At 66.7% G+C, this 195,904-nt stretch carries 196 protein-coding genes, 3 tRNA genes and 2 pseudogenes (1 of these 201 cut by a window edge); 112 read left to right on the forward strand and 89 right to left on the reverse strand.

From position 1 onward, the window contains the following. The 8 genes from AC1Q9M_RS19130 to AC1Q9M_RS19165 form a co-directional block, all read right to left on the reverse strand. Positions 1-210: the start of an FAD-dependent monooxygenase gene (locus AC1Q9M_RS19130; protein WP_492435153.1), read on the reverse strand. Its footprint begins 903 nt before the window's first position; 210 of the gene's 1,113 nt are visible here — the first part of the coding sequence; the start codon lies at positions 208-210; its stop codon lies off the left edge, out of view. Positions 211-229: 19 nt separating this feature from the next. Further along, a complete protein-coding gene (locus AC1Q9M_RS19135) occupies positions 230-1,246 on the reverse strand; it encodes a fumarylacetoacetate hydrolase family protein (protein WP_492435155.1) in 1,017 nt (338 codons plus the stop codon). A gap of 13 nt (positions 1,247-1,259) precedes the next feature. Then, complete coding sequence (locus AC1Q9M_RS19140) at positions 1,260-2,258, reverse strand: fumarylacetoacetate hydrolase family protein (protein WP_492435157.1); 999 nt, start codon at positions 2,256-2,258, stop codon at positions 1,260-1,262. Between the two features lie 253 nt (positions 2,259-2,511). Next, the gene (locus tag AC1Q9M_RS19145) at positions 2,512-3,246 is read right to left on the reverse strand and encodes an ABC transporter ATP-binding protein (RefSeq protein ID WP_492435406.1); all 735 of its coding nucleotides are present in this window, start codon (positions 3,244-3,246) and stop codon (positions 2,512-2,514) included. Positions 3,247-3,251: 5 nt separating this feature from the next. Further along, positions 3,252-4,013 (reverse strand): ABC transporter ATP-binding protein, encoded by a 762-nt coding sequence (locus AC1Q9M_RS19150; protein ID WP_492435159.1) that lies wholly within the window; start codon positions 4,011-4,013, stop codon positions 3,252-3,254. After that, positions 4,010-5,002 (reverse strand): branched-chain amino acid ABC transporter permease, encoded by a 993-nt coding sequence (locus AC1Q9M_RS19155; RefSeq protein WP_492435161.1) that lies wholly within the window; start codon positions 5,000-5,002, stop codon positions 4,010-4,012. Before AC1Q9M_RS19155 ends, AC1Q9M_RS19150 begins: the two co-directional genes overlap by 4 nt. Further along, complete coding sequence (locus AC1Q9M_RS19160; RefSeq protein ID WP_492435163.1) at positions 4,999-5,874, reverse strand: branched-chain amino acid ABC transporter permease; 876 nt, start codon at positions 5,872-5,874, stop codon at positions 4,999-5,001. Before AC1Q9M_RS19160 ends, AC1Q9M_RS19155 begins: the two co-directional genes overlap by 4 nt. A gap of 29 nt (positions 5,875-5,903) precedes the next feature. Then, positions 5,904-7,067, reverse strand: a complete 1,164-nt coding sequence (locus tag AC1Q9M_RS19165; RefSeq protein WP_492435165.1) for an ABC transporter substrate-binding protein — start codon at positions 7,065-7,067, stop codon at positions 5,904-5,906. A 416-nt stretch (positions 7,068-7,483) separates the two neighbouring features. Between AC1Q9M_RS19165 and AC1Q9M_RS19170 the strand changes: the two genes are divergently transcribed. The 3 genes from AC1Q9M_RS19170 to AC1Q9M_RS19180 are packed head-to-tail and all read left to right on the forward strand — an operon-like array spanning position 7,484 to position 9,849. Further along, on the forward strand, positions 7,484-8,371 hold the full coding sequence (locus tag AC1Q9M_RS19170; RefSeq protein ID WP_492435167.1) for a beta-keto acid cleavage family enzyme: 888 nt from the start codon (positions 7,484-7,486) through the stop codon (positions 8,369-8,371). A gap of 39 nt (positions 8,372-8,410) precedes the next feature. Further along, positions 8,411-9,358: an MBL fold metallo-hydrolase gene (locus AC1Q9M_RS19175; protein ID WP_492435169.1), complete on the forward strand. Its 948-nt coding sequence runs from the start codon at positions 8,411-8,413 to the stop codon at positions 9,356-9,358. A 26-nt stretch (positions 9,359-9,384) separates the two neighbouring features. Further along, positions 9,385-9,849, forward strand: coding sequence for a PaaI family thioesterase (locus AC1Q9M_RS19180; RefSeq protein ID WP_492435170.1), 465 nt, complete (start codon positions 9,385-9,387; stop codon positions 9,847-9,849). A gap of 46 nt (positions 9,850-9,895) precedes the next feature. Here AC1Q9M_RS19180 and AC1Q9M_RS19185 read toward each other — a convergent pair whose 3' ends face one another. After that, positions 9,896-10,789, reverse strand: coding sequence for a LysR family transcriptional regulator (locus AC1Q9M_RS19185; RefSeq protein ID WP_492435172.1), 894 nt, complete (start codon positions 10,787-10,789; stop codon positions 9,896-9,898). 86 nt (positions 10,790-10,875) lie between these two features. On the opposite strand from AC1Q9M_RS19185, the gene mdlC reads away from it, so the two are divergent. The 11 genes from mdlC to AC1Q9M_RS19240 all read left to right on the forward strand — a co-directional run bounded on the left by mdlC (position 10,876) and on the right by AC1Q9M_RS19240 (position 21,643). Continuing rightward, complete coding sequence (gene mdlC, locus AC1Q9M_RS19190; protein ID WP_492435174.1) at positions 10,876-12,513, forward strand: benzoylformate decarboxylase; 1,638 nt, start codon at positions 10,876-10,878, stop codon at positions 12,511-12,513. A 34-nt stretch (positions 12,514-12,547) separates the two neighbouring features. Next, on the forward strand, positions 12,548-13,999 hold the full coding sequence (locus AC1Q9M_RS19195) for an aldehyde dehydrogenase (RefSeq protein WP_492435176.1): 1,452 nt from the start codon (positions 12,548-12,550) through the stop codon (positions 13,997-13,999). Between the two features lie 18 nt (positions 14,000-14,017). After that, positions 14,018-14,983: a Bug family tripartite tricarboxylate transporter substrate binding protein gene (locus AC1Q9M_RS19200; RefSeq protein ID WP_492435408.1), complete on the forward strand. Its 966-nt coding sequence runs from the start codon at positions 14,018-14,020 to the stop codon at positions 14,981-14,983. 102 nt (positions 14,984-15,085) lie between these two features. Next, positions 15,086-15,511: a GlcG/HbpS family heme-binding protein gene (locus AC1Q9M_RS19205; RefSeq protein WP_492435410.1), complete on the forward strand. Its 426-nt coding sequence runs from the start codon at positions 15,086-15,088 to the stop codon at positions 15,509-15,511. A 19-nt stretch (positions 15,512-15,530) separates the two neighbouring features. Beyond that, positions 15,531-16,277, forward strand: coding sequence for an SDR family NAD(P)-dependent oxidoreductase (locus AC1Q9M_RS19210; protein ID WP_492435178.1), 747 nt, complete (start codon positions 15,531-15,533; stop codon positions 16,275-16,277). A gap of 101 nt (positions 16,278-16,378) precedes the next feature. Then, positions 16,379-17,596, forward strand: coding sequence for an ABC transporter substrate-binding protein (locus AC1Q9M_RS19215; RefSeq protein ID WP_492435180.1), 1,218 nt, complete (start codon positions 16,379-16,381; stop codon positions 17,594-17,596). Between the two features lie 30 nt (positions 17,597-17,626). Then, positions 17,627-18,505, forward strand: coding sequence for a branched-chain amino acid ABC transporter permease (locus AC1Q9M_RS19220; protein ID WP_492435182.1), 879 nt, complete (start codon positions 17,627-17,629; stop codon positions 18,503-18,505). Further along, positions 18,502-19,437 (forward strand): branched-chain amino acid ABC transporter permease, encoded by a 936-nt coding sequence (locus tag AC1Q9M_RS19225; RefSeq protein ID WP_492435184.1) that lies wholly within the window; start codon positions 18,502-18,504, stop codon positions 19,435-19,437. The genes AC1Q9M_RS19220 and AC1Q9M_RS19225 overlap by 4 nt, the downstream gene beginning before the upstream one ends. After that, the gene (locus AC1Q9M_RS19230; RefSeq protein WP_492435186.1) at positions 19,434-20,168 is read left to right on the forward strand and encodes an ABC transporter ATP-binding protein; all 735 of its coding nucleotides are present in this window, start codon (positions 19,434-19,436) and stop codon (positions 20,166-20,168) included. The genes AC1Q9M_RS19225 and AC1Q9M_RS19230 overlap by 4 nt, the downstream gene beginning before the upstream one ends. Continuing rightward, complete coding sequence (locus tag AC1Q9M_RS19235; protein WP_492435188.1) at positions 20,161-20,868, forward strand: ABC transporter ATP-binding protein; 708 nt, start codon at positions 20,161-20,163, stop codon at positions 20,866-20,868. The genes AC1Q9M_RS19230 and AC1Q9M_RS19235 overlap by 8 nt, the downstream gene beginning before the upstream one ends. A gap of 7 nt (positions 20,869-20,875) precedes the next feature. Beyond that, a complete protein-coding gene (locus AC1Q9M_RS19240; protein ID WP_492435190.1) occupies positions 20,876-21,643 on the forward strand; it encodes an SDR family NAD(P)-dependent oxidoreductase in 768 nt (255 codons plus the stop codon). An 88-nt stretch (positions 21,644-21,731) separates the two neighbouring features. Here the strand turns inward: AC1Q9M_RS19240 and AC1Q9M_RS19245 are convergent, their stop codons facing one another. Next, the gene (locus AC1Q9M_RS19245) at positions 21,732-22,199 is read right to left on the reverse strand and encodes a MarR family winged helix-turn-helix transcriptional regulator (protein WP_492435192.1); all 468 of its coding nucleotides are present in this window, start codon (positions 22,197-22,199) and stop codon (positions 21,732-21,734) included. A gap of 74 nt (positions 22,200-22,273) precedes the next feature. Between AC1Q9M_RS19245 and AC1Q9M_RS19250 the strand changes: the two genes are divergently transcribed. From AC1Q9M_RS19250 to AC1Q9M_RS19305, 12 genes are all read left to right on the forward strand, one after another. Then, entirely contained in the window at positions 22,274-23,959 is a 1,686-nt protein-coding gene (locus AC1Q9M_RS19250; protein WP_492435194.1) for an FAD-dependent oxidoreductase, read from the forward strand. A 21-nt stretch (positions 23,960-23,980) separates the two neighbouring features. Beyond that, a complete protein-coding gene (locus AC1Q9M_RS19255) occupies positions 23,981-24,946 on the forward strand; it encodes a Bug family tripartite tricarboxylate transporter substrate binding protein (RefSeq protein WP_492435196.1) in 966 nt (321 codons plus the stop codon). Positions 24,947-24,963: 17 nt separating this feature from the next. Further along, positions 24,964-25,833: an intradiol ring-cleavage dioxygenase gene (locus AC1Q9M_RS19260; protein ID WP_492435198.1), complete on the forward strand. Its 870-nt coding sequence runs from the start codon at positions 24,964-24,966 to the stop codon at positions 25,831-25,833. 10 nt (positions 25,834-25,843) lie between these two features. Next, on the forward strand, positions 25,844-26,161 hold the full coding sequence (locus AC1Q9M_RS19265; RefSeq protein WP_492435200.1) for a Dabb family protein: 318 nt from the start codon (positions 25,844-25,846) through the stop codon (positions 26,159-26,161). Continuing rightward, a complete protein-coding gene (locus AC1Q9M_RS19270) occupies positions 26,158-27,234 on the forward strand; it encodes a maleylacetate reductase (RefSeq protein ID WP_492435202.1) in 1,077 nt (358 codons plus the stop codon). The genes AC1Q9M_RS19265 and AC1Q9M_RS19270 overlap by 4 nt, the downstream gene beginning before the upstream one ends. Positions 27,235-27,278: 44 nt before the next feature. Beyond that, positions 27,279-27,995, forward strand: a complete 717-nt coding sequence (locus AC1Q9M_RS19275; protein ID WP_492435204.1) for a 3-oxoacid CoA-transferase subunit A — start codon at positions 27,279-27,281, stop codon at positions 27,993-27,995. Positions 27,996-28,005: 10 nt separating this feature from the next. Then, complete coding sequence (locus AC1Q9M_RS19280; RefSeq protein ID WP_492435206.1) at positions 28,006-28,647, forward strand: 3-oxoacid CoA-transferase subunit B; 642 nt, start codon at positions 28,006-28,008, stop codon at positions 28,645-28,647. 581 nt (positions 28,648-29,228) lie between these two features. After that, entirely contained in the window at positions 29,229-30,233 is a 1,005-nt protein-coding gene (locus tag AC1Q9M_RS19285; RefSeq protein ID WP_492435208.1) for an L-dopachrome tautomerase-related protein, read from the forward strand. A 7-nt stretch (positions 30,234-30,240) separates the two neighbouring features. Beyond that, positions 30,241-30,945 (forward strand): dienelactone hydrolase family protein, encoded by a 705-nt coding sequence (locus AC1Q9M_RS19290; RefSeq protein WP_492435210.1) that lies wholly within the window; start codon positions 30,241-30,243, stop codon positions 30,943-30,945. Between the two features lie 32 nt (positions 30,946-30,977). Next, positions 30,978-31,955, forward strand: a complete 978-nt coding sequence (locus AC1Q9M_RS19295; RefSeq protein WP_492435212.1) for a Bug family tripartite tricarboxylate transporter substrate binding protein — start codon at positions 30,978-30,980, stop codon at positions 31,953-31,955. Between the two features lie 5 nt (positions 31,956-31,960). Then, positions 31,961-33,094, forward strand: a complete 1,134-nt coding sequence (locus AC1Q9M_RS19300) for an alpha-hydroxy acid oxidase (RefSeq protein WP_492435214.1) — start codon at positions 31,961-31,963, stop codon at positions 33,092-33,094. 391 nt (positions 33,095-33,485) lie between these two features. Next, on the forward strand, positions 33,486-34,418 hold the full coding sequence (locus tag AC1Q9M_RS19305; protein ID WP_492435216.1) for a LysR family transcriptional regulator: 933 nt from the start codon (positions 33,486-33,488) through the stop codon (positions 34,416-34,418). A gap of 71 nt (positions 34,419-34,489) precedes the next feature. On the opposite strand, the gene AC1Q9M_RS19310 is transcribed toward AC1Q9M_RS19305, so the two are convergent. From AC1Q9M_RS19310 to AC1Q9M_RS19345, 8 genes are all read right to left on the reverse strand, one after another. Further along, positions 34,490-35,455, reverse strand: a complete 966-nt coding sequence (locus AC1Q9M_RS19310) for a Bug family tripartite tricarboxylate transporter substrate binding protein (protein ID WP_492435218.1) — start codon at positions 35,453-35,455, stop codon at positions 34,490-34,492. A gap of 100 nt (positions 35,456-35,555) precedes the next feature. After that, positions 35,556-36,197: a hypothetical protein gene (locus tag AC1Q9M_RS19315; RefSeq protein WP_492435220.1), complete on the reverse strand. Its 642-nt coding sequence runs from the start codon at positions 36,195-36,197 to the stop codon at positions 35,556-35,558. Between the two features lie 17 nt (positions 36,198-36,214). Continuing rightward, the gene (locus tag AC1Q9M_RS19320) at positions 36,215-36,997 is read right to left on the reverse strand and encodes an SDR family oxidoreductase (RefSeq protein ID WP_492435222.1); all 783 of its coding nucleotides are present in this window, start codon (positions 36,995-36,997) and stop codon (positions 36,215-36,217) included. A 901-nt stretch (positions 36,998-37,898) separates the two neighbouring features. Further along, positions 37,899-38,309, reverse strand: a complete 411-nt coding sequence (pcaC, locus tag AC1Q9M_RS19325) for a 4-carboxymuconolactone decarboxylase (protein WP_492435224.1) — start codon at positions 38,307-38,309, stop codon at positions 37,899-37,901. Between the two features lie 33 nt (positions 38,310-38,342). Continuing rightward, positions 38,343-39,131, reverse strand: a complete 789-nt coding sequence (locus AC1Q9M_RS19330; RefSeq protein ID WP_492435226.1) for an aspartate/glutamate racemase family protein — start codon at positions 39,129-39,131, stop codon at positions 38,343-38,345. Between the two features lie 15 nt (positions 39,132-39,146). After that, the gene (locus AC1Q9M_RS19335) at positions 39,147-39,890 is read right to left on the reverse strand and encodes an alpha/beta fold hydrolase (protein ID WP_492435228.1); all 744 of its coding nucleotides are present in this window, start codon (positions 39,888-39,890) and stop codon (positions 39,147-39,149) included. A gap of 19 nt (positions 39,891-39,909) precedes the next feature. Then, positions 39,910-41,118, reverse strand: coding sequence for an FAD-dependent oxidoreductase (locus tag AC1Q9M_RS19340; RefSeq protein ID WP_492435230.1), 1,209 nt, complete (start codon positions 41,116-41,118; stop codon positions 39,910-39,912). A 121-nt stretch (positions 41,119-41,239) separates the two neighbouring features. After that, the gene (locus AC1Q9M_RS19345; protein ID WP_492435232.1) at positions 41,240-42,169 is read right to left on the reverse strand and encodes a LysR family transcriptional regulator; all 930 of its coding nucleotides are present in this window, start codon (positions 42,167-42,169) and stop codon (positions 41,240-41,242) included. 169 nt (positions 42,170-42,338) lie between these two features. Between AC1Q9M_RS19345 and AC1Q9M_RS19350 the strand changes: the two genes are divergently transcribed. Continuing rightward, entirely contained in the window at positions 42,339-43,325 is a 987-nt protein-coding gene (locus tag AC1Q9M_RS19350) for a Bug family tripartite tricarboxylate transporter substrate binding protein (RefSeq protein WP_492435234.1), read from the forward strand. Positions 43,326-43,337: 12 nt separating this feature from the next. Here the strand turns inward: AC1Q9M_RS19350 and AC1Q9M_RS19355 are convergent, their stop codons facing one another. Genes AC1Q9M_RS19355 through AC1Q9M_RS19395 form a run of 9 tightly spaced genes read right to left on the reverse strand, consistent with a single transcriptional unit; the run spans position 43,338 to position 51,425 of the window. Next, positions 43,338-43,763 carry a PaaI family thioesterase gene (locus AC1Q9M_RS19355; RefSeq protein WP_492435236.1) on the reverse strand — a complete coding sequence of 142 codons (426 nt, stop codon included), beginning with the start codon at positions 43,761-43,763 and terminating at the stop codon, positions 43,338-43,340. A 17-nt stretch (positions 43,764-43,780) separates the two neighbouring features. Continuing rightward, a complete protein-coding gene (locus AC1Q9M_RS19360; RefSeq protein ID WP_492435238.1) occupies positions 43,781-45,136 on the reverse strand; it encodes an MmgE/PrpD family protein in 1,356 nt (451 codons plus the stop codon). Between the two features lie 12 nt (positions 45,137-45,148). After that, positions 45,149-46,159, reverse strand: coding sequence for a D-2-hydroxyacid dehydrogenase family protein (locus AC1Q9M_RS19365; RefSeq protein WP_492435240.1), 1,011 nt, complete (start codon positions 46,157-46,159; stop codon positions 45,149-45,151). Further along, positions 46,160-47,065 carry an HpcH/HpaI aldolase/citrate lyase family protein gene (locus AC1Q9M_RS19370; RefSeq protein ID WP_492435242.1) on the reverse strand — a complete coding sequence of 302 codons (906 nt, stop codon included), beginning with the start codon at positions 47,063-47,065 and terminating at the stop codon, positions 46,160-46,162. It abuts the gene before it with no gap. A 10-nt stretch (positions 47,066-47,075) separates the two neighbouring features. Further along, entirely contained in the window at positions 47,076-48,281 is a 1,206-nt protein-coding gene (locus AC1Q9M_RS19375; protein ID WP_492435245.1) for a CaiB/BaiF CoA transferase family protein, read from the reverse strand. Then, on the reverse strand, positions 48,278-48,766 hold the full coding sequence (locus tag AC1Q9M_RS19380) for a MaoC family dehydratase (protein WP_492435247.1): 489 nt from the start codon (positions 48,764-48,766) through the stop codon (positions 48,278-48,280). The genes AC1Q9M_RS19375 and AC1Q9M_RS19380 overlap by 4 nt, the downstream gene beginning before the upstream one ends. Then, positions 48,763-49,923 (reverse strand): acyl-CoA dehydrogenase family protein, encoded by a 1,161-nt coding sequence (locus AC1Q9M_RS19385; RefSeq protein WP_492435412.1) that lies wholly within the window; start codon positions 49,921-49,923, stop codon positions 48,763-48,765. Before AC1Q9M_RS19385 ends, AC1Q9M_RS19380 begins: the two co-directional genes overlap by 4 nt. A gap of 12 nt (positions 49,924-49,935) precedes the next feature. Then, positions 49,936-50,439 (reverse strand): MaoC family dehydratase, encoded by a 504-nt coding sequence (locus AC1Q9M_RS19390; RefSeq protein ID WP_492435249.1) that lies wholly within the window; start codon positions 50,437-50,439, stop codon positions 49,936-49,938. A gap of 8 nt (positions 50,440-50,447) precedes the next feature. Continuing rightward, a complete protein-coding gene (locus tag AC1Q9M_RS19395; RefSeq protein ID WP_492435251.1) occupies positions 50,448-51,425 on the reverse strand; it encodes a Bug family tripartite tricarboxylate transporter substrate binding protein in 978 nt (325 codons plus the stop codon). A 495-nt stretch (positions 51,426-51,920) separates the two neighbouring features. On the opposite strand from AC1Q9M_RS19395, the gene AC1Q9M_RS19400 reads away from it, so the two are divergent. Beyond that, a complete protein-coding gene (locus tag AC1Q9M_RS19400; RefSeq protein WP_492435414.1) occupies positions 51,921-52,196 on the forward strand; it encodes an integrase core domain-containing protein in 276 nt (91 codons plus the stop codon). A 20-nt stretch (positions 52,197-52,216) separates the two neighbouring features. Here AC1Q9M_RS19400 and AC1Q9M_RS19405 read toward each other — a convergent pair whose 3' ends face one another. From AC1Q9M_RS19405 to AC1Q9M_RS19420, 4 genes are all read right to left on the reverse strand, one after another. Continuing rightward, positions 52,217-52,771, reverse strand: coding sequence for a gamma carbonic anhydrase family protein (locus AC1Q9M_RS19405; protein WP_492435253.1), 555 nt, complete (start codon positions 52,769-52,771; stop codon positions 52,217-52,219). A 29-nt stretch (positions 52,772-52,800) separates the two neighbouring features. Continuing rightward, positions 52,801-53,643 carry a Bug family tripartite tricarboxylate transporter substrate binding protein gene (locus AC1Q9M_RS19410; RefSeq protein WP_492435255.1) on the reverse strand — a complete coding sequence of 281 codons (843 nt, stop codon included), beginning with the start codon at positions 53,641-53,643 and terminating at the stop codon, positions 52,801-52,803. A 191-nt stretch (positions 53,644-53,834) separates the two neighbouring features. Beyond that, positions 53,835-55,040: a CaiB/BaiF CoA transferase family protein gene (locus AC1Q9M_RS19415; RefSeq protein ID WP_492435257.1), complete on the reverse strand. Its 1,206-nt coding sequence runs from the start codon at positions 55,038-55,040 to the stop codon at positions 53,835-53,837. Positions 55,041-55,069: 29 nt separating this feature from the next. Continuing rightward, on the reverse strand, positions 55,070-56,017 hold the full coding sequence (locus tag AC1Q9M_RS19420; RefSeq protein WP_492435259.1) for a hydroxymethylglutaryl-CoA lyase: 948 nt from the start codon (positions 56,015-56,017) through the stop codon (positions 55,070-55,072). Between the two features lie 134 nt (positions 56,018-56,151). Between AC1Q9M_RS19420 and AC1Q9M_RS19425 the strand changes: the two genes are divergently transcribed. Beyond that, positions 56,152-57,036, forward strand: coding sequence for a LysR family transcriptional regulator (locus tag AC1Q9M_RS19425; protein ID WP_492435261.1), 885 nt, complete (start codon positions 56,152-56,154; stop codon positions 57,034-57,036). A 468-nt stretch (positions 57,037-57,504) separates the two neighbouring features. Here the strand turns inward: AC1Q9M_RS19425 and AC1Q9M_RS19430 are convergent, their stop codons facing one another. From AC1Q9M_RS19430 to AC1Q9M_RS19450, 5 genes are all read right to left on the reverse strand, one after another. Then, complete coding sequence (locus AC1Q9M_RS19430) at positions 57,505-58,224, reverse strand: GntR family transcriptional regulator (RefSeq protein WP_492435416.1); 720 nt, start codon at positions 58,222-58,224, stop codon at positions 57,505-57,507. Then, positions 58,212-58,763: a carboxymuconolactone decarboxylase family protein gene (locus AC1Q9M_RS19435; RefSeq protein WP_492435263.1), complete on the reverse strand. Its 552-nt coding sequence runs from the start codon at positions 58,761-58,763 to the stop codon at positions 58,212-58,214. Before AC1Q9M_RS19435 ends, AC1Q9M_RS19430 begins: the two co-directional genes overlap by 13 nt. A 21-nt stretch (positions 58,764-58,784) precedes the next feature. After that, positions 58,785-59,783: a Bug family tripartite tricarboxylate transporter substrate binding protein gene (locus AC1Q9M_RS19440; RefSeq protein ID WP_492435265.1), complete on the reverse strand. Its 999-nt coding sequence runs from the start codon at positions 59,781-59,783 to the stop codon at positions 58,785-58,787. A 29-nt stretch (positions 59,784-59,812) separates the two neighbouring features. Next, positions 59,813-60,736: a 3,5-dioxohexanoate:acetyl-CoA acetone transferase gene (kce, locus tag AC1Q9M_RS19445; protein WP_492435267.1), complete on the reverse strand. Its 924-nt coding sequence runs from the start codon at positions 60,734-60,736 to the stop codon at positions 59,813-59,815. Positions 60,737-61,690: 954 nt separating this feature from the next. Beyond that, the gene (locus tag AC1Q9M_RS19450) at positions 61,691-62,440 is read right to left on the reverse strand and encodes a GntR family transcriptional regulator (protein WP_492435269.1); all 750 of its coding nucleotides are present in this window, start codon (positions 62,438-62,440) and stop codon (positions 61,691-61,693) included. A 299-nt stretch (positions 62,441-62,739) separates the two neighbouring features. On the opposite strand from AC1Q9M_RS19450, the gene AC1Q9M_RS19455 reads away from it, so the two are divergent. The 3 genes from AC1Q9M_RS19455 to AC1Q9M_RS19465 all read left to right on the forward strand — a co-directional run bounded on the left by AC1Q9M_RS19455 (position 62,740) and on the right by AC1Q9M_RS19465 (position 65,440). After that, positions 62,740-63,474 carry a fumarylacetoacetate hydrolase family protein gene (locus AC1Q9M_RS19455; protein ID WP_492435418.1) on the forward strand — a complete coding sequence of 245 codons (735 nt, stop codon included), beginning with the start codon at positions 62,740-62,742 and terminating at the stop codon, positions 63,472-63,474. 69 nt (positions 63,475-63,543) lie between these two features. After that, positions 63,544-64,533, forward strand: a complete 990-nt coding sequence (locus tag AC1Q9M_RS19460; protein ID WP_492435271.1) for a Bug family tripartite tricarboxylate transporter substrate binding protein — start codon at positions 63,544-63,546, stop codon at positions 64,531-64,533. A 67-nt stretch (positions 64,534-64,600) separates the two neighbouring features. After that, the gene (locus tag AC1Q9M_RS19465) at positions 64,601-65,440 is read left to right on the forward strand and encodes an N-formylglutamate amidohydrolase (RefSeq protein ID WP_492435272.1); all 840 of its coding nucleotides are present in this window, start codon (positions 64,601-64,603) and stop codon (positions 65,438-65,440) included. Positions 65,441-65,471: 31 nt separating this feature from the next. Here the strand turns inward: AC1Q9M_RS19465 and AC1Q9M_RS19470 are convergent, their stop codons facing one another. Then, a complete protein-coding gene (locus tag AC1Q9M_RS19470) occupies positions 65,472-65,615 on the reverse strand; it encodes a hypothetical protein (protein WP_492435274.1) in 144 nt (47 codons plus the stop codon). A 118-nt stretch (positions 65,616-65,733) separates the two neighbouring features. Continuing rightward, positions 65,734-66,456 (reverse strand): GntR family transcriptional regulator, encoded by a 723-nt coding sequence (locus AC1Q9M_RS19475; protein WP_492435276.1) that lies wholly within the window; start codon positions 66,454-66,456, stop codon positions 65,734-65,736. A 474-nt stretch (positions 66,457-66,930) separates the two neighbouring features. Here AC1Q9M_RS19475 and AC1Q9M_RS19480 point away from each other — a divergent pair, with 474 nt between their 5' ends. The 5 genes from AC1Q9M_RS19480 (at position 66,931) to AC1Q9M_RS19500 (ending at position 72,994) form a co-directional block, all read left to right on the forward strand. Beyond that, positions 66,931-67,791 carry an N-formylglutamate amidohydrolase gene (locus AC1Q9M_RS19480; protein ID WP_492435278.1) on the forward strand — a complete coding sequence of 287 codons (861 nt, stop codon included), beginning with the start codon at positions 66,931-66,933 and terminating at the stop codon, positions 67,789-67,791. A 158-nt stretch (positions 67,792-67,949) separates the two neighbouring features. Next, positions 67,950-69,551 (forward strand): ABC transporter substrate-binding protein, encoded by a 1,602-nt coding sequence (locus tag AC1Q9M_RS19485; protein WP_492435280.1) that lies wholly within the window; start codon positions 67,950-67,952, stop codon positions 69,549-69,551. A 16-nt stretch (positions 69,552-69,567) separates the two neighbouring features. Next, complete coding sequence (locus AC1Q9M_RS19490) at positions 69,568-70,542, forward strand: ABC transporter permease (protein ID WP_492435282.1); 975 nt, start codon at positions 69,568-69,570, stop codon at positions 70,540-70,542. Further along, a complete protein-coding gene (locus AC1Q9M_RS19495; RefSeq protein ID WP_492435283.1) occupies positions 70,539-71,381 on the forward strand; it encodes an ABC transporter permease in 843 nt (280 codons plus the stop codon). Before AC1Q9M_RS19490 ends, AC1Q9M_RS19495 begins: the two co-directional genes overlap by 4 nt. Then, positions 71,378-72,994 carry an ABC transporter ATP-binding protein gene (locus AC1Q9M_RS19500; RefSeq protein ID WP_492435285.1) on the forward strand — a complete coding sequence of 539 codons (1,617 nt, stop codon included), beginning with the start codon at positions 71,378-71,380 and terminating at the stop codon, positions 72,992-72,994. The genes AC1Q9M_RS19495 and AC1Q9M_RS19500 overlap by 4 nt, the downstream gene beginning before the upstream one ends. Before the next feature lie 49 nt (positions 72,995-73,043). On the opposite strand, the gene AC1Q9M_RS19505 is transcribed toward AC1Q9M_RS19500, so the two are convergent. Continuing rightward, a complete protein-coding gene (locus AC1Q9M_RS19505; RefSeq protein WP_492435287.1) occupies positions 73,044-73,772 on the reverse strand; it encodes a GntR family transcriptional regulator in 729 nt (242 codons plus the stop codon). Positions 73,773-74,200: 428 nt separating this feature from the next. Between AC1Q9M_RS19505 and AC1Q9M_RS19510 the strand changes: the two are divergent. Then, a pseudogene (locus AC1Q9M_RS19510) lies at positions 74,201-74,284 on the forward strand (XRE family transcriptional regulator); the annotation flags it as partial. A gap of 2,791 nt (positions 74,285-77,075) precedes the next feature. On the opposite strand, the gene AC1Q9M_RS19515 reads toward AC1Q9M_RS19510, so the two are convergent. Beyond that, entirely contained in the window at positions 77,076-77,555 is a 480-nt protein-coding gene (locus tag AC1Q9M_RS19515) for a cupin domain-containing protein (RefSeq protein WP_444687993.1), read from the reverse strand. A gap of 192 nt (positions 77,556-77,747) precedes the next feature. On the opposite strand from AC1Q9M_RS19515, the gene AC1Q9M_RS19520 reads away from it, so the two are divergent. Then, positions 77,748-79,292, forward strand: coding sequence for a methyl-accepting chemotaxis protein (locus AC1Q9M_RS19520; protein WP_444687994.1), 1,545 nt, complete (start codon positions 77,748-77,750; stop codon positions 79,290-79,292). Here the strand turns inward: AC1Q9M_RS19520 and AC1Q9M_RS19525 are convergent. Next, positions 79,273-79,938 carry a phosphatase PAP2 family protein gene (locus AC1Q9M_RS19525; protein WP_382322861.1) on the reverse strand — a complete coding sequence of 222 codons (666 nt, stop codon included), beginning with the start codon at positions 79,936-79,938 and terminating at the stop codon, positions 79,273-79,275. The genes AC1Q9M_RS19520 and AC1Q9M_RS19525 overlap by 20 nt on opposite strands. 241 nt (positions 79,939-80,179) lie before the next feature. On the opposite strand from AC1Q9M_RS19525, the gene AC1Q9M_RS19530 reads away from it, so the two are divergent. The 17 genes from AC1Q9M_RS19530 (at position 80,180) to AC1Q9M_RS19610 (ending at position 94,690) form a co-directional block, all read left to right on the forward strand. Then, on the forward strand, positions 80,180-80,419 hold the full coding sequence (locus tag AC1Q9M_RS19530) for an acyl carrier protein (protein WP_382162947.1): 240 nt from the start codon (positions 80,180-80,182) through the stop codon (positions 80,417-80,419). Between the two features lie 2 nt (positions 80,420-80,421). After that, complete coding sequence (locus AC1Q9M_RS19535; protein WP_444687996.1) at positions 80,422-81,687, forward strand: beta-ketoacyl-[acyl-carrier-protein] synthase family protein; 1,266 nt, start codon at positions 80,422-80,424, stop codon at positions 81,685-81,687. 25 nt (positions 81,688-81,712) lie between these two features. Continuing rightward, a complete protein-coding gene (locus AC1Q9M_RS19540; RefSeq protein ID WP_291114403.1) occupies positions 81,713-81,997 on the forward strand; it encodes a phosphopantetheine-binding protein in 285 nt (94 codons plus the stop codon). 1 nt (position 81,998) lies between these two features. Then, positions 81,999-82,661, forward strand: coding sequence for a COG4648 family protein (locus tag AC1Q9M_RS19545; protein ID WP_444687997.1), 663 nt, complete (start codon positions 81,999-82,001; stop codon positions 82,659-82,661). Then, positions 82,658-84,013 (forward strand): AMP-binding protein, encoded by a 1,356-nt coding sequence (locus AC1Q9M_RS19550; protein WP_444687998.1) that lies wholly within the window; start codon positions 82,658-82,660, stop codon positions 84,011-84,013. The genes AC1Q9M_RS19545 and AC1Q9M_RS19550 overlap by 4 nt, the downstream gene beginning before the upstream one ends. Then, complete coding sequence (locus AC1Q9M_RS19555; RefSeq protein ID WP_382162937.1) at positions 84,000-84,308, forward strand: ApeI family dehydratase; 309 nt, start codon at positions 84,000-84,002, stop codon at positions 84,306-84,308. Before AC1Q9M_RS19550 ends, AC1Q9M_RS19555 begins: the two co-directional genes overlap by 14 nt. Then, positions 84,305-85,210: a lysophospholipid acyltransferase family protein gene (locus tag AC1Q9M_RS19560; RefSeq protein ID WP_382322867.1), complete on the forward strand. Its 906-nt coding sequence runs from the start codon at positions 84,305-84,307 to the stop codon at positions 85,208-85,210. Before AC1Q9M_RS19555 ends, AC1Q9M_RS19560 begins: the two co-directional genes overlap by 4 nt. After that, positions 85,207-85,770 (forward strand): LolA-related protein, encoded by a 564-nt coding sequence (locus tag AC1Q9M_RS19565; RefSeq protein WP_382322868.1) that lies wholly within the window; start codon positions 85,207-85,209, stop codon positions 85,768-85,770. The genes AC1Q9M_RS19560 and AC1Q9M_RS19565 overlap by 4 nt, the downstream gene beginning before the upstream one ends. Continuing rightward, positions 85,767-88,109, forward strand: a complete 2,343-nt coding sequence (locus AC1Q9M_RS19570; RefSeq protein ID WP_382322869.1) for an MMPL family transporter — start codon at positions 85,767-85,769, stop codon at positions 88,107-88,109. Before AC1Q9M_RS19565 ends, AC1Q9M_RS19570 begins: the two co-directional genes overlap by 4 nt. Next, positions 88,106-88,744: an alpha/beta fold hydrolase gene (locus AC1Q9M_RS19575; protein ID WP_492435293.1), complete on the forward strand. Its 639-nt coding sequence runs from the start codon at positions 88,106-88,108 to the stop codon at positions 88,742-88,744. The genes AC1Q9M_RS19570 and AC1Q9M_RS19575 overlap by 4 nt, the downstream gene beginning before the upstream one ends. 1 nt (position 88,745) lies before the next feature. Then, a complete protein-coding gene (locus AC1Q9M_RS19580; RefSeq protein WP_492435295.1) occupies positions 88,746-89,552 on the forward strand; it encodes a polysaccharide deacetylase family protein in 807 nt (268 codons plus the stop codon). Then, positions 89,549-90,271 carry a methyltransferase domain-containing protein gene (locus AC1Q9M_RS19585; RefSeq protein ID WP_382322872.1) on the forward strand — a complete coding sequence of 241 codons (723 nt, stop codon included), beginning with the start codon at positions 89,549-89,551 and terminating at the stop codon, positions 90,269-90,271. Before AC1Q9M_RS19580 ends, AC1Q9M_RS19585 begins: the two co-directional genes overlap by 4 nt. Before the next feature lie 62 nt (positions 90,272-90,333). After that, positions 90,334-91,530, forward strand: coding sequence for a beta-ketoacyl-[acyl-carrier-protein] synthase family protein (locus AC1Q9M_RS19590; protein ID WP_492435297.1), 1,197 nt, complete (start codon positions 90,334-90,336; stop codon positions 91,528-91,530). Continuing rightward, a complete protein-coding gene (locus AC1Q9M_RS19595) occupies positions 91,527-92,321 on the forward strand; it encodes a beta-ketoacyl synthase chain length factor (protein ID WP_492435299.1) in 795 nt (264 codons plus the stop codon). Before AC1Q9M_RS19590 ends, AC1Q9M_RS19595 begins: the two co-directional genes overlap by 4 nt. Next, positions 92,318-92,854, forward strand: coding sequence for a hotdog family protein (locus AC1Q9M_RS19600; RefSeq protein WP_492435301.1), 537 nt, complete (start codon positions 92,318-92,320; stop codon positions 92,852-92,854). The genes AC1Q9M_RS19595 and AC1Q9M_RS19600 overlap by 4 nt, the downstream gene beginning before the upstream one ends. After that, a complete protein-coding gene (gene fabG, locus AC1Q9M_RS19605) occupies positions 92,851-93,570 on the forward strand; it encodes a 3-oxoacyl-ACP reductase FabG (protein WP_382162919.1) in 720 nt (239 codons plus the stop codon). Before AC1Q9M_RS19600 ends, fabG begins: the two co-directional genes overlap by 4 nt. Positions 93,571-93,580: 10 nt before the next feature. Further along, complete coding sequence (locus AC1Q9M_RS19610; protein WP_492435304.1) at positions 93,581-94,690, forward strand: phospholipase A; 1,110 nt, start codon at positions 93,581-93,583, stop codon at positions 94,688-94,690. Positions 94,691-94,698: 8 nt separating this feature from the next. Here the strand turns inward: AC1Q9M_RS19610 and AC1Q9M_RS19615 are convergent, their stop codons facing one another. The 5 genes from AC1Q9M_RS19615 to AC1Q9M_RS19635 are packed head-to-tail and all read right to left on the reverse strand — an operon-like array spanning position 94,699 to position 99,818. Beyond that, positions 94,699-95,904 carry a cation:proton antiporter gene (locus AC1Q9M_RS19615; protein WP_492435306.1) on the reverse strand — a complete coding sequence of 402 codons (1,206 nt, stop codon included), beginning with the start codon at positions 95,902-95,904 and terminating at the stop codon, positions 94,699-94,701. A gap of 13 nt (positions 95,905-95,917) precedes the next feature. Further along, positions 95,918-96,676, reverse strand: a complete 759-nt coding sequence (locus tag AC1Q9M_RS19620) for a glycosyltransferase family 2 protein (protein ID WP_382322876.1) — start codon at positions 96,674-96,676, stop codon at positions 95,918-95,920. A 3-nt stretch (positions 96,677-96,679) separates the two neighbouring features. Beyond that, positions 96,680-97,477, reverse strand: coding sequence for a lysophospholipid acyltransferase family protein (locus AC1Q9M_RS19625; protein WP_382322877.1), 798 nt, complete (start codon positions 97,475-97,477; stop codon positions 96,680-96,682). Then, positions 97,474-98,484 carry a chorismate transformation FkbO/Hyg5 family protein gene (locus AC1Q9M_RS19630; RefSeq protein ID WP_492435309.1) on the reverse strand — a complete coding sequence of 337 codons (1,011 nt, stop codon included), beginning with the start codon at positions 98,482-98,484 and terminating at the stop codon, positions 97,474-97,476. Before AC1Q9M_RS19630 ends, AC1Q9M_RS19625 begins: the two co-directional genes overlap by 4 nt. After that, entirely contained in the window at positions 98,481-99,818 is a 1,338-nt protein-coding gene (locus tag AC1Q9M_RS19635; RefSeq protein WP_492435311.1) for an NAD(P)/FAD-dependent oxidoreductase, read from the reverse strand. Before AC1Q9M_RS19635 ends, AC1Q9M_RS19630 begins: the two co-directional genes overlap by 4 nt. Before the next feature lie 156 nt (positions 99,819-99,974). Here AC1Q9M_RS19635 and AC1Q9M_RS19640 point away from each other — a divergent pair, with 156 nt between their 5' ends. Beyond that, entirely contained in the window at positions 99,975-100,418 is a 444-nt protein-coding gene (locus tag AC1Q9M_RS19640; RefSeq protein WP_492435313.1) for a hypothetical protein, read from the forward strand. A gap of 191 nt (positions 100,419-100,609) precedes the next feature. Next, a complete protein-coding gene (locus AC1Q9M_RS19645; RefSeq protein ID WP_492435315.1) occupies positions 100,610-102,091 on the forward strand; it encodes a rhodanese-like domain-containing protein in 1,482 nt (493 codons plus the stop codon). Between the two features lie 10 nt (positions 102,092-102,101). Here AC1Q9M_RS19645 and AC1Q9M_RS19650 read toward each other — a convergent pair whose 3' ends face one another. From AC1Q9M_RS19650 to AC1Q9M_RS19670, 5 genes are all read right to left on the reverse strand, one after another. Then, positions 102,102-102,929, reverse strand: coding sequence for an ABC transporter permease (locus tag AC1Q9M_RS19650; protein WP_382322881.1), 828 nt, complete (start codon positions 102,927-102,929; stop codon positions 102,102-102,104). Between the two features lie 4 nt (positions 102,930-102,933). Next, positions 102,934-103,749 (reverse strand): ABC transporter ATP-binding protein, encoded by an 816-nt coding sequence (locus AC1Q9M_RS19655; RefSeq protein WP_492435317.1) that lies wholly within the window; start codon positions 103,747-103,749, stop codon positions 102,934-102,936. A 1-nt stretch (position 103,750) separates the two neighbouring features. Continuing rightward, complete coding sequence (locus AC1Q9M_RS19660; RefSeq protein WP_492435319.1) at positions 103,751-104,776, reverse strand: ABC transporter substrate-binding protein; 1,026 nt, start codon at positions 104,774-104,776, stop codon at positions 103,751-103,753. Between the two features lie 106 nt (positions 104,777-104,882). After that, the gene (locus tag AC1Q9M_RS19665; RefSeq protein ID WP_492435321.1) at positions 104,883-105,647 is read right to left on the reverse strand and encodes a class II glutamine amidotransferase; all 765 of its coding nucleotides are present in this window, start codon (positions 105,645-105,647) and stop codon (positions 104,883-104,885) included. Between the two features lie 5 nt (positions 105,648-105,652). Then, positions 105,653-107,158 (reverse strand): DHA2 family efflux MFS transporter permease subunit, encoded by a 1,506-nt coding sequence (locus AC1Q9M_RS19670; RefSeq protein WP_492435322.1) that lies wholly within the window; start codon positions 107,156-107,158, stop codon positions 105,653-105,655. A gap of 139 nt (positions 107,159-107,297) precedes the next feature. On the opposite strand from AC1Q9M_RS19670, the gene AC1Q9M_RS19675 reads away from it, so the two are divergent. Further along, positions 107,298-108,407 (forward strand): AI-2E family transporter, encoded by a 1,110-nt coding sequence (locus AC1Q9M_RS19675; protein ID WP_382162887.1) that lies wholly within the window; start codon positions 107,298-107,300, stop codon positions 108,405-108,407. On the opposite strand, the gene AC1Q9M_RS19680 is transcribed toward AC1Q9M_RS19675, so the two are convergent. From AC1Q9M_RS19680 to AC1Q9M_RS19700, 5 genes are all read right to left on the reverse strand, one after another. Then, positions 108,404-108,637: a cysteine-rich CWC family protein gene (locus AC1Q9M_RS19680; protein WP_492435324.1), complete on the reverse strand. Its 234-nt coding sequence runs from the start codon at positions 108,635-108,637 to the stop codon at positions 108,404-108,406. The genes AC1Q9M_RS19675 and AC1Q9M_RS19680 overlap by 4 nt on opposite strands. 32 nt (positions 108,638-108,669) lie before the next feature. Continuing rightward, a complete protein-coding gene (locus tag AC1Q9M_RS19685) occupies positions 108,670-109,914 on the reverse strand; it encodes a PepSY-associated TM helix domain-containing protein (RefSeq protein ID WP_492435326.1) in 1,245 nt (414 codons plus the stop codon). Continuing rightward, the gene (locus tag AC1Q9M_RS19690; protein ID WP_444688009.1) at positions 109,914-112,193 is read right to left on the reverse strand and encodes a TonB-dependent receptor; all 2,280 of its coding nucleotides are present in this window, start codon (positions 112,191-112,193) and stop codon (positions 109,914-109,916) included. Before AC1Q9M_RS19690 ends, AC1Q9M_RS19685 begins: the two co-directional genes overlap by 1 nt. A gap of 71 nt (positions 112,194-112,264) precedes the next feature. Next, the gene (locus tag AC1Q9M_RS19695; protein ID WP_444688010.1) at positions 112,265-113,296 is read right to left on the reverse strand and encodes a FecR family protein; all 1,032 of its coding nucleotides are present in this window, start codon (positions 113,294-113,296) and stop codon (positions 112,265-112,267) included. A 4-nt stretch (positions 113,297-113,300) separates the two neighbouring features. Then, positions 113,301-113,777, reverse strand: a complete 477-nt coding sequence (locus AC1Q9M_RS19700; RefSeq protein WP_492435328.1) for a sigma-70 family RNA polymerase sigma factor — start codon at positions 113,775-113,777, stop codon at positions 113,301-113,303. 102 nt (positions 113,778-113,879) lie between these two features. Here AC1Q9M_RS19700 and AC1Q9M_RS19705 point away from each other — a divergent pair, with 102 nt between their 5' ends. After that, positions 113,880-114,689, forward strand: coding sequence for a crotonase/enoyl-CoA hydratase family protein (locus AC1Q9M_RS19705; RefSeq protein ID WP_492435330.1), 810 nt, complete (start codon positions 113,880-113,882; stop codon positions 114,687-114,689). Here the strand turns inward: AC1Q9M_RS19705 and AC1Q9M_RS19710 are convergent. Together AC1Q9M_RS19710 and AC1Q9M_RS19715 are read right to left on the reverse strand one after the other, a co-directional pair. Beyond that, positions 114,676-115,743 carry an acyltransferase family protein gene (locus AC1Q9M_RS19710; RefSeq protein WP_444688013.1) on the reverse strand — a complete coding sequence of 356 codons (1,068 nt, stop codon included), beginning with the start codon at positions 115,741-115,743 and terminating at the stop codon, positions 114,676-114,678. The genes AC1Q9M_RS19705 and AC1Q9M_RS19710 overlap by 14 nt on opposite strands. A gap of 35 nt (positions 115,744-115,778) precedes the next feature. Continuing rightward, positions 115,779-117,365, reverse strand: coding sequence for a gamma-glutamyltransferase family protein (locus tag AC1Q9M_RS19715; protein WP_382327631.1), 1,587 nt, complete (start codon positions 117,363-117,365; stop codon positions 115,779-115,781). A 122-nt stretch (positions 117,366-117,487) separates the two neighbouring features. On the opposite strand from AC1Q9M_RS19715, the gene AC1Q9M_RS19720 reads away from it, so the two are divergent. Then, positions 117,488-118,237 (forward strand): SGNH/GDSL hydrolase family protein, encoded by a 750-nt coding sequence (locus AC1Q9M_RS19720; protein ID WP_382322890.1) that lies wholly within the window; start codon positions 117,488-117,490, stop codon positions 118,235-118,237. A 13-nt stretch (positions 118,238-118,250) separates the two neighbouring features. Here the strand turns inward: AC1Q9M_RS19720 and AC1Q9M_RS19725 are convergent, their stop codons facing one another. Then, the gene (locus AC1Q9M_RS19725) at positions 118,251-118,553 is read right to left on the reverse strand and encodes a hypothetical protein (protein WP_382322891.1); all 303 of its coding nucleotides are present in this window, start codon (positions 118,551-118,553) and stop codon (positions 118,251-118,253) included. Positions 118,554-118,700: 147 nt separating this feature from the next. Between AC1Q9M_RS19725 and AC1Q9M_RS19730 the strand changes: the two genes are divergently transcribed. From AC1Q9M_RS19730 to AC1Q9M_RS19765, 8 genes are read left to right on the forward strand one after another with little or no spacing between them, the layout of a single operon-like run. Continuing rightward, the gene (locus tag AC1Q9M_RS19730; RefSeq protein WP_291117322.1) at positions 118,701-119,879 is read left to right on the forward strand and encodes an ABC transporter substrate-binding protein; all 1,179 of its coding nucleotides are present in this window, start codon (positions 118,701-118,703) and stop codon (positions 119,877-119,879) included. Between the two features lie 25 nt (positions 119,880-119,904). Beyond that, positions 119,905-120,762 (forward strand): branched-chain amino acid ABC transporter permease, encoded by an 858-nt coding sequence (locus tag AC1Q9M_RS19735; protein ID WP_382162870.1) that lies wholly within the window; start codon positions 119,905-119,907, stop codon positions 120,760-120,762. Beyond that, the gene (locus AC1Q9M_RS19740; RefSeq protein WP_492435334.1) at positions 120,759-121,766 is read left to right on the forward strand and encodes a branched-chain amino acid ABC transporter permease; all 1,008 of its coding nucleotides are present in this window, start codon (positions 120,759-120,761) and stop codon (positions 121,764-121,766) included. The genes AC1Q9M_RS19735 and AC1Q9M_RS19740 overlap by 4 nt, the downstream gene beginning before the upstream one ends. Further along, positions 121,763-122,524, forward strand: a complete 762-nt coding sequence (locus AC1Q9M_RS19745; RefSeq protein ID WP_291117329.1) for an ABC transporter ATP-binding protein — start codon at positions 121,763-121,765, stop codon at positions 122,522-122,524. Before AC1Q9M_RS19740 ends, AC1Q9M_RS19745 begins: the two co-directional genes overlap by 4 nt. Then, entirely contained in the window at positions 122,517-123,218 is a 702-nt protein-coding gene (locus AC1Q9M_RS19750; protein WP_382322894.1) for an ABC transporter ATP-binding protein, read from the forward strand. The genes AC1Q9M_RS19745 and AC1Q9M_RS19750 overlap by 8 nt, the downstream gene beginning before the upstream one ends. 22 nt (positions 123,219-123,240) lie before the next feature. Then, positions 123,241-123,801, forward strand: a complete 561-nt coding sequence (locus tag AC1Q9M_RS19755; RefSeq protein ID WP_291117335.1) for a MarR family winged helix-turn-helix transcriptional regulator — start codon at positions 123,241-123,243, stop codon at positions 123,799-123,801. 3 nt (positions 123,802-123,804) lie between these two features. Further along, the gene (locus AC1Q9M_RS19760) at positions 123,805-124,761 is read left to right on the forward strand and encodes a PDR/VanB family oxidoreductase (RefSeq protein WP_382327627.1); all 957 of its coding nucleotides are present in this window, start codon (positions 123,805-123,807) and stop codon (positions 124,759-124,761) included. Between the two features lie 35 nt (positions 124,762-124,796). Further along, on the forward strand, positions 124,797-125,891 hold the full coding sequence (locus AC1Q9M_RS19765) for a Rieske 2Fe-2S domain-containing protein (RefSeq protein WP_382322895.1): 1,095 nt from the start codon (positions 124,797-124,799) through the stop codon (positions 125,889-125,891). Positions 125,892-125,933: 42 nt separating this feature from the next. On the opposite strand, the gene AC1Q9M_RS19770 is transcribed toward AC1Q9M_RS19765, so the two are convergent. Next, on the reverse strand, positions 125,934-128,147 hold the full coding sequence (locus tag AC1Q9M_RS19770; RefSeq protein WP_492435337.1) for a malate synthase G: 2,214 nt from the start codon (positions 128,145-128,147) through the stop codon (positions 125,934-125,936). 379 nt (positions 128,148-128,526) lie between these two features. Between AC1Q9M_RS19770 and AC1Q9M_RS19775 the strand changes: the two genes are divergently transcribed. Then, complete coding sequence (locus AC1Q9M_RS19775; RefSeq protein WP_382322897.1) at positions 128,527-129,612, forward strand: porin; 1,086 nt, start codon at positions 128,527-128,529, stop codon at positions 129,610-129,612. Positions 129,613-129,729: 117 nt separating this feature from the next. Here AC1Q9M_RS19775 and AC1Q9M_RS19780 read toward each other — a convergent pair whose 3' ends face one another. Beyond that, complete coding sequence (locus tag AC1Q9M_RS19780; protein ID WP_382322898.1) at positions 129,730-130,476, reverse strand: IclR family transcriptional regulator; 747 nt, start codon at positions 130,474-130,476, stop codon at positions 129,730-129,732. A gap of 110 nt (positions 130,477-130,586) precedes the next feature. On the opposite strand from AC1Q9M_RS19780, the gene AC1Q9M_RS19785 reads away from it, so the two are divergent. The 4 genes from AC1Q9M_RS19785 to AC1Q9M_RS19800 all read left to right on the forward strand — a co-directional run bounded on the left by AC1Q9M_RS19785 (position 130,587) and on the right by AC1Q9M_RS19800 (position 134,310). Further along, positions 130,587-131,510, forward strand: coding sequence for a hydroxymethylglutaryl-CoA lyase (locus tag AC1Q9M_RS19785; RefSeq protein WP_492435340.1), 924 nt, complete (start codon positions 130,587-130,589; stop codon positions 131,508-131,510). Between the two features lie 18 nt (positions 131,511-131,528). Next, on the forward strand, positions 131,529-132,740 hold the full coding sequence (locus AC1Q9M_RS19790) for a CaiB/BaiF CoA transferase family protein (RefSeq protein ID WP_492435342.1): 1,212 nt from the start codon (positions 131,529-131,531) through the stop codon (positions 132,738-132,740). Between the two features lie 63 nt (positions 132,741-132,803). Continuing rightward, entirely contained in the window at positions 132,804-133,730 is a 927-nt protein-coding gene (locus AC1Q9M_RS19795) for a LysR family transcriptional regulator (protein ID WP_291117359.1), read from the forward strand. Positions 133,731-133,743: 13 nt separating this feature from the next. After that, entirely contained in the window at positions 133,744-134,310 is a 567-nt protein-coding gene (locus tag AC1Q9M_RS19800; protein WP_382162834.1) for an NADPH-dependent FMN reductase, read from the forward strand. 15 nt (positions 134,311-134,325) lie between these two features. Here AC1Q9M_RS19800 and AC1Q9M_RS19805 read toward each other — a convergent pair whose 3' ends face one another. The 11 genes from AC1Q9M_RS19805 to AC1Q9M_RS19855 all read right to left on the reverse strand — a co-directional run bounded on the left by AC1Q9M_RS19805 (position 134,326) and on the right by AC1Q9M_RS19855 (position 144,847). Next, positions 134,326-134,781: an SRPBCC family protein gene (locus AC1Q9M_RS19805; RefSeq protein WP_382322901.1), complete on the reverse strand. Its 456-nt coding sequence runs from the start codon at positions 134,779-134,781 to the stop codon at positions 134,326-134,328. A 124-nt stretch (positions 134,782-134,905) separates the two neighbouring features. Then, on the reverse strand, positions 134,906-135,487 hold the full coding sequence (locus AC1Q9M_RS19810) for a hypothetical protein (RefSeq protein WP_492435344.1): 582 nt from the start codon (positions 135,485-135,487) through the stop codon (positions 134,906-134,908). A 148-nt stretch (positions 135,488-135,635) separates the two neighbouring features. After that, positions 135,636-136,292 (reverse strand): Vgb family protein, encoded by a 657-nt coding sequence (locus AC1Q9M_RS19815; protein ID WP_382322903.1) that lies wholly within the window; start codon positions 136,290-136,292, stop codon positions 135,636-135,638. A 48-nt stretch (positions 136,293-136,340) separates the two neighbouring features. Next, entirely contained in the window at positions 136,341-137,561 is a 1,221-nt protein-coding gene (locus AC1Q9M_RS19820; RefSeq protein ID WP_492435346.1) for a helix-turn-helix domain-containing protein, read from the reverse strand. 43 nt (positions 137,562-137,604) lie between these two features. Then, positions 137,605-138,420, reverse strand: a complete 816-nt coding sequence (locus AC1Q9M_RS19825; RefSeq protein WP_444688022.1) for an ABC transporter substrate-binding protein — start codon at positions 138,418-138,420, stop codon at positions 137,605-137,607. Position 138,421: 1 nt separating this feature from the next. After that, a complete protein-coding gene (locus AC1Q9M_RS19830; protein ID WP_382322906.1) occupies positions 138,422-139,396 on the reverse strand; it encodes a Bug family tripartite tricarboxylate transporter substrate binding protein in 975 nt (324 codons plus the stop codon). Positions 139,397-139,424: 28 nt separating this feature from the next. Further along, the gene (locus AC1Q9M_RS19835) at positions 139,425-140,414 is read right to left on the reverse strand and encodes a zinc-binding dehydrogenase (RefSeq protein WP_382162812.1); all 990 of its coding nucleotides are present in this window, start codon (positions 140,412-140,414) and stop codon (positions 139,425-139,427) included. 22 nt (positions 140,415-140,436) lie between these two features. Next, positions 140,437-141,246, reverse strand: coding sequence for an enoyl-CoA hydratase (locus tag AC1Q9M_RS19840; protein WP_382322907.1), 810 nt, complete (start codon positions 141,244-141,246; stop codon positions 140,437-140,439). Beyond that, the gene (locus AC1Q9M_RS19845) at positions 141,246-142,436 is read right to left on the reverse strand and encodes a CaiB/BaiF CoA transferase family protein (protein WP_382322908.1); all 1,191 of its coding nucleotides are present in this window, start codon (positions 142,434-142,436) and stop codon (positions 141,246-141,248) included. The genes AC1Q9M_RS19840 and AC1Q9M_RS19845 overlap by 1 nt, the downstream gene beginning before the upstream one ends. 13 nt (positions 142,437-142,449) lie before the next feature. Continuing rightward, entirely contained in the window at positions 142,450-143,823 is a 1,374-nt protein-coding gene (locus AC1Q9M_RS19850; protein WP_444688023.1) for an MmgE/PrpD family protein, read from the reverse strand. A 52-nt stretch (positions 143,824-143,875) separates the two neighbouring features. Further along, the gene (locus tag AC1Q9M_RS19855) at positions 143,876-144,847 is read right to left on the reverse strand and encodes a Bug family tripartite tricarboxylate transporter substrate binding protein (protein ID WP_382162800.1); all 972 of its coding nucleotides are present in this window, start codon (positions 144,845-144,847) and stop codon (positions 143,876-143,878) included. 108 nt (positions 144,848-144,955) lie between these two features. Here AC1Q9M_RS19855 and AC1Q9M_RS19860 point away from each other — a divergent pair, with 108 nt between their 5' ends. Continuing rightward, positions 144,956-145,888 carry a LysR family transcriptional regulator gene (locus tag AC1Q9M_RS19860; protein WP_382327619.1) on the forward strand — a complete coding sequence of 311 codons (933 nt, stop codon included), beginning with the start codon at positions 144,956-144,958 and terminating at the stop codon, positions 145,886-145,888. 44 nt (positions 145,889-145,932) lie between these two features. Here AC1Q9M_RS19860 and AC1Q9M_RS19865 read toward each other — a convergent pair whose 3' ends face one another. The 4 genes from AC1Q9M_RS19865 to AC1Q9M_RS19880 all read right to left on the reverse strand — a co-directional run bounded on the left by AC1Q9M_RS19865 (position 145,933) and on the right by AC1Q9M_RS19880 (position 149,722). Then, entirely contained in the window at positions 145,933-146,532 is a 600-nt protein-coding gene (locus tag AC1Q9M_RS19865; protein WP_382322912.1) for an ankyrin repeat domain-containing protein, read from the reverse strand. A 64-nt stretch (positions 146,533-146,596) separates the two neighbouring features. Continuing rightward, entirely contained in the window at positions 146,597-147,397 is an 801-nt protein-coding gene (locus tag AC1Q9M_RS19870; RefSeq protein WP_382325843.1) for a carbon-nitrogen hydrolase family protein, read from the reverse strand. Between the two features lie 2 nt (positions 147,398-147,399). Further along, positions 147,400-149,076, reverse strand: a complete 1,677-nt coding sequence (locus AC1Q9M_RS19875; protein WP_444688024.1) for a flavin monoamine oxidase family protein — start codon at positions 149,074-149,076, stop codon at positions 147,400-147,402. A gap of 16 nt (positions 149,077-149,092) precedes the next feature. Continuing rightward, positions 149,093-149,722, reverse strand: coding sequence for a LysE/ArgO family amino acid transporter (locus tag AC1Q9M_RS19880; RefSeq protein WP_382322914.1), 630 nt, complete (start codon positions 149,720-149,722; stop codon positions 149,093-149,095). Positions 149,723-149,834: 112 nt separating this feature from the next. Here AC1Q9M_RS19880 and argP point away from each other — a divergent pair, with 112 nt between their 5' ends. Then, positions 149,835-150,740, forward strand: a complete 906-nt coding sequence (argP, locus tag AC1Q9M_RS19885) for an HTH-type transcriptional regulator ArgP (RefSeq protein ID WP_382322915.1) — start codon at positions 149,835-149,837, stop codon at positions 150,738-150,740. A 21-nt stretch (positions 150,741-150,761) separates the two neighbouring features. Here argP and AC1Q9M_RS19890 read toward each other — a convergent pair whose 3' ends face one another. Both AC1Q9M_RS19890 and AC1Q9M_RS19895 read right to left on the reverse strand, forming a co-directional pair. Further along, a complete protein-coding gene (locus tag AC1Q9M_RS19890) occupies positions 150,762-153,068 on the reverse strand; it encodes a molybdopterin guanine dinucleotide-containing S/N-oxide reductase (RefSeq protein WP_382322916.1) in 2,307 nt (768 codons plus the stop codon). 34 nt (positions 153,069-153,102) lie between these two features. Then, positions 153,103-153,564 carry an Lrp/AsnC family transcriptional regulator gene (locus AC1Q9M_RS19895; protein ID WP_382162782.1) on the reverse strand — a complete coding sequence of 154 codons (462 nt, stop codon included), beginning with the start codon at positions 153,562-153,564 and terminating at the stop codon, positions 153,103-153,105. Between the two features lie 126 nt (positions 153,565-153,690). On the opposite strand from AC1Q9M_RS19895, the gene metC reads away from it, so the two are divergent. From metC to AC1Q9M_RS19980, 17 genes are all read left to right on the forward strand, one after another. Next, positions 153,691-154,878: a cystathionine beta-lyase gene (metC, locus tag AC1Q9M_RS19900; protein ID WP_444688026.1), complete on the forward strand. Its 1,188-nt coding sequence runs from the start codon at positions 153,691-153,693 to the stop codon at positions 154,876-154,878. A 125-nt stretch (positions 154,879-155,003) separates the two neighbouring features. After that, entirely contained in the window at positions 155,004-155,939 is a 936-nt protein-coding gene (locus tag AC1Q9M_RS19905) for a 4-hydroxy-tetrahydrodipicolinate synthase family protein (RefSeq protein WP_444688027.1), read from the forward strand. Between the two features lies 1 nt (position 155,940). After that, on the forward strand, positions 155,941-156,720 hold the full coding sequence (locus tag AC1Q9M_RS19910) for an SDR family oxidoreductase (RefSeq protein ID WP_382162774.1): 780 nt from the start codon (positions 155,941-155,943) through the stop codon (positions 156,718-156,720). Positions 156,721-156,806: 86 nt separating this feature from the next. Further along, entirely contained in the window at positions 156,807-157,820 is a 1,014-nt protein-coding gene (locus AC1Q9M_RS19915; protein ID WP_492435354.1) for a Bug family tripartite tricarboxylate transporter substrate binding protein, read from the forward strand. Between the two features lie 64 nt (positions 157,821-157,884). Beyond that, complete coding sequence (locus AC1Q9M_RS19920) at positions 157,885-159,153, forward strand: D-amino acid dehydrogenase (protein ID WP_492435356.1); 1,269 nt, start codon at positions 157,885-157,887, stop codon at positions 159,151-159,153. A 77-nt stretch (positions 159,154-159,230) separates the two neighbouring features. Next, positions 159,231-160,904: an arginine--tRNA ligase gene (argS, locus tag AC1Q9M_RS19925; protein WP_492435358.1), complete on the forward strand. Its 1,674-nt coding sequence runs from the start codon at positions 159,231-159,233 to the stop codon at positions 160,902-160,904. A gap of 14 nt (positions 160,905-160,918) precedes the next feature. Continuing rightward, positions 160,919-161,620, forward strand: a complete 702-nt coding sequence (locus AC1Q9M_RS19930; protein WP_444688030.1) for an SPOR domain-containing protein — start codon at positions 160,919-160,921, stop codon at positions 161,618-161,620. 73 nt (positions 161,621-161,693) lie between these two features. Next, positions 161,694-162,347, forward strand: a complete 654-nt coding sequence (locus AC1Q9M_RS19935) for a thiol:disulfide interchange protein DsbA/DsbL (RefSeq protein WP_444688031.1) — start codon at positions 161,694-161,696, stop codon at positions 162,345-162,347. A gap of 122 nt (positions 162,348-162,469) precedes the next feature. After that, entirely contained in the window at positions 162,470-163,105 is a 636-nt protein-coding gene (gene lptA, locus AC1Q9M_RS19940) for a lipopolysaccharide transport periplasmic protein LptA (RefSeq protein WP_382162756.1), read from the forward strand. Next, positions 163,102-163,899, forward strand: coding sequence for an LPS export ABC transporter ATP-binding protein (gene lptB, locus AC1Q9M_RS19945; protein WP_382162753.1), 798 nt, complete (start codon positions 163,102-163,104; stop codon positions 163,897-163,899). Before lptA ends, lptB begins: the two co-directional genes overlap by 4 nt. Positions 163,900-163,903: 4 nt before the next feature. After that, positions 163,904-165,532: an RNA polymerase factor sigma-54 gene (gene rpoN, locus AC1Q9M_RS19950; protein ID WP_492435361.1), complete on the forward strand. Its 1,629-nt coding sequence runs from the start codon at positions 163,904-163,906 to the stop codon at positions 165,530-165,532. Further along, a complete protein-coding gene (locus AC1Q9M_RS19955) occupies positions 165,529-166,887 on the forward strand; it encodes a THUMP domain-containing class I SAM-dependent RNA methyltransferase (protein ID WP_492435363.1) in 1,359 nt (452 codons plus the stop codon). The genes rpoN and AC1Q9M_RS19955 overlap by 4 nt, the downstream gene beginning before the upstream one ends. Before the next feature lie 66 nt (positions 166,888-166,953). Further along, positions 166,954-167,397 carry a putative toxin-antitoxin system toxin component, PIN family gene (locus AC1Q9M_RS19960; RefSeq protein ID WP_444688034.1) on the forward strand — a complete coding sequence of 148 codons (444 nt, stop codon included), beginning with the start codon at positions 166,954-166,956 and terminating at the stop codon, positions 167,395-167,397. Further along, a complete protein-coding gene (locus AC1Q9M_RS19965) occupies positions 167,387-168,511 on the forward strand; it encodes a toxin-antitoxin system YwqK family antitoxin (protein WP_492435365.1) in 1,125 nt (374 codons plus the stop codon). The genes AC1Q9M_RS19960 and AC1Q9M_RS19965 overlap by 11 nt, the downstream gene beginning before the upstream one ends. A gap of 20 nt (positions 168,512-168,531) precedes the next feature. Further along, positions 168,532-168,921, forward strand: a complete 390-nt coding sequence (locus AC1Q9M_RS19970; protein ID WP_382162739.1) for a DUF488 domain-containing protein — start codon at positions 168,532-168,534, stop codon at positions 168,919-168,921. Then, entirely contained in the window at positions 168,918-169,382 is a 465-nt protein-coding gene (locus tag AC1Q9M_RS19975) for an anthrone oxygenase family protein (protein ID WP_492435368.1), read from the forward strand. Before AC1Q9M_RS19970 ends, AC1Q9M_RS19975 begins: the two co-directional genes overlap by 4 nt. Positions 169,383-169,413: 31 nt before the next feature. Next, a complete protein-coding gene (locus tag AC1Q9M_RS19980; protein WP_382322927.1) occupies positions 169,414-169,770 on the forward strand; it encodes a GFA family protein in 357 nt (118 codons plus the stop codon). A 6-nt stretch (positions 169,771-169,776) separates the two neighbouring features. Here the strand turns inward: AC1Q9M_RS19980 and AC1Q9M_RS19985 are convergent, their stop codons facing one another. After that, entirely contained in the window at positions 169,777-171,396 is a 1,620-nt protein-coding gene (locus AC1Q9M_RS19985) for an FMN-binding glutamate synthase family protein (RefSeq protein ID WP_492435371.1), read from the reverse strand. A 67-nt stretch (positions 171,397-171,463) separates the two neighbouring features. Here AC1Q9M_RS19985 and AC1Q9M_RS19990 point away from each other — a divergent pair, with 67 nt between their 5' ends. The 4 genes from AC1Q9M_RS19990 (at position 171,464) to AC1Q9M_RS20005 (ending at position 175,738) form a co-directional block, all read left to right on the forward strand. Further along, positions 171,464-172,273 (forward strand): UPF0149 family protein, encoded by an 810-nt coding sequence (locus tag AC1Q9M_RS19990; protein ID WP_492435372.1) that lies wholly within the window; start codon positions 171,464-171,466, stop codon positions 172,271-172,273. A 56-nt stretch (positions 172,274-172,329) separates the two neighbouring features. Further along, positions 172,330-172,902: a TetR/AcrR family transcriptional regulator gene (locus tag AC1Q9M_RS19995; protein WP_382322930.1), complete on the forward strand. Its 573-nt coding sequence runs from the start codon at positions 172,330-172,332 to the stop codon at positions 172,900-172,902. Positions 172,903-173,000: 98 nt separating this feature from the next. Further along, complete coding sequence (locus AC1Q9M_RS20000; RefSeq protein ID WP_382322931.1) at positions 173,001-173,462, forward strand: (2Fe-2S)-binding protein; 462 nt, start codon at positions 173,001-173,003, stop codon at positions 173,460-173,462. An 11-nt stretch (positions 173,463-173,473) separates the two neighbouring features. Beyond that, complete coding sequence (locus tag AC1Q9M_RS20005) at positions 173,474-175,738, forward strand: xanthine dehydrogenase family protein molybdopterin-binding subunit (RefSeq protein ID WP_492435375.1); 2,265 nt, start codon at positions 173,474-173,476, stop codon at positions 175,736-175,738. A 10-nt stretch (positions 175,739-175,748) separates the two neighbouring features. Here the strand turns inward: AC1Q9M_RS20005 and AC1Q9M_RS20010 are convergent, their stop codons facing one another. After that, positions 175,749-176,420 carry a glutathione S-transferase family protein gene (locus AC1Q9M_RS20010; protein ID WP_382162718.1) on the reverse strand — a complete coding sequence of 224 codons (672 nt, stop codon included), beginning with the start codon at positions 176,418-176,420 and terminating at the stop codon, positions 175,749-175,751. Positions 176,421-176,472: 52 nt separating this feature from the next. Then, positions 176,473-177,363, reverse strand: coding sequence for a LysR family transcriptional regulator (locus AC1Q9M_RS20015; RefSeq protein WP_444688040.1), 891 nt, complete (start codon positions 177,361-177,363; stop codon positions 176,473-176,475). On the opposite strand from AC1Q9M_RS20015, the gene AC1Q9M_RS20020 reads away from it, so the two are divergent. Continuing rightward, the gene (locus tag AC1Q9M_RS20020) at positions 177,344-178,225 is read left to right on the forward strand and encodes an NAD-dependent epimerase/dehydratase family protein (RefSeq protein ID WP_492435378.1); all 882 of its coding nucleotides are present in this window, start codon (positions 177,344-177,346) and stop codon (positions 178,223-178,225) included. The two genes, AC1Q9M_RS20015 and AC1Q9M_RS20020, sit on opposite strands and share 20 nt — an antisense overlap. Continuing rightward, positions 178,225-179,379 (forward strand): Acg family FMN-binding oxidoreductase, encoded by a 1,155-nt coding sequence (locus tag AC1Q9M_RS20025; protein ID WP_492435380.1) that lies wholly within the window; start codon positions 178,225-178,227, stop codon positions 179,377-179,379. The genes AC1Q9M_RS20020 and AC1Q9M_RS20025 overlap by 1 nt, the downstream gene beginning before the upstream one ends. Here the strand turns inward: AC1Q9M_RS20025 and AC1Q9M_RS20030 are convergent. Genes AC1Q9M_RS20030 through apaG form a run of 6 tightly spaced genes read right to left on the reverse strand, consistent with a single transcriptional unit; the run spans position 179,369 to position 185,007 of the window. Further along, positions 179,369-180,520, reverse strand: coding sequence for a DNA alkylation repair protein (locus tag AC1Q9M_RS20030; protein ID WP_492435382.1), 1,152 nt, complete (start codon positions 180,518-180,520; stop codon positions 179,369-179,371). The genes AC1Q9M_RS20025 and AC1Q9M_RS20030 overlap by 11 nt on opposite strands. A gap of 5 nt (positions 180,521-180,525) precedes the next feature. Further along, on the reverse strand, positions 180,526-181,014 hold the full coding sequence (locus AC1Q9M_RS20035; RefSeq protein ID WP_444688044.1) for a CinA family protein: 489 nt from the start codon (positions 181,012-181,014) through the stop codon (positions 180,526-180,528). A 2-nt stretch (positions 181,015-181,016) separates the two neighbouring features. After that, positions 181,017-181,535, reverse strand: a complete 519-nt coding sequence (locus AC1Q9M_RS20040) for a phosphatidylglycerophosphatase A family protein (RefSeq protein ID WP_382162700.1) — start codon at positions 181,533-181,535, stop codon at positions 181,017-181,019. 22 nt (positions 181,536-181,557) lie between these two features. After that, positions 181,558-182,529 (reverse strand): thiamine-phosphate kinase, encoded by a 972-nt coding sequence (gene thiL / locus AC1Q9M_RS20045; protein WP_492435385.1) that lies wholly within the window; start codon positions 182,527-182,529, stop codon positions 181,558-181,560. Beyond that, positions 182,522-184,570 (reverse strand): site-specific recombinase, encoded by a 2,049-nt coding sequence (locus AC1Q9M_RS20050; protein ID WP_492435387.1) that lies wholly within the window; start codon positions 184,568-184,570, stop codon positions 182,522-182,524. Before AC1Q9M_RS20050 ends, thiL begins: the two co-directional genes overlap by 8 nt. Positions 184,571-184,611: 41 nt before the next feature. Next, entirely contained in the window at positions 184,612-185,007 is a 396-nt protein-coding gene (apaG, locus tag AC1Q9M_RS20055) for a Co2+/Mg2+ efflux protein ApaG (RefSeq protein WP_291117488.1), read from the reverse strand. A 103-nt stretch (positions 185,008-185,110) separates the two neighbouring features. Between apaG and rpe the strand changes: the two genes are divergently transcribed. Next, a complete protein-coding gene (gene rpe / locus AC1Q9M_RS20060; protein ID WP_382322939.1) occupies positions 185,111-185,800 on the forward strand; it encodes a ribulose-phosphate 3-epimerase in 690 nt (229 codons plus the stop codon). A gap of 122 nt (positions 185,801-185,922) precedes the next feature. Then, positions 185,923-186,558, forward strand: a complete 636-nt coding sequence (gph, locus tag AC1Q9M_RS20065) for a phosphoglycolate phosphatase (protein WP_382163772.1) — start codon at positions 185,923-185,925, stop codon at positions 186,556-186,558. A 6-nt stretch (positions 186,559-186,564) separates the two neighbouring features. Here gph and AC1Q9M_RS20070 read toward each other — a convergent pair whose 3' ends face one another. Beyond that, positions 186,565-187,689, reverse strand: a complete 1,125-nt coding sequence (locus tag AC1Q9M_RS20070) for an ABC transporter substrate-binding protein (RefSeq protein WP_492435390.1) — start codon at positions 187,687-187,689, stop codon at positions 186,565-186,567. Between the two features lie 91 nt (positions 187,690-187,780). After that, complete coding sequence (locus AC1Q9M_RS20075) at positions 187,781-188,374, reverse strand: chalcone isomerase family protein (protein ID WP_382162686.1); 594 nt, start codon at positions 188,372-188,374, stop codon at positions 187,781-187,783. A 417-nt stretch (positions 188,375-188,791) separates the two neighbouring features. Here AC1Q9M_RS20075 and trpE point away from each other — a divergent pair, with 417 nt between their 5' ends. From trpE to AC1Q9M_RS20130, 11 genes and pseudogenes are all read left to right on the forward strand, one after another. After that, positions 188,792-190,306, forward strand: coding sequence for an anthranilate synthase component I (gene trpE, locus AC1Q9M_RS20080; protein ID WP_382322941.1), 1,515 nt, complete (start codon positions 188,792-188,794; stop codon positions 190,304-190,306). After that, complete coding sequence (locus AC1Q9M_RS20085; RefSeq protein WP_382162681.1) at positions 190,303-190,893, forward strand: anthranilate synthase component II; 591 nt, start codon at positions 190,303-190,305, stop codon at positions 190,891-190,893. Before trpE ends, AC1Q9M_RS20085 begins: the two co-directional genes overlap by 4 nt. Beyond that, positions 190,890-192,047, forward strand: a complete 1,158-nt coding sequence (locus tag AC1Q9M_RS20090) for a GntG family PLP-dependent aldolase (RefSeq protein WP_492435393.1) — start codon at positions 190,890-190,892, stop codon at positions 192,045-192,047. Before AC1Q9M_RS20085 ends, AC1Q9M_RS20090 begins: the two co-directional genes overlap by 4 nt. Positions 192,048-192,060: 13 nt before the next feature. Further along, a complete protein-coding gene (locus tag AC1Q9M_RS20095; protein WP_492435395.1) occupies positions 192,061-192,699 on the forward strand; it encodes a LysE family translocator in 639 nt (212 codons plus the stop codon). Between the two features lie 20 nt (positions 192,700-192,719). Then, on the forward strand, positions 192,720-193,769 hold the full coding sequence (gene trpD / locus AC1Q9M_RS20100) for an anthranilate phosphoribosyltransferase (RefSeq protein ID WP_382162676.1): 1,050 nt from the start codon (positions 192,720-192,722) through the stop codon (positions 193,767-193,769). A gap of 14 nt (positions 193,770-193,783) precedes the next feature. Then, entirely contained in the window at positions 193,784-194,584 is an 801-nt protein-coding gene (trpC, locus tag AC1Q9M_RS20105; protein ID WP_382162674.1) for an indole-3-glycerol phosphate synthase TrpC, read from the forward strand. A gap of 7 nt (positions 194,585-194,591) precedes the next feature. Continuing rightward, positions 194,592-195,323 (forward strand): uracil-DNA glycosylase, encoded by a 732-nt coding sequence (locus AC1Q9M_RS20110; protein WP_382322946.1) that lies wholly within the window; start codon positions 194,592-194,594, stop codon positions 195,321-195,323. Positions 195,324-195,390: 67 nt separating this feature from the next. Further along, positions 195,391-195,476, forward strand: a tRNA-Tyr gene (locus AC1Q9M_RS20115). 75 nt (positions 195,477-195,551) lie between these two features. Continuing rightward, positions 195,552-195,625, forward strand: a tRNA-Gly gene (locus tag AC1Q9M_RS20120). A 75-nt stretch (positions 195,626-195,700) separates the two neighbouring features. Then, positions 195,701-195,775, forward strand: a tRNA-Thr gene (locus tag AC1Q9M_RS20125). A 55-nt stretch (positions 195,776-195,830) separates the two neighbouring features. After that, positions 195,831-195,904 (forward strand): annotated as a pseudogene (locus AC1Q9M_RS20130) (GTP-binding protein); the annotation flags it as partial.

Consider the following 195,904-nt stretch of genomic DNA (forward strand, 5'->3'; position numbering starts at 1 on the left):
AAATCCACTGTCCAGGCATTGTTCCGCCAAGCCGATGCCGCCCAGGGCTCGCAGGGTGTTGTGCATCAGATTGATCCCCGATCCGGTTGCCGGGGTAGACGATTTGATGTCAATGCAGTGAGCGTCGATGCCTGCCTTCTGCAATGTGTATGCCAAGGTAGAGCCGCCGACACCGCTGCCGACCACCAATACCTTCTTTTTCTGTGTCATGTCGTGTCTCCTCACTCGCCTATGGGCGGCGGACTTCATGGTTCCGGTCGTGTTGCACGCATGTGTTGCGCTGCCTGCCCAGGCCTTCGATTTCCGAGTCCATCACGTCGCCATGACGGAGGAAGCGGTTGTAGTGGGTGCCATTGCCCGCCGGGGAGCCGGTGGCGATGAGATCCCCGGGCCACAGCTGCACGTGCGTGCTGATGTATTCGATCTGTCGCGCCACATCGAACAGCATGTCGGCCGTGGATTCGTCCTGCATGGTCTGCCCGTTCAGCTTCAGCGTGATGCGCAGGTTCTGAGGGTCCGGCACAAAACACGCGGGCACCAGGGTAGGGCCGAAGGGCATGAAAGTCGGAGGCGACTTGGAGCGTAGCCAGTCGGTGCCCAACATCTTGTAGTCCGTGCGGGCGATAAGGTCACGTGCCGAGACGTCGTTCACCATTGAGTAACCGGCGACGTAGTCGAGAGCGTCTTCGCGCCGCACATGGCGTGCCGGGCGACCGATGATCACCCCGAGTTCCAGCTCCCAGTCGGGTTTTTGTGTGGTGGCGGGAAGAATGACAGGGTCAAGCGCGCCCGTGATGGCCGACGGCAGCTTGGGGAACACATACGGCTCTCCGGTGGTTGCTCGCTCGTCCATCATGTCCTCTGCCCACTTCCGCAGAGCGTCGCCTTCCAATCCCGCCGGACCGACGCCCATGTCCAGGGTGAGGTCCACGACATGCTTGCGGTAGTTGGCTCCCGTGCATAGCACCTGTCTAGGCAGGTCGACCGGTGCATGGACCTGCAGGCTGGACATGGGGACCGCCGCAGGGTGCTTCGGCGACAACTGCTTCACCAGTGTGCGCATCACCACCAGATTCGCGTTCCAGTCCTGAAGGAGATCGAGAACCGACGCCCCACTGGACCAGCGGGCACCGCACCGCACTGCATCGGCGTGGACGTCATCGAAAGAGATGACGTGTTCGCCGAAGCAAAGACCGGCGAAGCGCCACTCACCCTGTCGTGAGAAGGTGCCCAAAGAGAATGTCATCGCCTCTGTCCACTCACATGAACGGTTGGCGCGGCGTGGGCCACCACGTGTCCTGCTGTGGCAGCCCCATGCGGTTGCGCAGGACGCCGACGCCCGACACGTCAAGCTCTACGACGTCGCCCGGTGTGAGGCTGCGCCCCAGTTCCAGTGCCGAGCCGTTGCCCATGGTGCCGGAGCCGATGACATCGCCTGGCTGCACATGGTCGCCCAGAGACACGTAGGCGATCAACTCCTCTACGCTCCAGAGCAGTTCGGAGCTGTCGCCCTCGCCCCATGTTTCTCCGTTGACCCGCACCGACATGCGGATGTTGTCCAGGCGAGGGAATTCGTCGATCGTGGTGATCCATGGGCCGATGCCGTAAGCGAAGTCCTTGCTCTTGGTCGGACCCATGCCGATGGCGAACTCGTTGGCCTGCAGGTCGCGGGCGGAGAAGTCGTTGAAGATGGTGACACCAAAGAGATGCGACCGAGCGGTGCCGGGGGTGATGTTGTGAGCCGTGCGCCCCATGACCCAGCCGATTTCCAACTCGTAGTCCATCTTCTCGGCGCGCGAAGGCCAGGGTACCTCGGCTTCATGGCCGATGACGGTCCATGGAGAACCCTTGAAGTAGCCGGGCACCTGCAGCAGTGCAGGGGCGGGCGTGAGCTTCATGCGTTCGTGGAACTGTCGGATGTGCTTCACGAAGGTGAGGCCGTCACGCACGATCGACGGGTCGCATGCGGGGCCCCAGTGCAAGCCTTCAAACGACAGCGAAGCATCGTCACCGAAGCGTTGGGCGGCCTCGGTTGCTGTGTCGAGGAACTGATCACCCAGGGCGATGGCCGCCGACATGCTTTCGGGGAAAACGACCGAGGCGTAACGCAGGGCCGCCTCCCGGCTGGCGCCGCGCGACTGCTGCCGCAAGACTTCTGCAGCACGCAAATCGATCACGCGCGATTGCTCTGGCAGCACCATGCAGAGGCGCTGAACGGGACCATCGAGGCCTTGGATGACAAACCTTCCGAGCTTCACTGTGACTCCAATAATGGTGGTTGGTATTTCGATACTATGCGTCTCGTTTATACAAGACAGTACTGGTACTTACCCTAGAAAATAGAAAGCTTAAATGGCAGTTTCTCTATTGGAAAATCGGAAAAAAGCAGAGCTCTACATATTTCGATACGCTTTGTATCTTAATAAAGTATGATTTCATCATGCAGAGGCGACCGCGACACACGACACTTTCAAGATGTCCTGTCACCACGGTGGTTGCGAGACGGCTGTATCAGCCGATTTGCTCGCTGTCTGCTGGATCCTGCATGCCGAGATAGGCGGCCTGCACCTCTGGCCGAGCGATCAGCTCACGCCCTGCACCGGTCAAGGTGATCCGGCCTGTCTCGATCACGTATCCGCGATCCGCCACTGAAAGTGCGAAATGCGCGTTCTGCTCGACAAGCAGGATAGTGGTTCCCTGCGTGCGCAGTCGCTGGATGATCCCGAAGATTTCTTGCACGATGAGCGGAGCCAGACCCATGGACGGCTCGTCGAGAAGCAGCAGCCTGGGCCGTCCCATGAGTGCGCGTCCCATCGCGAGCATCTGCTGCTGTCCACCAGACAACGTGCCAGCCGCAAGATGTCGCTTCTGGTGCAAGACAGGCAACATCGAGTACACGGTGTCCATATCGACCGCCACCGATTCGTCCTGCTTTCGACAGAAGGCACCCAGGGCCAGGTTTTCTGCCACCGACATCGGGCCGAACACCTGCCGGCCCTCGGGTACCTGGCATATGCCTGCCTTCACGCGCCCTTTGGGCTGCATGCGCGAGATGTCACTGCCTTCGAAACGGATGTGCCCGGCCGACATCGGTTGCACACCTGAGATGCAACGAAGAAGCGTGCTCTTGCCCGCTCCGTTGGCACCAATCAGTGCGACAAGCTCCCCGGCGCGAACCTCCAGGTCGATGCTGTCAAGCGCCTGGATACGTCCGTAGTGACTCGAGAGTCCTTCGATGCGCAGCAGTGTGGTCATGCGGCGCCCAGATAGGCTTCAATGACAGCCGGGTCGTGGCGAACCTCGTTCGTGGTGCCGAACGCCAGACGGCGACCGTGGTTAAGAACAAGCAGCTTTTGCGACACGCCCATCACCAGCTTCATGTCGTGCTCGACCAGAACAATGGAAACACCCCGTGCCGAGACGCTCTTTATGAGATCCGCTATCTCGGTCTTCTCGGAGAGATTCAGTCCCGCAGCGGGCTCGTCCATGAGAACCAGCCGGGGTTCGCCAATGAGCGCGCGCGCGATCTCCAGGCGTTTGAGCGAACCGTAAGAGAGCTGCGCCGCCATCGCATCGGCAAACGCACCGAGGCCCACGAAGTTCAGCAATTGCCGGGCCTGTGCACGCCAGTGGGCTTCTCGCTCTCGCAACGACGCTGTCTGCAGAATGCCTGCGAGCAAGCTGTCGTTCATCTTCAGGTGCGCACCGATCAGGACGTTGTCGATCACGCTCATGTTCATGCACACCTGGAGGTTCTGGAACGTGCGGCTGAGGCCCAGGCGCGCAAGCTGCTCTGGAGGGCGACCCGTGACGCGGGCGCCGAACATGTCGATCGTGCCTGCGTCAGCCACATAGTTGCCGGTCAGAAGGTTGATCAGCGTTGTCTTCCCCGCACCGTTCGGCCCCACAATGGCCAGCACGGTCGACGGGCCGACGTCGAAGCTCAGATCCTCAATGGCATGCACGCCTCCGAAGGCCTTAGAGAGGTGGCGTACCTCGATCACCGCGCTCATTTCGACGAGCCCTCGGGCTGCGCTGATTCCGGTGCAGAGCTGACGACGCGCTTGTTCGGCATTTGCAGCCAGAAGCGCAGCGTCGGCACGATGCCGTTTCGCATGAATATCAGCGTGCCGGTGAGGATGAGACCCATCACCAGCGTCTCCCAGGCCCCGAACGCATGAAGCACTTGTGGCAGCAGCATGACCAGTGCGGCACCCACGATGGAGCCGTAAATCGACGCCATGCCGCCCAAGACGACCATCATCAGGAACTCGACCGAGCGGGGCAGACCGGTTGCTGCGGGGGTGATGAAGCCGGCATGATGGGCCATGAGGCTGCCCATCACGCTGGCCAGCACAGCCGAGAGCACGAATACCCGGGTCTTCGCACGGGCCACGTCGATGCCCGACAGGCGGGCGGCCACCTCGGAGCCTCGAATGGCTTGCAGCGCCCTGCCTGCCGGCGAGCGGGCGAGGTTCAGCGCGCCCCAGGTGACCAGCAGCAGACATGCCGAAGCAACCGCATACCAGGACAGGTCTCCCTCGAGGGTCCAGCCGAAGAGTGTGAAGGGGGAGACCGGCATGCCATCGGATCCACCGGTCCAGCGCTGTTCGTTGGTGCATACGATGGTGACGATGAACGCAAGTGACAGAGTGGCCATGGCGAGGTGATAGCCAGCCAGCCGCAGGATGGGGCGCGCGATCACAAAGGCCAGTGCGCCCACGGCCACCGCGCCGATCGCCAGTGCCGCCATTGAGGGCCAGCCGAAGTGCGTGGTCAGGATGGCCGAGGCATAGCCGCCGAGGCCGAAGAAGGCGGCGTGCCCTAGACTCACCTGACCGGCATAGCCGAAGAGCAGGTTCAGCCCGATCACCACCACGGCCGTGAAGCCGACGCGCGTTGCCAAGTCGAAGATGTAGCTACTGGGGTCGAGCAGCGGCAGTGCCAGCATCAACAAAGCCAGAACTGCCAATCCCGCGTGGGTGCGAAAAAGGGGGGTCATACGCGCTCTGTTACCTTGCTGCCGAAGAGCCCGCGGGGCATGAAGATCAGCACCAGCAGCAGGAGAACGAAGGCAACCGCATCTTTGTAGGAGGATGACACGTACCCGGCCGTGAGTGCTTCGATTACCCCCAGCAGCAGTCCGCCTGCCAGGGCGCCTGCCCCGCTGCCGATACCTCCGAGCGCTGCGGCCGCAAATCCCTTCAGGCCCAACACCGTGCCGGCCTCGGAGCTCGTGAACGTGATGGGTGCGGTGAGTACACCGCCGATCGCGCCCAGTGCGCCCGCGAGCGCGAACGACATCATCAGCACCCGCCTGATGTCAATGCCCATGAGCTGGGCTGCCAATGGGTTGTACGAGGTGGCCAGCATGGACTTGCCACCGAGCGTGCGCGTGAAATACCAAGCGAGCACCAGCACGACCACCGCTGTGCATCCTGCCACCCACAGGCTCTGCGGCGCCAACGCCGTTTTGCCCAGCAAGATGGGCGTATCGCCCGAGAACGCGGGCAGACTGTAGGTGCCTTTTCCAAATGCCAGTTGCACTGCGCCCTTGATGATGAGGCCCACCCCCATGGTGATGATCAGAAGCGTCACCAGCGGCGCCCCCTGCGCCGGCCGGATCGCAAGCCGCTCTGTCAACGCCCCCACCAGCAAGGTGAGTAGCACAGCGCCGACAATGGCCACTGGCAGGGCGATCCCCTGCTCAACGAGGACTGCCGCCGTGATCGCGCCGACCATGATGAACTCACCCTGGGCAAAGTTGACGATGTGACTGGCGTTGTAGATCAAGGCGTAGCCGAGCGCGGCCAGTGCGTACATAGCGCCCACGGTGAGGCCCGAGAACAGGAACTGCAGCAGATCGGTGGCCATGGTTGTCAAAATTTCCAGTCAGACCGGGATCACTTGGCCAGCGTGTAGCGGCCACCGCGGACTTCAAGCATGCGCAAGGAATCGACGCTCAGGCCGTTGTGGTCGGCGGGCGTCATCTTGTAGACACCCAGCAGGCCCACATAGCCGAAGGTGGACTCGAGCGCATCGCGGACCTTTGCCTTGTCGGTGCTTCCAGCGCGCTTGATCGCATCCACAGCCATGTTGAATGCATCGGCAGTGGGGCCGCCGAACGGCATGGCCGGGACCTTGTACTCCTCGCGGTAGACGCGGTGATAGTCGAGTGCCGGCTTCTTTTGCGGGTCGCTGTCGGGCAGCGCATCGGGTACCACGAAAGCCTGCGCTGGAATGCGCACACCCTCGGTTGCTGCGCCACCGGCCTTGATGAACTCGGGGCTCAACACGGCGGACGGCATGTACACCGGCTGCGTCATGCTCAGCTGTGTGTAGTTCTTCATGGTCATCGCGCCGGCGGGGCCGGGGCCACAGAAGAAGACCAGCGCCTGAACGTCTTTCAACCCACGAAGCTTGGTGAGTTGCGGCACCACGTCGCTGTCTTTGGCACCGAAGGTCTCTTCACCCACCACCTGCACGCCCAGGCTCTCCGCCACCGAAAGGATCTCCTTGCGTCCGGACTGCCCAAAGCCGCTGTTCTCGGACAGCATCGCGATGCGCGTGAAGCCTCGGTCCTTCACGTCTTGCAGCATCCGCTGGGCTTGCAGCCGGTCCGACGGGGTTACACGAAACACCCACTTGCGGACCGGATCGACCAGCGCCTGCGCTGCCCCCGTCGAGATGTAAGGCACGCCAGCGCGCTCGGCGTGCGGCGCCATGGCCATGGCGGCCGGCGAAATGGTGCCGCCCAGCACGATGTCTACCTTGTCGGACTCGATCAGCCGCTTCGCAAACGTGTTGGCGCTGTTGGGATCCGACTGGTCATCGTAGACCGTCAGTTCGATCTTTCGCCCCAGAAGGCCGCCAGCCTCATTGACCCGGCGCACGAGGACGTCAAGTGTCTTGCGCTGCGGGTCGCCTACAAAGCCCGCCGGCCCAGTGGCGGATACGACGGCCCCCATGCGGATGGGCTCGCTCTGCGCGTGTGCCCCAATGGGCGTGAAAGCACTGGCAACCAGCGCCAGCGCCATGGGGAGCGTTCGAATCAAACCTTGGACCATGCTGATCTCCTGTGCTGCGGCACCCGGTATGGGTGCCAGATCTGTATGAATTTAGCAATACGATCCGTGGCGTCTTGCTATTCAGCAATGTAGTCTTCCCGACACGTTCACTCATTGGGACAAACCCGGAGTGTGGCCGCCGGGAAGGCGGCTTGATCGACTTTTGGTTTGAACCGACTGCCGCCATCAAAGGATGTAAACCCTTACCGGGCATGCCGTGAGCGGAAGCAAGCGCACAGTGCTTGGTGTTGTCCCTGGGTTTCAGGCACCGGCATTCGATGGAGACCGTCATTGACGCATCGTGCTGCCGAGCTGTACGATATCAATCGATACGAGTCGTATCGATACGTTGCATAAGAACATCGTCCGACGCGCATTGCCACGCCCGCCTCTTTCCATTCTTCACGAGACACACCATGAACAAGCGTCCTCCCGTCATCATCTCCTGCGCCCTGACAGGAGCGGGTGACACCCGCGCCAAGAACCCGGCGGTGCCCGCCACTCCGCAGGAGATCGCAGAGCAGGCCATCGACGCGGCACGGGCCGGCGCGTCCATCGTGCACATCCATGTGCGTGACCCGGACACTGGAAAGTCATCGACCCGGCTGGCTCTCTATGAGGAAGTCGTGGAACGCATCAGGGCATCGAGCGTCGACGTGCTGATCAACCTCACCACCGGCCCCGGCACCATGCTCACGATTCCGACGGACGCGCCGTTCCGGGTGGTGCCCATTGCTGATGCCGAGTTGATGACACCCCAAGAGCGTGTGGCCCATGTGGTGAAGCTCAGGCCCGACATTTGCAGCCTCGACGTTGCCACCATGAGCTTTGGCGAGGCCACCTTCGTGAACCCCGTAAGCCACCTGCGCGAGATGGCTGCGCTGATCGCGCAGGCGGGTGTGGTTATGGAGTTGGAAGTGTTCGACCTCGGTCACGCGCGCCTGGCCAGCCACCTGATTGCCTCCGGCGCGATCCCGAAGAGTGCCTACTTCCAGCTGTGCCTGTCCATCCCCTGGGGCGCACCCGCCACACCCCCGGTGACTGACGAGATGCGGCGTCTGCTGCCCGTTGGCTCCAAGTGGAGTGCCTTCGGCATCGGAACAGACCAGTTTCCCATGGTGGCGACCGCGGCCATTCTTGGCGGCCATGTGCGGGTTGGACTGGAGGACAACCTGTACGTGTCACCGGGAAAACTCGCGAGTGACAACGCCGAACTGGTAGCCAAGGCGGCACGGATCATCTGTGATCTCGGCTACGAAGTCGCCACCACGGACCAAGCCCGCAGCATCTTGCTGGGTCCTTGACACGTGGGATTTCAGATTCATCTAACCCCGGAGACAAAAATGAACATTGGAAAAATTCGAACGAATATGGTCGCCTTTGCATTGATGGTGTTCGCGGCTGTGGCCACGGCGCAAACCCGCATCATCACGCTCGGCACCGTTGGCGGCCCCTTGTTGTCGCTTGAGCGCGCACAACCTGCGAATGCGGTGGTTGTCAACGATCGGATTTATCTTGTGGATGCTGGCAATGGTGTGGGTCGTCAGATCCTGGCGGCTGGTTTGGATCTCCGAAAGGTCGACAACATCTTTATCACCCATAACCACGACGACCACAACGCCGATTGGGGCACGCTCATGGGTCTTGCTTGGAGCACAGGCCGTCGTGCGGATGTTCACGTTTGGGGACCTGATGGCACCGAATCAATGCTCCGTGGATTCCTGCAGTACTTCGCCCCGAATGCGCGCATTCGCATGGCAGACTCCAAGGGTCTACGCAAGCCTGAGGAAATGTTCCGGGCACACGACATACCCGGTTCCGGCCTTGTCTATAAGGATGATCTGATCACCGTCACAGCCATGGAGAATTGTCACTTCCATCCCGACCCTGCAGGGGGCGCGCGTGGAGAAGACAAGTCGTTCGCATACCGCTTCCAAACGCCTCACAAGACCGTCGTTTTTAGTGGAGATACGGGGAAGTGTCCAGCCATGACCGAGTTTTCTCGAGGTGCAGACATCCTCTTTCACGAGGTCGTTGACCTGCCGTCAATCGAGAGAAAGCTTAAGCGGGAACTTCCCCCGCTGCTGGCGCAAGGACTTTACCAGCACATGGTTCAAGATCACACGACGGCTGAAGACGTGGGTCAGCTGGCCCAAGCGGCAGGAGTGAAAGAGTTGGTGCTGACTCACCTCATTCCAGGACGAGAGGAGCCGGATTCGATCTATGTAGAGAGCGCGCGGAAGTTCTTTTCTGGGCCTGTCAGAGTAGCCCGCGATCTGGCGTCTTATTAGGCCGAAGCGCGATGGGGAGACGTGACATGACGCAGGGACCGCGCGACGACAACCCAACCCGATCGAAGGTGGTCGAGGCCGTGACCAGCGGGCGCCGCAATGTGCCCTTTGACTTCAATCCTGCACTGGCCAGTCTGGAGACTCAACTGATTGAATCGCGAGGTGAAGAACTGATCCTGCGGTTCATCGTCCCCCACACCGCGACGCAGGGCAATGGAGTGGTCAGCGGTGGTGCACTCGCCAGCATGCTGGACATGGCGATGGCCATGGTTGTGCTCTCGCGATTGAAGCCTGGCTTCACGTGCGCGACGATCAGCTTGACCGTGAACATGCAGACAGCGGGGGAGGAGGGGCACTTTGTCGCGGTGGCGGGCGTGGACCGGATGGGGCGGCAAATTGCGTTTGCGCACGCGAAGCTATTCGACGCGCAGGGCACTCGTGTCATCGCCAATGCCACGTCGTCCCTGGCGTTGATTCCCGTGCGGCCGTAGCGCGTCGGACGTCTTGTCAAGGCCTGCTTCTAGGCCGTCGTGCGTTCTATGTGAAGAGCTCGACGAAGAGGCGCCTCAACCACTGATGTGCCGGATCGACCTCAAAACGGTGACTCCAGTGCAGCGATACGGTGAATGTGCTGCGTGGCAACGCATTCGACAGCACCGCGTAGCGCTCGGTGTTGATGAAGCCCAGCGCAATGGCACGCGGCATCACCACCGCAAGGTCAGTGCGCTCAATGATGGCGGGCAATGCCAGGAAATGTTCCGAGGTCAGTACCAGTCTGCTGTCCAGCCCGAGTTCTTGCAGGATGCGCAACGTCTCAGAGTGCGAACGTACAGCGACGAACTCCAACCGACGCAGATCTTGCGTTGATGTGCGGTTCTTCTTTTCAGCCAGCAGCGGATGCCCAGCCCGCACCAAGACGGCATAGCGGTCGCTCAGCAGTTCCAACCGCTGCGTTCCGTTAACCGATGGCAGGAATCCCAGCGCAAAGTGAATTGTCCCGGTCTCAAGTGCATCGGCAATCTCGGCGTGCGGCAACGGGGCTGCTTGCACACGCATACCAGGCGCATGCCGATGCAACGCGGCGATCAAATCAGGCAACAGCCGAGCCTCTCCGATGTCGCTCATATGCAGTCGCAGCGTCATCTTGGAGTCTGAGGGATTGAAGGCGTCGTCCTCCCTGAGAACGCCTTGGATCGCCGCAATTGCCGGCTGGACCACGCTGGCCAATCGCTCGGCGCGGAGTGTCGGTCGCATACTGCCGCCCGCTCGAACGAACAAGGCATCGCCGAGTGCCAGCCGAAGCCGCGTTAAACCCTGGCTGGCGGCGGGTTGCGAAAGACCGATCGCATCGGCCGCGCGACTGACACTGCCCAGACGGTAGACGGCTTCGAACAGCCGAAGCAGGTTCATGTCGAGTTGATCAATATTCATTTTTTGGATTCTGTGATGTCTCGTTCATTGCATTGACGCATTCCATTGTCACAGCGAGACTCGCTTTTTTCAAGTTGGAGACACCGATGGATCAACGCGTTGCGCTGGCTACACCTGCCACGTCCGGGCAGGATGAAGGAGCAGAGCTGGTGACGGTTAGAGAGGCCGTATACGGGCTGCTGCGAGCCTTCGGCATGACCTCCATGTTTGGAAACCCCGGCTCGACCGAACTTCCGCTGTTCCGGGACTTTCCCGATGACTTCAAGTACGTGCTGGGTCTGCAGGAGTGCGTCGTAACGGGGATGGCGGATGGCTATGCCCAGGCCACGGGCAATGCAGCCTTCATCAACCTGCACTCGGCAGCAGGCGTCGGGCATGCGATGGGGAACATCTTCACGGCTTTCAAGAATCGCACGCCACTGGTGATCACTGCGGGTCAACAAGCGCGCTCGATCCTGCCCTTCGACCCCTTTCTTGGGTCTGCGCAGGCTCCCGAACTCCCGAAGCCGTATGTGAAGTGGAGTGTCGAGCCTGCGCGCGCCGAAGATGTTCCGCTGGCGATTGCGCGAGCCTACTACATCGCCATGATGCCGCCGCGGGGGCCGGTGCTGGTTTCGATTCCTTCTGACGACTGGGAGGTCATGACGCAGCCAGTCGATGCCCGAGAAGTCAGCCGCCACGTGCGCCCCGAGCCTGGACTTCTGGCGAAGATTGGAGAGGCGCTGGATGCCGCTCACGCACCAGCCATTGTGGTCGGTGCATCCGTCGATCGCGACGGCGCTTGGGATGAGGCTGTCCGGCTGGCCGAACGGCACAACGCACGCGTCTATGTCGCACCTATGTCCGGGCGCTGCAGCTTCCCTGAAGACCATCCTCTGTGGGCTGGTTTTCTGCCGGCCATGCGTGATCGAATTGTTGAGCGTCTTGCCGGACACGACCTAGTGTTCGCCCTCGGCGCGCCCGCGTTCACCTATCACGTCGAGGGTGAAGGAGCGCACCTGCCAGACGGGGCCAAGCTTGTGCAGTTGACCGAGGACCCACAGGTTGCGGCCTGGGCACCCACGGGCACGTCGGTGGTCGGCAGTGTTCGGCTTGGCCTGCTGGATCTGCTGGAGCGGCCCATCCCCGCACGCAGGCCGGCGCCTGCTCCTTACGTGCGACCCCAGCGAGTGCCCGAGCCTGCCCCAGGGGAGCGCTTGCCGGTGGACTGGGTGCTGCAGACACTGACCGATGTCCGGCCGCGCGACAGCATCATTGTCGAAGAGGCCCCCAGTGCGCGGCCGATCATGCACGCGCATCTGCCGATCTTTGAATCCGAGACCTTCTACACCATGTGCAGCGGTGGTCTGGGCTGGGGTTTGCCCGCGGCCGCCGGCGTGGCGCTGGGCAAGCCAGAAGCGCGCGTCATCGCTCTTGTGGGTGACGGTTCTTCGATGTACGCGATACAGGCGCTTTGGAGCGCCGCACAGCTGGGTTTGCCGATGGCGACCGTGGTCCTGAAGAACCGGCGTTACGCCGCGATGCATGAGTTCGCGCGGTTCTTTGGCTACCAGCCCGGCGATCCTGTGCCAGGCACCGATCTCCCCGATCTCGACTTCGTGGGACTGGCGGCCGCGCAAGGTGTTCGCGGACTTCGTGTCGAGCATGCGGATGAACTTCGACCGGCACTTGAACAGGCTTTGCAGGCAGCCCAGCCGATGTTGATCGAAGTCGAAGTCGCCTGACGCACCCCATTTCAACTACCTAAGGAGACACTTTGTGAACGAGATTTCGATGCTGATCAATGGTGAGTCGCGGCAAGCGAGCAATGGCGCTAATTTTGAACGCCGAAACCCGCTTGATGGCACGGTGGCAACCACGGCGCCCGCTGCCACAACCGATGATGCGGTGGCCGCCGTCGAGGCCGCTGCCGCCGCCTTCCCTGCATGGTCGCGCACGGGACCCGGGGAACGCAGGACGCTGCTCCTGAAGGCTGCGCACGCCCTCGAGGCCAAGGCGAAGGAACTGACGGCGTCAATGGCTGCCGAAACCGGGGCTGCCGCGCCATGGGCAGGCTTCAACGTCCATCTGGCCGTCGGCGTGTTGCAGGAAGCCGCCGGCATGACCACCCAGATCAGCGGAGAGGTCATTCCATCGGACGTGCCTGGCAGCCTGGCGCTGGCGGTGCGCCGGCCCGCCGGTGTGGTGCTGGGCATTGCGCCGTGGAATGCTCCGGTGATTCTGGGTGTGCGCGCGATTGCCATGCCCTTGGCTTGCGGCAACACCGTGGTGTTCAAGGGATCGGAACTCAGTCCTGCCACGCATGGATTGATCGTCGAAGCATTCAAGGACGCCGGTTTCCCTCCCGGCGTCGTCAACTTCGTCACCAACGCACCCGCCGATGCCGCCGCAGTGGTCGAAGCCATCGTCGCTCATCCGGCATTGCGTCGTGTGAACTTCACGGGGTCCACCCGTGTCGGCAAACTGCTTGCCGCCACATGCGCCAAGTATCTGAAGCAAGCCGTGCTTGAGTTGGGTGGCAAGGCCCCGCTGGTCATTCTGGACGATGCCGACCTCGGCGATGCCGTCAACGGTGCAGCATTCGGCGCCTTTGCCAACAGCGGCCAGATCTGCATGAGCACCGAGCGCATCGTGGTGGACAACAAGATTGCGGATGCCTTTGTGGCGGGACTGGCCGCCAAGGCCACCAAACTGCCTCTCGGTGACCCTCGAAAGGGGCCGGTGGTGCTGGGTTCCGTCGTGGATGCCAGCACGGTCGAGCGCTGCAACGCGCTGATCGACGACGCACTCGCGAAAGGTGCCAAGTTGGTATGCGGCGGCAAGGCAGAGAACACATTGATGCCTGCGACCCTGCTTGACCATGTGACTTCCGACATGCGCATTTACCACGACGAGAGCTTTGGTCCGGTGAAGCCCATCGTGCGTGTGGATGGTGTCGACGAAGCGGTTCGGGTGGCCAACGACAACCCCTATGGCTTGTCGGCTGCCGTGTTCGGGCGCGACATCGCGCGCGCCTGGGACGTAGCCAACCGCATCGAATCTGGCATCTGCCACGTCAACGGTCCCACTGTGCACGATGAGGCGCAGATGCCATTCGGCGGTGTCAAAGACTCTGGCTATGGCCGCTTTGGTGGCCGTGCCGGGATTGACGCCTTCACCGAACTGCGCTGGATCACGGTGCAGACCACCCCCCGCCACTACCCGTTCTGATAGCAGGAGAAGCACATGATGAAGACGCTGCTCACCACGGTGGTGCTTTCGAGTGGTCTCACAACGGGCACGATCGCGCATGCTCAGAGTTGGCCGAACAAACCGATCAAGATCATCGTCAATTTCGCGCCTGGCGGCGCAGCCGACCAGTTGGCCCGACTCATTGCTCCGGCGCTGAATGAGGCGCTGGGTCAACCTGTTGTGGTGGAGAACAAAGGCGGGGCAGGGGGGAACCTGGGCGCCGATTTCGTCGCCAAATCGCCCGCCGATGGCTACACCTTTCTCATGGCGTCCGGTGGCACTGTATCGATCAACCCGCATCTGTATCAGAAGATGCCATTCGACCCAGCCAAAGACTTGGTGCCAGTGGCATCGGTTGCTCGAGTGCCCTTTTACCTGGTCGTCCGTGCCGACGACCCGGTGAAGGACTTCAAGGGACTGCTCGCCGACTTGAAGGCCAACCCTGGTCAACGATCCTTTGGCTCACCAGGCAACGGCAGTTCGCCGCACCTTGCGGCGGAGATGATGAAGAGCGAGACAGGCACGTTCGCGGTGCACGTCCCGTACCGTGGAGCTGCACCCGCACTGACGGACCTGTTGGGCGGGCAGATCAAATTTCTTTTCGACCCCGGCATCGCCCTGCAGCACGTGAAGACGGGCAAGCTGCGCATGCTGGCGGTGGGCAGTCCTCATCGAGCGCCTCAGGTGCCCGACGCGCCGACCCTCGACGAACTGGGACTGAAGGGCTTCGATGCCGATGCTGTGTTTGGGCTCTACGCTCCCGCGGGAACGCCTCCGGCCGTGATTGATCGTGTCAATGCAGAGGTCAACCGTGTGCTGAGCACATCGGCAACCAAGGAGCGCATCGTGGCGATCGGCAACGTAGCGTTGCCGCTGACGCCCGCCGAGTTCGGCCGCAAGGGGGCGGAAGACTTCAAGCGGTTCGGAAAGCTGATCCGCGATCGTGGCATCCAAGCCGACTGACCCCGCCGCATCTTGTCTGTCATGCCCGGTGTTCGTGAGCATGTACCGCTCGTGCTTCGACGCATTCACACTGGCTCCAGCGATTTAACTTGGGAGAACTTTTTGGCAGAAATCACACTGATTCAGGCCCAGCACATCATCACGTCAGCAATCGCCGTTGCAAAGCAGGCCGGATACAAGCCCATGGCCATCGCTGTGCTGGACACGGCCGGCCATGTGAAAGCTTTCGCGAGTGAAGACGGGGCCAGCATGCTGCGCTTCGACATTGCGCGTGCCAAAGCCTGGGGTGCGATAGGCATGGGCGTTTCGAGCCGCGTGCTGGGCGACCGCGCGAAAGACAACCCAAACTTCTTTGTGTCGCTGGCGGCGACCTCGGGGGGGCGATTTTTGCCTCAGACAGGCGCAGTGCTCATCAAGAACGCGGCTGGCGAAGCTATCGGGTCAGTGGGTGCGAGTGGTGGCACAGGTGATGAAGATGAGGCCATCTGCATCGCTGGTGTCTCTGCCGCGGGGTTGCAACATGGCTGAGCACGGGTGGGGCCATTCCATGCGATTCCAGGAACAGGTCGTGATCGTGACTGGCGCGGCGCAAGGCATAGGGCGAGAGATCGCTTGCGCGTTTGCGAGCGAAGGAGCCTATGTGGCCGCCTTGGATATCGACCAGAGCGGTCTCGAAAGCCTTGCGACCGCGACGGGCGGAGACAAGTTGATGACCGTCGTCGCGGACGTGACCCGGAGCGAGGATTTGACGCGGGCGGTGGACAGCACGCTGGCGCGGTGGAAGCGCGTGGATGTTCTGGTCAACAACGCCGGCGGCTTCCAGGCGTTGCGGAGCACCGAGGACATTCCCGAGGACGAGTGGGACTGGATCCTTCGCTTCAATCTCACCAGCGCGTTTCTTCTCTCGAAGGCCGTGCTGCCGACGATGCGACTGCAGCGATACGGGCGCATCGTCAATGTGTCGTCTTTCGTGCGCGGTGGGGTGGTCACCGTGACTTCGCACTATGCGGCGGCCAAGGCCGGGGTGCTTGGATTTACACGGCATCTGGCACGGGAGGCTGGGCCTGACGGGATCACGGTCAATGCCGTGGCGCCCGGGGTCGTTTCAACCGAACGCTACCGGTCGATCCGAAGTCCTGCGGAGATCGCTTGCACGGTCGAAACCATTCCGGCGCGCCGTCTGGGTGAGAGTGCGGATGTCGCCAACAGCGTACTTTTCCTAGCCTCCGCCGATGCGGCCTATGTCACTGGCGCCACCTTGGACGTCAATGGAGGTTTGCTGATGACGGGCTGACGGTCCTGCGGCCTACCCGTCTTTTCCGAGCGATGCGCATTCTGGAGTGCGCGAACCCTGCCGCAGGCTGACGGCACAACATGACCATAAGGAGACTTGAGATGAGCAACCGGAGAAGTTTTCTTCGTGCAGGGGCCGCATTGAGCGGCGCGGTCGCGCTGGGCGCGCCTTCACTGCTGCAGGCGCAGACAACGGCCATCAAAATTGGCTATTCCTCCTCCAAGACCGGCCCCAACGCGGGCGGCACGGCCACGCAGAACACGCCGGTCTACAACATGTGGGTCAAGGAGGTGAACGCCGCCGGCGGCATCAACCTCAAGGGCAGGAGGCTGCCGGTCGAGGTCGTCGAGTACGACGACCGTTCCAGTTCGGACGAGGCGGTGCGCGCTTACGAGCGCCTGGCCACGCAGGACAAAGTGGATTTCGTGTTCACGCCCTGGGGTACGGCCCTCAACCTCGCGGTTGCCCCCACGCTCAACAAATACAACTACCCGCATCTCGCGGTGTCGGCGATCACCGATCTCGCGCCGCAGCTCGTGAAGCGCTGGCGCAACATCTTCTTCCACCAAGGCGGCGGCACAATGTACGGCGAGCAACTGGTGGAAACTCTCGAAGCTCAGCGCAAGGCCGGTCTCATCGGGAACCGCCTTGCCATGGTCAGCATCTCTGACGCCTTCGGCGTCGACCTGTCGGGCGGTGCGCGCAAGGCGGCCGCCAAGTACGGGTTCCAGTTCGTTTACGACAAAGCCTATCCCGTCGGCACGCAGGACATGTCGCCGTTGATCAACGATGCCAAGGGCGCGAATCCGGACGCTTTCATCGCATTCTCCTATCCGCCGGACACGGTGGCGCTCACCGAACAGGCGCGGGTCTCGGGCTTCAATCCGAAGGTTTTCTACGTTGGTATCGGCACGGCCTTTCCTATGTACAAGCAGCGTTTCGGCGCCAATATAGAAGGCGTTATGGGTGTGGGCGGCGTCAACGTCGACGATCCGCGGTGGACATCTTTCCACAAGAAGCACGTGGAGCTGAGTGGTCAAGAACCCGACCGCTTCAGCAACATCACCATCTACAGTTCGCTGCAGGTTTTGCAGCAGGCTATCGAGCGCGCCGGCACGCTGGACCGTGCCGCCGTCATCGCCGAGATCAATAAGGGCAGCTTCGAAACCGCCAACGGGACGATCAGGTACACCGACCAGCAATCGCTGGACATCTGGATCGTCGGCCAATGGCAGAACGGCGAATTCCACGGTGTGGCGCCCGCCAGCAAGTCTGGTGTCAAGAAGGTGCAGCTCAAACCCGCCTGGAAGGCGGCGTGAGCAACAGCCCAAGAGACCTGGCGACGCAAAATGCAATTGCTGATTGAACTGCTGCTCTTCGGCCTCACGCTGGGCGGCCTCTACGCGATGATCGCGATGGGACTGACCTTGCAATACGGCGTGGCGCGCATCATGCACCTGGCCTACGGTGAGTGGCTCATTGCCGCAGCGTTCTGCGCCTATGGCCTGTTCACGTGGTTGCACGTGAGTCCATTGGTCACGCTGGCGCTGGCGCTACCGGTGGGATTCGCCGCCAACTGGCTGGTGTACCAGCTGTTGCTCACTCCACTGGTCCGACGAACGAGGGCCGGACCAGCGCTGGAGGTTGACAGTCTGCTGGCGACCTTTGGCCTGCTCTTTGTCGTGCAAGGGGTGATGCTGGTGATCTTCGGCGGCGCTTACCACAGCTATTCCTATGCCGCAGAAGCGGTGTCCGTGGGGGGCGCCGCCATCTCGCTCAACCGGCTCATCATGTTCGGTTTCACGGTGCTGGCAGCGCTTTCCCTCTATGCCTTCCTGACGTACGCGCGCGCCGGCGCCGCTGTGCGTGCGGTGGCGACGGCGCCCGGCAATGCCCCGTTGGTCGGCATCGACGTGCGTCAGGTGTCCGCGTTGACCTTTGCGGCCGGCGGCGCGCTGGTGGCTGCTGGTGGCGTGCTCGTGAGCATGTTCCTGACCTTCAGTGCGTCCATGGGCGTGCTGTTCACGATGAAGGCGCTGATCGTCGTCATCATGGGCGGGGTGGGCAACGTGGCGGGTGCGCTGGTGGCTGGCCTGCTGCTTGGCTTGTCCGAGACCCTCGTGGCACGCCTCATAGATCCCGGCCTGACCCTGGCCGTCAATTATTTGCTGTTCCTGGCGGTCCTGATGTGGCGTCCCGCGGGGCTGTTTGGACGTCCCGTACGATGAAGCTGCCTCAGAAGCGCTCCCTTTTCCTGACCTTGGCAGCGTTGTTGCTCGCCGCAATGCTGCCCGTGCTCAGTGGCAACGACTACTACCTGGGATTGGCCATCAACCTGGCTCAGTATTCGCTCATGGCCACTGCCTGGGCGCTGTTCTCCGGCCCCACGCGCTACGTGTCGCTGGCCAGTGTGGCCTTTTACGGCATCGGTGCCTATGCCGTCGCGGTGTTGGGCGACACGCTGCCGTTGCCACTGGTCTTCTGCGTGGCTGTGGGCGTGGGCGCGCTGCTCGCCTTGCTCATCGGCATGGCGACATTGCGCCTTTCTGGCATCTATTTCGTGATCTTCACTTTCGGCCTGGCCGAACTCGTGCGCCAGTTGGTCACTTGGTACGAGGTCAATGTCACCAAGACCCTGGGCCGCTATGTGTTCCTGGACGTCACGAGCCAGCAGATCTATTGGCAACTGCTGGCGCTGCTTGCGGCGGTTTTCGCCCTCAGCTGGTGGGTGCAGCGGTCGCGACTGGGCTTGGCTTTGCGTGTGATCGGTGAAGACGAGACCGTTGCACGGCATATTGGCATACACGTGACGCGCGCCAAGCTGCTGCTCTTTGTCGCCAGCTCGGCCTTCATCACCCTGGCCGGTGCGGTGATGGCGCCGCGCTGGACCTACATCGACCCCGCTATCTCCTTCAATTCGGTCCTGTCTTTCCAGGTCGTGATCATGGCACTGCTGGGTGGCACGGGCAGCCTGCTCGGCCCCCTGGCCGGCGCCATACCCCTGTCGCTGCTGTTTGAGTTTCTCTCGGCGAAGTTTCCCAACCATTTCTCCATTTTGCTGGGCGCGGTGTTCATGGTCATCGTCTATTTCGTTCCCCATGGTGTGTCCGGTGCGGTGAGTGGCTGGCTGGCCCGGCGCCGCAAGGAGCAGAAGGCATGAATTCAGTGCTTTTGCGCGTGCAAGGCCTTTCGCGCAGTTTTGGCGGCCTGCGTGCGGTGGATGGCCTGAGTTTCGAGATCGCATCCGGTGAAATCCTGGGTTTGCTCGGACCCAACGGTTCCGGCAAAACCACGGCGATGAACCTGATCTCGGGTGGATTGGTCGCCGATGCAGGCACGGTCGAATTCGATGGTGAGGCCGCGCAACATCTGCCTGCCTTCCGGCTCGCGCACCGCGGTCTCGCGCGCACCTTCCAGCTCGTGCGCGTGCCGGCGAACCTGACCTGCCTGGAAAACGTGATCAGCGGCCTGGCGTTCGGACCTCGTGGGGTCTGGGGGACCGTTGCAAGAGAGCGCGCGTCTGCGCTGCTGGCGCGTGTTGGCTTGGCCGACAAGGCGGGAGCCATGGCGGGCGAGTTGACTTACATCGACCAGAAGCGCCTCGAAATGGCGCGTGCTCTGGCCTTGCAACCCAGGTTGCTGCTGCTGGACGAATGGCTGGCAGGTCTGAACCCCACGGAGCTCGCGGACGGCATGGCTCTGGTGCGACAGATTCGCGACGATGGCTTGACCATCTTGATGGTCGAACACGTCATGGAGGCCATTCGGGCCCTCTGCAATCGCTGTGTGGTCATGAATGCGGGTCGCAAGATTGCTGAAGGCACGACGGCCGATGTGCTGGAGCACCCCGAAGTGCTGAGGGCCTACCTGGGAGGGGCGATCCATGCTTGAAGTCGCTGACCTTTCCGTCTCCTACGGCCGACACCGCGCACTCAGCGGGGCCGCGCTGCATGTGGCACAGGGGGAAATCGTGGTGTTGCTCGGTGCAAATGGCGCGGGCAAATCGACCTTGCTCAAAGCCGTGGCCGGACTCACAACCGCTCACCCGGGTGCGCGGGTGACGTTGAACGGTCAGTCACTCGTGGACATGGCATCACACCGTATCGTCAACGCCGGTCTGGCGCTGGTGCCGGAGGGACGCGGCGTGTTCAGCGAACTCAGTGTGGCTGAGAATCTGGCGCTGGGCGCCTTTCCGCCGCGCGCTCGGCCGAAGGAGGGGGAAACCCTCGAGACCGTACTGGCCCTGTTTCCGCGCCTCGCCGAACGGCTGAGTCAGCAGGTGCGCACCATGAGTGGTGGCGAGCAGCAAATGGTCGCCATCGGGCGTGCGCTGATGTCCGCGCCGGACATCCTGCTGCTCGACGAGCCCTCTCTAGGGCTTTCGCCGCTGATGGCACACGAGTTGTTCCAGTCGCTGGGCCACATCCGCGAAACCGGCGTCGGCATCCTGCTCGTTGAGCAGAACGCGCACCTGAGCCTACGGGCGGGTGACCGGGCCTACGTGATGGCCACCGGTGTGATGTCTGGAGGTGGTTCAGCTGCCGCGGCGCTGGACGACGACAGTGTGCGACGGGCGTATCTGGGTGGGTGAGCGTCAAATGTACAGCGAAATGCAGGACAAGGTGTGCGTCATCACGGGTGGCGCGGGCAGTGTGGGACGAGCGACCGCCCACGCGCTTGTGGAGGAGGGTGCGCGGATCTGGCTGGTGGACTGTCAGGACGCAGAGCTTCGCGCTGCCGTGCGCGAACTGGACGCCGGCGAGCGCGTGGCGTGGGCCGTCGCGGACGTGGGCGACAGCTCGCAAACCCGTGCCTATTTGCAAGGGGCGCACGCGCGCTGGGGCCGATCCATTGATTTCCTGTTCTGCAATGCGGGCATCAACGGTGCGATTGCGCCCATTGACGACTATCCCGAGGAGGTGTTCGACGCGGTCATACGCGTCAACGTACGCGGCGCTTTTCTCGCGCTGAAGCATGGCTTCCCCCTGCTTGCTGACGGTGCGAGCGTGCTCATCAATGCCAGCGTGGTCGCGGTCACGGCGGACCCTGGTATCGCGGCATATGCCACCTCCAAGCATGCGCTTGTGGGGCTGATGCGCGTCGCGGCAAAAGAAGGGGCGGCACGCGGCATTCGCGTCAACATCATCGCCCCGGGACCGATCGAAAATGATTTTCAGGCCAATATCGAACGACGGCTCACATCCGTGGTCGGGCGCGACGCGACGCAGATGCTCGACGGCTTGATTCCGCTGGGCCGACACGGCAGACCGGAGGAAATCGCCCAGATGGCGCTGTTCCTGGCCAGCGCACGCAGCAGTTTTTCCACCGGCGGCATCTTCATGGTCGACGGCGGTATGCACGTCTGAGCGGCGGGCCTTGCGAGTCAATCGGCTTCGACGCGGGGGCATTGTGCCAGCGTGATGCCGCGTCTTTCTCCGCGGCTGACCGGGTGCCTCAGTTGATGGAGGGCTCCATAGCGGCTGCGTAGCTCGCAAGATCTGTCAACAGGCTTTTCATGCCGCGCGCGCCGATCTCATTTGCCATTTCGGCTTCGGCTTCGGCCACGGCGCGCCCGAATGCAGTCAACCACGCCAGGCCCGCTGGCGTGAAGCGCACAACACGGACTCTCTTGTCCATTGAATCCGGCACGCGCTCGACCAAGCCCAGCGTTTCGCACTGGTCGATCAGCTCCGTCATCGCAGGGTTGGTGATGGAAGCCCGCCTTGCTAGTTCAGTGATGCGAGTGCCTTCCAGGTCCAGATGCCGTGTCAGGTTCACGTGGGAGAGGCGTGTCTGCGAATGTCCTGCTTCGCGCATGAGGGCCATGACCCTTTCCTCGAAGCGGCGCAAGGCATTGCTGAGCACGCGGCCCGGATTGTGTGTGCGCCATCGGTAGGCGAGCGGATCGTTCGGGTTTTCCATAGGAATTTTTGGTAGCCTTCCGCCAGATATTTTGGTAACCTAACTAATAATTTTATTAATGAGCAGGATAACCCATGAACATTGAAAACCATACCAGTGATGGCCAGAAACAGGCCCTCGAAACCGACGTGTTGATCGCCGGGGGTGGTCCGTGCGGCTTGATGCTGGCAATCGAACTCGGCCGCCGCGGCATTCGCTGTTTGATGGTCGACGCAAAGCCAAGCACAGCCTTCAATCCCCAAGCCAATGCGACTCAGGCACGCACCATGGAGCATTTCCGAAGGCTGGGATTCGCCGAGGAGGTGCGCGCTCTGGGCCTCCCTGCCGACCATCCGACGGATATTGCCTATTTCACTCGTTATTCGAGCCACGAACTGGCGCGCATCCGCTTGCCCACCGCGGCCGAGGCGGTGGTCAAGATCAAGGAGATGGCCGGCTCCTGGAGCGCAGCGGAGCTCCCGCACCGTGTGTCGCAAAAGTTCGTCGAAGAGGTGTTGCGAGGCCATGCGCAGTCTTGGCCGACGAATGACGTGCGCTACGGCTGGACGCTGGAGCGCTTCTACGACGACGGCGACGCCGTGAGCGCCATGGTCCGTCCCACCGAGGGAGGCCCTGCGCAGGAGGTGGTTGCCAAGTTTCTGGTGGGCGCTGATGGCGCGCGCAGCTTTGTCCGCAAGGAGCTGGGCATCGAGTGGGGGGGCGTCACCGGCATCCAACGCGAGTTCATGGGTGGAAAGATGTTCGCCATCTACTTGCGATCACCGGAGTTTCTCTCGGCTCTGAAATATCCCAAGGCATGGATGTACGTCGCGGTAAATCACCAACGACGTGCATTCATGGCCTCCGTAGATGGCCGCGCCGAATATGCATTCCACGCCGCGTTGCGCCCAGGTGAGGACGCCGATGCGTGGACGGAGGCCGATGCCCGTCGCGTTTTCAAGGAGGCCGTCGGTGCCGAAGTTCCGATGGAGATTCTTTCGATGGGAACATGGCTTGCAGGGCACGCCTTGGTCGCCCAACGCCTGCAGTGTGGGCGTGTTTTCATCGCTGGCGATGCTGCCCATCTTTTCACACCGACGGGTGGTCTGGGCTACAACACCGCCGTGGAAGATGCGGTGAACTTGGCATGGAAGTTGGCCAGTGTTGTCCGTGGTCAAGCGCCCCAGGCGCTGTTGGACAGCTACGAAGCGGAGCGCAAGCCGCTTGCGGAACGCAATACAGGCTTTGCGCGGCGTTTTGCTGACTCCGTGGGCCTGTTCAGCGCGAAACCTGTGCTTGACGAGGAATCGGTACACGGAGAGGAGGAGCGGCAGATGGCCTCCCTTCACCTCAATCAACATGCACGACTCGAATTCAACATTCCTGGCGTTACCTTCGGTGGTCGTTACGACGCATCGCCAATCATCGTCAGCGATGGTGCCGTGCCCCCGCCGGATGAGCCGAACGCCTACATCCCGACCGCGAGTCCGGGTGGACGACCACCGCATGCGTGGCTAGAGGATGGGACGTCGCTGTTCGACCATTTTCACAGCGAGTGGACGCTGCTTGCATTGGGTCCAGAGGCGCCTGCCACTGTCGCATTCGAAAGCGCTGCCCAGACGCTTTCCGTAGACCTGCGCGTCGTCAGGTTGCCCCAGGCGTCTTTGAGCGAGCTGTACGAAGCACCATTGGTGCTGATTCGCCCTGACCAAATTGTCGCTTGGCGTGGCAAGAACGGAGACGATGCGAAGCGTGTGCTGATGCACGTCACCGGTCGATAACCCCACGATCAAGGAGATATCATGAAGGTGCCAATCCGCCCACTCTTCTGGCTGCCGCTCATTGCCGCAGCTGTTACGGTGCTCACGCCTGCGCACGCACAGACATGGCCCACCAAATCGGTTCGCCTGGTATCTTCCTTCCCCCCAGGTACGCCGGGCGATGTGATTGCGAGGTTGATCCAGCCTGCATTGCAGGCCGCATGGAAGCAACCCGTCGTCGTGGAGAACAAGCCTGGAGCTGGTGGCAATGTGGCGGCAGCCGACGTGGCCCAAGCCAAGGACGACCACACCTTGCTGGTCGGCCCCGACACGGTGTTGACGATCAATCCGCATCTTTACAAGAAGCTGGGCTTCGACCCGCGGCAAGCACTGAGGCCAATAACCTACTTCGCGAGCTTCAACCAGATGCTGGTGTGCAATCCCGCATCTGGGGTCAACACGCTTTCGAAGTTCATCCAGTTACCGCCCTCTAACACATACGCCTCTGGCGGGCCGGGCACACCCAGCCACATGGCCATGGAAATGCTGCTAAGCGCCGCTGGGACAAAGCAGACGCATGTGCCCTATAAGGGCCCGGGGCCTGCCGCGCAGGACGTGTTGGCGGGCCACGTGGGCTGCGGCTTCATTGTCTCCTCCGTCGTTCTGCCGCATGTGCAGGCAGGCCGGCTGCAGGCGGTCGCTGTCTCCAGCAAGGAGCGCTCTGTGTTGCTGCCCACCGTGCCGACGGTGGCCGAAAGCGGGTACTCCGGTTTCGACGCGACCTTCTTTGAAACCCTGATGGCACCTGCGAGCATTCCCGCCGCAGTCGCGGAAAAGATTCAGCGCGAAGTCCGCACTGCGCTGACGACGACGGCCATGAAGGCGCGGTTGGCCGAGATGGACCTTCGGGTCGAGGCGAGCACGCCGCAGGAAGCTGAGCGGCGTGGCCGGGAGGATTTCGTCAGATGGGGCGTCATCGCGCGACAGACACAACTGCAGCTTGACTGACCACCAAGGAGAGAAATATGCGTAACCTTGATCAGAACACCATCACCGAAGCCGTGCTCGCACGCCATGCACCTACGATGGACCCGCGCTTCAAAAAAATAATGACCAGTTTGGTCAACCACCTACACGCGTTTGCGCGCGAAGTCGAACTCACCGAAGAGGAGTGGCTAAAAGGAATCGAGTTCCTCACGCGATGCGGCCACATCACCGATGACAAACGCCAGGAGTTCATTCTGCTGTCTGACGTGCTTGGGCTGTCGATGTTGACGGTGGCCATGAACAACGACAAGCCGCAAGGCTGTACCGAAGCGACTGTATTCGGCCCGTTCCACGTGGAGGGAGCGCCGCATCACGAACTTGGATCGGACATTGCAAACGGCGCCCGCGGTACACCCTGCCTGGTTCGGGGGACGGTTCGCGGCATTGACGGAGGGCCTGTGCCGAATGCCGAACTCGACGTCTGGCAGTCCGATGAAGACGGCCTGTATGACGTGCAGCACGCGGAACTTGGTCACGCGCAAGCGCGAGCCATCCTCAATGCCGACGAACAGGGCCACTATCACTTCCGATCCATTCTGGCGGTCCCTTACGCCATTCCACATGATGGTCCGGTGGGTGATCTGCTGAAGGCGGCTGGGCGCCATCCGTGGAGGCCGGCTCACCTGCATTTCATGATCAAGGCCGAAGGCTATGAAACGCTCATCACGCATGTGTTCCGCAGCGACGATCCTTACCTTGACTCTGACGCTGTGTTTGGCGTTCGCCAGTCGCTGATCGCCGACTGGAAGCGGCAGGCCGACGGGAGCTACCTCGTCGAATATGACTTCGTGCTGAATCCCAGCGACATGAATCCTCGCACGCTTCAGCATGACGCGTCTACGATTTGAAAGGCAGACAATGATCCGTCACATCGTGATGTGGAACGTGCGCGGCAGCACACCAGAAGAGAAGCGCGGCAATATCGATCTCGTGCGCAGCGCATTTCATGGCTTGAGGAGGCACGTCCCCGGACTGATTCATCTTGAGATCGGCGTTGATGCCAGTCAGGTTGACTACGCCTGCGATGTGGTGCTGTACAGCGAGTTCGAATCGCAAGCGGCCCTGGAAGCGTATGCAAGCAACCCGGAGCATCTGAGAGTGAGGGATGAGCTGGTGGGCATCCGAATCGAGCGGCATCAGGTGGACTATGAGGTTGAAGAAATGAGGCTCCAGTGAAGGACTTCGTCTACAACGGGCAACCCTCGAGGGTGGTGTTTGGTGCGGGTGCTTTAAAGCACCTGGAGCGGGAAATAGAGTTCCTGGGCGCACGCATGGCGCTGGTGTTGTCGACCCCCGAGCAGCAGGATCAGGCCCAAATGGTGGCGGACCGCCTGGGCAGTCGAGCGGTCGGCATCTTTCCACGGGCCGTGATGCACGTACCAATAGAAACGGCGCGCGAGGCGCGCGAAGAGGCTCGCCGCTTGGGTGCCGATTGCGCGATTGCCATTGGAGGTGGGTCTACCACAGGTCTAGGAAAAGCCATCGCCATGGATTCCGGCTTGCCCATTCTGGCCATTCCGACGACCTATGCGGGATCGGAGATGACGCCTATCTACGGCATCACCGAGGCGGGATTGAAGAAAACCGGGAAAGACCCGCGCGTGTTGCCGCGCACGGTCATATACGACCCCGAGCTGACGTTGAGTTTGCCCGTCGCAATGAGTGTGACCAGCGGTATGAACGCGATTGCGCATGCCGCCGAAGGTTTGTATGCACAAGACAGCAACCCCGTGATGGAGCTGATGGCAGAGGAGGGTATACGCGCTATCGCGCAGGCTTTGCCCATCATTCGCGCACGGAAGGACGACGTGGCTGCGCGCGGCGATGCGCTGTACGGTGCTTGGCTGTGCGGCGCGGTTCTGGGCAATGTCGGCATGGCACTTCACCACAAGCTGTGCCACACCTTAGGTGGCAGCTTCAACCTACCGCACGCCGAGGTACACACGGTCATATTGCCTCAAGCGATGGCGTTCAATGCCGTGGCGGCGCCTGACGCCATGGCGCGTATCGCTCGCGCACTTGGAATCACAGGCCGGGCCACCGCAGGCGCTGGGCTGTTTGATCTGGCCCTCAACAATGGAGCGCAAGTGGCGCTGAAGGACATTGGCATGAGAGCGGAGGACCTGGATCGAGCGGCCGACATTGCGGTCAGCAACCCGTATTGGAACCCTCAGCCATTTGGCCTGGCGCAGCGCGGCGACATCCGCCAGTTGTTGCAACGCGCCTATGAAGGCGTGCGGCCTGGGTAACAGAGGAAGTTCCAGGACAACGCTGCACTACTGCTGGACACGCCATGATCGACAAATTTTCCCCCTCTATCGCAGACGCGCTCACCGGCATCGAAGACGGCGCCACCGTGCTCATCGGTGGTTTCGGCACCGCCGGCATTCCCGGTGAACTCATCGACGGCCTGATCGACCAGGGCGCGCGCGAGCTCACCGTGGTCAACAACAACGCCGGCAACGGCGACACCGGCCTGGCCGCGCTGCTCAAGGCCGGGCGCGTGCGCAAGGTCATCTGCAGCTTCCCGCGCCAGGCCGACAGCCACGTGTTCGACGCGCTCTACCGCAGCGGCCAGCTCGAACTCGAGCTGGTGCCGCAAGGCAACCTGGCCGAGCGCCTGCGCGCCGCCGGCGCCGGCATCGGCGCCTTCTTCACGCCCACCGGCTTCGGCACCGAACTCGCGAAGAACGCCGACGGCAGCGCGAAGGAAACGCGCGTGATCAACGGCAAGTCCTATGTGCTGGAGTACCCGATCTTCGGCGACGTGGCGCTCATCAAGGCCGAGCGAGGCGACCGCTGGGGCAACCTCACCTACCGCAAGGCCGCGCGCAACTTCGGCCCGGTGATGGCCACCGCCGCGAAGCGCACCATCGCCAGCGTCTACGAGATCGCCGAACTCGGCAGCTTCGACCCCGAGGCCGTGGTGACACCCGGCATCCACGTGAGCGCCGTGGTGCGCATTCCCCGCGTGGCCACGCAGGCCGGCGGCTTCAAGACCGCCGCCTGAGGAAGACTCCATGAGCTACACCCGAAGAACCAAGGACGAACTCGCGCACCGCGTGGCGCAGGACATCCACGACGGCGCCTACGTGAACCTCGGCATCGGCCAGCCCACGCTGGTGGCCAACCACCTGCCCCCGGGCATCGAGGTGGTGCTGCACAGCGAGAACGGCATCCTGGGCATGGGCCCGGCGCCGGCCGCGGGCGAGGAAGACTACGACCTGATCAACGCCGGCAAGCAGCCGGTGACGCTGCTGCCCGGCGGCGTGTTCTTCCACCATGCCGACAGCTTCGCCATGATGCGCGGCGGCCACCTCGACATCTGCGTGCTCGGCGCCTTCCAGGTCTCGGCCACCGGCGACCTGGCCAACTGGAGCACCGGCGAAGCGGGTTCGATTCCCGCCGTGGGCGGTGCGATGGACCTGGCGATCGGCGCCAAGCAGACCTGGGTGATGATGGACCTGCTCACCAAGCAGGGCGCGAGCAAGGTGGTGGCGCAGTGCAGCTACCCGCTCACCGGCATCGGCTGCGTCAAGCGCATCTACAGCGACCTGGCCACCCTGGCCTGCACGCCGCAGGGCCTGAAGCTCATCGACAAGGTCGACGGGCTGGAGCACACCGAGCTGCAAAGACTCTTGGGTATTCCATTGGAGCTCTGAGTGGCCGTTTGAGTTGACGCAGGCGGATGCTGCGTTCGCAGGCGACGCGTAGGTTTTAAGGGACCTGGCGCGTGTCAGCACATGCGGAGGTGCGTCCGATGCCGACTGACGGGTGACCACCAGGACCTATCGCTCCGCCGACAGTGATGTTCGTGTCGGGCTGGAAGGCAATGCCGACGTAAGCACCGCAGGTGCGACCTTCCAGATTGGCTCAAACGGTGGCCGCGAAAGATATGGCGCTCACCAGGGTCGGCCCAATGAGGGTGTGATGTGGACTCGACACACCATCCTCCGACGAAGCGTGTTCTTGATTTCGCCAGTTGCGCGCGACATGCTCGTGCAGTGCGAAACTCCTGGGCCTGGCTTGCTCTGATCGACTCCGACTTGTCATGAAAAAACGCCCGTGAAGTATCTGCTTCATGCGGGCCGGCGGTTTGCGATCACAGGCTCTCTGCGTTGCAGTCCGAGTTGTTGGTCCGCGCTTTCGAACATGCGCCTTGCTTATACGGCGAAAGAGCGATCATCCTATTGATGCAGGTGTCCGCTTTCTCCAGAATCTCCCGCATACACAAGGGGAGACTATGAAGCTGATCGCTGGACCGCTTGAGAAAATAGCGGCTGTGGACGTACGCGTCACCAATGTATGTGTTTCGCAAGAGGGGCGCGTCATCTGTGGATTTCCTCGATGGCAAGATGACTTCAGTCACCCACCTGTGGCCGAGGTTGTTGTCGGGGCCGTGCCCAGCTCGCTGTTGCCCCAACACTGGGGGCAGTGGCATCCCGGCAAGGCAGGAGATGACCATCTTGTCAGCATCCATGCTCTGCATCTGGATCGCTTCGACCATCTGTGGATCCTTGATGACGGGTGCCCCAAGCTGGGCCAACCTGTTTCGGGTGGACCTAAGGTCGTGCAGTTCGATCTCGCCGATGATCGAATCGTCAGAACCTATTCACTGGAAGCACCGGCCACGCACGATCGCAGCATCTTGAGCCACATGCGCACCGATGCATCTCACATTTACGTGACAGATGCAGGCTCGGGTGCCATCTTGATCATTGACCGCGCGTCCGGCGCCGTGCGCCGTGTCCTTGATGGACACCCGCTGACGCAGGCGGATCCAAGCATCGTTCCGATGATCAATGGAAAGCCATACAAAAGCGCCCACGGCAAGGTGGCTACGCTGCATCTGTCGCATCTCGAAATCTCAGGTGACGGACGCTGGATGTATTTCTGTCCGCTTTTCGGGCCGCGCCTTCAGCGATTGCCGATGGAGAGCCTACGCGATTCAGCCAAGAGCGATGCCGATCTCGCGCGCGAGATCGAGTTCGTATGCGACATCCCACCAGTGGCTGGCATCCACGCTATTGGGGAAACAGATTTCCTACTGTGCGCGGCAACCGACGGGGCCATCCTTCATCTGCATAGCGATGGTCAGATGTCCACGCTACTGAAGCATGAGCACATTTGCTTTCCGAACGAAGGCAGTTTCAGCTCCGATGGCAAGTGCTTCTATTTTCCAAACTCGGGCGCCCATCTGATTGGCCGTCCTTTCGAAATCATGAGATTTCACCTGTCCCGCCACTGACCTGAACATGAACTCCACCAACACCATTGACTTGTCCCAGACTTTTCAGGGTCATAGCTTCCAACATACTGTGATGCGCGATGCTTCGCACCAGCCGGCGCGCTGTGTTACCGCGCTGGTGCCCAATTTCATGGGCATTGGTCCAGGCACCGAAGAGCTCGCACAGGAGTTTGTGCGCCCGGGGGCGGACGTGCTCATCCTCGATGTCTACGGCGGTCGGCGTCCCTCGAGTCACGAGGAAGCCGGCGTGCTCTCCGAGGAGGTGCGTGCAGATCCCCGAGTGGTGACGCAACAGCTTCGTCTCGCGATAGACGCCTATCTCGATCGCCAGTCCTTTTCATTCAATGGCGTGTCGCTCCTTGGATTTTGCTTTGGCGGTGCCGTGGCGCTGGAGCTCGCGCGCACGGGTTTGCCACTGCATGCCGTGGTGGCGTTGCATGCAGACCTGAGCACTCGCTGGAACGCTAACGAGATTCAGCACGCGAGTCGCATTCTGACTATCCAGGGAAGCGCTGATCCGCTGGTCCCGCTGTCCCAAATCAACGCTTTCCACGAGGAAATGTCGCGCTTCCGAGTGGAGTGGCGGCTGACGCTGCTGGGCGGTCTTTATCACGCATTCACCGACCCGAACGCGAATGTGCCAGGTGTTGCCCAGTTCGACCCAGCGGGTCGACGCCATAGTTTTGACCAGGCCCGATCGTTCATGGCCTGAGACTGCTCAATGACAAAACCCAGGAGACAGACATGGCCCCGTGTTCACGCACCGCCCTTCTCGCAAGATGGCTTTTCATCTGCGCACTCGCCAGCGTCCCCCTTTTGAGTGCCCATGCGGCATATCCCGAGCGTCCCATACGAATCATCGTCCCCATCGCCCCTGGCAGCGTCACCGACGTGATCATGCGCAAGGCCGCTCAGTCGCTATCGGAGCAGCTCGGCCAGTCGATCGTCATCGACAACAAGCCTGGAGGGTCCGGCATTATTGGTGCCGAGGCGTGTGCCAAGGCCGCGCCAGACGGCTATGTCGTGTGCGCGATCTACCATGCCACGACCTCGTTCAACCCAATCTTCTACGACCGCCTGCCCTACGATCCGGATGGCGACTTCACGCCCATCACGCGGCTTTTTTTCCTGATCGAAGGCATTGCTGCATCGTCGGCCACGGGCGTGAAGTCCTTTGGTGATCTTGGCCGTTTCGTGAAGAGCAATCCTGACAAAGTTTCCTTTGGTACGTTGGGCGATCAATCGGTTCAGCAGTTGATGATCGGCTGGATGAACAAGCGACTGAACAGTCAGATCGTTGGTGTGGCCTACAAGGGCGGCGGACCCATCGCCACCGCGATTGCAGCCAACGAAATTCAGATCGGGCAGATGGGCATCGGAAATTTCATCGCGATGAGGGATGCCGGCAAGCTCAATATCCTGACGGTGAACAGCGATCGCCGCTCACCCTTGTTGCCGGACGTGCCGACCATGACGGAGCTTTCACTCGATGGCTTTGATACAAAAAGCTGGTGGGGCCTTGCCGCGCCAAAAGGCACACCCCCGGAGGTCGTGAGTCGCCTTCAGGTGGCATTCAAGGCTGTATTTCAGAGCGCCTCGTTTAGGTCTTTCTTGCAATCGCAGTATGTTGAGGAAGCGCTGACAAGTCCGGACGAATTTCAGACCTTTATTCGCCAAGACCGTGCCAAGGCGCAGAGCTTGGTGAAGCTTTACAAAAACTGATCAGAGTGCGGAGCTATTTCAACATTGAAGGTCTGCGGCGCGCTTGTCATCGCAGGTTGCCACAGTGTCTTGCTGATTTTTACGAAGGTGGCGCCGAGGATGAGGTGACTTTGCGCGCCAATTCAACGCAATTCACGAGGACGAAGCTTTGGCCGCGGGTCTTGCTGGGTGCGGAAACGCTCAACTTATCTCGCACACTGTTCGGTGTTCCACACGCGTTGCCCTTTGGGATCGCCCCGATGGGCGGGCTGGGTTTCGGCTGGCATCGGGCCGACATCGCCTTGTGCAGCGCGGCAGCATCGGCGGACACCGTTTACACGCTTTCAACCATGGCGACGGCGAGCCTGGAAGAAATCGCGGCCACTGCCGCTCCACATCGCTGGTTCCAGGCACATCTCTTTCAGCCCCGATTCCGGACGCATCACCTCATCGAGCGCGCGCGGACATTGGGCTTTCACGCCTTGGTGGTCACTGTTGACTTGCCCGTCGGAGGAAAACGGGAGCGGGATCTGACGAATCGGTTTGTATTGCCCTTTCGGCCCGATGTCCATCACATCGTCGACTTCCTCTTGCATCCGAGGTGGCTGTCCACCATCGTTCGCCACGGCATTCCACGCATGCCGAACCTGAAAAAGGGCACCGGACCTAGCGGCATGAGCACCATCGGCCATGGATTCGACAGCGGTTTCGACTGGGCGGCATTGCACGACATCCGCAGACTCTGGCCAGGACCTTTGATTCTCAAGGGCATCCTTCACCCGGCTGATGCGGCCCTTGCCGTACACGCCGGTGTGGATGCTGTATGGGTCTCGAACCATGGAGGGCGCCAGTTGGATGGAGCCGTGGGCACGCTCGAAGCCTTGCGTGCGGTGAAGACTGAAATTGGTGATCGGCTTCCCGTCTTCTTTGATGGTGGGGTGACACGAGGGCAGCACGTGCTGAAAGCATATGCATTCGGGGCCGATTTCGTATTCGTGGGTCGCGCGGCGTTGTATGGAGTCTGCGCTGGCGGTAGCGACGGAGCACGCACGGCATTGCGTGTTCTTCAGGAGGAACTCACCCGTGCAATGCAGTTGTGCAACTTGCATGACCTTACCCAAGCGGCTTCGTTGGTGGAGCCCGGTATGCTGCCGGAGTAGGATATTCTTGGGGCCGCGTGCGCAGGCTACAGCGAATTTTGCGCAGTGCCTCGCTAAACCAATCAGGGCGTTCCCACTGTTGATGTGGCTGGATGGTGCCGGCCAAAGCGGCATGGTCGAAGGCCGCCGCCGCCCCACAGTGCAGCGGCACCCCGAGGTACCCGTTGTGCCACTGGTAGTCTCTTCCTTTTTGCGTCGCGGTGGGCAACCCGCGACGAAGTCGCCGCCCCCGCTGAGTGGGGCAACTTCAATGCCGATGCCTACCACCAAGCAGATGGAACACGCAGACCACAGGTGTTAGCACTGATGCGCGTGGGGCGCCCGCTCAGTTCAAATCAGCGCTCTTTGAATCCGTACGACGTGGTTCGACCGCGTCGGTTAAGGTCAAGCGATGGATCATGAGAAATTCGACCTCAACCTTCTGAGCCTATTTGAAGCAATCTATCGGCTCAGAAGTGTCAGTCAGGCGGCTGATGCGTTAGGTCTCTCGCAGCCAGCCGCGAGCAATGGGCTGGCAAGATTGCGGACGGCCTTGGGCGATGCGCTGTTCGTGCGCGCCGGCGGTCGTATGCACCCAACCCTTCGAGCTGATCGCATAGCATCCGTCATCCTGCCAGCGGTGTCGGCCATCCAGGATGTCGTGGCACGAGACAGCTTCGATCCGAAGCTTGTGAGAATGAGTCTTCGTATGCAGATGAGCGATATCGGCGAAGGGCGTATGCTTCCTGCGCTGATCAGCGCCCTTCATGTTGAAGCACCCGGGATTTACCTCGAGACGTCGCCACTTGATTATTCGGAGGTGGGGGCCGCCCTCGACTCCGGTGCAATCCATTTTGCGCTCGGCTATCTGCCACATGTGGAAGGAACGGAACATGTTGAGATCGTTCACGACCGCTATGTGATCGTGGTGCGCACCCAACATCCACTGTGCGTTGATAGTGGGCCATCTACAGCGCTGCAAAATCCTCATGAGCTTGAGTTCGTGGCTGTAAGAAGTCATGAACCAACGCGCTGGATACTGCGAGAACTTGGACTTGAAGCGAATGTCCGTCTGACGACGGAGAATTTTCTTGCCCTTCCGGGCATCATTGCCGGCACCGATTTGGCTGCTGTAATGCCGCGACCACTGGCTTTGGAATTCGCAGCTCGGGAACAGTATGAGGTGCTCCCCATTGTCCCGACACGCGCCTCGTTTGCCGTCTCACTTCATTGGAGCAAGCGCTTGCAGAATGACCCTGCGCATCAGTGGCTCCGAAACACAATCACGCGTGTTCTCCTCGATCCGAAGCTTGGACACCATAAGTATTTCTCAGCCGCTCACTGACCGCATTCCTGCTGCGCTGCCCCAGCGACTGATCGCTGGGGCAAGCTCTGTCGAGTGTTTGGATGCGTCAGTCAGTCCAAGGTCACGTTCGCGACTTTGACCAGGGCTGCGCCCTTCTCGCGATCGCGGGCAATTTGAAGTTGCATTTCGCGTGGCCCTTCTTTTCCCGGGCTAAAAGTCAGCGGATCCATGACGCGGACTTTAAAGGCCGGGTCGTTGACGATGGCAATCGTCTCCCTTGCCACTGTGTCAACGATGGGCTGCGGTGTGCCGGCTGGCGCGAACAGACCCACCCACGTGCGCATGAAGAAGTCTCCCAACCCGAGTTCAGCGAATGTCGGCACGCTCGGCAGAAATGGACTGCGTTGTGTCCCGGTCACGGCAAGCGGCACGAGCTTGCCGGACTCGATGTATGGCTGGAGGGCACCAATCGGCAGTAGTGTTATCTGCGACTCCCCTGCCAGAACGGGCTGTAGAGGATTGCCGCGGTACGGGACATGGGTGACCTCCCATCCGGTTTTCGAGCGAATCCACTCAAGGTAGAGGTGTGAGTTGCTTCCGTTGCCAAACGAGGCCCAGTTGAGGGCCGCAGGATTGGCTTTGGACAGTGCCACGATTTCTGGAATCGTCTTGGCAGGCACACCGCTTGAAATGACGATTGCGGTGTTGGCCCAAGCAAGAATGGCCACGGGCGAAAAGCTTTTCTCCGCGTCATACGGCAATTTTTTGAATAGATGAGGATTGAGCGTCACGCTGTCACTGAGCGTCAAGCAAAGAGTATGGCCATCTGCTTCAGCACTCGCACACGCTTGCATACCGATGGTTGTGCTCGCGCCAGGACGATTGTCAACAACGACTGGCTTTCCGAATTTGCGCTCCAAATTCTGTCCAAGGAAGCGGGCCACGCTATCCGGCCCCGTGCCGGCCGCCGACGGTACAATGATTTTGATGGTCTTGGTTGGCCAAGCCAAGGCGCTTCCCGATAGGCCGATCAAAAATAGACCCAGAGAGAAAATAGCTAGAAATTTTCGAGGCATTTGGACGTCTCCATTTAATTATGGTGAGTGCCGGGGGACGTTTTCTTTTGTTGTTGAAAACGATTCCAGTGCGTACTATTGTGTCGAGTCGAAAGGCGGGTTATACAATTCCGAGTAATGTTCGGTATTGCGGCAATTGGATGGCCTCCTGATACTGCTCTTCCAGGATCTCCAAATGCTTCTCTCCGGATTGCACCTCCGAGGGATGCATCTTCCAATAAGAGCGCGTGCCCGGATCCTCCAGGATGTACTCCCCGGTCAGCTTGGCATTCTCGTTGTAGCACCAGGTTTGCGTCTGGTACTGGGTCATGTAGTAGTGGGCATCGAGGTCATCGATCTCGAATCCGTACGCTTGGGCCATCGGTCCGGTCAGCTGGTATCCCCACATGCCAAAGGTCGCAAACCCCCAGTCGCTCACCATGTAGTCGTCACCCATGGGGCCCAGCAAATTCAACATGCCAGAGTCGAACAGCCCTCCGTAGAAGGTCGCCACACTTTCACGGCCGTCGTAGACCGTTGTGCGCAAGCCGTCGCTGTGGCAGTAGTGGGGATGATCAACAGTGAGGGCAGGCGTGAGGATCTGCTGCCAGCGGCCCGTCACTTCCAGCAGACCGTGGATGTGGTGGTTTTCCAGGATGGCCCGATGTTTCGGATTAGTTGTCTTCGCGAGAAGACGCTTCACGGGATCGAAAGTGGTGCGCGGGTCGTAGGTCTTGCGCGCAGCGGGTTGAGGCTTGTTCATGGTCGTTTTTCGGTGGTTTATTTGCCTTGATAGGTGAAGCTCGTGAGGCCGCCGTCCACCACCAGACTCTGGCCAGTGATGTAGCTCGCCTCATTTGAGGCGAGGAAAAGAACGGCACTTGACACTTCCTCCGGCTGCCCCTCGCGTCGCAAAGGCACTTGGGACTTGATGCGTTCGCGCAGGGCATCAGACGCTTCCCGCGTCATCCCAACGGTGCGTTCGCCAAAATCGGTGTCCATTCCTCCTGGAATGACGATGTTCACGCGAATCCCTTCTGCGACCAATTCGGCTGCTAGCACACGATTCAGGTATTCGAGTGCGGCTTTGCTGGTTCCATATGCCGCCAAGCCACTGCCATTTGCGATTCGACCTGCCGCAGAACCGCATAACACCACGGCCCCTCCCCGAGAAACTTTTGAATGCAATGCCTTGAGCAGAAAGTAGGAGCGTTTGAGGTTAAGATCGAATACGCGATCCCAGGTTGCTTCATCCATTTCGCCCAAGCGCCTAAATCCTCCGGCGCCTGCATTGAGAAACACGACGTCCAGCTTTTCGATGCTTCCAACTGAAGCGGTCACGTGGTCAATTCCTGCCTGCGTGCTCAAATCTGCCTCTAAAGCGAGCGTCTGAGATCCGAGTTGCTCTTTGGCCTTGGAAAGTTGCGCCGCATCACGCCCGACGATGATGACGCGCCCACCTTCGCTAATGAAGTCCCGTGCGACGGTGAATCCCAGCCCTCGGCTCCCGCCAGTAACAAGACAGGTTTTTCCTGTAAAGCGCATCGTTCTATCTTTAATCATCTTTTCCTTAGAAAGTGGCTCCAGGTACGGCGTTAGCCCCGGAGGCGTTTGACCAATTGATGCAGCAAGTCTAAAATTTGCGCGTTCGAGATGTTCAAGTTTTGACTGATACGAGTCAATGTGATTGAAGGTATAGACAAAAATTCATTTTGCGAATAATGTCGAGGCTCGAGCTAGGGGCCAACTCGCAAGTTCACGTCCGCGCGATGCGTGGCGACCAGCATTGAGCGAGCCACGGCATGCGCTGTGCTGAACGTGGCGCGGTGACGCTTCATCAACATCTCGCTTGCCGTCTTCGTCGGTGGGTCAGCGATATTCCCTTCAGGCCGTATCGGCGAAGCGCGGGGCGATCTACATGTCACTACCGCGTAGCACCCGCATCGCCTTTCCGTGTGTGGGGGCGGCGCTTCAGGAACAACGTCAATCCGCTGATCGATACCCTGTGTCAGCGCCGCCGCCGGTGGCGTCGCTCACAGAGCCAGAACGGGGGACGAACTGAAACACGAACGCCCCACATTCCTGGGTGTGCATCTTGTGGATAGAGGGATCGACCTCGGTGCGCTTGAGGTAGTCCTATTAGCAGGGTAAAGGCGGCAGGAACAACGAGAACATCTTGATCTCGCTGGGTGCGTACAGCGCATAGAGGACCGCTTCATTACCAGTCTAGGAATTCCGCCGCACTCTCCCGGGTCAGGGGTCAGTGGAATTCAACAACTCCGACAAATGCAGTACGAAAAACCGTTCGATCAGCTCGCTACACGCCGATTGCTTGGTGCAACTCTGATACGACCGGCGCGAAGTAGATGGCTCGCATGGTGAGAAGGCCGCGTTTCGCGGCGTATCAATCTTGGGCAATCTTCAGAATTCAGGTAATGATGGACGACCTCCCCGCCACCTGATCTCACGGAGCCTCGGCTTGTTCAATTTCTCTCAAAGCTTCAGTCGCGATCCGGAATGCATCAATGGCCGCGGGCACTCCACAATAGATGGCTGCTTGAAGAAAGACCTCTTTGATCTCATTGCGAGTGAGGCCGTTGTTGATCGCGCCACGCACGTGCAGTTTCAGTTCGTGTGGTCGGTTCAGCGCGGTCATCATCGCTAGGTTGAGAAGGGAACGTGTACGCCTGTCCAGGCCCGGGCGATTCCAGATGTCACCCCAGCAGTACTGCGTGACGAGCTCCTGCATGTCGATGTTGAAATCGGTGGCATTCTGGACTGCGGCGTCGACGTATTCGGCGCCCAGGACCTCTCGCCGTGTGGCGAGACCGCGATCGAAAAGGGCGGGGTTACGGGGTGCATAGGGTCGGGTCACGGAAACTCCTGGTGGTAGAGGGAAGACAAGGATTCAAATGCGTGGTGTCTGTAGCGCGCGGCGCACGTCCGCCGGCACCTTCGGATATTCCCATCGGCGGCCGGTGCGCAGGCCCGCCACGCCGTAGGCACGCACCAGCATTTCCGTGTGCAGGACGTTGATCGCGATGCCATCCAAGATGCCGACGCCATCGACCTCCGTCAGGCCGAGGTGAACGACGAGTTCGTTGAGCACGCCTTCGCCGGGGATGATGACGTCCGCACCCGCGGCGATGGCCTGCCGGCAGGCGTTCTCGAACGCCGCCCGCACGACCTGCGGCGCATCAAAGGCTGCCTGCAGGGCGAACTCGTCGAGCTCGGGTTCCAGGCTCAGGACTTTCGCGACGCGGCGCTCCAGCCTGTGTCGCGCGATGCCCTCCTCGAGCATATGCACACCCGCTGCGGAAATGGTCACGACGCCGACGCTGGCGGCCGCCGAGCAGCCGGCCAGGATTGCGCTTTCCGCCATCGAACTGACCGGGATGTCCAGGCTGGCCCGCAACTCGCGCAGCGCGGGTTCGGCGAACGTCGCCAACATCACGGCGTCGAAACCTTCGCGCTCGGCGGCCTGTGCCTGCTCCAGTACCAGGCTGGCCACCCGATGCCTTTCGGCGGGATAGGCGATCGCTTGGGCGGGAGACGAGGAGCCATACGTTCCCACCGGCACGCCATGCAGGATCACCTGCGTGCCCCGACTGACCACCGCCGCGTACCGTCGCTCCAGCGAGGCAGCGTACTGGGGCAGGGTCTCGAGTTCAGTGACGGACTGGTGCCAGATCCTCATGCCACACGCTCGCTTTCACATTGAGTCATTGCACGGGAGCCGCGAACCAACGGCATCAAGGGCCTTCGCGGCGGTCTCGGCCGCGACAAGCCACTGGCGCATGGCGCTGGCGACGGCTGCAGGCAGTTCCAGCGTCGAGAGGTGGCCGGTGGGAAGGATGTCGAGTTCCGCTCGCGGAATGGCGCGCGCGATCTCGTTATTCAGGCTGGGCGGCGCCAGGCGGTCTTCGTCGCCAGCGATGACGAGGGCGGGTATCTCCAGCCGTGCCAATTCCTCGCGTCGGTCCTTACGCTCGGCTATGGCAAGCTGCTGTCGTACGAACACCTCCGGGCCGAGCTCACGCGTCATCGTACCCACCGGCCCGGCGAGTTCGGGCTTGCCGCCGGCCACGAACGTGGACACTTTCTCTACGACCTGATCGAACTGGCCGTCGCGGACTAGGTCCACCATCGCATGGGCGCGCTGGCGCTGCTCGGGCGACGCGCCTCGTGCGTTCGTGTTGAGCAGGATGACGCCGGCGACGCGGGGATCCTTGCGCAGCGCCACTTCCATCGCGACATAGCCGCCCATCGACGTGCCTGCGACGTAGAACCGGTCGGGTGCGCCTACGAGTATTTCATCGCCCCAGTCGGCGATGCTCTGGCCTTCGCAGGCGGCGATGGTGGGATCGACCAGATCGGCCAGGTGCTCGAGGACGGGTTGCCACAGGCGGCCGTCGGCGGCCAGTCCGGGAACGAGGATCAGGGGGATGCGGTTCATATTTTTTTGCTCCGGCGGTTCAGGCAAGGACGTGCGGGCGGGGAGCGACCAGCGGCTCCGTGCGCATGCGCGCGGTGAGCATGAGGCGATCGAGTAGGATGTCCTGGTCGGTCGCGAGCTTGCGCAACCGCTCCAGATCCGCGGCGCGCTCCCGTGGATCCGTCGTGTCGAAGATCATGCGTTTGTTTGCGACAGCGGCCGGAGAGACGATCTCCAGAAAGTTGCGTCGCCGCTCGGCTGCGTAACGATCGAGCACGGACACATCAGCGGCTCCTTGAATGACAGCCGCCAGGGCGTCGTACAAGACGAATACGTCGAACAAGCCCGAGGTCAGGCCGTAAGCGCCACTCGGATTCGTCGCGTGCGCAGCATCGCCCGCCAGCAGCACGCGGCCGACCCGGTAGTTGGTGGCTGCGCGCTGGTGCATGCGATACGGCGCGAACGCATCGACGCTGATGTCTTGCGCGCCCGGCAGGATGACGTTGAGGAAGGCGGGCATGCGCTGCGCGATACCCTCTTCCGGCAGTTCCAGCGACTCACTGTAAGTGCAGCGCCAGAGGTCGCCTTTGTCCAGCTTCACGATGATGGCGCCATACGTCGAGTCGATCAGGAAGGTCGTCCGAGCGTAGCCGTGCTTCGAGAAGTCATAGCGCAGGTTGGCCGCGATGAAGCGCTTCGACCACGTCATGCCGTCGAACTCGACGCCCATGGCCTTGCGCACTGCGCTTGTGGCACCGTCGGCTCCAACCACCCAGCCGGCGCGTAGATCGATAGCGCCTTCAGAGCCCTGGGCGTGGATCGTGACACCATCAGCCTCCTGCGTGAGCCCCTGCACCGCCATACCCCAGCGCACTTCGGCATGCGGATACCGCTGCAACCGGCGAAGCGCGATGTCAGCCAGCAGGTTCTGCCCCAGGTGCAGGTTGTAGGGGTAGGGCGTGCGCCCCTCCAGGATCTCCAGGCTGTAGCCGATCTGCTCGCCGCTCTGGAAATCGAGAAAGCAATAATCCTGCTTTGCAAAACCCAGTTGCAGCGCTTCCTCGAGCAGTCCGAGCCGAGCAATGCCATCGAGCGCAGACCAGTGATACGTGATGGCACGCGGCGACGCGACGATCTCTCGCCCGCGCTCGACCACGGTCACACGCACGCCGGACTGCGCGAGCCCTAGGGCGGTCAATAAGCCAATTGGACCAGCTCCAACGACGACTACGCTGTCCAGAACAGCCATAAGGATCCTCTCCGTCAGTGATTGCGGAAGAAGAGATTAATCGTCCTTATCGCCGTAAAACATGACGTAGCCGCAGGACACTTTTGCTGCTGCTGGATGAATCCGAATGACACCCACAGGCCTATCGCATAGGCGGCCAGTCGGTCCATTTGCGCTCCAGTGCCTGCTGCTCGAACTGTTCCAGTAGAAAATCCATGAAGACGCGGATCTTTGCTGGCTGCAGTTTGCGAGTGTGATAGGCGAGGCTCACGGTCACCGGGGCCAATTCCCAATCGCTCAGGACGGGCACGAGACGGCCGGTCTTCACGTCCTCGAAGATCGTGTATGTGGGCTGGAACAGGATGCCGCCGCCAGCCAGCGCCGCTTCGCAAAGCACCCGGCCTTCGGTCGAGAGCATCGCAGGCTCGATTTGAACCGTCTCCGATGCCTCGCCCCGAGTGAAACGTTGGGACAGATGCTCTCGGGTGAAGCCGTAGATCAGCACGGGGTGAGCAGCAAGCTCACCCGGATGGCCAGGAGCACCATGCTCAGACACATAGCCGGGCGATGCGACTGTTACATACCGGGCGTGCGCGAGCTTGCGCACGGTAATGCTGGAATCTGGCTCGAAGGGGCGCGTGCGGACGGCAATGTCCACGCCTGCGTCGATCGCATTTTCATAGTGATTCGTTGCCATCACCCTCACGGAAACGCCAGGGTAGCGCCGTCTGAATTCGGGCAGCAAGGGCGCGATGTGCATCATCGCGAACGACGGCGAACTGGTCAGCGACAAGATGCCCGCAGGGTTGAGACTGTGCTGATTAACACGGGCGTCCGCATCGGCCATGCTCTCCAACAATTGCATGCATCGCGCGTGGTACTCTTGGCCCGCCTCTGTGAGCCAGAGCCTGCGTGTCGTTCGTTCCATGAGGCGCGCGCCCAGTCGCTCTTCCAACGCACGCAGGCCGCGGCTAGCAGCAGCGTCCGACATGACCAGCTTCTCCGCCGCACGGGTGATGCTGCCCAGCTCGACGGTTTGCACGAAAAGTTCGATTTGGGTCAGCCGGTCCATCGGGTTCCTTCGGTGAAGAAATACGGCGCACTTGCGTGCAATTCCATTCTTGCGCGTAGTGCAAGAGTATTTTGCCCGAACCGCATTTCCAGCTACCTCCCCATGGCCTAACCTCAATGACTGGCATCGGGGCTTGCCAAGCCCTATCTAGTTAAGACAGGAGACAACCATGCAAGGCAACTCGATCCTTTTCCGCCTGCTCGTCGCACTTTCGCTGACCATGGTCAGCGCAGCGTCGTTTGGCCAGGCCTTTCCGAATCGGCCCATCAAGGTGATCGTTCCGTATGCGGCCGGTGGCGGCACGGACACGGTCATACGCCCAGTGGCCATGGCGGTAGCGGCTCATTTGGGACAACCGGTGGTGATCGAGAACCGACCCGGCGGCAACACCTTCATCGGTATGTCGGCGTGCGCAAAGGCGTTGGCGGACGGTTACACCCTTTGCGTGACCAATGCGGACGTGCTCGCCTTTGGTCCGTACATCTTCAACCGGATTCCCTACAACCCGCAGACCGACCTCACGGGCATTACCAAGATCGCGCATTCGCCCAATGGCATCTTCGTGAGCACGCAGATGCCTTTCAAGACCATTCAGGATCTCATCGCCTACGCTCAGGCGAATCCGAAGAAGCTCAACTTCGCGACCTTTGGCGCCGGCACCGTCGGCCATCTCTACATAGAGTATTTCCGCCGGCAGATGGGGGCGGAGATGACGCACGTGCCTTACCGCGGCGCCGGCCCCATCATCCCGGCCTTGATCACGAATGAGGTGCAGGTCTCCTACCTTTCGCTCGCACAGGCGCTGCCGCACCTGAAGAATGGAAAGATCCGAATTCTGGCCGTCGTCGACAGCGAACGGCATGCGGAGCTGCCGGAAGTTCCTACACTGGCAGAGTCCAAGGCCGATGCGGGCATCAAAGCCTATTTCGGCCTGTATGCGCCGACCGGAACGCCCACGCCTGTGCTGCAGCGTCTCAATGCCGCCTTTGGCGCCGCGCTGAATGAACAGAGCGTGCAAGCGAGCATGTTGGGGCTCATGTTCGTCGTCCAGCCTTCGTCCATCGACGAAATCAATCAGGCTCGGGAACAGGAGTTCACACGTGCAGGCGAACTTACCAGAGCCATTGGCCTGAAGCCCGTCGACATTCCGGAGTAAGGACGCAGGCGGTCATGGGCGGCTCGCCGCCCCGCCGGCCTCGCGCCGGCGGATGAGCTTGCCCGTCGAGGAGGCGCGCGCGTGCAGCTTTCGCTCGCCGGACCAGACGTCCGCTTCAAGAAAGGCAATGCTGCGCCCCTGGCGAAGGATCCGGGCTTCCACCTCGAAAGCACCATACCCGACGGGTTCGAGAAAGGAGACCTTGAGCTCCAGCGAGGACACCAGGCAGGACGCATCGCGCGCGTGCACCACCATTGCCATGGCGCTGTCCATCCATGCCGTCACGATGCCACCTTGCAGCACGCGCCCGCCGCTGTGAGTAAGCTCTGAGCGCGTTACGTAGCGCGCCCGCAAGACGCCTGCGGCTCCGTCGGCGCTCAGGATGCCGGCAAACCCGATCGCTTGCAGTAAGGGTTGGGCGAACGCATCGAGGTTCATGGGGGCTACCAGGGAAGTCAATGGCCGCGGCAGGCCGACATCAGGGTGTGGCTGTCGCTGGCATGTTCGAGCTCGAGCAGGCCGGCGCGCAGCGCCTGTGCGCGGCCTTCGTCCAGCACAGATGACACCAGCGCGTCGAATTTGGCACTGAGCAGGTGCACGCGTCGGTCCATGTCCAGGTCTACTGCTTCGCTGTCATGCGATGCGCTCGCGATTTCGCCGGTGTCGAACTCGACTGAGACGGAGCAGCGAGGCGCGGGCATGGCTGGGTCGTACGCGAGCACCACCTTCTCCCGCCATGGCCGAAGCGCCGGGAAAGACGCCGTGTCCGCGAAAGAGGCGATGTCTTGCGTGCTCATGCCGCTCAAGGTCATGGCGACGACGTGTGCGATGCTGAACTTCGCCTCCAGTGCCGTCGACGGATGGGCGATCGCGCAGATGTCGCGTGCGGACGGGTGTACGCGAACGACGATACGGCGCACTGTGTCCAGGCGCAGGTCCTTCTTCGTGCTTCGCAGACTGCGGATGCAGGCGATGGGCGCATGCGTGACGAAGCAGGAGGCATCGAACTTGAAGATCACGTCGCGGATGAAGTAGCCCTTGGACGACTGCGTGCTCGCCGATGGCGTGCCAGCATGCGTCGCCACGAATCCATCGCGGCCGCCAAAGGCTTGGAGTCCGGCCGAGATGCCGCGCAAGGCCAGCTGTGCAGAGAAATGGCCGTTGACCGAGGACCGACCCACCTGGATCGACTTGCAGGGAGACCCGAAGGCCGACCGCAGGCCTGCCGCCTGCGTGGCCGCGTTGGCGATGGCGCTGTGGACCTGCTCGGGCTGCACCCTATGAAGATGGCAGACAGCGACGGCGGCGCCGAAGGTGCCCAGCGTGGCCGTGGGATGGAAGCCGGCGCTTGCATGGCCCTCGCCAAGCAGCCCTGCAATGCCGCACATGGCCTCGAAGCCGGCAACGAACGCCGTGATCATGTCGGCGCCCGTAGAGCCCAGCGCCTCACCGACGGAAACGACGGCCGGCGCGATCGCGACCGTCACATGCCCTGGAATGCAAGTGTGGACGTCGTCGTAGTCGAGCAGGTGGCCCGCCGTGCCGTTGATCAGCAAGGCATCGGGCACGCCGCAGCGCTCACGCCGCCCGAGCACCGTCGCGCCGTTGGGCACGGTGCCGGCCATGTGGGCCAACGCCTCCACGAGCGGTTCCTGGCTCGCGGCGATCGCGACGCCGAACCAGTCGAGCAGGCATAGCTTGGCTAGCCGCACGACGTCCCCGGGCAGTTGCTCGAACGTCAGGTCGGCGGCGGCCTCCGTCAGCTGCTCGATTTCCGGCACCGGATTGATCGCGGTCACTTCGTCAGACATGAAAGACTCCTCTCATAGACGAAGCTGCGTGGAATCCAGAACCTCGGGGTTGAGCAGACGGATGGGCTTGCCCGCGAGGTAGGCCTCGAGGTTCTCCACGGTGTCCTCGTAGAACACGCGGTACACCTCCTCGGTCGAAAACCCCAGGTGGGGTGTGAGCACGACGTTGTCGAGATCGCGCAAGGGATGTTCGGGCGCCAGCGGTTCGTGCTCGAAGACGTCCAGCCCTGCGCCGGCGATGCGCCCCTCCTGCAACAACCTCAAGAGAGCGGCTTCGTCAACGATGGGACCACGTGCCGTGTTGACGAGGCATGCCGTGGGCTTCATGAGGCCGAGGTCGGCGGCGCCCACCAGTCCGCGGCTGCGCTCGCTGAGCACGACATGGATGCTGATGAAGTCGCTGCGGCGGAAGAGATCTTCCTTCGATGCCCAGACGGCGCCGCCGCCTTGCGCATCTTCCGGCGTCAGGTTGGGGCTCCAGGCAAGCACATCCATGCCGAAGGCGCGCGCCACCGCAGTCATCTGGCGGCCGACACGCCCGAACCCCACCAGCCCCAGTGTCTTGCCTTCCAGCAAGGTGCCAACCGTGCTTTGCCAGCCGCCTTTGCGCATGCGCCGGTCTTCCAGCGCCAGTCTCTTCGAGAGCGCAAGCATGTGCGCCCAGGCCAGCTCCGATGTGGCGGTGACCGGCCCGCGCATCACGGTGCAGGAGACGACGATGCCGAGCTCCGTCGCCGCCGCGAGATCCATGGTCCGGTGGTAGGGGCCTGTGACGCCGACGAACTTCAGGTTCGGTAACTGCTCCAGCAGGGCGCGCGGCACGGCCATGCGCTCGCGCAGCAAACAGAAGCCTTCATACGGCTGAAGGTGGCGTGCCGCTTCGTTTGGAACCGAGAGGTTGCGGTCGAAGATATCGATCTCGAACGCATCTTGCACCTTGGTCCAGTCGGCCAGCCTCGGAGAGATGCGCAGCACGTCGTCCAGGACGGCGATTCTTCTCGTTTTTCGAGCGTCTACGGCCATTCAAATCCCCATCGCAGTGGCGCGGTCAACTAGCAGGCGATGGTTGCGAGCCACTGCGGCATCCACCATCTCGCCTTCGAAAACGATGCTGCCGGTACCCTCGGCCTCTGCCTGCGCGTACACGGCCAGCAAGCGGCGCGACCTTGCAACGCCCGTGGCATCCGGTGTGAAGACCTCCAACGCGGGTGCGATCTGCAGCGGATGAATGGCCCATTTGCCGGTGAAGCCCATGATGGCGCCGCGCCGCGCGTCGGCTGAATAGGCTGTCGTGTCCTTCACGTCCAGCGTCGGGCCATCGATGGCGTCGATGCCGGCCGCGCGCGCGGCCATGACCATCTGGAAGCGCGGCACGTGCCAGACGTCGCCGTTGAACTCGCCGCGATGGGCGCGGTCGATGTCGATGCCCATCGAGGCCGAGAAGTCGCCGATGCCGAAGATGAGTGATTCGATGCGCTCGCTGGCGCGCGCGATCGACATCACGTTCATGACGGCATCGACTTCCTCAATCAGCACCTCGATGCCAATACGACGGCCCAAGTTCGCCGCCTTTTCCACCTGCGCGAGCAAAGTGACGACAAAGTGGATGTCCGCTGCGGTGCGGACCTTGGGTACCATCAACGTGTCCAGGTTTTCGCCGGCGCGGCTCACGACCTCCACGATGTCGCGCCAGCAATGCGGGCTTGCGAGGTCGTTGATGCGAACGCAGAGGATCTTGTTTCCCCATTCGTGCGTGTTCAGTCCGGCGATCACGAGGTCGCGCGCGGCGTCCTTTGCGTTCAGGGCAACAGCATCCTCCAGGTCGAGGAAGACATGGTCCGCCGCGCTGCCGGCGGCCTTGGCGATCAGCTTCTCGCTGGAGGCAGGTACGGCCAACTGGACGCGGCGGGGTCGGTTTCTTGTGATCATCGGAGTACTACTAAGGAGTTGTCGCGGCGGGACCGCGCTGGAGGTCGTTAACGATTTCCTGGGTGTGCTCGCCCAGCAGCGGCGCGCGATGCCGCACGGCGCCGGGCGTGGCCGTCATGTGCACCGGCACGCCGGCCACGCGCACGGGCATGGTCAGGCCCGGATGGTCGACCTCGACGAGCATCCCCCGACTGGCGAAGTGAGGATCGCGCGCAATGTCGGCGGCGTCGTAGACCGGTGCGAACGGAAAGACACCGCCAAACTTGGCGCTCAGCTCCGCCTTGGTGAAGCGTGCGGTGAAGCCGCCGATCGTGTCGTAGACGAGATCCTGGTGCGCAATGCGTGCGTCCTGTGTCGCGGTGCGCGCATCGTCGACGAGATCTGGCCGTTCCATCAGCTCGCAGAGCTTGCGCCACCAGATCGTGGAGTCCGCGATTCCGATCGCAATGCGGCCGTCCTTCGCGGGGACGAGCCCGAAAGGCGATAGGATAGGGTGGCGGTTGCCTTCCGGCCTAGGCACGCGGCCGGTAAAGGCGTGCTGGTGCACGATGCGCTCGCATAGGGACAACACGCCGTCGACCATGCCGATGTCGAGGAACTGTCCCTCGCCCGTGCGTTCCGCATGCCGAAGCGCCGCGACCATACCGAAGGCCATCATCAGTCCCGGAACGAGGTCGCCCACGCCCGGTCCGACCTTGACGGGCGAAGACGCGTCTTCTCCCGTGATGCTGATGATGCCGCCCATTGCCTGCGCCACGATGTCGTAGGCGGGCCATGCCATGTACGGGCTCTGTCCGGTACGCGAGTCGCCGAAGCCGCGGATCGCTGCGTAGACTAGGCGCGGATTGATCTCGCGTAGGGTCTCGTACGACAGGCTCAGCCGCTCCATCACGCCGACGCGGTAGTTCTCGATCACCGCGTCCGCGGTGCGGACGAGCGCCAGGAAAGTTTCACGTCCAGCCTCTTCCTTGAGGTTGAGCACCATGCCGCGCTTGTTCCGGTTCACGCTGGCGAAGTAGCCACCAAAGGCCCGCAGCTCGTCGTCCGCGTGAAAGGGCCCGACATGGCGCGAAGGCTCTCCACCGGGCGGCTCGATCTTGATCACGTCGGCGCCGTGATCGGCCAGCATCTGCGTGCAGTACGGGCCCGCGAGCATCTGCGTGAGGTCGAGAATCCGCAGGCCCTGAAGGGATCCCTGGCGAGGGGCGCCAGTCATCGGTCACCCCAGTGGCTGCGTCGCTTCACCAGCACCGTGCGTTCGACTTCGCACACGATCTGATCGCGCTCGTTCACGCCCCAGTGCCGGAAGCGCACCACGCCGCCGTCGGGCCGGGATGGATCGTCCCTGGTCTCCAGGACCTCGGTGTATGCGTAAAGCGTGTCGCCGTGCTTGACGGGTGCGGGTAGTGAGATGCGCTCCACACTCGGCTCGGCCAACGCGTTCTCAGACGTGTCCTGGGACGCGAGGCCGACGGTGATGGAGAACGTGATGCCGCCGAAGACGAGGCGCTGGCCGAAGGGCGGCGGCATGCGCGAGGAGAAGTGTTCATTGAAGTGGCCCTGCGAGGTGTTCATCACCAGATGGCTGAACATCACGTTCTCGAGCGCTTCCACCGTCTTGCCACGGGCGTGGCGGATGACCTCGCCCGGCGTGAAGTCCTCGAAGTAGCTGTGGGGTCCGGTGAGCGCGGCCACGTTCATGACTTCGCCTTGCCGAGTAGGTGGTCGGAGATGATGCGCAACTGGATCTCCGAGGTGCCTTCGAAGATCTTGGTGACGCGCGCGTCGCGCCAGTAGCGCTCAACAGCGAACATGGTGGTGTAGCCGCCGCCGCCGTGGATCTGGATGCCCTCGCTGGTTACGCGTTCCGCCATTTCAGTGGCGAGGTATTTCGCCATCGCCGCTTCCTTGTCGCACCGCCTACCTTCGTCGATCTGCGTGCACACGTGGTACATCAACTGACGGCAGGCTTCGATCTGCGCCGCCATGTCACCGATCTTGAAACGGATCGCCTGGAAGTCGGCGATCGCCCGGTCGAACTGCCTGCGTTCGCCTGCGAAAGTGATCGAGTCCTCCAGCGCGCCGCGGGCCAGACCGATGGCGCGCGCGGCCGTCTGGGCACGCGCCTTCTCCATGCCCTTGCCGATCATGTAGAAGGCCTCGCCTTCCTCCCCGATGAGGTTCTCCGCCGGCACGCGCACGTTGTCCAGGGACAGCTCGAAGGTTTTCCAGCCGTGATAGCCGATCTTCGGAATGGCATGGCCCTGCATACCCTCGGGAAACTCGCCGCGCTTCTTGTCGACGATGAAAGCACTGAGCCCCTTAAAGCGCCGCTTGGGATCGACGTTCTTGTCGGTGCGGGCGATCACGACGATGCCGTCGGCCGCGTCGGCGAAGGTGCACCAGTACTTGTTGCCCGACAGCAGCCAGGAGTCGCCGTCGCGCACGGCACGGCACGAGATGCCGGAGACGTCCGAGCCCGTAGAGGGCTCCGACATAGCGAAGGCCAGCAGGCACTGGCCCGTTGCCATGCGGCCCAGGTATTTGTCGCGCTGGTATTGCGACATCATCTCCACCGGGAACAGGGTGCCAGCGGTGGAGTTGCGGATGATGCTCGCCACGCTCATCCAACCCCGCGCGAGCTCTTCGGTGACCAGGCAATACTCGAAGGCGCCGAGGCCCAGCCCGCCGTATTCCTCCGGGATGTTGATGCCGAAGTAGCCCATGTCTGCCAGCTTCTCGCGCAGCGCCATGGGAATGTCGCCCCGCTCCGGATCCAGCTTGTTGGCCACGGGCAGCACTTCGTTCATCGTGAAGCGCCTGGCGCCTTCCTGCATCTGGCGTCGTTCGTCGGTCATGTAGTTCAAGTGTCAGCTCCTGATGTTCATCATGTTGGTTCGCACGTAGCCCACGATCAGCGTGCCGTCCTGATTGAATCCTTCGGTGCGCCAGGTGACGAGGCCGGCGTCCGGACGTTTTCTTGAGGCGCGTCGGGCCAGCACCGTGCTGCGGGCCACGAAGGTGTCGCCGGGGTAGCCGGGGGCGTAGAACCTCAGTTCTTCCATGCCCACCAGCGCACCGAAGGTGCCGCCCTCGGTAAGGTCTTCGACGCTCATGCCGAAGACCGTGAGGTAGATCAGGTGCGGGTGCAGCGGCACGCGCGGATAGCCCAGAGCCCTGGCATACTCCGCATTGAAGTAGGTCGGGTTGGCGTTCAGCGTCATTGTCGAAAACCATGTGTTTTCGGCATCGCCGATGGTGCGGCCCCAGTGATGTTCGATCACTTGGCCGATCTCGAAGCCCTCATAGGGGATGCCTTTGGGCCTCGGCTGTGCGCGCTGGAAAAAGCTCGCGCGTCCGTTCGCATCTGTCATCTAGATCCTCACTCATCTAGCGGAAAGCGGCGGGCCAGCGCCGAGAGCGTGCGCTCGGTGGCCTGCACCGAGGCGGCGAATTCCGTCGGCGTATTGCCCACCGGCTCGGCGCCCATCACGGCAATCGCGCTTTTCACCGACTCGGCCTTAAGGGCCTCGCGCACGGCGGCCGCGATGCCATGCAGGACGTCCGGCGCAGTTCCCTTCGGCGCGAAGAGGCCATACCAGATCTCGGAGCTGAAGATCGGGTAGCCGGCCTCCGCGCCCGTGGGCACGTCAGGAAGCAGGGCGACCCGGGTCCTGCTGTCAACGGCAAGGATCTTTAGCGTGCCAGCGCGATAGTGCGGCATCACCGTCGCAAGGCCCATGATCGCTATGTTCACGGTGTTGGTGGCAATATCCGTGATCATCTGGCCGCTGCCCCGGTAACGGACCATCGTGAGATTTTCCAGACCCGCTTCCGCGGCGATGGCCCTGGCCTGCATGCGGCTGACCTTCTCCAGCGTGCCAAGTGAGCAGGGCTGCTTGGCCGTCTTGCAGTGATGGAATATCTCGGCGAGGGTCTTCCCCGGAATAGCGGAATTGACGACGAACGCGGGCGGCTGCACCGTGAGAGCTGTGACGGGGACCAGGCCTGCGAGCGGATCAAAGGGTGTTGCCGCCGGCACATGACGAAACAGTGTGACCCCTGGGACCTGCAGCAGTAGCGTGAGGCCGTCCGGTTTCGCCTCGAGGGCTCTGCGAGTGCCGATGGCGGTATCAGCGCCCGGTCTGTTTTCTACGATGACGGGCTGTGCCCAGATGCGCGCCAACTCAGCGGCAATAGGCCTCACGATCGCATCGGCGCCACCTCCCGCGTTAAACGGCACGACGATTGTGACAAGTCGGTCTGGGACCCATTGTGCGTAGGCGGAACCATGAGCGCCTGTCAGGCCAAGAGCGCAAAGAGCGACGCCTAACGCCAAGCGGCGGCGAAGTGTAAGCATGTCTGTCTCCAAGATTGGAAGATGCGAACTCCGTGATGTCCACATCATGCGGTTCGTGTTCTAAGGTTATGAGTTGAGCTTCAACTCACAAATGTCCTCTCGGCAATTGACAATTGCGCGAGGAGAAGGAATCCCGTTGGAGCGGGACGCTTCTCTGGATGCTTATGGAACCTACCTCGGCGGGGCGAGAAGCGGCTGCCCGCACGCGTCAAACAACCACTGCAGGCGGTAATTCAGCCCAACCAAGGCTGGAGTTGCGACTTCCTGTCCAATGCGTTGTGGTTAGGCCGGCGCTTCAGAGCCTTCAATGTCATCGACGAATTCAACCCTGACGGCCTTCGTATAGAGGTCGACATCAGCCTGCCGGCCGCGCGTGTCATCCGCCCTGTACGAGCTGGTGGATGTGCGTGGTGCGCCGCTTTCGATTCGCGTGGACAACGGGCCGGAGTTCATCGCTCATGCGTTGGCCCAGTGGCGCAGTGGCGCAGTGGCGCAGTGGCGCAGTGGCGCAGTCCAAAAGCATTGCCCTCAATCGCATTCAGCCAGGCAGCCCGCTCAGTACCCTATGTCGAGCGATTCAACAACACCTACCGCACCGAAGTGCTCGATTGCAACGTCTTCAACAGTTTGAAGGAAGCGCGTGACATGACAACGGACTGGCTGCACCGACACAACCACCTTCGACCCCGTGGGGCTCTCGCCGCATCCCGCCCGCCGAGAACCGTGTCAAACTGTTCCCAACCTCTACTCCTGACTGGCTCAGGTGTTTGAGGGGACTTCAACTGAACAGATCATGTCATTGGATGTGTCTGGGAAATTAGAGGAGGCCTAACCTGCATCGACTTGGAACAGCGCTGTGCGTTGACGACGTAAGTAGCCGCACTGCGTTCAAGGTCAGCAATTTGAGCTTCGCTCAACGGGCGTTTCACGGTCGCGGGGCTGCCAACGATGAGGCTTCCGTCGGGGAACGATTTTCCTTCAGTCACCAGCGCGCCAGCGGCAACCAGGCAGTGCTTCCCGATTTTTGCGCCGTTCAGCACTATTGCGCCTATGCCAACGAGTGAGCCGTCACCGACTTCGCATCCGTGGAGCATTGCTTGGTGCCCGACGGTCACCCGCTTGCCGACGCGAAGCGGGAACCCGGGGTCAGAATGCAGCACTGCGCCATCTTGTATGTTGCTTTCGGAGCCGATGACCATGGGCTCATTGTCGGCCCGAATCGTCACCCCGAACCAGACACTGCTGCCTTGCTCCAGGACGACATTGCCCATCACGTGGGCGTTGGGCGCGACCCAGACGTCGTTGGCAAGTTCAGGGGATGTGTCACCTAGTTTCCAGATGGGCATATAGTTTCCGAAGGGTGATTCGTTGTCGTTTACTGAGGCGTTACGCCGGCGCGTTTGACAATGGCCGCATACCGGGTTAACTCAGACTTGAAGTGTGCAGCGGTTTCCTCGGGAGAAGACAGCACGACGGTGTTACCTTGCTTAGCCATCGCGTCTTTGACTTCGGCAGTCTGATATGCCTTGGATGCGGCAGCGTGAATGCGGTGGACATGTTCGCTGGACAGCCCCTTGGGACCGACGATAGCAACCCAACCTTCCACGACGTAATTTCCGTAGCCTTGCTCGACTGCGGTGGGAATCTGATGAGCCGACTGCACTCGCTGACTTGAAGCAACCGCGAGAGCTTGGATTTTCCCAGACTCAATCGCCCCTTTGACGGCTGGGAGGGCGATGACAGCCCAGTCAATCTGACCCCCCAAGAGGTCCGTGATGAGCGGGCCAGTCCCGCGATAGGGAATGTGAGTGGAAAACGCTCCGGTGACTTCCTTGAAGAGCTCCGCAGCAAGATGCAGAATCGTGCCATTCCCTGCTGAACCGTAGTTGTATTTGCCGGGATTTGCCTTCAGAAGTGCGTGAAACTCCTTGAGGTCCTTCGCCGGAAGACCCGGCCTCGTTACGAGAACCAAAGGAGAAGTGACGAGGGTTGAAATTGGTGTGATGTCGGCCACCGGGTCGAAAGGGAGCGCCTTCAGGACGGCGGGATAGATGACGTGATTGTTGGATACCAGACCCAGGGTTAACCCGTCGGGGGCGGACCTGGCAAGGGCATGGGTGCCGACCACGCCACCTGCACCAGGTATGTTCTCAACGACGACCGGTCCACCCAACGCTTGCCCCAGCTGAGCACTGGATGCGCGGGCAATCGCGTCCACGCCCGACCCTGCACTCACCGGGAGGATTAAGCGGACTGGTGAGCTGGCCGATGAAAGCGAGGGGAGTGCGAAGCCTAGGCCCGCCAAGCTTGCAGCTTCTACGAAGCGACGTCGATTGAGCGTTCTGCCCTTTGTGTTCATGTTATGTCTCCGTTTTGTCTTGAACTGACGTGCCAATGACGAGCATTGCATCAAGCGATAGCGATGCTCTCTCTGAGTGCGCGAATGTCGGAGTCCGCATAGCCGAGGCTGTATAGGATGTCGTCCGTGTGTTGACCCTTGGTTGGGGGGTCAGACCGAATGCCCAGGCGCTTTCCATTCATCGTGAAAGGGAACAAGGTGGTCTTCGTCGTCTGGCCAGCGCGCACACCATCCGGAATGCGGATTTCTGCAAGGGCGCCGGTAGCCAGCAAGTGAGGGTCTTCGTACAGCTCTTCGGGCTTCTTGATAGGGGCAAAGGGAAGCCCGGCCTCCTCGAAGCGCTTGGCCAAATCGGCAGCTCTGAAAGCCAGCAGGCGTTTGCGCAGCTCTGGAAGCAGGGTCGGACGAAGCGTTACGCGCGCGTTGTTGTCGGCATACCGGGGGTCTGCCTTGAGGTCGGCAAAGCCCAGCGTATCGCAGAAGGTGTTCCATTGCGCATCACTGACTGCGGCCAGGAACATCTGGTCGCCGCCCTTCACTGTGAACACGTCGTACACCGCCCAAGCGGAGATTCGTTCGGGCATGGGCGCAGCAGGTTGGCCTGTGATTGCGTACTGCAGCATGTGCTGCCCGACTAAGAAGACGTTGTTCTCGAACAGTGCGCTCTGCACCTCTTGGCCGACGCCTGTGACGCCGCGTTGCATCAAAGCACCCAGAGCGCCGATAGCGCCAAACAACCCGCCCATGATGTCGTTGACACTGGTGCCCGCGCGCAGAGGGTCACCTGGTCGACCGGTCATGTAGGCCAGGCCACCCATCATCTGGACCACTTCATCCAGTGCCGTTCGATGCTCGTAGGGGCCGGGCAGGAAGCCCTTGTGGCTCACGTAGACCAGTCGTGGGTTGACGGCACTCAGGCTGGAGTAGTCCAGGCCGTACTTGGCCATTGTTCCCGGACGGAAATTCTCCGCAACCACGTCTGCACTGGCTGAGAGCCTTCGCGCGACTTCGGCGCCGTCGGAATTCTGCAGGTCGATAGCAATGCTCTTCTTGTTCCGATTGAACATTGGGAAGAAGCCGGCGCCGGCGCCCAGCAGGTAGCGAGTGCGGTCGCCGTCGATGGGCTCGACCTTGATGGCTTCAGCACCCATGTCGGCCAGCACCATCCCGCACGTGGGGCCCATCACCATGTGGGTGAACTCCACGACACGGATGCCGCTCAGCGCTTGGGGGGAAGTGTCAGAAGGGGTGCTCATGATGGAACTTAGGAATGACTGGTGACCGCTCACGCGCAGCTGGAGGTAGAGAGCTCGTTGGAAACCATGGTCTTGGGAAGGCCAGCCTTGGCAATTGCGCCACCGAGCAGTTCGCCATCCAACCAAGCGGCAACCTTCTTGCGCAGCCGCAAGATGCGGTCAAGGTCTTGGCCTGTGTCAACGCCGATGCTCTTGAAGAGGTAGACTGCGTCCTCGGTTGCGACATTGCCTGTTGCGCCGGGCGCATGGGGGCAACCTCCAATGCCGGCCAGACACGCATCAAATCGCCTCATGCCCACCTCGTATGCGGCAAAGACATTCGCCATGCCCAGGCCTCGGGTGTCATGGAAGTGAGCGCAGCACAGACGGTCACCTACGAGCGCCAATGCTTTCTCGAAGAGACGCTTGACCATCGCCGGGTCGGCGTAGCCCACCGTGTCTGCCAGGCTGACGCGGTCAGCTCCTGCGTCAAGCAATGCGGACATCAAACGAAGAACTTCACTTTCGGGAACTTCACCCTGAAGCGTGCAACCGAATGCGGTGCCGACGCCACCCTCGATGACCATCTTTGAGCCGGTGGAGTCTCTCAGCGCACGAATGCGTGCAACTTCCGCGACGACCTCATCCGGGGTTTTCCGAAGGTTCGCCAAACTGTGAGCGTGGCTGGCTGACAGTGGCATGACTATTACATCTGCCTCAGTCTCGAGCGCGCGTTCGGCGCCCTTGAAGTTGGGTACAAGCACCGACACGACCACTTGCGGGAATTTCTTGGCGTGAGCGACGAGCTCGGCAGTGTCTGCCAGCTGAGGAAGGTACTTGGCCGGCACAAGCGAGCCGACTTCCATCTCCCGTTGTCCTGCGTCATACGCTTCGCCTATCCACTCAAGCTTCTGCTCGGTGGAAAGACGCATGCGTGGGATGCTCTGAAGTCCGTCGCGAAGCCCAACTTCACGAACCTGTACGGTGGAACTGATCACTGTTGTCTCCTGCCAATGCTAGGCGTGACGGGAGTCTAGAAGTTCCAAAGCTGATTCAGAAGCGCTATTATTTCTGCTCAGGTGTTCCCGTATGGAATATCTAATCGCGTATGGCAATACACCAGATTGATTTGATGAGCCTTCGCCTGTTCGTGAGCGTTGTGGAGGCGCGCAACATTGCTCATGCTGCAGAGCGACAGCACATGGTTGGTTCCGCAGTCAGCAAACGCATGGCCAACCTGGAGCAGCAGGTCGGGGTCGCGTTGCTCGTCCGGCTGCGACACGGCGTGGCCCCTACGCCCGCCGGCGAGACTTTCCTTGAATATGCCCGCTCCATGCTTGCACAGGCACAAAGGGCTGAGCAAGCGATGGCCGCTTACGCATCAGGAGTTCGCGGCCAGGTGCGCTTACTGGCCACAGCTTCGGTGATGGCTGAATGGCTGGCGGATGACGTTGTGAATTTCATGGAAGTCCCAGAGCACGCGGACATCCGGGTGGAGGTGGAGGAGCGGTTCAGCCCTGAGGTGGTACGTGGAGTCCGTGATGGACTCGCGTCAGTAGGCATCTGCTGGGACAAAACGGACCTTTTTGGTTTGCAGAGCACAATGTACAGACGTGACCATCTCGGACTTGTGGTTCACAAGAGTCACCCCCTTGCGAAAAGGAAGCGCGCAGAGTTCAAAGACTCTTTGGACTGGGAACATGTCTGCATGCCTACGACGAGCGCGATGCAGGCACTGCTTGAGCGCAGCGCAGCTGCGGCCGGCCGGGAGTACAAGACGCGCGTGATGGTGTCCAACTTTGAGGCCGCACTTCGAGTCACGCGAACTGGGCTCGCGATGTCGGTTGTGCCAAAGGAAGTTTTCGACACTTCCAGGCTTGACACGGAATTGGCGTTCATTGCCCTGAAAGACGAGTGGGCTGTGCGACACTTTGTGCTGTGCTTCCGAGATGCGGGCCAGTTGTCGGCGGCTGCAAAACTGCTGGTGGACCACCTTGCCGGTCCACAGGAGGCATGATGTACTTCATGCGCAGAAGTGGATGAGCAATCGACACCATGGCAGTCACTACGTCGCTGCTACGACCCTCCTTCACATACAAGCTAGTCAGAGCTCCCCGCTTTCAACGTAGGAAAAGGTAGCGAATGAGGATGTGCGAGCGCCTGGAGCTGGCTGTGAAGGTTGGCTCCGAGCGGGATGCCGCGCGTCAGTCGCTCTTCTTTCGTACTGCGTTTGCCTCTGGCCGGGGTGGCGTCCAACGTTGCCAGCCACGGTCCGGTAGTGACCCAGCCACTTTTCGACATCTCTCTCAAAGGCCTCTTGGCCTAACAACATCGACGGATTGAGCACCAGAAAATTCGTCTGTTGTCTTCCATTGAAAGCTGACCCCTCGGGTCAGAGATCAGTGGAATTCAACAGCTGCCGTGTCAGGCAGTCGTTCAGGGGGCGTTTTCCTCTGAATGGTTAAGCGGGCCTCTGCCCCGCCGGTCAGCGTGCCTCACGACTACGAGGCGGAGCAGTTCTTGCCAGGTCGGGTTGCGCCGGCCGCACGGCGCGAGCCGCGCCACAAATGTCCAGCACAATGGCTTGGCGCAACTCGATCTTCCGGCCTGTTTCAAGTGCGCTAATCATTTCGGCATGCACCTTCGCAGAGTCGTCGAACCCAGTCTCATTGATGCTCATACGAATTAGCGGGCCGATGCGCACCCACAAGCTTTCTATGATCGAGAGCACAAACGGTGTCGCCCCCAGTTTGTACATGACGAAGTGAAACTGAAAGTTGTTGGTCACGTAGGCATCGATGTCACCGCTCTTCGCTGCCTCCCGCATCATGGCGTCAAAAGCTTTGAGCTCTTCAATATGCTCGGGCCTAACGTAGTCGACGGATTGCTCTGCTGCAAGGCCCTCGACATGGCAGCGTAGGTCCGTAACTTCGTCAAACTCCCTGGCAGACAGAACCGGAACGACCACAGTTCGATTGGGACGCAGCTCAAGGGCCCCCTCTGCGATCAAGCGATTCATCGCTTCTCTCGTGGGCATGATGCTCGCGCCCAATATCGTAGAGATGGACTTGACCGTCACCGACTGGCCAGGTTGGAAGTGACCCGTCATGAGCGCGGCACGAATTGATTGCGTTACCTGATCACGCAGGGTAACGTTTTCAACGGGCTTGAGGTTTGACAGCGGTTGAATGATCAGGACTCGGATGACGGGTGGATGTCAGATTCTATCGGGAGGTCCGATACCACGATCATTCGGGAGACCATGTTGTATGCCGCTATGACCGCAGCCAATTCGACAAGCATTTGCTCATCTGCAAGTGCCGCCCTGACTGCTTTAAGTGTGGATGGCTGAACCTCGACATTGCGGGTCATCTCATACGAAAACTGCAATGCTGCGCGCTCAGCCGGGTTGAAGAGGCCCTCGTTGCATGCGGCGGCTGCGACATCGCTAAGAGAATCTACCTGCGCTTGCGTGCCGCCTGCAGCAAGGAGCACGGGGACATGGTGGATGCGTTCGTACTCGGCCTTGTTCAGTATGGCAACAGCGCAGATCGCCAGCTCCCGAATCTTGGGGGGAAGAGATAGGCGTTGCCTCACCGCACCCAGGAAGACATTCCACCCCGCCGCCAACTCCGGGCTGTTGAGCAGGAGCAGATCCAGGTTGAACAGAGTTCCTTCGCGGCGCTTTCTGATCGCAGCGACGATCTCGGGTGGTTCTGAAATGTCAGGAGGAACAAGCTTCATCAATGGCATTGTTGTGATCTCTCAATCGACGGTGGCACCGGACTTTTGCACAAGTGATCCCCACTTGGCCAGCTCAGCTCGGTTGAAGTTGACCATTTCTTCGCCCGACATAGAGCCGACCCCGATTCCCTGCACAGAGAACCTCTCAATGACATCCGGGGCCCTCAGTGAAGCAGTGGCCGCAGAACGTAGTTTCGCCAGGACAGAGGAAGGTGTTGCAGATGGGGCATACACCATGAACCATGACACAAGATCGAAATCGGGGTAGCCTTGCTGGGCGATGGGTGTCACATCCGGTGCTGCCACATTCGTTTCAGCACCCGAACTCCCAAGTGCTCGAAGTCTTCCGGCCTTGATGTGGGGCATCACGGCGGCGGGGTGGTAGAACATGAAGTTGGTCTGGCCGCTGATAACGTCTGTCACAGCCTGTGCGCCTTCTTTGTAGGGGACGTGCGTGATGCTTCCACTGATCTTTGTTTTGAGGAGTTCTCCGGCTAGGTGTCCGGTCGTCCCCGTTCCGGCAGAGGCAAATGTAAGGCCAGGTGATTTGGCAGCGGCCGCCTTCAGGTCGCCCAAGGACTTCAGCGAGGAGCTCGTCGCGACGACCAACAGGTTCGGGGTCGAACCCACGAACAGAACCGGGACAAAGTCCTTCATGACGTCGTAGGGCAAGTTCTTGTACAGCGTTGGGTTCGAACCGTGCGTGCTCGAAGTGCCCATCAGCAAGGTGTACCCGTCCGGCGTCGACTTCGCGACAGCCGAGCTGCCAATCGCGCCGCCCGCGCCCGCACGGTTTTCAACGATCAGCGCTTGATTCAGTTGTTTTCCCATCGCATCAGCCACAGTGCGTGCAACGATGTCCGTCGTGGTCCCCGCCCCAAAGGGAACAATCATTTTGATCGGCCGCTGCGGAAAGTCGTTGGCCAGAACACTCTGGGATGAAATGCAAAAAGTGATGGCGCAGGCGGCGCTTTTGATGTTGAAACGGGTTTTTGCGCTCAGCGTAATGATGTTGCTCATTTGTCTTCCTCTGTGTGGATGGGTTCTGGTCAAAAATTCACGTTGTTTACACCCTTGAGTGCCAACATTTCTCTAGCTTCTGACGGGCTGGCAACTTCCAGCCCAAGGTCTTCGATGATTCGGCGGATCACGTGTACCTGTTGTGCGTTGCTTTGCGCCAAAGTCCCCTTCTTGAGCCACAAGCTGTCTTCCAGGCCGACTCGCACGTTTCCTCCCATGCTTGCGGACATCGCTGCAATTGGGATCTGGTGCCTGCCCGCCCCCAGAACAGACCATTGATAGTCCTTTCCAAAAAGACGATCGGCAGTCCTTCGCATGTGGGAAACGTCCTCAGGATGGGTACCGATGCCACCAAGAATTCCGAATACCGACTGGACAAAAAAGGGCGGTTTGACCAAGCCGCGTTCGGCGAAATGGGCCAAGTTGTACAGGTGGCCGATGTCATAACACTCGAATTCGAATCGGATCCCTTTTGTGGCGCAGATGGAAAGTGCGTACTCGATGTCCTTGAACGTGTTTCGGAAAATCAGGTCTCGACTGTTCTCCAGTGCGGTGCGCTCCCATTCATGCTTGAACTCCGTGAAGCGCTTCAACATCGGGAATAGCCCAAAGTTGAAAGACCCCATGTTCAAAGATGCGACTTCTGGGGCGAACGACAACGCAGGCTGAATCCTTTCTTCGATGCCCATGAACGGAGAGCCGCCGCTTGTCAGATTGAGCACCGCATCGGTGCGGGCCTTGATCTGCGGAAGAAGACGTGCAAAGGCCTCGGGACTTTGATCCGGCTTTCCGGTTGCCTCGTCACGCGCGTGCAAATGGATGATTGACGCGCCAGCCTCAGCAGCTTCTACCGCCGCCTTAATGATCTGCGCTGGGGTCACAGGCAGATGCGGAGACATGGAGGGTGTGTGGATCGCACCAGTAACGGCGCAAGTGACGATGACCTTTTTCATAGCTGCTACATTGATGTTTGATCAAACATCAATGTAGCAGCACGGCAAGCATTTCTATGTTCTGGTAAACCCCGATACACGCGCGTTACGCAGTTGCGGCTCTTTACTAGGATTCAGTTCAAGGGCCCCGAGCCGCCGCGTGTGCGCAAGTTGTCCAAGCGCGACCACATCGGTTGGACTTAGCTTCAAATTGGGCGGCGCCAAGCCTCGGCGTCTGTTTTTCGCTCGAGCGAAGAACCGTAAGATTTCCCGCTCGGTGAGTGTGTCTTGCTCACCCAGCAGGGCGACCGCAGACCCTACGAGGTTGCGGTCTGTGAGCCCTATTGCGGACCAGAGAGGGCCCGCTATCCACTGTGAGTATTCAGTCGTGAATGCGGCTGACTGAGCCGTCTGCCTGTTGCTGGTCGAATATGTGATCGACCGCGCACCTGCGAAAAGGCTGGTGGATCAGGAACACGATGTATCAGAAAGGGAGGAGGGTACAGCCGCCTGCCACTTACCGTGCGATGGACTGGATGGTGTAGGACGCATGATGGGTCTATTGCCTGCTTTAATGTTTGATACAGGGCGTTCCCCTACATCTCGGAGGAATCTGCGGCGGGGCGCCTGTTTAATACCGTTGCTGGTGAAACTTGCTTGGGGAAGTCAGCAAAAACATCCCGCCCCATAGCTAGTAAGCGGTATGAAATAAGGAGAGGAGCTTGGCCCCTTGCATGGCAGAGAGAGCTACGCGTTCGCTGACGCGGACTACCGGGATGTGGCTCAGCGAGAGGAGGCGGTAGGGCATCAAGGCGAGCTGGTGTTTGGCAATGAGCTCGGACAAACGAAAATCCGTGGAGACGAGCACGCCCCATGGGCGAGATCATGGAGAAGCTGGAGCAGGCCAAAACGCCGAACGGCTCAGCGGCCGCCGACATGCGGCCCAGCACGTAGAGCGCCCCTCTGCGCCGCCGCTCAGGCGGGCTTGATGGCTGGCGCTGCGACTGCGGGAAACATCGCACCCGTGATGTGCGAGGTTGCCAGGTTGATGTGTCGCCGCAGCAGCATGCAGCCCAGTTCGGCATCGCGCGCGATTGCCGCATCCATGAGTTGCTGGTGGCCATCAAACACAGTGCTGACGGGCACCCGCCCTGGATACGCCAGGTTGCGGTAACGCGCACAGTGGTCCCATAACGAGCGATGGAATTCCTCCAGCATGGGCTGGCGCGCGGCTGAGAGCAGCGCGAAGTGGAAGCTGCTGTGCGCGGCCTCCCAGCCCGAGCTGTAGGGCCCGTGATTGGGTTTGGCGCCGCTAGCTCGCATCAGCGTGTGATAGGCGGCGACGATGCGAGTTTCCCAGGCCACGTCGGCATTCTCAAACGCGATGCGCAACAGGATGGTCTCGACCTCCTCGCGCGCGCGAATGACCTCGGCCAGGTGCACCGGGGACACTGGTGCCACCCGAAATCCCCTGCGGTTCTCCACCGTGACCAGCATGGATGACGACAGCTGGTAGAGCGCCTCGCGGAGTGGCGTCATGCCAACGTCGTAGGTCTCCTTGAGCAGCTCCATCGTGAGCTTCTGGCCCGGGGACAGCTTGGCCAGGATGATGTCGTCGCGCATGCGTTCGTAGACTTGGGTGGTCAGCGTGTCGCCGGCGGCCGACGCGGCGGATGTCTCTGACGGTGCGGCAATATCGTTCATGTTTTCGAAAATGATGCCCATATTGTAGGCCCCAGCACACATAGCTCGCTGGGCCATAGCGCCAAGAGAAGAAAAGCCTGCCTCAAGATCAAGCAGAACGTGCAGGCAGATCATCGGTCGAGTAAATTTTTTCGAAAAATTATTTACTTTTCGAAAATATTCTCGTATGCTTCGTTCATTGGTTTGACGAACGAGGTACGAATTTGAAAGTTGCACGCTATTCCTTCGAAGGCCGCGAATGGCTGGGCGCCGTGAGCGATGACGGCCAGTCGTTAGCGCCCCTCTGCGCCGCCGACGAACGCGGCGACCTGGTCGAGTTCATCGAGTCGGCCACGCCGGCTGCGCCAGCAGGCGCTGTCCTCGCGCTGCAGCAGGTGAAGCTGCTGGCGCCCATTCGCCGGCCTCGCCGCAATATTTGGTGCGTGGGACGCAACTACCGCGCGCATGCACAGGAACTCGCCGCCACGGTCTTCAAGGACAACAGCAAGGATGTGGCGTCATGGCCCATCGTATTCACCAAGGCGCCCGAATGCGTGGTGGGCCCGCACGATGACGTGGGCTTAGCCGCGGAAGTCACGGCGGCCGTGGACTACGAGGCAGAGATTGCCGTCGTGATCGGCAAGGGTGGCAAGAACATCACACGCACCAATGCCATGGATCACGTGTACGGCTACACGGTCGTCAACGATGTGACCGCACGCGACGTGCAGCTGCGCCACCAGCAATGGGACATGGGCAAGTCGTTCGACACCTTCTGCCCCATGGGCCCGTGGATCGTCACCGCCGATGCGCTCGACATCCAGACCAGCGGCGTGAAGTGCTGGGTCAACGATGAGCTGCGGCAGGACGGACGGGTCAACGACCTGATCTTCGACATCCCGCACCTGATTGAGACCATCTCCACCGGCATCACGCTCTACCCCGGCGACGTTATCGCCACTGGCACACCGGCCGGTGTCGGCCAAGGCATGACTCCACCTGTCTTCCTGCGCGCAGGTGACGTGGTGCGCATCGAAGTTGACGGGATCGGGACGATAGCCAATCGCTTCATCTGATGCCTGTCCTGAAATCGCCCGGCTGCCCCATCTTCAACGCCCCTCAGTCCACACTTGTCGGAGTGCCCCATGAAATTCACGAGCCTTGCCTTCGCGTCGCGCGTCTTGCGCCGCTTCCTCCTGCTGGCCGCCTGTGGCGCGGCGTTACTACCCATGGCCTCGCAGGCCGCTTATCCTGAGCAGGTGATCAAGCTGGTCGTCGGCTTTCCGCCCGGCGGTGGAGGTGATACCTATGGCCGCGCGCTGGCCAACTCGCTGGGAAAGGTGCTCGGCAGGTCGGTGATCGTCGAAAATCGCGCCGGCGCCGGCGGCACCATCGCTGGCAACATGGTAGCCAAGGCCAAGCCAGACGGCTACACGCTGCTGCTGGTACTGAGCGGCAGCTTCTCAGCTGCGCCTGCAGTGAGGTCCGACCTGCCGTACAGGGTGCCTGACGACTTCATTCCCATCGCCAAACTGGTGGATTCGCCATATGGGCTCGTGGTGCGAGGCGACTCGCCATACACCTCCATCCAGGACTATCTGCAAAAAGCAAAGCAAGGAAAGATGACCTATGCGTCGGTGGGTACGGGCGGCGCCTCACACATCGTGGCCGAGATGGTCAAGCAACAGGCTGGCGTCGACATCCTTCATGTGCCATACAAGGGCACGGGGCCGGCCATGAACGAACTGCTAGGCGGCTTGGTCGACAGCTTCATGAACCCCTACGTTCCGCTTATGTCACAAATCAAGAGCGGCAAGATGCGCTTGCTGGCCATCTCTGGCAATGAGCGTGCCAAAGAGCTGCCCAATGTGCCGACATTCAAGGAGGTGGGTATCGACATCGACCTGACGCTCTGGTATGGCGTGGTGGCACCGGCCGGTACGCCGAAGACCATTGTTGATAAACTCACGCTGGCTACCCAGCAGGCGCTGAAGGACCCCGAGCTGCTGCGCGTCTACCAGGCCGACGGTGGCCAAGTGCAGCCTCTCTTCGGCGACCAGTTCCGGGAACTAATGGTGCGCGATATCCAAAAGTTCAGGACCGCGGTGGAAAAAGGCAACATCCAAGCCGAGTGACGGCAGACGACTGTGGCCGCCACGACCGCTCACACCACGCCCGCCGATAACGAGACAGAAAATCCAGATGAGCATTTACCTTGAACGCGGGGTGTTCCAGCGCTTCGATCCCGTCGTCAGCCCGGCACCAGTTGTCGTCGACGTCTCGCGCAGCGGCCGCGAGTATCCGGAAGAGTTCCGCACCCAGATGCCGTTCTCGACTTTGCACGACAACGTGTCGATGTACGTGGACGAGATTTGGAGCGCCACACCCAAGGTGGGCGGCACCTTGCTGTACGCCACGTTTCCCAACTTTTGGATCGACGTCAACCGGCACGAGCTGGACCTCGACGCCGATCTGATCGAGGGCGAATGGCCTGTGCCGTTGCAGCCCACACGCTCGAAGACCGGGCTTGGCCTGCTCAAGTCCAAGTCACGCTATGGCGAGCCCGTACACGAACGCAAGCTCACGGTGGCCGAAGTCATGGCTCGTATGGACCGCTACTACCACCCCTACCATGCCGCACTCAAGTCGCTGCTCGCACGCCATCGCGAAAGCTTCGGCACGGTCTACCACTTAAGTGCCCACTGCATGTCGCACATTGGAGCTCCCACGCACGCCGATGCGGGTCAACCGCGCGCCGACTTCTGCCTGAGCAATCGCAACGGTGAGACCTGTTCGCAGCAGACCATGGAATTGGTCGGCGGGATCATCCGGCAAGCCGGCTTCTCTGTCACGTTCAATGACCCGTATCTCGGCGGCGAGATTGTGCGGCGCAGTGGCGCGCCGCAGGACGGCATCGAAAGCCTGCAGGTCGAGATCAACAAGCGCCGCTTCATGGACACGGCTACGTTCAGGAAGACCGACGGCTTCGACGCTGTCCAGGCCACGGCTACGCGCATCCTCGAAGCGCTGGCGCACCGCTGATACCACCGGCCGCTGAGCGCTGCCGCTGATGCTAGCGCTGGTGCAACTCCACCTCGGCGGCTTTCGAGGGTGATTCCACCGCGCGGATGGTGCCGTGCGCATCGCAGAATTTGGCCGGTTCGGGAGGCACTGTGGCGATCACGTCGGAGGTGACGACGATGGTCAGTAGGCTCATGAAAGGCGACAGCTCCAGCATCACGCACTTGAGCTGATGGGCCTGCAGAAAGATCTCGAAAAGTCACCACCCCCGCTAGCCGTACCAAGCTGAAGTTAGTAAAAGCCGTCATCTGAGTTCAAGTTTCGCGACGCCTTTTGAGCTCGTCTATCAGCAGCTTGGCACTGTGCTCAACGTGGCACCGGCATTCGGCGGCCGTAAGTTCGGCATTCCCGTCGCGGAACGCCTCGAAAATCCGCCGGTGTTCCCGCTTAGTCCTCGTAGCATCTCGGGCCACCATGCCACCGATGCGAACGTACATCGCGATCAGGTTGCGCTGCACGGTCATGAAGCGGATCAGGTAGGGCCGGCCGCTGCATCTGAACAGCGTGTCGTGAAAGCGGTTGTTGACGCCGGCAGACCGGTCGGGGTCGAAGGGCTGTCCCTCCTTGTCGATCGATTCGCCGGCGAGAACGATCTGCTCAAGCTCTTTGATGTCCGCCTGCTGACGGTTCTGTGCGGCCAGGTAACCCGCGCGCTCTTCAATGGCGGCCCTCAGGAAGAAGGCATCTTCGATATCGTCGATGTTCAGAGGCGTGACGATGTAGCCCCGGCGAGGGCGCTGTGTGACCAGACCCTCGGCTTCAAGCCGCTTGAGCGCTTCGCGCACCGGCACGCGACTTGCACCCACCCAAGTGGCGATCTCGTCCTGGTTGAGTTGGCTGTCTTGTGCATACACCCCCCGCAGGATGGCGTCCCGCAGCTGAGTGGAAACAATGTCCACGACGCTGGGTGAGCCGCTCTTGGTGAGGCGCAACGGCATCCCGTTGTCGTGCGAGACGAAAAGCGTGTCTCTGCTCATCTGGATTGCCCGGCGGTGAAGTGTGGTCGATGGCTCGGCATGGCGTGGTAGGGGCACAAGAAATGGGTCGCTGAGCATAGGGGGAATTCGGACGAGGACGCCATGCTTAGCCACCCGCTGGTGCCTGTGCGGCTGGCCTTGACATGGGCCCCTCCCGGCGCCTTCCTCGGCTTCTGCAGCGCTTATCTCAAAGCCTGTGGTTTGAATATCGGATTTTCCATTATTTTCGAAAAAATCTGTCATGACCTGACATTTCGGCATCGTTTGAGGGCATTTTCCCAAGGGCATTGCACCAAATGATGGCACAAAAAATCCGAGCAGGTGCAAAACTGAAATGCAGGAGCTCGCCACAAGTATTTGTGAATATTTTCGAAAATATCCATATAATTTCGATAACGGCGAGGTCTTTCACGCCTTGTGATGGCGTTGGCAGGCGTTGGAGCCGTTGTCCATTCATCTACTGGAGTTTTCGTCATGAGCATCTTTCACGAGGCTGGTCTGTTCCGGCGGTTCGAGCCAACTGGTAAGCGCGCGCCCGTCTTTGTCGACGTCTCACGCAGCGGCCGCGAATACCCTGAGGCGTTCCGTTCCATGGTTCCCTTCACCACGCTTCATGACAACGTGTCCATGTACGTGGATCAACTCTGGAGCGCTGCGCCAGGCCTGGGCGCCCCGCTGCTCTACGCGCAGTTCCCCAGTTTCTGGATCGACGCCAACCGCAACGAGGCCGACATCGACGCCGAGCTCATTGACGGCGTGTGGCCCACGCCGCTGGAGCCAAATGGGTCGAAAACAGGCCTCGGTTTGTTGAAGGCGAAGTCACGCTATGGCGAACCAGTGCACGAGCGCAAGCTCACGGTGGCCGAGGTCATGGAGCGCCTCGACGGCTACCACCGTCCGTACCACGCGGAACTCAAACGCAACCTCGAGGCGCTCAAGGCCGAGTTTGGTTTTGCTTACCACCTCAGCTGCCATTGCATGTCCGCCGTGGGTGCGCCGACCCACCCGGACGCCGGTCAGGAGCGCGCTGATTTCTGCCTGGGCGACGTCAACGGCACGAGCGCATCGCGCGAGTTCATTGAGTGGGTTCAAAAACTGATCGAGCAGCGTGGCTACAGTTGCACCATCAACATGCCGTACTCCGGCGGTGAGATCAACGCGCGATACGGTGCGCCGCAAGACGGCATCGAAAGCATCATGGTGGAGATCAACAAGAAGCTGTTCATGGACACGAAGACCTTCCGCAAGACGGAGAACTTCGCCAAGGTCCAGCAGGACGTCACCCTGATTCTTCAAGAAATCATCGCGCAGGCACGCGCGAAGGCCACCCGGTAACGGCGTGCCGAACATGGCGCACCGCCCAAGGTGTGCCATGTTCGAAAGCGGCCTGCGGCGACCCGGATGGCCCGCGCAAGACCGCGCACAGGATTCGCCATCGATGGCGCTGCCATCGACCCCACTTCGCCCCCTATCGACATGAACTGGAGCACGAGATGAACGCACCCTTGACCGGACAAAGCCGCCGCGAATTCCTGATGGCCGCCGGCACCGCATCGGCCTTGATGGCACTGCCCCCCGGAGCAGCCTACGGCCAGCAACGCGCGCGCACGCTGAACGTGGTCTGCCATCCCGAGCCCGCTGTCGTCATGCTGGGCCTGAGCCAACAGGCGCCCACGCAGCTGGTGGGCGGCAAGATTTACGAAGGCCTGTTGAACTACGACTTCGACCTCAATCCGCTGCCCAGCCTGGCCAAGAGCTGGAAGGTGTCGCCCGACGGGCTGACCTACGAATTCAAGCTGCAGGAAAACGCCTTCTGGCACGACGGCAAACCCTTTACCTCGGCCGACGTGATCTTCACGACCCGCGACTACCTGCCCAAGGTGCATTCCCGTGCCCGCAACAACTTCTCCAACGTGGAAGAGTGGTTGGCTCCGGACAAGCACACGGTGGTCTTCAAGATGAAGCGCGTGTTCGCGCCGTTCCTGGGCGCCTTCCAGGTGGGCAGCGCGCCCATGGTGCCCAAGCACATCTACGAAAACACCGACTTCCGCGCCAATCCGGCCAATGCGGCGCCCGTGGGCACCGGCCCCTTCAAGTTCAAGGAGTGGGTGCGCGGCAGCCACATCCAGCTCGTTCGTAACGAGACCTACTGGTCCGCGGGCCTGCCCAAGATCGACGAGATCATCTTCAAGATCATTCCCGACGTGGCCGCGCGCACCATGGCACTGGAGTCGGGTGCGGTGGACATCGCCACGTCGTTCGACCTGGAGCTCTTCGATATCCCGCGCCTGCAGTCCAACAAGAACCTGGTGCGTGTGGACAAGGGCGGAGAGTTCTTCGGCCGCATGGGCTGGCTGGAGATCAACCACCGCGTCAAGCCGCTGGACGACAAGCGTTTCCGTCAGGCGCTGATGTACGCGATCGACCGCGAGTTCATCGTCAAACGCATCTGGTTCGGCGTCGGCAAACCCGCGGTCGGCCCGTTCACGAGTGCGACCCGGTACCACAACGCCAAGGCGCGCAAGTACAACCTCGATCTCAAGAAGGCGGACGCCTTGCTGGACGATATGGGCCTCAAGCGGGGCGCCGGCGGCAAGCGCGTGACGCTCAAGCTCCTGCAGTCCCCGTACGGCGGTCCCTGGGCGCGCCTGGCCGAGTACATCAAGCAGGCGCTGGGTCGGGTGGGCATCGAAATCGTCATGGAGTCCACCGACGCTGGCGCGTTCGCGCAGCGTGTTTCCAACTGGGACTTCGAGCTCACGTTCAACATCCTGCTGCAGTTCGGTGATCCGGCGCTGGGTGTGTCGCGCTCCTACGTGTCCTCGAACATCCAGAAGGGGATCATGTTCTCCAACACCATGGGTTACCAGAACAAGCGCGTGGACGAGCTGTTCGCCGAGGGCTCGGCCACGGTGGATGACGCGGCCCGCAAGAAGGCCTACGACGAGGTCCAGGACATCCTGCTCGATGAGGTACCGGTGGTCTGGCTGATCGAGATGCTCGAGCCGACCTTCCACAACCGCCGCGTGAAGGACGTGATCACCGGGTCGATCGGTACCTACGACAGTTTCAACCGAGTCCGTCTGGACACTTGAGCGGAGCACCATCAGGATGGAGCGTTTCGAATACATCGCCAAGCGATGCGTCAAGGCGGTGTTTCTCATCGTCCTGATCGCCCTACTCAACTTTCTTCTGATCCGGATGGCGCCCGGTGACCCGGCGTTCGTGATCGCTGGCGAATCGGGCTCGGTCGATCCTCTGTTCATGGCGCAGCTGCGCGCCGAGTTCAAGCTGGACCAACCTTTGTGGGCGCAACTCTGGGCGTACCTCAAGGATGTGCTTCAGTTTGATCTGGGGTACAGCTACCGCAACAAGGCCGAGGTGATCGATCTGATCCTGGCGCGCCTGCCCGCGACGCTGCTGCTGACCGGCACCGGCTTCCTGCTGGCGATCGTTGGTGGCGTGCTCATGGGCGCGGTGGCCGCGCGCACCGTCGGCCGCTGGCAGGACTCCACCATCGGCCTGATCTGCATGACGATCTACGCCATGCCCTTGTATTGGGTCGGTCTCGCGCTCGTGCTGATCTTCGCGGGTTGGCTCGAATGGCTCCCTGCCTTCGGCATCGGATCGGTGCAGCCTCTGGAAGGCTGGGACTTTGTCTGGGACCGCATCACCTACCTCACGCTGCCCGCGCTGACGCTCGCGCTTCACTACATCGCGGTCTATGCGCGGCTCACGCGCTCCTCGATGCTGGAGGTGCAGAACCAGGACTTCGTGAAGCTGGCGCGAGCCAAAGGACTGCCGCCGCTGCGCATCACCACCGCGCACGTGCTGAGGAATTCGCTCTTGCCCATCGTGACCTTTGCGGGCATTCAGGCGGGCAACCTGATTGGTGGCTCCATCCTGGTGGAGACCGTCTTCGCCTGGCCGGGCATCGGGCGGCTGGCGCTCGATTCCTTGCTGGTGCGCGACTACAACACCTTGCTGGGTGTGTTCTTCCTCTGCAGCGTGATGACCATTGTCTTCAACCTGATTGCCGACGTCGTCTACTCCATCATCGATCCGCGGATCGACATTCAAAAATGAAGAAGCTCTGGCAACGCTATTGCGAAAGAAAGACCTCCGTCGTTGGCCTGGTGCTGCTGGTGCTGATCACGGTCGTCGCCCTCATCGCGCCGTGGATTGCGCCGCACCAACCGTGGGACATCGTTGGCACGCCGTTCTTGCCGCCCTTCGAAGACAGCGCCCACCTGTTGGGCACCGACACACTGGGGCGCGACATCTTCTCGGGCATCGTGCACGGCACGCGGATCTCGCTCACCATCGGCCTGGTGTGCATGATCGCCACCGTGATCCTGGGCCTGGCGCTCGGCGCCGTGGCGGGCTACTACGGCAAGTGGATCGACGACGTGCTCATGCGCAGCACGGAGTTCTTCCAGGTGCTGCCCAACTTCGTCTTCGTGGTGGTGCTGGTGGCGATCTTCAGGCCCAGCATCGGCTCGATCTTTCTCGCCATCGTGATCGTGAGCTGGCCGCCCGTGGCCCGTCTGGTGCGAAGCGAATTCCTGTCGCTTCGTTCACGGGAGTTCGTGGAAGCCGCCGTGGCCGTGGGCCACACGAACCGCTGGATCATCTTCAAGGAAATCCTGCCGAACGCGCTGTCGCCCATCGTCGCGATGTCTTCGCTGATGGTGGCCAGTTCGATCCTGCTGGAATCCGCCGTCAGCTTCCTGGGGCTGGGTGACCCCAACCTCATGACCTGGGGCTACATGATCGGCACGGGGCGCACGGTGATCCGGGGTGCCTGGTGGATGAGCGTGCTGCCGGGCGTGGCGCTGGTGTCCACGATCCTGATCATCAACGTCGTCGGCGAAGGCCTGGGACGTGCCTGGAACCCCCGACTCTCGAATGGAGCCGCACGATGAGCAACACGCTGATCGAAATCAAGAACCTTTCGATTGCCCTGCCCAAGGGGCTCGACCGCGAATTCGCGGTGCGGGACGTTTCACTGACGGTTGATCGCAACGAGATCGTGTGTGTCGTGGGCGAGTCCGGATCGGGCAAGTCGGTGACGGCGCAGATGCTCATGGGCCTGCTGCCGCCCACACTGCCGCTGGTCAATGGCACCGCGTCTTTCAAGGGCGTGAACCTTGCCACGCTGACAGAGAAGGAGCGCAGGGCGCTGCGCGGCGATCGGATGTCGCTGATCTTCCAGGAACCCTTGTCCGCGTTGAACCCCGTGATGACCGTGGGCGAGCAGATCGCCGAGGTGTTCCGCTACCACCGGGATGACACGCAGGATGTGCGAAAGAGGGTGATCGAGCTGCTGGCGGCGGTGCGCTTGCCCAACCCGGAAGCGGCGTACGACAGTTACCCGTTCCGGATGTCGGGCGGGCAACGTCAGCGTGTCGTGATCGCCATTGCGCTGGCTCTGCAACCCGACCTGCTCATCGCCGACGAGCCGACCACCGCGCTCGACGTCACGACGCAGGCGCAGATTCTCGAATTGATCCGCACCCTCCAGCGCGAACGCCAGATGGGGGTGATGTTCATCACCCACGACTTTGGGGTGGTGGCCGACATCGCCGACAAGGTGGTGGTCATGCGGCACGGTGAAATCGTGGAGCGGGGCGCAGCGTCCGAGGTGCTTGGAAATCCGCAGCACGGGTACACGCAGGCGTTGATCACGGCGGTGCCGCGCCGACGCGAGCATTCCTTGTCTGAAGTCGCGCGCGGGGAGCCCCCGGTGCTCCGTGTGCGGGGCATGCGCAAGTTGTATCGAACGGGAGGTGGCTTGTTCAAGCGTGCCACCGAGGTGGTGGCCGTCAACGACATGGACCTGGACCTGCAGCCAGGAGAAACACTGGGCATCGTGGGCGAGTCGGGATCGGGCAAGTCGACGGCGGGGCGCTGCATCATGCGGCTGATCGAGCCCGACGCGGGCCGCATCGAGATCGCGGGGCAGGACACGTCCGGCCTGGGTGTGCACGCGATGAAGCCCCACCGCCATCTGGTTCAGATGGTTTTCCAGGATCCCTATGCCTCGCTCAACCCGCGCCGCCAGGTGGGCGAGATCCTGTGCTCGGGCATGATCAACAACGGCATGGCGCAGGCCGACGCGGAGCGGCGCGCGCGCGAGCTGCTTGAGCTGGTCGGGTTGACCACCAGTGCGTTCAGCCGCTATCCCCACGAGTTCTCCGGCGGACAGCGCCAGCGCATCGGCATCGCGCGGGCATTGGCGCTCAAGCCCAGGCTGTTGATCGCCGACGAACCCGTTTCAGCGCTGGACGTGTCGATCCAGGCCCAGATTCTCACGCTGCTGCGTGAGCTGCGTGAGCAGTTCGGCCTGTCGATGGTCTTTATTACGCACGACCTGCGTGTGGCCTCGCAGATCTGCGACCGGATTGCGGTCATGCAGCGCGGTGTGGTGGTGGAGCAGGGTGCCACCGAAGACATCTTTGACTCGCCGCAGCATCCCTACACCCAGACGCTGATCGCGGCCATGCCGGGGCGTTTGTCTCCCCTGGCCGTCCTCTAGGGCGACCAGCGCGGCGGAACCCGCGGCGTGTGCCGCGGGCCGCCACCGACTACGCCGGAGCGCCAGGCCGAGGAAAGATGGCCGCCAGGATCGGGGCGCTGGCCAGTGCAATGTGACGGCGAAGCAGCATGCACGCCATTTCCACGTCCCTTTGCACCACTGCCTCCATCAGCTGTTCATGGCCCACGAACACCTCGCTGCCCGACGACTTGCCGGGATAGGCCAGGTTTCGGTACCGCGCGGAGTGATCCCAAAGGGTGTGCTGGAATTCCTGGAGCATCGGCACCTTGGCGGGGGCCAGTAACGCGAAATGGAACTCACGGTGCGCCGCTTCCCATTCCGGGGTGTAGGGGCCGGGGTTTGGCTTGTTCTGCGACGCCTTGCGCAAGGCATGGAACGCCTCCACCACCTGCGCCTGCCATGCCGAACCGCCCTCGGCAAAGGCGCTGCGCAACACCAGCGACTCGATCTCCATGCGCGTGGCGATCACCTCTGCCAGGTGCGTGGGCGAAACGGGCGCCACCGCAAAACCCTTGCGGTCCTCGACCACCACCAGCATGGAGGCAGACAGGCGGTAGAGCGCTTCCCGCAATGGCGTCATGCCGATGCCGTAGCGTTCCTTGAGGGTGTCGAGCTTGAGCCGCTCTCCCGGTCGAAGCACGCCGAAGACGATGTCGTCGCGGATCCGGTCGTGGATCTTCGCCGTCAACGTGGACGTTGACTGATTTGATGCCCCTGCCCGCTCTTCCAGGCTGCGCTCCAGAAAGTCCCCCGCCATTGCTCACTCCGTTGGTTTATTTTCGAAAAGTTTTGGCGCTATAGATGCCCAAGGCTTTGCGGGAGGTGCCCGTACTTAACTCCGTATGCCCGAGACGCTTGCTTCTATGCCGGTGCTCGATTGTAAATGTGAGCTTGAATTCATAATTTCGAAAATACCTAAACATTATCGAAAATAGACGGTGATTCAGCTGCTCATCTGATCTAGCTTGGTTAAGCAGCAGGCAAGTGTTGACGTGCTGCATGTCCTTACAACAGCGCAGCGAATGCAATGAAGGACTTGCTCGGTGTGTTGAATTCCACTGATCTCTGGGCGCATGGATGTTGTCTTCCACTGAAAACTGACCCAGTTAGAGCAGCAATTTCCATTGAAAGCTGACCCACGTAAGAACCCTATCCTGCTGCTTTTAGCAGCAGGAGATTTCAGGAGTGATAGACGTGGCGACACTGAGTGTCATAAGACGCTGGGCACTGCGCGAGCAGATGGCAGTTTGTCCGCTTGCGGATTTGACGTTGCGCCTCCGCCAAGCTCAAGCGGCAGGCTAATGCGTCGACCGAACTGGATGCGCGCAAGCTCCTCTGCCGATACGGACCAAGACGGCAGCCGGTCGCTTCGTGAAGCGGCTGCAATGCCAGGTAACACCACCGAGTTCTCGATGTCGACGAGTCTCGCGAGCTCAGTGATCGATTCGAGACGATAGCCTCCATCCATCTTGATGCCGAGGTGCTCGAGCAGCGGCTTGAATAGCGATGCGGCCAAAGCCGATTCGCGACTTGCGCCTTCGCTGCGCTTGAGTGCGAGCAGGATCGGAAACGATCGTGGCGGCAAAATGAACCAAGCGAACGGCAAGCCGTCAACATCGGTCCTCTCGGGCCTGAAACCCACGTACGCCACGTTGGTGCGGAGGTGGTACGTCAGTCGTTCCTTGTTTTTTGCGGTGATGCGAAGCAGGAATCTGGTGTCGGTGATCCGGGAGTTGAGGCAAAGATCGAAGGCGAGCAGCATCTCCTTGAGTTCGTGCGGCATCTTGGACACGGGCGGCGCATGGGAAAAAATTTGATCGAGCGATCTTCTCAATCTCTCAAGCCGATTGGTGATGCCAATGCAGTCTTCATGAAATGCCGGCCGCTCGACAAGCAGATGGCGCGCCGCAAACCGCGATCGCATGCGAACGCCATGAAGCTTGAAGATTGCTTCGGCCATTTCCTCGTAAGCTTCGTACCAAACGACGCCGTTAGCGCGAGGCAGGCCCTTGGAGTCAAAGATCATCTCGCGACCCAGTTCTGTCCATCGATTGGCGTCGATGTTCATAAGGGCGTCGGCATGGGACAGGTGATCTTTGACCTTCTCCTCCTCACTCGAAGCATGCCCATCTTGCGAATGACCTGACTGCTGCTGCGCAGCCACATTTTCGGCCAGATTCTTTCGTACCCAATCGTTGATTTGCTCGTGAAGATGAGCTCGGGCGTCTCTCTTGGCCCGAAGCCTCGTCTCTCGTCGGGCGCGCTGGCGCTGCTCGGAACCAAATTTCGGCAGCTCGATGGGATGCGACGGGGCCTTGATTTCGAGATAGCTGTGGCCTGAAGCGAAGCGTGGAACGGCAATGTTCAGTGGTTCAAGCGCTTTTTCAAGCGCGCTGCGCCACTGCTCCTCGTCATGAGCCCAACAACGCGTGGAGTGATCGCCAAAAGTTGCGGCGCCGGCCTCAGCGTGGCCCAGTTGTGCCGCCACCAATTCTTCGTCGAGTCCGATCGTCCGCAGGCGCGTGGCCATGCGATGTCGAAAAAGATTCCACGGAAGTGGCCAGTTGAAAAGATCGGTGTCACTAAGACCTTCCTCGTGCACTTCGTTGATCACGATCATGCCATCGCGTTTGGCATGAAGATGAAAAAAGAAGGGCAGCGGGGATCGACTCGCCGATTTTAACTGGCCGTCGATGGACTCAATGAGTGGGTCCAGGTGGTCATGCCCAACGCGCTGAAGGTGCTCATGCAGCGAGCGAAGATAGGGCAAGTAAAGGTTTTCGAGCATCTCGACCACCAATGAGGGGAGGGGGACGAGCCTGCCCCAGCGGCCGCGCGTGCGGTAGGCAACCGCCTTGTCATCGATGAAGAGCCTTGCGAGGTCCAGATCGAAGTCCGCAGCTCGTTCGAAAACTGAACTCACCGGGCGAGCGGCCGTACACGCGAGAAGCACAGCGATGCTGTAAGTCGTGATCTGATTGTGAAGTTCAATCCAGCTTTGCGCTCTGCTGTTCGACATGGCGGACGTCAGCTGATGGTGGGCCTCGTCAAATGCCACTCTCAGCTGAGCGTCATCTGGGTCAAGATCGCTGCCCAAGCCGTTGCAGTCGTCCGAGTTAGTCGGTTGAACAAGCAAAACGCCAGGTGCAATGCTCGCGAGCGCCGCATTTGCTTGTCCGACGGTCCATGAGGCATACCAACCGGCCGCAGGCCTGACGGCGTGCTCGGGTACAAGCAGCATGCGCGCCATGACGGCACTCTGCGTCTCGTCGAACACAATCTGCTCAGCAGTGTTCCCCAACAAGCCATGGGTGACATGTTCAAGACCGGCGGTCCGGGCGCACAACTGGTTAAAGGCTGTCCAGGGTGTGTCCGCTCGGTCGCGCGGCCACAACTCACCCAGCTCCTGCGCTTCTGGTTTCGCGGCAAGTGCCAACTGAAGCGCTGCGATGAGCGAGGAGGAGATTTCCACCGTCTGAGCCTCTGCGCGGGGTCGGATCCAGCCCGCGTATCTTTCTTGCCGGGCTAGCCTCTTGGATAGGTCGCGCGCGTGGTGGCCAGCTCAAGGTCGCGGGTGATGGTCAATAGTCGATGCCGCGATGCCCAAGCATCGATGCCGTCTGTAGGCGGGGAAATGTTCAAGTGCGGGCCTAAAGTAGGGTAAGGGTCCCCCTTCTGGCGCGTCTCCAGCGCGGCATAAGTCCGCGCCAAGTGTCATGGCTTGAGCAAGGCTTCTCCTCGTACAGGCGCCATGTCGGGGATCGAATTCCGTCTCATCGGCACTTATAGCGGCTAATAAAATGTTAAGAACAATATTTACCTAAAACACTCCGAAGCCAATCCCCGCCAGCCGCACCAACCACGTTCAAGCCCTTGAGTTGCCTCAAGGGCTTTGTCGTTTCCGGGGAGGCTCTTTCGAGGGTTGCTCACAGCTGCTGTGCCCAAGGGTGTGGACAACCCCTGGGACAACTGCCGCAGGCCGCGGCCCGCCTGGCGGCGCGAGCGATGCTCAAAAAAAGAGCATGACGAAGCGGGTCTGACCGTGCCCGCGGCGCCGATGTCAGTACGGCCGCCCGTCCTTGTGCGTGAAGGCCCAACGGCCGTCGACCTGCACGGCCCGCAGGTCGTCTTCGGGGTAGCTGACCTCGTCGCCTTCGCTGCGGTCACCCACCTCCAGGTACAGCACCGGCTCATCGGTTTCGTTCACCAGCTTGTGGCCGTTGCCGCTGCCGGCCGGAAAACCCGCGCACATGCCGGGCGACAAGGGCGTGGCGCCCTCGTCGGTGTACAGCGTCGGGTGCCCGACCAGGATGTAGACGAACTCGTCCTGCCGGCTGTGGGCGTGGCGCAGCGCCGACACCGACTTCGGCGGCAGGGTCGTGTGGTTGACCCCGAAGTGTTTCAGGGCAAACAAGTCGCCCAGGGGACGCTTGACGCGCCCGGCCACGCGGGCCGCAAAAGGCTCGGGGTAGTTCGAGGGTTTGGTGCGCGCCGGGGCGTCGGCGGCCACCACGGCCAGGGGTTTCGAGTCGGTGGGCATGGGAAGGCATTGTGGGCGGGCGCTGAAAAGCGGGCAAGAGCGGGCCCTCTTCGGCGCATCGCCGCCAGGCGGGTGGCTCAAGATCGTGGCCAATCCGCCGATGCCCTGGGGGTGGTGGCGCTGGGCCATGACCGCCAAAAGCGGGCTGGCCCGGGGCGCCGATCCCCTTACTCCTCCAGAAAGTTCTCCCGCATGAAACTCAACGACATCAAGGTCGGCAGCCGCCTGGCCATCGCCTTCGGACTGGTTCTGCTGATCACGGCCCTGATGGCCGGCATCGGCGTCTGGCGCCTGCAGGAGCTGGTGCAGACCACGCGCACGCTGGCTGGGGAAGACAACGAAAAACTGCAGCTGGCCGCGCGCTGGCGCCAGACCATCGACATCAACTGGGTGCGCACCCGCGCGGCCATCCTGGATTCCGACACCAGCCGCATCGCCACGTGGCAGGCGGACATGGACGAGACCTCCAAGATCTCGCAGGCCTCGCGCGATCGCATGGTCGAGCTGGTCAAGTCCGACACCGGCAAGAAGATGATCGCCGACATCGACGCCGCGCGCGAGGCCTACCGCACGCCGCGCGGTGTCGTGATGAAGGCGCGCATGGCCGGTGAAGACATGAGCGCCGCGCTGGACCGCGACCTCAGACCCCTGGCCGAGGCCTATATCAACACCATCCTGAAACTGGAGCAGCGCCAGCAGGGCATCTACGACGCGGCCTTGAAAGAAGCCGAAGAGATGGCTGCGAATGGCCGCACCATCCTGATCATGGGCGGCGTGCTCGCGACCCTGCTGGGCGCGGCGGCCGCCTTCGTGCTCAGCCGTTCGATCACCGTGCCGCTGCGCCAAGCCGCCGAAACCGCGCGCCTGATCGCCGACGGCGACCTCACGCGCGCCATCCCCGCCGAGGGCCGCGACGAAGCCGCCCAGTTGCTGCAGGCCCTCAAGGGCATGCAGGACAGCCTGGGCCGCGTGGTCTCCAACGTGCGCGGCAACGCCGAGGGCGTGGCCATGGCCAGCGCCGAGATTGCCCAGGGCAACAACGACCTGTCGGCCCGCACCGAGCAGCAGGCCAGCGCGCTGGAGGAGACCGCCGCGTCCATGGAGCAGCTCAGCTCCACCGTGCGCCAGAACGCCGACAACGCGCAGCAGGCCAACCAGCTCGCGATGAGCGCCTCCACCGTGGCCACGCAGGGGGGCGAGGTGGTCGCCCAGGTGGTGGACACCATGCGCGACATCAACGACAGCAGCCGCAAGATCGCCGACATCATCGGCGTGATCGACGGGATCGCGTTCCAGACCAACATCCTGGCGCTGAACGCGGCGGTGGAAGCCGCGCGCGCCGGCGAGCAGGGCCGGGGCTTTGCGGTGGTGGCCGGCGAGGTGCGCAACCTCGCGCAGCGAAGCTCGGAAGCCGCCAAGGAAATCCGCGGCCTGATCACCGCCAGCGTGGAGCGCGTGGAGCAGGGCAGCTCGCTGGTCGACCGTGCCGGCGTGACCATGACCGAGGTGGTGAACTCGATCCGCCGCGTCAACGACATCATGGGCGAGATCAGCGCGGCCAGCCAGGAGCAGAGCTCGGGCGTGGCTCAGGTCGGCGAGGCCGTCACGCAGATGGACCAGGCCACGCAGCAGAACGCGGCGCTGGTGGAAGAGAGCGCGGCCGCGGCCTCCAGCCTCAAGACCCGCGCCGAGCAGATGGTGCAGGCCGTGGCGGTGTTCAGGCTCTCGTCGGGCTGAGCCAGCGGCGCAGCGACAGCCAGGCAAAGACCGCGCCCACGGCGGCGCCGGCCAGCACGTCCAGGAACACGTGCTGGCGGATCGCCATCGTGGACCAGACGATCACCCCGCAATGCAATACGCTGAGCCAGCGCAGCGCGGCCGGCGCGCCGGTCTCCCGGAAGATGCGCTGGAACCAGAAGGCCGAGAACACCGCCGAACCCACGTGCAGCGAGGGACAGGCGTTGCCCGAGGCGTCGATGCCTTTCAGGAAGGCCAGCCGGGGATGCTGGGACCAGTCGATGTCGGTCAACGGTGTCTGGGTCGGGGCCAGCCAGAACAGCGCCAGGCAGAACACGCACAGCGCGCCCACCCACAGGCCGTAGCGCAGCAGCTCGCGCAGGTTGGGCAGCAGGGCCGGTGCCAGCGACACGTAGACCCACAGCGACACGTAGGCGTAGAAGGCGCCGGGCAGGAACGGTACCCAGTCGTCCACCACGAGCATGGGCATCATGAGCGGTTCGGCCATCGGGTGGTGCAGCACCCAGAAGTAGGCCTGGAAGAACAACACCATGAACGCCATGGTGCCGAAGGCCTTGAGGTACCACAGCGTGACGAACCGGGACAGGAGCTGGCGGTACCAGGCGCGTTCGGTGGGGGTGGGCATGGGTGTGGGTGGGGCCGGCGCAGGGGGCCGGCCTAATGTACGACACGCGTGTGACAGCCGGCCTTCCTGTAGCCCCTTTGTATAATCCCATGCCCTGTGAAGCAAGGGCGGCGCGCCCGCCCAAGGCCGTACCAGAACCCCAAGACGGTCTTTGCTTCGGAGGAGTTCCCCCCATGTTCGTTTTTGCGCATCGGCTTGCGTGCAGGCCCCACCGTGCCAGTCTCATCCTTGGGCAATTTTCATGAGCTCCACTGAACTGATCCGCACCTTCCTCGTCGACCGCCTGGGTGTCCAGCCCGATCAGGTGCTGCCCGAGGCCTTGCTGGCCGAGCTCGGGGTGGACTCGCTGATGCTGGCCGAACTGATGTTCGAAGCCGAGGACCGGCTGGGCATCGACATCCCCTCCGACGTGCAGCCGCCCAAGACGGTGGCCGAGATGCAGGCCGTGATCGATTCGCTGGCCGCGCTCAAGGCCGGTTGAACATGCGCCCCCACCGCGTCGCGATCACCGGCATCGGGGTGATCAGCCCCTACGGCGGTGATGCCCGGGATTTCTTCGAACGCCTGCTGGCCGGGGAATCCGCCGTGCGCCACCTGCGGGTGACGCAGGACCTGCCGCGCCCGCTGTCCCACCCGTTCGTGGGCTGCGCCGGCTTCGACCCCGAGGCCGCGCTGGGCAAGCCGCTGGCGCTGATGATGGAGCGTTTCGCCCAGCTCGGCGTGGCCGCGGCCTTCCAGGCCTGGGAGCAGGCCGGCCTGCCGCGCCAGGCCACGGACACCGAGGGCGCCGAGCGCGAGGCCTGGGGCTGCATCTGGGGCACCGCCCTGGGCGGCCTGGAGGCGCACGAGCGCGGTGGCCGCGATCTGTGGATCCGGGGGCGCGAGCGCGTCTCGCCGCTGTCGGTGGTGCAGGGCATGAACAACGCGGTCAACGCCCACATCTCCATCCAGCTCGGCCTGGGCGGCGTGAGCACCAGCCACACGGCGGCCTGCGCGTCCTCCAGCATCGCCATCGGCGAGGCCTTCCGGCGCGTGCGCAGCGGTGAGACCACGGTGATGGTCACCGGTGGCTCCGACGTCTGCCAGTCCTACAGCGTGTTGCGCGCCTGGGACGCCATGCGCGTGATGGCACCCGGCGACGCCGACACCGCGCCCGCCGCCTGCCGCCCGTTCGCGGCCGACCGCGCCGGCCTCGTGCTCGGCGAAGGCGGGGCGGCGCTGGTGCTGGAGGCCTGGGACCACGCGGTCGCCCGCGGCGCGACCATCCATGGTGAAATCGTGGGCTATGGCACCAGTTGCGATCACAGCCACCTGGTCCGCCCGCACCGGCAGGGCCAGGTGCGCGCCCTGCGCGCCGCGCTGGCCGACGCCGGCCTGGCGCCGGCCGAGATCGGCTACGTCAACGCCCACGGCACGGCCACCCCCGAGGGCGACCCGGTGGAGGTCGCGGCCCTGTGCGAGGTGTTCGGCGACGGCGCCGCGGAGTTGCCCGTGAGCGCCACCAAATCCATGCACGGCCACCTGCTCGGCGCCGCCGGCGCGATCGAGGCCGTGGCCACCGTGCTGGCGCTGCGTGAGCAGGCCATCCCGCCCACCGCCCACCTGGCCGGTCGCATCGACCCCGCCTGCGAGGGCGTGGACCACGTGCTGCAAGGCCGCCGCCAGGTGCCGCTGCGCGCGGCGCTGTCCAATTCCTTTGCCTTCGGTGGCAGCAACGCCGTGCTGGCGTTCCGCGCGCCGCCCCTTTGAAGACCCCTTTTCCCGAGTGACCGTCATGACCCAACCCGTCTCCCCTGAAACCGTCGATGCCCTCTGGCCCGAGGTGGTCGCGCTGATCATCGAAGCCCTCAACATGGAGCTCGCGCCCGCCGAGGTGGATCCCGACGGCCCCTTGTATGGCGACGGCATGGGCCTGGACTCCATCGACATGCTGGAGATCTCGCTCGTCATTTCCAAACGCTATGGCTTCCAGATGCGTTCGGACAACGAGGACAACGAGAAGATCTTCGCTTCGCCGCGCGCCCTGGCCGCCCACATCGCCAGCCAGCGCACCCAGTGAGATGACCGCTTCCACGCTGCTGCGGGACCTCGGCGCGCTGCTCCTGATGGTGGCCTGGGTGATCGCGGCGCACGTGGGCAGCAACGGCTGGGGCAATGCCGACTTCAACGCCGCCGTGGCCGTGCTGCCCATCGCCGTGGCCGTGCTGATGGCGCTGTGGCGGCTGCCCCATTGGGCCGTGCGCGGGGCCGGCGTGCTGGCGCTGGGCGCCTTGCTGGCCTGGCTCTGGCCGCGGCTGCGCCACAACGTGGCCCTGCTGTACTACATCCAGCACCTGGGCATCCACATCGCGCTGGGCGTGCTGTTCGGCAAGTCGCTGCTCGGCCCCGGCGACGCCCTCATCACCCGCATGGCGCGGCGCATCTTCGGGTCCGAGCTGTCCGAGCGCAAGCTGCGCTACACGCGCGGCGCCACGCTGGCCTGGACGATCTTCTTCTTCGCCAACGCGCTGGTCTCCACCGGGCTCTTCATCTGGGCGCCGCCAGCCATCTGGTCGATCCACGCCAACGTGCTGACCGGTCCGCTGATCGGCCTCATGTTCCTGGGTGAGCACCTCGTCCGCCTGCGGGTGCTGCCGCCGCACGAACGCCCGGGCCTGGCCGACATCCGGCGGGCCTACCAGCGCGAGTCGGCGCGCCGCAGCGCCGCGCCACCGCCGCCATGAACGACACGACCCTGCCGCTGATCGGGGCCCACGGGCTCGACGATGTGTTCGCCTGGCGCGCGCAGGGCGCGGTGCGCGTGCGCGAATTCCTGGCCGACGCGCACGCGCTCGCCGCCCGCCTGCCCGAGGGCGGCTGGCTGCTCAACGTGTGCGAAGACCGCTACCACTTCGCCGTCGGTTTCGCCGCCGGCCTGCTGGCGGGCAAGGTCAGCCTGCAGCCCTCGTCGCAGTCGCCCGAAACGCTGCAGCGCCTGGCGGCCGACTACCCCGGCGTGTCCTGGCTGGGCGACCGCCCCGGGGCGGTGCCCGACCTGCCCGGCCTGGTGTTCCCCGATCTTGCCGTGCAGCCCCGGCCCGAGATCCACGACATGCCCCGGCTGGACGCCGAGCGCGTGGTCGCCATCCTGTTCACCTCGGGCTCGACCGGCCTGCCCCAGCCGCACCGCAAGACCTGGGGCAAGCTGGTGCTCAACGGTCGCGCCGAGGCCACGGCCCTCGGCCTCATGCAACGGCCGCAATCCATCGTGGGCACCGTGCCCATCCAGCACAGCTACGGTTTCGAGTCGACCTTTCTGATCGCGCTGCACGGCGGCTGCCAGTTCGCGGCCGGCAAACCCTTCTACCCGCAGGACATCGTGGCCGCGCTGGACGCCGTGCCGCGCCCGCGCATGCTGGTGACCACGCCGTTCCACCTCTCCGCGCTGCTGGCCTCGGAACTGCCGCTGCCGCCCATGGACCTGGTGCTCTCGGCCACCGCGCCGCTCAGCCCCGATCTCGCGCGCCGCGCCGAAGAACGCTGCGGCGCGCCGGTGCACGAGATCTACGGCTCCACCGAATCGTCCGCGCTGGCCAGCCGCCGCACGCTCGATGGCGCGGCCTGGCGGCTCATGGAGGCCGTGCACCTGGAGCACGAGGGCGACACCACCTACGCCAGCGGCGGGCATGTCGAAGGCCGCGTGCCGCTGGCCGACATCATCGAGTCCGGCACCGAGGGCTGCTTCCTGCTGCACGGCCGCCATGCCGACCTGATCAACATCGCCGGCAAGCGCACCTCGCTGGCCTACCTGAACCACCAGATCGGCGCGCTGCCCGGCGTGGTGGACGCGGCCTTCTTCCTGCCCGATGAGCTCGGCGACGACGGCGTGACGCGCCTGACCGCCTTCGTGGTCGCGCCCACGCTGGACGCCCGCGCGCTCATGGCCGGCCTGCGCCAGCGGCTGGACGCGATCTTCCTGCCGCGCCCGCTGGTGTTCGTCGAGGCGCTGCCGCGCAACAGCACCGGCAAGCTGCCGCGCCAGGCCTTGCAGGCGCTCTACACCGAGAAAGTGGGCCCTGGCCATGGACGCGGCTGAGTTCCACTGGGCCGTGCCGCCCGACCACCCGGCCTTCGCCGGGCACTTCCCGGCGCGCCCCATCGTGCCGGGCGTGGCGCTGCTCGATCAGGCGATCGTGTTCGCGGGACAGATGCGCCAACGCCCGTGGCAGGGCGGGTGGCAGGTCGCGCAGGCCAAGTTCTTCGTGCCGGTCGGGCCGTCCCAGGTGCTGCGCTTCGCGCTGCAGACCACGCCGCGCGGCGCCATCGCCTTCAGCGTGAGCTGCGAAGGCCGCGAAGTGGCGGCGGGCAGCCTCGTGCCCCCGGCGCCATGAGGGGCGACACGCCACCCGAGTGGATGCGCCAGCGCGAACGCAGCCACCTTGGCGCGCTGCGCTTCATGGTCTGGCTCTCGCTCACGCTGGGCCGCCCCTTCGGCCGCCTGGTGCTGCGCTTCGTCACCCTGTACTTCGTGCTCTTCTCGCCCCGCGCGCGCCGCGCCGGCCGCGACTACCTGCGCCGCGCGCTCGGCCGTGCGCCCACCTGGCGCGACGGTTACCGGCACGTGTTCAGCTTCGCGAGCACCGTGCACGATCGCATCTACCTGCTCAATGACCGCTTTGATCTGTTCGACATCACGTTCGTGGGCGACGACGCGCTGCACGATATCTTGCAGCGCCAGCGCGGCGCCCTGCTGCTCGGCGCCCACCTGGGCAGCTTCGAGGTCCTGCGGGTGATGGCGCATGCCCGGGCCCACGTGCCCGTGGCGATGATGATGTACGAGGACAACGCGCAGAAGATCAACGCCATCCTCAACGCCATCAAACCGGGCGCCCAGCAGGACGTGGTGGCGCTCGGCCACCCCGATACCATGCTCAAGGCGCGCGACAAGCTCGACGACGGCCACCTGGTCGGCCTGCTGGCCGACCGTTCCCTCGCCAACGACAGCACGGCAGAATGCATGTTTCTGGGCGCGCCGGCGCGGTTCGCGGTCGGGCCCTGGCGCATGGCCGCCATGCTGCGCCGGCCGGTGTTCTTCATGGCCGGCCTGTACTTGGGCGACAACCGCTACGAACTGCGTTTCGAGCTGCTGGCCGATTTTTCCAACGTCGAGCGCGGCGAGCGCGACGCCGCCATCGCGCAGGCCATGCAGGCCTATGCCGACCGCCTGAGCGAACTCTGCCGCCGGGCGCCTTACAACTGGTTCAATTTTTACGATTTCTGGCAACGCACATGATCCGACGACTCTTCTGCGGCCTCGCGCTGCTGGGCTTCACCGCCCTGGCGCACGCCGCCCTCGACCTCGACCAGCTGATGGCCGAGCTCGCCCGCAACCCCGGCGGGCAGGCGAAGTTCGTCGAGAAACGCCACCTCGCGCTGCTCGACAAACCCGTCATCGCCACCGGCGAGATGCGCTACACGCCGCCCGACCGGCTGGAGAAACGCACACTCACGCCCCAGGTCGAGACCATGGTGCTCGACAAGGACACGCTCAGCGTGGAGCGCGACCGCCGCCGCATGACGATCCGCCTGAGCGCGCGCCCCGAAGTGGCCGCCTTCGTGGACAGCATCCGCAGCACGCTCGCGGGCGACCGCGCCGCGCTGGAGCGCCACTACAAGCTCTCGCTCAGCGGCAGCCTGGAGGCCTGGGTGCTCGTTCTGGTGCCCAACGACGAGCGCATCACCAGCCTGCTCAAAAGCATCACCGTCAAGGGCGTGCGCCAGCAGGTGCTGGGCATCGACTACCTGCAGGCCGACGGCGACCGCACCGAAATGACGATCGAGCCGACGCCATGACCCGAAGCGTGTGGCGTGCCCTGCTGATCTGGCTGGCGGCGATGGCCGTCGGTCTGGGCCTGTTGTGGAACACGCGTTTCTCGGCCGACGTCTCCTTCTTCCTGCCGTCCAAGCCCACGCCCGAGCAGTCGGTCATGGTGGACCAGCTGCGCGAGGGCGCGGTCTCGCGCCTGCTGATGCTGGCCATCGTCGGCGGCAGCGCCGACCAGCGCGCCGACGCCTCGCGCGCGCTGCGCGCCTCGCTCAAGGACGAGCCCAGCCTGGACACGGTGCAGAACGGCGAGGCGGAGGCGCTGGACGCCGCGCGCGATTTCCTGCTCGACCACCGTTACGTGCTCAGCGGCGCCGTCACGCCCGAGCGCTTCAGCGTGGAGGGCCTGCGCAGCGCGGTGAACCACAGCGTGGACCTGCTCAGCTCCTCGGCCGGCCTGCTGTTCAAGCCTTACCTGGCGCGCGACCCCACCGGCGAACTCGTCGAACTGGTCTCGGGCCTGAACGCCGGCGTGCAGCCCAACGAACAGGACGGCGTGTGGGCCTCGCGCGACGGCGAACGCGCCATGCTGGTGGTGCAGACGCACGCGCTGGGCTCCGACACCGACGGCCAGGCCGCCGCCATCGACCTGATCCGCGAGCGCTTCGCGCAGGTCGTGCAGCAGCAGCCCGGCCTGCAGGCCCTGACGCTGGAGATGTCCGGCCCCGGCCTGTTCGCGGTGCGCGCGCGCGCCACCATCCAGGAAGAGGTCAGCCGCCTCTCGCTCATCAGCACGGCCATCCTCGCGGTGATGCTGGGCTTCGTCTACCGCCGTGGCCGCCTGATGTTGCTCACGCTGGTGCCGGTGCTCAGCGGCACCCTCGCGGCCATCGTGATGGTGGGCCTGGTGCACGGCACCGTGTTCGGCATCACCGTGGGCTTCGGCGCCGCGCTCATCGGCGAGGCGGTGGACTACGCCATCTACTACTTCGTGCAGTCGGGGCGGCAGGGCGTGGGGTCCTGGCGCGAGCAGTACTGGCCCACCATCCGCCTGGGCGTGCTCACCTCGGTGCTCGGTTTCGGCGCGCTGCTGTTCTCGGGTTTTCCGGGCCTGGCGCAGCTGGGCCTGTACGCCATCACCGGCGTGCTCACGGCCGCGCTGGTCACGCGCTACCTGCTGCCCCAGCTCGCGGGCCCGGGCGTGCACCTGCACGACGGCGCGCGCCAGGGCCGCCTGCTGCGCCCGCTGGTGGACCATGCCACCGTGCTGCGCTGGCCGTTGCTGGCGCTGGTGCTGGTCTCGTGCGTGTACCTGGTGCAGGAGCGCCACGATGTCTGGCAGTCCGACCTGTCCGCGCTGTCCACCGTGAGCCAGGCCGAAGGCGAACTCGATGCGCGGCTGCGCGGCGACCTGGGCGCGCCCGATGCGCGCTACATGGCCGTGATCACCGCGCCCGACCGCGAGAGCGCGCTGCAGGCCGCCGAGCGCGCCGGCGCGAAGTTGCGGCCACTGGTCGAGCAAGGCCTCATCGGCGGTTTCGACACCCCGGCACGTTTCCTGCCGAGCGAGGCCACGCAGGCCGCGCGCCGCGCCAGCCTGCCCACGCCCGACGAACTGCGCGAGCGGCTGCGCAGCGCGCTGGTGGACGCCCCGCTCTCGGCCGATCGCCTGCAGCCCTTCCTGGACGACGTGGCCGCCGCGCGCAGCGCACCGAACCTCACGCGCCAGGACCTCGAGGGCACGGGCCTGGGGCTGGCGGTGGACGCGCTGCTGATGCAGCGCCCCAGCGGCTGGAGCGTGCTGCTGCCCCTGCGCCCCTCGGCCGAGGCCACCGGCGCGGACATCCCGGTGGCGGCCGTGCGCGAGGCGCTGGCCGGCAGCGGCGCGCTCTTCATCGACCTCAAGGGCGAGTTCGACACGCTCTATGGCGAGTACATCGACGAGGCCATCGTGCTCTCGCTCGCGGGCTTTCTCGCCATCGTCGTGGCCATGGCCTTCGTGCAGCGCAGCGCGCTGCGGCTGGCCAGCGTGATGCTGCCGCTGGTGATGGCGGTGCTGGTCGTGATCGCCGGCCTGCACTTCTTCGGCGTGCGCCTGCACCTGCTGCACCTGGTGGGCATGCTGCTCACCGTGGCCGTGGGCTCCAACTACGCGCTGTTCTTCGACCGCCTCGCGCTCGGCGAGGTGCTGGACGACGAGACCCTGCTGTCCATCGGCGTGGCCAGCTTCACCACCGTCATCGGTTTCGGCGTGCTGGCCTGGTCGACGGTGCCGGTGCTGCACGCCATCGGCGTGACGGTGGGGCCGGGCGCGGTGCTGGCCCTGGTGCTGTCGGCGGCCTTCGCCGTCAGAAGGCCCGCGCCGTGAAGGCCTTGCGCACGGTCGGCACCTCGGGCGCTGCGCCGCAGCTGCTCGTGATGCTGCCCGGCGTGGCCATGCGGCCCGAAGAGCTCTTCGAGGCCGGCTTCGCCGACGCCATCGAACGCCGGGGCCTGGCGCTGGACCTGCTGGCGGTGGACCTCAGCGGGCTCGGGCTCGACGCCGTCGACACCTGGGACGCGTTGCAGCACCAGGTGCTCACCCCGGCGCGCGAGCGCGGCGCGCGCGTGTGGCTGGGCGGCATCTCGCTCGGTGGCATGGTCGCCATGGCGCACCTGGCCGCGCGGCCCGGCGTGGCCGACGGCCTGTGCCTGCTCGCGCCCTACCCGGGCAGCCGCCCGAGCGTGAACTTGATCGAGCGCGCCGGGGGCATCGATCGCTGGCAGCCCAGCGCGCAGGACCTGCAGGATCCCGAGCTGCGCGTGTGGCAGTGGCTCCAGAACCCGCCGGCCGAGCTGCCGGTGTTCGTCGGCCACGGCACGGAAGACCGGTTCGCCGCGCGCATCGCGCAACTGGCCGAGCGCTTCCCGGCCGCCTCGCGCCACACCGTGCCGGGCGGGCACGACTGGTCGGCCTGGCGGCCGCTGTGGGCGCGTTTCCTCGATGCCGGGCACTTCCACTGACATGGCCACGAAGCGCTGGAGCCCATCCCCTTTCCTGAGCGCGAGCGCCGCCGTGCACGGGGCGGCCGTGCTCGGCACGCTGGCCGTGCCGGCCGCCTGGCCCTGGGCGGTGGGCGCGCTGGTGGCCAACCACGCGCTGCTGGCCGGTGCCGGCCTGTGGCCGAGCGCGCGCCTGCTCGGGCCCAACCTGATCCGCCTGCCCGAGGCCTCGGTGCGGCGGCGCGAGGTCGCGCTGACCATCGACGACGGGCCCGACCCCGAGGTGACGCCGCGCGTGCTCGACCTGCTCGACGCCGCGAGCGCGAAAGCCAGTTTCTTCTGCATCGGCCGCATCGCCGAACAGCACCCCGCGCTGTGCCGCGAGATCGTGCGGCGCGGCCACCGCGTGGAGAACCACGGGTACGCGCACAGCAACGCGTTTTCGCTGTTCGGCCCGGGCGCCATGCGGCGCGACATCGTGCGCGCGCAGGCCACGCTGGCCGACCTCACGGGCGAAGCGCCGCGCTTCTTCCGCGCCACCGCCGGCCTGCGCAACCCCTTCCTCGACCCGGTGCTGCACGGCCTGGGCCTCACGCTCGCCACCTGGACGCGCCGCGCCTACGACACCCGCACCGGCGACCCCGGGCGCGTGTTCCAGCGCCTCTCGCAACACCTGGGCCCGGGCGACATCGTGCTGATGCACGACGGCCACTGCGCCCGCACCCGCGCCGGTGAACCCGTCATTCTCGTGGTGCTGCCGCGCCTGCTGCAGACCCTCGCCGAGCGCCAGCTTCCTCCCGTCACCCTGAACCAAACCCTTCCCCCATGAGCCGTCAATCCGTCCAGCTGTTGGTCAACGAAGCCAGCCAGACCTTCCGCCCCAGCGGGCGCTTCGCCTACCACTACGCGCGTGGCAAGCTCGGTTACGACAGCATCTTCCACGAGATGCTGCGCCGCGGCCTGCTGCCCGAAGGCGGCCACTACCTCGACCTCGGCTGCGGCCAGGGCAGCCTGTTCGCCTGGCTGCTGGCCGCGCGCCGGCTGCACGAGCAGGGCCGCTGGCCGGCGGGCTGGGCGACGCCGCCACAGCCCAGGAAGCTGCGCGGCATTGAGCTCATGCAGCGCGACGTGGACCGCGCCGCGCGCGCCTTCGGCCCGCAGCACCCGGTGGTGCGGGTGGAGCAGGGCGACATGAACGCGGTCGACTTCGGCCGGCCCGACGCCATCCTCATCCTCGACGCGCTGCACTACTTCAGCCACGAGCAGCAGCGCGAGGTGCTCGCGCGCATCCGCCAGGCGCTGCCGCCCGGGGGCGTGTTCCTCACCCGCATCGGTGACGCGGGCGCGGGCCTGACCTACCGCATCTGCAACGGCGTGGACCGGCTCGTCACCTACACGCGCGGGCACCGCCTGCCGCGCCTGTACTGCCGCACCCTGCAGGACTGGGTGGCCGAGCTGCGGCAGCTGGGCTTCGTGGTCGAGACCGAGCCCATGAGCGGGCGCAAGCCCTTCGCCAACGTGATGCTGGTCTGCCGGGTACCGCACTGAGCGCGGGCGGTTTTCCTGCCACCATCTGAGACAATGCCCGACCCCGTTTTTGCCCCCTGCCCGTGAAGCCCCTGCTGCTGTCCGCCTACACCGCCACCACCTGCCTGGGGGTGGGACTCGATGCCCACCGCGAGGCCGTGCGCCAAGGCCGCAGCGGGCTGCGGCCCTGCCATTTCGAAACCGTGGAACTGCCGACCTGGGTGGGTGAGATTCAGGGCGTGGACGCCCAGGCGCTGCCCGCCTCGCTGGCCGCCTACGACTGCCGCAACCACCGGCTGGCCTTGCTCGCGCTGCGCGCCGACGGTTTCGAAGACCGCGTGCGCGCTGCCGTGCAGCGCCATGGCGCGGGCCGCGTCGGCGTCTTCATGGGCACCAGCACCTCGGGCATCCTGGAGACCGAGCTCGCCTACCGCCAGCGCGATCCCGCCAGCGGCGCGCTGCCCGCCGCCTTCAGCTACGCCACCACGCACAACCCGTATTCGCTCAGCGAGTTCCTGCGCGAACACCTGGGCATCACCGGCCTGTCCATGACGATCTCCACCGCGTGTTCGTCCAGCGCCAAGGTGTTCGCCGCCGCCGCGCGCCAGATCGAGCTGGGCACGATCGACGCGGCCCTGGTCGGCGGCGTGGACTCGCTGTGCCTGACCACGTTGTACGGTTTCGCTTCGCTCGAACTCACGTCCGCCGAGCCCTGCCGACCCTACGACGCGGGGCGCGACGGCATTTCCATCGGCGAAGGCGCCGCCTACGCGCTGCTGGAGCGCGGCGCTGACACCCCCGACGCGCAGGCCGTGTGGCTGCTGGGCGCGGGCGAGTCCAGCGACGCGCACCACATGTCCGCGCCGCACCCCGAAGGCCTGGGCGCGAAACTGGCCATGGAGGCCGCGCTGCGCTCGTCGTCCTTGAACGCGGGCGACATCCACTACATCAACCTGCACGGCACGGCCACGCCGGCCAACGACAGCGCCGAGGGCAAGGCCGTGGCCGCCGTGTTCGGTGACCGCGTGCCGTGTTCGTCCACCAAGGGCGCCACCGGCCACACCCTGGGCGCGGCCGGTGCGGTGGAAGCCGTGCTGTGCGCGCTCGCCCTGGTCGACGGCTATGTGCCCGGCAGCCCTGGCACGCGCGAGCGCGATCCCGCCATTCCGCTGCGCTACCAGCTGCGGGGCGAGCCCGCCGCATTGCGCCACGCGCTCACCAACTCCTTCGGCTTCGGGGGCAGCAACTGCAGCCTGGTGTTCGGGAGGGCGCAGGCATGAACGCGCCCCTGACCGCCTGGATCACCGGCATCGGCCTGATCGCGCCGGGCCTGCCCGACTGGCCCAGTGCGCGCGCCGTGCTGCGCGGTGAGCAGGCCTGGACCTCCGCGCCCTCGGTGCTGCCCACGCCCACGCTGCTGCCGCCGGCCGAGCGCCGCCGCGCCAGCCGCGTGATCAAGCTCGCGCTGGGCATCGGCCTGGAAGCCGCGGCCGGCGCCGACGTGTCCACCCTGGCCACGGTGTTCAGCGCCTCGGGCTCGGACGGCCACAACTGCCACGCGCTGTGCGAGCAGCTCGCCACCGACGACCGCCACATCTCGCCCACGCGCTTCCACAACTCGGTGCACAACGCACCCGCCGGCTACTGGGGCATCGCCACGAAGTCGATGGCGCCGTGCCAGGTGCTGTGCGCCCACGACGGCAGCTTCGGCGCCGGCCTGATCGACGCGCTCGGCCAGGTGGTGCTGGACCGCCAGGCCACGCTGCTGCTGGCCTACGACAGCGAGTACCCCGAACCCCTGTTCGCCAAACGGCCCGTGCCGGACTGCGCGGGCGTGTCCCTGCGGCTGGAGTGCAAGCCCTCGCCGCAGGCGCTGGCGCGCATCACCGTGCAGACCACCGAAGCGCCCGCGCGGCCCCTGGAGCAGGCCACGCTGGAATCCTTGCGCGCGGCCATTCCCGCGCTGCGTTCGCTGCCGCTGCTGGAGCGCCTGGCGCAAGGCCGCAGTGGCGAGGTCTGCATCGACTACCTGCCCGGCCTGCGGCTCGCGGTCCGGATCGACCCCGCATGAGCGCAGCGCCGGGCCGTTACCAAGCAAGCTCGCACCGCGGCCCGCAGGGCGAAGGTGCGCCAGTGAGCCCGGCCACGCTGGACCACGCCGGCATCGCGGCCCGCATCCCGCACCAGGGCACCATGTGCCTGCTCGACGCCGTCACCGAGTGGTCGGCCGATCACGTGGTGTGCCGCGCCGTGGGCCACGCCGACCCGGCGCACCCGCTGCGCGCGCACGGCCGCCTGGGCGTGGCCAATGGCATCGAGTACGCGGCCCAGGCCATGGCGGTGCACGGCGCGCTGGTGGCCGGCACCGAGGCCGCGCCGCGCCAGGGTTACCTCACCAGCGTGCGCGGCGTCAGCCTGCACGCCGAGCGGCTGGACGACCTGCCGGGCCCGCTGGACGTGCGCGCCGAACGCCTCTCGGGTGATGCCTCCAACGTGCTCTACCGCTTCACCGTGGGCCACGCCGGCCGCTGCCTGCTCGAAGGGCGCGCGGCCGTGGTGCTCGACGCCGACTCCCTGAACCCGAACAAGGACCCGCAGCCATGAAACGAGCCCTCGTCACCGGCGGCAGCGGCGGCATTGGCGCGGCGATCTGCCAGCGCCTGGCCACCGACGGCCACCACGTGATCGTGCACGCCAACCGCCAGCTCGACAAGGCCCAGGCCATCGCGTCGACCATCCGGGACAGTGGCGGCAGCGCCGAGGCCGTGGCCTTCGACGTGACCGACCGCGTGGCCACCGCCGCCGCGCTGGCCACGTTGACCGAGGCGGGTGCGATCCAGGTCCTGGTGAACAACGCCGGCATCCACGACGACGCCGTGTTCCCCGGCATGAGCGGCGAGCAGTGGGACCGCGTGCTCGATGTCTCGCTCAACGGCTTCTACAACGTGACGCAGCCGCTCACCATGCCCATGATCCGGAAACGCTGGGGCCGCATCGTGAGCATCTCGTCCATCGCCGGCCTCATGGGCAACCGGGGGCAGGTCAACTACGCGGCCGCCAAGGGCGCGCTGCACGCGGCGAGCAAGTCGCTCGCGCTCGAACTCGCCAGCCGGGGCATCACCGTCAATGCGGTGGCCCCGGGAATCATCGAGACCGACATGATCGAAGGCGCCTTCGACGCCGAGGCCATCAAGCGCCTGGTGCCCATGCAGCGCGCGGGCCGCGCGGACGAGGTGGCCGAGCTGGTGGCGTTTCTGGTGTCCGACAAGGCGGCCTACGTGAGTGGGCAGGTGATCTCCATCAACGGTGCGATGTGCTGAGGGCCTGCCTGTGAAACCTGAAAACCTCTCCCCGTTCATCCTGCTGTGCGGCCTCGCGGCGGGCCTGCCCGCACAGGCGCAGACCGAGACGCCCCCCACGCTGGAGGCCTGCGCCGCCATCGGCGCCGCGGCCGACCGCCTGACCTGTTACGACAAGCTCGCCGGGCGCGCGCCGGCGCCTGTCGCCCCGGTGGCGCAGCAACCGTTCGGCGGCGAAGCGGCCACGGCGGACCCGACCCCCTCGCTGCTGTCGCAGTCGGGCGGGCAGCTGCCCCCGGCGGCCGCACCGGCGTCTTCCAGCAGCCTGCTGGCCAAGTTCTGGGAGCTGGACCCGGCCGACAAGCGCGGTGTGTTCAATTTCGTGGGTTACCACCCGAACTACGTGCTGCCCGTGCACGTCACCTCCCGCATCAACCGCTCGCCCCAGTCGCCGACGCAGGCGGCCGTGACCGCGCCCGACGATCGCCGGGAAGAGGCGAAATTCCAGCTGTCGCTGCGCACCAAGTTCCTGCAGAACGTGGGTTTTCCTGGCGCCGATCTGTGGGGCGCCTTCACCCTGCAGACGATGTGGCAGGTCTACAACCACGCCGACTCGCGGCCCTTTCGCAACACCGACTACCAGCCCGAGTTGATCTACGTGGTGCCCACCGCGCCGCAGTTCCGCGCCTTGCCGCTGGGTTGGCAATGGCGCTTCACCCAGCTGGGCCTGGCGCACCAGTCGAACGGGCAGTCCGACCCCTTGTCGCGCAGCTGGAACCGGGTCTACCTCGGTGCCGGCTTCGAGCGCGGCAACTGGACCTTCACGACGAAACTCAACAAGCGGCTGCGGGAACGCGAAGAGAACGACAACAACCCCGATCTCATCGACTACCGGGGCAAGGCGGAGTTCAACCTCGGGTGGGCGAGCGGGGTGCACACCGCGTCGCTGGTGCACCGCAGCACGCTGCGCGGTGGCAACCGCGGGAGCACGTCGCTCGAATGGACCTACCCCGTGGTGCGCGACCAACCCAATGGGCTGCGCTGGTACATGCAGCTGTTCAGTGGTTATGGCGAAACGCTGTCGGACTACAACTTCCGCCAGACCAGCCTGGGCGCGGGCGTGAGCTTCCTGCAGTTCTGAGCCGGCCGTCAGGGATGGCGCAGCGCGCTGGCGCCGCGCGCAGCGCTGCGCAGCTTGGGTTCCACGATGGGCACCGTGAGCATGGTGCTGGCCACCGCCATCAACAGCAGCGCGGTGAAGGTCTCGCTGGTGATCACCTGCTTGTCCAGCAGGATGTTGGCGAAGATGATCATGATCAGCGCCTTGGTCTGCAGCAGCCAGCCGATCAGGGAGGCCTCGCCCGGCGGCCACTTCAGCACGCGGCCGGCCAGGTGCACACCGATCAGCTTGCCACTGACCGAGGCCAGCAGCAGCAGGGCCGCCATGCCGAACACCGCCGCACCGCCCACGTCCCAGTTGGTGCGCAGGCCGGTGGAGAGGAAGAACACCGGCATGATCACCAGCAGCACGTGGTGGCGCAGCTGGTCCAGCTTGTCCTGGTCGAACCAGTCGGCGTCCATCACCACACCGGCCAGGAAGGCGCCCACCATGTAGTGCAGGCCCGACCAGTCGGCGCCGAAGGCGCAGACCGCGAGCCAGATCAGCGCGACGACCCAGCGGTCGGCTTCGGCCAGGCGGCGCATCAGGTGGCGGAAGGCCCAGCTCAGCACGACGAAGGCGAGGATGAAGGCGCCCTGTTTGCCCACGCGCTGCCAGTCCATCAGGATCAGCGCGAGCACGCCCCAGATCGCGATGTCGTCCACGCTCGCGTAGCGCAGGATGCGCTGGCCCAGCGGCAGGCGCAGCAACTGCAGCTTCTCCATCAGCAGGATCAGGATGGGCAGCGCGGTGACCGCGCAGGCCATGCCCACGCCGAGCACGAACTGCCAGGGCCGCGCGGACGCGCCCATCCAGCCCGGCATGCCCAGCATCACCAGCGCGGCCGCGCTGCCCAGCAGCAGCGGCGCGCCCAGGGCCAGACCGGCGGTGATGCCGCTCTCGCGCCGGTGTTTCCAGGCCTGGCGCAGGTCGAGTTCGATGCCCGCGATCATCACGAACAGCATCACGGCCCACCACGCGATGCCGTTGAGCGACTGGATCACCGCCGGGTTGAAGACGAAGGCGTGGTACTCGGGGAAGGCCTTGCCCAGCACGCCGGGGCCGAGCAGGATGCCGGTGACGATCTGCACCACCACCAGCGGCGCCCAGTAGTCGGTGCGCCCCAGCCGCCAGATCAGCCACGGCACGGTGAAGATGATCGCCATGGCGATCAGGAAGATCTCGGTGGTGTTCATGGCGGGGTGGTTGTCAGCCGGTCAGGCGCCGCCAGAGCAGCAGGGGCAGGCGCAGCACGAAGCCGGTGAACAGGCGCGTGTGCATGCCGCTGAGCAGCAGGTTGTCGCGCAGGTAGTTGAAATGTGAGACGCCACCCTCTTCGGGCGTGAAGTAGCGCACCGGGGCGTCGATGTTGATCGGCCGCACGCCGGCCCAGCTCAGGCGCACCACGGCCTCGGGGTCGAAGTCGAAGCGGCGCATGAAGCGCGTGCCGTGCATCACGCGCATCAGCGGCGCGATCGGGTAGACGCGAAACCCGTAGAGCGAATCGCCGATGCCGAAGCCCAGCGTTTCCAGGTTGGCCCAGCCGTTCGAAAGCTTGCGGCCCAGCACGCGCACCAGGGGCGCTTCGGGACCGAACACCGGCTTGCCCAGCACCATGGCCTCGGGCTCGGCCTGCGAGGCGGCCATGAAGTCGGGGATCAGGGTTTCGGGGTGCTGGCCGTCGGAGTCCATGGTCAGCGCGTGCGTGAAGCCCTGCTGCGCCGCGACCGTGATGCCGTGCAGCACGGCCGAGCCCTTGCCCTGGTTCTCGGGCAGCACCAGCACGCGCAGGCCGGGGTCGCTGGCGGCCTCTTCGGTCAGCCAGTCGGCCGAGCCGTCGGTGCTGCCATCGACCACCACCCACACGGGCGTCCATTGCGCGCGCGCGGCGCGCACCGTGGCCAATACCTTGCGGCCCGGGTTGTAGCTGGGAATGAGGACCAGGTGCGTGGTGCTGGAAACGGGCATGGATCAGGCGGCGGCGGACGACGCCATCGGTGGGGAAGAGGGGTCGAGCATGGCACGGAAATAGTCTTCCAGCTCCTGCGTGAAGGCGCCCGGGTTGCGTGGCGCCTCGAAACGCCGGCCCAGGCGGATGCGGCAGGTCAGCGGCAGCAGGGGGCGGCGCCAGATCGGCCAGCCCTTGCCCAGGTAGGGGCTGGAAAACTCCACGATCAGTGTCTGCACCGGCACCTCGGCGCGGGCGGCGATCAGCGCGGTGGAGCGCGAGAGCGGGTTGATCGGGTTCGCCGGGTAGCCGCGCGTGCGCGTGCCCTCGGGGAAGATCAGCACCTGCGCGCCCTGCTGCAGCTCGCGGCGGCAGTTCAGCACGGCGGTGAGCAGGTTGTCGTTGCGCACGTAGCGCGCCAGGCGCGCGCCCGCGCCGAGCAGCGGGTTGTCCATCAGGTCGGCCTTCATGAAGCAGACCGCGTTGGGCAGGCGCGAGGTGATCAGCACGGCGTCGAGCAGCGAGGGGTGGTTGGCCGCGATGACCATGGGCCCCTGGTCGCGCAGCGCATCGATCTCGGACAGGTCGAAGCGGCAGGCGCACAGCAGGCGCAGGATGCCGACGTACAGCCGAAAGCCGCGCATGATGGCCTGGCGGCCGAGCCAGCGGCCCAGCGGCCGGGGCAACACCGGGTACAGGGCCAGCGCCGGTGGCGTCCAGCTCAGGCACACCAGCGCCAGCGCGCTCAGGCCCACCACCATCGCGAGGTGCTCGTACACGCTCCACAGCAGCGAGGTCGGGCGGGTCGCCGCCGTGCTCATGGCGACCCCAGCGGGTGGATGGCCTGGCTCTCGATTTCCACCAGCAGGTCGGCGCGGCAGATGTCGGCCTGCACGCACACCAGCGAAGCGCCGCGCAGCAGCGGCTGCAGCGTGCGCTGCACGGTGTCCACGTCGGCGGCGTGGCGCACGTAGGCGCGGTGGCTCAGGCCGGTGAACGAAAACGGCCGGCCCGAGCGCGCCACGCGGTTGGCCTCCTGCACCAGGCACTCGATGTTGCGCGCGGTCTCCTCGCACTGCGCGGCCACATCGCCGGGATGCACCGTGGCGTGCCCCACGATGCTGGCCGTGCCCGAGACGAACAGCGCCTCGCGCCCGCGCGGGTAGGCCAGCGCGGCGCGCGAAAAGGTGGGGGCGCGCGGCCCGTACTGCGAGGGGTAGCGCCAGGCACTCACCTGGCGCGGGTTCTCCAGCGGCACCACCGGCGAGCGGCCGGCCAGGAAGGCCACCGAGAGCGGGCCACCGGCCACGCCGATGGCGCAGGCCGCGGGCACCTGGCCGCCGGTCTCGCGCTGCGCGTGCACGAAGGCTTCGTAGCGGCCCAGGTTGAACTGGCGGTAACGCTCCAGCCCGTGCGACTCGCCGTTGATGTCGGCCATGTAGTTCCAGACCCGCCACAGGTGCGGCGTGCCCTGCGCGCGCAGCAGGCGGAACAGGCGCTCGTAGAGCAGCCGGCTCGCCGTCTGCAGCGGCGAGCCGCCCTCGGCCGGGGGGGCCTGTTCGGCCTCATTCAGCTCGATCACGCCATAGAGCAGTTCGGCGTTGCGGCACCAGTGGATGCCCTCGTCGCGGCCTTGGCGCAGTGGGCCGTCCACGCGCCAGTGCTCGTGCACCGCTGGCGCGCCCGCGGGCAGCACGGGCGCGCGCAGGGGCTGGTGCGGCCAGGCCATCGGGCCCAGGTCTTTCGGTTCCCCGATCGACATGCCGCCCAGCACCTCTCCGTCGGCGGGCGCGGCGAACACGCGGCTGATGGTGTGTTGCAAGCTCACGGCGTGCGGGCCAGGGCGGTTTCGTCCGCGGGCCGGATGTTGACGCGGCGCTTGCGCCAGGCGTTGAACGCGCGGCGCGGCTGGGTGAGGTTGGCCAGCAGGTACAAGGTCTTGAAGGCCAGCATCGACCGCCCGATCGGCGCGCCGCCATACACGTCGCCCGCCAGCGTGGACAGCAGGGCTTCTTTCACGCGGAAGATGTTGCGTGGGCCCATGAAGAAGTCGCGCATGATGGGGTTGGTCACGCGGTAGATGAACCACGAGAACGCCTTCGGTCCGTGGCGGCTGTGGCGGTCGAAACGCCTGAGCGCCGCGCGCGCCTGCGCGGGCTGGCGCAGGCAGGTGTCGATCGTCTGCGCGCCCAGCTCGCCGCCGTTCATGGCCAGCCACACGCCCGAAGAGAACACCGGGTCGATGAAGGTGTAGGCGTCGCCCAGCATCAGGTAGTTGTCGCCGTGGTTGCGTTGCGCGGCGTAGGAAAAATTGCCGGTGGCCTCCACCGGCGCCACCCGGTGCGCGTCCTTCAGGCGCTCGGCCAGGCCCGCGCAGGTGGCCACGTTGTCCATCAGGAACTGCTCCACGCTGCGGCCTGCGCGCGTCTTCATGTGGTACGGCCAGGTCACCATGCCCACGCTGGTGACGCCGCCCGTGAGCGGGATGAACCAGAACCAGCCGTGGTCGAACCAGAAGATGGTGATGTTGCCCTCGGCCTCGCCGGTGTTGCGGCGCGCGTTCGCGAAGTGGCCGTAGACCGCCGCGCTGTTGTGGTTCGGGTTGCGTTCCTTGATCTTGAAACGGGATGCAAGAAATGTGTCGCGGCCCGAGGCGTCCACCAGGAATTTCGCGTTCCACACGCTGGTGCGGCCGTCGTCGTGCTCGGCGTGCACGCGCACCATGCGGTCGGGCAGGAACTCCACCGAGCGCGCCTTGCAGCCTTCGTGCACCTCCACGCCTTTTCGGGCGGCGTTGCGGAACAGGATCTCGTCGAACTCGGCGCGCTTGACCTGGTAGGCGTAAGGCATGGACTTGTCCCAGGCGTCGGCGAACTCGAAGGTCTGGGTGTGTGCGTGGTGCGGCGAGACGAACTCGGCGCCCGGCTTGTGCTGTCCGATGGCGCGCACCTCGTCGGCCACACCCAGGCGCTCCAGCAGAGGCAGGTTGGCCGGCAGCAGGGATTCGCCGATGTGAAAGCGCGGGTGGTGCGCCTTCTCGAGCATCACGACGCGGTGGCCCTTGCTGGCCAGCAGTGGAGAGACGGTGGACCCGGCGGGCCCGCCACCGATCACGAGCACGTCACAGGTCTGGTGGTCGGCGCCTGGATGGTCTGGGTTCATGGCCGGGATGCTCGGGCAGTGGACAGTCCAAAATTGTACGGTGTCAAACGAAGGTGGTAGCGCCCGAAGCGGCATTGGTTACAAGCGCGGGGCGCTGAACTTTTCGGAGATGAGATTCACCCAGTCGAAGCCCTTCAGCTTTCTGGCAACGACCCCATGAACTCCAGCTTCCCCTCGTCCAGTGTTTCCATTCCACTCGGTGGGACGTCCCTGCACGGGGTCACGGATTTGATGAAAGACACGCAATTCAGAGAATTCACGAAAGAGATGGTGAAGAACTACGAGGACGCCCAGGAAGAGCAGAAGGTCCGGGAGGTGCCGGCAGAAGATGCCTTCGCTCAAGAGGTTGTCCGAAGCGCCAGCGCCCACCAGGCCCCCGTTCGCCTGAACCTCCTCAACCGCGGCGAGAAGAAGGACCAGGACGACCTCAACGGCAGCCAGCAGAAATTCATCTCTCGCCAGGGCGCGCCCTTGGTGCAGGTGCATGCCGAGCCACAGCTGTCCCCGCCGCCAAGGGTGCTTCGACCGGGCCTTCTTTCGCGCCTGAGCACGGGTTGCCTGAACTTCGTCCAGCGCTGCTTCGGGCGCCCGGCCGGCTGACCCGTCGCCCCTTCCCAATGCGGCCCACGGCCGCTTCGAGCGCCCGCCACAAGCCGCACAGCGTGGCATTTCTCGCACTTCATCGGAATGGATGGGCAGCGGGGCAATGAGCTTGTTACAAAATGCCGCATCGCCCTTGCCCGTGCGCGACGCCCATGGCGCGACAGGGCCATCGACCCGATCGGAGCACCATGCGACTGCACATTCCCCTGGCCGCCGTTCTTGTTGCCGCGCTGTTCAGCGCTGGGCCTGCCGCCGCCCAATCGCGCGGCGATCGGCTGACCACGGCGGAGCAGCAGTGCCAGCCCGGGCGCGAAGCGCGCGCCGCGGTCGCCAAGGGCGCGCCGGTCCCCGAAGGCGCCATGCCGCTGCAGGTGCCCGGCGCGGTCACCATCTCACCGCGCGAGGCCCACTGCATGATCGAGCAGATGGGGCTCGGGCTGGCCGTGGTCGCGGCCATGCGGACGCAGGACAAGATCCCGGGCACCCTGGTCGAAATGCCCCAGGTGGCCGGTGATTCGGACGAGATCCGTCAGGCGTACGCCAAAGCCTTTCAGCGGTTCACCGGGGGCGAGAAGGACACGCCCATGCTTTTCTACTGCCACCATGACCGCTGCCAGCTGTCGGTGTTCGCCGTGCAGCGGGCCGTGGAGGCCGGCTACCGCAAGCTCTACTGGTTGCGCGCGGGCAACAGCGGGTGGGTGAATGCCGGGTTGCCGCTCGAGCGCGATCTGGCGGCCAAGGCGTCGGCCGAGAAAGCCCAGGAGGCCACGCGGTATGCCCAGGTGGGTGTGCGCACCTGCGGCTTCGACGTCACCGACCAGGATTTCGTGGCGATCGCGCTGAAGTCGCCCACGGACCTGCTGCTGACCGCCAACCTGCGTTCGGCGGCCCAGCAGAGCAGAAACGTGCGCACGGAATGCCTCAAGGGCGTGCGCGAGCAAGTGGCGAAACTCGACACGCAAAGCCCCGCGCTGGCCGAGATCGACGCCCTGGTCGCCCGCACGCCGGAGGAGGTCGACCGGGCCTACAAGGCCGCCCGCGCCCGCGTCGAGGCCTCGCCTTCGACCCACCTCAAGGCGCCGTTGGACCAGATGTTCCTGCCTGCCTTGAAGATGGCCCTGGACGAGGCGCGCGCGTCGAGATCGGCGCGTCAGATGTGCGGGACCTTCGACCGCGCCATGCCCTCGAACCAGGCCCAATGGAACGCCGCCAAGACGGGACTCGATGAATACCGGACCTGTCTGGATCGCCTGGAGAGCCGGGCCGAGAGCGCGTTCACGCAGGCGGCTATGGGACACACCAGCGGCGGCGACTTCAATGCCGACGAGGCCGTCGCCCTGGTGACCGGGTCGGCGCGTTACCGCTGCTCCGTGCACGCCGCCTCGGGCTGCCTGCCGGACGCCAGCTGGGACCGCGTGGCCGTGGTCGCCACGCCCGCGAACATCGCCGCCTTCGAGAAAGCCCGCAGCGACCGGCGCAACCGGTCCAGCGACATCGACACCCTGCGCGCCGAGGCCAACAACTGGGTGGATCGCTTCAATGCCCACCTCGAGCAGCAGGAGGCGTCGCGTGCCCGCTCCAGCAGCGCCGGTGGCTACAACCCGGCACCATCGAACAGCGCCCCGCCGGTGCGCCGCTCGTACAGCACCTCGGCCCCCGGGATGAAATAGACCCCCGGCCTCAGAGCTTCTCGGTCTCGCCGCTGCGCGGCTGCCATTTCATGAGCCGCTTCTCGATCCGGCCCACGGCCGCGTCGAGCGCCAGCGCGAACAGCGTGAGCACGACGATGCCGGCCATCACGGTGTTGATGTCGAAGCTGCCCTCGGCCTGCAGGATCAGGTAGCCCACGCCCTGGCTCGACCCCAGGTACTCACCCACCACCGCGCCCACGAAGGCCAGGCCCACCGAGGTGTGCAGCGAGCTGAACACCCAGCTCGTGGCGCTGGGCAGGTACACGTGGCGCAGCAGCTGCTTCTGGCTCGCGCCCAGCATGCGCGCATTGGCCAGGATCACCGGGCTGACCTCCTTCACGCCCTGGTAGACGTTGAAAAACACGATGAAGAACACCAGCGTCACGCCCAGCGCCACCTTGCTGGCGATGCCCAGCCCGAACCACACCGCGAAGATGGGCGCGAGGATGATGCGCGGCATGGAGTTCATGGCCTTGATGTAGGGCTCCAGGATGGCCGAGGCCATGGGCGAGAGCGCCAGCCACAGGCCGCCGGCCAGGCCGCCGATGGCGCCGATGGCGAAGGCCAGCACGGTCTCGGTGAGCGTCACGCCCAGGTGCTGGTAGATGTCGGCGTCGCGCACGAACCAGGTCCAGATGCGCTCGGCCACGCGCAGCGGCTCACCGAAGAAGAAGGCGGCCTGGCGGTCGTTGTCGAACATGAAGGGCGGCACCAGCCCGGGCGTGGTCATCAGGTACCAGAACACGATGAGCGCCACCAGCAGCGCCCCTTGCCACAGGCGCAGCGTGGAGGGCTGCGGTTTGATGTGCTTCCACATGGGTTCAGGCCGCCTTGAGTTGTTGCTGGTAGCCCTTGAGCACCTCCTCGCGCATCACCGCCCAGATGGCGGCGTGCAGCTCGACGAAGCGGGCGCTGGTCTTGATCTCGGCCACGTCGCGCGGGCGCGGGATGTCGATGGCGAACTCGCCGATCGGGTGGCTGGCCGGGCCGGCGCTGAGCACCACCACACGGTCGCTCATGGCGATCGCCTCGTCCAGGTCGTGCGTGATGAAGAGCACCGCCTTCTTCTTCGCGGCCCAGAGGTCGAGCACCTCGTTCTCCATCAGCTGGCGGGTCTGGATGTCGAGCGCGGAGAAGGGTTCGTCCATCAGGATGATGTCGGGGTCGAGCACCAGGGTCTGCGCCAGGCTGGCGCGCTTGCGCATGCCGCCGCTCATCTGGTGCGGGTAGCGGTCGCCGAAACCGCCCAGGCCCACGCGGCGCAGCCAGTCCTCGGCCTGGGTGCGCGCCTCGGCCTCGGCCACGCCACGGAACGACAGGCCCGCCATCACATTGCCCAAGGCGGTGCGCCAGGGCATCAGGCTCTCGGTCTGGAACATGTAGCCGGCGCGCGTGTTGATGCCCTGCAGCGCTTGCCCGAACACCCGCACGCTGCCGGTGCTGGGCGCGAGCAGGCCGGCCGCGACATTGAGCAGCGTGCTCTTGCCACAGCCCGTGGGGCCCACCACGCTCACGAACTCGCCCGCGCCCACGGTCAGGGTGACGTTCTGCACCGCCGTGTAGCGCTGGCCGGGGTCGTCCTTGCTGATGAAGGTGCAGGACACGCCCTGCAGGTCGATCGCGGCTGGACTCGTCACATCAACCCTTCGGGTATTTCGCGTTGGCCTTCTGCACGAAGCTGTTGGTGTAGACGGCGTTCAGGTCGAGCTTGGCCTTGGCCAGTTCGGCGTCCACGCTGGCCAGGGCGCGAAAGGCGGTGTCCGCGCCCTTGGCCGGGAAGCTGCCGTCGGGCGAGAGCGCGCCCTTGGCGGCCATGAAGGCGTCGATGTAGACCGCGCGGTCGCCCAGCAGGTAACTCTCGGGCACGGCCTTGATGATGTCGCCCGGGCCGGCGGCCTGGATCCACTTGTCGGCGCGCACGATGGCGTTGGTGAGCGCCTGTGCGGTGTTGGGGTTCCTGTCCAGGAAGGGCTGGGGCGCGTAGAGGCAGGCCGCCGGCATGGGGCCGCCGAACACCTTGGCCGACTCGGCAACGATGCGCGTGTCGGAGATGATCCTGAGGTCGCCCGAGCGCTGCAGCAGGGTGATGACCGGGTCGAGGTTGCTGATGGCGTCGATCTGGCCCGCGCGCATCGCGGCCACCGCGCCGTTGCCTGCGCCCACGCCGACGATGCTCACGTCGCTGGGCTTGAGGCCGGCCTTGGCGAGCACGAAGTTGACCATTACATTGGTCGAGCTGCCCGGCGCGGTCACGCCGATCTTCTTGCCCTTGAGGTCGGTGATGGCCTGGTAGCCGCCCATGGTCTTGGGGTTGACGCCGAGCACGATCTGCGGTGCCAGGCCCTGCAGCGCGAAGGCGCGCATGGGCTGGCCCTTGAACTGCATGTTGACCGTGTGCTCGAAGGCGCCGGAGACCACGTCGGCGCTGCCACCCACCACCGCGGCCAGGGCGCGCGAGCCGCCCGCGAAGTCGACGATGGTCACGTCCAGCCCCTCGGCCTTGAAGTAGCCCAGCTGTTCGGCGATGGTCAGCGGCAGGTAGTACAGCAGGTTCTTGCCGCCCACGGCGATCGTGACCTTGGGTTTCTCCAGGCCCTGCGCGAATCCGAACGGGGGCAGGACCGCGGCGGCCAGGCCACCGGCCATCAGGTGTCGTCTTTGCATGGGTGTCTCCTTGGTTGCGAGCGCCGCCAGGGCTGGGCGAAATGCCCCTGGGGGTATGCTGGAAACACCATGGTAGCCCGGGGCCCGGCCCCGCGCATCCGGGAAATCACGGCAGGGGCAGGCCGTCCACGAAGACCTTGAGCTCGTTGGGCTCGAAGGCGGTCCATTGTTCGTTGCTGGTCAGTGGCGTGGTCACGACCACGGCGGCGCGGTCGCCGGGGTGGTTGAGTTCGGCGAAGTTCACCGTCCAGTCCTGGTCCATCAGCGTGGCCTGGGCGAACGGGTGCTGGCGCACCAGCCAGTGCAGCTTGGTGCTGCAGTGGGCCCACAGGGCCTCGCCGTTGGAGAGCAGGAAGTTGAAGGTGCCGAACCGGCGCACCTGTGGCACCAGCTCGCGCAGCGTGAGGGTGAGTTCGCGCACGTCGGGCAGGCCGGCGTGCGACTTGGCGAGTTCCTGCATCAGCCAGCAGAAGGCGCGCTCGCTGTCGGTGGTGCCCACCGGGCGGAAGTGGCTGTGCAGCGTGGGCGCGTAGTCCTTCAGGTCGCCGTTGTGCGCGAACACCCACTGGCGGCCCCAGAGCTCGCGCACGAAGGGGTGGGCGTTTTCCAGCGCCACGGCGCCGATGGTGGCTTTGCGCACGTGGGCGATGATGTTGCGGCTCTTGAGCGGGTACTGCTGCAGGAAGGCGGCCATCGGCGAGTCGGACGCGCTCTGGTGGTCCACGAACAGCCGCAGACCCTTGCCTTCGAAGAAGGCGATGCCCCAGCCATCGGCGTGGTGGTCGGTCTTGCCGCCGCGCTGGCAGAAACCGGTGAAGCTGAAGGCCGCGTCGGTCGGCGTGGCGCAGTTGAGTCCGAGCAGTTGGCACATGGTGTTTATTGTGACGCCTGGGCCTTGGGCGCCGCCTTGAGTCTCAGCGCGGCGGTCAGTGCGAGCGCACAGATGGCCGCGAGCATCAGAAAAGTTTCCTCGAACGCCGCCACGCGCGCCGGGGTGGCCACGCCGCCGGTGGTGAGCTGCGCGCCGTGCGCGGCCAGGCGCCATTCGAGCACGATGCCGCACAGGCTCACGCCGGCCGCGCCGCCGAGCATGCGCAGGAAGTTGATGACGCTCGCGCCCTGTGCGATGTCCACGCGCTCCAGCCCGCGCATGGCGCCGATGTTGAGCGAGGGCAGGATGAAGCCCAGGCCGATGCGGCCCACGATGGCCCAGGTGACCAGCAGCGGAATGATCTGCGCCGGGCGGCTGGGGTCGATGGTGGCCATGAGGCCGAACGACGCGGAGAGCAGCACCAGGCCGATGCTCACCAGCCGGTGCGTGGGCTGCTCGTCGGCCAGGCGCCCCACCACCGCGATGGCCACCGCCAGCACCAGCCCGGCCGGCAGCAGGATGGTGCCGACGTGGGAGGCCGACAGGCCCAGGCCGCTCTGCATGTACACGGGCAGCAGGTAGGTGGAGCCGAACAGGGCGATGCCGTAGATGAAGGCCACGATGCTGCCCATCGCGAAGCGCCGGTCCTTGAACAGCGTGAGGTTCATGAGCGGGTCCGTGCCCTGGTCGGGCTGGCGCCGGCGCGCGCGCAGCGTGCGCCGCTCCAGCACCATGAAGGCCAGCAGCGCGAGGAACGCGCCACCCAGCAGCAGGGTGGCGGTGGTGGCGGTGCCGCCGTGCAGCTCGACCAGGCCGTTGAGCAGGCACAGCGTGCCCACGGCGGCCAGCAGCAGGCCGCGCCAGTCCAGCCCGCCGCCCTGCGGGTTGGCCGCGGCGCCGCCCGGCGAGGTGGTGGGCACGAAGCGGTGCGCGAGCCAGAGCGAGGCCAGGCAGAACGGCACCACCATGAAGAAGATCGAGCGCCAGCCGAAGCCGTCCACCAGCAGGCCGCCGATGCTGGGCCCGAGCGCGGGCGCGAGCACCACGCCCATGCCGAAGATGCCGCTGGCCCGGCCCTGCTCGTGCGGCTGGAAGGCGCGCAGGATGATGATGGCCGGGATCGGCTGCACCACGCCCGCGGCCAGGCCCTCGGCCACGCGCGCGGCCAGCACCACCGGGTAGTCGTTGGCGAAGCCGCCGGCCATGCCGCCCGCCATCAGCAGGCACATGCAGCCCACGTAGGTGCGCCGGTAGCCGTAGCGCGCCAGCAGCCAGGGGGTGGTGAGCATGGAGACCGTCATGGCCGCCATGAAGCCCGAGGTGACCCACTGCGCGCGCTCCTGGCCGAGCGTGAAGTGGTGGCTCATGTCGGGGATGGCCACGTTGATGATGGTGGACGACATGATGGCCGCCATGGTGCCGACCATCACCGAAAGCAGCAGCAGCCAGCGGTAACGCTCGCCGTACCGTTCGCGCAAAGCGGGCAGGGAGTGGTCGGGCGGTGGGCTCATGGGGTGGGTGCCGTGGTGACGGTCAAGCTTAGCGCCTTTGCGGGCCGGACCGCGAACGGGCGCGTGTCATCGGGCACCGTAGGGGGGTCGGGTATATTGCCCCAGGTCTTTTTGTCTCTCTCCGCGCCCTTCTCCCTCCATGCCACCTGTCCCGAACGCTTCACTGATCATTCGCGGCCTGCTGCTGCTGATCGTGGCGGCCGGTGTCTACTTCTTCCGTGGTTTCCTGGTGCCGGTGCTGGCCGCGCTCATCATCGGGTTCGCCAGCTGGCCGCTGTACCGCCGGGGCGTGCGCGCCTGCGGCGGGCGCACCGCGCTGGCGGCCAGCCTGGCCCTGGTGGTCGTGGTCGTGGTGCTGGTGGTGCCGCTGAGCCTGGCCCTGCACTACGCGCTGAAGGAGGCGGGTGGGCTGGTGGCCTGGCTGCTGGACGTGAACCGCTACGGCGCCCCGCCGCCGCAGTGGATCGAAGCCCTGCCCTGGGTGGGCGAGACGCTGGCCACCTACTGGCGCGAGCACCTGGGCGAGCCGCACGCGCTGGGCGACTGGATCCAGCTGCTCAGCGGCCAGCACATCGGCAACATCTACCGCATGGTGCTCAGCGCCACGGGCGATGCCGTCAACCTCGCGCTGACGGTGCTGTTCATGCTGATCACGCTGTTCTTCGTCTACAAGGACGGCGCGCGCATCGCCGGCCAGCTCGACACCATCGGCGAGCGCATCCTGCCGCTGCAATGGCAGCGTTTCTCGCGCGTGGTGCCGGCCACCGTGAGCGCCACCGTGACCGGCCTGGGCCTGATCGCCATCGGCGAGGGCGTGGTGCTGGGCGTGGCGTACTGGGTGGCGGGCGTGCCCTCGCCGGTGCTGCTGGGCGTGGCCACCGGTTTCATGGCGCTGATCCCCGGCGGCGCGCCGCTGTCGTTCAGCCTGGTCTCGCTCTACCTCGTGGGCTCGGGCCACCTGTGGGCCGGCGTGGGCCTGTTCGCCTGGGGCTCGATCGAGCTCTTCATCGTGGACAAGACCCTGCGCCCGCGCCTGGTGGGCGGGCCGGTGAAGCTGCCCTTCCTGCCGACCTTCTTCGGCCTGGTGGGTGGCGTGAAGACCATGGGCCTCGTCGGCCTGTTCGTGGGCCCGGTGCTGATGGCGCTGCTGGTGGCGATCTGGCGCGAGTGGCTGCACAGCCTGAGCGCGGCGCCCGCGCCGCCGCTGGTGCCGCCGCCCGAGGCGGACCAACCGCCGCGCGAGCCCTAGCCGGCCGCTTCGCGCGCGGCGCGCAGGGCCTGGGCCACGCAGGCCGCGCAGATGCAGGCCTGGCCGCGCGCGGCCTCGGGGATGCGCTTGAACAGATCGGGGCTGAAGGTCGCGTCCACGCACCAGCAGGGCGGCTGGGGTTCACCGGTCTCGCGCTGGATTTCCATCGCGCAGCGGTTGTCGGCGCCGCAGAGCGGGCAGCGGCCGGGGTCGATCGTGGGGGCGGACATGGCGCATAGGGTACTCGCCCCGCGCCGCCGCGTCAGCGCTGGGCCTGGCGCTGGTGCGCCGCGGTCTGCCGGCCGGCCCGCTTCTTCCACCAGATCCAGACGCCCGTGCCGCTGAGCCCCGCGCTGGCCAGGCCAAGCAGGAACACGGCGAGCTTGAAGGGCTGGCCCCACACGTCGGCCATGTGCAGCGCGAGCAGCCAGGTGGTGAAGGTGTCGCCGCCCGATTCGCCGGTGGGCACGTAGCTGCCCAACCGTGCGCCGGTGGCGGCGTCGAAGTCCAGCGAGGTGGTGCCGCGCCGGTCGCGGATGTCGCGGTCGCTGCGCACGCGGTAGTGGAAGCTGCCCCGGTGGGGGCTGTACGACAGGCGCTCTTCGTTGAGCACGTTGAAATCTTTTTCGCGCGCGAGCTCGGCCATGAGCGCGCGGCCCTGCGCCAGCCCGGCGTGCCAGCCCATGGCGGGTTCGTCGCGCGGCACGGGTTTCACGGCCGGCGCTTCGGTCCGCTCCTGCGTGCCCGCCAGGCTGTGCATGGTGGGGTAGTAGACCTCGCGCAGGTTGAAGGCCACGCTGGACCAGGCGAACACGAACATCCAGGCCCAGAGCCAGAGGCCGCCGGCGCGGTGCAGGTCGAACCAGCGCTTGTAGCGGCCCTGCGCCCAGCGCACCCGCCAGGCCGGTGCCCAGCGCGTCCACCAGCCGGTCGCCCGCGTGTCGGCGCGTGGGCCGCGCGAGCGCGGCAGGGTGAGCGCCGCGCCCACGAAACAGTCCAGCGTCCACAGCAGCGCGATCACGCCGAAGGCGTAGGTGCCCACCGTGCCCAGCGCCTCCTGGTAGTGCAGCCGGTAGATGAAGGGCATGAGGTTGCTCCAGCCCTGGCTGATGTCGCCCCAGCGCCGCCCGCCCAGCACCTCGCCGCTGTAGGGGTCGACGAAGACCTCGTCCTCCTCGATCGGCCGGTGGCGGCCGGTGGCCGGGTCTTCCGGCCCTTCGATGAAGAACACGGCCGGCGCGCCGGCGGGCTGCGTGAGCGGCACGAAGTTGACCTCGGCCTGCGGATGGCGCGCGAGCACCTGGTCGCGCAGCACCAGGGCCGGCAGCGGCTGCGCGCCGGCCGACGGCGGCACCACGCGCAGCCACTGCGGGTTGATCGCCGCGTCGAAGGCGTGGTACCAGGCCAGCACGGCGCCGGTGAGGCCGGCCAGGATGAGGAAGGCCGCCATCACCAGCCCCACGTACCGGTGCAGCCACACCAGGCCGTTGCGCAGGTCGACCGGCATCAGAAGCGCAGGGTCGCGGTCAGGCGCAGTTCGCGGCCGGGTTCGCGCGAGCCCACGATGCCCTCATAGCCCGGGATGCGCTGGAAGTCCTCGTTGCTCGCGTGGTCCAGGTAGTCCTTGTCGAACAGGTTGCTGATCGCGAAGGTCAGCGTGAAGCTGTCGCGGCCGGTCGGGCGCCAGTTGGCGTAGAGGTCGTGCACCGCGTAGCCGGGCTTGCGCACGCGGCCCACCGGCGTGTCCAGCGAGCCGATGCCCTGCACGAAGCGGCCGGCCCAGCCCACGTCCACGCGCGAGGTCACGCGCCAGTCCACGCTGGTGGTGAGGGTGTTGCCCATGCTCGCGCCCAGGCCGTTGTGGTCGTACACGTTGAGCCGCTGGCCGTTGAGCGTGGCGCGGTTGTGGTGCAGGCCGGCGCCGAGCTGCACCTGCTTCCAGTCGTAGGTGGTGTGCAGCAGCGCGCCGCGCGAGCGCAGTTCGCCCACGTTGAAATAACGCGCGGGATTGCCGATGGGGTCGGCGATCACGTCGCGGATGGTGGTGTCGTAGACCTTGCCGTTGAAGCGCCAGGCGCTGCGCGTGTACTCGAAGCCGAGCTCCGAGGTGCGGGCGCGCTCGGGCCGCATGTTGGGGTCGTTGGTGATGGTGTCGAGCTTGAAGGCGTCGCGGATCTTGGGGCCGCGCAGCGCGCGCGAATGCCCGGCCAGCAGGGCCAGCTGCGGGGTCACGCCGTAGCGCACGCTGGCGTTGGGGCTCGTGCCGCTGTGGCTGAACGACAGGCCGTTGGTGTCCTTGAGCGTGTAGCGGTCGTGGCGCGCGCCGAGGTCGAGCGTGAGTTCGGGCGTGAGGGTGATGCGGTCCTGCACGTAGAAGCCGGTCACGCCGCCGCGCTCGCGCTCGGACGTGGGGTTGGTGGCCGGGCCGGCGCTGCTGCGGTCCTTGCGGTGGTCCACGCCGTAGGTGATCTCGTGCCGCTCCAGGTGCGAGGTGTTGCGCAGGTCGAAGCCGGTGGATTCGATGCTGCCCCGGTAGCGGCCCCAGCGGCCGATCACGTTCTGCTCGATGTCGGTGTCGGTCTGGTAGAGGTTGAAGGCGACGTCGAACAGCGGGTTGGACGCCGGGCGGTAGGTGTAGCCCAGGTTCCAGGTCTCGCGCTCGCTCTGCAGCGGGTAGGCGCGGTTGAAGCTGCTCGCGATCCACTGCGGGCGCTGGGTGCGCAGGCCTTCGTCCTCGTGCCGGTCGTAGCTCAGGCGCACGGTGTGGTCCTGGGCCAGCTTGCCCACGAGCTTGAAGAAGCCCAGCGCCTGCTGCGAACCGGTGTTGGCGACGCGCCGGCCCGCGCCGTCCTGGTAGTCCTTGAAGTCCTGGTCGGTGAGCGCGGCCATGGCCGACCAGTTCTCGGCGAGGCGGCCGTACACGCTGGTGTGCAGCTTGAGGCCTTCCGAGTTGCTGAAGTAGCTGCCCTTGAGCAGCGCGCCCACCGACTGGCCTTCGCGCAGCAGGTCTTCGGGATCCTTGGTGACGAAGCGCACCACGCCGCCGAGCGCGCCCGGGCCGGCGGTGGCGTCGCCGGTGCCGGGGCGCACCTCGACGCGCTTGATCAGCTCGGGCTCGAGCTGCACGCGCCCGGTGTGGTGAAAGGCCTGGGCCACCTGGCCCGCGCCGTCGATGGTGACGTTGAGCAGCGTGTCCTCGACGCCGCGCAGGTAGATCTTCTGGGCGATCGCGTGGCCGCCGCCCACGGCCATCTCGGGCTGGCTGGCGAACACGTCCTCGAGGTCGTTCGCGGCGTGGCGCTCGAGCGTGCGCGCGGTCACGATGCCGGGTTCGACCGGGCCGGGCTCGCCCTCGAGCCGAAAGGTGCCGGGGCTGGTGCGCTCGGCCACCACGCGCACCTCGCGCAGCGCGCGGTCGGCCGCGGGCGCGGCCGAGGCCGGGCGCAGCACCACGCTGCCGCCTTCCAGGTGGGCGTCCAGCCCGCTGCCGGCGAGCACGCGCTCCAGCGCCTCGCGCAGGCTCATGGTGCCGCTGAGCGCCGCGGCCGACTTGCCGGCGACCAGTTCGGCGTTGACCGAGATCGCCACGCCGGCCTGGCGCGCCAGGGCATTGAGGGCCTGGCCGAGCGGCTGCGCGCCGAGGTTGAAGGCGTGCGGCGCCGCGAGGGCGGCCGACGAGGCGCCCTGGGCCAGGGCGGCGGAGGCCCCCAGGGTGGCGAGGGCGGCGGCGCAGGCCAGCACGGTGGCGCGCCAGCGGCGCGGGGCGGAGGGCAGGGAACGGGGCATGGAAAAAGGTCCTTTCAGCAGGGTGGTCTGCTGTGAAGACGCGGCCCGCGCCCGGAACCGGACAATTTTTTTCAGCGCCGCGCGGCGATGCGCACGCCGCCGTCGGCCAGGCGCTCGGTGCGCACCGGCAGGCTGGCGGGCAGGCTGTCGACGAACACGCCCGGCGAGCGCAGCGGGAAGCTGCCGGTCAGGCGCAGCCGCGCCAGCGCCGGGTCGTCGTCGAGCCGCAGCGGCGCGCCGAGGTAGTGATTCCAGCGCGCGACGGCCTGGGGCAGCGGGGTGTTGTCGAACACCAGCCAGCCCTGGCGCCAGGCGGCGATCTCCGCCGTGGCCACCGGGAGCACCGGGCCCAGGGCCTGCGCCTCGGTGAGCACCGCCTGGCCGGCGCCGAGCACGGTGTCCACCGGCCGGGCCAGCGCGGCGCCCACGCCGCCTTCGGGCAGGGGACCGGCCCACACCGCCACGCGGCCTTGAGAGACGGCCACGCGCATGCGCGACTGCCGCGCCTCGACGGTGAACACCGTGCCCAGCACGCGGACCTGGCCCCAGCGCGTCATGACGAGGAAGGGGCGGTCCGCGTCGGCCGCCACGCTGAACTGCACCTCGCCCTCGTCCAGCCAGGCCTCGCGGCGGTCGCGGTACAGCGCGATGCGCACGCGCGTGTGGGCGTCCAGCGCCAGGCCGCTGCCGTCGGGCAGGGTGGTGGTCTTGATCTGGCCGCGCGGCGTCTGCAGCGCCACCTCGTGCAGCGCCTGCCGCCAGTGCCAGCGCGCCAGCGCGCCCGCGCCCAGGAAGAGGGCGCCCAGGCCCAGCACCGAGAGGGCCTTGCGCCGGCCGGCGCGCAGGCGCTCCTGGTGCGAGGCCGGCAGGGGCAGTTCGCCGCGCAGGGCATCGGCGCTGGTGGCGTCCCAGCCGGCGCGCGCGGCGCCGTAGGCCGATTCGTGCGCCGGGTGGGCGCTGCGCCAGTGCGCCAGGGCCTCGCGCGCGGTCTCGGCGGTGCGCGCGTCGCCGCCGTGCACGCGGGCGATCAGCAGCAGGGCGTGTTCGAGTTGCGCGCGCGGCGAGGCCGCGGGCGCGTGAGGAGGGGTGCGGGTGGCGGGCATCGGCTCAGGCGGCGTGTGCCGTGGCCAGGTCCATCAGGTCGCAGACCGCGCGCACCACGTGCTTTTCGATCGCCTCGACGCTCACGCCCTGGTGCTCGGCCGCCTCGGCGTGCGTGTGGCCATAGACGCGCACCAGGATGAAGGCCTCGCGGCGGCGGCGCGGCAGCGTGGCCAGCCGCACGGCCAGCCGCGAGAGCTGCTGGCGCGCGCTGGCGATGCGGTCGGCCGAGGGCGCTTCGTCGCGGTGGATCAGGCCCAGCGTCTCCAGCATGCCGGCCTCCACCCGGCGGCGGCGCGCGTCGTCGATGACGATGTTCTTGCCCGTGCGGTACAGCAGGGCGCGCATGTCGCGCACCAGCGCCTGGCCGTCCATGCCCAGCACGCGGGCGTAGCTCTCCTGCACCACGTCGGCCGCCGCTTCCCGGTTCTGGAGCGCGCGCGAGAAGTAGTTGAGCAGCTCGGCGTAGTAGTGCGTGGCCACGGATGGGAAGATGTGTAAATGAGAGTTATTCGCAATTATGCGCGGTGTGCCGCCGTGCGCAGGCGACAGCCCGTCGGCGCGCGCGTGGCTACCATGGGCCGCATGAGCGCCGACCCCACCCCTTCCGAAGGCCGCATCCGCACCGAGGTGCAAGGCCCCGTGCTGCTGATCGTGATCGACCGCGCGGCCAAGCGCAACGGCTTCACGCCGGCCATGCTGCAGGCGCTGGCCGAGGCCTACACCCGGCTCGACGACGACCCCGCGCTGCGCGTGGGCGTGCTGCACGCCGAGGGCGACCACTTCACCGCCGGGCTGGACCTGCCCAGCTTCGCGCCACTGATGCAGCGCGGCGAACGCGCCATCGCCGAGGGCCTGGTGGACCCGCTCAACCTGGGCCGCCCCGGCCTGCGTCGCCGCACCAAGCCGATGGTGGTCGCGGTCAAGGGCATCACCTACACGCTGGGCATCGAGCTCATGCTGGCGGCCGACATCGTGGTCGCGGCCGACGACTGCCGCTTCTCTCAGCTGGAGGTGCAGCGCGGCATCATGGCCACGGGCGGCGCCACGCTGCGCATGGCCGAGCGCGCGGGCCTGGGCAACGCCTTGCTGCACCTGCTGACCGCCGACGTGTTCGACAGCGCCGAGGCGCTGCGGCTGCACTTCGTGCAGCGCGTGGTGCCCGCCGGCAGCGAGCTCGACGAGGCCCTGCGCATCGCGCAGGCGATCGCCCAGCAGGCGCCGCTGGCGGTGGTGGCCACGCGGCTCAACGCGCTCAAGGCGGTGGAGGAAGGGCCGACGGCGGCGGCCGACGAATTCGAGGCCACGCAGCGGCGCCTGGCGAACAGCGAGGACGCGCGCGAAGGCGTGTTGTCCTTCCAGGCCAAGCGCGCCGCGCGCTTCACCGGGCGCTGAGCGGCGCCGTCCCGGCCAGGGCCGGCTCGCGCCGGCGCCCGAGGCGGCCCAGCGGTTGTTCCACCGCGTGGTGGAACAGGGCCCCCGCCACGTTGCACGCGAGCCAGGCCAGCAGCACACCGAGCGTCTGCACCTCGGCGTCGGCGCTGCCGTAGCGCGTGAACAGCGCGTTGACCACCAGCGCGATGGGGAAGTTGAGCAAAAACACCGCGTAGGAGATGCGGCTCAGGTAGGCCACCACGCGGTTGCGCGGCCAGGTGAACAGCCAGCCCTGGCGCTGCGAGCAGGCCAGCGCCAGACACACCGCGAGCGCCAGCGCGATGCGCTCGCGGAAGTCGATCGCCAGCGCCAGCAGCGTCATCGCCACCAGGGCGCCGAGCAGCCAGCGGCCGCTGCGCCAGGCCTCGTCGCTGTGGGTGGCCCACCAGGTCAGCGCGCCCAGGCCGTAGGCGCCGAAGAAGTACAGCGCCCAGCTGTCCCAGTCGCTCTCGCGGTTGAAGTGCAGCAGCGAGGCCGCCACCACCACCACCACCAGCGCCTGCGCCCAGGCGCCGGCCGCGTGCTGGCGGCGCGCCAGCCAGAGCAGGCCCAGCAGCAGGGCGTAGAGCTGGAAGTCGATCGCCACGTACCAGACGCCGGCCGAGAGCGAGTCCACGTCCAGCAGGGTGTGCAGCAGCAGCGCGTGCGAAATGAACTGCCACAGCCCGGGCGGCGCGGAAAGCGAGTCGTGCGCCATCCACAGGCGGGCCAGTTCGGTGCACAGCATGGCGACCAGCAGCGAGGCGATGTAGGGCAGGGCGGTGCGCACGTAGCGCTGGCCGACCTGGCCCAGCGGCGAGGCGGCGCGCAGCACGCCGTCGGGCGCGAGGCTGCGCGCCGCGAGGAAACCCGCGACCACCAGGAAGACCTGCACCGCCATGCGTGCGTCCTGGCTGAACCAGGTCACGAGCTCGGGCGCGAGCCGGTGCGTCCAGTCCGACATGGGGCCGTAGAAGGCGAGGTGGTGCAGCACGATCAGCTGCGAGCCCACGGCCTTGAGCAGGTCGATGAACATCAGGCGCTCACCCGCGCCGAGGCTTGCAGCGGCCCTCACAGCGCCGCCACGCCGCCGTCGCTGCGCGGGTCGGCCGCGCCCTCGATCACCCCGTCGGGGTGGCGCACCAGCGCGCCCGCGTGGCCCATGGTGTCACTGAAGGCCTCGGGCAGTTCCTCGATCACGTGGCCGGCGTCGCGCAGGGCCTGCACCAGGGCCGGGTTGAAGCGGCTCTCCAGCTTGAGCGTGGTGCTCTTGTCGCCCCAGGTGCGTCCCAGCAGCCAGCGCGGCGCGCTCACGGCCTGCTGCAGCGGCTGGCCAAAACGCGCGTAGCGCGTGAACACCGCGGCCTGCGTCTGCGGCTGGCCTTCGCCGCCCATGGTGCCGTAGGGCATCACGCGGCCGTCGTCGAACAGCGCCAGCGAGGGGTTGAGCGTGTGAAAGGGTTGGCGGCCCGGCTCGAGGTGGTTGAGCGCCTGCGGGTCGAGCGAGAAGCTGGTGCCGCGGTTCTGCCAGCAGATGCCGGTGTCCTGCAGCACGGTGCCCGAACCGAATTCCCAGTACACGCTCTGGATGAAGCTGACCGAGCGGCCCTGGGCGTCGATCGCGCCCATCCAGATGGTGTCGCCCGGCGCGGCCGGGTCGGGCCAGGGCAAGGCCTGGCGCGGGTCGATCTGCGCGGCCAGGGTGTCCAGCGAGGCGGCCTCCAGCAGGCTTTGCGGGTCGGTCGGCAGGCGCCCCGGGTCGGTCACCACGCGGTCGCGCACGCGGAAGGCGCGCTTGGTGGCCTCCACCAGGCCGTGCAGGTGCTCGAAGCCCTCGCCTTCGCTCACGCCCAGGCGGTCGAACAGGCCGAGGATCATCAACGCCGACAGGCCCTGCGTGGGCGGCGGCAGGTTGTAGACCGTGCTGTCCTTCAGGCGCACCACGAGCGGTTGGACTCGCTTCGCGCGGTAGGCCGCGAGGTCTGTGGTGCGCAGCGGGCTGCCCAGGCGCTCCAGCTCGGCACCGATGCGCCGGCCCAGCTCGCCGCGGTAGAAGTCGTCCAGGCCGCGTTCGGCCAGCGTGGCCAGGGTCTGGCCCAGCGCGGGTTGCCGAAGCAGGTGGCCGGGCTCGGGCGGCTGGCCGTCCACGAGGTAGGTGGCGGCGAAGCCCGGCGCGTCCTTCAGGCCGTCGAGCTTCTGCCGGGTCAGGGCGGACTGGCTGGTGGTGACCACCACGCCGTCGCGCGCGTGGCGGATCGCGTCGGCCAGCAGGCGCGCCAGCGGCAGGGCCTGGCCCCAGGGCGCGGCCAGGTTCAGCGCTTCGGCCCAGCCGCCGAGGGTGCCGGCCACGGTGAGCGCGGCGGTGGGGCCGCGCGCGGGGATCTCCTGCGCACCGGCATAGAAGTCGCGCGTGGCCAGCGCGGCGGCCGGTCCGCTGGCGTCGATCGCCACCACCGGCTGCCCGGGTTCGTGGATCAGCCAGAAACCGTCGCCACCGATGGCGTTCATGTGGGGGTAGACCACGGCGATGGCCGCGGCGGCGGCCACCATGGCCTCGACCGCGTTGCCGCCGTCGCGCAGCACATCGCGCCCGGCCTGTGCCGCCAGGTGATGGGGTGCGACCACCATGCCGCCCAGGGCCTTGTGGGTATGGATCATCGGAAAGCGTCTCCTGCGCGTCGGGAAATGAACATGGGGCAACCCGCTATTGTCGCGGCGCCGCGAAGGGCCAAATCCGGGCCGTTGACGCGCCAGCGACGCCGGGGCATAGACTGGGCCGCATGAGTTCCCCTTCCTGGCCCGTGCTGCCCACCCTCATCGCCGTTCTGCTGGTGGTGTTGCTCGCGACCTCGGGCTGCGCGGTCTGGCGCATGGGCCAGGCCCGGGAGCTGGCCCAGCGCAGCGAGCCGCTGCAGCAGGCCCCGGCGGACGCCACGCTGCGCCTGCTCATCGTGGGCGACAGCACCGGCGTGGGCACCGGTGCCAGCGACCCGCGGCACAGCCTGGCCGGCCTGCTGGCGCAGGCCTACCCGAGGCTGCACATCGACAACCGCGCCAGCGATGGCGCGACCTTCGCCCAGGTGATCGGCCAACTCGAGGCCGCCACCGCGCGCCACGACCTGGTGCTGGTGCAGGCCGGCGGCAACGACGTGATCCGGCTGCGCGCGCTCGACGGCGTGCGCGCCGACATCGAGCGCGTGGCCGTGCTCGCCCACGCGCGCGGCACTCGCGTGCTGCTCATGCCGGCGGGCAACGTGGGCAACGCGCCCTTTTTCTTCGCACCGGTGTCCTGGCTCATGAGCTCGCGCGCCCGTTCGATGCATGGGTTCGTGCGCGAGGCCGCGGCGCGGCACGGGGCGGTGTACGTGAACCTGTTCAAGGAGAAGGCGGACGACCCGTTCGCCCAGCGGCCTGAGCTCAACGCGGCCGATGGCCTGCACCCCAGCGACGCGGGCTACCGCGTGTGGTTCGACGAACTCATGGCGCAAGGCCGGCTCGAGCCCGTGCTGGCGCCCGCGAAGGCACGCTAGCGCTGCGGGGTCTTCAATCGGCTGGCGCGAAGTGCGCCAGCAGCGCCTCGCCCCAGCCCCAGGGGCCGGTGACCGTCAGCGTCACCGTGGTCCATTCGCCGTCCGCCCGCACCTGCTCGTCGGCGTCCCACGCGCCGCCTTCGTCGAGTGGGCCGCGCGGGCCCGGCGCGTGGGTCTCGGCCCAGTCCAGCACGGCGCGCACCTCGGTCATCACGTCGGGCAGCTGCGCGGCGCGCACGCTGGCCATGGCGTCCCAGGTGCCGGTGCCTTCGCCGTCGTCGCTGGCGTCAAAAAGCAGGTAGTTCATTGCGGGCATGGCGGCGAGCTTAGCCGGTCCGCCGAACGCTGTTCAGGGTAAACCCGCATTTGGTTGATATTGCAACTGGTTGGCAATACAACCATAATTCGAGCCGTCAACACCGATGCCATTTCCCCCGAGTGGCGCAACAACCAGGAGACAGACATGTCCATCTCACGACGCGTTCTCTGCGGCACGGCCCTGGCGGCCGCCGTCCTGTCCACCGCGCCCGTCCACGCGCAGGACCCGGCGATCAAGGTGGGCGTCATCGGCCCGTTCTCCGGCCCGTTCGCGCACTACGGCACCTTGTTCAAGGCCGGTGTGGAGGCCTATGTGGCCAGCCAGGGCGGCAAGCTCGCGGGCAAGTCGGTGGAGTTCATCTACCGCGACACCGGCGGCCCGAACCCCGCGCAGACGCGGGTGCTGGCGCAGGAGCTGATCGTCAAGGACAAGGTGGACTACCTGGGCGGTTTTGTCTTCACGCCCAACGCGCTCGCGGTCGCACCGCTGATCCAGCAGTCGCAGACGCCCACGGTCATCTTCAACGCGGCCACCTCGTCGATCACCGAGAAGTCCGAGTACTTCATCCGCAGCAGCTACACGCTGTGGCAGGTCACGGTGCCGCTGGCCCAGTGGGCCGCCAAGCAGGGCATCAAGAAGGTGGTGACGGCGGTGACGGACTACGGCCCGGGCCTGGACGGTGAAGCGGCGTTCAAGAGCGAATTCGTCAAGCAGGGCGGGACGGTGGTCGAGACCATCCGCATGCCCATCGCCACCACGGACTTCGGCCCGTTCGCGCAGCGCATCCGCGCCAGCGGCGCGCAGGCGGTCTACACCTTCCTGCCAGGCGGCCCGCCGAACCTGGGTTTCGTGAAGGCCTACAACGAGAACGGCCTGGCCAAGGCCGGCATCCAGTTCCTGGGCACCTCGGAAACGGACGAGTTCGACCTGCAGAAGTTCGGTGACTCGGCGCTCGGCCTCACGACCGCGTTCCACTATTCCGGCGCGCACGACTCGCCGGCGAACAAGGCCTTCGTCGCCGCGCTGAAGAAGCAGAACCCGGCGGCGGTGGCCAACTACGCCTCGGTCGGCGCGTGGGACGGCATGCACGTCATCCACAAGATGATCGAGGCCACCGGCGGCCAGAAGAACGGCGCCAAGGCCCTGGCTGCGGCGCGCGAGCTGCAATGGGAAAGCCCGCGCGGCCCGGTGCGCATCGACGCCAAGACGCGCCACATCACCCAGAACGTCTACCTGCGCAAGGTGGAGAAAGAGGGCGGCGTGCTGGTCAACAAGGAAGTGCAGAGCTTCGGACCGCAGACCGATCACGGCCTGAACCCCTGATGCGGCGGCTGATGGACGAAGCGACGTGATCACGTTCTCCAACATCCTGATCGACGGCCTGGCCTACGGCATGGTGCTGTTCGTCATCGCCGTGGGCCTGTCGGTCACGCTGGGGCTCATGCGCTTCGTGAACCTCAGCCATGGCGCCTTCGCCATGGTGGGCGGCTACTGCGTGGCCCTGCTGACGCGCGAGCTCCAGTGGAGCTTCTGGATCGCCGTGCCGCTGGCGGTGCTGGCCACCGGCCTGCTGGGCGCGCTGCTGGAAGCGCTGGTCCTGCGGCACCTGTACCAGCGCAAGGAGCTGGACCAGGTGCTCTTCACGATCGGCCTGACCTTCGTGCTGATCGCCTCGACCAATGCCCTGGTCGGCCCGCAGGTGCAGATGGTCCAGCTGCCGCCCTCGCTGTCGGGCTCGGTGGACCTGGGTTTCCGCACCCTGCCGGCCCAGCGCCTGCTCGTGATCGGCGTGGGCCTGGCCGTGGCCGTGCTGGCCGCGCTCACGGTGACGCGCACGCGCTTCGGCATCTGGCTGCGCGCGGCGGTGGACCACGCGGGCACGGCCTCGACGCTGGGCATTCCGATCCGCCGCGTGCAGTGCCTGACCTTCGCCGCCGGCGCGGCGATGGCCGGCCTGGGCGGTGTGCTGGGCGCGGAGGTGATGCCGCTGGAGCCTTACTACGCGCTGAAGTACCTGGTGCTGGTGCTGGTCGTCGTGGCCGTGGGCGGCATGGGCAGCATCGCGGGCTCGCTGTGCGCGGCCATCGTGCTCGGCCTGATCGAGACCGCGAGCAAGTACCTGGCCTCGGACTGGGGCAGCCTTTTCTTCTTCGCCGCCATGGCCCTCTTCCTGGCCTGGCGTCCCAACGGACTGTTGAAACGATGAACGCCCTGTCCTTGTTCAAGACGCGGGCGCTCGCGGGCCCGCAAGACGGCGATGCCGCTTCGCCGCGCTGCGCGCCGGCCTGGCGCGCGCCGCTGGTGATGCTGGCGCTGGGCCTGGCGGCCTGCCTGCTGCTGCCCGACCAGCTGGGGCTGCTGACGCGCATCTTCATCATGGGCCTCTTCGTGCTGTCGCTGGACCTGGTGGTGGGCATCGCCGGCCTGGCCACCCTGGGACACGCCGCGATGTTCGGCGTGGGTGCCTACGCGGCGGGTGTGTTCGCCTTGCGCGTGATGCCCGACCCGCTGGTGGGCCTGGCCGTCGGCGTGCTGGCGGGCGCCGTGCTCGCGGCGGCGACCGGGGCCTTTCTGCTGCGCTACCAGGGCTTCACCTTCCTCATGCTCACCGTGGCGGTGGCGCAGATGGTGCTGTCGCTGGCGCACAAGGCGCGCGACTGGACGGGCGGCGACGACGGCCTCTCGGGCTACGTGATGGGCCCGCTGCTGGGGCAGTTCCAATTCGACCTCGAAGGCCGGCTGGCCGCGTTCTACGCGCTGGCGGTGCTGGTGGTTTGCTTCTATGCCGCGCGCCGCCTGGTGGACTCGCCGTTCGGCATGGCCGTGCGCGGCATCCACGAAAACCGCGCCCGCATGGCCGCCCTGGGCACGCCGGTCTACCGCCGCCTCTGGGGCATGTACGCCGCCGCGGGCGCGCTGGCCGGCGCGGCCGGGGCGCTCTCCGCGCAGACCACCGCCGTGGTGGGCCTGGACAGCCTGTCGTTCTCCCTCTCCGCCGAGGCCCTGGTCATGCTGATCCTGGGCGGTGCCGGGCGCCTGAGCGGTGCCCTGGTGGGCGCGGCGGTGTTCCTGGTGCTGCACCACACCGCGGCCTCCATCAACCCCTACCACTGGCTGTTCGTGGTGGGGGGCCTGCTGATGCTGGTGGTGCTGGTGTCGCCCGCGAAGGCCGTGGCCTGGCTGCGCAACCGCTGGGGAGGCCGCGCATGAGCCACCTGCTCGAACTGCGCCACCTGGACAAGCGCTTCGGCGGCATCCACGTGACGCGCGACGTCTCCTTCCAGCTCGCGCCGGGCGACCGCCTGGCCCTCATCGGCCCCAACGGCGCCGGCAAGACCACGCTGGTGAACCAGATCAGCGGGGTGTTCCCCGCCGACAGCGGCGAGATCTGGCTGCGCGGCGAGAACGTCTCTCGCCTGAGCCAGGCCCAGCGCGTGCGCGCCGGCCTGGCCCGCACCTTCCAGATCACCACGCTGGCGCCGCACTTCCCGGTGCAGCGCCAGATCGAACTCGCCCTGTTCGAGCGCGAAGGACTCGGCGGGTGCTTCTGGCGCGGCATCGACAGTTTCCCCGCGCTCCAGGCCGAGGCCCGGGCGCTGCTGGCCCGCTTCGGCCTGCAAGGGCAGGCCGCCACGCCGACGCAGGACCTGGCCTATGGCGAACAACGCCTGATCGAGATGGCGCTGGCCATGGCGCTGCGGCCCCAGGTGCTGCTGCTGGACGAGCCCATGGCCGGCGTGCCCAAGGGCGACGGCGAGCGCCTGCTCGCCGCGCTCGATGCCCTGCCGCGGGACCTCGCGGTGCTGATCATCGAACACGACATGGACCTGGTGTTCCGCTTCGCCAGCCGCATCCTGGTGCTCGCCGAGGGCGCGGTGCTGGCCGACGGCACGCCGGACGAGATCCGCCGCGACCCCCTGGTCCGCGCGGCCTACCTGGGCCATGGAGAGGCGACACGGCATGCTTGAAGTCAAAGACGCCACGGCCGGTTACGGCCCCACGACGGTGCTCAACGGCCTGTCGTTCGAGGTCGGCGCCGGCGAGCGCCTGGCCATGATCGGGCGCAACGGCGTGGGCAAGACCACGGCGCTGCGCGCCGTCATGGGCCTGGTGCCGCTGCGCGCCGGCACCATCACCTTCCAGGGCGAGGACGTCACGCGGCTGTCCGCGCACCAGCGCGCGCAGCGCGGCCTGGGCTACGTGCCCCAGACCCGCGACGTGTTTCCCTCGCTGAGCGTCGAGGAGAACCTGCTCGCCGGCCTCAAGCACCGCCCGCGCGCCGCGCTCAGCGAGGCCTACGAGCTGTTCCCGCGCTTGGCCGAGCGCCGCCGCAACGGGGGCGCCCAGCTCTCGGGGGGCGAGCAGCAGATGCTTTCGGTGGCGCGCGCCCTGCTGGGCCAGCCCCGGCTGATCCTGCTGGACGAGCCCCTCGAAGGCCTGGCGCCGCTGATCCGCCTGGACCTGCTGCGCGCCTTCGGCGAGATGAGCCGGCAGACCGGCATCGCGGTCGTCATCGTGGAACAGCAGGTCGACGAGGCCCTGGCCTACGCGGGCCGGGCGGTGGTGCTGGACCACGGCGTGGTGGTGCACGGCGCACCCGCCGACGAGCTGGCGCGCGACACCGCGGCGCTGGAGCGCTGGGTCGGGATGGCGGTGCACTGACATGCGTGTCCAGAATAGAGGCATGAAAACCTCCAAATCCCTCCCCGCCGTCAGCGATCCGCTCAAGCAGATCGACCTCGACCACTACGTCCCGGCCTACCTGACCTGGACCGCCAACAAGCTCTCGCGCGGTGCGTCCCAGCACTACCTGAAGATCTTCGGGGTGGGCATCGAGACCTGGCGCTGCCTGGTGCTGCTGGCCATCGAAGGTTCGATCTCCGCGCAGCAGGTCTCGCGCGTCATCGGCATGGACAAGGCCTCGGTCAGCCGCTGCTTCAAGTCCATGCAGGAAAGTGGCTTCATCCGCATCGAGCTGGACCCGCGCGACGGCCGGGCCCGCATCGCGGTGCTGACCACCAAGGGCCGCGCCATGCACGATCAGATCCGCGAAGTGGCGCTCGAACGCGAGCGCGCTTTCCTCGAGGTGTTGTCCGCCGACGAAGCCGAGACCCTGCTGGTGCTGCTGCGCCGCCTGCACGAAAACCTGCCGGCCGTGGAAACCGCGACCCAGCGCTTCGTGGAGCAGAAGTACGCCAAAACCCGCAAACCGCCGCGAAAGCCGGCGCCCCCCGAAAGCGACTGAGACATGGTGGAACTGGACGTCAGGGTGCGCGCGCGCCAACCGGAGGCCGACGGCATCTGCAGCTTCGACCTGGAGCCCATCGGGGCGAACGAGCTGCCCGCCTTCCGCCCCGGGGCCCACATCGACGTCCAGGTCGCGCCCGGCCTGATCCGCCAGTACTCGCTCTGCGGCCACCCGCAGGAGCGGCGCAGCTGGCGCATCGGCGTGCTGCGCGAACCGCAGTCGCGCGGCGGCTCGGCCGGCATGCACGACCGGGTGCAGGTGGGCGCGGTGCTCAAGGTGAGCGCGCCGCGCAACCTGTTCGAGCTGGTCGAGGCCCCGCACAGCGTGCTGGTGGCCGGCGGCATCGGCGTCACGCCCATCCTGTCGATGGCGCAGCACCTGCAGGACACCGGCCGCTCTTTCGAGATGCACTACTGCGCGCGCTCGCCCGGGCGCATGGCGTTTCGCGGGCAGATCGAGGCCGGGCCGCTGGCCGGGCACACGCGGCTCTATTTCAGCGACGCGCCGTCGCCCCAGGCCTTCGACGCCCCGGCCCTGCTGCGGGCCGCGCCCGAGGGCGCGCACCTCTACGTGTGCGGCCCCGCCGGCTTCATGGACTTCGTGCTCTCGGCCGCGCGCGCGGCCGGCTGGGCCGAGGCGCGCCTGCACCGCGAGCACTTCGCGGGCACCGTGGCCGACAGCACCGCTGACCAGGCCTTCCAGATCCGCCTGCAGCGCAGCGGCGCCACGCTCGACGTGCCGGTGGGCGTGAGCGCGCTCCAGGTGCTGCTGGACCACGGCGTGGACGTGAACTACGCGTGCGAGGCCGGTGTCTGCGGCAGTTGCCTCACCCGCGTGCTCGAGGGCACGCCCGACCACCGCGACAGCTGCCTGATGGACGCGGAGCGCGCCGCCAACGACCAGTTCACGCCCTGCTGTTCCCGCTCGAAATCCCCCACGCTGGTCCTCGACCTGTGAGACCGACCGCCTGACCGTCACCCAAGGAGACCCCCATGAACGCCGATTGCATCGCCATCCAACCGATCCCGCCCGCCGCCGCCAGCCGCGGTCGCTTTCCGCTGAACCAGTGGTACATGGCCGGCTTCTCCAGCGACCTGACCGACAAGCCCGTGGGCCGCACCTTCCTGAACCAGAAGGTCGTGCTGTTCCGCACCGGCGAAGGCCAGGTCGCCGCGCTGGAAGACCGCTGCTGCCACCGCTCGCTGCCGCTGTCGTGCGGCACGGTCGAGGCCTCGGGCGTGCGCTGCGGCTACCACGGCATGTTGTATGCGCCCACGGGCGTGTGCATCGAGATCCCGGGGCAGGACCGCATTCCGGGCAAGGCCCGGGTCAAGGCCTACCACGTCGCCGAGAAGAACCACATCCTCTGGATCTGGATGCCGAAGGAAGAGGGCGGCGCACCCACCGTCGAGGCGCCCGACTACCCCTGGCACGACGACCCGCGCTACAAGTTCGGCTCCGGCCAGTACCACTACAACGCGCCCTGGCAGCTGATCCACGACAACCTGCTGGACCTGAGCCACCTCGGCTACGTGCACCTCAAGACCATCGGCGGCAACGCCCGGCTGCACATGAGCGCCAAGATGAACGTCACGCAGGACGGTGACAAGGTCAAGGTGGTGCGCCTCATGCCCGGCTCCACGCCGCCGCCGACCTACAAGGCCGCCTGGCCTTTCGGCGAGACCTGCGACCGCTGGCAGGAAATCGAGTTCGAGCTCTCGCACCTCAGGATCTGGACCGGCGCCGTCGAGCCCGGCACCGACGCCATCGACGACCCCGAGCGCGGCGGCTTCCACATGCGCGGCCTGCACGGCATCACGCCCGAGACCGAGGAGAGCTGCCACTACTTCTGGAGCATGTCCAGCACCCGGCACCCCGACATGCCGGAGAACATCGAGGCCGTCATCGAGCAGACCGCCTTCACCTTCGACGAAGACCGCGTGGTGATCGAAGAGCAGTACCGCAACATCCAGCGCTTCGGCGGCAAGCCCAGCTGGATCGACATCCACGTCGACGTGGGGGGCAACCGCGCGCGCCGCATCGTCGAGCGCCTGACCGCGGCATCGGCCGATCCGCAGCCGGCCTGAGTTCCATCAAAAAAAGCCCGCCGGGTGGCGGGCTTTCGGGGGTCAGGCCGCGGCCTTGACCTTCAGGCGCCAGGCGTGCAGCAGCGGCTCGGTGTAGCCGCTGGGCTGCTCCTTGCCCTTGAACACCAGGTCCAGCGCGGCGAGGTAGGCCTTGCTGGTCTTGAAGTTGCCGGCCATCTTCTTGTACAGCGGATCGCCGGCGTTCTGGCCATCCACCACGGCGGCCATGCGCTCGAAGGTGTCGCGCACCTGCTTCTCGCTCACGATGCCATGGTGCAGCCAGTTGGCGATGTGCTGGCTGGAGATGCGCAGCGTCGCGCGGTCTTCCATCAGGCCCACGTTGTGGATGTCGGGCACCTTGGAGCAGCCCACGCCCTGGTCCACCCAGCGCACCACGTAACCCAGGATGCCCTGCACGTTGTTGTCCAGCTCCTGCTGCTTCTCGGCCGCGCTCCAGTTCGGGTTGCTGCTCACGGGCACCGTCAGCAGGCCGGTCAGCAGGTTGTCGCGTTCGGCGTTGGCGTCGATCTTCTCCAGTTCCTTCTGCACGTCCGACACCAGCACCTGGTGGTAGTGCAGCGCGTGCAGCGTGGCGCCGGTGGGGCTGGGCACCCAGGCGGTGTTGGCGCCGGCCTTGGGGTGGGCGATCTTCTGGCGCAGCATCTCGGCCATCAGGTCGGGCATGGCCCACATGCCCTTGCCGATCTGCGCCTTGCCGCGCAGGCCGCAAGAGAGGCCCACGATCACGTTGTTCTTCTCGTAGCTCTGGATCCAGGCGCTGGCCTTCATGTCGCCTTTGCGCACCATGGGGCCGGCCAGCATGGCGGTGTGCATCTCGTCGCCGGTGCGGTCCAGGAAGCCGGTGTTGATGAAGGCCACGCGGCTCGCGGCCGCGCCGATGCAGGCCTTGAGGTTGATGGAGGTGCGGCGCTCCTCGTCCATGATGCCCAGCTTGACCGTGCTGTCCTTGAGGCCCAGCACCTTTTCCACGCGGCCGAACAGCTCGGCGGCGAACTCGACTTCGCGCGGGCCGTGCATCTTGGGCTTGACGATGTAGACCGAGCCCTTGCGCGAGTTGCGGATCGCGTCCTTCTTCGTGCGCTTGAGGTCGTGCAGGGCGATGGTGGTGGTCACCATCGCATCCAGGATGCCTTCGGGGATTTCCTTGTCGTCCGCGCCCCAGAGCACGGCGGGGTTGGTCATCAGGTGGCCCACGTTGCGCACGAACATGAGCGAGCGGCCGTGCAGGCGCACGCCGTTCTTCTTGCCGTTGGGCGCGGTGTACTCGCGGTCGCCGTTGAGGCCGCGCGTGAAGGTCTTGCCCGCCTTGCTGACGGACTCGGTGAGCGTGCCCTGCAGGATGCCCAGCCAGTTGCGGTAGGCCAGCACCTTGTCCTCGGCGTCCACGGCGGCCACGGAGTCTTCCAGGTCCAGGATGGTCGAGAGCGCGGCTTCCACCACCAGGTCGCTCACGCCGGCGGCGTCGCCCTTGCCGATGGCCGTGCTGCGGTCGATCTGGATCTCCAGGTGCAGGCCGTTGTGCGCGAGCAGCACGGCGCTGGGGCTCTTGGCCTCACCCTGGTAGCCCACGAACTGCGACTTGTCGGCCAGCTTGCTGGTGCCGCCGTCGGCCAGCGTCACCACCAGCTCGCCGTCCTTGTTGACGCGGTAGCCGATCGAGCCCACGTGCGAGCCCTTCTTCAGCGGCGCGGTGCGGTCCAGCACGTAACGCGCGTACTCGATGACCTTGGCGCCGCGCTTGGGGTTGTAGCCGCCCTTGGGACCGGCCTTGCCGCAGCCCTTGTCTTCCGAAATCACGTCCGTGCCGTACAGCGCGTCGTACAGCGAGCCCCAGCGCGCGTTGGCCGCGTTGAGCGCGTAGCGCGCGTTCAGGATCGGCACCACCAGCTGCGGGCCGGCCTGCACGGCCAGCTCGTCGTCCACGTTCCTGGTCGTGGCCTTCACGCTCTTGGGTTGCGGCACCAGGTAGCCGATGGTTTCCAGGAACTTGCGGTAGCCCGCCATGTCGCGGATCGGGCCGGGGTTGGCCGCGTGCCAGGTGTCCAGCTCGGTTTGCAGGCGATCGCGCTCGCCCAGCAGGGCCGCGTTCTTGGGCGCCAGGTCCGCCACGATGCCGTCGAAGCCCTGCCAGAAGTTTGCTTCGCTCACGCCGGTGCCGGGCAGCACTTGCTGGTTGATGAAGTTGAACAGTTCGGTGGCGACCTTCAGGCCGTGAATCTGGGTGCGTGCGGTCATGGAAAGCTCCGTCTGGGCGAAAAGTGGGGGTGCCCGCACTGGCGCGGGCGTGAGCGAACTGTATTCCATACCCACGTCAGCATTAATTCGATTTTTCGTCACGGATCAGTGACTTGACTGTGGGTAATGGGCCTCGAATGGGCGCATCGTGCCGCTTTGCCTTGATCGGATGAATTCTTTTGGTTGAAGAATTTCTGCACTTCGATCCTGATTCGAGCTGCCTAATTCCTTGTTTGTAATTCTTTGAGTCTAAATCCCTAGATTCCGGGTTCTTCCGAAATTCGGCGCGCAACACCGTGTGCGTGTCCGTTAAGAGGCCACCGGTGGCTCACAAGGCGCTCGCTGGTGGCATGTGTTGAACCCATCTCAAATCTCAAAAATGACACTCTTGAAAAAGACGGCGGTCGCCCTGGCCGCTTTCGGTGCCCTGACCGGGGTCGCCCACGCCCAATCCAACGTCACGCTGTATGGCCTGGTGGACCTCTATGTGGGCAAGAACACCACCAAGACCACGGTGGCCGGCGTCAGCACCCGCACCGGCCCAGGCACGAGCCTGACGAGCGGCGGCCTGAACGGCAGCCGTTGGGGCCTGCGGGGAACGGAAGACCTGGGGGGTGGCCTGAAGGCCACGTTCCAGCTGGAGTCCGGTTTCAACGCCGACACCGGCACCAGCGTCGCGCCCGGTGGCTTCAACCGCACCAGCAAGGTGGGCCTGAGCGGTGGCTTCGGTTCCTTTGAAATGGGCCGCCAATACACGCAGATGTTCCTGCTGATGGACCGGTTCGATGCCCAGGGCACCTCCAGCTTCTCCGCCACCAACGCCATCTTTGGCCCGGCGCCTGCGGGCGCGCTCCCCGGCACGACACCTGCGGCGGTCGGCGCGCTGTCCCCGGCCCTTCGCCGTGACAACATGCTGCAGTACACCACGCCGAACATGGGCGGCTTCACCGGCGCCCTGCAATATGCCTTCGGCGAAAACGGTGGTCCCGGCGTCTCGGCCGGCCGCACGATGGGCCTGTCCGCCCTCTACGAAGGTGGTCCGGTGGCGGTGCAGGGTGTGTATGAGGCCGTCAAGAGTGCCGGTCCGGCCGCCACGACGGCCAAGTCCACCGGCCTGGGCGTGAGCTACGACTTCACCGCGGTGAAGGTGCTGGCCCAGTTCGTCAACCAGAAGAACGGCCTGACCAACGGCATCAAGGACAGCGGCTTTGTGCTGAGCGTGGCCGTTCCGGTGGGCTCGGCGGGCAGCCTCAACGCGGGCATCGGCAGCGAGAAAACCAAGGCGGTCGCGACCGGCCTGCGCGTCGGCAAGACCTCCTCCGCCAGCGTCGAATACCGCCACGATCTGAGCAAGCGCACCACCGTGTACGCGGGCCTGACGAACGTGAAGTTCGAGAGGGAATCGGCGCCGGTCAGCACGTTGAAGGACCAAACCTACGGCGTGGGCCTGCGTCACCGGTTCTGAGCAAGACAAGGGTCAACACCTGGCCGCAGGGGGCCAGGTGCTGGAATTGCCCACCGCCATCCGGCGGTGGGTTTTTTTTGTTCTCTTTCCGGTCCGCGTCGATCCGGCACCCGGTGATCAACCGACCCGCCCGTTCAGCTGCCGCGCCGCCGCCAGCACCTTGCCCACGTGCCGCTCATCGAAACGGTGCGCCGGCATCGTGAGCGTGAGGGAGGCGGCGATCGAGCCGTCCGCGTGGAACACCGGTGCCGAAATGCCGGCCACCTCGGCCAGGCGGTCGCCCACGGCGGTCATGAAGCCATCGGTGCGGATGCGCGCCAATACGCGCTTGTCGGCTGGCGTGGGCTTGCGGCTGTCATCGCCCGCGCCGAACGCCGAGAGCACGCGCCCGCCCGTGCCCTGGTGCAGCGGCAGCACGTCGCCTGCGCGGATGTGGTCGCGCACCGGATGGGGCGAATCCACGCGGTAGAGGCACAGCCGCGTCTGGTTCGGCGCCTGGCCCTGGCGCACGTGGTAGGCCGCGCTCTCGCCGGTGGCCGACACCAGCTGGCGCAGCACCGGCATGACGACCCGGTCCAGCGAAAACGAGGCCGCGTAGATGCCGTGCAGCCGCGCCACCTCGCCGCCCAGGGCGTAGCGCCCGTCGTCCAGCCGCTGCAGCAGGTGCGCGTGTTCGAGCGAGGCGAGCAGGCGCAGCGCGGTGCTCTTGTGCAGCTGGGTGCGCTCGGCCAGCTCGGCCAGCGACAACGAGGCGTCGCCCGCGTGGAACGCGCCCAGCAGCGAGAGCGCGCGGTCCACCGCGGCGGTGCCGCCGGTGGCGGCGTTGGCATCGGCCAAGGAAGGGGTCTGCGCTTTTCGGGGCATGAAGGAGGAGGAGGAAGGGGCTTGGTTGACAGGACGGAAGTGATCTGCGATTCTTTTGCTAGAAAGAATATCGTTCTATCTTGTAAAACGCAAGCAACCCGGCTTCTTCCATGCAAAACGCCCCCGAAGTCCTCATCAGCGAAGTCGGCCCGCGCGACGGCCTGCAGTCCGTGAAGGCCACCATGCCCACGGCCGACAAGCTGCGCTGGATCGATGCGCTCGTGGCCGCCGGCCTGCGCGAGATCGAGGTCGGCTCCTTCGTGCCCGCCAAGCTGCTGCCGCAGATGGCCGACGTGGTCGACGTGGTGCGCCACGCCCTGCGGCACCAGGGCATCACCGTGATGGCCCTGGTGCCCAACCGGCGCGGGGCCGAGGCCGCGCTGGCCTCGGGCGTGCACAAGATCACCCTGCCGGTGTCGGCGAGCGAGGCGCATTCGCTGGCCAACGTGCGCAAGACGCGCGAGCAGATGGTGGACGAGCTGCGCGAGGTGCACGCGCTGCGCCGCGATACCGCGCCCGGCGTGGCGATGGAGGTGGGCCTGTCCACCGCCTTCGGCTGCACGCTGCAGGGCGTGGTGGACGAAGACGAGGTGATCCGCCTGGCCGTGGCCTGCGTAAGGGCGGGCGTGGACGAGGTGGGCCTGTCCGACACCACCGGCATGGCCAACCCCGCGCAGGTGCGCCGCCTGTTCACGCGCCTGCGCGCCGAGCTGGGCGAGCGCGCGGGCGCGGCCCACATGCACAACACGCGCGGCCTCGGGCTGGCCAACTGCCTGGCCGCGTTCGACGTGGGCGTGCGCACCTTCGACGCCTCGCTCGGCGGCCTCGGCGGTTGCCCCTACGCGCCAGGGGCCTCCGGCAACGTGGTCACCGAAGACCTGGTCTTCATGTTCGAGGCCATGGGCGTGCGCACCGGCATCGATCTTTCGACCCTCATCGCCGCGCGCGATCCCCTGCGCGCGGGCCTGCCCGGCGAGCCGGTGTACGGCATGACGCCCGAAGCCGGCCTGCCCAAGGGCTGGCGCGCCGCCTGAAACTTCTCCACCCCTGCCATGCCAGACACCCAAGACACCCCCCGTCCCTTGCCCTTCGAAGGCATCCGCGTCGTCGAATTCACCCACATGGTCATGGGCCCCACCTGCGGCATGGTGCTGGCCGACCTGGGCGCCGAGGTCATCAAGGTCGAGCCACCCGCCGGCGACAACACGCGCCGCCTGCTCGGCTCGGGCGCGGGCTTCTACCCGCTGTTCAACCGCAACAAGAAAAGCCTGGTGCTGGACCTGCAGTCGCCCGAAGGCCGGGAGGCCGTGCTCAAGCTGATCGCCACCGCCGACGTGGTGAGCGAGAACTTCAAGCCCGGCACCATGAAGAAGCTGGGGCTCGATCACGCCAGCCTGAAGAAGCTCAACCCGCGCCTCATCTATGTGAGCCACAAAGGCTTCCTGCCCGGCCCGTACGACCACCGCACCGCGCTCGACGAGGTGGTGCAGATGATGGGTGGCCTGGCCTACATGACCGGCCGCCCCGGCGACCCGCTGCGCGCGGGTTCCTCGGTGAACGACATCATGGGTGGCCTGTTCGGCGCCATCGGCGTGATGGCCGCGCTCAGCGCGCGCGAGAAAACCGGCGAAGGCTGCGAGGTGCAGAGCTCGCTGTTCGAGAACAACGTCTTCCTCGTCGCGCAGCACATGATGCAGTTCGCCGTCACCGGCAAGGCCGCCGCGCCCATGCCCGACCGCATCTCCTCCTGGGGCATCTACGACGTCTTCCAGGTGAAGGACGGCGAGCAGATCTTCCTCGCCGTGGTGAGCGACACGCAGTGGGCCATCTTCTGCGACGCCTTCGGCTACCAGGACCTGCAGGCCGACCCGCGCCTGCAAGGCAACAACAACCGCGTGCGCAACCGCGACTGGCTCATTCCCCTGCTGCGCGAACGCCTGGCCCTGCAGAGCGCGGCCGATCTCGCCGCGCTGTTCGAGCGCCACGGCCTGCCGTTCGCGCCCATCACCAAACCCCACGAACTGCTGGACGACCCCCACCTTTGCGCCACCGGCGGGCTCGCGCCCATCACCCTGCCCGATGGCGAGCGCGCCGGCCAGGCCGCGCAGACCGTGTTGCTGCCGCTGGCGCTCGACGGCGAACGCCTGGGCGTGCGCCGCAGCCCGCCGAAACTCGGTGAACACAGCGCCGAGCTGCTGGCCGAGCTGGGCTACGGCGCGGAGGACGCGGCGCAACTGAGCCGCACGGTCGTCAAAACCGCCTGAAAAGTCATCAATCGGCCCAAATTTATCATTGATTCGCTCCTGCAGGTGGGGTAATCTGCCCGGGTGGACAAACTCAAGCAACTCGAAACCTTCGTGGCGGTCGCCACGCGCGGCAGCCTCACCGCCGCCGCCAAAGCCGAGGGCGTGGCCCCGGCCATCATCGGGCGCCGGCTCGACGCCCTCGAAGCCCGGCTCGGCGTGAAGCTCATGGTGCGCACCACGCGGCGCATCACCCTCACCCACGAAGGCAGCGCCTTCCTGGAAGACTGCCAGCGCCTGCTGGTGGACATGGCCAACGCCGAAGCCAGCGTGAGCGCCGGCGGCGTCAAGGCCAGCGGCCACCTGCGCATCACCGCGCCGGCCGGTTTCGGCCGCCGCCATGTGGCGCCGCTGGTGCCGCGCTTTCGCGAACTGCATCCCGAGGTCACCATCTCGCTGAACCTGAGCGACCGCGTGGTCGACGTGGCCGGCGAGGCCTACGACTGCGCCGTGCGCGTGGGCGATCTGCCGGACTCCTCCCTGGTCAGCGTGCGACTGGCCGACAACCGCCGCCTGTGCGTGGCCACGCCGCGTTACCTGCAGCAGCACGGCCGCCCGCAGGTGCCGGCCGACCTGGTGCGCTTCGACTGCCTCACGCTCTCCAGCGACGCCTCGCAGACCCGGGGCTGGGCCTTCACCGTGCCGGCGCCCGGCGGCCTGGGCGAGGTGGAGATCGTGCACCTGCGCCCCAACGGCCCGCTGGACTGCACCGACGGCCAGGTGCTGCGCGAATGGTGCCTGGCCGGTTATGGCATCGCCTGGCGCAGCACCTGGGAGGTGGAGGCCGACATCGCCGCCGGTCGGCTGGAAAGCGTGCTCGACGACTTCGCCGCGCCGCCCAATGGCATCTTCGTGCTGTTCCCGCAACGCAAGCACCTCGCGCTGCGCGTGCGCCTGTGGATCGACTTCCTCAAGCACGAGTACGCGCGGCCCGACTTCTGGAAAACCTGAACCCCTCACACCCATGACCACCAAGCTCCTCGGCCTCTCCGGCAGCCTGCGCCAGCTGTCCTTCAACACCTCGCTGCTGCGCGCGGCGGTTCCGCTGGCGGGCGACGCCGCACAGCTCGACGCCGCCACGCTGCACGGCATCCCGCTCTACGACGGCGACCTGGAGCAGCGCGAGGGCACGCCGGCGGCCGTGCGCGAACTCAAGGAAAAGATCCTCGCCAGCGACGGCCTGCTGCTCGTCACGCCCGAGTACAACAACGGCATTCCCGGCGTGTTCAAGAATGCGGTGGACTGGCTCTCGCGGCCCACGCCCGGCCTGCCCGACGTGTTCCGCGACCGGCCCGTGGCCGTCATCGGCGCCTCGCCCGGGGGCTTCGGCACCATCCTGTCGCAAGCCCACTGGTTGCCGGTGTTGCGCACCCTGGGCACCCACACCTGGCAGGGCGGGCGGCTCATGGTTTCGCGCGCGTCGTCCGTGTTCGGCCCCGACGGCGCGCTGCTGGACGACAAGGTGCGCCAGCAGCTCGGCGAATTCGTGCAGGGCTTCGCGGCCTTCGTCGCGGCCGCGAAAAAGCCCTGAAAGGGCGGCGGCGGTTCAGCCGGGGATGTCCGGCTCCACCAGGTGCGCCAGCTGGGCCAGCGACTCCTGCCAGCCCAGGTAACACATCTCCAGCGGGATCACGTCGGGGATGCCCTCCTGCACCACGTGGAGCTCGGTGCCGCAGGACACGGCCTTCAGCTGTACGTCCACCGTGATGAGTCCGGGCAGGTTGGGGTCGTCGAACTTGTCGGTGTAGCGCAGGCGCTGATGGGGCACGAGTTCCACGTACTCGCCGCCGAACGAATGGGCGTGGCCGGTCGAGAAATTGCGGAAAGACATGCGGAACGTGCCACCCACCCTGGCGTCCAGGTGCTCCACCTTGCAGAGAAAACCGTAGGGCGGCAGCCAGCGGGCGAGGGCGTCGGCGTTGAGGAAGGCGCGGTAGACCTTCTCGGGCGGGGCTTTGAGGACGCGATGGAGGCGAACGGCGCGGGAAGAGGAAGTGCTCATGGTGAGGGTCCTTTCTGGTGAGGGTCGAGGGACATGGGCAGGGCCGGGCTTGTGCGCCCGGCTCCTCATGCTCGACGATCGAGGTGACGCCGTTTCGACAAGGCGGTGGGGTTTCGAGGCGGTTTCAGCCGCCCCGTCCCCTCTTTCTGCTCATGAATCGATCGTGGGCTTCATTCAACAGGTCTCCCGCCGAGTTGTCGGTAGGTTCACTGACGTCGCTGTCGGTATCGTCGGGAATGAAAGCCGAAAGCACGTTCAGGAGGCGTGTTCTGCGCAGCGCGGTGGCCAACTCCGGAGCCGTCGAACCCTGATGGTTCTCTTGTTCCCAATCGATGTCTGCGGCGAGTGTGTTCAGGAAGTCGTCCAGGCCGTCGGCCCAGGCACCGCCTTGCATGGTGCGATTCGTCAGGTGCAGTGCCAGGTGGTGCAGCACCGTGTTGCCCTGTTGATCGACCTCGTTGACCCGATGCGGTTGGAGCGATGGCGCCAAGGCATTGAAGGCGCCCGGGTCCGCTTGCCTCGTCGCGAACATGAGCAGCGTTTCCCCGTTCGCGGTTCGCGTGGCGGCATGGACATGGTGCTGCTCCACCAGGAACCGCAATTCCTCGTGATCGCCTTCGGTGATGGCGTGTTGTGCGGCCTGAGCGGGTGTGAAAGGCCGGATGTGGGGGGCCTGGAGGCCCGCTGGCTGGAGATGGTTGATCATCAGTTGTCGGTTGCTGTGCAAGATGGAAGAAGGGCCCAGGACGGGCCCAGAACCACAGTGAGTCAAGGCCGAAGGTGGTTCGCCCATGCCGCTAAATCGCGGGGCAGACCTGCGGCATAGGCGCGGCGCGCGAGCAGCCAAATCCCGCCTATGCGGCCTTGGGCCGGCGCACCGCGCGCACCTTCCCGCTCGGCCCGCCGCCGCAATAGAACAGGTCCGCGCCATCGGATTCGAGGCCGCTCACGCCGAGGCCGGCGGGCATGTCGAGGCGTTCGAGCACCTTGCCACTCTGCGGGTCGATGCGGCGGATGTCGCTCTCGTCGCCCTCCCAGGTGCCGTGCCAGAGTTCGCCATCGACCCAGGTGACACCGGTGACGAAGCGGTTGGATTCGATGGTGCGCCGGATCGCGCCGGTGGCCGGGTCGATCTGGTGGATCTTGCGGTCGCGGTACTGGCCGACCCACAGGCTGCCTTCGGCCCAGGTGAGCCCGGAGTCGGCGCCGCCGCCGGGCGCGGGGATGGAGGCGAGCACGGTGCCGGAGGCGGGGTCGATCTTGTCGATGCGCGCCTCGGCGATCTGGTACAGGTGCTTGCCGTCGAAGGCGGTGCCGGCATCACCCGCGCGTTTCAGCGTGCGGGTGACCTCGCCGCTGGCGGGGTCGAAGGCGACGATGCCTTCGTCGGTGGCGGCCCACACGCGCTGGCCGTCGTGGGTGACGCCGTGCACGCGCTCGGAGCCGAGGAAGGGACCGTACTCGCGCACGACTTCGGCGGTGCGCGCGGTGGGGGTGGTCTGACGGGTCATGGTGAATCTCCTTGTGGCAGCACCGGGTGTCGGCGCTTGAGGGTCACTCTATTCAATCGGCAGCGAAGCAGGGAGTAACAAGATCGTCGCGAATCCGGCCAGCGGCGGCGCCAGCCAGCGCCGCGCCCGCGCCTGGCCGATGGCGCGCACGCGGCCCCCGGCCTCCAGCTCGGCGAGCGCGCGCTGCACGGTGCGCTGGCTCGCGCCCAGCGCGAGCGCCAGGGCCGAGGTGGACCAGGCCGCGCCGTCGGCCAGCAGCGCCAGCAACGAAGCCTGTTCGCCGTCGATGGGCGGCGCGAGCAGCACGAGGGAGCGCCCGCCCGAGGGCTGCAGCGCGAAGCCGCGCGCGGTGGCCTCGATGCCCGCGAGGGGTTTGACGAGCGCGCGCAGGCGGCCGATCTCGACGCGCAGGCGCGCGCGGTGCGTCTCGTCCGGGCGGCGGGTGCGGAACGCCTCGGCGATCAGGGCCTCGCGCTCCACGTCGCCCGGCCAGGCCTGGGCGAGCGCGCGCGCCAGCGCGAACAGCACGGGCCGGCGCGCGAGCGATTGCCACGCGGCGCCTGTGCCCAGGCCGCGGCGGCAGGCGTCCACCACCAGCGCGTCGGAGGCCAGCAGGGCCGCCACGTCGGCCAGCCGCAGCGCCTGCTCGCTGCCGTTGCCCAGGCGGCGCGCGGCCGGTTGGTTCAGCGTGGCCTGGGCTTGTGCGACTTCGGCCTGAAGGGCGGGCACGCCGGCCCGTGTGGCCGCATCGCGCGCGCGGGCCAGGGCCGCGCGCCCGGCCTCCACGCGCAGCGAGCGCAGCGCGAGCTCGGCCGCGACCAGCTCGGCCACCGCCGCGAGCGCGGGTGGCAGGCGGGTGGTGTCGATGGCCGCGAGCACGGCTTCGGCCTCGGTCAGGCGGCCGAGCAGCAGCAGGCGCCGCGCCGCGATCAAGCGGGCCTGGCGCGCGTTGGCGTGGTCGGCGTGGGCTTCCAGGGTGGCCGCGGCGGCGGCCAGCGGGCGCGTGGAGCCACCGAGGTCGCGCATGGCCAGCGCCACCTCGGCCTCGGCCACCACGCAGCGGGCGCGCGCCAGGGTTTCGTGCGCGCCGAAGCCTCGGCCGGCGCGCCGCAGCAGGTCGCGTGCGCGCGGATGTTCCCCGAGCTGGGCCATGGCGATGCCGCGCAAGGCCAGGGCCGGCGGGTCGTCGCGCAAGGCCACGCGCTTGAGCGCGCCCAGCGCGTCGCCCGCGGCCAGGGCGCGCGCGGCGGCGGTGATGAGGGAATCCATGCCGACAGGCTACCCCAGCCGGCGCAGGGGCGCCTCGCCGTGGTCAGCGGCTGGCGCGCGCGGGCGCCACGGCGGCGCCCTGGATCTGGTGCCGTTGCAGGCCCTGGGTCACGAAGCCGCTGGCCTTCATCTCTTCGATGAACCCGCTGAGCCAGGCTTGCGCCGCCGTGCGGCCCTTGGGCACGCCCATGGCCTGCTCGATCACCATGAAGCGCCCGGGCAGCAGGCGCACGCCGCCCACGCGCTGCGCGTCCGCCTCCAGCTGCTGCTTCACGCCGGCGGCCACGTCCAGCTTTTCGGCGAGGAACAGGTCCGTCACGGCGGGCGAGGTGGGCGCGCGCACCAGGGTGGCGGCCTTGATCTCGCGCGTGAGGAACAGGTCGTACGCGCTGCCGCGCCCGACGACCACGCGCGTGCCGGCGCGGTCCACGTCCTCGTTGCGGCGCAGCGGCGAGTCGTTGCGCACGAGGTAGGCGCCTTCGATGATCACGTAAGGCGCGGTGTACTCCATGTCGGCCGCGCGGACCGGGTCGATGGCGACGAAGGCGAGGTCCACCTGCCGCGCCTTGACCGCCTCCACCACGTTGCCGGCCGAGTTGAACAGCACCAGTTCGATGGGCACGCCCAGGCGCCGTGCGGCCTCGCGCGCGAGATCGACCGACACGCCCTGCGGCTCGCCCGAGGCGCTGCGCGTGGCCAGGATGGGGTTGCCGAAATTGATCGCGGCGCGCAGCTTGCCGGTGGACGAGAGTTCGGCGATCGCGGCGGCCGGCGGGGGCGTCGAGGCGGGTCCGGGCGCGGCGCAGCCGGCGAGCGCCAGGGCGCTGGCGGCGCACAGGGTGCGGCGAAAGCGGTCCATGTCAGTCCACCTTCACGTTGGCGGTCTTGACCAGGTTGACCCAGAACTTGCCGTCCTCCACCAGGAAGCTGGCGAACTGCTCGGGCGAGCCGGAGAGCGAGACCTCGGTGCCTTCGCGCTCCAGCGCGGCCTTCACCGAGGGCTGCTGCATGGCGGTGCGCACCGCGTCGTGGATGGTCTTCACGGTGGCCGGCGGCGTGCCCACGGGCGCGAACATGCCGTACCAGAACTCCAGGTTGTATTCGGGCAGGCCGGCCTCGCGCATGCCGGGCATGTCGGGCACCAGCGGCGAGCGTTCGCGCGTGCTGACGGCGATGGCGCGCAGCTTGCCCGCATTGGCCTGGGGCAGCACCGAGGGCGAGGTGCCGAAGGTGAGCTGCGTCTCGCCGGCCATCACCGAGGTGATGGCGAAGGAGCCGCCCCGGTAGGGCACGTGCGTCATCTCGGTGTTGGTCAGCAGGCTGAAGAGCGCGGCGCCCAGGTGCGGCGCCGAGCCGTTGCCCGAGGTCGAGTAGTTGAGCTTGCCGGGGTCCTTCTTCGCCGCCGCGATCAGGTCGGGCACGGAGCGGATGCTGCTGCTGGGGTTGACCGCCAGCACCAGCGGCGAGGTGGTCATCTTGCCCACGGGCAGCAGGTCGCTGGGCTTGTAGGTCAGCTTGGGGTTGAGCGCGGGGTTGACCGAGATGGCGCTGGGGCTGGCGATCAGCAGCGTGTAGCCGTCGGGCGCGGCCTTGGCCACGATGTCGGCCGCGATGCTGGAGCCGTTGCCGGGCTTGTTGTCGATCAGCACGGTCTGGCCCAGGGCCTTGCTGAAGGACTCGCTCATGGCGCGCGCCACGTAGTCGGCCGCGCCGCCCGGCGCGAAGCCGATCACGATGCGGATGGGCTTGTTCGGGTAGGGCGCGGGCTGCGCCCAGCCGAGGGAGGCCAGGGTGCCCAGCGCGAGCGCCAGGACGAATTGTTTGCGGTGCTTCACGGGGTTGTCTCCTCTTGCGGGTGGTGGTTCAGCTCGCGTCCGCCGGCATGCGCAGGACGATTTTTCCGATGTGCGCGCCGGCTTCCATGCGCGCCTTGGCTTGCTCGAGTTGCGAGAAGTCCATCACCCGGTCGATGTGCGGCTGGATGCGGCCGGCAGCGATGAGGGGCATGACCTCGGCCACGAAACGCGGCAGCGCGGCCGCCCGCTGTTCCTTGGTGCGCAATTTGTTGGAGACGCCGAACAGCACGAGGCGTTTGGCGTGCAGGGCTTCGAGGTCGATCTCGGCGCGCACCACGCCATCCACATAGCCCACGGTGGCCAGGCGCCCTTCGAACGCGAGCGCGCGCAGGCTTTCGGCGAACACCGTGCCGCCCACGGTGTTGATGACCAGGTTCACGCCCTGCTGGTCCGTGGCCTTGAGCACGGCGGGCGCGAAGTCCGCCGCGCGGGTGTGCAGCGCCACGTCCAGACCCAGCGGCTGCAGCGCCGCGAGCTTGTCGGCCGAGCCCGAGGTGCCGATGACGCGTGCGCCCAGGGCCTTGGCCAGCTGCAGCGAGGCCACGCCCACGCCGGAGGACACGCCGTTGATGAGCAGCCACTCGCCCGCCTGCAGCCGGCCTTGCAGCACCAGCATGTCGAACGCGACCAGGAAGGTGAGCGGCACGGCGGCGGCCTGTTCCCAGCCGAGCGCCACCGGCACGGGCATGGCCTCGATCTCTTCCATCAGCGCGCACTCGGCGAAGGCACCCGGGCAGCGGCCCATCACGCGGTCACCGGGTCGGAAGGTGGTGACCTCGGCGCCGACGGCGATCACCTCGCCCGCGCCTTCGCCGCCGATGGCTTTCCAGGTGCCGGGCGCGCCGTGCAGGCCATGGCCGAGCAGGAACTCGCCGCGGTTCAGCGCCGCCGCGCGCATGCGCACCAGCAGTTGCCGCGCGCCGGGCGTGGGCACCGGCGTCTCGCGCAGGGCGAGCTCGGTGGCGGTGTCGGTCATCTGCATCCAGTAGGCCTGCATGGTGGGGGGTTCCTGGTGTGGCTCAGCGGCCGGTGAACACGGGTTTGCGCTTCTGCATGAAGGCCGTGCGGCCTTCGGTGTAGTCGGCGCTTTCGAAGCAGCCGCGGATGAGCGAGGCACACAGCGCGCTGTCGAGTTCGGGCGAGGGCTTGAGGATTTCGCGCGTGATCGCCTTGCCGGCCATCACGGTCAGCGGCGCGTTCTCGGCGATGCTGCCCGCGTACTCCGCCAGCAGCGCGGGCAGGGCCTCGGGCTCGCAGGTCCGCGAGACCAGGCCGAGCGATTTCGCTTCGGCGGCGTCGATGCGCCGCGCGGTGAAGAACAGGTCCTTGGCTGCACCCGGGCCGATCAGGTCCACCAGGTTTTTCATGGCGGAATAGCGGTAGCCCAGGCCCAGGCGCGCGGCCGGAATGGAGAACACCGAGTCGCTGGCCGCGATGCGCAGGTCGCAGCTGATCGCCACGTTCACGCCGCCGCCGATGCAGTAACCCCGGATGCAGGCCAGCGTGGGCTTGGGGAAGTCGTGGATGCCCATCAGCGTGGTCTCGGCCATCTTCTCGTAGTAGGCGACGGCCTCGCGCGCGGCGCGCATGTCCTCGAACTGCGTGATGTCCGCGCCCGAGACGAAGGCCTTGTCGCCCGCGCCGGAGAACACGACCAGGCGCACGCGGTCATCGTCGCGGGCCAGGGCCAGCAGCGGCGGCACGGCCTCCCACATGTCGACCGAGAGCGCGTTGTGGCGCGCCGGGTTGTTGAAGCGGATGTACAGCGTGCGCCCGTCCAGCCAGGTCTGCACGCGCTCGGTGGGGGAGGTGTAGGTGGGATCGGTCATTAATAGACTCCGGCGGCTTTCATGCGGGCGAGGTCCTCGGGCCCGAGGCCGAGTTCGGCCAGGATTTCTTCGGTGTGTTCGCCCCGGCGCGGCGCGGCGCGCGCGATGGTGCTGGGCGTGCGCTCCAGCTGCATGGGCTGGCCCACCAGGCGCTGCGGGCCCTGCCACTTCGACACCACGTCCTTGATCATCCCGAGGTGCTGCACCTGCGGTTCTTCCAGCGCTTCCTGCATGTTGCTGATCAGGCCGCAGGCCACGCCGCCGTCGTTGAGTTGCGCGATCCAGTGGCTGCGGTCGTGTTCGGCCAGGCGGCGGTTGATCTCGGCGTTGAGCGTGTCGCGGTTCACCGAGCGCGAGGGTTTGTCGTGGTAACGCTCGTCGGTGATCCATTCGGGCGCGCCGAGGATGTGGCAGAAGCGTTCCCAGATCTTGGAGCCGAACACCGCGATGTTCATGTAGCCGTCGCGCGCCTTGTAGACGCCGGTGGGGATGCTGGTGGGGTGGAAGTTGCCGGCCTGCGTGGCGACCTCGCCGTCGATCAGGTAGCGCGAGGTCTGGAAGTCCAGCATGTAGACCATGGACTCCAGCAGCGAGGTGTGCAGGAACTGGCCTTTCCCTGAGGCTTCGCGCTCCAGCAGCGCGACCAGGATGCCCTGCGCCGCGAAGATGCCGGCGCACAGGTCGGCGATCGGAATGCCCACGCGCATCGGGCCGTCACCCGGCGTGCCGGTGACGGACATCAGCCCGCCCATGCCCTGCGCGATCTGGTCGAAGCCGGGGCGCGAGGCGAGCGGGCCGGTCTGGCCAAAGCCCGAGATGCTGGCGTAGACCAGGCCCGGGTTGCTCGCGGCCAGCGAGGCGTAGTCGATGCCCAGGCGGAACTTCACGTCGGGCCGGAAGTTCTCGACCACCACGTCCGCGCCGTCGATCAGGCGCTTGAGCGTGGCGATGCCTTCGTCCGTCTTGAGGTTGAGCGTGATGGAGCGCTTGTTGCGGTGCGTGTACTGGTAGTCGGAGCCGTCCTGGCCGCCGAGCGTGTCGTCGCCGCGCATGCTGTCGGGCATCTGCACCTGGACCACGTCGGCGCCCCAGTCGGCGAGCTGGCGGCAGGCCGTGGGGCCGGCGCGCACCTGGGTCAGGTCGATGACGCGAAAGCGCTGCAAGGCGGTGGAGGCGGGCAGGTGGGGCATGGCGCGCCTCCAGTCACTGCGGGCGGCACAGCGCGGTGAGCGCGCGCACGTCCGGCAGCGAGGCCAGCGAGGCGCAGGCGGCCGTGATGTCGCGCGCCTTCGCCTCGCCCAGCACGGGCACCACCAGGGCCTGGAATTTCGCTTCCAGCTGTGCGTCCGACAGCGGGTTGCGCAGCGAGCCGATGGCGTCCTCCACGCGCACTTCCACGCGCCGGCCGTCGAGCAGCACGGCCGTCACATGCACAGCCGCTTCGGCGATGCTGTCGTCCACCGTGGCCTGCACCTTGTCGCGCAGGGCCACCACCCGCGGGTCGGTGACGACCGCGTCGGAGAACTCTTCCTCGCCCGCGCGCCCGTGGATCAGGCCCACCGCGCAGCCGTGGTAAACGCTGAACTTGCCCTGCAGGCCGTCCTTCGGCGCCTTCTTGCCGGTGAGTTCCAGCACCAGCGAGTGCACGCGCAATTCGATGTGCTTCACCTGATCCGGTGTCACACCCTGGTCGCGCAGTTGCACGCAGGCGTCGATGCTGGGGTGGATGACGATGCCGCAGGCGAAGGGCTTGTAGGTGTTGAAGGAGATCTCGAAGCGCTCGCCGAGTTCGTCCGTCGCTTCGTTCCAGGCGCGTTTGTCCGAGGCCACCTGCACGAAGCCGCGCGGTGCCTCGAGCGCGCGTGGGCTGGCGGTGAAGCCCTGGCTGGCCAGCAGGGCCGACATGAGGCCGGCGCGCGCCGCGCCGCCGGGGTGGAAGGGCTTGGTCATGGTGCCGAACTGCTCGCGCAGGCCGACCGGTTGCGAGGCCGCGATGCCGATGGCCATGGCGGTCTGCGCCTCGTCCAGCCCGAGCAGGCGCGCGCAGCCGGCCGCCGCGCCCAGCATGCCGGTGGAGCCGGTGATGTGCCAGCCGCGGTCGTAGTGGTCGGGGTACATCACGTTGCCGATGCGGCAGGCCACGTCGATGCCCAGCACCAGGGCGTCGAGCACCTCGCGCCCGCTGCTGCCCCGGTGCTCGGCCAGGGCCAGCACGGCCGAGGCCACCGGGCCGGCGGGGTGGATGATGGTCTTCAGGTGCGTGTCGTCGAAGTCGAAGGTGTGCGAGGTGATGCCGTTGACCAGCGCCGCGCTGGCCATGTCCACCTGCTCGCGGCGGCCGAGCACGCTGGCCTGGGGCGCGGGCTGCAGCAGCTGCACGGCGGCCACGGCGGCGTCGGCGGCCTCGTGCCGCGCCGCGCCGATGGCGCAGCCCAGCCAGTTGTAGAAGGTGCGGTGGGCCTCGCGCTCCACGGCGTCGCTCCAGCCGCGCGAGGGGTGGCGGGCGACGAAGCGGGCGAGCAGGGTGGTGATGGGCGGGGCCGTGAGGTCGGCGGGGACTTGGGTGTTGCGGGTCACGGGTTCGGGGCTCTGAGGTTGGAGAAGAGAAAGAAAGAGCGGGCGCCGGGCGTCACTCGTCCAGGCGGATGTTTCGGGCCTTGGCCAGCGCGGTCCAGCGCGTGACGTCGGCCTTGATGTACTGGCCGAACTGCTCGGGCGTCATGGGCCACGGCTCCACCGCCTCGCCCGCGAGCTTCTCGGCCAGCTCGGGCGCCTTGAGCACGGCGACCTGGGTTTCGTTGAGGCGGCGCACGATGTCGGGCGGCATGCCGGCCGGGCCGACCACGCCGTACCACTGCATGGCGTCGAAGCCTTTGAAACCGACCTCTTCCATGGTCGGCACGTCTTTCAGTTGCGGGCTGCGCTGCTTGCCGGTCACGGCCAGCGCGCGCATGCGGCCCGAGCGCAGGTGCGGCAGGGCCGCGGCCAGGCCGGGGAAGACGGCCTGGGTCTGGCCGCCGAGCAGGTCGTTCATGGCCGGCGCGACGCCGCGGTAGGGGATGTGCAGCAGGAACATGCCCGTCTCCTGCTTGAGCAGCTCCATCGTGAGGTGGGTGAGCGAGCCCTGGCCGGCCGAGCCGTAGCTGAGCTTGCCCGGCTGGCGCTTCACGTAGTCGATGAATTCCTTGATGTCCTTGACCGGCACGCTGCTGTTGACCACCAGCACGTTGGGCGTGGCGCCGATCATGCCGATGGGGGTGAAGTCGGTGACGGCGTCGTAGCTGACGCGGCGCGTGGCGGGCGTGGTGCCGTGGGTGGCGACGTAGCCCTGCAGCAGGGTGTAGCCGTCGGCCGGCGCGCGCGCGGTGAGCTGGCAGGCCACCACGCCGCCGCCGCCGCTCTGGTTGTCCACGACGAAGTTCTGGTTGAGCAGCTTGCCCCAGCGCTCGGTGACCACGCGGGCGATCATGTCGCTGCCGCCGCCGGCCGCCACCGGGACGATGTAGCGCATGGAGCGCGCGGGGTAGGCCTGTTGGGCCATGGCGAGCTGCGGCAGGGCCAGGGTGGCCCCCGCTGCCTGCAAGAGGTGGCGGCGTTTCATGTGGCTTGTCTCCTTCGTTGTGGGCGCATGTTGACAGTGGGACAACCTGCTGTAAATTGCATCTTTCTGAGGTCTTGATGCATTGCTTGCAAGAATGAAAGGCACCCCATGGGCACGCTCAAACCCACGCTGGCGGACCTGCGCGCCTTCGTCACCGTGGGCGAACTGCAGAGCTTCGCGGCCGCCGCCAAGGCCCTGCACCTGTCGCAGCCGGCGCTCTCGCGCCGCATCTCGCACCTGGAGGGGCTGCTGGACGTGCGCCTGTTCGACCGCACCACGCGCAGCGTGGAACTCACGCAGCTGGGCCAGCGCTTTCTGGGCCAGGTGCGCAGCGTCATCACCGACCTAGACCGCTCGGTGGTCGACCTGCACGACGTGGCCCACATCGAGGCGGGCGACGTGACGGTGGGTTGTGTGTTTTCCGCGGTGCACCATTTCCTGCCCGGCGTGATCCGCAGTTTTCGCGACCAGCACCCGCACGTGCTGGTGCGCATCATCGAAGAGGGGGCCGACGAGGTGCTGGCCAGCGTGAAGAGCGGCGAAGCCGACTTCGCGCTCAACTACACCGGCATGCAGGACCCGGAGGTGGCGTTCACACCCTTGCTGAAGGAGCGTTTCGTGCTGGCCTGCCCGGTCGGGCACCCGCTGGCCAAGCGCCGCTCGGTGCGCTGGGAGGAGATCGTGGACTACCCCTACGCGCTGGTGTCGCACGCCAGCCGCAACCGCGTGCTGATCGACCAGGCGCTGGCCGAGGTGACGCCGCTGCCCCGGCCGGTGTGCGAGTTCCGCCACATCTCCACGCTGATTGGCTTCGTGGACAACGGCCTGGGCGTGGCCATCGTGCCGCAACTCACGCTGCCGCACCAGCCGGCCTCGGTCGTGGGCGTGCCGCTGGAGCACCCGGTCATCAGCCGCACCATCGGTCTGACGCAGCGCACCGGGCGCAGCCTCTCGCCGGCGGCGGCGGCCTTCGCGCGCCTGCTCACGCAGGCCAGCCGCGCCACGACGCGGCGCGGCCTTCGGCGTTCAGGCGTGGGCTGACGCGCTGGCCGCTTCAACGCGAGCGGCTGTCCGGGTGGCGCCTCTCAGACCAGCAGGCCGTGGCCTTCAACGTCCGGATCGCCCGGCCCATCCGAACCGCTGCGGAACGAATGGTCGGACTCGAGGTCGCTGCTGGCCGAGGTGTCCACGCCCGGGACTTCGTAGGTCGCCAGGAAGCCGAGAAGGTTGTCTTTGTGCACCGTTTCGGCCAGCTCGACCGCAGTGAGGCCTCGGATGTTGTGGCGTTCCCAGTCGAAGAACAGGTGGAATTCGTGGAAGAAGTCTTCCAGCAGGTTCGCGAGCACCGGTTGGTCCGAGGGTTCGTCAAACCAGGCATCTGGCAGGTGCATCGCCATGTCGTGCAGCACCGTGTTGCCCTGGTCATCGTGGTGCATCAGTTCGGGTTCGATCGACCGGATCGCCACGTCGGCGAGCAGCAGGTACAGGGCGTTGGCGTTGCGGTGCCTCACGGTCTCCATCAGCAGGGTGACGCCCTGGGCATTCCGCGTATTCAGGTTGACGTTCTGTTGGGCCAGCTGCCACATGAGTTGGGGCAGGTCGTGGTTGGCGATGGCCTGGCGCGCCAGATCGCCGGGATCGACGGCTGCCTGTGGACGAAGGCCGGTACCAAAGATGGAGTGCACGGGGGGCTCACTTTCGCTTCAAAAAGGATGAAGCAGAAGCAGTGGGCGCGGTCCCGCGCTCGGTTCAGCTCCAAGCGGAAGGGAGATCGCCGCGCCGGTCGCGCAGCTGCGAGTGCTGCCGCGCTTCGGCCAGCGCGCCGCGCGCGAGGGTGGCGAAGCGCAGGGCTTCCTCGCGCCCACCCTGGTCCATCACGGCGCCGTCCGGCGCGCAGACCGTGCTCAGGCCGCCGTAGGTGGTGTGGCCTTCCTGGCCGCAGGCGTTGGCGTAGGCCACGAACACGCGGTTCTCCAGCGCGCGCGCGGGCAGCAGCACGCGCTGCACCTGGTCGAAGTCGATCATGTTCGCGGTCGGCACGAGCACGGCATCGGCGCCCTGCAGCGCGAGGCCGCGCGCGGGTTCGGGGAACTCGATGTCGTAGCAGATCAGCAGGCCGAGCCGCCAGCCTTGCCAGGCGAACACGGCGGGCGCCTGCGGGCCGGGGCTGAACTGCGCGCGGTCGATGTCGCCGAACAGGTGGGTCTTGCGGTAGTTCGCGAGGCGCTGGCCGTCGGCGTCGATGAACTGCACCGCGTTCCAGGGCTTGCCGTCGGCGTTCTGCTCGGGGTAGCCGTAGACGATGGCGATGCCATGGCGCTGCGCGATGGCGGCCACGGCCTGCGCGAGCGCGCCGTCGGCCGGCTCGGCCAGGGCCGCCACGCCGGCCGCGCCGATCTGGTAGCCGGTGAGCGACATCTCGGGGCACAGCAGCAGCCCGGCGCCCTGGTCGCGCGCCTGCGCGGCGGTGGCGTCGAGCAGCACCAGGGCCTGGGACGGGCTGCCCGCGTAGGGGCATTGCCAGAGGGCGAGGGTGAGGGTGTCGTCCATGCTCAGTCCGGCAGGGCCATGGGCCCGAGTTCGGCGAACACGTCGCCCGGCCCGGGGTTGGCCGCGTGCGTGTGGCCGCCCAGGTGCTTGACGATGCCCCACACCGCGTTCAGCGAGGTCTGCACCGCGCCCTCGACCCAGGCGGGCGTGAAGGACACGTCGTCGCCCGCGAGGAAGATGCCGCGCTCGGTGGCCGCGAAGCCGTCCTGCATGAAGTGGCTGTACATGCGGTGGTTGTAACGGTAGTGGCCGGGCAGCGCGCCCTTGAAGGCGCCGAGGAAGTGCGGGTCGGCCTCCCAGGAGACGCTGATCGGGTCGCCGATGATGTGGCTGGCGATGTCCACGTCGGGGTAGATCTTCTGCAGGGCCTGCAGCGCGAGCTGCACGCGCTTCTGGGTGCCGTGCGGCAGCATCTTGAGCGCGTCGCCCATCCAGGCGTAGCTCAGGCAGATCACGCCGGGCTGGTCGGGCCCGTTGTCGAACAGGTAGGTGCCGCGCGTGAGGCGGTCGGTGAGGGTCATGCCCATCAAAGGCCAACCGTTGGCCCGCAGGTCGTTCCAGAACGGGCGGTCCACCATCACGAAGGTCTTGGACGACTGCATGTAGCGCGTGCGGTCCAGCGCCATCCAGTGCTTCTGCGAGAACAGCGCCTCTTCCACCGCGATCTGCGTGGTCAGCAGCCAGCTCTGGCAGGTGGTGAGCACGGCCGGGTAGCTGCGCGTGTTGCCCCAGGTGTCGGTGACGGCGAGTTCGTTGCTCGCCGCGCGCGCGATGGCCGTGACGCCGGGGCGCGGCGCGCCGTGGTGCAGGCTGGCCAGGGTGGTGCCGGCGGGCCAGTGGCGCAGCTCGTTTTCGGCGGGCGCGTGGTGCCACAGGCCCAGCGGCACCTGCTGCACGCCACCCACGATGAGGTGCTGGTTCTCGTCGCAGCCGGTGAGCACCACGCGCAGGATCTCGAGCATGGAGTTGGGGAAGTCGGAGTCCCAGCCGCCGGTGCCGAAGCCGACCTGGCCGAACACCTCGCGGTGCTGGAACGGCAGGCGCGAGAAGGCTTTGGAGGTGGCGACGAAGTCGTAGAAGGTGCGGTCGTCCCACAGGGGCACGAGGCGGTCCCACAAGGCCTTGAGCTTCACCGCGTCGCGCTCGCGCAGCGCCTGCTGCAGGCCGGTGAAGCCAGCGCCTTCCTCCAGCGCCTGGGCCCAGGCCTCGGCCACCTCGCCGAACAGCGGCGGCAGGTCGGCCAGGGTGCGGCCCCAGTGGGTCTGGCCTTCGAGGTCGATCACGGTGCAGCCGGCGGCGGGCGTGAGCGGGTTGGGGAAGGGCTGGGTCTTGAGACCGAGCCGGTTCACGTAGTGGAAGAAAGCGGTGCTCGACGCGGGAAAGCGCATGCCCCCGAGCTCGGCGATCGCGCCCTGGCCACCTTCGAAGGCCTGCGAGCGCAGCCGCCCGCCCATGCGCGAGGCCTCGTAGACCACGGGCTTCAAGCCCAGCTTCATCAGCTCGTAGGCCGCCACCATGCCAGCCATGCCGGCGCCGACGATGGCCACTTCCTGCCCCAGTCGCTCGGCGGGCAGTTCGCCCAGGCCTTGCGGGTGGGCGATCCAGTCGTCGAAGGCGAACGGGAAGTCGGGTCCGAACAGGGTCACGGGCGCATCGGCGCCGCGTTGGGGGGTGGACATGGTGAAACCTCCGGGGTCAGAACAGGCTGGTCAACAACCAGGCGGCCGTGCCCCACATCATCAACGCAACCAGGCCATCCAGCACGCGCCACACGTGCAGGGAGTTGAGCCGGCGGCCGAGCCAGAAGGCGGCCGCGCCCAGCGCGATGAACCAGACCAGCGAGCCGGTGGCCGCGCCCAGGCCGAAGACGGCGCTGCCCTGGCCGTAGGCGAGCGAGGCGGTGCCGATCAGCACGGCGGTGTCGAGCCAGGCGTGCGGGTTCAGGAAGGAGAAGGCCAGGGCGGAGAGCACGGCCTGGCGCGGCGACACCGGCTCGGCGGTGAGGCCGCCGTCGGCGCTGAAGGGCGTGGCGCGCGGGCGCAGGAAACGCTGGAAGGCCTGCCAGCCGTAGACGCCGAGGAACAGCACGCCCGCGCCGATCATCGCGCCGAGCAGCTTGTCCGACAGGCCGCCGAGCTGGGCCAGGCCCAGCACGCCCAGGCCGATGAGCACCACGTCGGCCAGCGCGCACGTGATCACGGTGAGCCACAGGTGCTGGCGCTGCAGGCCCATGCGCAGCACGTGGGCGTTCTGCGGGCCGATCGCCATGATCAGCGACATGCTCAGCACCATGCCGGCGGTGAAGGTGGGAAAGGCGAGGGTCATGCGAACTCCGGAAACCAAAACGGGTGAATGGCCGGCAGTGTGCGCGCAAAACCGCTTCATTTAAATCAAGTTAACTTAAACTCAGATCGATTGAAAATAACTTGAGTGAATGATGCTGGACGCCCGCCAACTCGACGCCCTGGCCGCCGTGGTCGAACACGGCGGCTTCGGCCCGGCCGCGCAGGCCCTCTCGCTCACGCTGGCGGCGGTGTCGCTGCGCATCAAGTCGCTGGAGGACACGCTGGGCCAGCGCCTGCTGGTGCGTGGCAAGCAGGTGCGCGCCACCCCGGCCGGGCAGGCGCTGCTGGCCCATGTGAAGCAGGTGCGGCTGATGGAGGCCGACCTGCTCGACGGCCTGCAGGGCGGGGCGCCGGCCCCGGGCGGCGTGCGCTGGCAGAGCCTGTCGGTGGCGATCAACGCCGACTCCGTGGCGGGCTGGTTCCTGCCCGGCGTGGCCCCGCTGCTGCGGCGCCACCACCTGCTGCTGGACATCATGATCGACGACCAGGACCACACGCACAGCGCGCTCAAGAGCGGCGACGTGATGGGCTGCGTGACCGCGTTGTCCACGGCCATGCGCGGCTGCGTGGCCGAGCCGCTGGGCGTGATGCGCTACCACTGCGTGGCCTCGCCGGCCGTGGTGCAGCGCTGCCGCACGCCCAAGGGCGCGGTCTCGGTGCACAAGCTGCTGGCGCAGCCGGCCATCATCTTCAACCGCAAGGATGCGCTGCAGGACGCCTTTCTGGAACAGCACTTCGGCCTGCGCCAGCCGCGCTACCCGCGCCATTTCGCGCCGGCGGTGGAGGCCTTCGAGACCGCGATCGAGCTCGGCCTGGGTTGGGGCATGGTGCCCGAGCAGCACCTGCAGAACCGCCCGGCGTTGCAGGAAATCCTGCCCGGCGCCACGGTGGACGTGTCGCTGTACTGGCAGCACTGGGCGCACGAATCGCTGTCGGCGCAGCGACTGACCGAAGCGGTGAAGGCGGCGGCGCGCGCGCACCTGGCGGCGCCGGGCTGAGCGCCCGGGCGGCGGTGGCGCTCAGGCGGGGGTGAGGGTCGGCGGTTCGAAGGCGCGCACGGGTGCCGCCTCGCCGTGCCAGAGCGCCACGTCCACGAGCGCGGTCATGGCGCTGCTGCCCTGGGCCAGGCGCGAGGTGCCGAGGTCGATCGTGAGCACGTTCGGGTTGCCGTGGCGCTCCGGCTCGCCACCGTCGCTGTCGAACCAGGCGCCGGTGGAGATCACGACCACGCCCGGCATCACGGCCTCGTCCAGCGTGGCGCCGCCCAGGCAGGTGCCGCGGGCGTTGAACACGCGCACCAGGTCGCCGTCGGCGATGCCGCGTGCGCGGGCGTCGTCCGGGTTCAGTCGAACGCGCTGGCGCTCGCGCAGCTTCTGCTCGCGCGAGACGACCCCGGCATCGAGCTGCGAGTGCAGCTTGTCGGCCGGTTGCGAGCTGATCAGGTGCAGCGGCCACTGGCGCGCGCTGTCCGCGCCCAGCCACTCGGCGGGGGCGAGCCAGCTCGGGTGGGGCGGGCAGTCCGCGTAGCCGAAGCCCGCGATGGCGCTCGAGTGCAGCTCGATGCGGCCCGACGGTGTGCCCAGGGGCGCGGCCTGCGGGTCCTGGCGGAAGGCTTCGAACAGCACCATCTCGCGCTCGGGCTCGGGCAGCTCGGCCACACCCTCTTCCCAGAACCGGTCGAAATCGGGCAGCGGGAAGCCGGCGGCGCGCCAGTTCTCGGCGGTGCTGTCGTAGAGGGCGCGCACCCAGGCGGCCTCGTCGCGGCCCTCGGTGAACGCGGCCTCGTGCCCGGCGCGCGCCGCCAGGTCGCGGTAGATGTCGAAGTCGTTGCGGCTCTGGCCCACCGGCGCGATCGCCTGCTTCATCGCCAGCAGGTAACGGTCGCGCGAAGAGCCCCCGACGTCGTTGCGCTCCAGCGTGGTGGTGGCCGGCAGCACGATGTCGGCACGGCGCGCGGTGGGCGTCCACCAGCTGTCGTGCACGACGATGGTCTCGGGCTTCTGCCAGGCGCGCAGCAGGCGGTTCAGGTCCTGGTGGTGGTGGAACGGGTTGCCGCCGGCCCAGTAGACCAGCTCGATGTCGGGGTAGGTGCCGGTGCGCCCGTTGAAGGCGTAGCTCTCGCCGGGCTGCAGCAGCATGTCGGCCATCCGCGCCACCGGGATGCTGCGGCCGATGGGGTTGGGGCCGGCCGAGAGCCGGGGGGCGGCGACATCGGGCCGGGGCGTGGCCGCGCCATTGATGGAGCCATGGCCGAAGGCGAATCCGCCGCCGGGCAGGCCGATCTGGCCCAGCACGGCGGCCAGCGCGATGCTGGCCCAGTAAGGCTGTTCGCCGTGGTGCGCGCGCTGCAGCGACCAGGTGCAGTTGATCATGGTGCGCTGGCGCGCGGCGCTGCGCGCCAGCTCGGCGATGGTGAGGGCGTCGACGCCGCAGAGGGCGGCGGCCCAGGCCGCGTCCTTGGGTTGCCCGTCGTCCGTGCCGCGCAGGTAGCGGGCCCAGGCGTCGAAGCCGTTGCAATGGGTGCGCAGGAAGCCGGTGTCGTGCAGGTCCTCGGCCAGCAGGGTGTGGGCCATGCCCAGCATCAGCGCGGTGTCGGTGTTGGGCCGGATCGGGATCCAGCGCGCGTTCAGGCCCTCGGGGACGTCGGCGCGCGTCGGGCTGACGACCACGAACTCGATGCCGGACTGGGCGGCCCGGGCGATCCAGGCCGCGCTGCTGTGTTCGCCCGCGCCGCCGGAGGTGACCTGGGTGTTGCGCAGCGGCAGGCCGCCGAAGGCGATGAACAGCCGGGTGTGGGCCAGCACGCTGCGCCAGTCGGTCACGCGGCCGGTCACGGGGGCGTAGGTGCCGATCACGTGCGGCAGCAGGAACTGGGCCGCGCCCCAGCTGTAGTTGCCGGCTTGTCCGACGCAGCCGCCGCCGCTGTGCAGAAAGCGCTGGGTGAGCGTGCGCGCGTGGTGCAGGCCGCCGGCCGACGACCAGCCGTAGGAGCCGCCGAAGACGGCGTCGTGGCCGTGTTGCCCGCGCACCCGGGCCAGTTCGCCGGCCACCAGGTCCAGCGCCGTGTCCCAGTCGACCTCGACGAAGCGGTCGTGGCCGCGCGCGGCGCGGTCGCTGCCCTCACGCTGGCGCAGCCAGCCCTCGCGCACCGCCGGGCGCGCGATGCGCAGCGGCGAATGCACCATGCCCGGCATGGAGCGCAGGATGGGCGAGGGGACCGGGTCGCGCGCGAAGGGCAGGCAGTCGACCACACGGCCGTTCTCGACCACGGCGGTGAAGGCGCCCCAGTGGGACAGGGAAGGAAAGTGCTGGCGCGGGTGTTGCATGGTCGGAAATGGAGGCCGCGTCTGGCACGGGAGGTCAGACGGCGTAGTTGAGCGGCAGCGCGGTGGTGTACTTGATCTCTTCCATCGCGAAGCTGGAGCTGACGTCGAACAGCTCCACGATCTGGATCAGTTTCTTGTAGACGACGTCGAAGCCCGCGATGTCGGGCACCACCACCTTGAGCAGGTAGTCGGTGTCGCCGCTCATGCGGTAGAACTCGACCACCTCGGGCAGGTCGCGCACGCCCAGGGCGAAGCGGCGCAGCCATTGCAGGTCGTGGTGGCTGGTCTTGATGGACACGAACACCGTCACGCCCAGGCCGAGCTTGGCGCTGTCGAGCAGGCACACCTGCTGGCGGATGTAGCCCTGTTCGTGCAGGCGCTGCACGCGCTTCCAGCAGGCGGTGGTCGACAGGCTCACGCGCTCGGCGATCTCGCTGACGGGCAGCCGCGCATCGGTTTGCAGCAGGGCGAGGATGGCTCGGTCTTTCTTGTCCATGGGTGCTTCCGAGTGTCGGGCCGGCAATGGTAAATTTTTTTCACTTGCAAGGCGGATTGAACGCCCATTTGGAAAAAAACGTCCCCGCCCCCGCTCCTAGACTGGCCGCTCAAGGAGTTCCCTCACATGCAAGAAAGCACCCGCCTGGCCTCCCTCGGCCGAGACCCCCAGCGCTTCGGCGGCCTGGTCAATACGCCCATCTTTCGCGGCTCGACGATCCTCTCGTCCAGCATGGCCGAATGGGAGCAGCGCAAGGCCGATCGCGCCGCCGACGTGCCGGGTGCCACCACCTACGGCCGTTTCGGCACCCCCACCACGCACGCGCTGGAAGACGCCATCGCGCAGCTCGAAGGCGGTCACCGTGCCCAGCTGTTTCCCTCGGGGCTGGCGGCCATCACCACCGTGCTCACCGGCCTGCTGCGCCAGGGTGACCACATCCTGGTGACCGACAGCGCCTATGGCCCCACGCGCGGTTTTCTCTCGCGCGTGCTGGCCCGCTTCGGTGTCGAGACGACGCTGTACGACCCGCGCATCGGCGCCGGCATCGCCGCGCTGATGCGGCCCAACACCCGCGTCGTGTACGTGGAATCGCCGGGCTCGGAGACCTTCGAGATCCAGGACATCCCGGCCATTGCGGAGGTCGCGCACCGCCAGGGCGCCCATGTGGTGATGGACAACACCTGGGGCACGCCGCTGTTCTACAAACCCTTCGAGCACGGCGTGGACGTGTCCATCCAGGCCGCCACCAAGTACATCGTCGGCCACTCGGATGCGATGCTGGGCATCGCCACCTGCACCGCGCAGACCTGGCCGTTGATCAAGCAGGCGGCCCAGGACCTGGGCCAGACCACCAGCCCCGACGATGCCTACCTGGCGCTGCGCGGCCTGCGCACGCTGGGCGTGCGCCTGCGCCAGCACCACAGCGCCGGCCTGGAGGTGGCGCGCTGGCTGGAAGGCCACGACGCCATCGAGGCCGTGCTGCACCCGGCCCTGCCCAGCCACCCGGGCCACGCCCTGTGGCAACGCGATTTCCTGGGCGCCTGCGGGCTGTTCTCGGTGGTGCTCAAGACCACCTCGGTGCAGGACATGCACGGCTTCGTCGACGCGCTGCAGCTGTTCGGCCTGGGGGTGTCCTGGGGCGGCTTCGAAAGCCTGGTCATCCCCTTCACGCCAGGCGGCGACCACACCGCCGCGCGCTGGCCCTGGCGCGGCCAGGCCCTGCGCCTGCACGTGGGCCTGGAAGACCCGCGGGACCTGATCGCGGACCTCGATCAGGCCCTGGTGGCCATGTCGCGGCGCCTGCGCGCGGCCTGACATAAGCTTCTTTCCAATCTGTCTAAACGATCGGCTTCAAATGACCTTTCGGCGACTACCATCGTTCCCCTTGGGACATACTGGTTCGCCTTTTTTCTGTTCCACCCCATCCCAGGTATCTCTCCATGAGCAAGATGAAAATTGAGGGCTCCTTCGTCGCCCTGATCACGCCGTTCAACCAGGACGGCAGCCCCGACTTCGGCGCCTTTCGCAGCCTGCTGAAATTCCAGGAAGACCACGGCACCAGCGCGGTGCTCATCATGGGATCGACCGGCGAAGTCTCCATGCTCTCGCAGAAGGAGCGCGAAACCATCATCGCCGAGACCGCGCGCTTCAAGACCGGGAAGATGAAGTTCTTCTACGGTTGCACTGGCAACAACACCCAGACCACCATCGACTACCTGAAGTTCGCCCGTGCCAACGGCGCCGACGGTGCGATCCTGGCCGCACCGGCCTACATCTGCGGCCCCGAGGCCGATCTGGAAGACTATTTCCTGGAAGTGGCCGACGCCACCGACCTGCCGCTGGGTCTCTACAACAACCCGCCGCGCGTCAAGACCGACCTGCACTGGGACAACCTGCTGCGCATCTTCAAGCACCCCAACTACGTGGTGCACAAGGAGTCGACCACCCGCGTGGGCCAGGTCGCGCAGGTCCTCAAGGCACGCCCGGACGTGTCGGTGATGTGCTGCGATTCGCCCAACCTGGGCCTGGTCGTGCCAACCATGAGCCTGGGCGGCCACGGCACCGCGAACATGACCGGCAACATCGCTCCCGCCGAGCTGGTCACCATTTCCAAGCCCTGGACCACGCCGGACGTGTCGGTCAGCTTCCGCGACGCCTACCTCGGCCTGCTGCCCATGCTGCATTACTCCTACTCCGCCATCAACCCGGTGGCCATCAAGTCCCTCATGAAGGCCGTCGGCCTGCCCTCCGGCATCCTGCGCAAGCCGCTCAAGAACCTGGAGGGCGAAGCGCTGCTCAAGGGCCTGCGCATCGTCAAGGAGCTGGAGCTGGACAAGAAGTACGGCTGGAGCTCGCCCGAGCTGAAGGCGGTCTGACATGGACCTGGGTATCGCAGGGCGCAAGGCGCTCGTGTTTGGTGGCAGCAAGGGCATGGGCCGCGCCTGCGCGCGCGAACTGTCGGCCGAGGGCGTCGAGGTGGTGATCGCCGCCCGCACGCCGGCCACGCTGGAACAGGCGGCGGCGGAGATCGCGGCCGAAACGGGCACCCCGGTGCGCTGGGTGTCGGCCGACATCACCACCGATGCCGGGCGCGACGCGGCCTTGGCCGCCTGCCCGGCGCCCGACATCCTGATCAACAACGCCGACGGCATGCCGCCCGGCGATTTCCGCGAGTGGACGCCGGCCGACTGGCACCGCGCGGTGGACTCGATGATGGTCGGCCCGATCGAAATGATGCGCCGCACCGTGGACGGCATGATCGAGCGGCGCTTCGGCCGCATCGTCAACATCGTCTCGCGCAGCGTCAAGACGCCGCAGCTGGAGCTGGGCCTGTCCAACGGCGCGCGCTCGGGCCTGGTGGGTTTCGTGGCCGGTCTGGCGCGCCAGACCGTGCGCCACAACGTGACCATCAACAACCTGCTGCCCGGTGTGTTCGCCACCGACGCGCAGCGCCACCACATCCTGGGCATGCTCGACACCACGGGCAAGACCTTCGACCAGCTCTGGCACGAACGCGGCACGCAGAACCCGGCCGGCCGCTATGGCGAGGCCCATGAGCTCGGGGCGCTGTGCGGCTTCATCTGCTCGGCGCGCGCGGGCTACATCACCGGTCAGAACCTCTTGATCGACGGAGGCGCCTACCCAGGCACCTTCTGACATCCGTTTTGCAAGCCGGCACCCGACCGGCGTCACCGGAGACAGCGTCCCCACCACCGTCCCATCGCCAACCATCCGAGGTCTCCATGAAATCGATCCATCGCCGCGCTTTCACCCGTTATGGCGTCGCCCTGGCCAGCCTGGCCGCCGCTGGTGCGCTGCACGCGCCCCTGGCCCTGGCCCAGGCGCCGTACCCCACCGCCAAGCCCATCGTCATCGTCGTGCCGCACGCGGCCGGTGGCGCGGTGGACGGCGTGGCCCGCACCCTGGCCGAGCGCCTGGCCGAGGATCTGAAACAAAGCGTGGTGGTGGAGAACCGCCCGGGGGCCTCGGGCCTGATCGGCGCCGCATCGGTGGCGCGTGCCGAGGCCGACGGCTACACGCTGTACTTCAACGCCTCCATCCACGCCGCGGCGCCCCTGCTCTACAAGAGCCAGGTCAAGTTCGACGCGATCAAGGACTTCACGCCGATCGGCATGGTGGCCGAAGGCGCGCTGATCTTCAGCGTCAACCCGCAGGTGCCGGCGAACACGGTGATCGACCTGGTCAACGTGGTCAAGGCCAACCCCAACAAGTACAGCTTCGTCACCAGCGGTTATGGCTCGGCGGGCCACCTGGGCATGGCGCAGTTCGTGTCCGACGTCGGCCTGGCCGACAAGGGCATCCCGATCGCGCTGTACAAGGGCGCCGCGCCGGCGCTGCAGGACCTGATCGGCGGCCAGGTGCACGCCATGATGGATCCCTTCCTGTCCTCGCTGCCCCACGTGCAGAGTGGTCGCTTGCGCGCCCTGGCCCAGACCGGCCGCGTGCGCAGCCCGCTGCTGCCCGACGTGCCCACCATGCGCGAAGCCGGCCTGCGCGATTTCGAGTTCTATTCCTGGTACGGCCTGTGGGCGCCGGCCAAGCTGCCCGCACCCGTGTTGAAGGCGCTGGAGTCCGCCACCGAGCGCTCCACGAAGTCGGCCGCGTTCAAGACCAAGCTCAACGGTCTTGGCTTCGACGCCACCTTCCGCAACTCGGCCGACTTCAACAAGTACATCATCAGCGAGACGGCCAAGTACCAGGCCATCATCGAGAAGGCGGGCATCAAGATCGAGTGACCACCCGGTCTTGCGCGGCCCCGGGCCGTGGAGCCGGTGGGCGCGCGAGCGGGCCGATCCGACGATGAGAGTCCTGGTGCTGGGCGCGGGCGTGGTCGGCATGGCCACGGCCTACTACCTCTGGCGCGATGGCCACGAAGTGACCGTGGTCGAGCGCAACGCCGGCGCGGCCGGCGAGACCAGCTTCGGCAATGCCGGCGGCCTGTGCCCCAGCTTCGCCGGCCCCTGGGCGGCGCCCGGCATGGTGTCCAAGGTGCTGCGCATGCTGCTGCAGGCGGACGCCCCCATCCGCTTCCAGCCGCAGGCCAGCCTGCACCAGTGGCGCTGGATCGCCCGCTGGGTGGCCGAGTGCAACCCGGAGAGCTTTCGCCGCAACAAGCTGCGCATGCAGCGCGTGGCGCACTACAGCTTGGCCTGCCTGCGCAGCCTGGCCGACGAAGCCGGCCTGCACGACTTCGACTTCCACGCCGACGGCACCCTGTGGCTGTTCCGCACACCGCAGGAGGCCGAGCTGGGGCGGCTGGCCGCGCGGGCGCTCGACAGCTTCGGCGTGCCCTGGCGCTGGCTGGAGCCGCACGAGCTCGATGCCTGCGAACCCGCGCTGGCGCAGCGCAGCGCCCGCATCGCCGGCGCGCTGCAGCTGCCCGCCGACGCCTCGGGCGACAGCCACCGGTTCGCCCAGTCGCTGGCGCAGCTGCTGCGCGACCAGGGGGTGGCGCTGCGCTTCAACACCACGATCGAGGCGCTGGAGACCGAAGGGGACCGCGTCACCGGCGTGCGCAGTTCGGCCGGGCGGCTGACGGCCGACGCCTGCGTGGTGGCCCTGGGCAACCAGGCCCCCTTCCTGCTGCGCCCGCTGGGGCTGAACCTGCCGGTCTACCCGCTCAAGGGTTATTCGATCACCGTGCCGCTCCTGGCGGACGCGCCCGACATCCGTCCCGCGCTGATGGACGAGCACAACAAGGTCATGATCTCGCGCCTGGGCGGGCGCATCCGCGCGGCGGGCATGGCCGAGCTGGGCGGCTATGGCCTGAGCGCCGACCCGGCCCAGCGCGAGATGCTGCTGCGCGTGGTGCGCGAGTTCATCCCGCGCGGCATGGACGAACAGCGGGTGGATTTCTGGGCCGGCCTGCGCCCCATGACGCCCGATGGCCCACCCATCCTGGGGCCCACGCGCTGGCGCGGCCTGTTCCTCAACAGCGGACATGGCTCCAACGGCTGGACCCAGGCCTGCGGCACCAGCCGCATCGTGGCCAGCCTGGTGGCCGGGCGCACACCCGAGATCGACCTCGAAGGCCTCACCGGCGAGCGCTTCGGCATCAGCGCGCGCTGAGGCGGGGTGACCCCGACAGGGCGCCGCCAGGGCGCCGATCCCGCCGAGAAAGGCGGCCCCCGTAAAATTCCGCCCCTATGCTCAAGATCAAACAGGAACTGTTGGATGGCCTCGCCGCCGCGCTGGAAAGCCTCTCGCCCGGTGCCGGCGCCAAGGCGGCGTTCGAATCGCCCAAGGTGGCGGCCCATGGCGACTTCGCCAGCACCGCGGCCATGCAGCTGGCCAAACCGCTCAAGCTCAACCCGCGCCAGCTCGGCGAGAACCTGCGCGCCCTGCTGCTGGCGCAGCCGGTGTACCAGCGCTGGGTGTCGGAGATCGACCTGGCCGGCCCGGGTTTCCTCAACATCCGCCTCAAGCCCGAGGCCAAGCAGCAGATCGTGCGCGAGGTGCTGCAGGGCGGTGACGCGTTCGGCGTGCAGCCTTCCAACGGCCAGCGCCTGATGGTGGAGTTCGTCTCGGCCAACCCCACCGGCCCGCTGCACGTGGGCCACGGCCGCCAGGCCGCGCTGGGCGACGCGATCTGCAACCTCTACGGCACCCAGGGCTGGAGCGTGCACCGCGAGTTCTATTACAACGACGCGGGCGTGCAGATCGGCACCCTGGCCACCTCCACGCAGCTGCGCGCCCAGGGCGTCAAGCCAGGCGATGCGGGCTGGCCCGAGGCGGCCTACAACGGCGACTACATCCAGGACATCGCCAACGACTTCCTCGCGAAAGAGACCGTGAAGGCCGACGACCGCGAGTTCACCGCCAGCGGCGACGTGAACGACCTCGATGGCATCCGCCAGTTCGCCGTGGCCTACCTGCGCCACGAGCAGGACCTGGACCTGCAGGCCTTCGCGGTGAAGTTCGACCACTACTACCTGGAGTCCAGTCTGTACACCAGCGGGCGCGTGGCGGCCACGGTGCAGAGGCTGATCGACGCCGGCAAGACCTACGAGCAGGACGGCGCGCTCTGGCTCAAGTCGACCGAGTACGGCGACGACAAGGACCGCGTGATGCGCAAGTCCGACGGCTCGTTCACCTACTTCGTGCCCGACGTGGCGTACCACATCGCCAAATGGGAGCGCGGCTTCAGCAAGGTCATCAACATCCAGGGCACGGACCACCACGGCACCATCGCGCGCGTGCGCGCCGGCCTGCAGGCCGCGGGCGTGGGCATTCCCCAGGGCTACCCCGACTACGTGCTGCACACCATGGTGCGGGTGGTGCGCGGCGGCGAAGAGGTCAAGATCAGCAAGCGCGCGGGCAGCTACGTCACGCTGCGCGACCTGATCGAATGGACCAGCAAGGACGCGGTGCGCTTCTTCCTGCTCAGCCGCAAGCCCGACACCGAGTACACCTTCGACGTCGACCTCGCGGTGCAGAAGAACAACGACAACCCGGTGTACTACGTGCAGTACGCGCACGCGCGCATCTGCTCGGTGCTGGCCTCGTGGGGCGGCGATGCCGCCTCGCTGGCCGACGCCGACCTGTCCGCGCTCGACAGCGCGCCGGCCCAGGCCCTGATGCTGCTGCTGGCCAAGTACCCGGCGATGCTGAGCGACGCCGCGCGCGACTTCGCGCCGCACGACGTCACCTTCTACCTGCGCGAGCTTGCGGCCAGTTACCACAGTTACTACGACGCCGAGCGCATCCTGGTCGATGATGAGGCGGTGAAAAAAGCCCGCCTGGCGCTGGTGAAGGCCACCGCGCAGGTGTTGCACAATGGCCTGGCCGTGCTGGGCGTCAGTGCCCCGCAGAAGATGTGATGGTGAAACAAGCGATGAAAAAGAAATCCTCCACCAACCGAAGCAGCTTCGGCGGCACCCTCATGGGTTTCGTCATCGGCCTGCTCGTGGGCCTGGGCGCCGCGCTGGCCGTGGCGGTGTACGTGACGCGCGTGCCGATCCCGTTCGTGGACCGCAACGTCTCGCGCAACCCCGATCAGGACGCGCTCGAGGCCGAGCGCAACAAGGGCTGGAACCCGAACCGCAGCCTGGGTGGCGCCCCCGTGCCGGCCACCCCCGCGCCCGCCGTGCCGGCCGCGCAGGCGCCGGGCGCCATCGTGGTGCCCCCGGCCGATGGCCAGCCCCTGCCGGCACCGGCCGCGCCCGCCACCGGCGCGGCCACCCGCCCGGCCGCCGACCCGCTGGGCGACCTGGTGCAGTCGCGCCTGGGCCAGCCCGGGGCCGCCGCGCCAGCGCCCACCGCGCCGGCCACCACGGCCGCCGCCGCCCCCGGGGCCGACCCGTTCACCTACTTCGTGCAGGCCGGTGCCTTCCGCACGCCGGAAGACGCCGAGGCCCAGCGCGCCAAGCTCGCCATGCTGGGCATCGATGCCGCGATCAGCGAGCGCGAGCAGAACGGCCGCACGGTGTTCCGCGTGCGCGTGGGCCCCTTCAACCAGAAGGCCCTGGCCGACCTGACGCTGGAGCAGCTGCAGGTCAACCACATCGAGTCGGCTCTGGTGCGCGTGCAGCGCTGAGGCGAACCTCCGGCGGGAACTTTTGCGGCTCCGGCCAGCCCCAACCGGGCCTGTTCCCCTGGAGTTTCATTTCATGCAACGTCGCGATTTCTCCCGTTCCCTTCTGGCCGCCGGCACCACCGCCCTGGGCGCCGCCAGTGGCCTGACCCTCACGCCCGCCCTGGCGCAGCGCGTGGGTCCCAAGGAGGGCGTGGACTTCATGCGCCTGGCCCAGCCGGCCCCGGTGCAGAGCCCGGTGAGTCAGGTCGAGGTGCTGGAGTTCTTTGCCTACAGCTGCATCCACTGTTTCAACTTCGAGCCGATCTTCGAGGACTGGATCCAGAAGAAGCCGGCGCATGTGACCGTCAGGCGCATGCCGGTCGCCTTCAGCCCGCAGTTCGTGCCCATGCAGCGCCTGTACTTCACGCTGGAGGCCATGAACCTGGTCGACAAGCTGCACGCCAAGGTCTTCCAGGCCATCCATGTGGAGCGCCTGCCGCTGACCACGCCGCCGGCCATCATCGACTGGGTGGCCAAGCAGGGCGTGGACCGCGCGAAGTTCACCGAGATCTTCGACATCGCCGCGACCGGCCAGAAGGCCCAGCAAGCCGTGAACCTGCAGGATGCCTACGGGGTGGAGGGCACGCCCGCGCTGGGCATCGGTGGCCGCTACTACCTGCCTGGGCAGGGCCCGCGCACCCTGGTGGTGGCCAATGCCCTGATCGCCGAGCTGCGCGCCAAGGCCTGAAACCACCGCTTGCCCTGCTCCCAAGGCCCGCCCCGTGCGGGCCTTGTGGTTTGTGCGGCGCTTCCCCGGGGAAGCAGGTTGTCGCCGCTACAATGAATGCAAGTTTCGTGCCCTAAAATCCCATGCCCCTCCTTTCCACTTCCCGCCGCGCCGTTCCCTGGGCCCTCTGCCTGTCCGCCGCGCTGTGGTGCGCGGGCCCTGCCCAGGCCGAGAAAGCCGACCGCAACCTGCCCTTGAACGCCGAGGCCGATGCGCTGCGCCACGACGACGCGCGCCAGACCAGCGTGTTCACCGGCAACGTGGTCATCACCAAGGGCACCATCATCATCCGCGGTGACCAGGTCGAGGTGCGGCAGGACGCCCAGGGCAACCAGTTCGGCATCGTGCACGGCAAACCCGGCTTCTTTCGCCAGAAGCGCGACCTGGTCGACGAGTTCATCGAAGGCACGGGCCAGCGCATCGATTACGACGGCAAGGCCGACACCGTGCGCTTCACCGGCAACGCGGTGCTCAAGCGCTTCAAGGGCACGCAGCTGAACGACGAGACCACGGGCAACGTGATCGTGTACAACAACACCACCGACGTGTTCACCGTGGACGGTGGCGTGGCCAACCGCACGCCGCAGAACCCCACCGGCCGCGTGCGCGCCATGCTCACGCCCGTGCCCAAGGAGGGAGGCGTCCCCGCCACCCCACCGCCGCCCGCCCCGCCGGCCACGCTCAAACCCAGTCCCCAGCTCGAAGAGGGCCGCCAGTGACGGATGCCTCTCCCAGCCCGGCGGCCACCCCCAGGGGCCGCCCCGCCCCGGTGGTCAGCCGCCTCGAGGCGCGCGGCCTGCAGAAGTCCTACGGCAGCCGCAAGGTGGTCAAGGACGTGTCGCTCGCGGTCTTCAAGGGCGAGGTGGTCGGCCTGCTCGGCCCCAACGGCGCGGGCAAGACCACGTCCTTCTACATGCTGGTCGGCCTGCTGCGCTCCGACGCGGGCCAGATCCTGCTGGACAACCAGCCGATCGAGAGCCTGCCCATCCATCGCCGCGCGCGCCTGGGGCTGGGCTACCTGCCGCAGGAGGCCTCGATCTTCCGCAAGCTCAGCGTGGCCGACAACGTGCGCGCCGTGCTGGAGCTGCAGGAGGACGAGCAGGGCAAGTCGCTGGACCGCGCCACCATCGAAAGCCGGCTCGACGCCCTGCTGCAGGACCTGCACGTGGAGCACCTGCGCGATTCGCCCGCGCCGGCGCTCTCCGGCGGTGAACGCCGGCGCGTGGAAATCGCCCGCGCCCTGGCCACCGAGCCGCGCTTCATCCTGCTCGACGAGCCCTTCGCCGGCATCGACCCCATCGCCGTGATCGAGATCCAGCGCATCATCGGCTTCCTCAAGTCGCGTGGCATCGGTGTGCTGATCACCGACCACAACGTGCGCGAAACGCTGGGCATCTGCGACCGCGCCTACATCATCAACGACGGCCACGTGCTCACCAGCGGCACCCCCGCCGAGATCGTGGAAAACGCCGACGTCCGCCGGGTGTATCTCGGCGAACACTTCAGGATGTGAGGCCGTGAAACAAGGCCTTTCCCTGCGCGTCTCGCAGCACCTGGCGCTCACGCCCCAGCTGCAGCAGTCGATCCGGCTGCTGCAGCTGTCCACGCTGGAGATGGCGCAGGAAGTCGAGCAGATGCTCGACGACAACCCCTTCCTCGAACGCGCGGAGGAAATCGCCGAGCGCGAGACCTTCGGGCTGGAGCAGACCGATGTGCCGGTGAGCGCCGGCGAGCAGATCGCCGAGGCGGCCCTGCCCGAGGCGCCGATGCCCTTGTCCTCATCCCTCGAATCCTCCAGCGCGAGCACCGACAGCGGTGACGGCGATGGCCTGGAAAGCAAGCTGGACGGTGCCACCCCGGTGGAGGAAAGCTGGGAGGGCGACGGCACGGTGGAGATGGCGCCCGACGACAGCGAGTGGGGCGGCGACGCGCCCGCGCGCAACAGCGGTTCGGGTGACAACGACGAGACCGCCAGCGCCGCCGACCTGGCGCGCGCCCCGGTCAGCCTGCAGGACCACCTGCACGACCAGGCGCGCTGCCTGCGCCTGTCGGACGAGGACCGCGCCGCGCTCTACTTCCTGATCGAGTCGCTCAACGACGACGGTTACCTGGAGGAAAGCCTGGCCGAGCTGGCCGACGCCTGGCTGCACCTCTCGGGCACGCCCCAGCTCGCGGGCGACCCGAACGACGCGCTGGAGGCGCGCGAGGCGCTGGAACAGCGCCTCGCGGTGGCGCTGCAGCTGCTGCAGCACATGGAGCCCTCGGGCGTGGGCGCGCGCGACCTGGGCGAATGCCTGCGCCTGCAGATCCTGGAGCTGCGCAACACAGCCGAGGCGCGCGCCGCGCTCGCCATCTGCAACCAGCCGTTGGAGCTCATGGCCAAGCGCGACGTGAAGCGCCTGTGCAACCTCTGCGGCATCGACGACGAGACCGCGCGCGCCGCGCTCGGCCTGATCGCGCGCCTCGAACCCAAGCCGGGCCGCCGCTTCGTCGACGTGGAGCGCAACGTGGTCGTGCCCGACGTGATCGTCACGCGCGCCGGCCGGGGCTTCAAGGTCATCCTCAATCCCGACGTGATGCCGCGCCTGCGCGTGCACGATGTGTACGCCAACGCCATGCGACAGAACCGCGGCGGTCGCGACGGTGGTGGCGAGGCCGGCCACGCCGCCATGCAGCAGCGCCTGCAGGAGGCGCGCTGGTTCATCAAGAACATCCAGCAGCGCTTCGACACCATCCTGCGCGTCTCCAGCGCCATCGTCGAGCGCCAGCGCAACTTCTTCATGCACGGCGAACTCGCCATGCGCCCGCTGGTGCTGCGCGAGATCGCCGACGAACTCGGCCTGCACGAATCCACCATCAGCCGCGTGACCACCGCCAAGTACATGGCCACGCCCTTCGGCACCTACGAGCTCAAGTACTTCTTCGGCTCTTCGCTGGGCACCGAGACCGGCGGCAACGCCTCCAGCACGGCGGTGCGTGCGCTGCTCAAGCAGTTCATCGCCGCCGAGGAGCCCGCCAAGCCGCTGTCGGACAATCAGCTCTCCGACCTGCTGCGCGAGCAGGGTATCGAGTGCGCGCGCCGCACCGTGGCCAAATACCGCGAGGCGCTGCGCATCGCGCCCGCGAACCTGCGCAAAGCACTGTGAACCAACTTCAAGTTTTTCTGCCCTGCGCCGCCGGCGTGGAGGACATGCTCGCCGCCGAGGTGCAGCGCATCACCGGCGAGGCTTCGCCCTACAAGGCGCGCGGCGGTGTCGCGCTCAACGCCTCGTGGCGCGATGCCCTGCGCCTGAACCTGCACAGCCGCCTCACGCAGCGCGTGCTGGTGCAGCTCTGGCACGGCGGCTACCGCAACGAGCAGGACCTCTACAACGCCGCCGGCGAGGTGGCCTGGGAAATCTGGTTCACGCCGGCCGAGACCATCAAGGTCGAGATCACCGCGCAGCACAGCCCGTTGACCTCGCTGAACTTCGCCGCGCTCAAGGTGAAGGACGCGATCTGCGACCGCTTCCGCGCCAAGCGCGGCGAGCGGCCCAGCGTGAACACCACCTGGCCCGACGTGCGCATCTACGTGCACCTGACCACCGAGACGGTGAGCCTGTACATTGACACCTCGGGCGAGCCGCTGTTCAAGCGCGGCTGGCGCGAAGACAAGGGCGACGCACCGCTGAAGGAAACCCTGGCCGCCGCGATGATCGCGGCCACCGGCTGGGAAGCCGGCATCGACACGCCGCTGGACGCCATCGCGCCGCTGTACGACCCCTGCTGCGGCAGCGGCACGGTGGTGATCGAGGCCGCGCAGATCGCGCTGAACATCGCGCCCGGCCAGCTGCGCCGTTTCGCGTTCGAGAAGCTGCTGCCGTTCCAGCCGCACGTGTGGCAGGCCATCAAGGCCGATGCCGTGAAGCAGCAGCGCGAATGGCCGGCGGGCCATGCGCCCATCGTCTTCGGCAGCGACGTGTCGTTCCGCATGGTCGATTTCGCGCAGCGCAACGCCGAGCGCGCCGGTGTGGCCCATGCGGTGGAGCTGCGCGGCGGCGACGCGCTGCAGCGCACGCCGCCCACCGCGCGCCCCGGTGTGCTGCTGCTCAACCCGCCCTACGGCGAGCGCATCGCCGCCGCCGGCGTGGCCGGTGAAAACGCCAGTGCGCGCGCCCAGCGCATGGCCCCGCGCGCGCCGCGCACTTTCACCGTGGGCGCCCCGCCGCCACCCACCGCCGGCCAGGGCCGCGAGAGCGCCCAGATGGCCGATGGCGGTGACGGCAGCGACTTCTTCAACCAGCTCGCCGCGCACTGGAAGACCCACTACGCGGGCTGGAGCGCCTGGCTGCTCACGCCCGACCTCAAGCTGCCCGGCAAGATGCGCTTCAAGGAATCGCGCCGCGTGCCGTTGTGGAACGGCCCGATCGAATGCCGGCTGTTCCGCTTCGACCTGACCCCGCGCAAAAGTGAGGCACCCCCGCCGCGCTCCGCGCGTCCCCCTCAAGGGGGCGATGCCTAGGACCGGCGGAGCCGGATCCTCGACATCTCTGGACTGAGACACTTCTTTCAACGTGAGAGGACTGCAGTGAGCGAGAACGTTGAAATGAACACGGTGGTGCTCGACACCAATATCGCGCTCGACCTGTTCGTCTTCCAGGACCCGGTCACCGCGCCCTTGCGCGAGGCGCTGGAGCGGTCGGCCGGCGCCTGGCTGGCCACCGCCGCCATGCGCGAAGAGCTGGTGCGCGTGCTGGCCTACCCGCAGATCGCGCGCCGCCTAGCGGCCCATGCCCGGCCCGCGCAGGACGTGCTCGATGCGTTCGACCGTTGCACCCGGCTCGTGCCCGAAGCCCCCAAGGCGGCCTTCACCTGCAAGGACGCCGATGATCAGAAGTTCATCGACCTCGCCGCCGCGCACCGTGCCACGCTGGTCAGCAAGGACGACGCCGTGCTCTGCATGGCCCGGCGCATGGAGCGCATCGGCGTGACCATCTGCCGAGAATGGAGGAGTCCTGCCCATGCGGTTTGAACGCCAGCTCCTGGGACTGAGCATCGCGCTGATGGTCTGTGCCCCGTCCTGGGCCGTGCAACGCTGCGAACTCAACGGCGAGAGCGTGAACCCGAACAACGGCCACACCACGGCCGGCAAGAGCGGCGTGATGCGCTGCACCGACGAGGACGGCCAGGTGCGCCGGCGCGAGCAGACCCTGCGCGAGGGTCGTTTCGTCGGCCCGGTGGTGATGGTGCTGGCGGATGGCGAGCGGCGCGAGTACAGCGTCAACGAACGCGGCAACCGCCACGGTCTGGCGCGCACCTTCGATGCCAAGGGCACGCTGCGCAAGGAAGAGAACCTCGACAACGGCAGCAACGTGGGCGTGCAGAAGCACTTTGCCGAAGCCGGTTACCTGCAGGAGCTGCACTTCTCCGACGAGCGCCGCACGGTGCTCACCATCGCCTACCTCGCCGACGGCACGCTGAAGGAACTGCGTTGCGCGCCGACCAGCGTGCTGCCGCAGGACCGCGAGGTCTGCGGCCACGGCGGGCGCGCGAGCGAGGTCACGCTGTACCGCGAACCCGGCAAACCCTCGGGCACCGTGAGCTACCTCAAGGGCCAGATGCAGCGCCTGAGCGTGCTCGACCGCGAAGGCCGGCTGGTGCGCAACGAGGAGCTCAAGGATGGCCGGCGCATCAAGCGCGTGTTCTACACCTCGGGCCAGCCGCGTTCCGAAACCGACTTCATCGAACGCGACCCCAACGGCCCGGGCGGCCGCGAGGGCACGGCGCGCGAATGGGCCGAGAGCGGCCAGCTCACGCAGGAGACCACCTGGGCCCAGGGCTACGAGCAGCGCATCCAGCAGTGGTACCTGAACGGGAAACCGAAAATGCGCCAACAGATCCGGCGCGAAGGCCGCGAGCTCGAGCGCAACATCGAGAGTTTCTGGGACAACGGCAAGCCCGCGGCCGTCAACGCCGAGCGCAACGGCCGCCTCTGGGGCTGGCAGAAGTACTTCAACGAAGAAGGCGTGCTCGTGCGCGAGGACGAACACGGCGAACGCGGGCTGCTGCAGCGCCGCAAGCGGTACAACGAGCAGGGTGGGCTGGAGCGCGAAGAGCGCTTCCTGGAAGACGGCTCGCGCATCTGAAGTTTCACAAGGAGACGGCCATGGCCATTCGGGTGGTTCGACTGGGCAGCGACAGGGCGGCGGGCGAGGGCACCCGCATCGGCACGGTGCGGCGGCCGCCGCGCGGCGTGCCCAAGACCGAGTTCGCCTCGGGCAACTGGTACGACGTGTGGTACCCCAACCTCGCGCCCAGCGTGGAGACCATGAAGCTCGGCCAGTCCGCCGAGACAGCCGCGCAGTGGAGCGCCTTCACGCGGACATACCGCGCCGAGATGGCCGCGCCCGAGAACGCGCGCAACCTGGAGCTGCTCGCCGCGCTGTCGCACCGCTCGGATTTTTCCGTCGGCTGTTACTGCGAGGACGAATCGCACTGCCACCGTTCGGTGCTGCGCGAGCTGCTGCGGGAAAAGGGCGCGAAGGTCGAGCCATGAGCGGCACGGACCTGCTGGTCCTGCTCACCGCGCTCGGCGCGGCCACGGTGGGGGGCGTGTTCTACGGCTTCTCCACATTCGTGATGAAGGCCCTGGCGCAGTTGCCCGCCGCGCAGGGCGTGGCCGCCATGCAGCGCATCAACATCGTGGTGATCAACCCCTGGTTCATGGGGGCGTTCATGGGCACGCTGCTGCTGTCCATCGCCTGCGTGGTGGTGGCCGTGATGGCCGGGTCGGCCGCGCTGCTCGCCGGGGGCCTGCTCTACGCGCTCGGCACCTTCGGCGTGACCATGGCTTTCAACGTGCCGCGCAACAACCGCCTCGCGCGCCTGGAGGCGGCGTCGTCCGACGCGGCGGCTTACTGGCCGGCCTACGTGCGCGAATGGACGCGCTGGAACCACGTGCGCACCGCGGCGGCGCTGGTGGCCGCGGCGTGTGCGGTCCTGGTTTGCTACAACTGACATCCCCCAACCATCACCGAGCGAGGTTCCCATGGCCAGCACACGCTATTCCGGCAGTTGCCATTGCGGCAAGGTCGCGTTCGACGTCGAGGGCGAGATCGGCAGCGCCCTGTCTTGCAACTGCTCGATCTGTTCCCGCAAAGGGTCCTTGCTCTGGTTCGTGCCCCGCGACCAGTTCACGCTGAAAACCCCCGAGGACGCGGCCAGCACCTACCTGTTCAACAAGCACCTCATCAAGCACCGCTTCTGCCCCACCTGCGGCATGCACCCCTACGCCGAGGGGGTGGACCCCAAGGGCAACGCCATGGCGGCCGTGAACCTGCGCTGCATCGAGGGGCTGGACCTGAGCACGGTGCCGGTCCACGAGTACAACGGCCGGGACGCGTGAGGGGCCTCAGGCCAGGCTGAACCGCTCCGCGCTGGCCCGCTCCCAATAGGTCGTGAACACCGCGTGCTGCGCCGCCAGGTCGGTCAGCAGCGCGCCGGGTGGCGTGGAGGGCAGCAGGTTGGCCAACAGGCGCACCTCGTTCTCGCTCACGCGGCGCACCAGGTGGTGCGAGGTGATCTGGCGCGGGTGCTGCAGCCCGGCGGCCTGCACCAGTTCCTGCAGCGCCATCAGCGTGCTCTGGTGGAAATGGAACACGCGCTGGGCCTTGTCGGGCACCACCAGCGCCTGCTGGCGCACCGGGTCCTGCGTGGTCACGCCGGTGGGGCAGTGGCCGGTGTGGCAGCTCTGCGCCTGGATGCAACCCAGCGCGAACATGAAGCCGCGCGCGCTGTTGCACCAGTCCGCGCCGATGGCCATGGCGCGCACGATGTCGAAGGCGCTCACCACCTTGCCGGCACAGCCCACCTTGATGTGTTCCCGCAGGTTCACGCCCACCAGGGTGTTGTGCACCAGGCGCAGGCCTTCCTGCAGCGGTGCGCCCACGTGGTCGGTGAACTCCAGCGGCGCCGCGCCGGTGCCGCCCTCGGCGCCATCGACCACGATGAAGTCGGGCCGCACGCCGGTCTGCAGCATGGCCTTGACGATGGCGAACCATTCCCAGGGGTGGCCGATGCACAGCTTGAAGCCCACCGGCTTGCCGCCCGAGAGTTCACGCAACTGGGTGATGAAATGCATCATCTCGATCGGCGTGGTGAACGCGCTGTGCGACGAGGGCGAGACGCAGTCGATGCCCACCGGCACGCCGCGCGCCGCAGCGATCTCGGGCGTGACCTTGGGGCCGGGCAGCACGCCGCCGTGGCCCGGCTTGGCGCCCTGGCTGAGCTTGATCTCGATCATCTTCACCTGCGGGTCGATCGCGTTGGCCTGGAAACGTTCGGGGCTGAAGCGGCCGGTTTCATCGCGGCAGCCGAAGTAGCCCGAGCCGATCTCCCAGATCAGGTCACCACCGTTGAGGCGGTGCCAGGCCGAGATCGAGCCTTCGCCGGTGTCGTGCGCGAAGCCGCCCTTTTTCGCACCGGCGTTGAGCGCCTGGATCGCGTTGGCCGAGAGCGCGCCGAAGCTCATCGCAGAGATGTTGAAGATGCTGGCGTCGTACGGCTGGGTGCAGGTGTCGCCGCCGATGAGCACGCGGAAGTCGTGCGTGGCCAGGGTGCTGGGCTGCAGCGAATGGTTGAGCCACTCGTGGCCGTCGGCGTTCATGTCCAGCTGCGAGCCGAAGGGGCGCTTGTCGGTCTCGCCCTTGGCGCGCGCGTAGGCCAGGCTGCGCTGGCTGCGCGAGAACGGCGTGGCGTCGGTGTCGTTCTCCAGGAAATACTGGCGGATCTCGGGCCGGATCTTCTCCAGCATGAAGCGCAGGTGCCCGATGACCGGGTAGTTGCGCAGCACCGAGCTCTTGGTCTGCCGCAGGTCCCACAGGCCCACGGCCGACAGGGCCCCGAACACCAGGAACGTGAACCCGCCCACCCCGAAGGCCACCAGGGTGAACAGGCTCAGCAGCGCGAACAGCACGCAGAGCGCGAAGGCCGTGTAGCGCACGGGGTAGAGGGCGTTGAGGCGGTCGAGCATGCGGGCTTTCGTGGGTGCACCGGGGAATACACTGCGGGGCATCATAAAACCCCGGCTTCTTTGCACCATGACAACGACGAACACCCCCTCCGACCCGGCCGGCGCGCTGGACCACGACGATTACGACGCGCTCGACGCCATCCTGGACGACCTGCGCACGCGCGGCGACGAGGTGCCGCAGTGGGAGTTCTGCGAAGGCGCGATGGCCGCGCTGCTGTGCACGCGCCGCCCCATCGAGCCCGCCGAGTGGCTGCCCGTGCTGCTGGGCACCGGCCCGCTGCCCACCGCGCCGCAGGACGACGGCACGCATTTCAGCAACACCGCGCAGTACGAGCGCTTCATGGACCTGTGGTCGCGCCGCGAGGCCGAGGTGGCGGCCTCGCTGGCCGCACCGGTGGACACGCTGGAAGACGAGCGCAGCTACCACCCCGAGCTGATGGATGTGCGCGGCGCCGTGGCCGCGCTGCCGGACGAAGAGCGCGCCGAGTTCCAGGACCAGGAGCTGCCGGCCTACGCCCAGGTGTGGGCGCTGGGCTTCATGTTCGTGGTGGAGAACTTCGGCGAGGACTGGGAGCCGCCGCGCGACAAGGAGACCGCCGCCTGGATCGACGAGGCGCTCGAGAAGGTGGTCAAGCTGACCGAGGACGACACCGACACCCCCACGGTGAACATGCACGCCGAGGACGGCCCGCCCAGCGTGAGCGACGACCGGCTCAACGCCTTCGGCGCCGCCATCTGGGCGGTCTACGACCTGCACCAGATCGGCAAGAGCCTGGGCCCGCGCGTGGAGCCGGTGCGCAAGGAGGCCACGCCGGGCCGCAACGATCCTTGCCCTTGTGGCAGCGGCAAGAAATACAAAAAATGCCACGGGGCCTGACGGCCGTCCGGGCGCGGTTGACGGATGAACATTCATTCGCTTAAGATCGCGCCCTCATGAAACCCAAGGACGACGACAAGCAGCAGGCCATCGCCAGCGCCACCCTGGCGCTGGTCGAGCGCGTTGGCCTGAGCGGGCTGACCATGGCCGGCATCGCGCGCGAGGCGGGCCTCGCCACCGGCACGCTGTACGTCTACCACCGCTCCAAGGAAGAGCTGCTCAACGCGCTGTACGAGCAGGTCAAGGGTGCGCTGAGCGCGCTGATCGACACTGGCATCGATCCGTCCGTGCCGTTCCGCCGCCGCATCCAGCAGAACTGGACCCGGCTGCTGCGCCACCGACTGGCGCACTACCCGGAGGCGGTGTTCATGGACCAGTACTACAACTCGCCCTGGTTCAGCGAGGCCTCGCGCCAGTTCTCGGCGCGTTTCGCCAGCGGCTGCCTGGGCTTTTTCGACGAGGCGCGGGCGCAGCAGATCGTGAAGGACGTGCCCACCATGCTGCTGGCCGCGAGCTTCTTCGGTTCGGTGCGCGACACCGCCAACCTGCTGCGCAGCGGCGACCTGCAAGACACCGAGGCCGCGCTGGCGCAGGCCTTCGGTCTTTGCTGGGATGGCATCAAAGCCTGAGAAAAGATTTTTCTTCGACACCGTTTTTCACTATAAAGCGAATGAACATTCATTCACTGGTGTACCGGCACTTCAACCCACGACAGGAGAACCCACGCATGCCCACCACGCTCAACATCAACGGCAAGGACGTTCGCGTCGACGCCGACGAATCCACCCCCATCCTCTGGGCCCTGCGAGACACCCTGGGCATGACCGGCACCAAGTTCGGTTGCGGCGCGGCGCTTTGCGGTGCCTGCACCGTGCACCTGAACGGCGCGGCCATCCGCTCCTGCGTCACCCCCATCGCCTCGGCCGTGGGGCAGAAGATCACCACCATCGAAGCAGTGGCGACCGACCGCGTCGGCCAGGCCGTGCAGCAGGCCTGGGTGAAGGCCGACGTGGCGCAGTGCGGCTACTGCCAGAGCGGCCAGATCATGAGCGCCACCGCGCTGCTCAAGGCCAACCCGAAACCCAGCGATGCCGAGATCGACGGTGCCATGGCCGGCAACATCTGCCGCTGCGGCACCTATGCGCGCGTGCGCATCGCCATCCAGGACGCGGCCCGCACGCTGGCCTGAAAGGACACCCCATGCACCTGCACACCCACACCGCCGACCAGATTCGCGCCCACCTGCCGCCCGCGCTGGCCCACCGCCTGGAGGACGCCGAGGCGCCTGAAGGCATCGCGCGCCGCAGCTTCCTGAAGATCGCCACCGCCTCCGGTTTCGCGCTGGGCGCCTACCCCCTCATGGCCAGCGCCCAGCAGGGTGCGGCCCCCGCCGCCACCGGTCTGAAGCCCGACCAGCAGCCCGCCGCCTTCGTGAAGATCGCGCGCGATGGCACGGTCACCGTCACCGTCAACCGCCTGGAGTTCGGCCAGGGCACGCACACCGGCCTGGCCATGGTGCTGGCCGAAGAGCTGGACGCCGACTGGAGCCGCGTGCAGGCCGTGCACGGCAACGCCGACCCGGCCTACAACGACCCGGCCTTCGGCATGCAGATCACCGGCGGCTCGACGGCGGTCAAGCACTCGTACACCCAGTACCGCGAGCTCGGCGCGCGCACGCGCGCCATGCTGCTGGCGGCCGCCGCGAAGCAGTGGAACGTGCCGGTGGCCTCGCTGGCCACCGAGCGCGGCGTGGTGATCGGCCCCGGCGGCAAGAAGCTCGGCTACGGCGCCCTGGCCGACGCCGCCATGCAGCAGCCGGTGCCGGTGCAGGTCACGCTCAAGGACCCGTCGCGCTTCAAGCTGATCGGCCAGCCCACGACGCGGCTGGACGCGAAGGCGAAATCCAGCGGACGGCAGGGCTTCGGCATGGACGTGCGCCTGCCCGGCATGCTCACCGCCGTGCTCCAGCACCCACCGGTGTTCGGCAGCAAGGTGGCCTCGGTCGATGACGCGGCCGCGCGCGCGGTGAAGGGCGTGAAGGCCGTGCTGCGTGTGCCGCTGCACGATGGCGGCGAAGGCGTGGCCGTGGTGGCCGAGGGCTACTGGGCCGCGAAGCAGGGCCGCGATGCGTTGAAGGTGCAGTGGAACGACGCCGGCCGCGAGAAGGTGGACAGCGCGCAGCAGCTCGTGAGCTACCGCGCCCTGGCCGCCAAGACCGGCCACATCAAGCACGACGCCGACATGGCGCCGCTGGCCAACGCGCCGCACAAGATCAGCGCCGAGTTCGTGTTCCCCTACCTGGCGCACGCGCCCATGGAGCCGCTGAACTGCACGGTGCAGCTCACCGGCAGCGGCGCCGCCGCCAAGGCCACCGTGTGGACCGGTACCCAGATGCCGGGGCTGGACACGGCCGCGGCCGCGCGCACGCTGGGCGTGAAGCCCGAGCAGGTGACGATGAACGTGCAGATGGCCGGCGGCGGCTTCGGCCGGCGCGGCCTGCTCACCAGCGATTTCGTGGTCGAGGCCTGCACCATCGCGAAAGCCGCGCAGGCCGCCGGCCTGAGCGCGCCGGTGCGCACGGTGTGGAGCCGCGAAGACGACGTGCGCGGCGGCTACTACCGCCCCATGCACCTGCACCGCGCCGAGATCGGCTTCGACGCGCAGGGCAAGGTGCTGGCCTGGGACCACGTGATCGTGGGCCAGTCCATCATGGCCGGCACCTTCTTCGAACCCATGATGGTCAAGGGCGGCGTGGACGAGACCATGGTCGAAGGCATGGGCAAGCCCTACAGCGTGCCCATGCGCCTCTCGGCCCACCACCCCAAGCTCAACGTGCCGGTGCTGTGGTGGCGCAGCGTGGGCTCCACGCACACCGGCTACGTGATGGAGACGCTGATCGACGACATCGCGCGCGCCACGAAACAGGACCCAGTGGCCTACCGCCTGAAGCTGATGGACGACAAGGCCGTGCGCCACCGCGCCGCGCTGCAGCTCGCGGTGGACAAAAGCGGCTACGGCAAGAAGGCCCTGCCCGCCGGCCGCGCCTGGGGCGTGGCGGTGCACGAGTCCTTCGACTCGGTGGTGGCCTACGTGGTCGAGGCCTCGGTGGTCGACGGCACGCCCAAGCTGCACCAGGTCACGGCCGGTGTGCACTGCAACCTCGCGGTGAACCCCAAGAGCGTGGAAGCGCAGATTCAGGGCGGGGCGCTGATGGGCCTGTCCATGTGCCTGCCGGGCGCGGCCATCACCCTGAAGGACGGCGTGGTGGAGCAGAGCAACTTCGGCGACTTCGCGGTGCCGCGCATCACCGACATGCCGGCCATCGCGGTGCACCTCGTGCCCAGCGCCGACGCGCCCACCGGCGTGGGCGAACCCGGTCTGCCGCCGCTGGCGCCGGCGTTCGCCAACGCCATCGCGAGCCTGACCGGCAGGCCGCTGCGCGAACTGCCGTTCAAGCTGGCGTGACGCGGCCGGTCTAGAACGTGCCGAGGTCGAACGGCCCGCCCTGTGCCAGCGCGCGCTGGTAGGCGGGCCGCTCGTGGATGCGGCGCAGCCAGTCCGCGAGCTTGGGCCGGTTCTTCAGCAGGCCGCGCGCGGCGGCGGCTTCGATGCCGAAGCTCATCTGCACGTCGGCCGCGCTGAACGAGCGTCCGGCGAACCAGGGTCCGTGTTCCGCCAGCTCGGCTTCGAGGTAGTCGAAGTGCCGCTTGAGGTTGGGCGTGACGAGCAGCTTCTTGACCTGGGACGAGATGCCCAGCGCCACCGGGCGCACGATGAAGGGGCTCTTGCGCTCGATCTGGTCAAACACCAGTTGCAGCAGCAGCGGCGTGGCCAGCGAGCCTTCCGCGTAGTGCAGCCAGTAGCGGTAGCGCAGGAAGGACGGTGTGCCGTGCGCGGGCGCGAATTGGCCTTCGCCGTAGGTCTCGACCAGGTACTCCAGGATCGCGCCCGATTCGGCCAGCGTGGCCTTGCCGTCGGTCACCACGGGCGATTTGCCCAGCGGGTGCACCTTCTGCAGCGAGGCCGGCGCCAGCATGGTCTTGGGGTCGCGCTCGTAACGCTCGATCTGGTACGGCACGCCCAGCTCTTCGAGCAGCCAGAGCACGCGCTGCGAGCGCGAGTTGTTCAGGTGGTGGACCGTGAGCATGAAGGGCTGCCTTTCAAATGGGGGTGGTGCCGTGCCAGTGTAGGGGCTGCGTTCAGGCCAGGGCCGGCGGCAGGGCCTGCGCCAGGAAGTCCCACACCTGGCGGATGCGCGGGTTGCTGCGGATCTCGCGGTGCACCGCGAGCCACACCGGCAGCGGCGGGATCGGCAGCATCGGCAGCAGCGGCACGAGGTCGGGGTTGCGGCGCGCCACATAGCGAGCCAGAAAGCCCACACCCAGTCCCGCGTCCACCGCGGCCTGGTAGGCGTTGAGGTCGTCGGTGCGCACGGCGAAGTTCTCGCGCTGCATCGGGTAGCCCATGGCCGCGAAGCCGCGCAGGATGTCGGTCTGGCGGTCGTTGCCCACCAGGTCGTGCGCGAGCAGATCCTGCGGCGTGCGCGGCGTGCCCCGGCGGCGCAGGTAGTCGCGGTGGGCGTAGGCGCCCAGGGCCACCTGGCCGACCTTTTTGCACAGCAGGGTGGCCTGGTCGGGGCGCACCATGCGCAGCGCGATGTCGGCCTCGCGCTGCAGCAGGTTGCTCACCGCGTTGCTCGACACCAGCTCCACCTGGATGTCCGGGTGGGCCTGGCGCAACTGCAACAGCACCGGCGGCAGCAGCACGCAGGTCACGGGCTGGCTCGCGCTGATGCGCACCGAGCCGCGCGCATCCTGCTGCGCGCCCGAAGCCTGGCGCGCGAGCTGGTCGGCCGCGCTGGCCATCGCGCGCGCCGCCTCGGCCAGCCGGTGGGCGTGCGCCGTGGGCACGAGGCCACGGCCGGTGCGCTCGAACAACACCACGCCGAGCTGCGTTTCGAGCTCGCCGATGTGGCGACCCACCGTGGGCTGGGTCGTGGCCAGGGCCCGCGCGGCGGCCATCAGGCTGCCCCGGTCGAGCGCCGCGAGGAAGGAGCGGATGAGGGTCCAGTTGAAATCACCGGTATTCACGCCGCAGGCCGTCGCCGACCTGGTGGCGCGGGTGCGGCAGGCGGGCGGCGCCACGGTGGTGGTGCACGCGCTCAACCCCAACCAGTACACCCGCCCGGCCTGGGAGCGGGAGAACGGGCCCCTGCTGCAAAGTGGCATGGCCGTGGCGCGCGCGCTGGCCGCCACGCTGATGCTGCCGGGCAACGTCTACAACTTCGGCCAGGGCATGCCGGCGGTGCTGCTCGAAGGCGCACCGTACCGGCCGACCATGGCCATGGGCCGCGTGCGCACCGAGATGGAAGAGCGGCTGGAGGCGGCCACGCAACGCGGGGAACTGCGCGCGGTGATCGTGCGCGCTGGCAATTTCTATGGGCAGGGCCAGGGCACCTGGCTGGACCGCGCGATGCTCACCGGCATCCGCCGCGGCAAGCTGGTGTTTCCCGGTCCGCTGGACGTGGCCACGCCCTGGGCCTACCTGCCCGACCTGGCGCAGACCTTCGTCGCCCTGGCGCGTGTGCGCGAGACCCTGCCCGCGTTCGAGTCGCTGCACTTCAGCGGCCACACGCTCACGGGCCGCGATTGGGTGAATGCCCTGCAGCCACTGGCCCGCGAGCAAGGCTGGCTGCGCGAGAACGAGGCGCTGCGCGTGGGCGGCATGCCCTGGCCCCTGATCCGCGCGCTCGGCCTGGCCATGCCGACCCTGGGCGCGCTGGCCGCCTTGCGCTACCTCTGGAACCAGCCCCACCGGCTGGACAACCGCCGCCTGCGTGAGCGGATCGGCAGCGAGCCGCACACGCCCTGGCCGCAGGCCTTGGAACACACGCTGCAGGGCCTGGCGCTGCTGGGCGCCGAGGGCGTGACCCCGTTGCCCGCGCGGGCCTGATGTCCATGGACCGCCGGCGCTTCATCCGCCTTGCGGGCGGCGGCGCGGTCGCCGTCACCCTGGGCGCCTGCGACAGCGCGCTGCCGCCCGAGGCCATTGCCGCCTGGCAGGGGCCGGGCGAGCAGACCGACGTGCGCCGCTGGCTGGTGGGGCACGCGCTGCTCGCGCCGCACTCGCACAACCTGCAGTCCTGGCTGGTGGACCTGGGCGTGCCCGACGAGATCACCCTGTTCATCGACCGCAGCCGCCTGTTGCCCCAGACCGACCCGCATTCGCGCCAGATGATGATGAGCCAGGGCTGCTTCATCGAACTGCTCGACCTGGCGGCGCGGGAGAAGGGCCTGCGCGCGCAGATCGAGCTGTTCCCGCGGGGCGCCTTCGGCCCCGAGACGGTCGATGCGCGGCCGACCGCGCGCATCCGCCTGGTGCCCGAGGCGTCGGTGGCGCCCGATCCACTGTTCGCGCAGATCTTCCACCGCCGCACGAACCGCGAGGCCTATGAGGCGCGCGAACCCGATGCCGCTGCCCTGGAGGCGATCAGCGCCAGTGTGCAGGCTTATCCGATGCGGGTCGGTTTCGTGGGTGCCGCGCAGTCGGAGGCGCTGGCGCGGCACCGCCGCATCGCCCGCGAAGCCTGGCGCATCGAGCTGGTCACGCCGCGCACGGTGATGGAGTCGCTCCAGGTGCTGCGCGTGGGCCCGCAGGAGATCGCGCGGCACCGCGACGGCATTTCGCTCAACGCGCCGATGGTGCGCGCGCTCGTGGCCCTGGGCCTGTTCGACCGCCGCGAGGTGCCCGCGCCCGACGGCACGTCGACGACGACCCAGATCCAGGACTTCAACACCCGGATCGAGCACACGCCCGCCTTCTTCTGGCTGGTGACCGAGGGCAACGACCGCTGCACGCAGATCAACGCGGGCCGCGCCTATGTGCGGGCCCAACTCGCCGCCACCGCCGCGGGCCTGTCGATGCAGCCGCTGTCGCAGGCGCTGCAGGAGTACCCCGAGCAGATCGGGCCGTACAACGAGATCCATCGGCTGCTGGGTGCGCCGGCACCGCGCTTCACGGTGCAGATGTGGGCCCGGCTGGGCTATGCGCCGGTGATCGGGCCCTCGCCCCGGCGCGGGCTCGCGGCGCACATCCTCAAGGCTTGAGCTCGAACGCCGCCTCCGCGAGCGCCACGCCGTTGACCCGCAGGTCGATGAGGTGCGTGCCGGGGTAGAGCGTGCGCGTGGTCACGGGCTTGAGGCTGTGGCGCTTTTCCAGCGTGCGTTCTTCACCGGGCGCGAGCGTGAGCTTCCAGCCCTTGAACACCTTGGGCGAGGCGCTGCCGTTGGCGCGCACGTGGTGCACGGCGTAATCCACGACCAGCGACTGGGGCTGGCGCGCGCTGGAGCGCAGTTGCACGCGCAGGCCGATCTCGCCGCCGACCGCCGCGCGCTTCGCCGTCAGCGCGAGCGTGGCCTCGCCCTGCAGGCCGCTGCCCAGGCCCCAGGCCGCCAGCGTGGGCGCGTGGCCGGCCTTGATCAGGCCGCGGCTGGCGTGGCGCAGCAGCGCGTTGCGCGCATCGGGCGCGTCGATCAGGTGGTCGCGCACCCAGCCCGCGACCAGGTCGGGGTGGTCCTTGGCGATGTCGTTGAGGTGGTTGGCCACGCTGCGGCGCACGTAGCTGCTGGGATCGTCCTGCAGCGCGCGCAGCAGGGGCAGGGTGGGAGCCGGGTCCAGCACCAGCGCCTGCAGTCGCAGGCCCCAGGGCAGGCGCGGGCGGCTGCCTTCGCTCACCAGCCGGCGCACGTGCGCGCTCGGGTCGTTCACCCACTGGCCCAGGGTGTCGAAGGCCAGGGCAGGGTGGCGCTGGATCAGCGGCCGGATGGCGAACTCGGCGGTGAAGCGCTGCGTGACCGCGTGCAGGCAGGCCAGGCCGCGCCGGGCCGCCGCTTCGTCGGCCACGCCCCGGCGCGCGACGAATTCGCCGACCGCCCACAGGGCCCAGCCGCCGATGCCGTGCTCGTCGCGTGCCTCGCCGAGCTTGAGCGGTTCGCCCTGGGCGTCCATGGCCAGGGGAGGCGCGAGGCTGGCCTCCAGCAGTTCGCAGGCGGCGTTGAAGTCGTCGGGCAGTGTGGCCTCCAGCGCGTCGGCCAGCTGCATGGCCCGGGCCTTGAACTCCAGCTGTTCCAGGCCGGTGGCGGCCTGGGCTTCGAAGCGCTTGCGGTCGAATGTCGGCCAGGCGCGGCGCAGGTGGTGGCCGGCGTTGGCGACGGTGGCCGGGCCGATGAGGTTCTTGAACGGTTCCATGGGCTTCAGGTGCGGGGCAGTCGTTGCAGGAGGCCGGCCAGCGCATGGCGCACCGTGGCCTGGCGCACGGCGGCGCGGTCGCCGTCGAAGCGCTGGTGCTCGGTGAACACGCCCTCGGGCGTGGCCCAGCCGAACCACACCGTGCCCACCGGTTTCTCGGCGCTGCCGCCGGTGGGGCCGGCCACGCCGGTCACGGCCACGGCGAGCTGGGCCGGCGAGTGCGCCAGCGCGCCCGAGGCCATGGCGCGCGCCACCGGCTCGCTCACTGCGCCGTGCCGCTCGATCAGCAGGGCCGGCACGCCGAGCAGGCCGTGTTTGGCGGCGTTGGAGTAGGTGACGAACCCGCGCTCGAACCAGTCGCTGGAGCCCGAGAGCTCGGTGCAGGCACCCGCGATCAGGCCACCGGTGCAGCTTTCGGCCGTGGCCATCATCAGGCCGCGCGCCTTGAGGGCGGCGGCGAGTTGTTCGACCAGGGCGGGGGTGGTGTCGGGCATGTTCAGAGCCTCCACAAGGCGATGACGATGAGCGTGCAGAAAGCGGCGGCGAAGTCGTCGAGCAGGATGCCGAAGCCGCCGCGCGGGCCGAAGCCCTTGAAGGTCCGGTCGGCCCAGGCCATGGGGCCGATCTTGACCATGTCGAACAGCCGGAAGATCAGAAACGCCGCGAGCTGGGCCCAGAAGCCGCTGGGCGAGATCATCCAGAGCACCAGCCAGAAGGCGACCACTTCGTCCCACACGATGTGGCCGGAGTCGGCCACGCGCAGGTGCCGCGCGGTGACGGTGCAGGCCCACCAGCCCGCGAGCGTGGCCGCGGCGATCACGACCGCCCAGGTCAGCGGCGTGAGCAGCGGGTCCAGCAGCAGGAAGGCGACCCAGGCCCAGAGCGTGCCGGCCGTGCCCGGCGCCAGGCGGCTCAGGCCAGCGCCCGCGCCGAGCGCGAGGAAGTGGGCGGGGTGGGCAAGCAGGAAACGCCAGGTCGGGCGGGTGAGCGGCGCGTCGTTGGCGGTGTCGGGCATGCGGGGATTATCGGGCGGGCACTCAGGCGAAATGGTCGAAGCCTTGTGCGCCGAGTGGCACCTCCTGGCCCGCCGCGCCGAGCAGGCGCAGGCCCGGGGCGGCCGTGATGCGCCCGATGCGCGTGACCGGCGTGGCGCTGTCGGCCGAGGCCTGGGCAATGGCCTCGCGCGCTTCGGGCGCGGCGGTGAACAGCAGCTCGTAGTCGTCGCCGCCGGCCAGCAGGCATTCGAGCCACCGCGCCTCGGGCAGGCCTTGCAGCGCAGGGGCCACGGGCAGGGCCGGCAGGTGGATCTCGGCGCCCACGCCGCTGGCCTGCAGGAGGTGGCCGAGGTCGCCGGCCAGGCCGTCGCTCAGGTCGATCGCGGCGTGCGCGCCCGCCACGGCCGACAGCGCCGCACCCAGGGCGTTGCGCGGTGTGGGCCGCTCCAGCCGCGCGCGCGCTTCGGCCTCCACGGCCGTGCCGGCCCATTCGGTGCCGCGCAGCTGCTCCAGCGCCAGCCGGGCTTCGCCGGTGCGGCCACTCACATACAGGTCGTCGCCCGCGCGCGCGGCGTCGCGCCGCAGCGCCTGGCCGGGTTTCACCTCGCCGAAGACGGTGATGCAGAGGTTGAGAGGGCCGCGCGTGGTGTCCCCCCCCACCAGCGGGCAGGCGTGCGCATCGGCCAGCGCGAACAGCCCTTGCGCGAAGCGCGCGAGCCAGTCGCTGTCGGCGTGGGGCAGGGCGAGCGCGAGCGTGAAGCCCAGCGGGCGCGCGCCCATGGCGGCGAGGTCGCTCAGGTTCACGGCCAGCGCCTTGTGGCCCAGCGCTTCGGGGTCCACGTCGGCGAAAAAATGCCGGCCCTCGACCAGCATGTCGCTGGAGATCGCGAGCTGGTGGCCGGGGCTGGGTTGCAGCAGGGCGCAGTCGTCGCCGATGCCCAGCACCACCGCGCCGTCCCCACCGGTCGCTGGCGCGCGCTGGAAATGGCGGCGGATCAGTTCGAACTCACCCATGCGCTTGGGGCGAACCGGCCGAGGGTGCCGGGGCAGGGGGTTCGTCGTCTTCGCCGCGGCGCGCGGCCCGGGGCGGAATCAGGAAGCTCAGCGGCGCGGCGCGGATGCGGCGCTTGATCGCGGCGCGGATCAGCTGGCGGTTGACCTCGCTGATGTTCTGCGCCTGCAGCGCGAGGCGGAACGCGAGGTAGAAGCTCACGCCCAGGTTGAGCGGCCCGACGGCGAGCACACCGGCCACCGCCCACCAGAAGGCGGGCTCGGTGAACACGTCCCAGCCCAGCGCCATGGCCGCGGCCGTGACCTGGCCGGCCGAGAGGGTGACGTGGCGCACGTCCAGCGGCAGGCTGAAGAAGGCCGCGAACGCGGGCACCAGGCCCAGCATGAAGCCCAGCGAGATGTTGGCCGCCAGGCCCGAGATGTTGCGGCGCATGAAATCGGCCCAGCGCGCGGCGCGCTCGCGCCCGAGCACGGCGGTGAAGCGCGGGTTGTGCTGCATGGCCGAGTCCAGGTTGTGGAACACGTACCAGTTCTCGACCCAGCCGGCGATGATGCTGGAGGCGAACAGCAGCACCCCGGTGAAGGCCGCGAAGAACACGGTGGGGCCGAGCAGGTGGATGTCGTTGAGCACGTGGTGCGCCTTGTCCTCGTTCACCATGGCCTGGCCGGTGAGCAGCTGCAGGCCCAGGCTGATGAGCACCACCACCGGGATCACCAGGCCCACGTTGCCCACGATGGCGGCGATCTGCGAGCGAAACAGGTTGGCCACCTCGTCGACGAAGCGGCGCACCGCGCCGGGCGCCTTGATGTCGCGCAGCTTGGCGACCATGGCCGGCGCGGTCACGGCGGGCTGCTTGGTGGCCACCGTGAGGTGCAGCAGCATGATCAGCACGAACGAGGCGGCGTAGTTCAGGCCGGCGGCAAAGCCGCCCCAGAACGCGGTGAGGCCCAGCCCGTACAGCAGGAACTTGATCCAGGTCGTCAGGCCGATGATGGCGCCGCCGCCGGCCGCCTTGCGCACCATTTCGCGGTACTCGGCGGCGTTGCGGGTGATGTAGTGCTCGCCGCTCTCGGCGCTGCGCTCGGCCACCTTGGCCGCGGTGAGGTGCGAGCTGCTGGCGATGAGCGAGCGCACGCTGCGGTTGTCCAGCCCGACCTGGGCCAGGTCGGCCAGCAGCGCGGCGGTGGCGCGCTCGGGCTGCTCGGACTGCAGGCAGTCCAGCAGCTCCTTGACGCGCACGATGCGTTCGCGCAGCTGGCGCAGGCGGAACACGATGCCGACCGACACGCCGTGCTCTTCCAGGTGCGAGTACACGGTATAGGCCGCGTGGCGGCAGGCGTCGAGCTGCTGGCGCAGCACATCGGCGGCGGCCAGGGCTTCGGGGCTGCGTGCGCCGTGGCGGTTCACGGCGCGGCGCAACGCCTCGAAATCGGCCGGCAGCTCGTGGAAGGGCCGCTGGGCCTGCGCCTCGGGCGACATGCGGATGCGGATTTCCGAGGCGAAGCCGGTGGCGCTGATCTGACTCACGCAGAAGATCAGCGCGTCCATCAGCGCGGTCTGCCAGAAGCCGGCGGGCGAGTCGGCGGCCGAGGCCTCGTCGGCCGGCGCCGCGATCAGCAGGCTGCGCAGGCGCTTGAGGGTGTCGCTGTCGAGCGCCTTGAGCCAGCGCACGTCGAAGCGCGCGGACAGCAGCAGGTCGAACAGCTCGGCCATGTCGGTGGTCTCGGGCGTGCCCGGCAGCACTTTCTTGCGCAGCCGGTTGCCGAATTCGCTCAGAAAGGCGGTGCGCGGCGCGAAGCCGTGGTCGGCCAGCAGCGGCGTGAGGTCCACGGTGGCGATGAAGCGGCTCCACCAGCGGCGCCAGCGCGCCTGCACGGCGGGATCGCCCTGCACGGTGTCGAGGAACAGGCGCACGCGGCCGACGCTGGCCTGCACGTCGGCCTCTTCGCCGCGCACCCAGCGCAACGCGCCGATCAGCCACAGGTGGCGCAGCGCCAGCGGGGCGTCCGGGTCCAGGGTGTCGAGCGGGGTGGAGGTGGGCATGCGGTCGTCGGGGTGGGGGCCGCGTGTCGGGGCGCCGGCTTTCAGTGCAGCACCCGCGCCGGTGCGTCGCCCGAGCCCGGGGCGCGCAGCGCGAACTCGGCCACCTCGGCCTCGAAACGCTCGCCGTCTTCGGCCACGCAGAAGAAGCTGCCGCGCATGGTGCCCGTGGGCGTGGCCAGGCGCGTGCCGCTGGTGTACTGGAAGGATTCTCCGGGCCGCAGCAGGGGCTGGTGCCCGACCACGCCCAGGCCCTTGACCTGCTCGGTCTGCCCGCGCGCGTCGTCGATGATCCAGTGGCGCGCGATCAGCTGTGCCGGCACCTCGCCCGCGTTGGTGATGGTGATGGTGTACGCGAAGGCGTACACGTCTTCGTCGGGCGACGACTGTTCGCTCAGGAACTGGGGTTCGACCTCGCAGGTGAACAGGTATTTCGGCATGGGCGGCATGTTACCGCGCGCCTGCGTCAACGCGGTGGCCCTGCGAGAATGGGGTCTTTGGCCCGATCCCGCGCCCACCCATTCCCCACCAGCCAGGTTGCCCATGTCCCAGCTTCCCGTCCAGCACCGCATCGCCCCCTCCATCCTGTCCGCCGATTTCGCCCGCCTGGGCGACGAGGTGAAGAACGTCATCGCCGCCGGCGCCGACTGGATCCACTTCGACGTGATGGACAACCACTATGTGCCCAACCTGACCTTCGGGCCCATGATCTGCCAGGCGCTCAAGCCGCACGCCAAGAAGCCCGACGGCACGCCGGTGCCGATCGACGTGCATCTGATGATCCAGCCGGTGGACGCGCTGGCCGGTGCCTTCATCGACGCCGGCGCCGATCTCGTGAGCTTCCATCCCGATGCGAGCACCCACGTGCACCGCAGCGTGCAGGCCATCAAGGCCAAGGGCGCCAAGGCCGGCCTGACCTTCAACCCCGGCGCGCCGCTGGACGTGCTGGACTGGCTGATCGACGACATCGACCTGATCCTGATCATGAGCGTGAACCCGGGCTTCGGCGGCCAGAGCTTCATCGATTCCGCGCTGCGCAAGATCGAGGACGCGCGCCGGCGCATCGAGGCCAGCGGCAAGGACATCCGCCTGGAGGTGGACGGCGGCATCAAGGCCGACAACATCCGCCGCGTGGCCGACGCAGGGGCCGACACCTTCGTGGCCGGCAGCGCGATCTTCGGCAAGCCGGACTACAAGGCCGTGATCGACCAGATGCGCGCGGCGCTCCAATGAGAAGCATCGACGACGCCCGGCTGGGCGCCGGGCCGCTCCCAAGCCCGGCCAGCCCCCTCGGGGGGCAGCGACCCGCGCAGCGGTGGAGCGTGGGGGCCTTGATCGTCGACCTCGACGGCACCATGGTCGACACCCTGGGCGACTTCGACGTCGCCCTGAATGAAACCCTCAAGGACCTGGGCCGCCCGGTCGTCGCCCGTGCCGACATCGAGCGCATGGTGGGCAAGGGTTCGGCGCACCTGATCCGCTCGGCGTTGCTGCACGGCGGGCTCGGTGCCGACGAGGCCGCCCGCGTGCAGCCCGAGGCCTGGACGCGCTACCAGGCGCACTACCTGGCCATCAACGGCCAGCACAGCGCGGTCTACCCCGGTGTCGTCGAGGGCCTCGCGGCGCTGCGCGAGCGGGGCCTGCCGCTGGCCTGCCTGACCAACAAGCCGCTGAACTTCGCGCGCCCGCTGCTGCAGGCCAAGGGCCTGGCGGACTTTTTCGCCCACGTGTTCGGCGGCGACAGCTTCGAGCGCACCAAGCCCGACCCGCTGCCGCTGCTCAAGACCTGCGAAGCCCTGGGCACGGTGCCGGCGCAAACGCTGATGGTGGGCGATTCGCAGAACGATGCGCTGGCCGCGCGAGCGGCCGGCTGCCCGGTGGTGCTGGTGACCTACGGCTACAACCATGGCGAGCCGGTGCGCGGGGTCGACGCCGATGCCTTCGTGGACCGCCTCGACGGCCTGCCCGGCTTGCTGCAGGCCGGGGCCTGAAGACGATCAGTAAAGCAGCTTGCCGTCGCCGGACACCACACCGATGTCCACCCAGTTGCTGCCCAGGTTGCTCTTGGCGAAGTTGACGCGGAAACCGCCGAGGTCGACCTCGCCCATGGCGCGCAGCGACTGTGCGATGCCCGAGGGATTGAGGTTGCGGCTGCGTTTGGCGGCTTCGGCGAACACCCGGGCGGTGATGTAGCCCTCCATGTGGAAGGTGGTGTAGTCCGTCAGCGTGGGGTGCACCTTGCGCATCGCTGCGCGGAAATCGCGCTGCAGCGGGAGCGTCGCGCCCATGGGGTTGGGGAAGGTCTGGGACAGGCCCACGCCGCGCGCGCCGTTGCCCGCGAATTTCATCAGTGCCGGTGCGGGCAGGTAGGACAGGCTGAAGATCTGCTGCGAGACCCCCGCCGCCCGCAGCGCGGCAATGGCCTCGCCCGAGAACTTGGGCGCGCCCACCACCAGGGCCGATTGCGGGTTGGCGGCGGCCAGGGTCTTGGCCGCCTGCGCGAGCGCCGCGGCGTCGGTGGCGGACTGCGTCTCCACGATCTCGATGCCACCCAGCTCGGCCGCCGCGCTGCGCGCCGAGGCCAGGCCCGAGGAGCCGATCGGGATGTTCTGGTGCAGCACCCCCATGGAGCGGATGCTCAGCGTGCGCGCGTGCGTCACGATCTTGTGGATCTGCTGCTCGTCGCCCGCGCGGATGTGGAACAGCTTGGGGTGCCCCGGCGAGCGCAGCACGCTGGCGCCCGGCACCGCGTTGAGGATCACGATGTCGGTGGTGTCCAGCAGTTTGCTGTCGAGCAGGCCCTTGAGGGTGGCGGAGCCCAGCGGCGTCAGCAGCGCCACCGGCTTTTGCGCCATCACCGTGCCCAGCTGCTGGCGGAAACCGTCGAAGGTGTAGGTGTCGTCCAGCTTGACGAGCGAGATGCGCCGGCCCTGGATGCCACCGCGGCCGTTGATCTCGTCCAGTGCGGCGGTGATGCCTTCGTTGAGCTCCTTCGGGTCCGGCGCGGGCAGCACGGTGAACGGCCCGATCTGCGCCACCACGATGTCGCCGCTGTCCTGGGGCAGGCCGGCGACGGGCAGGAGGGCGGCGGCCAGGGCGGCCATCAGGTTGCGACGGATCATGGTGAATGCGGCGTAGAGGGGATGACCCGCATTCTGGCGGGCCGGACCGCCCGTTCGGCGGCGCATGGGGGCCGCGCGTCGCGCGGACGGGTCAGCGTGCCGGCTTGCCCAGCAGGGCGTCCTTGAGCAGGTGGTCGGCCGGTTTGGGGCCCAGCCAGATGCGCAGCAGGGCGTCGTAGAACTCGGGCTCCTTGAACGGCTCGCCCTCCACCTTGCCCTTGATGGTGAGCACGGCGCCGGTGCCGGGCACCCAGTCCACCAGGAAGTTGTCGCCGGCCTGCAGCTTCTTGTGGTCGCTGAACACCTGGCTCATGCGCAGCACACCCGGAATGAGCTTGGAGAAGGCGCTGCGGTCCATGTTGTCTTCCATGCCGCGCGAGAACAGCTTGCCCAGCTCGGCCGAGTCGATGTCGCGCAGCATGGTGATGCTGATGCGCTTGGGGCCCTTGGTCGCGAGCACCGCCTCGGGGGTGCTCGCCTTCTCCCCGAGGTACAGGCCGGCGGTGTAGACCTTGAACACCGCCTTGTAGCGGATGCCGGCGCCATTGAGCACCAGCGGGCTGCCGGCCACGGTGGCGCGGTCTTCGAGCTTCACGCCGGCGAGGTCGACGGTGGCGGCCTGCGCCGCACCCATGCCGAGCAGGGCAAAGACCAGGGCGAGGGTGGGCATCAACGGTGTTTTCATGGGGTGTGTCCGGGTGGGCGAGGGCGATGGCGCGTAAAAAAAAGAACACCCGTTCGTTTCGCCAGGATTGTCCTTGCCGAGCCTGCGCCGGACATCAGGGTTTGGCCGTAGAACCAAAGCTTGGGCGCGTGATGTGGGACACGGTCATGGCGCTTTGCTACACTGCGCCTTCCATGTTCAACCCACGCACATCCTTATCAGGTGGTCTGCCGAGCCGCAATGGCCGGGGAGCCTGGCCCTGGCGCAAGCCAGCGTAAACGTGCACCTTCCCCCGGGGTTTGCACAGTCCGCGCGCGTTCCACGCCGCCACTGTCACCCCACCCCGAACCCGGCGGATGTTTCCCCGGATGGCATGGACCCCAGCCCCACCCGATGCGTCGACGATGACCCGGCGTGTGGCCGATGGAAAGAACGAACATGATCACGGAACTCGAATTCAAGAGCCTGGCCCAGCAGGGCTACAACCGCATCCCGCTGATGGCCGAGGCCTTCGCCGACCTCGAAACCCCGCTCTCGCTCTACCTCAAACTCGCGCACGGGCGCGGTGACGGCAGACACAGCTTCCTGCTCGAATCGGTGGTGGGCGGTGAGCGCTTCGGGCGCTACAGCTTCATCGGCCTGCCCGCGCGCACCCTGCTGCGCGCCAGCGGCTTCGGCGCCGAGGCCAAGACCGAGGTGGTGCGCGACGGCGCTGTCGTCGAGACCGCGCACGGCAACCCGCTGGACTTCATCGCCGCTTACCAGAAGCGCTTCAAGGTCGCTCTGCGCCCCGGTCTGCCGCGCTTCTGCGGCGGCCTGGCCGGCTACTTCGGCTACGACGCGGTGCGCCACATCGAGAAGAAGCTGGAGAACAGCTGCCCGCCCGACACCCTGGGCTGCCCCGACATCCTGCTGCTGCAGTGCGAAGAACTGGCGGTGATCGACAACCTCTCGGGCAAGCTCTACCTCATCGTGTACGCCGATCCGGCCCAGCCCGAGGCCTACGCCAACGCCAAGAAGCGGCTGCGCGAACTGCGCGAGGCGCTGAAGTACTCGGTGAGCGCGCCGGTGGTCAAGCCCAGTCAGAGCTACCCGGCCGAGCGCGACTTCGCCAAGGCCGACTACCTCGCGGCGGTCGAGCGCGCCAAGGAGCTCATCGCCGCCGGTGACTTCATGCAGGTGCAGGTGGGCCAGCGCATCAAGAAGCGCTACACCGAGTCGCCGCTGAGCCTGTACCGCGCGCTGCGCTCGCTCAACCCGTCTCCCTATATGTATTACTACCACTTCGGGGATTTCCACGTGGTGGGGGCTTCGCCGGAAATTCTGGTGCGCCAGGAGCACACGCCCGAGGGCCAGAAAATCACCATCCGCCCGCTGGCGGGCACGCGCCCGCGCGGCGCCACGCCCGAGCAGGACAAAGCCACCGAGACCGAGTTGGTCAACGACCCCAAGGAACGCGCCGAGCATGTGATGCTGATCGACCTGGCGCGCAACGACATCGGTCGCATCGCCAAGACCGGCAGCGTGAAGGTGACCGAGGCCTTCGCGGTGGAGCGCTACAGCCACGTGATGCACATCGTGAGCAACGTCGAGGGCATCCTGGTGGAGGGTCCGGACGGCCAGCCCGTGGGCAGCATGGACGTGCTCAAGGCCACCTTCCCGGCCGGCACGCTCACCGGCGCGCCCAAGGTGCATGCCATGGAGCTGATCGACCAGCTCGAGCCGACCAAGCGCGGCATCTACGGCGGCGCCTGCGGCTACCTGAGTTACGCCGGCGACATGGACGTGGCCATCGCGATCCGCACCGGCATCATCAAGGACCAGACGCTCTACGTGCAGGCCGCGGCCGGCGTGGTGGCCGACTCGGTGCCCGAGATGGAGTGGAGGGAAACCGAACACAAGGCGCGCGCGCTGCTGCGCGCCGCCGAACTGGTCGAGGAGGGCCTGGAATGAAGCCGATCCGCTTGCTCATGGTCGACAACTACGACTCGTTCACCTACAACATCGTGCAGTACTTCGGCGAACTCGGTGCCGAGGTCAGCGTGTTCCGCAACGACGAGATCACGCTGGAGGAGATCGATGCGCGCCTGGCCGCCGGGCAACTGGATCGCCTGGTGATTTCGCCAGGGCCGTGTTCGCCCGCCGAGGCCGGCATTTCGGTCGCGGCGATCCAGCACTTCGCGGGCAAGCTGCCCATCCTCGGTGTGTGCCTGGGGCACCAGAGCATCGGCGCGGCCTTCGGCGGCAAGATCGTTCGCGCGCAGGAGCTGATGCACGGCAAGACCTCGCCGATCACCACCACGCGCCAGGGCGTGTTCGCGAACCTGCCCGAGCAGTTCACCGTGAACCGCTACCACTCGCTGGCCATCGAGCGCGCGAGCTGCCCCGATTGCCTCGAGGTCACGGCCTGGACGCCGGATGGCGAGATCATGGGCGTGAAACACAAGACACTGGCCATCGAAGGCGTGCAGTTCCACCCCGAGAGCATCCTCACCGAGCACGGCCACGCCATGCTCAAGAACTTCCTGGAGCAGGCATGAACACCACCGTCGACTTGCGCAGCGACACCGTCACCCAACCCACCGCCGCCATGCGCGAGGCCATGATGGCCGCGCCCCTGGGCGACGACGTGTTCGGCGACGACCCCTCGGTGCAGGCGTTGCAGGAGCGCATCGCCGCCATCACCGGCAAGCAGGCCGCGCTCTTCATGCCCAGCGGCACGCAGAGCAACCTGTGCGCGATGCTGGCGCACTGCGAGCGCGGCGACGAGTACCTGGTGGGCCAGAACGCCCACACCTACCGCTACGAAGGTGGTGGCGCGGCGGTGCTGGGCAGCATCCAGCCGCAGCCGCTGGCGCAGAACGCCAGCGGGCAGATGCAGCTGGCCGACATCGCCGCCGCCATCAAGCCCGACGACCCGCACTTCGCCCGCACGCGCCTGCTGTGCCTGGAGAACACCTGGAACGGCCACCCCATGCCGGCCGACTACCTCGACGGCGCCACGGCGTTGGCGCGCGAGCACGGGCTGGCGGTGCACTTGGATGGCGCGCGCGTGTTCAACGCGGCGGTGGCGGCCGGTGGTGACCCTCGCCTCGGCGCAGGACCGCTCCAAGCCGAGGCAGCCCCCTCGGGGGGCAGCGACCCACACGCAGTGGGGGAGCGTGGGGGCGACCCTTACCAGGCGGTGCGCGGCATCGTCGACCGCTTCGACAGCGTGTCGGTCTGCTTCAGCAAGGGCCTGGGCGCGCCCGTGGGTTCGGCCCTGTGCGGCTCGGAAGACCTGATCCGCCGCGCGCTGCGCTGGCGCAAGATGCTGGGCGGCGGGCTGCGCCAGTCGGGCCTGCTGGCGGCCGCCGCGCACCACGCGCTGGACCACCACGTGCGCCGCCTGGCCGACGACCATGCGCTCGCGCTGCGCCTGGCCCAGGGCCTGGCCGGCATCGAGGGCTTGAGCGTGCGCTCCGCGCAGACCAACATCGTGTTCGTCGATGTGGCCGGCGGGCGTGGGCCCGACCTGCTGGCCCACCTCGCGAAGGATGGCGTGCTCGCCACCGGCCTGATCGGGCTGCGTTTCGTGACACACCTCGACGTGGACACGGCCGGCATCGACCGCGCGATCGCGAGCACCCGGGCCTTCTTCGCGCAGGGCGGCACCGCGCCCGCCGCGCGCGCCGCCGGCACCGCCGTCTACTGAGCCGGAGCGTCCCATGCCCGATTGGCCGCAACTCCTGCTCTTCATCGTGGCCGGCTGGCTGCTCAACCTCACGCCCGGCCCGGACGTGCTCTACATCGTGAGCAACTCGCTGCGCGGCGGCGTGCGCGCCGGCATGGTGGCCGCGCTCGGCATCTTCGCGGGCTGCTTCGTGCATGTGGCGATCGCCACCGTCGGCCTGGGCGCCCTGCTGGCGGCCTCGGCCATGGCGTTCACGGTCGTCAAGTTCGTCGGCGCGGCCTACCTGCTGTGGATGGGCGTGCGCCTGCTGCGCGCGTCCACCCCGGGCTGGGCGCCCGACGCCGCCCCCGCCGAGCCGGACCTGGGCCGCGTGTTCCGCCGCGGCTTCCTCACCAACGTGCTCAACCCCAAGGTGGCGCTGTTCTTCCTGGCCTTCCTGCCGCAGTTCATCGCGCCCGACGCCAGCCACAAGACCCTGGCCTTCCTGGCCCTGGGCGTGCTGTTCAGCTTCAATGCCCTGCCCGTGACCCTGGGCTACGCCTGGCTCGCGGCCTGGGCCGCGAACCGCGTGCAATTGGTGCGCCGCGCCATGCACTGGCTCGACCGCGCCGCCGGCGTGCTCTTCATCGGCTTCGGCCTGAAACTGGCCTTGACCGACCATCCCGCCCCGTAAAGAGACCCTTGGAGACCTTCATGTCACCCACCTCCGCACACAAGATCACCCCGCAGGAAGCGCTGCAGCGCACCATCGAACACCGCGAGATCTTCCACGACGAGATGCTGCACCTCATGCGCCTGATCATGAGCGGCGAGATGTCGCCGGTCATGATGGCCGCCTTCATCACCGGCCTGCGCGTGAAGAAGGAAACCATCGGTGAGATCACCGCCGCCGCGCAGGTGATGCGCGAGTTCTCCACCAAGGTGCACGTGGCCGACAAGACCCACCTGGTCGACATCGTGGGCACCGGCGGCGACGGCTCGCACACCTTCAACATCTCCACCTGTTCCATGTTCGTGGCCGCCGCGGCCGGCGCGCGCGTGAGCAAACACGGTGGGCGCAGCGTCTCGAGCAAGAGTGGCAGCGCCGACGTGCTGGAGAGCCTGGGCGTCAACATCAACCTGCCGCCCGAGGCCATCGCGCGCTGCATCGAACAGGTCGGCGTGGGCTTCATGTTCGCGCCCAACCACCACCCCGCCATGAAGAACGTGGCCCCGGTGCGGCGCGAGCTCGGCATCAAGACCATCTTCAACATCCTGGGGCCGCTGACCAACCCGGCCTCGGCCCCCAACATCCTCATGGGCGTGTTCCACCCCGATCTGGTGGGCATCCAGGTGCGCGCGCTGCAGCGCCTGGGCGCCGAACACGCCGTGGTGGTGTACGGGCGCGACGGCATGGACGAGGTCTCGCTCGGCGCCGCCACGCTGGTCGGCGAACTCAAGAACGGTGAGATCACCGAATACGAAATCCACCCCGAGGACTTCGGCATGACCATGGCCAGCAGCCGCGCGCTGCGGGTGGAAACGCCCGAGGCCTCGCGCCAGATGCTGATGGGGGTGCTCGAAGGCCGCGACGACCCGGCCTTCAAGGCCGCCAGCGAGATCGTGGCGCTCAACGCCGGTGTGGCGCTGTACGCGGCCAACGTGGTCGCCGACATGGGCGAAGGCATCGCACTGGCGCGGCGCACGCTCGCCGCCGGCGCGGCGCTGGCCAAACTCGAACAACTCAAGGCCTTCGTGGCCTGATCCGGAACACCGTCATGAGCGACATCCTGCAGAAGATCGTGGCCGTCAAGCACGAGGAAATCGCCGCCGCCCAGCGCAAGAAGCCGCTGGATGCGGTGCGTTTCGATGCCGAGAGCCGCGTGCTCACGCGCGATTTCGAGGGCGCGCTGCGCGCCAAGATCGCCGCCGGCCAGGCGGCCGTGATCGCCGAGGTCAAGAAGGCCAGCCCGAGCAAGGGCGTGTTGCGCGAAGACTTCATTCCCGCCGACATCGCGCAAAGCTACGCCGAAGGCGATGGCCAGGTGAGCGCGGCCTGCCTGTCGGTGCTGACCGACCGCCAGTTCTTCCAGGGCAGCCCCGATTTCCTCAAGCAGGCCCGCGCCAGCTGCGACCTGCCCGTGCTGCGCAAGGACTTCATGGTCGACCCCTACCAGGTCTATGAGGCCCGCGCCATGGGCGCCGACGCCATCCTGCTGATCGCCGCCTGCCTGGACGACGCCCGCATGGCCGAGCTCGAGGCCGTGGCCCTGGGCCTGAACATGGCCGTGCTGGTCGAGGTGCACGACCGCGCCGAACTGGAGCGCGCGCTGCGGCTCAAGACCTGCCTGGTCGGCATCAACAACCGCAACCTGCGCACCTTCGAGGTGACGCTGCGGACCACGCTGGACATGCTGCCCGATGTGCCGGCCGACCGCCTGCTGATCACCGAATCGGGCATCCTGGGCCGCGCCGACGTGCAGACCATGCGCGCGGCGGGGGTCAACGCCTTCCTGGTGGGCGAGGCTTTCATGCGCGCGCCCGAGCCCGGGCTGGCGCTGGCCGAGCTGTTCAACTGAGGTGGCGATGCAAGCCGGTTTCGACTGGGACGGGCCCGCGGTGACCCCCCATCTGTTGTCGGCCCAGCCGGCCGACTGGCCGGTGCAGCCGGGTTGGGCCGGTCTGGTGGACCATTTCTGGGCCTCGTCCCCGGGGCGCGGGTTGCAGGACTTTCTGGCCGAGCGGCTGGCGCAGGGGGCGGTGGTCTACCCGCCCAGGCCGCTGCGGGCCCTTGAACTCAGTGCCCCCGAGGCGGTTCGCGTGGTCATCCTGGGCCAGGACCCGTACCACGGCCCCGGACAGGCTGAAGGGTTGGCCTTTTCCGTGGCGCCCGGCGTCAAGACTCCGCCCAGCCTGCGCAACATGTTCCAGGAGCTGCAGCGCGATCTGGGTACGCCTGTGCCAGCCGACGGCTCGCTGGTGCGCTGGGCCCGGCAGGGTGTCCTGCTGCTCAACACCGGCCTGACGGTGGAGGACGGCCAGCCCGCCAGCCATGCCGGCCGGGGCTGGGAAGCCTTGACCGACGCCGTCATCCAGCACTGCGGCCACACCGGCGACCCCAAGGTGTTTCTGCTCTGGGGCGCCCATGCCCAGAAAAAGACGCCTTTGATCGACGCCCGGCGCCATCTCGTGCTCAGCGCCAACCACCCGTCGCCGCTGTCGGCCCGGCGCGGCCCCGTACCGTTCGTCGGCTGCGGCCATTTCGGGCAGGCCAACGCCTGGCTGGCCGGGCAGGGCCGGGCGCCGATCGCCTGGTGACGGAATGGGCAGCGGGGAGCGGGCGCCAAGTGCCACAAATCCATGGCATAATCGCGGGCTGCGCTATGGAGGGGTGGCCGAGTGGTTAAAGGCAGCAGACTGTAAATCTGCCCGCTTACGCGTACGCTGGTTCGAATCCAGCCTCCTCCACCAGCGATCGATGTGACGTGTTAGCAAATGGGATGTTTCGCCCAGAGGGTCGGTGCCGTGTGGTGCCGGTTAGGTCAGGCGGGAGTAGTTCAATGGTAGAACCCCAGCCTTCCAAGCTGATGACGCGGGTTCGATTCCCGTCTCCCGCTCCATGTCCCGTCGGTGGTTGGATGTGTTTTTGACAGGCGTTTGAGTTTTCAGGGGTGTCCGGTCCGCCGGGTGCCTTTGCCCATGTGGCTCAGTGGTAGAGCACTCCCTTGGTAAGGGAGAGGTCGCGGGTCCGATTCCCGCCATGGGCACCAGTGATATTCCTGCATTGTTCTGGTGTTTCGGCAATTTTGATTTTGGAGCTGAAAAATGGCAAAAGAGAAATTTGAGCGGACCAAGCCGCACGTGAACGTGGGCACGATTGGTCACGTGGACCATGGCAA

It is taken from the genome of Hydrogenophaga sp. GW823-FHT04C09, from assembly GCF_058796355.1.

What these genes read in the sequence shown, in the direction of transcription:
- AC1Q9M_RS19135 (WP_492435155.1), bottom strand. Translation starts at nt 1,246, where the DNA reads ATGACATTCTCTTTGGGCACCTTCTCACGACAGGGTGAGTGGCGCTTC.
- AC1Q9M_RS19150 (WP_492435159.1), bottom strand. Translation starts at nt 4,013, where the DNA reads ATGAGCGCGGTGATCGAGGTACGCCACCTCTCTAAGGCCTTCGGAGGC.
- AC1Q9M_RS19155 (WP_492435161.1), bottom strand. Translation starts at nt 5,002, where the DNA reads ATGACCCCCCTTTTTCGCACCCACGCGGGATTGGCAGTTCTGGCTTTG.
- AC1Q9M_RS19160 (WP_492435163.1), bottom strand. Translation starts at nt 5,874, where the DNA reads ATGGCCACCGATCTGCTGCAGTTCCTGTTCTCGGGCCTCACCGTGGGC.
- AC1Q9M_RS19165 (WP_492435165.1), bottom strand. Translation starts at nt 7,067, where the DNA reads ATGGTCCAAGGTTTGATTCGAACGCTCCCCATGGCGCTGGCGCTGGTT.
- AC1Q9M_RS19170 (WP_492435167.1), top strand. Translation starts at nt 7,484, where the DNA reads ATGAACAAGCGTCCTCCCGTCATCATCTCCTGCGCCCTGACAGGAGCG.
- AC1Q9M_RS19175 (WP_492435169.1), top strand. Translation starts at nt 8,411, where the DNA reads ATGAACATTGGAAAAATTCGAACGAATATGGTCGCCTTTGCATTGATG.
- AC1Q9M_RS19180 (WP_492435170.1), top strand. Translation starts at nt 9,385, where the DNA reads ATGACGCAGGGACCGCGCGACGACAACCCAACCCGATCGAAGGTGGTC.
- AC1Q9M_RS19185 (WP_492435172.1), bottom strand. Translation starts at nt 10,789, where the DNA reads ATGAATATTGATCAACTCGACATGAACCTGCTTCGGCTGTTCGAAGCC.
- mdlC (WP_492435174.1), top strand. Translation starts at nt 10,876, where the DNA reads ATGGATCAACGCGTTGCGCTGGCTACACCTGCCACGTCCGGGCAGGAT.
- AC1Q9M_RS19200 (WP_492435408.1), top strand. Translation starts at nt 14,018, where the DNA reads ATGAAGACGCTGCTCACCACGGTGGTGCTTTCGAGTGGTCTCACAACG.
- AC1Q9M_RS19210 (WP_492435178.1), top strand. Translation starts at nt 15,531, where the DNA reads ATGCGATTCCAGGAACAGGTCGTGATCGTGACTGGCGCGGCGCAAGGC.
- AC1Q9M_RS19215 (WP_492435180.1), top strand. Translation starts at nt 16,379, where the DNA reads ATGAGCAACCGGAGAAGTTTTCTTCGTGCAGGGGCCGCATTGAGCGGC.
- AC1Q9M_RS19220 (WP_492435182.1), top strand. Translation starts at nt 17,627, where the DNA reads ATGCAATTGCTGATTGAACTGCTGCTCTTCGGCCTCACGCTGGGCGGC.
- AC1Q9M_RS19225 (WP_492435184.1), top strand. Translation starts at nt 18,502, where the DNA reads ATGAAGCTGCCTCAGAAGCGCTCCCTTTTCCTGACCTTGGCAGCGTTG.
- AC1Q9M_RS19230 (WP_492435186.1), top strand. Translation starts at nt 19,434, where the DNA reads ATGAATTCAGTGCTTTTGCGCGTGCAAGGCCTTTCGCGCAGTTTTGGC.
- AC1Q9M_RS19235 (WP_492435188.1), top strand. Translation starts at nt 20,161, where the DNA reads ATGCTTGAAGTCGCTGACCTTTCCGTCTCCTACGGCCGACACCGCGCA.
- AC1Q9M_RS19240 (WP_492435190.1), top strand. Translation starts at nt 20,876, where the DNA reads ATGTACAGCGAAATGCAGGACAAGGTGTGCGTCATCACGGGTGGCGCG.
- AC1Q9M_RS19245 (WP_492435192.1), bottom strand. Translation starts at nt 22,199, where the DNA reads ATGGAAAACCCGAACGATCCGCTCGCCTACCGATGGCGCACACACAAT.
- AC1Q9M_RS19250 (WP_492435194.1), top strand. Translation starts at nt 22,274, where the DNA reads ATGAACATTGAAAACCATACCAGTGATGGCCAGAAACAGGCCCTCGAA.
- AC1Q9M_RS19255 (WP_492435196.1), top strand. Translation starts at nt 23,981, where the DNA reads ATGAAGGTGCCAATCCGCCCACTCTTCTGGCTGCCGCTCATTGCCGCA.
- AC1Q9M_RS19260 (WP_492435198.1), top strand. Translation starts at nt 24,964, where the DNA reads ATGCGTAACCTTGATCAGAACACCATCACCGAAGCCGTGCTCGCACGC.
- AC1Q9M_RS19265 (WP_492435200.1), top strand. Translation starts at nt 25,844, where the DNA reads ATGATCCGTCACATCGTGATGTGGAACGTGCGCGGCAGCACACCAGAA.
- AC1Q9M_RS19275 (WP_492435204.1), top strand. Translation starts at nt 27,279, where the DNA reads ATGATCGACAAATTTTCCCCCTCTATCGCAGACGCGCTCACCGGCATC.
- AC1Q9M_RS19280 (WP_492435206.1), top strand. Translation starts at nt 28,006, where the DNA reads ATGAGCTACACCCGAAGAACCAAGGACGAACTCGCGCACCGCGTGGCG.
- AC1Q9M_RS19285 (WP_492435208.1), top strand. Translation starts at nt 29,229, where the DNA reads ATGAAGCTGATCGCTGGACCGCTTGAGAAAATAGCGGCTGTGGACGTA.
- AC1Q9M_RS19290 (WP_492435210.1), top strand. Translation starts at nt 30,241, where the DNA reads ATGAACTCCACCAACACCATTGACTTGTCCCAGACTTTTCAGGGTCAT.
- AC1Q9M_RS19295 (WP_492435212.1), top strand. Translation starts at nt 30,978, where the DNA reads ATGGCCCCGTGTTCACGCACCGCCCTTCTCGCAAGATGGCTTTTCATC.
- AC1Q9M_RS19305 (WP_492435216.1), top strand. Translation starts at nt 33,486, where the DNA reads ATGGATCATGAGAAATTCGACCTCAACCTTCTGAGCCTATTTGAAGCA.
- AC1Q9M_RS19310 (WP_492435218.1), bottom strand. Translation starts at nt 35,455, where the DNA reads ATGCCTCGAAAATTTCTAGCTATTTTCTCTCTGGGTCTATTTTTGATC.
- AC1Q9M_RS19315 (WP_492435220.1), bottom strand. Translation starts at nt 36,197, where the DNA reads ATGAACAAGCCTCAACCCGCTGCGCGCAAGACCTACGACCCGCGCACC.
- AC1Q9M_RS19320 (WP_492435222.1), bottom strand. Translation starts at nt 36,997, where the DNA reads ATGATTAAAGATAGAACGATGCGCTTTACAGGAAAAACCTGTCTTGTT.
- AC1Q9M_RS19330 (WP_492435226.1), bottom strand. Translation starts at nt 39,131, where the DNA reads ATGAGGATCTGGCACCAGTCCGTCACTGAACTCGAGACCCTGCCCCAG.
- AC1Q9M_RS19335 (WP_492435228.1), bottom strand. Translation starts at nt 39,890, where the DNA reads ATGAACCGCATCCCCCTGATCCTCGTTCCCGGACTGGCCGCCGACGGC.
- AC1Q9M_RS19340 (WP_492435230.1), bottom strand. Translation starts at nt 41,118, where the DNA reads ATGGCTGTTCTGGACAGCGTAGTCGTCGTTGGAGCTGGTCCAATTGGC.
- AC1Q9M_RS19345 (WP_492435232.1), bottom strand. Translation starts at nt 42,169, where the DNA reads ATGGACCGGCTGACCCAAATCGAACTTTTCGTGCAAACCGTCGAGCTG.
- AC1Q9M_RS19350 (WP_492435234.1), top strand. Translation starts at nt 42,339, where the DNA reads ATGCAAGGCAACTCGATCCTTTTCCGCCTGCTCGTCGCACTTTCGCTG.
- AC1Q9M_RS19355 (WP_492435236.1), bottom strand. Translation starts at nt 43,763, where the DNA reads ATGAACCTCGATGCGTTCGCCCAACCCTTACTGCAAGCGATCGGGTTT.
- AC1Q9M_RS19360 (WP_492435238.1), bottom strand. Translation starts at nt 45,136, where the DNA reads ATGTCTGACGAAGTGACCGCGATCAATCCGGTGCCGGAAATCGAGCAG.
- AC1Q9M_RS19365 (WP_492435240.1), bottom strand. Translation starts at nt 46,159, where the DNA reads ATGGCCGTAGACGCTCGAAAAACGAGAAGAATCGCCGTCCTGGACGAC.
- AC1Q9M_RS19370 (WP_492435242.1), bottom strand. Translation starts at nt 47,065, where the DNA reads ATGATCACAAGAAACCGACCCCGCCGCGTCCAGTTGGCCGTACCTGCC.
- AC1Q9M_RS19375 (WP_492435245.1), bottom strand. Translation starts at nt 48,281, where the DNA reads ATGACTGGCGCCCCTCGCCAGGGATCCCTTCAGGGCCTGCGGATTCTC.
- AC1Q9M_RS19380 (WP_492435247.1), bottom strand. Translation starts at nt 48,766, where the DNA reads ATGAACGTGGCCGCGCTCACCGGACCCCACAGCTACTTCGAGGACTTC.
- AC1Q9M_RS19385 (WP_492435412.1), bottom strand. Translation starts at nt 49,923, where the DNA reads ATGACCGACGAACGACGCCAGATGCAGGAAGGCGCCAGGCGCTTCACG.
- AC1Q9M_RS19390 (WP_492435249.1), bottom strand. Translation starts at nt 50,439, where the DNA reads ATGACAGATGCGAACGGACGCGCGAGCTTTTTCCAGCGCGCACAGCCG.
- AC1Q9M_RS19395 (WP_492435251.1), bottom strand. Translation starts at nt 51,425, where the DNA reads ATGCTTACACTTCGCCGCCGCTTGGCGTTAGGCGTCGCTCTTTGCGCT.
- AC1Q9M_RS19405 (WP_492435253.1), bottom strand. Translation starts at nt 52,771, where the DNA reads ATGCCCATCTGGAAACTAGGTGACACATCCCCTGAACTTGCCAACGAC.
- AC1Q9M_RS19415 (WP_492435257.1), bottom strand. Translation starts at nt 55,040, where the DNA reads ATGAGCACCCCTTCTGACACTTCCCCCCAAGCGCTGAGCGGCATCCGT.
- AC1Q9M_RS19425 (WP_492435261.1), top strand. Translation starts at nt 56,152, where the DNA reads ATGAGCCTTCGCCTGTTCGTGAGCGTTGTGGAGGCGCGCAACATTGCT.
- AC1Q9M_RS19435 (WP_492435263.1), bottom strand. Translation starts at nt 58,763, where the DNA reads ATGAAGCTTGTTCCTCCTGACATTTCAGAACCACCCGAGATCGTCGCT.
- AC1Q9M_RS19440 (WP_492435265.1), bottom strand. Translation starts at nt 59,783, where the DNA reads ATGAGCAACATCATTACGCTGAGCGCAAAAACCCGTTTCAACATCAAA.
- kce (WP_492435267.1), bottom strand. Translation starts at nt 60,736, where the DNA reads ATGAAAAAGGTCATCGTCACTTGCGCCGTTACTGGTGCGATCCACACA.
- AC1Q9M_RS19450 (WP_492435269.1), bottom strand. Translation starts at nt 62,440, where the DNA reads ATGGGCATCATTTTCGAAAACATGAACGATATTGCCGCACCGTCAGAG.
- AC1Q9M_RS19460 (WP_492435271.1), top strand. Translation starts at nt 63,544, where the DNA reads ATGAAATTCACGAGCCTTGCCTTCGCGTCGCGCGTCTTGCGCCGCTTC.
- AC1Q9M_RS19465 (WP_492435272.1), top strand. Translation starts at nt 64,601, where the DNA reads ATGAGCATTTACCTTGAACGCGGGGTGTTCCAGCGCTTCGATCCCGTC.
- AC1Q9M_RS19470 (WP_492435274.1), bottom strand. Translation starts at nt 65,615, where the DNA reads ATGAGCCTACTGACCATCGTCGTCACCTCCGACGTGATCGCCACAGTG.
- AC1Q9M_RS19475 (WP_492435276.1), bottom strand. Translation starts at nt 66,456, where the DNA reads ATGAGCAGAGACACGCTTTTCGTCTCGCACGACAACGGGATGCCGTTG.
- AC1Q9M_RS19480 (WP_492435278.1), top strand. Translation starts at nt 66,931, where the DNA reads ATGAGCATCTTTCACGAGGCTGGTCTGTTCCGGCGGTTCGAGCCAACT.
- AC1Q9M_RS19485 (WP_492435280.1), top strand. Translation starts at nt 67,950, where the DNA reads ATGAACGCACCCTTGACCGGACAAAGCCGCCGCGAATTCCTGATGGCC.
- AC1Q9M_RS19490 (WP_492435282.1), top strand. Translation starts at nt 69,568, where the DNA reads ATGGAGCGTTTCGAATACATCGCCAAGCGATGCGTCAAGGCGGTGTTT.
- AC1Q9M_RS19495 (WP_492435283.1), top strand. Translation starts at nt 70,539, where the DNA reads ATGAAGAAGCTCTGGCAACGCTATTGCGAAAGAAAGACCTCCGTCGTT.
- AC1Q9M_RS19500 (WP_492435285.1), top strand. Translation starts at nt 71,378, where the DNA reads ATGAGCAACACGCTGATCGAAATCAAGAACCTTTCGATTGCCCTGCCC.
- AC1Q9M_RS19505 (WP_492435287.1), bottom strand. Translation starts at nt 73,772, where the DNA reads ATGGCGGGGGACTTTCTGGAGCGCAGCCTGGAAGAGCGGGCAGGGGCA.
- AC1Q9M_RS19515 (WP_444687993.1), bottom strand. Translation starts at nt 77,555, where the DNA reads ATGCCCACCGACTCGAAACCCCTGGCCGTGGTGGCCGCCGACGCCCCG.
- AC1Q9M_RS19520 (WP_444687994.1), top strand. Translation starts at nt 77,748, where the DNA reads ATGAAACTCAACGACATCAAGGTCGGCAGCCGCCTGGCCATCGCCTTC.
- AC1Q9M_RS19525 (WP_382322861.1), bottom strand. Translation starts at nt 79,938, where the DNA reads ATGCCCACCCCCACCGAACGCGCCTGGTACCGCCAGCTCCTGTCCCGG.
- AC1Q9M_RS19530 (WP_382162947.1), top strand. Translation starts at nt 80,180, where the DNA reads ATGAGCTCCACTGAACTGATCCGCACCTTCCTCGTCGACCGCCTGGGT.
- AC1Q9M_RS19535 (WP_444687996.1), top strand. Translation starts at nt 80,422, where the DNA reads ATGCGCCCCCACCGCGTCGCGATCACCGGCATCGGGGTGATCAGCCCC.
- AC1Q9M_RS19540 (WP_291114403.1), top strand. Translation starts at nt 81,713, where the DNA reads ATGACCCAACCCGTCTCCCCTGAAACCGTCGATGCCCTCTGGCCCGAG.
- AC1Q9M_RS19545 (WP_444687997.1), top strand. Translation starts at nt 81,999, where the DNA reads ATGACCGCTTCCACGCTGCTGCGGGACCTCGGCGCGCTGCTCCTGATG.
- AC1Q9M_RS19550 (WP_444687998.1), top strand. Translation starts at nt 82,658, where the DNA reads ATGAACGACACGACCCTGCCGCTGATCGGGGCCCACGGGCTCGACGAT.
- AC1Q9M_RS19555 (WP_382162937.1), top strand. Translation starts at nt 84,000, where the DNA reads ATGGACGCGGCTGAGTTCCACTGGGCCGTGCCGCCCGACCACCCGGCC.
- AC1Q9M_RS19560 (WP_382322867.1), top strand. Translation starts at nt 84,305, where the DNA reads ATGAGGGGCGACACGCCACCCGAGTGGATGCGCCAGCGCGAACGCAGC.
- AC1Q9M_RS19565 (WP_382322868.1), top strand. Translation starts at nt 85,207, where the DNA reads ATGATCCGACGACTCTTCTGCGGCCTCGCGCTGCTGGGCTTCACCGCC.
- AC1Q9M_RS19570 (WP_382322869.1), top strand. Translation starts at nt 85,767, where the DNA reads ATGACCCGAAGCGTGTGGCGTGCCCTGCTGATCTGGCTGGCGGCGATG.
- AC1Q9M_RS19580 (WP_492435295.1), top strand. Translation starts at nt 88,746, where the DNA reads ATGGCCACGAAGCGCTGGAGCCCATCCCCTTTCCTGAGCGCGAGCGCC.
- AC1Q9M_RS19585 (WP_382322872.1), top strand. Translation starts at nt 89,549, where the DNA reads ATGAGCCGTCAATCCGTCCAGCTGTTGGTCAACGAAGCCAGCCAGACC.
- AC1Q9M_RS19595 (WP_492435299.1), top strand. Translation starts at nt 91,527, where the DNA reads ATGAACGCGCCCCTGACCGCCTGGATCACCGGCATCGGCCTGATCGCG.
- AC1Q9M_RS19600 (WP_492435301.1), top strand. Translation starts at nt 92,318, where the DNA reads ATGAGCGCAGCGCCGGGCCGTTACCAAGCAAGCTCGCACCGCGGCCCG.
- fabG (WP_382162919.1), top strand. Translation starts at nt 92,851, where the DNA reads ATGAAACGAGCCCTCGTCACCGGCGGCAGCGGCGGCATTGGCGCGGCG.
- AC1Q9M_RS19615 (WP_492435306.1), bottom strand. Translation starts at nt 95,904, where the DNA reads ATGAACACCACCGAGATCTTCCTGATCGCCATGGCGATCATCTTCACC.
- AC1Q9M_RS19620 (WP_382322876.1), bottom strand. Translation starts at nt 96,676, where the DNA reads ATGCCCGTTTCCAGCACCACGCACCTGGTCCTCATTCCCAGCTACAAC.
- AC1Q9M_RS19625 (WP_382322877.1), bottom strand. Translation starts at nt 97,477, where the DNA reads ATGAGCACGGCGGCGACCCGCCCGACCTCGCTGCTGTGGAGCGTGTAC.
- AC1Q9M_RS19635 (WP_492435311.1), bottom strand. Translation starts at nt 99,818, where the DNA reads ATGAACCCAGACCATCCAGGCGCCGACCACCAGACCTGTGACGTGCTC.
- AC1Q9M_RS19640 (WP_492435313.1), top strand. Translation starts at nt 99,975, where the DNA reads ATGAACTCCAGCTTCCCCTCGTCCAGTGTTTCCATTCCACTCGGTGGG.
- AC1Q9M_RS19645 (WP_492435315.1), top strand. Translation starts at nt 100,610, where the DNA reads ATGCGACTGCACATTCCCCTGGCCGCCGTTCTTGTTGCCGCGCTGTTC.
- AC1Q9M_RS19650 (WP_382322881.1), bottom strand. Translation starts at nt 102,929, where the DNA reads ATGTGGAAGCACATCAAACCGCAGCCCTCCACGCTGCGCCTGTGGCAA.
- AC1Q9M_RS19660 (WP_492435319.1), bottom strand. Translation starts at nt 104,776, where the DNA reads ATGCAAAGACGACACCTGATGGCCGGTGGCCTGGCCGCCGCGGTCCTG.
- AC1Q9M_RS19665 (WP_492435321.1), bottom strand. Translation starts at nt 105,647, where the DNA reads ATGTGCCAACTGCTCGGACTCAACTGCGCCACGCCGACCGACGCGGCC.
- AC1Q9M_RS19670 (WP_492435322.1), bottom strand. Translation starts at nt 107,158, where the DNA reads ATGAGCCCACCGCCCGACCACTCCCTGCCCGCTTTGCGCGAACGGTAC.
- AC1Q9M_RS19675 (WP_382162887.1), top strand. Translation starts at nt 107,298, where the DNA reads ATGCCACCTGTCCCGAACGCTTCACTGATCATTCGCGGCCTGCTGCTG.
- AC1Q9M_RS19680 (WP_492435324.1), bottom strand. Translation starts at nt 108,637, where the DNA reads ATGTCCGCCCCCACGATCGACCCCGGCCGCTGCCCGCTCTGCGGCGCC.
- AC1Q9M_RS19685 (WP_492435326.1), bottom strand. Translation starts at nt 109,914, where the DNA reads ATGCCGGTCGACCTGCGCAACGGCCTGGTGTGGCTGCACCGGTACGTG.
- AC1Q9M_RS19690 (WP_444688009.1), bottom strand. Translation starts at nt 112,193, where the DNA reads ATGCCCCGTTCCCTGCCCTCCGCCCCGCGCCGCTGGCGCGCCACCGTG.
- AC1Q9M_RS19695 (WP_444688010.1), bottom strand. Translation starts at nt 113,296, where the DNA reads ATGCCCGCCACCCGCACCCCTCCTCACGCGCCCGCGGCCTCGCCGCGC.
- AC1Q9M_RS19705 (WP_492435330.1), top strand. Translation starts at nt 113,880, where the DNA reads ATGAGCGCCGACCCCACCCCTTCCGAAGGCCGCATCCGCACCGAGGTG.
- AC1Q9M_RS19710 (WP_444688013.1), bottom strand. Translation starts at nt 115,743, where the DNA reads ATGTTCATCGACCTGCTCAAGGCCGTGGGCTCGCAGCTGATCGTGCTG.
- AC1Q9M_RS19715 (WP_382327631.1), bottom strand. Translation starts at nt 117,365, where the DNA reads ATGATCCATACCCACAAGGCCCTGGGCGGCATGGTGGTCGCACCCCAT.
- AC1Q9M_RS19720 (WP_382322890.1), top strand. Translation starts at nt 117,488, where the DNA reads ATGAGTTCCCCTTCCTGGCCCGTGCTGCCCACCCTCATCGCCGTTCTG.
- AC1Q9M_RS19725 (WP_382322891.1), bottom strand. Translation starts at nt 118,553, where the DNA reads ATGCCCGCAATGAACTACCTGCTTTTTGACGCCAGCGACGACGGCGAA.
- AC1Q9M_RS19730 (WP_291117322.1), top strand. Translation starts at nt 118,701, where the DNA reads ATGTCCATCTCACGACGCGTTCTCTGCGGCACGGCCCTGGCGGCCGCC.
- AC1Q9M_RS19740 (WP_492435334.1), top strand. Translation starts at nt 120,759, where the DNA reads ATGAACGCCCTGTCCTTGTTCAAGACGCGGGCGCTCGCGGGCCCGCAA.
- AC1Q9M_RS19745 (WP_291117329.1), top strand. Translation starts at nt 121,763, where the DNA reads ATGAGCCACCTGCTCGAACTGCGCCACCTGGACAAGCGCTTCGGCGGC.
- AC1Q9M_RS19750 (WP_382322894.1), top strand. Translation starts at nt 122,517, where the DNA reads ATGCTTGAAGTCAAAGACGCCACGGCCGGTTACGGCCCCACGACGGTG.
- AC1Q9M_RS19755 (WP_291117335.1), top strand. Translation starts at nt 123,241, where the DNA reads ATGAAAACCTCCAAATCCCTCCCCGCCGTCAGCGATCCGCTCAAGCAG.
- AC1Q9M_RS19760 (WP_382327627.1), top strand. Translation starts at nt 123,805, where the DNA reads ATGGTGGAACTGGACGTCAGGGTGCGCGCGCGCCAACCGGAGGCCGAC.
- AC1Q9M_RS19765 (WP_382322895.1), top strand. Translation starts at nt 124,797, where the DNA reads ATGAACGCCGATTGCATCGCCATCCAACCGATCCCGCCCGCCGCCGCC.
- AC1Q9M_RS19770 (WP_492435337.1), bottom strand. Translation starts at nt 128,147, where the DNA reads ATGACCGCACGCACCCAGATTCACGGCCTGAAGGTCGCCACCGAACTG.
- AC1Q9M_RS19775 (WP_382322897.1), top strand. Translation starts at nt 128,527, where the DNA reads ATGACACTCTTGAAAAAGACGGCGGTCGCCCTGGCCGCTTTCGGTGCC.
- AC1Q9M_RS19780 (WP_382322898.1), bottom strand. Translation starts at nt 130,476, where the DNA reads ATGCCCCGAAAAGCGCAGACCCCTTCCTTGGCCGATGCCAACGCCGCC.
- AC1Q9M_RS19785 (WP_492435340.1), top strand. Translation starts at nt 130,587, where the DNA reads ATGCAAAACGCCCCCGAAGTCCTCATCAGCGAAGTCGGCCCGCGCGAC.
- AC1Q9M_RS19790 (WP_492435342.1), top strand. Translation starts at nt 131,529, where the DNA reads ATGCCAGACACCCAAGACACCCCCCGTCCCTTGCCCTTCGAAGGCATC.
- AC1Q9M_RS19800 (WP_382162834.1), top strand. Translation starts at nt 133,744, where the DNA reads ATGACCACCAAGCTCCTCGGCCTCTCCGGCAGCCTGCGCCAGCTGTCC.
- AC1Q9M_RS19805 (WP_382322901.1), bottom strand. Translation starts at nt 134,781, where the DNA reads ATGAGCACTTCCTCTTCCCGCGCCGTTCGCCTCCATCGCGTCCTCAAA.
- AC1Q9M_RS19810 (WP_492435344.1), bottom strand. Translation starts at nt 135,487, where the DNA reads ATGATCAACCATCTCCAGCCAGCGGGCCTCCAGGCCCCCCACATCCGG.
- AC1Q9M_RS19815 (WP_382322903.1), bottom strand. Translation starts at nt 136,292, where the DNA reads ATGACCCGTCAGACCACCCCCACCGCGCGCACCGCCGAAGTCGTGCGC.
- AC1Q9M_RS19820 (WP_492435346.1), bottom strand. Translation starts at nt 137,561, where the DNA reads ATGGATTCCCTCATCACCGCCGCCGCGCGCGCCCTGGCCGCGGGCGAC.
- AC1Q9M_RS19825 (WP_444688022.1), bottom strand. Translation starts at nt 138,420, where the DNA reads ATGGACCGCTTTCGCCGCACCCTGTGCGCCGCCAGCGCCCTGGCGCTC.
- AC1Q9M_RS19835 (WP_382162812.1), bottom strand. Translation starts at nt 140,414, where the DNA reads ATGCAGGCCTACTGGATGCAGATGACCGACACCGCCACCGAGCTCGCC.
- AC1Q9M_RS19840 (WP_382322907.1), bottom strand. Translation starts at nt 141,246, where the DNA reads ATGACCGATCCCACCTACACCTCCCCCACCGAGCGCGTGCAGACCTGG.
- AC1Q9M_RS19845 (WP_382322908.1), bottom strand. Translation starts at nt 142,436, where the DNA reads ATGCCCCACCTGCCCGCCTCCACCGCCTTGCAGCGCTTTCGCGTCATC.
- AC1Q9M_RS19855 (WP_382162800.1), bottom strand. Translation starts at nt 144,847, where the DNA reads ATGAAACGCCGCCACCTCTTGCAGGCAGCGGGGGCCACCCTGGCCCTG.
- AC1Q9M_RS19860 (WP_382327619.1), top strand. Translation starts at nt 144,956, where the DNA reads ATGGGCACGCTCAAACCCACGCTGGCGGACCTGCGCGCCTTCGTCACC.
- AC1Q9M_RS19870 (WP_382325843.1), bottom strand. Translation starts at nt 147,397, where the DNA reads ATGGACGACACCCTCACCCTCGCCCTCTGGCAATGCCCCTACGCGGGC.
- AC1Q9M_RS19875 (WP_444688024.1), bottom strand. Translation starts at nt 149,076, where the DNA reads ATGTCCACCCCCCAACGCGGCGCCGATGCGCCCGTGACCCTGTTCGGA.
- AC1Q9M_RS19880 (WP_382322914.1), bottom strand. Translation starts at nt 149,722, where the DNA reads ATGACCCTCGCCTTTCCCACCTTCACCGCCGGCATGGTGCTGAGCATG.
- argP (WP_382322915.1), top strand. Translation starts at nt 149,835, where the DNA reads ATGCTGGACGCCCGCCAACTCGACGCCCTGGCCGCCGTGGTCGAACAC.
- AC1Q9M_RS19890 (WP_382322916.1), bottom strand. Translation starts at nt 153,068, where the DNA reads ATGCAACACCCGCGCCAGCACTTTCCTTCCCTGTCCCACTGGGGCGCC.
- AC1Q9M_RS19895 (WP_382162782.1), bottom strand. Translation starts at nt 153,564, where the DNA reads ATGGACAAGAAAGACCGAGCCATCCTCGCCCTGCTGCAAACCGATGCG.
- metC (WP_444688026.1), top strand. Translation starts at nt 153,691, where the DNA reads ATGCAAGAAAGCACCCGCCTGGCCTCCCTCGGCCGAGACCCCCAGCGC.
- AC1Q9M_RS19905 (WP_444688027.1), top strand. Translation starts at nt 155,004, where the DNA reads ATGAGCAAGATGAAAATTGAGGGCTCCTTCGTCGCCCTGATCACGCCG.
- AC1Q9M_RS19910 (WP_382162774.1), top strand. Translation starts at nt 155,941, where the DNA reads ATGGACCTGGGTATCGCAGGGCGCAAGGCGCTCGTGTTTGGTGGCAGC.
- AC1Q9M_RS19915 (WP_492435354.1), top strand. Translation starts at nt 156,807, where the DNA reads ATGAAATCGATCCATCGCCGCGCTTTCACCCGTTATGGCGTCGCCCTG.
- AC1Q9M_RS19920 (WP_492435356.1), top strand. Translation starts at nt 157,885, where the DNA reads ATGAGAGTCCTGGTGCTGGGCGCGGGCGTGGTCGGCATGGCCACGGCC.
- argS (WP_492435358.1), top strand. Translation starts at nt 159,231, where the DNA reads ATGCTCAAGATCAAACAGGAACTGTTGGATGGCCTCGCCGCCGCGCTG.
- AC1Q9M_RS19930 (WP_444688030.1), top strand. Translation starts at nt 160,919, where the DNA reads ATGAAAAAGAAATCCTCCACCAACCGAAGCAGCTTCGGCGGCACCCTC.
- AC1Q9M_RS19935 (WP_444688031.1), top strand. Translation starts at nt 161,694, where the DNA reads ATGCAACGTCGCGATTTCTCCCGTTCCCTTCTGGCCGCCGGCACCACC.
- lptA (WP_382162756.1), top strand. Translation starts at nt 162,470, where the DNA reads ATGCCCCTCCTTTCCACTTCCCGCCGCGCCGTTCCCTGGGCCCTCTGC.
- AC1Q9M_RS19965 (WP_492435365.1), top strand. Translation starts at nt 167,387, where the DNA reads ATGCGGTTTGAACGCCAGCTCCTGGGACTGAGCATCGCGCTGATGGTC.
- AC1Q9M_RS19970 (WP_382162739.1), top strand. Translation starts at nt 168,532, where the DNA reads ATGGCCATTCGGGTGGTTCGACTGGGCAGCGACAGGGCGGCGGGCGAG.
- AC1Q9M_RS19975 (WP_492435368.1), top strand. Translation starts at nt 168,918, where the DNA reads ATGAGCGGCACGGACCTGCTGGTCCTGCTCACCGCGCTCGGCGCGGCC.
- AC1Q9M_RS19980 (WP_382322927.1), top strand. Translation starts at nt 169,414, where the DNA reads ATGGCCAGCACACGCTATTCCGGCAGTTGCCATTGCGGCAAGGTCGCG.
- AC1Q9M_RS19985 (WP_492435371.1), bottom strand. Translation starts at nt 171,396, where the DNA reads ATGCTCGACCGCCTCAACGCCCTCTACCCCGTGCGCTACACGGCCTTC.
- AC1Q9M_RS19990 (WP_492435372.1), top strand. Translation starts at nt 171,464, where the DNA reads ATGACAACGACGAACACCCCCTCCGACCCGGCCGGCGCGCTGGACCAC.
- AC1Q9M_RS19995 (WP_382322930.1), top strand. Translation starts at nt 172,330, where the DNA reads ATGAAACCCAAGGACGACGACAAGCAGCAGGCCATCGCCAGCGCCACC.
- AC1Q9M_RS20000 (WP_382322931.1), top strand. Translation starts at nt 173,001, where the DNA reads ATGCCCACCACGCTCAACATCAACGGCAAGGACGTTCGCGTCGACGCC.
- AC1Q9M_RS20005 (WP_492435375.1), top strand. Translation starts at nt 173,474, where the DNA reads ATGCACCTGCACACCCACACCGCCGACCAGATTCGCGCCCACCTGCCG.
- AC1Q9M_RS20010 (WP_382162718.1), bottom strand. Translation starts at nt 176,420, where the DNA reads ATGCTCACGGTCCACCACCTGAACAACTCGCGCTCGCAGCGCGTGCTC.
- AC1Q9M_RS20025 (WP_492435380.1), top strand. Translation starts at nt 178,225, where the DNA reads ATGTCCATGGACCGCCGGCGCTTCATCCGCCTTGCGGGCGGCGGCGCG.
- AC1Q9M_RS20030 (WP_492435382.1), bottom strand. Translation starts at nt 180,520, where the DNA reads ATGGAACCGTTCAAGAACCTCATCGGCCCGGCCACCGTCGCCAACGCC.
- AC1Q9M_RS20035 (WP_444688044.1), bottom strand. Translation starts at nt 181,014, where the DNA reads ATGCCCGACACCACCCCCGCCCTGGTCGAACAACTCGCCGCCGCCCTC.
- AC1Q9M_RS20040 (WP_382162700.1), bottom strand. Translation starts at nt 181,535, where the DNA reads ATGCCCGACACCGCCAACGACGCGCCGCTCACCCGCCCGACCTGGCGT.
- thiL (WP_492435385.1), bottom strand. Translation starts at nt 182,529, where the DNA reads ATGGGTGAGTTCGAACTGATCCGCCGCCATTTCCAGCGCGCGCCAGCG.
- AC1Q9M_RS20050 (WP_492435387.1), bottom strand. Translation starts at nt 184,570, where the DNA reads ATGCCCACCTCCACCCCGCTCGACACCCTGGACCCGGACGCCCCGCTG.
- apaG (WP_291117488.1), bottom strand. Translation starts at nt 185,007, where the DNA reads ATGCCGAAATACCTGTTCACCTGCGAGGTCGAACCCCAGTTCCTGAGC.
- rpe (WP_382322939.1), top strand. Translation starts at nt 185,111, where the DNA reads ATGTCCCAGCTTCCCGTCCAGCACCGCATCGCCCCCTCCATCCTGTCC.
- gph (WP_382163772.1), top strand. Translation starts at nt 185,923, where the DNA reads ATGGTCGACACCCTGGGCGACTTCGACGTCGCCCTGAATGAAACCCTC.
- AC1Q9M_RS20070 (WP_492435390.1), bottom strand. Translation starts at nt 187,689, where the DNA reads ATGATCCGTCGCAACCTGATGGCCGCCCTGGCCGCCGCCCTCCTGCCC.
- AC1Q9M_RS20075 (WP_382162686.1), bottom strand. Translation starts at nt 188,374, where the DNA reads ATGAAAACACCGTTGATGCCCACCCTCGCCCTGGTCTTTGCCCTGCTC.
- trpE (WP_382322941.1), top strand. Translation starts at nt 188,792, where the DNA reads ATGATCACGGAACTCGAATTCAAGAGCCTGGCCCAGCAGGGCTACAAC.
- AC1Q9M_RS20085 (WP_382162681.1), top strand. Translation starts at nt 190,303, where the DNA reads ATGAAGCCGATCCGCTTGCTCATGGTCGACAACTACGACTCGTTCACC.
- AC1Q9M_RS20090 (WP_492435393.1), top strand. Translation starts at nt 190,890, where the DNA reads ATGAACACCACCGTCGACTTGCGCAGCGACACCGTCACCCAACCCACC.
- AC1Q9M_RS20095 (WP_492435395.1), top strand. Translation starts at nt 192,061, where the DNA reads ATGCCCGATTGGCCGCAACTCCTGCTCTTCATCGTGGCCGGCTGGCTG.
- trpD (WP_382162676.1), top strand. Translation starts at nt 192,720, where the DNA reads ATGTCACCCACCTCCGCACACAAGATCACCCCGCAGGAAGCGCTGCAG.
- trpC (WP_382162674.1), top strand. Translation starts at nt 193,784, where the DNA reads ATGAGCGACATCCTGCAGAAGATCGTGGCCGTCAAGCACGAGGAAATC.
- AC1Q9M_RS20110 (WP_382322946.1), top strand. Translation starts at nt 194,592, where the DNA reads ATGCAAGCCGGTTTCGACTGGGACGGGCCCGCGGTGACCCCCCATCTG.